Source organism: Paracoccus ferrooxidans (assembly GCF_029909815.1).
In the GTDB taxonomy this organism is placed as follows: domain Bacteria; phylum Pseudomonadota; class Alphaproteobacteria; order Rhodobacterales; family Rhodobacteraceae; genus Paracoccus; species Paracoccus versutus.
In genome coordinates this window covers 393340-615211 of sequence record NZ_CP038201.1, presented here as the reverse complement: position 1 = coordinate 615211, position 221872 = coordinate 393340, and the positions used below count along the sequence as shown (strand labels likewise).

The window sequence follows — 221872 nt, the reverse complement described above, 5'->3', positions numbered from 1 at the left end:
TGGAAAGGATCGCGGCGCGCACGGGCTTCCCGCCGGAGCGGCTGATCCTGGGCGGCGACCATCTGGGCCCGAACCCGTGGAAAGGCCTGCCCGCCGACCAGGCGATGGAGAGGGCCGAGGTGATGATCCGCGCCTTTGCCGCGGCTGGCTTCACCAAGTTGCACCTGGACTGTTCCATGGGCTGCGCCGGCGAGCCGGTGGCGCTGGACGATGCCGAAACCGCGACCCGTGCGGCGCGGCTGGCCGCGGCGGCCGAGGCGGCGCGACCCCAAGGCGGCGTTGCCCCGGTCTATATCATCGGCACCGAGGTTCCGATCCCCGGCGGCGCGATGGAAGAGATCGAGGGGTTGGAGCTGACCAGCCCCGATGCCGCCCTGACCACCTTCGATGTGCATCGGCGGGCCTTCGCGGATGCGGGCCAGCAGGACGCCTTCGCCCGCGTCATCGGCCTGGTGGTGCAGCCGGGGGTCGAGTTCGGCAATCACAACGTCATCGACTATGACCCCGCGGCGGCGCGCGACCTGTCCGCCGCGCTGGCGCAAATGCCCGGCACGGTCTTCGAGGCGCATTCGACCGACTACCAAACCCGCGATGCGCTGGCCGCCCTGGTCCGCGATGGTTTCGCCATCCTCAAGGTCGGGCCGGGCCTGACCTTCGTGCTGCGCGAGGCGCTTTACGGGCTGGATGCCATTGCCGGGGAACTGTTCCCCGGCCGGCGCCGGCGGACCCTGCGCCAGGCCATGGAGGCGGTGATGCTGGAGGCGCCCGGCAACTGGGACCGCTACTATCACGGCACCGATGCCGAGCGCGCCTTGCAGCGGCATTTCTCCTACAGCGACCGCATCCGCTATTACTGGCCGCAGCCTGCCGCCGAGCAGGCGGTGGACGAGCTTTTCGCGCTGCTGGACGGGGTGGACCTGCCCGAGACGCTGGTCGCGCAATATCTGGGCGGGCTTTATCCCGCGGTCCGGGCCGGCCGCCTGCGGCCTCGCGCCAGGGATCTGGCGCTGGCGGCGGTCGAGCGGCTGGCGCAGGATTATGTGGCGGCCTGCTGTTCCTGAACGGCCCCGCCGCCGTGCAAGGGCCGGGATCTTCCCGGCCCTTCGCCGTTCCCGGCCATGCTGCACCAGGGATCGCGGCTATTGACCCTCGCCGTTTCGCGGCTGATATTGTCAAGATAAGTCTTTACGCGAGACAAGATATTGCTTTCGGATTTCCAACCGAAAGGGGAGGCGGCATGGAAGAGCAGAAGATCAGGAATATGGAAGAGTTTTCGGCGGTCAGCGGTATCTCGCGGCCGACGATCTCGAAATATTTCAACGACCCGTCCAGCGTCCGCCGTTCGACCCGAGAGCGGATCGAAGAGGCCATCGCCCGCTACGGCTATCGGCCGAACCTGTTCGCCATCAACCAGAACCGCAAGTTCACCAAGAACATCGGCATCATCGTCCCGCATATCGTCGATCCCTTCTATGCCGAGATCGTCCGCCAGATCGAGACGCGCTGCGTCGAGGCGGGCTATTGGGCCATCGTCCTGGGCTCGCACGGCGATGCCGAGCGCGAGCTGAGCGCCATCGAGATGCTCTATTCCCTGCGCATCGCCGGGGCGATCATCGCGCCCCTGGGGGACACTTCCGTCTCGGACCGCATCCGGCAGCTTGCGGCGGACATTCCCACGGTGATCTTCGACAACCATATGAACGGGGACGAGATTTTCGTCGGCACCGACAATTTCCAAAGCGTCGGGCTGATGGTCGACTACCTGTGCCGCAGCGGCGAGCCGCCCTGTTTCCTGGACATGCCCGCCGTCAACACCAATGCCCGCGAACGCCGCGAAGCCTATGTCCGCGCCATGGAGGAGCAAGGCTTCGAGCCGCATGTGATCCCGGCCGAATCGGCCGGCTGGGATTTCGAGGAACTGGGCTACAATGCCGGGCTGCGCCTGCTGCCCACGCATCAGCTGCCGACGAATACCGTGCTTTGCGCCAACGACCGCATGGCGATCGGGCTGATCGCGGCGGCCTTTGAAAAGGGCCTGCGGGTCGGGCGCGGTGCCGCCACGGCGCTGCGCGTGGCCGGCCATGACGACCACCCGATGGCCCGCTTTACCGCGCCGGCCCTGACCACGGTGGCGCAAGATTATGTTTCCATTGCGGAAAACAGCGTCTCGACGCTTTTTGGCATGATCGAGGACGGGGTGCGCCCCTCCAGCCCGCTGCGCCGGTTGGAGGGCAGGCTGATCCTGCGTGCCTCGGCCTGATTATTGGTTCGCGACTTCTAAAAAATTTTCGCGCGTAAAAATATTGATTGACCCATTCGGTGGAAATCCGTAGCTTCCTTGGCAACAGCTTCACCGAGGGAGGACAAGGATGAAACTGAAGACGGCGTTGCTGGCCGCGACGGCGATCGCCCTGACGGGCGCCGCGCAGGCCGAGGAACTGACCATCGCCACCGTGAACAACGGCGACATGATCATCATGCAGAAACTGGCCCCCGAATGGGAAAAGGCCACCGGGCACAAGATCAACTGGGTGATCCTGGAAGAGAATGTGTTGCGCCAGCGGGTGACGACCGACATCGCCACCAAGGGCGGGCAATTCGACATCATGACCGTCGGCTCCTACGAGGCGCCGATCTGGGGCAAGCAGGGCTGGCTGATGCCGCTCGACGACTTGGGCGAGGATTACGACTACGGCGACCTGATCCCCTCGGTCGCGGCCGGGCTTTCGGCCGACGGCAAGCTGGTCGCGGCGCCGTTCTACGCCGAAAGCTCGTTCACCATGTATCGCAAGGATCTGTTCGAGGCGGCGGGGCTGACAATGCCCGAGCAGCCGACCTATGACCAGATCGGCGAGTTTGCCGAAAAGCTGACCGACAAGTCCAAGGAACAATACGGCATCTGCCTGCGCGGCAAGCCGGGCTGGGGCGAGAACATGGCCTTCCTTGGCACCTTGGTGAACACCCATGGCGGGCAATGGTTCGACATGGACTGGCAGCCACAGATCGACAGCCAGCCCTGGCAGCAGGCCATCACCTATTACGTCGACCTGATGACCAAATACGGGCCCCCCGGCGCGGTCAGCAACGGCTTCAACGAGAACCAGGCGCTTTTCCAGACCGGCAAATGCGCGATCTGGATCGACGCCACCTCGGCCGCGGGCCGGGTCTACGACCCCAAGCAAAGCGAGGTCGCCGACAAGATTGCCTTCGCCCCCGCGCCGCAGGCAGTCACCCCGGCGGGTTCGGCCTGGTTCTGGGCCTGGTCGCTGGCCATCCCCTCCAGTTCGACCAAGGCCGACGTGGCCAAGTCCTTCATCGCCTGGGCGACCTCCAGGGACTACGTGAAGCTGGTCGGCGAGAACGAGGGCTGGGTCGCCGTGCCGCCGGGCACGCGGCTGTCGACCTACGCGCTGCCCGAATATCAAGAAGCCGCGCCCTTCGCCGCGACCGTGCTGGCCTCGATCGAGGCGGCAGATCCGGCCAAGCCTACCAAGGATCCGGTGCCCTATACCGGCATCCAATATGTGACGATCCCCGAGTTCCAGGGCATCGGCACGGTTGTCGGCCAGCAGATCTCGGCTGCGCTGGCCGGGCAGACGAGCGTCGAAGCGGCCCTGAAGGCCGCCCAGGACTACGCGGCGCGCGAGATGACCCGCGCCGGCTACCCCAAGTAAAGGGCTCCTCCCTGGAGGGGGGCGGAGCGGCAAGCTCCGCCCTTTTCGAGAGCGGCCGATACCCGTCCGCACGCGCCGATCATCTTTCATTGGAGACACGCATGGCCACCGCGCATTCGCGCGCGCTTGCGCGCCTGATGGTCTCGCCCTCGGTCATCCTGCTGCTCTTGTGGATGATCGTGCCCCTGGGCATGACCGTTTATTTCAGCTTCCTGCGCTACAACCTGCTCATGCCCGGCATGGAGACCTGGGCGGGTTTCGACAATTACTATTACTTCGCGACGCAGCCCTCGTTCTGGATCGCGCTGAAGAACACGCTGTACCTGGTCCTTGGCGTGCTTTCGATCACCGTGATCGGCGGCATTGCCCTGGCCTTGCTGCTGAACCAGCCCTTCTGGGGGCAGGGCATCGTCCGGGTCATGGTCATCGCGCCCTTCTTCGTCATGCCCACGGTCTCGGCGCTGGTGTGGAAGAACTTCTTCATGAACCCGGTCAACGGCATGTTCGCGCATCTGGCCAAGGCGCTGGGGTTCGCGCCGCTGGACTTCCTGTCGCAGGCGCCGCTGATGTCGATCATCCTGATCGTTTCCTGGAGCTGGCTGCCCTTTGCCACGCTGATCCTGCTGACCGCGCTGCAATCCTTGGACAGCGAGCAGGTGGAGGCGGCCGAGATGGACGGCGCAGGCTGGCTTTCGCGCTTTCGCTACCTGACGCTGCCGCATCTGACGCGCTCGATCACCGTGGTGGTGCTGATCCAGACCATCTTCCTGTTGTCGATCTTTGCCGAGATCCTGGTCACGACCAACGGCGGTCCCGGCGTCGCATCGACCAACCTGCCGTTCCTGGTCTATTCGCAATCGCTTCTGTCCTTCGACGTGGGCGGCGGCTCGGCCGGCGGCATCATCGCCGTCATCCTGGCCAATATCGTCGCGATCTTCCTGATGCGGATGATCGGCAAGAACCTGGACGCATGAGGAAGCCATGGCACGTAAGACTTCCCCCACCCAACGGGCCGTGGTCACTGTGGCGGCATGGACCATCGGCTTCCTGATCTTCCTGCCGATCCTGTGGACGGTGATCCTCAGCTTCAAGTCGGAAACCGATGCGATCCGCACGCCCTTGCAGGTGCTGTCGGCGCCCTGGACCACGGCCAGCTATGCCGAGGTGCAGGCCCGCTCGAACTACGGCGCGCATTTCATGAACTCGGTCATCATCTCGGTCGGCTCGACGGTGCTGGCGCTGATCGTCGCCATTCCGGCCGCCTGGGCCATGGCCTTCCAGCCCGGCCGGCGGACCAAGGACCTGCTGATGTGGATGCTGTCGACCAAGATGATGCCGGCCGTGGGCGTCTTGATCCCGATCTACCTGATGTTCCGCGACTTCGGCCTGCTGGATACGCGGATCGGGCTGACGGTGGTGATGACGCTGATCAACCTGCCGATCGTGGTCTGGATGCTCTACACCTATTTCCGCGAGATCCCGTCCGAGATCCTCGAGGCGGCACGGATGGACGGCGCCAGCCTTGGCAAGGAAATCCTTTACGTGCTGACGCCAATGGCGGTGCCCGGCATCGCCTCGACCTTGCTGCTGAACGTCATCCTGGCCTGGAACGAGGCGTTCTGGACCCTGCAGCTGACCACCTCGAAAGCGGCGCCGCTGACGGCCTTCATCGCCAGCTATTCCTCGCCCGAGGGGCTGTTCTACGCGAAACTTTCGGCGGCCTCGACCATGGCCATCGCCCCGATCCTGATCCTTGGCTGGTTCAGCCAGAAGCAACTGGTCCGCGGCCTGACATTCGGCGCGGTGAAGTGAGGTAAACCCAATGGGACAGATTACGCTCAACAAGGTCCGCAAGGCCTTCGGCGAGGCCGAGGTCATTCCCGGCATCGACCTGCAGATCAACCACGGCGAGTTCGTCGTCTTCGTCGGCCCCTCGGGCTGCGGCAAGTCCACGCTGCTGCGGCTGATCGCCGGGCTCGAGGACATCAGCTCCGGCCAGATCGTCATCGACGGGAAAGAGGCCAGCAACGCCCCTCCGGGCGAGCGCGGGCTGGCGATGGTGTTCCAGTCCTATGCGCTCTACCCGCATATGTCGGTCAGGAAGAACATCGCCTTTCCGCTGAAGATGGCCGGGATGCTGCCGGCCGAGCAGGACCGCCGCGTCGAGGATGCGGCGCGCATCCTGAACCTGTCGAACTATCTCGACCGCCGTCCGGGCCAGCTTTCCGGCGGCCAGCGCCAGCGCGTCGCCATCGGCCGCGCCATCGTGCGCGAACCGGCGGCATTTCTCTTTGACGAGCCGCTGTCGAACCTGGATGCCGCGCTGCGCGTGACCATGCGGCACGAGATCACCGAGCTGCACCAGAAGCTTAAGACGACGATGATCTACGTCACCCATGACCAGGTCGAGGCCATGACCATGGCCGACAAGATCGTCGTGCTGCACGCCGGACGCATCGAGCAGGTGGGCAGCCCGCTGGAACTCTACAACGCACCCGCGAACATCTTCGTCGCGGGCTTCATCGGCAGCCCCCGGATGAACTTCGTCACCGGCGCCGAGGCGGCGAAACACGGTGCCCATACCATCGGCATCCGCCCCGAGCACCTGGAGATCGCGGCCGAGGGCGGCTGGCAGGGCCGGGTGCATCTGGCCGAGCATCTGGGCTCGGACACCTTCCTCAAGGTGGACAGCCCCGAACTGGGCGAGCTGACCGTCCGCGTCAGCGGCGAACGCGGGCTGAATCCTGGCGACGAGGTTCGGCTGACACCCCGCCCCGACCGCATTTATCGTTTCTCTGAAGATGGAAGGTCCATGACATGAGACTGCAAGGCAAAACCGCCCTCATCACCGGTGCCGCGCGCGGCATCGGGCTGGAATTCGCCCGCGCCTATATCGCCGAGGGCGCCTGTGTCGCCCTGGCCGACATCAACGCCGATGCCGTGCGCGCCGCTGCCGAAAGCCTGGGGCCGCAGGCCATCGCGGTGCAGATGGATGTCACGAAACAGGACAGCATCGACGCCGGCTTCGCCGAGGTCGTGGCTCGGTTCGGCCATCTCGACATCCTCATCAACAACGCCGCGCTGTTCACCGCCGCCCCGGTCGAGGAAGTGACCCGCGCCGATTACGACCGCGTCATCGCCGTGAACATGACCGGGGCCTTCTTCTGCATGCAGGCGGCCGCGAAACACATGATCGCAGGCGGCAAGGGCGGCAAGATCATCAACATGGCCAGCCAGGCCGGGCGCCGCGGCGAACCCCTGGTGGCGGTCTATTGCGCCAGCAAGGCCGCCGTCATCAGCATGACGCAAAGCGCGGGCCTTGGCCTGATCCGCCACGGCATCAACGTCAACGCCATCGCCCCCGGCGTGGTGGACGGCGAGCATTGGGACATAGTGGACGAGCATTTCGCCCGTTTCGAGGGGCTGAAGCCCGGCGAGAAGAAGAAGCGGGTCGGGGCAGCCGTCCCCTTTGGCCGCATGGGCGTCGCCTCGGACCTGACCGGCATGGCGATCTTCCTGGCCACGCCTGAGGCCGATTACATCGTCGGGCAGACCTTCGGCGTCGACGGCGGCAACTGGCTGGCCTGAGCTTTAGCTTTCACCTGCGCGGTCCCGCCCGCCGGGGCCGCCCTCTCATCCGGGGTCCACATGCAAGCCATCGTCTTTCGCCAGGGCGGCCAAGTCGCCGTCGAAACCCTGCCCGATCCCGAACCCGGACCGGGCGAGGTGCTGATCGCCATCCGCGCCAGCGGCATCTGCCACACCGATATCGAGATCCTGCGGGGCAATTACGGCGCCTCGGCCTTTCCGCTGGTGCCGGGGCACGAATATGCCGGCGAGGTCGTCGCCCTGGGTGCTGACGTCGACGCCTTCTCTGTCGGCGATCTGGTCGTGGTCGATCCGAACATCGGTTGCGGTGATTGTCCCGGCTGTCGCGCCGGCCGCGTCAACCTGTGCGAGAATCTTGGTGCCTATGGTGTCACCCGCAACGGCGGCTTCGCCGAGCTTTGCGTGGTGCGGTCCGACGCGTTGGTGCGCGCGACCGGGATGGACCCTGCGCTTGCGGCCCTGGCCGAGCCGATGGGCTGCGTGCTGAACGGCCTGTCGCCCCTGGCCGGGCACCACGTTGACCGGGCGCTGGTCTTTGGCGCCGGACCCATCGGCATGCTGATGGGCATCGCCCTGCACCAGCGCGGGGCCGAGGTGGCGATGGTCGACCTGGACGAGAGCCGGCTGGCCATGGCGGCGGAGTTCGGCCTCGGCGCGCTGCCCCAGGGCTCGGCCGAACTGGATCGGCTGCGCCGCGGCTGCGACCTGGCGGTGGATGCGACCGGCGTGCCGGCGGTGGCGGCGGGCCTGCCGGGATACGCTGCGAACGGCGGCAACGTGCTGTATTTCGGCGTCTGCCCGCCCGCGGCGCGGATCGAGATTTCCCCCTTCGAGATCTTTCGCCGCCAGCTATCGCTTTTCGGCACGCATTCCCTGAACCGCAATATCGCCGAGGCGCTGGAGGTCATCCAGGCCTGCGGTCCGGGCCTGGGCAGGCTGATAACCCATCGCCTGCCGCTGCCCGAGATCGCCGGGGTTTTCCGGGCCGGCACGCCCAAGGGCGCCATGAAGGTGCTGATGGCGTGACCGGCAGGGATGCGATCGGGGTTTGTGATCGGTTCCGAAATGGTCCAGACCACGGGATGGGAAATCGGGCGGGATGATGGAATTGACGCAAACCCCTGGAGGCTACGAAGCCTTCCTGTTCGACATGGACGGCACGCTGCTGACCTCGATCCCGGCCGTCGAGCGGGTCTGGACCGGCTGGGCGCATCGCGTCGGCGCGCCGGTCGCCGAGGTTCTCGCCTATCTGCACGGCCGCCGCGCCGTCGATACCGTGCGCCATTTCGCCCCGCCGCATCTGCGGATCGCTGAGGAGGTTGCCTGGGTCGAGGCGCGCGAGATCGAGGATGTCGATGGGGTCGTCGCCATCGCAGGCGCCATCGACCTGCTCGCCTCGCTCGCGCCGGGGCGATGGGCCGTGGTGACTTCGGCAAGCCGCAGGCTGGCGCTGCGGCGGATGGCGGCCGCGGGGCTTCCGCTGCCCCGGATCATGGTCACTTCGGACGACGTGTCGCGCGGCAAGCCGGACCCCGAAGGCTATCGTCGGGGGGCCGCGCTTCTGGGCGTGGACATCGGCCGCTGCCTGGTTTTCGAGGACACGGAAGCCGGCCTGCTGGCCGGGCGGGCAGCGGGCGCCCAGGTCATCCGCATTGCCGGGCCCCATACCGTGCCCCAGGACGAAGAAGCGCCGACGATCATCGATTACGGCGGGCTTCGCGTCTTGTCCGGCGCCAGCGGCATGGTGCTGAGTTGGGCGACGGAACTTGTCGGACCCTAGGATTTCGCTCTCCAGCCGCTGGGCGGGGGCCATCGCGGTGCTTGGTCGTCACCGCCCCGGCACGTCGCGCTGGTCCAGGATCAGTTGAAGAAATGCCAGGTCGAGCCATTTGCCGAACTTGGCGCCGACCTGCTTCAGATGGCCCGCCTGCTCGAAGCCCAGCGTCTCGTGCAGCCGGATCGAGGCGGTATTGCCGGCCTCGATCCCGGCCACCATCACATGCTTGCCCAGGTCTCGCGCGCGCTCGATCAGCGCCAGCACGAGGGCGCGGCCGATCCCGGCGCCGCGCTGGTCGCCACGCACATAGACCGAATGCTCGACGGTATGGCGATAGCCGTCGAAGGCACGCCAGTCGCCGAAGGACGCATAGCCCAGGACCGCGCCATTTTCGTCCACCGCGACCAGCACCGGATAGCCGGCCCGGCGGCGGTCGGCCAGCCAGGCCATGCGGTTGGCGGCATCGACCTGCGTCTCGTTCCAGATCGCCGTCGTATGGGCGACGGCATCGTTGTAGATCGCGGTAATGCCGTCGATATGCTGGTCCTCTGCGTCGCGGATGTCCATTCCGGCCCTCTGCCTGTTCGCCATACCGGGGCACGATCCGCCAAAGCGGGCGCACCGTCAACGCGATCCCGGCGGGCTTTTTTTTCGGTGTCGCGAAGGTGGCGCGGCAATCTCCATGGCGATCCCGGGGATGGGCAGCCCCTGGGCAGGCCGCCGACCTGCAAAGCCCGTCACCGGCCAGGCTCACTGCGCAGGGGCCGCACGAACGCATCGGGTTTTCGAAGCCGGATCGGCCCAGCCTCTCATCCTTCCATCGCCCTTTCGAGTGCCGCGAAGATCCGCGCATCTCCAAGCTGCGCGACGTTGAAGCGCAGGAACGCGCTTGCGGATTGCGAGACGCTGAACACGTTTCCCGGCGCAAGGACGACGTTCTCCTCCAGGCAGCGCCGGGCGATGGCGGTGGAATCCCGGCCCTCGGGCAGCCGGCACCACAGGTAGAAGCCGCCGCGCGGCATGATCCAGGGAACCAGGCCAAGCGGCCGCAGCCGGTCCTCCGCCTCCTTCCGGGCCCGCGTCAGCCGCTGGCGCAGCTCGTCCATATGCTTGCGATAGCTGCCGCCAGCCAGAACGCCTGCGATCACCTCCGCCGCCACTGGGCTGGGGCCGCCGAAGCTGGTCGCGACCTGCAGGTCGGCCAGCCCTTCGATCCAGTCCGGCCGGGCGGCGATATAGCCGCAGCGCAGCGAGGCCGAGAGCGTCTTCGAGAAGCTGCCGATCCTGATGACCCGGTTCAGCCCGTCGAGGATCGCAAGGCGCGGCGACAGGGCGGGCTCGAAATCCGCGAAGATGTCGTCCTCGACGATGGTCAGCCCGTGGGCCGTCGCCGCGCTCAGCACCCGATGCGCGGTCTGAGGCGAAAGGCTGGCGCCGGTCGGGTTGTGCAGCGCCGAATTGGTGATGTAGAGCCGCGGGTTTTCCTCGGCGAGGGCGCGCTCGAAGGCGGCGATGTCCGGGCCGGTGGGGGTGAAGGGGATGCCGATGACCCGCACCTGATGGGCGCGCAGCAGCGCCTGGAAATTGAAATAGCAGGGATCGTCGACCAGAACGGTATCCTCGGGCCGCAGCAGCAGGCGGCAGATCAGGTCGATGGCCTGCGTCCCCGAACCCGTCAGCATGACCTGATCCATCGTGGCGGCGATGCCCTCGTCGGCGAACCGGCCCAGCAGCAGGCGCCGCAGGGCCGGCGCGCCGCGGGTGCCGCCATAATCGGAAAGCAGGGCGTCCTCGGCCCGCGCCAGGGCCCGCAAGCCTTTCCGCAGCGCGGCATGGGGCATCCAACCGGCAGGCAGCCAGCCGCAGCCCGGCTTCAGCACCGCGGGGTCGGCATCGAGCGATTGCCGCGAGACCCAGAACGGATCGACGGCGCGGTCGCGCGGCGGCCCCATTTCGGCCAGCGCCATCGGCGGCAGGTCCGCGCCGGTGACATAGAAGCCCGAGCCGCGCCTGGCGCGGATGATGCCCTCCGCTGCCAGCCGGTCATAGGCCTCGACCACGGTCGAGGGCGATACGCCCATGGTTCTCGCGAAGCCCCGGACCGAGGGCAGGCGGTCGCCGGGGCCGAGCGCCCGGTTCGCGATCTTGGCGCGGACGGCATTCATCAGCGCCTGCGTGCGCGTGGTTGCCTGGTTGTCGATCATCGCGCCTTCTCCCGCTGTATGGGCCACTTCACCCATACGGATTGTCAAAACTGTAATGTATTGTTCCTGTCCGGGCCAGAGCCGGATCGCTATTGCCGGGGCAGTAAAGCGAGGACGCATATGGAACGTGGAACGGCAGGTTGGGGCAGCGGCCTTCTGGGCGTCATCATCTTCAGCGGGTCGCTGCCGGCCACCCGCGTCGCCGTGGCGGATTTCTCGCCGATGTTCCTGACCTCGGCCCGCGCGGTGATCGCCGCGCTGCTGGGGGCGGCTTGCCTGTTGGCGCTGCGCCAGCCCCGGCCCGAGCGCCGCGACCTGCTGTCCCTGGCGCTGGTCGCCTTCGGCGTCGTGCTGGGCTTTCCGCTGCTAACCGCGCTGGCGCTGCAGCACATCACCGCGGCGCATTCCATCGTCTTCGTCGGGCTGCTGCCGCTGGCGACCGCCATCTTCGGCGTGCTGCGCGGGGGCGAGCGGCCCGCGCCGGCCTTCTGGGTCTTTGCGGTGGCCGGCGCGGCTGCGGTTGCCGGCTTCGCCCTGCATGGCAGCGAGGGCGGGACGCTGGCCGGCGACCTGCTGATGATCGCCGCGATCCTGGCCTGCGGGCTGGGCTATGCCGAAGGCGCCGCGCTGTCGCGCCGGCTCGGCGGCTGGCAGGTCATCTCCTGGGCCTTGCTGCTGTCCCTGCCGGCCATGGCGGCGATCAGCCTGTTCACCTTGCCCCCTGCATGGTCCCTGATCACCATGCCCGCCTGGCTCGGGCTTGGCTATGTCTCGGTCTTCAGCATGATGGTCGGCTTCATCTTCTGGTATCGCGGCCTCGCGCTTGGCGGCATTGCCGGGGTCGGGCAGTTGCAGCTTCTGCAACCCTTCTTCGGCTTCCTGCTGGCGGCGATCCTGCTGGGCGAGCCCATCGCCTGGACCATGATCGCATCCGCCGTCATCGTCGTCCTCTGCGTCGCCGGGGCCAAGCGATACGCATGAGGCCCGGACATGGCCCTCGTCATTCCCGAGACCTCTGCGGCAAAGACCGATCATGATCCGGCATGGATGGCGAAACCGCAGGCATCACCAGGCCGGCGGTATGCGGCCTGCGTGGCTGGCGGGACGAGCTTGCCACCGCAAGGCCCCGCGCGGCTTGGCCGTTGCGTCATGGCCGGGCGCGGGGTAGGAGGGATGCAGCCAAGCCGTCCAGCACAGCCACCCCGAAACCTTTGTGGTGCCGCGCGACGATGGAACCGACCTTCTCTTTCGACAAGCTCTATCTCGGCCAGCGGGGCCGGCTGCAACGCCTGGTGCTGCGCGTGACCGGGCAGCGGGCGACGGCCGAGGATGTCGTGCATGACGCCTTCCTGCGGCTGCTGAACATGCCCCAAGGCCATGTGATCGCGCAGGACGCCTGGCTGGCCCGCGTCGCGCGCAATTTGGCGCTGAACCACATGCGCCATGAACGCCAGGGGGTCGTCGTGGATGCCCCGCCCGGCGGTGTCGAAACCATCACCTCGGACACGCCCTCGGCCGAGATGGTGCTGGTCTGCCGCGAAAGCCTGCGCCGTGTCATGCAGGCGATCCTGGCGCTGCCGCCGCGGCGGCGCGAGATCTTCGTGCTGCATCGGTTCGGAGAGCTGACCTATGACGAGATCGCCGCGCGGCTTGGCATTTCGCGCAATACCGTCATGGTGCAGATCGTGAACGCCCTTGCCGACCTGCGCCGCGAACTCGGCCGCGATTTTTTCCGGCAAGGATGATGCGCCAGCGACGCCGGGGTGCCATAGAGGCAGGAACGCGTTTCAGGATCCGTGCATGCTGAAGGACGAGGACCCCCCCGAGCTGCGCAAGGCGCTGGAATGGCTGGTGCGGCTGAACGACGACCGCGCGCCGCCCGACCTGGAGCGCCGGTTCCAGGCATGGCTGGCGGCCTCGGCCAGGAACCGTGCCGCCTGGGACGAGGCAAATGCGCTCTGGGCCGGGATGGAGCCGGTCAAGGCAGAGTTCGACACCCTGCGCCGCCGCGACCGGGCCATCAGCCGCCGCCGCCTGATCGGCGGGCTGGCGGGCCTTGCCGTCGCCGGCGCCGGCGGCTGGCATGTCTCGCGTCCCTGGTTCCGGGCCGATCACGTCACCGATGCCGGAGAGGTGCGCGACATCGCGCTTGCGGATGGCTCGCTGGTCAATCTCGGCAGCCGCTCGGCTCTCTCGGTCGACCTGGGGCCCGAGCGGCGGCTGGTCCGGCTGCTGCGGGGCGAGGGGTTCTTTGCCGTGGCGCCCGACCCGCGGCCCTTCGCGGTCCGGGCCCTGGGCGGAGAGGTGGCGGCATTGGGAACGCGGTTCAACGTCTGCCTGCAGGGCGGCCGCGTCGACGTCGCGGTGGCGGAGCACGCGGTTTCGCTGAAGCTGCCGGGCCTGCCTGCGGTGGAACTGGGCCAGGGCTGGCAATCCAGCTATGGCCGCGACTACATCGCGCCGCCGATGCAGGCAGAGCCGGACAGCATCGGCGCCTGGCGGCAGGGGCGGATGATCTTTCGCAACACCCCCCTGGGCGAGGTGCTGGCCGAGATCGCGCGCTGGCGCGGCGGCAGCATCTCGGCCTGGGGCAGCGGGGTGGCGGCGGTCCCGGTCACGGCGATCTTCGACACGAACGCGCCAGATGCGGCGCTGGAAACCATCGTCCAGACCCTGGACCTGCGCATGGTCAACCTGCCCGGCGGGATCACCCTCATCCGCGGCGGATGATTTTTTTCACCGCCGCCTTAATGACCTTTCCGTTCCCAGGTGTCTGCCATGCGAGGGCCGAAGAAAGCCGGTCATGGCACATGCAAGAGGGACAAGGATGGAACGGACACGCAAGGGGTTGCCGGGATTTCGGCTGGGGATCGCCACCGCGATGCTGCTGGCATCGACGGCGCTAGCCATGCCGCTGACGGCGCCGGCGGCGGCGGCGCAGGAAACGGCCGGGACAGGCAGCTTCGCCTTCCCCGCCCAGCCGCTTTCTGCGGCGCTGGTCCGCTTCGGCCAGGCCAGCGGCTTGCAGATCTTCTTCGACGAGCGCGTGGTCGCCGGCCGCCGCAGCCCCGGCGTCAGCGGCAGCATGACCGCCGAGGCCGCGCTGGCCCGGCTTCTGGCGGGCACCGGGCTCGGCTATCGGTTCAACAATCCCCGGACGGTCAGCATCCTGGCGCAAACACCCGCGGCACCGGCGGCGGCCGAGCCCGGCTCGATCCTGCTGGACACCGTCGTCATCCAGGGCGAGGGCATGGGAAGCTGGGACGTTCCGCCGGCCTATGCGGGCGGGCAGGTCGCCTCGGGCGGCGCGCTTGGCATCCTTGGCAATACCGGCGTGATGGACACGCCGTTCAACCAGACCAGCTATACCAGCAAGCTGATCCAGGACCAGCAGGCCGCGACGGTCGCCGACGTGCTGGACAACGAACCCTCGGTGCGTCGCGCCACCCCGGCCTATGGCTCGGCCGAGAACGTGAAGATCCGCGGCTTCGACATGAACGTGGGCGAGGCGGCGATCAACGGGCTCTATGGCCTTGCCCCGCTGTCGGGCAGCCTTCCGGTCGAATTCGTCGAGCGCGTCGAAGTCCTGAAGGGCCCGAATGCGCTGCTAAGCGGGATCACCCCGTCGGGCCAGGTCGGCGGCGGCATCAACCTGGTCATGAAACGCGCGGGGGACGAACCCCTTGCGCGGCTGACCATGGGGCTCGATTCGGATTCGTCCCTGCGCGCGCATGTGGATGTGGGCTGGCGCTTTGGCGCGCAAAGGCAATGGGGCCTGCGCATCAACGGCAGCTATCGCAGCGGCGAAACCTTCATCGACGGCCAGTCGCGCAAGGTTCCGGTGGGCGCAGTCGGTCTCGACTATCGGGGAGGGCGCTTCCGCGCTTCGCTCGACGCCTATCACCTGCAGGAAAAGACCGAGGGCGGGATCGCCTTCTACGCCTCTCCGGCGGCCGGCCTGACCGAGATGCCCGCCGCGCCCTCCGGCAGCACCAACATCTATCCGGGGATCCGGTCGGACTACACCACCCAGGGCGCCGTCCTGCAGGCCGAACTGGACATTGCCGACGGCGTCACCGCCTATTCCAGGCTGGGGGTGCAGCGTTTCCGGCAAAGCGGCTTCTTCGGCGGCATCGCCATCGCGCTGGCCCAGAACGGCGACACCGCCGTCAACGTCACCGACTGGCCCTATGAATCGGATGGCAGCTCGGCCGAGGTCGGGGTGCGCGGCGCATTCTCTACCGGCGGGGTCGAGCATCGCTTTGCCGTCAGCGCCGCGCGGCAGAATCGCGAGCTGGCATCCAGCGTCACCTTTGCCCGCAACCCGACCAACATCTACGATCCGCTGCCGATCACCCTCTGGCCGGACCCCGCAGGCGCGCTGCTGAAGACCGCCGAATCGACGATGACCAGCCTGGCCTTCGTCGATACCATGTCCCTGTTCGACGACCGCGCGCTGCTGACGCTGGGCATCCGCCACCAGAAGGTCCGGTCCGACAGCTACGACACCGCCACCGGGCTTGTCGCCAGCAGCTACGATTCCAGCGCCTGGACGCCGATGGTCGGGCTGGTGGTCAAGCCCAGCGAACATCTGTCCTTCTACGGCAGCTATATCGAGGGCCTGTCGCCCGGCACCATCGTCGATGCCGCCTACCAGAACGCCGGGCAGGTCTTTGCCCCCTACAAGACCCGCCAGGTCGAGATCGGCGCCAAGCTGGAGACCGGCGGCTTCATCAACACCGTCAGCCTGTTCCAGGTCGAAAAGCCGGGCACCCTGGTCGATTACGCCACGGCGCCGCTGCCCACGCTGCGCGAGAACGGCGAGCAGCGCAATCGCGGCATCGAATGGGCCATCATGGGCGAGATCGCGCCGGAACTCCGCGCGCTTGGAGGCGTGAGCTATACGCAGGCCCGCCTGACCAGGACGCAGGACGGCGCCCATGACGGAAACCATGCGCCCGGCGCCGCGCCCCTGGCGGTCAACCTTGGCCTGGAATGGGATACCCCCTGGGTGCAGGGGCTGACGCTCAGCGGGCGGCTGATCCACACCTCGTCGCAATATGTCGACAACGCCAATGCCATCAGGATCCCGGACTGGACGCGGGTCGATCTGGGCATGCGCTATGAGACGGTCCTGGGCGGCAGGAAGGTCTCGGTGAACGGCGGGGTGAAGAACCTCTTCGACCAGAGCTACTGGGCGGGCGCCAATGCAAGCAATGTGGTGGCGCTTGGCGCGCCGCGAACCTTCCAGCTTTCCGCCTCGGTGGATTTCTAGGGCAGGGTCGGGCTGTTCGCCATCGGCCCTTGCGCCGGTGCGCCGGCTGGGCAAACGGGGCAAAGCCATGCCGCTGTCCTCGGACGGCGGCGTCCGGGCGCGGGGCATTGACCGGCATCTTCCGGCAAAGCCGCCCGTCGCCGCGCCGGGGGATGCCGAGGGCAGGAGGCGCTGCACCTCGCCGCTGTTCCATCGCGTGCCCGTGGGGGCCGAGATGTGCGGCCCCTGTCCGACGCCGGACCTGGCCACCTTCTTCGTGGCGGTGCAGCATCCGGGCGATGGCGGCGAGGATTGGGAGGGCCACGGCCGCCCGTCCTATTACGAGGACCTGTCCACCCGCTGGCCGGATTTCCGCGACGCCATGCCGGGGCGCCCGGCGGTGGTGGCGATCACGAAACAGGGCGGCGGCCGGATCGGTTGACCGAGGGCCGGAAAGCAAAAGGGGACGGTTCGCCGCCCCCTTTTCGTGTCGTGCCTGCGTCAGTGCGTGACGCCGCTGCCGCCGGTCACGGCGATGTTGTAGGGCTTGCCTTCGACCGGCACGGTGCCGCGCTCCGTCAGGTCCTCGGTCGCGATGCGGCGCACCAGGCCGGCGTTGGGGTCGGTGACGACGATTTCATCCCCGGCCATGGCGAGGCGCGGGCGCGGGTCGTTCCAATGCCCGTCCATCGAATAGGGCTCCGTCACCTTGGCGCTGGCCGCGATCTCGGCCTTCAGCAGGTCGATGCGGTGCAGGCTGCCGTCCTCGGTCAGCACGTAGCCGGTCGAGGGCCTGGCCGGGTCGAGCGCGAAATCCACCCGGCGGAAAGGCAGCTTGACGTAGCGGTAATGCGGCTCGTCCACCGGGTCGATGACCACCAGCCCGTCCGGGCCGTAATTGCCCAGGAAGACCTGGATGCCGGTCGAGCCCAGCAGCGTGCCGGTGGTCACGCCCTGCGGCAGGTCGGCGGGATAGGGCAGCAGCTTGTATTCCGGGCCGCTCGCGCCGGCCTTGACGGTCAGCACGCCCTCCTTGCAGCCGGCGGCCAGATAGGCGCCCGAGAAGGCCTCGCCATGGATCGCGGTGCAGGTGGCCAAATCGCCGGCCGGATTGCCCTCGGCGTCAAAGGCCTGCAGGCCCAGGCGCGGCACCGAGGCGTCGCCCTCGACCTTCTCGTCCGAGGCGACGGTGGAGAGCCAGCTGTCGCCCAGGGGCGCGACGAAGCCGTGATGGGCGCGGGCCTGCGGGAACTTGACCGGCTCGACCTTGCCCTCGGCCAGCGCGCCGCCCTCCAGGATCTCGGCATAGCCGCCCTGGTCGTAGTTCAGCACCACCTTGCCGTCGTGCTCGACCAGGTGGAACGGGCGCGGCCCGGTCAGGCTGGCGTCGATGGCCGCGGGATCGGCCACCTCGATGTCGCGGTGGTCGCCGTGGTCGTGGAACGAGATGCCGCTGCGGATGAACTGCACCGTATCGGCATCGGACTGCACCGCGGCCACCACCGCGCCACCTGCGACCGGGAACAGCTTGACCTGGCCGGTGGTCGGGAAGGTCCAGCGGTGATCGGGTTCGGACAGGTCGAACGCCGTGACCTGGCCCTTTTCGTGATCGCCGACGAAGACGCGGTAAAGCGTGACGTCGCCATGGTCGTGGTCATGGTCCTGCGCGAAAGCCGCGCCGGCCAGGATCAGCGCCAGGGCGCTAGCACCCGCGAGATGTCTGAGCATGGATGGTCTCCTTGGATGGTGGATCGGGATGAAGGCTCCGGGACGGGGCAATGGCTGGTCCCGGCGGAAATCTGGTCAGCGGGCGGCCAGCGCCGCGGCGATGGCGCTGGCATTGTGGCGCATCATCGCGATGTAGTCGGGCGCCGGGCCGTCCGGGCCGGACAGCGCGTCGGAATAGAGCGTGCCTGCCAGCGGCAGTCCGGCCTCGCGCGCGATCTGCTCCAGCAGCCTCGTGTCGCTGATGTTCTCGGCGAAGATGGCTGCGGCGTTGCGGTCGCGGATCGCGCGGATCAGCCCCGCGACATCGGCCGCAGCGGCCTCGGATTCGGTCGAGACGCCCTGCGGCGACAGGAAATGCACGCCATAGGCGGCCTCGAAATAGCGGAAGGCGTTGTGGGCGACCACCACGGTGCGGCGGTCCGTGGGCAGGGCGGCGACGGCGCTGCGGATTTCGGTATCGAGGGCGTCCAGTTCGCCGATATAGCGGGCCGCATTTGCCTGATAGGCGGCGCAGCCTTCGGAATCGGCCGCGCAGAAGGCTGCGGCGATGTTCTGCACATAGACCTTGGCATTCGGCACCGATTGCCAGGCATGGGGATCATGCGCGCCGGCATGGAAGACCGCCTTGCCGTCGATATAGTGGTAATGGCCGCCGCCCGGCTCCTCCATCGTCTCGACCCCGTCGGTCAGGGTGGCGACGGCGGCATCGGTTCCGCTGGCGGCGATCAGGCGGGTCAGGAAACCCTCGAATTCCAGCCCGTTGGTCAGCACCACATCCGCCCCGGCCAGCGCGATGGCATCCGCCGGTCGTGGCTCATGAACATGCGTGTCGGAATCCGGGCCGACCAGCACTTTCAGCCTGATCCGGTCACCGCCGACCTCTGCCGCGAAATCGCCGATGATCGAGAAGGTGGCGACCACGTCCAGCGGTTCCGCCTGTGCAGCCGCAACGGACGAAAGCGCAATGGCCGAACAGGCAGCAATGCGGAAGAGCCAGTCTTTCATGGGATATCCTTTCATGGCGTCAGGCCGTCCGGTGGTGGCGGCGGGGCAGGAGCGGGCGCAGCGCGCCGCGCGGCCCGGCCAGAAGCGAGACGAGATAGACCACCCCGGCCGAGAGGATGATCGCCGGACCCGAGGGCAGGCTGGCGTGATAGGACAGCAGGAGCCCGCCCAGCGATGAGACGATGCCGATCCCGACCGAGGCGGCGCACATCGCGACGGCATCGTTCACCCAGAACCGCGCCGCAGCGCCGGGCAGGATCATCAGCCCGACCGACAGCAGCGTGCCGAGCGCCTGGAACCCGGCGACCAGGTTCAGCACCACCAGCCCCAGGAAGACGAAATGCACCACGCCCCCCTGGCCCGAGACCGAACGCAGATACAGCGGGTCGAGGCATTCCGCCACCAGCGCCCGCCACAGCAGCACCGTGGTCGCCAGCGTGACGGCGGCGACCAGCCCGATCAGCCACAGCGCATCGTCGTTCAGCGCCAGCACCGTGCCGAACAGCACATGCATCAGATCGACGCTGGAGCCGCGCAGCGAGACCATGACGACCCCGATGGCCAGCGAAACCAGATAGAAGGCCGCCATCGAGGCATCCTCCCTCTGCACCGTCAGCCGTGCCACGGCGCCGGCCCCAAGCGCCACGATGGCCCCGGCGATCAGTCCGCCGATGGTCATCGGCACGATCTCCAGCCCGTAAAGCAGGAAGCCCGCCGCCGCGCCCGGCAGGATGGCGTGGGACATGGCGTCGCCGGTCAGGCTCATCCGGCGCAGCATCAGGAAGACGCCGACCGGGCAGGCCGACAGCGACAGCAGCAGCGCCCCCGCCAGCGCCCGCTGCATGAAGGCGAATTCGAGGAAAGGCGCCACGACCCAGTCGACCATCACGCCACGCCTCTGGCCGGGGCGGGGGACGGCTCGCACCAGGGGGCGTCGTCGTCCCAGGCTTCCTGGAACTGCCGGGCGCGTTGCATGTTCTCGGGCGTCACCACCTCGGCGCTTGGCCCCCAGGCGATGGGGCGGCGGGCAAGCAGCAGGGCCTGCGGGAAATGCGCCCGCACCAGGTCGAGGTCATGGACGACCACGACCACGGTGCGGCCTTCGCCATGCCAATGCAGGATCAGGCCGATCAGGTCGCGGATGGTCTTTTCGTCGATGGCGTTGAAGGGCTCGTCGAGCAGGATCAGATCGGCATCCTGCACCAGCAGCCGGGCGAACAGGGCGCGCTGCAACTGCCCGCCCGACAGGCTGTCGATGGGACGCCGCCCGAACCCGTCCAGCCCCACGGCGCGCAGCGCATCCGCGACGGCGCCGCGATCCTCGGCCCGGTGCCGCCCCAGAAGGCCGCGCTTGTGCCACAGGCCAAGCGCGACCAGGTCCATCACCCGCGCCGGAAAACTGCGGTCCAGTTCGGATTGTTGCGGCAGGTAGGCCAGGCTGGTCCGCGCCGCGACCCGGCAAGTGCCGCTCATCGGCGCCAGCAGGCCGGTGATGCATTTGATCAGCGTCGACTTGCCCGACCCGTTCGGCCCGACCACGGCCAGCAGCGCGCCGCGCGGCACCTGGCCGGTCAGGTGATGGACGGCGGCGTGGCTGCCATAGCCGACCGTCAGATCCTCGAAGGTGATACAGGCATCGGCCGTGCGGGGGTTCATTTCAGGCGGCTCCGGGCGTCGCTGCATAACAGACTCGAGTTTATGTGATGTTATTACATCACGAAAAGAGAAGGGCAAGAGAGGCCGTCGCGCGTCCCGGCGTCCGAAAACGGCGGCTGAGGCCGGAACGCGGGCGGGATGCCGGCAAGGACATGCCGACGCGCCAGTTTTGTGATTTGTCGAAACGGCGCCCGCGGCCTAAAGCCTGCCGCCATGCGCTGTTTGCGGCTTGCCTTGCTGTCCCTGCTGTCGGTCCTTTCCCTTGGAAAGGCCGAGGCGCATCCGCATGTCTTCATCGACACCGGGCTGACGTTCCGCTTCGACGGCGAGGGCAGGCTGGGTGCCGTCAGCGTCGTCTGGGCCTTCGACGATTTCTCGTCGATGCTGATGGTCGAGGATATGGAGATGGACAAGGACGGCGACGGCGTGCTGACGGATGACGAGATCGCCTGCCTCACCGCCATGTTCAGCGACTGGCCCGAGGATTTCGCCGGCGACCTTTACCTGACCCGCGACGGCATGCCGGTCGCGCTGTCGGGTCCGCTGGACGTTGCCGTCCGCTATCAGCAGGGTAGGATCGTCGTGACCCATATCCGCGCGCTTCTGGACCGGATCCGACCCGAGGATGAGCGGATCGAGGTGCAGGTCTATGACCCGACCTATTACACCTTCTACGATCTGGTCGGGACGCTAGAAATCAGGGGCCGGGACGACTGCCGCGTCCAGATCGAAAAGGCCGACATCGCCGCCGCGCAACGCAAATATGGCGACGAACTAGCCAAGCTGACCAATGACGAGATCATGGATCAGGGCAAATACCCCGATGTGGGCGGCGATTTCGCCGACGACATGAGGCTGGAATGCGCAAGGCCGTCCTGATCGCCCTGCTTGCGCTGGCGGTGGTGGCCGGGCTGGTTCTCTGGACCGGGCTGGACGACCGCGTCGCCCGCATGGCCCTGGGCTGGCAGCGCGACTACCAGAACGCGCTGGCGCGGGCCTTGCGCGCCCTGCGGGGCGGCGAGGCCGGGGCGGTCACGGCATTCCTGGGCATCTGCTTCGCCTATGGCTTCCTGCATGCGCTGGGGCCGGGCCACGGCAAGGCGCTGATCGGCGCCTACGGGGTCGCGACCGACGTGCCGATGAGACGCATGGTCGGCTTGGCCGCGATAACCAGCCTTGCGCAGGCGACGGTCGCGGTGGCCGTGGTCTATACGGGCGTCTGGATCTTCGGCGGCGCGCGCGATCGCGTCGAGGGCGCTTCCGCCAGTCTCGAGCCGTTCTCGGCCGCGGCCATCGCCCTGCTGGGGGTGATCCTGTGCTGGCGCGGCTTCCGCCGGCTGGCCGCAGGCCGGCACCGGCATGGCCACACGCATTCCGAAACCTGCGGCTGCGGCCATGCCCATGTCCCCGATGTGCAGGAGGTTCGGGCAATCCGGTCCTGGCGCGAAGCCGCGGCGCTGGTCGCCGGGGTGGCCCTGCGGCCCTGCACCGGGGCGCTGTTCCTGCTGATCCTGACCTGGCGGCTCGATCTGGATGCCGTCGGGATCGCCGGCGCCTATGTCATGGGGATCGGCACCATGATGGTGACGGGCCTTGCCGCGGTCATCGCAGTCGCCCTGCGCCGCGGGGTGCAGGTCTCGCTGCCGTCCCTCAGCCGCGCTTCGGTCATTGCCAGCCTGGTCGAGATCGCCTTCGGCGGCCTGGTGGCGATCTTCGCCTTCGCGACGGCGTTTCGCCTGGTCCAGGCGCCCTTCTGATCCGATCCTGGCGCGGCTACCCGACCGGACCAGCCGGGATGCCTTCCCCAGGGGTCGGCTTCGGTATCCGGCGATACCTGCCGTAGTGGCAGAAACATTTCATCGAAGAAGAGAGCGCCAAAGCGAATTGCCAACGCCGTTCTTGTCCTTGCGCTCGTTGGAGGATGCACGACACGCGGCCTCGAAACCTATTTCATGGATGAAAACGAGGGACGGGAGCGGTTGGCAGTCGAGGCCCTAGCGACGGCATATGCCCTGTCGCTCTATCTGAACGGCATGGTTCCGCACCCCTAGGTGAAGCTCCGCCCGTCGCTGCCGCGTGTCGAGGTGGTCCCGGCATGGCGGGAACCACCAAAAGGATCGATGCGGCATCGGGCGATGATCTTCCCGATTTGGCCGGCTTCGGCGCAGTCCATTGCAGAGGCTATGCTCCGAACCCCGGACATGTAGGATGTCCGGGGATTGTCTCATCGGCTTACGCCGGGACGATCCTGCCGGGCAGGCTGTTGACCCGCATCGTTTCGTCGGGGCGGAAATGGATGACCGAGCGGATCGACTCGCCCGCGTGCAGCAGGTCGAAGGCGGTGTTGATCTGCTCATGCGTCATGTTGTGGGTGATATAGGGATCGACGTCGAAATCGCCACGCAGCCATTCGTCCACCATGCCGGGCAACTGGCTGCGCCCGCGCACCCCGCCAAAGGCCGAGCCGCGCCAGACCCGGCCCGTCACCAGCTGGAACGGACGGGTGGCGATCTCTTCGCCCGCGCCTGCGACCCCGATCACCGTGCACTCGCCCCAGCCCTTGTGGCAGCATTCCAGCGCCGAGCGCATGACGTTCACGTTGCCGATGCATTCGAAGGCATAATCCACCCCGCCGTTGGTCATGTCGATGACGACCTGGTGGATCGGCTGCTGGAACTCCTTGGGGTCGATGCATTCGGTCGCGCCCAGGCCGCGGGCCAGCGGGAATTTGCTGGGGTTGGTGTCGATGCCGATGATGCGGCCGGCGCCCACCATCTTCGCCCCCTGGATCACCGCCATGCCGACCGCGCCCAGGCCGAAGACCGCGACGGTCGAACCCGGCTCGACCTTGGCGGTGTTCCTGACTGCGCCCATGCCGGTCGGAATGGCGCAGCCCATGACGCTGGCCTTGGCCAGGGGCGCCTCGGTCGAGATCCTGGCCACCGAGATCTCGGGCAGCACCGTATATTCGCTGAAGGTGCTGGTGCCCATGTAGTGATGGATCATCTTGCCCTTATGGGAGAAACGTGAAGTGCCGTCGGGCATCACGCCGCGGCCCTGTGTCTCGCGGATGGTCTGGCACAGGTTGGTCTTGCCCGACTTGATATAGGGGCAGTCGGGATCCTCGGGGATGTAAAGCGGGATGACATGGTCGCCCGGCTTGACCGAGGTGACGCCGCGGCCGATTTCCTCGACGATGCCGACGCCCTCGTGGCCCAGGATGGCGGGGAACAGCCCCTCGGGATCCTTGCCCGACAGGGTGAACATGTCGGTATGGCACAGGCTGGTGGTGACGATGCGGACCAGGACCTCGCCGTCCCTGGGGCCTTCAAGGTCGATTTCCTCGATCTCCAGCGGGCGGTTCGGTTCCCAGGCGATGGCGGCGCGGGTCTTCATGGCGATACTCCTCGGCTTGCATCCAGTGAAGTAATGTTATTACGTTGCGGATATTGCAGGAACCTGCCCGGCCGGTCGATTTCGGACAGGGTTGCCGATGTTCAGGCCAGGGGGCGGGAAGCGAATGACAAGGCAGGGGCCAGCCGCGCCCGGCAGGGACAGCCACCGGGTGCATGTCGTCATCTATCCCGGCTTCAAGTCGATGGAGGCGGTCGGGCCGGTCAATGTGCTCAGCTATGCCAACCGCCACCTGGCCGCGCGGGGCGATCCGCGCCGCTATGACATCGTGCTGGCTGCGCGCCAGCCCGGCATGGTGCCCTCGGACACGCTGATCTCGCTGGAGGCGGGGCCGCTGCCGGAAGGTCCGCTGGCCACGGTCATGGTCGCCGGGGCGCTCGACATCCAGGCGGCGCTGGCGCGGGAAGCCGGGTTGGTGGAGTGGTGCCGCAGGCGGGCCTTCGAGGCGGAACGCTTCGCGGCGCTCTGCTCGGGGTCGTTCTTCCTGGCCGCGGCGGGGGTTCTGGACGGACGGTGCGCAGCGACGCATTGGAGCGTGGCCGAGCTGTTGCAGAGCCGCTTTCCCAAGGTCCGCGTGGATGCCGACGCGATCTTCGTGCAGGACGGCAGCCTGTGGACCTCGGCCGGTGTCACGGCGGCGATCGACCTGGCGCTGGCCTTTGTCGAGCAGGATTTCGGCCGCGATCTGGCGCTGGCGGTGGCGCGCGACCTGGTGATCTATCTCAAGCGGCCGGGCGGGCAGTCGCAGTTCAGCGCCGCCCTGACCAGCCAGATGCGCGGCCCGCCGGGGATGCGTGACATCCAGGCGTGGCTGCTGGCCAACCTGGACCGGCCCCTGCGTATCCCCGACATGGCCGCCCGCGCCGGGATGAGCCCGCGCAACTTCACCCGCCTGTTCGCCGCCGAACTGGGCACGACCCCGGCCAGCTATCTGGAAGGCGTGCGTTGCGAGCGGGCAAAGGCGCTGCTTCTGGACTGCGACCTGCCGCTGAAGGCCATCGCCTTTCGCTGCGGCTTCACCTCGGACGAGCAATTGCGCAAGGCCTTCCTGCGCCGCTTTTCGCTGACGCCGCGCGACTATCGCGACCGCTTCAGGACAACGCTGACGGTCCGATAGGTGCAATGCCGGGCCGGGCGGCTTACCGCTGCGACAATCTCACTGTGCTTGCCGGCCAGGGGTCGTCGAAGGGCTCGCCCGCCTTCCAGGCCGCGATCTCCTCAGGGGTGCAGAAGCAATCCCTCACCGCATCGGCGAACGCCGCAAGCTCGTCGCGGTCGCTGATCACGGTCAGCCGGCAGCGCCGGTCGCCGAATTCGGGCGACAGGCCTGCAAGGCGCCGGCGCATCTCGTCGCGTTCCTCGGGCAGCAGGTTCAGGCTGTTGTCCTCAAGCGCGGCGATTTTCCAGTAGTTGACGATCTCCAGCCCGATGCTGCCCGCCGTCTGGTTCCACAGCAGTTGCAGCCGGTCGCGCGTCGGCAGCCAGAAGAAGCCCTTGCTGCGGTGGATGCCGGTGCCGAGGGCGTGGTTATAGACCTGCCACAGCCTTTGCGGGTGAAAGGGGCGGGGGTCCGCGATCACGATGCTGTCGATGCGATAATCCTCGGCCCCGGACATCGAGGCGGTGCCGCGGCTGCGGTCCCAGTCGGTCAGTTCCGCCCCCAGGGCGGCGACGCGCGCATGGTCATAGGGCGGCAGGGCCAGCACATCGGCCAGCCGGACATTGCCCCATTGCATCCCCATGATGTCGGCGAAGGGGTTGAGCGGATGGATCGCCTGCGCGACAGTGCGCAGCGTCTCGCCGGACACCCGGTCCATCTCGCTCAGCAGGATGCGGCTGGCGAACATGATCTGCTCGGCCAGCAGGTTCTCGATCCCGCGCCGGCCCCCGGCCAGTTGGCGCGAGGCGGCGGGCAGGATGGCGCGGCCCAGGTCGTGGTCCTGCGCCAGCGTCGCCGTGTCCACCACCGACAGGAAGCCGTGCAGCCGCAGGGCGGGATGCGCGCGGATCGCCTCGAGAAGCGGCCAAGGATGGCTGCTGCCCGAGGTTTCGATCAGGATATGGGTGGCGTCCCCCTGCGCGGTCACCTTGTCCACGGCGCGGACGAACTGCTCCAGCCCCTGCGCGCCGCTGATGCTGCCGGCCGGAATGGCGGCAAAGCGCGGGTCGCGGCGCGAGATCGCATTGCTGGTGTCGAGGATTGCGCCATCGACGTCGAGTTTGCTCATCGCGTTGACGATGACGCCTGGCCGGACGCCCGGCATGCTGCGGGCCTGCACCAGCAGGCTCTGCATGAGCGTAGCCTTTCCGGCCCCGAGAAAACCGTTCAGGATCGTGACCGGAGCCTGCGGCATGGTGTTGCCCTGAATGAAAGCGGGTCAACCGGCGGGGCGCTTGCCTGCGGCCTCGCGCGATGGAAACTTCTGGGCATGGAAGAGGGGTCGTCTTCCAGCGCCACGATCCGCCCGGTTGCATGCAGGATGCCGCATCTCATGCGGATACAGAGTCGATGTTTATCAGTGTGTTGAAAGATATTAGTCATGCAGATTCTCATGATGAATTGGGCGAGGCATGCGCGGGTTTTTAGAGCCAGCGCCCGGCTATCCGACGGTCATCAGGCTGGGCGCATGGGCCTCGGTCGTGGCGGCATTGTGACGGCCGGGATCAGCCCGTCGGCGCCGATTTCGAGGCCAGACGGCTGCCTTCCTCGACCTGTCCGACGCTGGGGCGGGTGGAAAAGAACGACATTGCAGGCCCCGGCGATTCTGGCTATTTGAGTAACGTAATAACATTACATTTACGAGGATGCCATGCCGACCAGCCAGCAAACGCGCGACAAACGCCTGCCCGTCACCGTCCTGTCCGGCTTTCTGGGTGCGGGAAAGACCACGCTTCTGAACCACGTCCTGAACAATCGCGAGGGCCGCCGCGTCGCCGTCATCGTCAACGACATGTCCGAGGTGAACATCGACGCCGACCTGGTGCGCGACGGCGCCGAACTGAACCGGGCCGAGGAAAAGCTGGTCGAGATGACCAATGGCTGCATCTGCTGCACCTTGCGCGACGACCTGCTGCAAGGGGTGCGCAAGCTGGCCGAGGAGGGCCGCTTCGATTATCTGCTGATCGAGGGCACCGGCATCGCCGAGCCTCTGCCCGTCGCTGCGACCTTCGATTTCCGGGACGAGAACGGCGACAGCCTGTCGGATGTCGCGCGGCTGGACACCATGGTCACGGTCGTCGATGCGATCAACCTGACCAACGACTTCGCCAGCGACGATTTCATTGCCGAACGCGGCGAAAGCCTGGGCGACGCGGATGAGCGGACGCTGGTCAACCTGCTGACCGACCAGATCGAATTCGCCGATGTGATCGTGCTGAACAAGGCGACGGACGCGGGACCCGAGCGGCTGGACCGGGCGCGCAAGATCGTGCGGGCGCTGAACCCGGACGCGACGCTCATTGAGACGGATTTCGGCCGTGTCGATGCCGATGCGATCTTCGACACCGGCCTGTTCGATTTCGACCGCGCGCATCTGCATCCGATGTGGGCGAAAGAGCTTTACGGTTTCGAGGATCATGTGCCGGAGACTGAAGAATACGGCATTTCTTCCTTCGTCTATCGCGCGCGGCGGCCGTTTCACCCGCGCAGGATCCACGACCTTTTCAACGGCGACCTGCCCGGCGTGATCCGCGCCAAGGGGCATTTCTGGATCGCGAGCCGCCCGAACTGGGCGGTGGAGTTCAGCCTGGCCGGCGTCGTCTCTTCGGTTACGCCTCTGGGTGGCTGGTGGGCCTCGGTGCCGCGCGAACGCTGGCCGACGCATCCCGACAGCCTCGCCGAGGTGGCGAGGAACTGGCAGGAACCCTGGGGCGACCGCCGGCAGGAGCTGGTGTTCATCGGCGCGGGCATGGACCCTGCGGCGATCACCCAGGCCCTGGACGATGCCCTGGTCGAGGCCTGGGACTTCACGCCCGAAGCCTGGGCGAGGCTGCCCGATCCCTTTCCGCAATGGGGCCAGCGTCGCGTGGCCTGAGCGCGGCAAGGGCGGGGGCTGGGATGCCCCCTCAGAAGCGGACCAGAGGAGAAGCAGCCGCATGACCAAGACCGATACCGCAATCCCGCAAGCTCCAGGCCCCGATGCCGCCGAGGCGCGGGAAATCCGCGAATCCGACAGCGGGCTGGTGCTGCAGCAGGTGGCGCAGCCGGGGGTGGGCGCCGCGATCTGGCGGCGCCGCCTCTCTCCCGCTTTCGCCGAATGGATCGAGGGCATTCCGGTCGGCCAACTGCCGGCCCTGCGCGCCCTGGTGGATTTCCGCGCGGCCGAGAACTGCATCCACGCCGCCTGCGACTGCTCCTGCCTGCCTGCCGGGACGATGCGAGACCTGCTGGCCAGCGACATCGGGGCGCTGGCGCTGGTCTTTGCCCAGGTCGTGCGCAACCCGCTGATGCATATCCGCTTCGAGGCGGTGACGACGGATGCCTGTCGCCGATTCCATGTCGACCAGATGCCCGCGCGGCTGCTTTGCACCTATCGGGGGCCGGGGACGCAATTCGGGCTGGAGGATGCCAGTGGCCAGGTCGCGCCGGCCGGCGAGATGCGCGCGGGCGAGGCCGCGATCCTGCGCGGCGGGCTGTGGCCCGGCATGGAGGTCACGCGGCTGCTGCACCGTTCCCCGCCCATCGCCGGAACCGGGCAGGTGCGGCTGTTCCTGGCGCTCGATCCCGCCACGGAGCCACCCGAGGCGCGGAGGCTGCACTGATGCGCGGCAACCTTGCCACCTCGCTGCGCCGCCGCCGCAGGCCCTGTCCGATCAAGCAATACGACCGCCTGCCGCCCGAGCTGCGCCGCTGGCTGGCGCAGGCGGCGCTGCCCTGGAGCCCGGCTTCCGCCCTGCGCCTGTGGCAGAAGCTTCTGGGCGAGACCGCGGGCAATGCCGAGGCCGTCTGCCGACGTCTCGACCTGATCGAGGCGCGGATGCTGATGCGGGACGCGCCGCGGATATGGGGCTTCCCGCCGCCCGCCGCCGCGCAGACGGCCGGGGGTGAAAGCGCCCTCCCGCGCGGGTGAATTGCCTTGCCATTCGCCTGCGCAAAAGGGCCGTGGGGCTGTCCCGCCTGATCGCCGGACTTTCCGGCTGCGCGGCCGTGGCGGCTGCCGCGCAGCCGCATGGCTTCGTGGATGCGTCCCTGACCCTGCGCCTCGATGACCGGGGACGCCCTGGGTGGCCGAGGTCAGCTGGATCTATGACGCGCCCAATACCCTGCTGATCCTGGCCGATCTGGGGCGGGATACGGATGGCGATCACGGGCCGAGCGCGGTCGAGCCCCCCAGGTCTCCCGCCGATGGCCCCAAGGTTTCGACGGGGATCCGTATCTGTCCCGCGACGGCCTGCCGCTTGCCCCGTCCGAACCGCTGCAGCGGTGGCTGGACTCGCGGCGGCCGCCTGATCAGCACGCTCTTTGCGACTCGCCCGACCTGGCGGATGGGGCAATGTCCGTCAGGATGGATGATCCGGGTCACTACACGGCCTATCGACTGTCCTCTCCCAAGGATGTCGGACGGAAGGCCTGCAAGGTCCGAGTATAGCGGGCTGACAGCAAGGCAGGGCACCGTCGCGATGCCGACCAGCCGACGCTGCTGGATGCGTTGGTCGCGATGGGATGGAAGACCACGTCGCTTGTCGGGGCTGCCTTCGCCGACGAATGGACGCGGTCCTGCGCGCAGCGGCCCTGGGCTTCGTTCGGGGGGGGATGGCTGGGATCGCGGGCGCGCGTCGGCAGTCGGACGACAGGTTCGGCAGGTCGGGGATCATGCGCGTGCCTCCTTCGCGGCAAGTTCGGGGAACCAGCGGCGGCCCAGCCACAGGGCGGCGTTGACCAGCAGGATCGGCACCGGCACCTCGACCAGCGGGCCGATCCCGGACATTCCCCGCGCGACGCATCCGCCGCGCATCCTGCTGCTCTACGGCTCGCTGCGCGAACGCTCCTGCAGCCGCTTCGCCACGCTGGAGGCCGAGCGCCTGCTGCGGCATTTCGGCTGCGAGACGCGGGTGTTCCACGCCAACGGCCTGCCGCTGCCCGAGGATGCCGAACCGTCGCATCCCAAGGTGCAGGAGCTGCGCGACCTGTGCCTGTGGTCCGAGGGCCAGGTCTGGACCAGCCCGGAACGCCACGGCGCGATGACCGGGGTGATGAAGGCGCAGATCGACTGGATTCCGCTGTCGATGGGGGCGATCCGTCCGACGCAGGGCCGCACGCTGGCGGTGATGCAGGTCTCGGGCGGCTCGCAAAGCTTCAACGCGGTGAACCAGATGCGCGTGCTCGGCCGCTGGATGCGGATGCTGACGATCCCGAACCAGTCCTCGGTCGCCAGGGCATGGCAGGAGTTCGACGAGGCCGGGCGCATGCGGCCGTCGAGCTATTACGACCGCATCGTCGACGTGATGGAGGAACTGGTGAAGTTCACCCTGCTGACCCGCGACCTCTCGGCCTTCCTGACCGACCGCTACAGCGAGCGCAAGGAAGCGACCGCAAAGCTGGAAGAGCGGGTGAACCTGAAGGCCGCGACGTGAGGCCGGACATGCCCTTGCCGTGGTGGTGGGGGTATCCCGGCCGGGCCATGAGCCAGGGGGTGGATCTTGCCCAAGCATCAGGGCGGCACGGTCCGTCCCGCTGCCGCGTCGGACATGCGTTCCTTCACCGCAGCTGGTCGGGCAGGGGGATGAACTCGCTCTCGTCCCCCGGCGGCAGGCGGAAGCGGCCGTGTTCCCAGTCGCCCTGCGCCCACGCCTCCTTGGCGGCGTCGATCCGTTCCTGCGACGAGGCGACGAAATTCCACGAAATATAGCGTGGCCCGTTCATGGTCTCGCCGCCCAGAACCATCAGCCGCGCGCCGGCCTCGCCAGCCTTCAGGCTGATGCGGTCGCCGGGGCGGAACACCATCATCCGGCCGGCCTCGAAGCTTTGGCCGGCGACACGGATGCTGCCCTCGACCACATAGACGCCGCGGTCCTCGTGATCGTCGGGCAGCGGTAGGCTGGCCCCGGCGGCAAGGACGACATCGGCATAGAAGGTCTCGGTGAAGGTCTTGACCGGCGCGCGCTCGCCCCAGGCCGAACCCAGGATCAGCCGCACCTGCTTGCCGCCTTCATCGAGGAAGGGCAGCGCCTCCCTGCCGTGATGCTCGAAGGCCGCGGCGCGGTCCTCTTCGGCTTCCGGCAGCGCGACCCAGGTCTGGATGCCGAAGAGCGAGCCGGGTTGCTTGCGCATCTCCTCGCTGGTGCGCTCGGAATGGGTGACGCCGCTGCCGGCGATCATCCAGTTGACCTCGCCGGGATAGACCATCTGGTCGGCGCCGGTGCTGTCGCGATGATGGAATTCGCCCTGGTAGAGATAGGTCACCGTCGCCAGCCCGATATGCGGGTGCGGGCGCACGTCGATGCCGCCGCCGGTCAGGAACTCGGCCGGGCCCATCTGGTCGAAGAAGATGAAGGGGCCGACCATCTGCCGGCGCGGCGCGGGAAGCGCGCGGCGCACCTCGAAGCCGCCCAGGTCGCGGGCGCGCGGAATGATCAGCGTCTCGATGGATTCCAGGCCCTTGCGGTCGGGGCAATCCGGGTTCTGCGTGGGGTTCCAGCTCATGTCAGGCTCCTTTCGTGGGTCCGGGGATGCGAAGTCTTACGGTATCAGGTCTTGCGCAGGGCTGCATCGAGGCTGACCGGGCCGGCCCCCGCCGCCGCAAGATACAGGAAGACGAAGCAGAACAGGATCGCGGGAACGCCGCCGTTCTGCGCCGGATAGAACCCCTGCGGCGCATGCGCCAGGAAATAGGCGAAGGCCATGACCCCGGACAGGATGAAGGCCGCGACGCGGGCCTGGAACCCGACCAGGACCAGAAAGCCCGCGACCAGTTCGAAGAGGCCCGCGATCCAGGGCAGCGAGCCGGTCGGGGGCACGGCCTGGCTGGCCGGAAAGCCAAGGATCTTCTGCGTGCCGTAGCTGAAGATCACCAGCGCGGCGACGATCCTGAGGATGCCGAGCAAAAGCGGCTCATAGGGTGTCAGGGCTTGGTTCATCATGTCGGTCCTTTCTGGCGTTGTCGTTCCTTGGGCGCGCGGTCACAGCGGCCGCAGCAGGTGCCTGACCCGCGGCGGTCCCTCGCCGATGTGGAAGGCGTTGAGCATCTGCTGGTCCAGCTGGTCGGCATGGGTGACGCGGGCGTGCTGGCGCTGATGCTCGACCCAGCTTTCCACCGCGAAGGCCTCGACCAGCCGCCCCGGCTCGGCAACGTCCTCCCACAGGTCCCAGCGGATCGCGCCGTCGCGCTGGCGGGTGGTGCTGAAGCGGCGCAGGGCGGCCGTGAACTCGGCCATCCGGGCCGGATCGACGCGATATTCGATCTCGATCAGTACCGGGCCGCGATCGTCCCCAGGCGGGACGGCGACCACGGGTTCCGCCCAATGGTCCGAGGGGGCAAGGTCGGCCGTCGCATCCTTGGGCAGCCGCCAGACGCGCGCCAGCAGCACCGAGGCGACCAGCCTCGCCGATGCCACCACCAGCGCCGCCGGCACGCCGGACCACGAGGCGATGGTGCCCCAAAGCACGCTGCCGCCCGTCATCGCGCCCTGGAAGACCAGCAGATAGACGGCCAGCGCCCGCGCCTTCACCCAGCCCGGAGAGGCCGTCTGCGTCGCCACGTTCAGCGAGGTCAGCATCCCGATCCAGGCCAGCCCCGCCAGGACCATGACCGCGCCGGCGATCCAGGCGTTCGGCCCCAGCGTCAGCGCCAGCGTCGCCAGCGCAAACAGCAGCGTCGCCCAGACCGAGAGCCGGTTGGCGGGAACCGTCCGGCGCAGCCGCTTCAGCAGCAGCGCGCCCAGCACCGCGCCCGCGCCCATGCAGCCCAGAAGCGTGCCATAGCCCGCGGCCTCCAGCCCCAGGATGCGGCGGCCGACCAGCGGCAGCGAAACCCGGGGGTTGTAGCTTGCCACCCGCGTCGCATCGGTGCCGGCGCCGACGGGCGACACCGGCCGCCGCGCCGGAACGGGTGGCATGCGAGGGCCTGGGCTGATACTCGGGCAAGGATCTTCTTACCCATTCATTGGACGAGCCCACCCATGGAACGCGTTTCGGCCCCGCCGCAAGAAACCCTGGCCGCGCGCAGGCGCCATGCCGCCAACCTTGTCGGCGCATTGTGGATGGTCGCGGCGATGGCGGGCTTCACGCTCGAGGATGCCATGATCAAGGGCGTTTCCTCCACCATCCCCATCGCCCAGATCCTTGTCACCTTCGGCCTGGGCGGCGCGCTGGTCTTTGCCGGCCTGGCCCGATGGGCAGGCGAAAGCCTGTTCACGCCCGAGGTGCTGTCCTTTCCCATGCGCCTGCGGGTGGTGTTCGAGATCGCGGGCCGGCTGTTCTATGTCCTCGCGCTGGCGCTGATACCGCTTTCGGCGGCCACCGTCATCCTGCAGGCGACGCCGGTCGTGGTGGTGGCCGCCGCCGCCCTCGTCTTCGGCGAGCGGGTCGGATGGCGCCGGTGGAGCGCCATCCTCTTGGGCATGGGGGGCGTGCTGGTGATCGTCAGGCCGGGAACGGACGGCTTCTCCATGCTCTCGCTTCTCGCGGTTGCGGGCATGCTGGGCTTTGCCGGACGAGACCTCGCCAGCCGGGCGGCCCCTGCGTCCCTGGGGACCAACGTCCTGGGGTTCTACGGCTTTCTGGCGGTGGCGGTCGCCGGGGTGATGGTTTCCTTCTGGTCGGACGCGGCCTTCGTCCTTCCCGAAAGGCGGGCCTGGCTGCTTCTGGCGGGCGCGGTGCTTTGCGGGGTCTGCGCCTATGCCTGCCTGATGAAGGCGATGCGGACGGGCGAGGTCTCTGCCGTCACGCCCTTCCGCTACGTGCGATTGATCTTTGGCGTCGCCCTGGGCGTCCTGCTTTTCGGAGAGCGTCTTACGGGCTCGATGCTGATCGGTTCGGCCATGATCGTCCTCTCGGGGCTGTTCATCATGTGGCGAAGCGCGAAGCTGCCGCAGCGGGGATGAGCAACCGGCGCGGGTGAACATGCACCGCCAAGAGGGGGCGCGGCCCCGGCCGCCCGCAGGTCGCTTTCGCTTGACGAACCGATCGCGCCGCGCTTCCCTGCCGCACCGCGGCACGGGGAGGCAGGGATGGAACAGAGACGGCTCGGCAATCGCAACGTCGGCGCCATCGGCTTCGGCACGATGAGCTTTGGCGGGATCTTCGGCGCCACGGACGAGGCGACGTCGCTGGCCTGCCTCGACGCGGCGGCGGACGCCGGCATCAGCCATTTCGACACGGCCAACATCTATGGCATGGGCGTGTCGGAGCGGATCCTCGGCAAATGGGGGCGCCGGGACATTCACCTTGCCACGAAATGCGGCATTGTCACCGGGCCGCCGCGCGCCGTGCGCAACGACGAGCCCTATATCCGCCAATGCCTTGAAGAATCGCTGCGCCGGCTGAAGCGCGAGCATGTCGAGCTTTACTACATCCACCGCCGCCAGCCCGAGATCCCGGTCGAGGACCTGGCCGGGACGATGGCGAAGCTGGTGCAGGAAGGCAAGATCGGCGGCTATGGCCTGTCCGAGATCGCGCCCTCGACCCTGCGCCGCGCCCATGCCGAACATCCCGTGGCCGCGGTTCAGAGCGAATTTTCCCTGTGGACGCGGCTGCCCCAGCTGGGCCTGATCCAGGCCTGCCGCGCGCTTGGCGTGGCCTTCGTCGCCTTTTCGCCCCTGGGGCGCGGCATGTTCGGGCGCGCGCCGCTGAAACGGGATTTCCGCGCAGGCATCGATTTCCGCGACACCAACCCGCGGTTCACCGAGCCGAATTTCTCGGTCAACCTTGCCGCGATGGCACCGTTCCGGGCTCTCTGCGCCGAGCGGGGCTGGACGGTCCCCGGCGCGGCGCTGGGATGGGTTCTGGCGCAGGGGGATCACATCGTCCCGATCCCCGGCACGCGGACGGCGGATCACCTTCGCGACTGGCAGGTGCCGGACCTTGCCGCCGCGGATATTGCGGAAATCGGGCGCATCCTTCCGCCGGGATTTGCCCATGGCGACCGTTATGGCGATCACCAGATGGCTTTCGTGGAACGCTATTGCTGACCGCGGCGGCGCAGGTCGGGCGTCCGCCTGGGAAAGTGTGGGGCGGACCGGGTATCATGCTGGCCGTCGCCATCAGCCCGCCCGAGGCGTCGGCAAGATCGAACACCGTGGCGACAGCCTGCAATGCCCGCCATGGCACCATGACCGGCAGCAGGCGTCGCGGGGCGGCAAGCCTGGCCCCGGCCGATGCCAAGGAAAGGGCGGGGCCATTTCCGAACAGGCGTCATTGCCGATGATCGAGGCGCGGGCGAAAAAGATCGCCATTGCTACGCACAGCAGACCGACGCCCTGTAGCGGGTTGCGGACGCAGAATTGCAGCCATACCGCCCGTGGCAGGCGCCGACCGCGCTGCTAAGGGCCAGAAGCCAGTCCGTCACCGGCAGCACGTCGGGAATGACGCGGCCCTCCGTCCGGTGGCGGTTGCGCGCCGGCGTCGAGAAGCCGAGGAAGACGATGGACAGCGCCCTGCCCATGCGCAGCCCCCGCGATGCCAAGTGGCGCGGGATGCCGAAGCCGGGCGTATAAGATGGACCGAAAGCAGGAACAGGACGATCCCGGAAGGATGGCCTTCCTCGCAGGCGTGGGGCGGGCTCGGGATCGCATGCGCGATCAGCCCGCCATCGGGCCATGGGTGCCGCCCGTGCCGATGCTGAAGAACGCGATCCCCTGCGCCGGCGCGGCCGGACCAGGCCCCGCCGCCACGGCGAATGCGAACATTGCCCCTGGCTTCATGGCATGTCCTGTTTCCAGATCGTCTGGATCGGGGCGCGCCCCAAGCCGCTGACGGTGACAACCGCCTAGGCCGACGAAAATCTGCAATTGCGCGACCCCGAAGGCTGCGCCGGGACTCTTCCAGATCCTTCGGTCCGGGCAAACGGGGTTTGGGGCAGCACGGCCGCCTTGCGCCGAAACGGGCGCTGATCGCGGCGGGCCGGTCGGCGGCGGCCGATGGCAAGGCGGCATGTTGCAACTGTGCGACTGTCTTGTGACAGCGCCGTCTTGATATGCCGCCGATTCCCTCCTAGCACCCGCGGCAACAGAAAGGCGGAACATGTCTGACAAGGATCTCGAGCCCCGACACCTGGAAACGCTGGACCGCGATCTCGGCCGCTTCGCGAATCTCGAGGCAGCCGCCGCTTATGTGTCCCGGCCGCTGGTGGCGCCGGGCATCGGCTTCGTCTTCATCATCCTGGCCGGACTCGCCGCGGCGATCCTGCTGGGGCAGAGCGGCGAGATGTTGATCGTCGTCACCGCCGCCGTGTTTGGCGCCTACATGGCGCTGAACATCGGGGCCAACGATGTGGCCAACAACATGGGTCCTGCGGTGGGGGCGAACGCGCTCAGCATGGGGGGCGCCATCGTCATCGCGGCGGTGTTCGAAAGCGCGGGCGCGCTGATCGCCGGGGCCGACGTGGTCTCGACCATCGCCAAGGGCATCGTCGCCCCCGAGGCGCTGGACACGCCCGCGACCTTCATCTGGGCGATGATGGCGGCGCTGCTGGCGTCGGCCCTGTGGGTCAATCTGGCGACATGGATCGGGGCGCCGGTCTCGACCACGCATGCGGTGGTCGGCGGGGTCGTGGGCGCGGGCATCGCCGGGGCCGGTTTCGGCGCGGTCAGCTGGGACCAGATGCTCGCCATCGCCGCCAGCTGGGTCATCTCTCCGGTGATGGGCGGGGTCGTGGCGGCAGGCTTCCTGTGGCTCATCAAGTCCCGCATCGTCTATCGCGAGGACAAGATCGCCGCGGCCCGCGTCTGGGTGCCCATCCTGGTCGGCATCATGGCGGGCACCTTTGCCGCCTATCTGGTGATGAAGGGGCTGAAGCAGCTGGTCGAGGTCTCGATGGGCGCTGCGCTGCTGCTGGGTCTGATGGTGGGGCTGGGCTGCTGGTTGCTGATGATTCCGGTCACCCGCCGCCAGTCCGAGGGGCTTGAGAACCGCAACAAGTCGGTGAAGGTGCTGTTCGGCATCCCCCTGGTCGCCTCTGCCGCCTTGCTCAGCTTTGCCCATGGCGCCAACGACGTCGCCAATGCCGTCGGCCCGCTGGCGGCCATCGTGCAGACGGTGCAGACGGGCGATTTCAATGGCGACGTGACCATTCCCCTGTGGGTCATGCTGATCGGGGCCTTCGGGATCTCCTTCGGGCTCAGCCTGTTCGGCCCCAAGCTGATCCGCATGGTCGGCAGCGAGATCACCAAGCTCAACCCGATGCGCGCCTATTGCGTCGCCCTGTCGGCGGCGATCACGGTCATTCTGGCAAGCTGGCTGGGGCTGCCGGTCAGCTCGACCCATATCGCGGTGGGGGCGATCTTCGGCGTGGGCTTCTTTCGCGAATGGGATGCCGAGCGGCGGCTGAAACAGGCCCGCATCGCCGTGCCCCGGCCGGAATACATACCCGCGGACGAGCGCCGCCGCCGCAAGCTGGTCCGCAGGCTGCATGTGCTGACCATCGGGGCGGCCTGGGTCGTCACCGTTCCTGCCGCGGCGCTTCTGTCGGCGCTCCTGTTCCTGATCCTGCGGCAGATACCGGCCTGATTCGCGCCCCAGCGCGGCAGATCGAAACCCGTGGCGATGGCGTCGGGGCCATCGCGCCCCTTGGCGCCGATGGGGCCGGGAGCAATCCCTGCCGGGCCAAGGCCTCGGCAGCTTGCGCAAGGGGATCCCGAGCGGACCGCCTTTGCGCTGCGGCGCCAAGCGAACCCGCCCTCGCCGGTCTCTGTCCCTGTCCTGGTGGGGACGTCTTTCCCCCCCTTCGCTGCGGCAAGGGCCGTGCCCCGGCCGAACTTGACATCCGGGACCGGACGGTTCCGTTTGCGGCCCTTGCAATCACGAGAGGCGGCATCGATGGGACTCGACCAGATGGAAGCAATCCTGGGGAAAATCGGCGGGATCGTCTGGGGGCCTTACCTTCTTGTCCCGCTGCTGTTGGGCACCGGGCTTTACCTGACGATCCGGTTGCAGGGCATCCAGCTGGTCCGTCTGGGCGCGGCCCTGCGGCTTGGCCTGCTCAAACGCAGGGATGACGATGCCGAGGGCGACATCTCGCAATTCCAGGCGCTGACCACCGCGATGGCCGCGACGGTCGGCACCGGCAACATCGTCGGGGTGGCGACGGCCATTGCGGCGGGCGGTCCGGGGGCGCTGTTCTGGATGTGGGTCACGGCGATCCTCGGCATGGCATCGAAATATGCCGAGGCCTTCCTCGGCGTGCGCTTCCGCACCACCGACGAGGTCGGCGAGAAGAACGGCGGCCCGCAGTATTACCTGGAGCGCGGCATCCCGAACGGCTTTGGCAGGTTCCTTGCGCTGTGCTTTGCGATATTCGCCGTCTGCGCCTGCTTCGGCATCGGCAACATGACGCAGGGCAATTCGATCGCCTCGAACCTCGAGCGCAGCTTCATGATCCCGACCTGGATCACCGGCATCGTCCTGGCCGGCCTGACGCTGGTGGTGCTGGTCGGCGGGATCAGGTCCATCGGCAAGGTGACTGCCGGGCTGGTGCCGGTGATGATCCTGTTCTACGTCCTGGGCGCGCTTTACATCCTGCTGGTCAACATCGGGTCGGTGCCCGCCGCCCTGGGCGAGATCTTTTCGCAGGCCTTTACCGGGACGGCGGCGACGGGGGGCTTCCTGGGCTCCACCATCATGATCGCGGTGCAGTTCGGCGTGGCGCGCGGGATCTTCTCGAACGAATCCGGCATGGGTTCCGCCGCGATTGCCGCCGCTTCGGCGCAGACCACGCATCCGGTGCGGCAGGGCCTGGTGTCGATGACCCAGACCTTCATCGACACGATCATCGTCGTGTCCTGCACCGGCCTGGTGATCATCACCACCGGCGTCTGGACCGAGATAGACCCGCAGACGGGACTGCAGATCTCGCCCTCGATCATGACCGGACAGGCGTTCAGCCACGGCCTGCCGGGACAATGGGGGCATTGGGTCGTGACCGTCGGCCTGGTTCTTTTCGCCTATTCGACCATCCTGGGCTGGGCCTATTACGGCGAACGCAACCTCGAGCGCCTGGTGGGTCATCGCGGCGTCATGCCCTTCCGCATCCTGTTTTCCCTGGTGGTGCTGCTGGGCTGCACGGTCCAGCTGGGCGTCGTCTGGAGCTTTTCGGACGTGATGAACGGGTTGATGGCCATCCCGAACCTGATCGGGCTGCTGATCCTGTCGGGCCTGATCGCGCGCGAGACCCGCTTCTACCTTCGCCACGACCCCCGGCTGGAGGCCGACCGCCAGCAGATCGAGGGCTTCATGAAGGGCCAGCCGAGCTGGGACGAATGGAAGGCGAGCGAGCGGTCGTAAGCCTTGCCGGCCGCTCCGCCGGTGCCGGCGGGGTGGTTCGCGGGCCGGGGTGCTTTCTGCCGGCGACCCCAGCGGCCCGACGAGCGCGCCCGCAGGGCCTGGCGGTAAGGCACCGCCGGCGCGGCCCGACCGGCGCGCGCAGGCGGACGACCGGAAGGGCCGGCCATCTCCGGCTGCGGACAGCCGGTCGAGCCGCTGCAATCGGCAGGGCTTTGGACCATTCTCGGGGCCGCCCGGCTTGTCCCATCGGTTCTTGCGGCAAGGGGCCGATCCCCCGGATAGCGACCGTCTCGACCAAGGGCAGGTGCCCAAGGCGATCCGTAAGCGCCGGGACCGGGATGCCGGCACGCGGCTGATCGTCGAGGAAACCCCGCAGGGGGTATTGCTGAAGCGTGCCCCGGCCTTCGCCCCGACACGGTCCGACCATGTCTTGGGGATGCCGCCCTTCGCCGCCCGGCCGAAATCGCTTGAGGACAGGGAGGCCGCCAGGCTGGCCGAGGCCCGCTGCACCATGATCGCGGTGGATACCGATACCGTCCTTCGCCACCCGACCGGCGATCACCCCGAGCAATCGGCGCGAACGCGCCAGACCGGGGGCGGACAGCACGTCTGGCGGCGGTGCTGCAGGGCCTGCCGGAACCGGATGGCAGGGCTTCACCAGCACAGCCGGGATGCCGATCCGGCAGATCGCCTTCCGGCGAGCGGCCGTGCCTTGCCGCCGAGGCCGCGAAAGATCGGCTATTGGCTGACGCGCAGCCCGATCTCTCGCGTCAGAGCGAACAATGCCTTGAGTTGCGACGGGGTAGGGACCGCCCCCAGGTGCTGGATCGACGCGATCAGGCCGATGCTGCCGAGAAGCTGGTTCTGCGAGCCGAGGATCGGCGCGGCGACGGCGTTGATGCCCAGCAGCGATTCCTCGGGCGCGGTTGCGTAGCCCGCCGCGCGGATGGCGCCGAGTTGCGCCGCCAGAACCGCTTTGGAGGTGACGCTTTTCGGCGTGATCTGCGGCAGCGCGTCGGGCAGGGTGCCCAGCAGTTCGGGCGAACCGAAGGCCAGGAACACCTTGCCCTGAGCCGAGGAATGCAGGCTCAGCTCGCTGCCGGGACGGACGCCGATCTCGATCGGCTGGTTGCTGCTGACCGTGGCCAGGATGAAGGCCGAGCGCGGCGCGGGGATGCTGAGCACCACCGCCATGCCCAATTCGTCGCGGGTGGCGCGCATCAGGGGCAGGGCCAGTTCGGCCAGGCTTGCGCCGGCGGGGGCCTGTTGCGCCATCAGCCATAGTTTCGGCCCCAGCGCATAATGCGAAGTGACCGGATCCTGGACGATCAGCCCATGTTCGATCAGGGTGCGCAGATGCTTGAAGGCGGCCCCCTTGGCGATGCCGACATCGGCGGAAACCTGCGTCACGCCCATGGGCGAATCGGCAAAGGCGATACGCTCGAGGATGCGCAGGCAGGTGTCGGCGGCCCGGACGGTCTCGGCCTTTTCCAAAGTGTTTTCCCCGTGATTTTGCTTCCCCTCTCTCTGTGTTGACGCCTTTGACCTGTCGTGTCAATATGAGAACAGCGTTCCCTGTATGGGAACATAGGAGGAGAGAAACATGAAAACAAAGACCGCCGTCCTCGCCCTGATGGGAAGCCTGCTTTCGACCGCAGCCTGGGCCGACCCCGTCACGCTGCGCCTGGGCCATGCCGTATTCGAGCAGCATCCGATCCACGACACCGCCGTCCGCTTCAAGGAAGCGGTCGAGCGGCTGTCGGATGGCGACATCAAGATCGACATCTTCCCCTCGCGCCAGCTTGGCGACGTGAAGGAATTGATGGAGGGCGTGCAGTTCGGCACCGTCGACATGACGGTGAACTCGACCTCGGCCTATTCGACCCTGGAGCCGTCGATCGACGCCTTCCAACTGCCGGGCCTGATCCCCGATTACGAAGGCTTCGCAACCATGGCGAAGACGCCGGAAGCGCGGGCGATCATGGACAGGCTGGAAAACCACATGATGGTCGCCCTGGGCCTCTACGACGGCGGGCAGCGCCATTTCCTGACCGTCGGCGCGCCGGTCGAAAGCCTGGCCGACATGCATCACAAGAAGACCCGCGTCGCGCCCAACCGGATGTTTCTGGACGCGTGGCAGGCGGTGGGCGTGAACCCGACGCCGATGGCCTATGGCGAGGTCTATTCGGCGCTGGAAACCGGCACGCTGGATGCGGTCGAGATCAACCTGACCTCGATCGAGAGCGAGAAATATTACGAGATCGCCAAGGGTGTGTCGCTGACCGGCCATTACTTCTGGCCCAGCTTCCTGCTGATCAACCAGATGAAGTTCAACGCGCTGACGCCCGAGCAGCAAGAGATCATGCGCCAGGCCGCCGACGAGATCGTCGAGCCGCAGGTGATGGCGGTCAAGGAGCTGGACGAGCAGATCAAGGCCCATCTGGCCGAGCTGAACATTCCCGTCGTGACGCCCTCGGATGCGTTCAGGGCCGAATTGCAGGCCACCTTCGCCCCGGTGGTCGAGAAATACGAGGCCGCCGACCCGCTGATCGCCGATTTCGCGGCGGCGGCGAAAAAGCTGGCCCCGGCCGCCCAATAACGTCCAGGCGCGCGGGCCGGTCCCGCGCCTTCCGCCTGCGTTCTCAACGGAGAAACCCATGTCCAAGCTCTGGCGCGCCTATGTCGCGGCCGTGGAAGCATTCTGCTTTGCCGGGATCGCTGCGATCCTGGTGATCGGCACCATGCAGGTCATCTGGCGCTATGTCTTCAACAGTTCGCTGTTCTGGTCGGAAGAGGCGATGCGCTATCTGATGATCTGGATCGTGATGATCGGTGCCGGTCTCAGCTATTCCCGCGGCCAGTTCCTGGGGATGCGGCTGGCGGTGGACCGCCTGCCCCAAGGCCCGCGCCGGGCCGTCAATCTGGTCTCGGCCGCGATCATGCTGGTCTTTCTGGCGGCGATCCTGTGGTTCGGCACGAAATTCGCCTGGATGACGCGGCTGCAGACCGCCACCGCGCTCGGCTTTTCGATGTTCTGGGTCCATGTCGCGATCACCGTCGGCGCCGCGCTTCTGGCGGCGCATGTCGCGCTGAACGAATTCTTCGGCATCGCGCGGGAAGAGAAGCCCGAAGACCACCCGATGGGCGCGGAGGAAGCGCTGTGATCTGGCTTGGCTCGATTTTCGTTCTGACGCTTGCCCTGGGCATGCCGATCGCCTTCGTCCTGGGCATCAGCGCGCTGGGTTACTTTTATTTCACCGGCCAGACGCAGTTCCTGATCGTCTTGCCGCAGCGGATGCTGGCGGGGATGGACATGTTCGTGCTGCTGGCGATCCCGCTTTTCGTGCTGGCGGGCGCGATCATGGACGTGGGCGGGCTGACCCGTCGCCTGATCGGCTTTGCGAACTCGGTCGTCGGCCGGTTCCGGGGCGGCTTGTCGCTGACGGCGGTCTGGGGCTGCTTCCTGTTCGGCGGCGTCAGCGGATCGGCGGCGGCGGATGCCGCGGCCATCGGCACGGTGATGGTGCCGGACATGAAGCGGCAGGGCTATGACGTGGATTATTCGGCGGCGCTGATCGCGGTCTCGTCGCTGATGGCGCCGCTGGTGCCGCCCTCGATCGCGATGATCATCTATGGCGCGCTGTCGGGCACCTCGATCTCGGAGCTGCTGGTCGCGGGGCTGGCGCCGGGCTTCATGCTGGCGGTGTTCCTGTCGGCCTATGCGGTCTGGGTCGCCCATCGCCGCGGCTATCCCAAGGCGGCCAGGCAGTCGCTGGCCTCGATCCTTCGAGGCTGCTGGCAGTCCGTCCCGGTGATGCTGCTGCCGGTCATCATCGTCGTCGGCATCCGGGGCGGCATCTTCACCGCGACCGAGGCGGCGGCGGTCGCCGCGATCTATGCGCTGGTCATCGCCACCGTCGTCTATCGCGCGATGAGCTGGAGATTCCTCAAGGAAGCCTTCGTCGCCACGGCGATCATCACCTCGGCGATCTATTTCCTGGTCGCCGTCGCCAACGTCGCCGGCTTCATCTTCGCCATCGAGCAGCTGCCGCAAAAGACCGTCGCCCTGCTGACCGGGGTCTCGGACAACAAATACGTGATCCTGCTGATGGTGAACCTGATCCTGCTGTTCCTGGGCATGTTCCTGGACACGATCGGGGTGCTGATCCTGACGGTTCCCGCGCTGATGGCCATCGGCAACATGCTGGGGCTGGAGCCGGTGCATCTGGGGGTCATGGTGGTCTTCAACGTGCTGGTGGGCTTCGTCACCCCGCCGGTCGGGCTGTGCCTGTTCGTCATCGCCGGCGTGACCGGCCGGCCGATGGAGCGGATCGCCTACAGGGCCTTGCCGATGATCGGGATCGCGCTGATCGTGCTGGCGCTGATCACCGTCTTTCCCGAAATCTCGCTGTTCCTGCCGCGGGTGCTGGGGGTGGCGGGATGACGGATCTTTCCGTCCAGGTCGGCCGGATCCGGCTGAAGAACCCCGTCATCGCCGCGTCGGGCGAGCATCTGATCGAGGATGACGGCATCCTGTCGGCCATCGCGGCCGGGGCAGGGGCGGTGGTGATGAAGTCCAGCAACGACTCGGCCGCCGCGCAGCGCCAGCTGTTGCAGGCCGAATATGCCGCGCTGGACGCGAACTGGAACCGTGTCGGCTGGGGGTCCGGTGCGCCGCGCGCCGCGACGGTGCTGACGCGCTCGGGGCTGACGCCGCTTGGCTTCGAGGAATGGCTGGACCAGGCGCGGCGGATGGATGCGGCGGCCCGCAAGGCGGATTGCGTCCTGGTCGCCTCGGTCGTCATGGCGGGGGTCGAGGACGCCGTCCGCCGCGCCCGCGCCGTCGAGGACGCCGGCCTGCGCGTCTTCGAGTTCAACATCGGCACCCCCTATGCCAGCCAGGCCGCCAGGGGCGCGGTCAGCACCGAGCTTTCGCCCGCGCGCGTGGCGGAACTGGTCGGGCAGGTGACATCGGCCGTGTCGATCCCGGTCTGGGTCAAGCTCTCGGGCCAGAGCGAGCGGGTTCCCGACCTGGTTGCCGCCGCCACCGGCGCCGGGGCGGAAAGCGCGGTGATCGCCGGGAGGGCGCTGGGGCTAGTTCCCGATCTTGAGACCATGCAGCCGATGCTGGGCACCAGTTGCGGGATCGGCGGCTACTGGAACCTGCCGCTGACCTGTCACTGGCTGGCGACGACCCGCGCAAGGCTGGGCCCGGACCAGGCGCTGATCGGCATCAACGGCGCCTGTTCGGGCCCTGATGTGGCGCGGATGATGCTGGCGGGCGCCTCGGCGGTGGGGCTGTCCTCGGCCGTCATGCTGCGCGGCTGGGACGTCCTGCGCGATGCCGTCGCCGACCTTGAAGCCTATTGCGCCGGCAAGGGCGCAAGCGCCCGCGACCTGGTCGGCCGCGCGGCCGATGCGCGCCGCAGCTTTGCCGAAATGCCGGTCCTCGATCAGGTCTGGCGCAACCATGTTCCCGCGCCGCTGGTGCCGGGCGAAGAAGTCAGGAGAAACCGATGACTGCCGAACAAAACCGCATTGACGATCTGATGAAGGGCGCGGTCGATCTGCATGTCCATTCCGGCCCCTCGCTGCATCCGCGCAAGCTGGACCATATCGCCGCCCTGCGCGAGGCCGACCGGGCCGGCATGGCCGCCGTGCTGCTGAAGGACCACTACTATCCCACCATGCCGCTGGCGACGCTGATCAACCAGAACATGGGTTTCAGGACCAGGGCCATCGGCTCGATCGTGCTGAACAATCCGCTGGGCGGGCTGAACCCCTCGGCCGTGGATTACGCGCTCAAGCAGGGCGCCCGCGTGGTCTGGATGGCGACGGCCCATGCCCAGAACCACATGGAGCACGAAGCCCAGAAGCCCGGCTTCAAGTTCCCGCAGAACAGCAAGAAGACCGTCGCCCCCGTCCCGCTGACGCTGACCGATGAGAAGGGCGTGGTGCGCGACGAGGTCAAGCATATCCTCGACCTGATCGCCGAGGCCGACGCGGTCGTGTCGGGCGGCCACCATCACGCCCGCGAACTGCTGCCCTTCTACGAAGAGGCCAAGGCGCGGGGCGTGAAGCGGCTGTTCCTGAACCACCCGACCTATGTGAACGACTGCAGCCTTCAGGACGTCGCGCATCTGGTCGGCATGGGGGTCAAGATGGAGCATTCCGTCTGCATGTTCATCCCCTCGACCTTCCAGTTGTTCGACGAGGATCACCTGCGCGCGGTGATCGAGGCGGCGGGCGTCGACAATACCTTCTTCGGCACCGACCTCGGCCAGACCGGCAACCCGGATCCGGTCGAGGGCATGCGCCAGATGATCGCCATGCTGATCGGGCTGGGCCATGACGACGACGACATCCGCAAGATGACCTCGACCGTCGGGGCCGAACTGGTCGGGCTGGAAGCATGAGCGGGCTGAAGGCTCGGATCAACGCGGGCGAGACCGTCATCGGCACCTTCGTCAAGACGCCCGCGCCCCATGTCGTCGAGATCCTCGGCCTTGCCGGGCTGGATTTCGCTGTGCCCGACCAGGAACATGCGCCGCTGGACCTGGGCGCGATGGACCGGCTGGCGCTGGCCTCGCGCGCGGTGGGGCTGCCTCTGGTCGCGCGCTGCCTGGGCCAGTCGCCGGCGCGGATCTCGCCGCTGCTGGATCTGGGCTGCGCGGGGGTGATGGTGCCCCATGTCGCGGATCGCGGCGCGGCGGAAGGGGTCGTGGCGGCGGTCAAGTTCGGCCGGGGTTCGCGCGGCCTGTCGCCTTCGCCGCGGGCGGGGCATTACGGCACCCTTGCCGCCCCCGCCTATACCGCGAAAAGCGACGCTGAAACCGTGGTGATGCTGCAGATCGAGGACAGGGAGGCGCTGGAGGGGCTGGACGACATCGCCGGCGTGCCGGATGTCGACGTGCTGTTCGTCGGTCCTGCCGACCTGTCGCAGTCGCTGGGCTGCGGCTTCCCCTCGGCCGCGCTTGACGCGGCCATCATCCGCGTGATCGCGGCCGCCCGGCGCGCCGGTGTCGCCGCCGGCCTGTTCGTCGGCGACGAAAGCCAGATCGCCCCCTGGCGCGAACGGGGCGTCAGCGTCTTCGTCTGCGGCTCGGACCAGGGGCTGCTGATGAAGGGCGCGCGCCGGATCATCGAGGCGGGCCGCGCTTGCTGAGCCCGCGCTGACAGGAAAGGATTTTCGGGATGTATGAAGACAAGGATCCCCGCGCGGCCCTGTTCGCCGCGGCCTCGGCGCCGGCCCGCACCGGCCTGATCGCCGAGGAACAACTGGCCGAGTTCGACAAGACCCCGCCGCAGGAGGACGCCCAAGGCCGCAAGGTCTGGTATCAGCGCGGCTGCAATTTCGTGCTGGCCTATGCCGAGGCGCAGCCGGGCGCAAGCTTTGCCCGCACCGGCCAGCCCGACGAATATGTCGTGCTGCTGCCCGACCGGCCGGCGCTGATCGAGGCCGATGGCGACAGCCGCGAGGTTGCCGGCAATTCCATCGTCTTCGTGCCGCCGGGCGACAGCCGGGTGACGCTGCCCGACGGGGGCAGGGTGGTCCGGCTGTTCACCGCCGCCGCGGCGGACCTGGTCGCGCTGTGCCCCAATGCCGATGCCTATGCGGAAGGGCGCAGCCATATCCCGGCCTTCCGGCCCTGGCCCGAGCCTGCCGGGGGCTTCAGGATCCGCGCCTATGACCTGGACGTGAAGCCGCAGGAGGGGCGCTTCGGCCGCATCTTCCGTTGCACCACCTTCATGGTGAACTTCCTGGACGTGCAGCAGGGACCGCGCGATCCCAGGAAGCTCTCGCCCCATCACCACGACGATTTCGAGCAATGCTCGCTGGCGCTTGCCGGCAGCTTCATCCATCACCTGCGCTGGCCCTGGACGGTGGACCGCAGCGACTGGCGCGAGGACCGGCATATCGCCGTCGGCTCGCCCTCTTCGCTGGTGATCCCGCCGCCGGTGGTCCACACGACCGAAGCCAGCGGCGCGGGCGAGAATGCGCTGGTGGACATCTTCTGCCCGCCGCGGCTGGATTTCTCGATGCAGGAGGGCTGGGTGCTGAACGATGCCGACTATCCGGTGATCCCGCGGCGCTGAAGCCGGTGGCGGGGCGCCGTGTCGGCCATGGGCGGGCGCGGAGCTTGCCGGCCTGCGCCGCCAAGGCGGCCCGGTGCCCTTTCGCTGGAACGGTTCCAGGCGCGCGAACCGCCGGGCTGCCAGAGTTCCGCCGCCCGCCGATCCCAGGCTAATCCTCTCCGCGCGCGCCCGTCCGCAGGGGCGCGCGGCTGTATTCGTTGCCGGCCTCGGTCGCCTTGCGCAGCAGCGCGAGGAATGCCTCGGCCTCGGCCGGGGTCAGCCCGGCCAGCGTGCGCTGCTGCACCTCGGCGATGGCCGGGGCAAGCCGCTCCAGCATGCGCTGCCCCGCCGCGGTCAGTTCCAGCACCCTTGCGCGGCGGTCCTGCGCGCTGACGCTGCGCGACAACAGCCCCTTGCCCTCCAGCCGGTCCACCACCCCGCCCATGGTGACGCGGTCATGCGCGATCAGCCCGGCAAGCGTGGCCTGGTCCACCCCCGGATGTTCCGCCAAGGCCGCCAGCGCCGCGAATTGCACCGGCGTCAGGTCCACCCCCGCCTCGTCCATCCGGGCGGCGAAGATCGCGGTCGAGATCTGGTTCAGGCGCCGGATCAGATGGCCCGGCAGATCGTAAAGCGTCGTCATGGCACCGGCATGGTTGGGACCGCCGCAGGCTAGGTAAATCGGGGCAGGATGACAAGTGTGCTAATCATATTGACCAGTATACTGATGATTAGTATACGTCTTGGTTATCGGACCCCGCGGCGTGGTCGGGGCGAACCCTGAGGGAGGACAGAATGCAGTTTCACCTTGACGGCTTCCGGCCTGGCGACCCGACCCATCATCCGGCCGCCTCTGCGCAGGACGGGGCGGCCGGGAACGACGGGGACGTCGATGTGCTGATCGTCGGCAGCGGCCCGGCCGGGCTGACGCTGGCGGCGCAGCTGGCCGTCTTTCCCTCGATCCGCACCCGCATCGTGGAACGGAGGCCGGGGCCGCTGGACCTGGGCCAGGCCGATGGCATCGCCTGCCGCACGATGGAGATGTTCAACGCCTTCGGCTTTGCCGACCGGGTGATGAAGGAAGCCTATTGGGTAAACGAAGTCACCTTCTGGAAGCCGCAGGACGGCGATGGCCCGATCATGCGCCACGGCCGCATCCGCGACACCGAAGAGGGGCTTTCGGAATTTCCCCATGTCATCCTGAACCAGGCGCGGGTGCATGACTTCTATCTCGAGGCGATGCGTCATGCGCCGACCCGGCTGCAACCGGATTACGGCCTGCAACTGGCCGGCCTGACCATCCCCGACGACCCCGCGCAGCCGGTCGAGGCGCGGCTGCGCCTGGCCGGGGCCGAGGACGCGTCCCGCGACCAGATCGTCCGCGCCCGCTATGTCGTCGGCTGCGACGGTGCGCGCAGCCAGGTCCGCCGCCAGATCGGGCGGGAGTTGCGCGGCGAGGCGGCGAACCAGGCCTGGGGCGTGATGGATGTGCTGGCCTATACCGATTTTCCCGACATCCGGCTGAAATCCGCGATCCATTCCGCGCAGGAAGGCAATATCCTGATCATCCCGCGCGAAGGGGGCTATCTGGTCCGGCTCTATATCGAGCTGGACAAGCTGGCCGAGGACGAGCGCGTCGCGTCGCGCAACATCACCCAGGAAACCCTGATCGCCGCCGCGCAGCGGATCCTGCACCCCTATGTGCTGGAGGTGAAGGAGGTCGCCTGGTGGTCGGTCTATGAAATCGGCCAGCGGCTGACCGACCGCTTCGACGACCTGCCCGCGGATGCCCCGGCCTCGCGCATGCCGCGGGTGTTCATCGCCGGCGATGCCTGCCACACCCACAGCCCCAAGGCGGGGCAGGGCATGAACGTCTCGATGCAGGACAGCTTCAACCTGGGCTGGAAACTGGCGGCGGTGCTGCGCGGACAGGCCGATGCCGGGCTGCTGCGCAGCTATTCGGCCGAGCGGCAGGGCGTCGCGCAGGAGCTGATCGACTTCGACCGCGAGTTTGCCCGGATGTTCAGTGCCCGTCCCAAGACCGCCGAGGACGACGGCGAAGGCGTCGACCCGGCCGAGTTCCAGCGCTATTTCATCCAGCATGGCCGCTTCACCGCCGGGACGGCGACGCGCTATCGCCGCTCGGAGCTGACCGGGCCGGACACGCATCATCATCTGGCGACCGGGTTCCCGGTCGGGATGCGCTTTCATTCGGCGCCGGTGATAAGGCTGGCCGATGCACGGCCCATGCATCTGGGCCACATCGCCCAGGCGGACGGGCGCTGGCGGATCTATCTCTTTGCCGATGCGCAGGGGCTGGCGCCCGGCTCGGGGCTGGCGCGGCTTTGCGGGCGGCTTGACCGGGACGGCTCGGTCCTGCGCCGCCATACCGCCGCGGGTGCGGACCCCGATGCGGTGTTCGACATCCGCGCGGTATTGCAGCAGCCCCACCAGTCGCTGTCGATGGACGACCTGCCGGGGCTGCTGTGGCCGCGCAAGGGTCGCCACGGGCTGCGCGACTATGAAAAGGCGTTCTGCGCCGATCCGGCCGCGGGCGACATCTTCGACCGGCGCGGCATCGACCGCGAGCGGGGTTGCATGGTGGTGGTGCGTCCCGACCAATATGTCGCCCAGGTTCTGCCGCTGGAGGACGACGCGGCGCTGGGGGAATATTTCGCGGGCGTGCTGCGGCCGGCGGGCTAGGCCGCGGCGGCGGGCCTGGCCTGCGTCCTAGCCGCGGGCCGGGCCGGCATCTGCCGGTCCCGACCCTGGTCCTGGCCCCGGTCCTGGCCCGAAGCCTTCGGCGATCACCCGCATCACCGCCTGCCGGAACAGCAGCTGGGCATTGGTTTCGGGCTGGCTGGCGCGGGTCATCAGCCCGACCGGACCCTGCGTCAGCGTCGTGTCGAGCGGCAGCCGCACCAGCCGGCCCTCGGCGATCTCGCGCGCCACGACCCCGGCCGAGATGAACCATACCGCATCGCCCTGCCGGGTGAAGACGCGGCCGAAGGCATCCGAGACGGTCTCGATCCGCCGGGCGGGGCGCAGGACGCCATGCGCGATCAGCAACCGTTCCACGAACGGGTGGATCGCGGCGGTCTCGGTCGGATAGATCACCGGAAAATCGCCGATCCGGCGCAGGTCGGGGTCGGTGAGGATCGGGTGGCCCGGCCGGACCACCACCGCCACGTCCTCCAGGTAAAGCTGGGTGAAGCTAAGCCCCTGCATGGTTTCGGGCGCGCCCAGCCGCCCGATCACCACGTCAAGATCGTCCGAGCGCAGCAGCCCCATCAGATGCCCGTGCCCACCATCGGCGATGGACAGCCGCAGATGCGGTGCGGCCTGCTGCAATTCGGCGACCACCTCGGGCATCAGCCGCGCCGAAACCGAGGGCAGCGCCCCCACCCGCAAGGACAGCTCGGCCGCCTGCGCCTCGCCGGAAATGCCCGCCAGCCCCTGCGACAGCGCCGACAGCGCGTTCAGCGCATAGCCGTGGAAGAATTCGCCCTGCGCGGTCAGCGCCACGCCGCGGCGGCTGCGGGTCATCAGCCTTGCGCCGACGATTTCCTCGAGTTCGGCCATGGTGCGCGAAATCGCCGGCTGGGTCAGATACAGCGCCTCGGCCGCGCGCTTGAGATTGCCCTGGCGGACGATCTCGACAAAGGCCTGCACATGTCTCAGCCGAATCCTGCGGTCCAACACTTGCCGTTTCTGATAATCATCAAACCCAATTTCTCATTTTACTTGCGATGCGTGGCAGGTCAAGTTCGGCGGCAGAGGGGGACTGTCATGCGCACTCAGGTCGTTATCATCGGCGGCGGGCCGTCCGGGCTGCTTCTGGGCCAGCTTCTGCACCGCCAGGGCATCGAGGCGGTGGTGCTGGAGCGCAAGACCCGCGACTATGTGCTGGGCCGCATCCGTGCCGGCGTGCTGGAAACCGGCCTTGTCCGGCTGATGGAGGAAGCGGGCGTGGCCGACCGGCTGCACCGCGAGGGTTACGTCCATGACGGCACCCGGATCGCCTGGGACGGCGGCATGTTCCACATCGACTTCAAGCGGCTGACCGGCACCCCGGTGGTGGTCTACGGCCAGACCGAGGTGACGCGCGATCTTTACGACGCGCGCGAGGCCGCGGGCGCGCAGACCGTCTTCGAGGTCGAGGACGTCGTGATCCACGATGCCGACGGCGACCGCCCGCATGTGACCTATGCCCGCGCCGGGCAAGGCCACCGCATCGATTGCGATTTCATCGCCGGCTGCGACGGGTTCCACGGCATCAGCCGCCAGACCATCCCGCTGGACGTGCGGCGCGAATATGAAAAGACCTATCCCTTCGGCTGGCTGGGCATCCTGTCGGAAACGCCCCCGGTCCACGACGAACTGATCTACGCCAATTCCGACCGCGGCTTCGCGCTGTGTTCGATGCGCAACGCCAACCTGTCGCGCTATTACATCCAATGCGCGCTGTCGGACCACACCAGCGACTGGACCGACGGGGCTTTCTGGGACGAGCTGCGCCGCCGCCTGCCCGAAGAGGTGGCCGACCGGCTGGTCACGGGTCCGTCGATCGAGAAATCCATCGCGCCGCTGCGGTCTTTCGTGACCGAGCCGATGCGCTGGGGCCGGTTGTTCCTGTGCGGCGACGCCGCCCATATCGTGCCTCCGACCGGGGCCAAGGGGCTGAACACGGCGGCCAGCGACGTGCAATACCTGTATAACGGGCTGGTGCAATATTACCGGGACAAGGACAGCGAGGGCATCGACCACTATTCCGAAAAGGCGCTGCTGCGCGTCTGGAAGGCGGAACGCTTCAGCTGGTGGTTCAGCGGCCTGCTGCACCGCTATCCCCACCAGAGCCCCTTCGACCTGAAGATGCAGAAGGCCGATATCGCCTTCCTGCGCGACGACGAATCGCAACAGCGCGCATTCGCCGAAAACTACGTGGGGTTGCCTTACTGATGCGGACGATTATGGCAAACGGCGCGGATCTGCATGTCGCGGTGTCGGGGCCGGAAACCGGGCCGGCGGTGGTCTTTGCGAACTCGCTGGGCACCGACCTGCGGGTCTGGGACGGGCTGATCCCGCATCTGGCGCCGGGGCTGCGGCTGGTGCGCTATGACAAGCGCGGCCACGGGCTGTCCCAGGAAACGCCCGGCCCCTACGACATCGAGACGCTGGCCGACGATGCCGCGGCGCTGATCGCGGCGCTGGACCTGGGGCGGGCGGTCTTTGTCGGTCTGTCCATCGGCGGGCTGATCGGCCTGTCGCTGGCCGCCCGCCATCCGGGCCTGCTGGCGGGGCTGGTGGTGTCGAACTCGGCCGCCCGGATCGGCGATGCGGCGATGTGGAACGCCCGGATCCAGGCGATCCGCGACGACGGGCTGGCCAGCATCGCGGCACCGACGATGGAGCGCTGGTTCTCGCCCGCATTCCGGGCGGCGGGACGCGACGCGCCCTGGCGCCGGATGCTTGCCCGCCAGCCGCAGGGGGGCTATGTCGCCTGCTGCCAGGCCATTGCCGGGGCCGACCTGGCCGAGGCGGCCCGCGCGCTGGACCTGCCGGTGCAGGTGATCGCGGGGGGGCTGGACGGCTCGACCCCGCCGGACCTGGTGCGGGCCACCGCCGCGCTGATCCCCGGCGCGCGCTTCGACCTGATCGCGGATGCCGGACATATTCCCTGCGTGGAGGCGCCGGCCGCCCATGCGGCCATTCTCAACCGTTTTTTCAAGGACATCGGCCATGTCTGACAGCCCCGTCCCCGACCGCCATGCGACCGGCATGAGAACCCGCCGCGAGGTGCTGGGCGATATGCATGTGGACCGGGCCGAGGCGCAGACCTCGGATCTGGACCGGCCGTTCCAGGATCTGATCACCGTCTCTGCCTGGGGCACGGTCTGGGCCTCGGACGGCATCAGCCGGCGCGAGCGTTCCATGCTGACGCTGGCGCTGCTGGCGGCGACCGGCAATTGGGAGGAGATCCCCATGCATATCCGCGCCACCGCCCGCACCGGAGCCAGCCAGCGCGACGTCCTCGAGGCGTTCCAGCATGTCGCCATCTATTGCGGCGTGCCCAAGGCGAACCACGCGCTGAAACTGGCCAAGCAGACCTTCGCCGAGATGGAAGAGGAGGAGAGCCGATGACCCCCGCAGAATATTACCAGCGCGACCGACGCATCCACCCGCCGGCGCTGACGCCGGATTACAAGACCTCGGTCGCGCGCAGCCCGCGCTTCAGCCTGATCAGCCTGCAAGGCTCGATGTCGGAAATCACCGGGCCGACCTTCGGCCATGGCGACATCAGCCCGATCGACAACGACCTGATCAAGAACTACGCCAAGGACGGCGACCCGATCGGGGAACGCATCATCGTCCACGGCCGCGTGCTGGACGAGAACGCCCGGCCCGTGCCCGACACGCTGGTCGAGGTGTGGCAGGCCAATGCCGGCGGCCGCTATCGCCACAAGAAGGACAGCTACCTGGCCCCCATCGACCCGAATTTCGGCGGCTGCGGGCGCACCATCACCGACGCGGACGGCTATTATTTCTTTCGCACCATCAAGCCCGGCGCCTATCCCTGGCGCAACTGGGTCAACAACTGGCGGCCGGCGCATATCCACGTCTCGGTCTTCGGCCACGCCTTTTGCCAGCGGCTGATCACCCAGCTTTATTTCGAGGGCGATCCGCTGATCCCGATCTGCCCCATCGTGCAGACCGTCCCTGACCCGGAGGCCATCGACCGGCTGACCGCGAAACTGGACATGAACGCCACGGTGCCGCTGGACAGCATCGCCTATCGTTTCGACATCGTGCTGCGCGGCCGCCGCTCGACCATGTTCGAAAACCGGCTGGAGGGGAATTGATGAAGGTCGTCGATGCACGGGCCAACCGCCCGCACTACCTGCCGGAAACCGCGTCGCAGACCGCCGGCCCCTATGTCCATATCGGGCTGGCGCCGGGGGCTGCCGGCTTTCGGATCTTCGACCGCGAGCTGGGCTGGGACATCGCCGGGCCGAACGCCGCAGGCGAACGCATCCGGGTCGAGGGCGTGGTGATCGACGGCACCGGCAGCCCGGTCAAGGACGTGCTGATCGAGGTCTGGCAGGCCAATGCCGCCGGCATCTATGCCCATCCCGAGGCGGGCGGCGCGGTCGAGGAGGGCTTTCGCGGCTGGGGCCGGGTCATCACCGATTTCGAGACCGGCGAATGGGGTTTCGATACCGTCAAGCCCGGCCCGGTCAGGGCGCGGGCCCGCATGGTCTCGGGCGTCAGCCAGCGGGTGCGCGACAGCCATCCCGACTGGCAGGGTCGCGCGCAGGAAGACAGCATCCCGATGGCGCCGCACCTGAACCTGTGGATCGTCGCCCGCGGCATCAACATCGGCCTGAACACCCGGATGTATTTCGACGACGAGGGCCCGGCCAACGCCACCGATCCGGTGCTGAACCTGATCGAATGGGAACGCCGCCGCGCCACGCTGATCGCGAAGCGCACCCTGCGCGACGGCCGCCCGGTCTATCGCTTCGACATTCGCCTGCAGGGCGAGGATGAAACGGTGTTCTTCGATGTCTGACCCGGCCGGAAGACCCTGCATCATCTGCGTCGCCATCACCGGCAGCCTGCCGACCAGGGAAAACAACCCGGCGGTGCCGATCACCGTGGCCGAACAGATCGAATCCACGCATGAGGCGTTCGAGGCCGGCGCCTCGATCGCCCATTGCCATGTCCGCGACGACGAGGGGCGGCCGACCAGCGACCCCGACCGCTTCGCCGCGCTGAAGGAGGGGCTGGAGAAACATTGCCCCGGCATGATCGTCCAGCTTTCGACCGGCGGGCGGTCGGGGGCGGGGCAGGCGCGCGGGGCCATGCTGCCCTTGCGCCCCGACATGGCCTCGCTGTCGGTCGGGTCCAACAACTTCCCGACGCGGGTCTATGAAAACCCGCCGGACCTGGTGGACTGGCTGGCCGCCGAGATGCTGGAATACGACATCAAGCCGGAAATCGAGGCGTTCGACCTGTCCCATATCTTCCAGGCCAAGAAGATGGCCGAGGACGGGCGGCTGGCCGGCACCCCCTATGTGCAGTTCGTGATGGGGGTGAAAAACGCCATGCCCGCGGATCGCGATGTCTTCGACTATTACATCCGCACCGTGAAGCGGCTGTTCGGCGAGGACGCGCCCTGGTGCGCGGCCGGGATCGGCGCAAGCCAGATCGTGCTGAACGAATGGGCGATTTCCTCGGGAGGCCACGCGCGCACGGGGCTCGAGGACAACCTGCGGCTGGACCGGACCCGGCTGGCGCCCTCGAACGCGGCGCTGGTCCGCCGTGCGGTCGAGCTGTGCGGGAAATACGGCCGCCCCGTCGCGACATGGCGGCAGGCGCGACAGATCCTTGGGCTGCGGATGGTCTGATGACGGTGGGCACCTTGTTCGGACAGCTTTACGGCGACGGCGAGATGGCGGCGATCCTGTCGGATCGCGCGGCCATCCGGGCCATGCTGCGGGTCGAAGTCGCTTTGGCCCGCGCCCAGGCCGATCTGGGGGCGATCCCGGCCGCGGCGGCCGAGGCGATCGCCAAGGCGGCAGAGGCTCTGGACCCCGACCCGGCGGACCTGGCCGCGGCGGTGGCCCTGGCCGGCATCGCTGCGCAGCCGGTTGTCGCGGCGCTGAAATCCGCGGCGGGCGAGGCCGGGGCATTCGCCCATTACGGCGCCACCTCGCAGGACGTCGTGGACACGGCGCTGGCGCTGCAGCTGGAGGCGGCGCTGGAACTGCTGGCCGCGCGCCTGGACCGTCTGGCGGCGCTGCTGGCGCAGAAGGCCGCGGATCACGCCGACCTGCCGATCCCGGCGCGCACCCGCCACCAGATCGCCGCGCCCACCACGCTGGGCGCCAAGATCGCGGTCTGGCACGGGATGGCGGTGCGCAACCGCCAAAGGCTGGATCAGTTGCGGCCGCGGCTGCTGCTGGTCTCGCTGCACGGGGCGGCGGGGACCGAGGCGGCGCTGGCCGGCCACGGCCCGGCGCTGCGCGCCTCGATGGCGGCGGCGCTGGGGCTCGGGGTGCCGGATGGGCCCTGGCACGCGGCCCGCGACGGCATCGCGGAACTGGCGGGCTGGCTGTCGCTGGTCACGGGCGGGCTTGGCAAGATGGGCCTCGACCTGGTGCAGCTTGGCCAAAGCGAGATCGCCGAACTGGCGGCGGGCTTCGGGGGCGGTTCGTCCACCATGCCGCAAAAGCAGAACCCCGTCGCGGCCGAGGCGCTGGTGACGCTGGCGCGGCTGAATGCCGGCGATCTGGCGGGGATGCACCAGGCGCTGGTCCATGCGCAGGAACGCGACGGCATCGCGCTGGGGCTGGAATGGAACCTGCTACCGGGAATGCTGGAACGCGCGGCCGCGGCGCTGCGCATCGGCTGCGCGCTGGCCGAGACGCTGGCCCCGCGCCCCGACGGCATCGCGGCCACCTTCGCCGCCGACCGCGGGCGGATGGCGGCCGAGGCCGCGGGCTTTCTGCTGGCCGAGGCCATGCCCCGCGCCGAGGCCCTGCGGATCGTGGCGCAGGCGCTGGCGCAGGTCGCCGGGGGCGAGGCGCCGACGCTGGCCGATGCGCTGGCGCAACTGGCCCCCGGCCGCGACTGGGCCAAGGCCCTGAGGCCCGAGAACCTGACCGGCGCCGCGCCCCGGCAAGCGCGCGCCGCACGACCGATCTGAACAACGCAACGGGAGGAAACCATGAAAACCCTGATCCTGTCGGCCATCGCCTCGCTTTCGCTGGGTGGCGCGGCATGCGCCGCCGATGTGACGCTGCGCGTGCATCACTTCCTGTCGGCCGATGCGCCGATGCAAACCGAGATCCTGATCCCCTGGGAAAAGGCCGTCGAGGAACAGTCGGGCGGCCGCATCGACGTGCAACTGTTCCCCTCGATGCAATTGGGAGGCAAGCCGCCGCAACTCTTCGACCAGGCGCGCGACGGCATCGTGGACATTTCCTGGACGCTCCTGGGCTATACGCCCGGCCGCTTCCCGGTGGCCGAGGTGTTCGAACTGCCCTTCATGTCCGGCACCGCCGTCCAGACCACCGCCGCGCTGCAAGAGTTCCAGGCGAAATACCTGGGCGACGAGATGGCGCAGGTGAAGCCGCTCTTGCTGCATGCGCCGGCGGGCTACAAGTTCCACATGCGCAGCGGCCCGATCACCGCGCTGGCCGATCTCAAGGGCAAGAAGATCCGCGCGCCCTCGCGCGCGATGACCGACGCGCTGAATGCGCTTGGCGCGACTGCCGTGGGCATGCCCGTGCCCGAGGTCGCGCAGGCCCTGACCACCGGCGTGATCGACGGCGCGCAGATCCCGTGGGAGGTCGTGGGTTCCCTGCGGGTCGACGAGATCACCAATGCCCATAGCGAAATCGGGGTCGAGAACGGCGGCGTTTCCACCGCGGTCATGGCGCTGGTGATGAACCGGGCCAAATACGACAGCCTGCCCGACGACCTGAAAAAGGTGATCGACGACAATTCCGGCGCCAATCTGGCGGTGCTGGCCGGCGCCGCCCTGGACCGGGTCGAGGCCGAGGAAAGGCAGAAAGCCCTGGACGCGGGCGCGCAGATCAACGTGATCCCGGCCGAGCAGATGGAGGAATGGCGCAGCGCGGTGCAGCCGGTGGTGGACGGCTGGGTCAAGGCCATGGACAGCCGCGGCCTGGACGGGCAGGCGATGCTGGACGATGCGCGCGCCATGCTGGCCGCGGCCGGCGCCGAGTAAGGGGAGGCGAGGGCGAGATGACCGAAGCCGAACCCCTGACCGAACAGCCCCATCCGGTGCCGGTGCCCGGCTGGCTCGTCGCCCTCTGCCGCTGGTTTGCCGCCATCGGGGGCGCGGCGCTGCTGGCGATGATGCTGATGACCGTGGCCAGCGTCACGCTGCGATCCGTCCTCGGCTGGCCGATCCCCGGCGATTTCGAGCTGGTCGAGGTTCTCTCGGCCATCACCGTCTTCTGCTTCCTGCCCTGGTGCCAGGTCATCGGCGGCAACGTGCTGGTCGATTTCTTCACCATGAAGGCCGGCCCGCGCACGAACCACGCGCTCGAGGCTCTGGGCGACCTGGTCTATCTGGCGATCGGGGTGCTGCTGACCTGGCGGCTGTGGCACGGGGCGGTCGATTTCTACAGCTATGGGGAACAGACCATGATCCTGCGCATCCCGATCTGGTGGAGCTTCATCATCGCCATGCCGGCGATGGCGCTGCTGATCGTGACCACCTTCTTCACCCTGATCGGCCATATCGGAAAGGCGCGCGCATGACCGGGATCGCCGCCGGGCTGACGGGTTTCGCGGTGCTTCTGGCGCTGATGGCCATCCGTATTCCGATCGCCGTGGCGATGCTGGCGACCGGCATCGTCGGATACGGGCTGGTCAGCGGCTGGATGCCGCTGCTCGCCTTCCTCAAGACCAACACCTATTACCAGTTTTCCACCTATTCGCTGTCGGTGATCCCGCTTTTCGTGCTGATGGGCGAATTCGCCACCCATGCCGGGATGAGCCGGGCGCTTTACCGTGCCGCCGCGGCCTTCATGGGTCATCTGCGCGGCGGGCTGGCCATGGCCTCGGTCGGGGGCTGCGCGGCCTTCGGCGCGATCTGCGGCTCGTCGCTGGCCACCGCCGCGACCATGGGCCAGGTCGCGCTGCCCGAGATGCGGCGCTACAACTATTCGGGCGCGCTGGCCACCGGCTCTCTCGCGGCCGGCGGCACGATGGGCATCCTGATCCCGCCCTCGGTGATCCTGGTGCTTTACGCGCTGATGACCGAACAGAGCATCGCCAAGATGTTCGTCGCCGCCATGGTGCCGGGGGTGATCGCCGCGCTCGGCTATATGCTGGCGATCGCCATCTTCGTGCGCCGCCGCCCCGAGGCAGGCCCGGCCGGCCCCCGCGCCAGCTGGTCCGAGCGGCTGGATTCGCTGAAGGAAACCTGGTCGATCATCCTGATCTTCGCGCTGGTGATCGTCGGCATGTATCGCGGCTGGTTCACCCCCACCGAGGCTGCGGCGGTCGGCGCCTTCGGGGCCTTCGTGCTGGCGGTGCTGCATGGCGGGCTGCGGCTGAAGGGGCTGGTCGAATGCCTGCAAGGCACGGCCCGGACCTCGGCCATGATCTTTCTGATCATGCTGGGGGCCGAGATGTTCAACGCCTTCCTTTCCGCCACGCAGACGCCCATGCTGGCCTCGCAGATGATCGTCGAGGCGGGGCTGTCGCCGATGATGGTTCTGGTCGCCATCCTGCTTCTCTATCTGGCGATGGGCTGCGTGATGGATTCCATGTCCATGCTGCTGCTGACCATCCCGATCTTCTATCCGATCATCGCGGGGCTGGATTTCGGCATGGGCCGCGAGGACACGCTGATCTGGTTCGGCATCCTGGCGGTGGTGGTGGTCGAGGTGGGGCTGATCACCCCTCCGGTCGGGATGAACGTCTTTGTCATCAACGCGATGGCCAAGGAGGTGCCGATGTGGGAAAGCTTCAAGGGGGTCATGCCGTTCCTGATCTCGGACCTGCTGCGCATCGTGTTGCTGGTCGCGTTCCCGGCGATCACGCTGGGGCTGGTGCGGGCGCTGGGATAGCTGCCCGCCCCTGGCGCGCCGGTCCGGTCGCGAAGGCCGGGCCGCGCCGTCCCTCGCCCGTGCCGCCCGGCCCGGCGGGGGATGTTTCGAACGCTTCCCCGTTCGAGCCGCGGCCTTTTCCGCCGATCCCGCCAGGTGGATCGCCGGACGATTTCCTGTCCGCTTCCATTGCGGCGAGTCTGATCGTCGAGGCCTTCGGTCCCCCGCCCGCTTTGCCCCCTTGCGGGCGCGGGCAGCGACCATCCGGTCGGATCAAGCCTGTCCAGCGAAAGCCCCGTTCCAGAGCCAGGCTCGATGCGGAAGACCGGGCGGCTGGGCGGCCGCGTTGAAAAACCGGTCCGCGCGGCGAGGGGCTTGCTGCCTGATTGCCGGGCCGTTTGAGAGCAAACCAGCCCAGGCAGGCCAGTCGCGCAAGCGCCGCCGCCTTGCCGTCGGCTCCGATTGCGGGGCGGCCGTGATCCGCTGCGGCCGCCTTGCCCTCGGGCCGGGCCTGTGCGCCGGGCATCCCCCGATCGGCAACATTCGCGCCCGCTGTTTCGGCCGCGGGCTCGTCGCCTGCCAGCAGAGCCAGCGGGCCGTTCTTCGGCGCGGATGCATCGCCTTGCGGCCTGACTCGGGCGCCGGCAGGACTGCGCTTGCGGCGATCAGGATGAGCCTGGGAATCAGGACGGTAATGTCCATTGTTTCTCCCACGCCCGATTGGCTTGGGGCTTGAGCTGGCCAGGGATGTCGCGCTTGGCGGCCGCCGCCTATTCCGTTCCCGGCGGGCTTGTCCCCGACCGGCTGCGCGTATTTCTTGCCGCCATCCCGCCGGAGCGCATCGCCGGGGTCGAACTCGCCGAATTCGAGATGCCGGGGACGGCGCAAGCGGCCATCGCGACAATCCTGGACATCGTCGGCCCGCTGCTTCCGGCCGGGCGATGAGCCTGGGCCAGCCGGCCTGCAGCCGGGCGAAGGCGCCCGAGACCCAGCGCGGCAGGATCTCCTCTGCGGTCAACGGCGCGAGGGGGATGTCGTCGCATGCCGGATCGACCCAGCTTGCCTCGGCGATCTCGGCGCCGGGGACGATTTCGACCCCCTCCGGCAGATGCAGCGGGAACAGGTCGGCATCCACCTGCCGGCCGGGCTCGTTCGCTGCCCTCTGCGACCCGGCACCTGCGCCAAGGGCGAATTGCCGCTGAGCCAGAGCTTCCGGCATCAGGACATTCTCGGCAACGCTGATACCGGGCGGCTGGTCTGGGAGACCAAGATGGCCCGCCGCCGCGTGGTGTTGGAAATCTCGGGGGCCGGCTGGATCCACGGCCTCAACCTCCTTGCGCCGGACCGCGGTCCTTAAGGCTGCACGGTCGGCGACACCTGGGCCCGGGATACGCCGGCGGTCATGGACGGCCGGCTGACGCGCCACCCGCGGCATCGCGCAACGCGTCGGCCACCGCGATCACCGCCCGGTCGTTGCGGCTTTCCGGCAGCATCCATGCCGTCACCGACAGGCCCAACGGAACCGGCCGGCCGAAGGGGGCGACAAGCGTGCCGCTGTCCAGATGCCCCTGCACCAGGGATTGCCGGCCCATCAGGACTCCGGCGCCCGCCAGCGCCTGCTGCACGGCGACCGCATACAGCGAAAAGCCGGGGCCGGTGGGAACGACCGCGCCGTCCGGCATCGCCGCCTTGGCCCAGATCTTCCAGTCCTGCCAGACCACGTCCGAGATGCAGATCACCCGGCCCAGATCGGCGGGCTCGGCAAGGCCTTCGGCCAGGGCGGGCGTGCAGACCGGCAACAGCATCTCGTCCCACAGGTTGATGCGGTCCGGGCCAGGCCGGGCATAGAACAGGCACAGGTCGAAGGGCGTGCGCTTGAGATCCGGCGGATCCTCCAGCGCCGTGACCGAGATGTCCACCTGTGCCAGCGCCGCGCGCAGGGCGGGCAGGCGCGGTGCAAGCCACAGCTGCGCCAGGGCCGGCGAGGTGACGACATGGACCCGGCGCGGCGCGGCATGGCGCCGAAGCTCGCGCACCGCATGGCCAAGGGCATCGAAGGCCGCGATGAAACCCGGCGCGACGCGCTGCCCCAGCGGGGTCAGCCGGACGCCATGCGCCCGGCGCTCGAACAGGGCGGCGCCATAGTCCGCCTCCAGCGCCTTGATCTGGGCGGTGATGGCCCCCGGCGTTACCATCAGCTCGTCCGCCGCCTGCCGGAAACTGCCAAGCCGCGCCGCCGCCTCGAAGGCGCGCAGGGCGTTCAGGGAAGGCATCCTGCTGAAAGGCGGCGAAACCGGCATGATCCCCAGGCTCAGATTTTCTGATCCTTGTATAGTGGAAAACTGATTTGCGGCAAGCGCGGCCGCCATGGAAATCCTGCCCCATGAACAGATCGCACCGCCTTGGGCGGATGCGCCACCCGGCAGGAAAGAGGACCGCCATGAAGATCTCGGCCATCGAGCTTTACGAATACGACCTGACCTATGCCCATGGCACCTATGTGATGTCCAAGGGCCGCTCGGCCAGGCAACAGCCCTCGAACCTGGTGCGGGTCGTCACCGACGACGGCATCGAGGGCTGGGGCGAGGCGGCGACGCTGTCGGGGAACTACCTGCCGGTTTTTGCCGCCGGCACCCGCGCTGCGTTGCGCGAGCTGGCGCCCTTGCTGATCGGCCAGGATCCGCGCCGGACCAGCCATCTGCAGCGGCTGATGTCGAGCGTGCTGATGGGCCAGGCCAATGCCAAGAACGCCTTCGACGTGGCCTGCTGGGACATCTTCGGCAAGTCGGTCGGCCTGCCGATCTCGGCGCTGATCGGCGGCGTGCTCAGCACCGAGCTGCCGATCTTCGAGGCGGTGCCGCTGTCCTCGGTCGAAGACAGCATCGCCTATGTCCAGAAACGCAGCGCCGAGGGCATCCTGCGCTACCAGATCAAGATCGGCGACGATCCGGCCAGGGATGCCGCGCGCGCCCGCGCCATCGCCGAGGCCTTCCCCGAGATATTCTTCTTCGTCGATGCCAATGCCGGCTATACGCTGCTGGAAGCGCAGGTCGCGATGCGCGCGCTGGACGACACCGGCATGTTCTTCGAGCAGCCCTGCCGCGAACTGGCCGATTGCGCCCTCCTGCGCCGCACCGGCCACCTGCCGATGATCATGGACGAATCCGTCCTGAACCACGCCGATCTGTATCGCGCGAAATACGAGGTCTCGGCGGCGGCGGTGAACATCAAGCTGGGCCGGCTGGGCGGCATCACCCCGACGGTCGCCCTGCGCAATGCCGCGCAGGATCTGGGCATGCATTTCGCCATCGAGGATGTCTGGGGTGGCGACGTCACCTCGGCGGCGGTGTCGCATGTGGCGGCCAGCTCCAGCCCCGAACATCTGCTGCACACCTCGTTCTTCAACGACTGGACGAACGAGCATGTCGCCGGCTATCAGCCCCGCAGCCGCAACGGCCGGGGCGCCGCGCCGACCGGCCCCGGCCTGGGCATCACCGTCGACCGCGCGCTGCTCGGCGCCCCCGTCGCCAGCTTTTCGTAACGGGCGCCAGGGGCACGGCCCAAGCTGTCGACATACAACGAACGCGGCGGCGTGCTGCCTTGGCCGCGGGCCATGAACGCACTCCGCATCGTGATCCTATGGGCCGCCGGACACGATCCGGCGGCCCAAGGCGGACATCCGTTCTGCGATCCGGCAGATGCCGGCTGCGATATTTTATCTTCAAGGACTTGAGGGCCTCGACCGCCTCGACGGCATAGCTGGCGATCATCAGGTCCAGATGCGCGCCGCCGCCGTTCTTGAACAGCGTGACCTGGTCATCGGACCGGCGGCTGGACCCGCCCGCCGCAACCCGATCGTAAGAATCGCCCCGCACATGGTCGCAGCTGATGGCCCCCGAGCGGATCGGCTGCATGATCTCGCCGATCCGGTCCACGACCGTCTCGACGAAATCCACTGACGCCGTCCATTCTGTATTTTTAATAGACAGAATATCTATTATTTGTAGTATATCAATATGAGCTTTGCGGCCGGCAGCGATTCGCGTTCCGTCACAAGCGACGAAGCCCGGTCAGACCATCGCGGGATGCCATGAAACGACTGGTGAAAGCTCTTGGGCGGTGCGGATGAGCACCCTGGCCGCAAGCGCGGGACAAGGTTCGAGCCGGGCACCATGGCCTGAGAGGTGCCAACCGCAGCGGTGGCCGGGAAGGTTCTTGGGAACAAGGGCTATACGGTAGAGCCGATCGCGTCCCCGATTGGGCATTGCTTATGTCGGCCTGACCCGTGGTCGGGCATGGGCCAAGCCGGCTATCGGGAAACCAGCCCGCGAAGCTCTCGATCGCTTCGCATGGCCTTTGCCAGGGTCTGGCCGTTCCCAACGTTGTCGAGATCACCGATCGAGGAGCAGAACGACACCACCCACGAACCGGGCGAAGATCATCGGCATCGAGCCCTGCGCGGGGTGGATGCGCAAGACAGCGCAGGCCGTCGAGCAATACTGCCTCGCCCTGCAACTGGCCGAGGGCAGCACCGCGGGCATGACGGCCGTGGACCGGCAACTGCCCATCGTCGTGACGCTGTGGACCCCGACCTGGACGGTTGCGCGATATGCCATGAAACTCCCGCACGACCCCAAGGGCGTGTTTGCCGCCTCGGACCGACAACCTGATCGTGCAAAGATGTTTCTCAGAGAAAAGCCCGAAACCGGGGAAATCCGTGCCGGGATCTTCCGCGCCTGCGGCCTTTCGAGGACGGGGGGGAAGGCCTCGGCTTCCTCTACCATCGCATCTGCGCTGCGATGAAGCGCGAAGCCTTGGAGACCGCCGCGCAGGGCATTGAAGTCGATGCGGTTTTCGGCTGCGTCGAGCAGGGATGGACGGGACCGTTCCGGCGCAAGGATTCGTCCGGTTCGTGGTTCTGGACATCGAACGCACTATGCGGCCGAGTATCCCGGCCGGCCTGGCGGTCCTGGCGTGCTGCCCGGATCCTGGATCGCGGACCATCGGGGACAGAAACCGGCCGGGGCTTTTGCGACAGGATCGATCCCCCATCCTTTGGCGGCACCAGCAGGCGCTATTCGGTTTTCGGGTGCGCAGGCGTGGCCTTGTCGGTGGCGATCCGGGCGCGAATCGCCTCGGCGGCCTCGGCGATGTCGCCGCAGATCGCGGCGCGGGCCGCCTCGGGATCGCCCTGCCGGATCGCCGCGATCACCTCGGCGTGGCGCACCTGGCCGGTCTTGGACAGCACCCCGCTGCGCACGATGCTCATCAACGGCCCATAGCGCATCCAGAGCAGCTCGATCAGGTCGACCAGGTCGTCGTTGCCGCATTGCCGGTAGACCTCGAAATGGAACTGCTGGTTCAGCCGCAGATAGGTCTTGGTGTCCTGCCGGGGCACCATGGCGCGCATCTCCTCGTCGATGCGCGCGAGCCGGCGGGCCAGTTGCGGGTCGGGCCGCAGGGCGGCAAGGCGGGCCGCTTCGCCCTCGAGATGCAAGCGCAGGGGCAGCAGCGCGTCCAGCCGCTCCACCGTGGCCTGCGGCACCCGCATCGAGCGGCGCGGCATCGCCTCGATGGCGCGCGCCACCACCAGGCGGCTGGTGGCCTCGCGCACGGGCATCTGGCTGGTGCCGAAGGCCGCGGCAAGCTCGGGCAGGGTCAGGCGCTGGCCCGGCTCGAACTCGCCGATCATGAAGGACTGCTTCAACTCGCCATAGACGTGATCGGGTTCGGAAATCACCTGCCGTTGCTGAAAGGCGGGCAGGGAGGCGGAGCGCGGGGCCATGCGGGATCCTTGGATGGTTTTGGCGCAAGCGTAAAGAAATGCCCAGGCCGAGGCAATCAGTCCGCAATATCTGATCAGATATCATATTCATTGACAGAATCGATTCGCGCCTCCTAGGGTGGATGCAGCAGGGCGGACCCGCATGACGTCGACCTAAATCTGATCAGATATCATATATGAGGACATGATGGCGCGAGACGAAACCACCGATCCCTCCGATTTGCGAGTGATCGCCATCATTGGCACCGGGCTGATCGGCTGCAGCTGGGCGGCGCTGATGGCTGCCTCGGGGCGGCGGGTGGTGATCCATGACACCCGCCCCGAGGCAGGGCGGGTGGTCGCCGAGTTCTGGGATTCGGTCAAGCCGGCGCTGGTCGAACTGGGGCTGGCGGGGGACACCACAGAGCCGGATTTTCACGTCGCGCCCTCGCTCGAGGCCGCGCTGGCCGAGGCGGATTTCGTCTTTGAAAACATCCCCGAGCGCCTGGACGCGAAACGCGCGCTTTATGCCGCGATGGAGCCGCATCTGCGGCCGCATGCCATCGTCGCCACCAGCTCCTCGGGGCTGGAGCTGTCGGACCTGCAGGCGGGCTGGAAAAACCCCGGCCGGCTGATCATCGGCCATCCCTTCAACCCGCCGCATCTGGTGCCGCTGGTCGAGCTTTACGCCAATGATCGCACCGATCCCGACGTGCTGCCGCGGGCGCGGGCGCTTTACGAAAGCTGCGGCAAGGTGACGATCACCCTGAAGCGCGAAGTCATGGGCCATGTCGCCAACCGCCTGCAGGCCGCGTTGTGGCGCGAGGCGATCCACCTGGTCGATGCCGGCGTCGCCTCGGTCAAGGACGTGAACGCGGCGATCTGGGCCGGCCCCGGCCTGCGATGGGCGATCATGGGGCCGCATATGCTGCTGAACCTGGGCGGCGGCGAAGGCGGCCTGCGCGCCTATTGCGAGCAGTTCACCCAAAGCTACACCGAATGGTGGGACGACCTGGGCAAGCCGCAGCTGACGCCCGAGACCATCGACAGGCTGGTCGAGGGCCTGGCCGAGGAAATCGACGGCCGCGACTACGCCACCTTGCGCCGGCAGCGCGACGACCAGCTGGTCGCGGTCCTCAAGGCGCTTGGCGAGACCCGCAAGACGCCTGCCGCCCCCGAACACGCCTAGAGACCGACAGGAGATCCCATGAAACGCAAAATCGTCCTGACCTGTGCCGTGACCGGCGACGGGCCGATCCACCCCCGCTTTCCGAACTATCCGGTCACGCCCGCCCAAATCGCGGATGCCTGCATCGAGGCCGCCGATGCGGGCGCCTCGGTGGTGCATATCCACGGCCGCGACCCGGAAACCGGCCTCGGCAACCGCTCTCCCGAAATCTTCCGCGAGATCGTCCAGCGCGTCCGCGAAAGGAACGACCGCGTGGTCATCAACCTGACCACCGGCATGGGCGCCACCTTCGTGCCGGATCCCGCAGACGAGGCCGTGGCCCATCCGACCACCGATGTCGCGAGTGCCGTCGAGCGCGTCGGCCATGTGCTGGAGAACCGGCCCGAGCTTTGCACGCTGGACGTGACCACGATGAACCTGGAAGGCGGCATTGCCGGGGCGCCGGACTGCATCTTCATGAACACGCCCGGCACGCTGAACCGCATGGCGCAGCTGATCCGCGAAGGCGACGTCAAGCCCGAGATCGAGGTCTTCAACCCCGGCGACATCCTGCTGGCGCGGCGGATGATCGAGCAGGGGCTGATCGACCCGGCGCCGCTGTTCCAGATCTGCCTGGGGGTCAAATGGTCGGCGCCCGCCGACGCCAAGACGCTGATCTACATGAAGGAACTGCTGCCCGAGGGCGCGTCGTGGAGCGCCTTCGGCATCTCGCGCTGGCAAATGGACATCGTGGCGCTGTCCACGATCCTGGGCGGCCATTGCCGGGTGGGGCTCGAGGACAACATCTACCTGGAACGCGGCGTCTTCGCCACCAACGGCCAGCTGGTCGAGCGCGCCAGCCGCATCATCGCCGACCTGGGCTGCGAGGTCGCCACCCCCGACGAGGCGCGCGGGATCTTGGGACTCGATGCGCTTGCCGAAAAACGCCTGGCGGGCTGAGGAGATGCGCTTTCCCGTTTCGCTCAATGCCGTGGTCGCGCATCGCTGGCATTGCGATCATTTCGGGCATCTGAACGCCCGCCATTACGCGGCCGCCTTCGACGACGCGATCTTCATCTTCTGGTCTCAGGCGGGGGTGGAGGTTCCCCCTCCGGGACAGCCCGGGGTGATCCCCGTCACCGCCCAGTTGAAGATCGAATACCGATCCGAGGTCACGGCCGGCGAGGTGCTGGCGATCTCGGGGCAGCCGGCGCGCATCGGCGGCAAATCCGTGACCCTGGCGCTGACGATGCAGGAAGCCGCCACCGGCCGGACCGTCGCGACCTGCGAGGTGGTCGAGGTGTTCTTCGACGCGCTGGCGCGCCAGAGCGTCCCGGTGCCCGACCCCGTCAGGGTTGCCTTGCAGGGGGCCGGATAGCCTGCCTTCACAACCGTTCCAACATAACAAGATCAGGGAGAAACATCATGAAACACCCCCATTCGACCACCGCGCTGGCCTTGATATTCGGCCTCGTGGCCTCGGCCAGCGCAGCGCAGGAGGTCAGCGTCGTCACCTGGGGCGGCGCCATCGAGGTCAGCCAGATCGAGGCCTATAACAAGCCCTTCACCGAAGCGACCGGCATCAAGGTCACCACCATCTCGGCGGACGATCCCTCGGTCCTGCTCAGGGCGCAGGTGGGCGCGGGGAACGTGACGGCGGATGTCTTCGACGTGGCCATGGCCGATGCCGTGCGGCTTTGCGACGACGGCGCGGTCATCGCCATCGACCCGGCCGACCTGCCGCCGGGGGCCGACGGCACGCCCGCGGCCGAGGACTTCATCGACGGCGCGCTGAGCGATTGCGGCATCGCGACCATCTTTGCCGGCACCGTGATCAGCTACGACACCAGCAAGTTCCCGGACAAGGCGCCGTCGACCGTCGCGGATTTCTTCGACACCCAAGCCTTTCCCGGCAAGCGCGGGCTGGCCAAGGACGTCAAGCGCACACTGCATTTCGCGCTGATGGCCGAGGGGGTGCCGGCATCCGAGGTCTATGACGTGCTTGCCACGCCCGAAGGCGTCGACCGGGCCTTTGCCAAGCTCGACACCATCAAGAAGGACGTGGTCTGGTGGGAGGCAGGCGCGCAGCCGCCGCAACTGCTGGCAGACGGCGAGGTGACGATGACCACCGCCTATAACGGCCGCATCTTCGACGCCGCGATCAACGAGGGCAAGCCCTTCGAGGTGATCTGGGACGGGCAATACCTGGAACTGAACGCCTTCGTCATTCCCGTGGGCGCGCCGCACCCCGAAGAAGCGCTGGAATACGTCAAGTTCGCCACAGGGTCCGAGCCCCTGGCCGGACAGGCGCGCTATATCAGCTACGGCCCCGCCCGCAAATCCTCGGCCCCGCTTCTGGGGCTCTACAAGGACGACAAGACCGAGATGGCGCCGAACCTGCCGACGGCGCCGGAGAACATGGCCAATGCCGTCCTTGAGGATCCCGGCTTCTGGGCCGATCACAGCGCTGAACTGGCCGAGCGGTTCAACAACTGGCTGGCGGCGAAGTAGCCGGTGCCAGGGAGAGCGAAGGCGCCTTCGCTCTCCTGTCTTCGCAAATCACTTCTGTGGTTTCAGGCTGACCCGCGACGCTGACGCGTTTTAGACTAGGGCAGGGGATTCGTCTCTGTCATTAGCTTCTCGCGGAAGACTTCGGCGGGTGTCCCGGCACAGCCCGTCCAAAGACGGACGATTCGGTGACTGTTGCGATGGTCCGGGAACGTCCAGCTGAACGAGCCCTACGTCCGATCCGAGAAGGATCAGCGTATGAGCCAGGACGAGATAAGAGCAGCCAGAGGATTCATGTCCATTACCGCATTCATGATCGATGCCGTCAGATCCCGGCCAATGCCGGTCACCGGGTGGCTATGATTCCGGCGAGACGCCGCAGGAGAGACTCGTCGAGCTTGAAACGACGCTCGAAGACCGGACGCTCCGCTTCCGGACCGGTGGTCTCGTAATGCACGCGCAATACCCCGGCGCGGGTGGCATAGGCGAGCCTGGCCGAAGGGCCGACGCTCGACATCTGCAGGTTCAACGCCACATCGTCGAGCGAGCGGAACTCGCCGGCAGCCATCGCATCGACCAGTGCGGCAACGCCTTCACCCAAGGTCCCCGCCGCGGCAAGTGCCGCCCCACCCGGAAACACGCCTAGACCTGCAGTCGCAGCCGGGTACTCCTGATACTGCTCCACCTGTTCGGCCAGCGCGGACAGGGGCGTTTCCGGGTCCGGACGCCATTGCACGGAGGCATGCAGTCGCGGCATCCGACTGACCTTGCCGACCTTCTCCGCCGCATCTTTCATGCCCGTGCCCAGGATCAGCGCGAAACTCAGGCTGACGATATCCGACCCGGTCATATGCAGCGCGGACCGACCGCGCCCGCTTTTCCGGCGCAGGCCAGCCGCCGACAGGCTGCGGTCGATGCTCTCGATCGTCACGGCGTTGACGTCGAACAGATCGGCCATTGCCGCCACCATTTCTCCCGACGTTGCCATGTTGCGAACCATCCGAATTTATTTCGTATGGGAGTTACGGCAGGCGGGAAAGCGGGCGTCAATCGCCAACCGGAAAAATTTCGGATGAAAGAGGGGCTCTGCCCTCGACCGAGGGCGGCCCGCGCGATCCCCAGGTGCTCCAGCAGCGCCAGGGCGTCCCGTGCCTCTTGCGCCATCGTATAGGTCTCGGGATCGGCCCAGTCCGAACCACCGCGGCCGCGGCGAGTCCGGAGGCTGCACGGTCCGCCGCGTCGATCTTGCGGATGCGTGCGATATTCTCGGTCAGGATCTCATCCAGGGTCGCCATATCATCCAGGGTAATGAACCCGGGTATGGCGAACTTGATCGCCGCTGCGGTTGGATTCTTCAGACCAAGGTTTTTCGCAAGAACCGCGTCAATGACAGCGACGGGTTGCGCGAGCCGATGCCAGCGCGACACCGTCCGGGCCCAACCGGCCCCGGGATTGATCGCGATCAGCTGCGAGGTGGTGATGCTTGAGTTGCCAAGAATGGGGTGGCCGACAACCTCGCTCCAGAGCATCACGTGCCCGAGCGGTGAAATCAACGGCTTCCAGTCCGACAGAACCGGCGCATGCGCGATGTCCGCTTCCGAGGGGCCGGCTTCGACAGCGGCGATGGCCTGCAGGGCCTGGTCGATCCAGGCGCGGTCTTCGGGCGAGAGTTTCATGGCTGATCTCCTGTATGAGCAAGGATGGACGTGCCGGATCAGTGCCGAACCGGCCGCTGTTCCAGATCGGCGGCGCGCTGCAGCATGCGCGTGGCGACCCGCAGGCTGGGGTGATGCCGCTGCAGGGTGGGGTGGGCGAGGACCTCGCAGATCGCGTCGACGGCCGTCTCGGACAGCGCGCGCTTGACGCCCTCGCGCCGCACGAAGCCCTGTAGTTCGGCGAGGGTGAGAGGACGCAGCGGGATCGGCGGGCAACGGCTGAGCAAGGGTTCCGGCAACCGGCGGTGATCGTTCGAGGTCAACACCCATATCACCCAGCTCATGTCGAACTTCACCTGGTAATAGAGGCAACTCCAGCGCGTCGCGATCAGCGGCTCCAGCAACGGCAAAAGCGCCTCTGCCAACCCGAAGGCGTGGCCCTTTATGGAGCAGGCCTGTCCGGCCTTTTCCACCTCGTCCACAATCATGACGGGATTGGCGATACGACTTTGCAGCACGGTTTCGATCAGCCGCCCCGGGTGGGAACCACCCCAGCCTCGCTGCGAGCCGACAACGCCAAAGCTGGCATTCTCGCCGGTGGCTTCGATCACCGCGGTCGGCACCGAGAGCAGTTCGCCGAAGCGCCGCGCCCAGTGGCTTTTGCCGATGCCCGGCGGACCGTCGAGCAGAAGAGGCGGCACCCTCAGGCCCGGCCATCCTTCGCGCACTGAGCGCCGCGCAGCGTGCCAGACCACCTCGGTGGCCGGGGCCATCCAGGGCATGTCCTCGTGCAAGGCCGCCGCCAGTTCGTCGGCCCGATGCTCGCTTGGGATAGAGATCAGTCGCACCCCATTCTTCACCGCGTCCAACCGCGCTCGATCGTCCGACTTCAGGTGTTCGAGGCCGGTGGCGGCCTTGCGAAGCTCCAGGATTCGCTTGACCCGGCGCCGGATGCGGGCCGCGTCGTCGGCGCTGATCCCGATGATATCCATCAGATCCATGCCGGGGCTTTCGCTTGGCGCATCGACATCGTCAGGTGGGGCCAGACGCTCCGGGGGGAATCCGTTTGCAGCGCAGCTTGCGCAGATGCCGCTTGAAGCGGTCCTCGAGTTCGAAGCGACCCTCGTTCGGGCTGAAGGTGCGGGTCTCGATGAAGGGGATGGTGGACATGGGGATACTCCAGTCATGAGGGGGCCGTCGACCAAGAAAGGTCGGTCGCGGCAGCAGGCTTGAGGGATGGCGATCAGGCGCTTGGGAAGATCAGGTCGGGCGGGGTTTTCGAACCGGCCCGGACCGAGAAATCGCGTGGTGCCCGCGAGATATCAGCCTGGCGATCGGTCGTCTATACTCTGGCCAGAACCGATATAGGGCGATTCAGTCAAGCGGGCAGGGCGTGGCCGGCAGGCATGTATCAGGCGAACAGTTCGCGCGAAGTCCGAAAGCAGACCTTCCAGCATCTTCGGGTCGATGGACACATAGCCTGCGGCCTCGATCACGCGTATCTGGCGCGCGATGCCGTTCAGCTGTGAGGGAGCGAATGCGCGCTACTGAGCGAAGGAAAACCCCAAGCGGATCAGGCCCTGCAAGCTGCGGGCCCAGCCGTCAGGTCGGTCAATCACCAGCAGTCGCGGTGTCAACACAGGGCGGCGCCCGAGGCGGGGATGATCCATCAGCACACCCCAAAGCGCAGGAAACCCTTGCATGAAAAGGCAGGGCTGCCAGGCCTCAAGGATGATCGCGTGTGCAAGATCGTTGGGGCAGGGCGCCTGCACAAAGCAAGGCATGAATGCGCCCGAAATGCGTTTCGGCGATCGACGCGTGTGCTGTTGTGGCCCGCGAATGGTCGTGTGGGGATGGCGGCAGCCGCTCAGCAGCCGGGGCGAGTGAATTCTCGGAACAGGACAGCATCTTCAGCGGACCTTTCAACATAACCCGCTTTCCGGAGACAAAAGGTTCTCCGAAGCAGCGGCGGCGAGATAGCAGCTGGCCAGACGGCGCTCGGAGGCTATCGCTGGTCAGTGCCTGGATCGTTGCTGAAATGTTCCTACTGCGTCAATCGGGACGATCAAGTATCGCAGTGGCCTCGGCCGCCCGTTGAACAGGGAAAGCGAGAAGGGCGGTCGTTAGTGTAAATCATTGAAATATTTTAATACTGGTTACATCGGCGATCCAATGGCAAATATTTGGCCAACCAATGGTCGCCGAAACGGCCAAAATGGCTCTTTTTTGGCCGCCAGTTCAACGAGCTTCCAGAACATCGCGAGTTTCATCGGCTTTCACTCTAGGGTTGAATTTCCCTGATAACCAAAATTATGTAATCAAACATATTCCGACTCCCGCCGCCATCACCACGGCCTCAGCCGCGCAAATTTCTGCCGTCCCCCCGGCTGATCCACTTTCGCGATGGCGATATCAGCCGCACCCGACGCAGGCCGCTGTCCATGCCGCTCAGCCTGCGCCGATGTCGAGCAGCCGCCGCACCAGTTCGAAACTGTTGCGCACCCCGATCTTGCGGATCATGTTGGCGCGATGCACCTCGACCGTGCGCGGCGAACAGCCCAGCGATTTGGCGATCTCCTTGCTGGTGAAACCGTTGACCAGATAGCCGGCAATCCGCTTCTCGGTCGCGGTCAGCAGGCTGTCGGCACCGACCGCGGAATCCAGCGGCCGGTAGGTCCAGATCGCCAGGCGGTGCGGGTCGGCCTGGTCCATGGTCCGCCCTCGCCCCTCCATCCAGACGATCTGTCCGTCCTTGCGCCGCATGAAGCGTTCGTCGCGATAGAACGGCCGCTCGCGCAGCGCCTTGCGGGCGCGTTCGCCGACCAGGTCGAAATCGGTCTGGCCGGGGTAAAGGCAGCGCATGGATCGGCCCGCCAGCTCCTGCGGCGTCCAGCCGAAGACGGTTTCGACCATCAGGCTGGCGCGGACGATCACGCGCTCGGCCAGGACCAGGGTGGCATCGGGCGCGTTCTGGAAGCCGAGACTGTCGTAATCCCTGGCCGCGGGCTGGCGGACGGTTGGTTGCATGGAATACCTATTCGACTACGTATTCCTACGGATAGAGTATTCCTGCCGCATGCGACAAGCTCGGTCGTGGCGGAGGGGAAGGCCGACCGTCGGAGATCAATCAAATCGAGGCGTGCGAATGACAGGATCGAACAAGCTTTATCCCAGCGCGGCCGCTGCGCTTGAGGGAGTGTTGCGGGACGGGATGTTGATTGCGGCCGGGGGTTTCGGGCTTTGCGGCATCCCCGAGCTCGCCATCGAGGCGATCCTGCGGGCGGGGACCAGGGACCTGACCATCGCCTCCAACAATTGCGGCGTCGACGGCTTCGGGCTGGGCAAGCTGCTCGACTCGCGGCAGATCCGCAAGATGATCTCCTCCTATGTCGGCGAGAACGCCGAGTTCATGCGGCAATACCTGTCGGGCGAGCTGGAGCTGGAGTTCAACCCGCAGGGCACCCTGGCCGAGCGCATGCGGGCGGGCGGCGCCGGCATCCCCGGCTTCTATACCCGGACCGGCGTCGGCACCGTGGTCGCCGAGGGCAAGGAACACAAGGATTTCGACGGCCAGACCTATATCCTGGAACGCGCCATCGTCGCCGACCTGTCGATCGTCAAGGGCTGGAAGGCGGACGAGACCGGCAACGTGATCTTCCGCAAGACCGCGCGCAACTTCAACGTGCCGGCGGCGAAATGCGGGCGCATCTGCGTCTGCGAGGTCGAGGAGATCGTGCCGACGGGCAGCCTCGATCCCGACGCCATCCACTTGCCGGGGATCTATGTCCACCGCCTGGTCCAGGGCAGCCACGAGAAGCGCATCGAGCAGCGCACGACTCGTTCGCGCGTCTTCGACACGACCCGCAGGAAGGAGACCGCGTGATGGCCGCCGAAATCAAGGGCTGGGATCGGAACCAGATGGCGGCGCGGGCCGCGCGGGAGCTGCAGGACGGCTGGTATGTGAACCTCGGGATCGGCATCCCGACGCTGGTGGCGAACCATATCCCCGAGGGGGTGCATGTGACGCTGCAGTCGGAAAACGGCATGCTGGGCATCGGCCCCTTCCCCTATGAGGGCGAGGAGGACCCGGACCTGATCAACGCCGGCAAGCAGACGGTGACGGAATTGCCGCAGACCGCCTATTTCGACAGCGCCGAGAGCTTCGCGATGATCCGCGGCGGCAAGATCGCCATGGCGATCCTGGGGGCGATGGAGGTGGCCGAGAACGGCGACCTGGCGAACTGGATGATCCCCGGCAAGCTGGTCAAGGGCATGGGCGGCGCGATGGACCTGGTGGCGGGCGTGGGCCGGGTGGTGGTGGTGATGGACCACACATCGAAGCATGGCGAGTCGAAGGTGCTGAAGACCTGCACGCTGCCGCTGACCGGCCAGGGGGTGGTGGACCGGATCATCACCAACCTGGGGGTGCTGGACGTGGTCGAGGGCGGCTTGCGCATCGTCGAGCTGGCCGATGGCGTCAGCGAGGCCGATCTGCGCGCCGCGACCGAGGCGGCGATCGTCGGGTGACGCCCGCGAAGGGAGGGGGCTGTCTGCCCCCTCTTGCGGCAAAGCCGCAATTCACCCCCGAGAGTATTTGCCGAACGGAGAAAGCCGGCACGGCACGCCTCGGGATGGAGAGAGGGCATGGGCGACCGCCCTGCCCTTTTTCGTTCCGCATGGCCGGCGGCAGCCGCGGTCCCGCAGCCCCAGGCGGGCTATTCCGAGACCTTCTTCACGAATTGCGATTTCAGGCCCATCTGCCCGATGCCCGGAATCCGGCAATCGATGTCGTGATCGCCCTCGACCAGGCGGATGCCGCGCACCTTGGTGCCGACCTTGACCACCGAGGACGATCCCTTGACCTTCAGATCCTTGATCACCGTCACCGTGTCGCCGTCCTTCAGGACGTTACCGACGCTGTCGCGCACCTCGTCGGCGGGCTCGGATCCCGCATCCTGGGACCATTCATGCCCGCATTCGGGGCAGACAAGCAGGGCATCCACCTGATAGGCATAGGAGGAGGAACATTCGGGGCACGGCGGCAGGCTTTGGCTCATGGGCGCCACTCTAGCCCTGGGGCCTGCGCTTGGCCATCGCGAAAACTGCGGCATTCCGGGGCGTTCCGCCGCAGCCGGCGGGCCGAGGATCGCGCCTGCGCGGCGGCTAGACCTTGCTCGTGGTGCCGAGCCCCAGCGAGATCGCCACGCGGGCGGCATCGGCGCGGTTGTTGATGCCGAGCTTGCGGTAGAGCTCCTTGATATAATGGCTGACCGTATGCTCGGAAATCGCCAGCCGCAAGGCGATGGCCCCGGTCCGCTCGCCCTGCCCCAGCAAGGACAAGACCTGCTCCTCGCGCCGGGAAAGCCGCACGTCCAGCGGCTCGCCCGCGGGAACCATGCCTTCGCGAAGCCGCTGCGCGAAGGCCAAGGTGTTCTCGATCTTGAGATGCAGCAGGTCCAGGTCGATCGGCTTGGCCAGGTAATCGTCCGCCCCGGCACGCAGCCCCGCCAGATGCGGCTCGCGATCCGACAGCGCGGTCAGGAAAATGAAGGCAGTCCTTTCCGCCAGCCTGCCCGAGGCGCGCAGATCGTTCAGCAGCTCGAAGCCGCTGCGGCCCGGCAGCATGACGTCGCACAGCACGATGTCGGGCCGGCTTCGGGACAGGATTGCCTCGGCCTCGTCGCCGTTGCGCGCGGTCAGAACCCTGTAGCCCCTGGACGCGAGTTCCTCCTGCAATTCCTCGAGGATGAACAGCTCATCCTCGACACAAAGAATGGTCGCCGGCCCGCGCTCCCGATTCATCGACGTGATCCCCCTTGGCAGGCACGGCGACAACGAACTCCGACCCCTCACCCAGGCGCGAGGTGAACGTGACCTCGCCGCCGTGCAGCGCGACAATATCACGAACCAGGCTCAGGCCAACCCCGACTCCGGGCAATCGGTGAACATTCGGCGCGCGATAGAACCGGTCGAAAACCGCGCCCTGCGCCGCCGGCGGGATGCCCGCGCCGCGATCCCTGACGCGGCAGAAGATCCGGTCGCCGTCGCGCCACGTATCCAGCCGGACCGGCGCCGGCGCTTCGGAATATTTCATCGCATTGGACAGCAGGTTCAGCACCACCTGCTCCAGCAGCACGGGATCGGCATCCGCCAGCAGCGGCATGTCCGACAGGGCGACCTCCAGCACCCGGTCCGGGTTGGCTTGCCGGGTCTGCTCGGCGGCGATCCGGGCGATCTCGTTGAAATCGACGAGGCGGCGCGAAAGCGCGATGTCCTTGCCCTCGACGCTGGCCGAGGCGAGAAAGCCGCTCAGCAGCCGTTCAAGCCGTTCCGCCGCGTCCAGAATCCGGCTGAACTTGCGCCTGAGCGTTTCCGAAAGCGGCGTTTCCTCGCCGCGCAGCTGTCTTTGCGCGATCATGTGGATGATGGAAACCGGCGTGCGGAACTGGTGCGAGACGGTGACGATGAAGCTGCGATAGACCTCCTTGGCCCTGCGCTCGACCTCCAGCGCCTCCTGCAGCTCGGTCGTGCGGGCGGCGACCGTCCTTTCCAGTTCCGCGCGATGGGCTTGCAGTTCCGCCTGCGCGCGCATGGAGCGGCGCATGTTGCGCCACAAAAGGCCGGCCATGACCACCCCGGTCAGGAAGGCGCCGCCGACGGCCAGCAGCAGCAATTGCATGATCTGCAACAGGGCTTCGCGGCGGACGTGGCGGTCGATCCTTTCGTCCAGCGCGGTGATGTTGGTGATCTCGCGCAGGACCGAGGAAAGCACGGCGACGCGCGGCGTCAGCACCTCCAGATCGGTGGCGTCGAAATCCTCGGCCATGAAGGCCCCGTCCAGTTCTTCCAGCAGGCTCTTGGCCTGGAAAACCAGATCGTCCGCGCCGATCGCACGCAGATAGTCGATCTGCGGCCGATCCGCCATCAGCGCGATGCGGCTGTAGAGGATCTCGAAGCGCAGCAGCACGTCCTCGACATCCCGGTCCAGGCTGACGCGGTAAAGGGTCAGCATCAGGTTCTGCGCCTCGCGATCCGCCTGGTTCGCGGCCCAGAGGTTGCGCTCGACGATCTCTTCGCGAAAGGCGCGGTCGATATTGACCAGCTGGAACAGGGAATAGACGAACAGCAGGACAAAGCTGGCAATCGTCAGGAGCGCGAAATGGGAACCGCGCAGGCGCATCAGAGGATGGTGATCTCGAACAGCTGCCAGATCCAGCGTTCGTCCATGACGGCAAGCTGCAGGTCCGGCCGCTGGTCGCGCGGATAGACCAGCCAGAGCGGTCCCTTGTCGCGCACCCGCATGGGCTTGCCGTTCATCTCGCGCGCCAGGACGGGCTCGTAATCCCAGGCATCGTCGGCCGGAAGCACGATGCCGTAATCGTTCAGCGCCTTCATCAGAAGCTTGCGCCCGGCCAGTTCCGACCGCGTCATCCCGCCGCTGGTCAGCACGTCGCGAAGGAAGGGGCCGCGGAACTGCTGCTTGCCGTCGGTCCAGGGGGTCTGCGTGGTGAGCTGCTGCCAGGGCAGCGCGGCAATGTCCTCGGCCTCGAGCTGCCTTACCCTGCCCGAGGGTTCGGTGATCGTCAGCATCGCCCCGGCCGGGCGGGCGAAAAGCCGCGGGGCGGGCAGAACGGCCGCCAGGGCCGCCATTGATCCGAACAGGACAAGGTCTCTTCTGCTCAGGACGGTCTCCATCGCGCGACGCATCTGGTCCTCTCTCCGACAGGAAACAGCGGTGGGTAGGACATGCGCGAACCGGGGTATAGCTCGCGCATGCCGTTTCGTTACCTTCGGCCGAAGGGCCGATTACTCGCTACGATAAACCGCCTGTCCTCGGGACGTGAGAGGGGATTTCGCGACAATCGCGCGGCCCGATCGGACGCAGGTCATTCTGGCACTGGCGGCTGGGGGGCACCATTCCCCAAAACAGGGGAATGGCCGCGCCTCCCCTGCCCGTCCACGCTGCGCCGTTGCGCTGGCGTCCCATCCGCGGGGTCCGCCCGCGCCCGGCGGATGCACCCATGGCACCCGGTCCCGCAATCCCCGGCGCCCGCTTCCGGTTCCTCCCCCGGCCCGCCGCCGATCCGGCGGCCTGCTTCGGCAAAGCCCTGCCGAAAGCGCCGGGCGCTCGCGCCCATGTGTCCGCGCCCCGCTTGCCGGCTTGGGGCGCCGCGGCTAACCGGGAACGATTCCGCTGCCCGGCGCTTATGGCCAGGAAGCATCGCGATGAAGGAGAAAGCCATGCGTCACCTGTCGCTCTTTCTGGCCGCCCTGCTTGCGGCGGGACCGGCCCTGGCCGAGAACCGCGGCGTGGTGATCGCCAATGCGCGCTACCAGAACGCGCCGGAACTGGCCGATGCCGATGCCGGCGCCGCCTCTGCCGCGATGAAGGCGGCCGGGTTCCGCACCGTGGCCGGGGCCGACCTGGTGGTCCAGGACGTGCGCCAGGCGCTGGCCGACCTGCTCCGGCCCGACGATTCCCCCGGCGCGCGGATCGTGCTGCTGAACGGCCGCTTCCTGCATGGCGGCAGCGACAGCTGGTATATGGGCACCGATGCCGACAAGCCCGACCTGGTCGGCGCCGGCTCGCAGGGCGTGCCGCTGTCCATGGTGCTGGACCTGATGAAGCAGGCGCAGCCGGGCGCGGTGCTGCTGCTCGGCTCGGACGAGGCGGAAATGGAACATGCGGCCGGGCTGGAGAACGGCATCGGCCCGCTGACGCCGCCCAAGGGGGTGACGGTGATCTCGGGGCCGCCCGCGGCGACCAGCGCGGCGGCGGCGGCGCTGCTCAAGCCCGGCACCTCGGTCGGCGATGTGGTCGGCGCAGACGACCGGCTGGCGATGGCCGAGGGCGGCGATGCGCAGCTGGTTCTGGTCGCGGCCGGACCGGACGCCGATGCCCCGGCCGGGCCGCTGGACGCCGACCGCGACCTTTGGGCCAAGGCCGCGGCCGAGGATACGGCGGCCGCCTATCGCGGCTATCTCGACCGCTACCCCGGCGGGCTCTACTCGGCGGCGGCCAAGGCGCGACTCGATGCGCTGGGGGCGGTGCAGTCGGACCGCGATCTGTGGGCCGATGCCGCGGCGGCCAATACCGTCGCCGCCTATCAGGACTACCTGGCCCGCTATCCGCAGGGCGAGTTTGCCCAGGCCGCGCAAAACAGGCTGGCCGAATTGCGCCCCGACCCGACGCCGGCCCTCGCGCCGACCCCCGCCCCCGCGCCGGCCCCCGTGCAGCCGCGCGCACAGGAAATCCAGCAGCCCCGCCAGGCCTCGCAGGCCGAGCTGACCGAGAACCGGCTGAACCTGTCGCGCGGCGACCGGGTGACGATCCAGCGCCGGCTGAACACGCTGGGCTATTCGACCGGCGGCGCGGACGGGATCTTCGGCTCGCGCTCGCGCGCGGCCATCCGGGGCTGGCAGCAGCGCAACGGCTATGCGGTGACGGGCTATCTGACCGGGCCGCAGGTGGATGCCATGCGGGCGCAGGCCAATGCGGCCGCCCCCAGCCGGGACGAACAGGACCACGCCTATTGGCAGCAGACCGGCGCCAGGGGAGGCGTGCGCAACCTGCGCGCCTATCTGGACCGTTACCCCAACGGCATCTATGCCCAGACCGCCCGGCAGCGGCTGGCCAATGCCGACCGGGACACCCCGCGCGGCGACCGCGAGGACCAGGCCTGGGCGCGGGCGCGGCAGGCCGATACCGTGCAATCCTATACGCAATACCTTCAGAACTTCCCGCGCGGCGAACATGCCGAGCAGGCCCGCCAGCGCCGCAACCGGCTGATCAACCAGGGCCAGATCGGCAACGGCGTCATCGGGCTCGACACGATCATCCGCGAACTGGTGAAGTGACCCCGCTCAGTTCAGCATCACCATGGCCAGGAAGGGGCCGGTGTCCATCAGCATGTCCGAAAAGCGACGAAAGCTTTCCGGGCTGACCGGCGGCGCGTCCGAGAAGTAATCGGCCAGCGCCCAGCCCTGGATCACCCCGTCCACCGGCAGCGGCGCCGGGTCTTCCAGCCATGCCCCCAGGTCGATGCCCATCGGCCCGCGCCAGAACGGGATGCTGCGCTCGCCCGCCAGCAGCGCCTCGCCATCGGCCAGCACCGCCTGCCAGGCGATGCCGGTGCCGGGCGGAAAGGCGATGCCGGTGGCCGAGACCTGGCGGTCGTTCGGGATCCATTCGCCGGCATCGTCGCTTTCCTGCCCGACCAGCGTCCAGAAGCGGCGGTTCTGGTCGATGGTCTGCTGCCAATGCGCGCGGGCGGCGCGGGTGCGCCCGGCATCGGGCTGGTTGCGCAGCATGTCGATGGCGACGGCCAGCGGGTCGATGAAATCGTCCAGCATCGGCGGCAGAACGGCCTCGCCCCCGGCCAGGCGGCTTTCGTCGATCCGGGCCCGCGTGGCAAAGACCTTGCGCAGGCTGGGCGTCGGGTCGAAGGCCAGCAGCAGCTCGCCCCCGCCCGAGACCAGATGCGTATAGGCCGCAAGCCAGGCCGCATCGGCGCGGTCGAAGCGGATCACCGGCAGCGCGGGCGGCGGGGCGGGTTCGCCCGTCTCCGGGTCAAGGCCCGGCATGCTGGACCAGACGATCCCGTCCAGCAGTTCCGCCGCGCCCTCGCCCATCCCGCGCCGGCCATCGGCGTCGAGGTCGAACCACAGATCGCCCAGCGAGATCGCCAGCCCGAAATCCTCGTCCGCCCCCAGCCCGTCCAGCGCGGAGCGGCTGCGCGCCATCGCCTCCAGCGTGGCCTGCGTCTGCTCGGCCAGCGCTTCGGGCGGCATCGGCTGCGGCGGCACGGTTTGCGGCAGTTCGGCGGCCGAGCCGAAGATCATGCCGCCAAAGGGCGCCACGCCATAGGTCACGCGCCAGCGCCAGGCCGCCTCGACCGCGCCCAGGAACTCCAGCCCGGCGATGGCGAAACGCTCGTCGGGCGCCGGGGCGGGCAGCGCCTGCAGCCGCTCCAGCGTGGCGGCGATGCCGTTCTGCGCGATTTCCCGCGACAGCGGCGACGGCTCGACGGGCTGCGGCGCCTGCGCCTGCACCGGCGCGGCAGGCGCGGCAAGGGCAAGCGCCAGGGAAAGGGTCAGCCGCCTCATGGCCGGCCCTCCGCCAGGCGCTGCGCCAGTTTGCGCCGCGTCCAATCCTCCAGCGCCAGCTCCTCTGCCCGGTCGCGGGCGCGCAGCCAGATCGGATCGGCCCCGAAGCGCGCCTCCAGCCGCGCCATCAGCGCCTGCGCCGGGCCGTCGCCCGCCGCCGCGGCCAGCGCGGCCAGCCGCCAGGCCAGCACATAGCTGCGCATCACGCCCTCGCCCCGCTCATGCGCCAGCGCCGCGTCGCGCAGCGCCAGGGTCGAGGCGAAGCTGCCCTCGGGCGGGGCGGTTTCGGCCGCCTCCTGCGCCGCCAGCAGATCGGCGGTGGCAAGCCCGGCCTCGATCCGCTCCAGCATCGCGGCGCCGCCCGTCACCCCCTGCGCCGCCGCCCGCAGCGCATGGCCATAGGCAAGCGCGGGATCGGTGCCGGCGGTCAGTCGCGCCAGGGCCAGCGCCACCTCGGCATCCTCCCGCATGGGGGTCAGCAGCTCGACGGCGCGGCGGCTGTTTTGCGGCACCCCCCTGCCCTCGGCCAGCGCCAGACCCAGGGCGCGGTTGTCCTGATGCGTCGCGGGATCGGCGATCAGCGCCACCGGCGGCGTGGGCAACCCGTTCGAAAACTGCGGCCGGAACAGCGCCGCCGCATCCTCGGGCCCGGCCCATAGCGTGGTGTCGAAGGCCACCGGCTCGGCCGGGCGGACCTCGGCGGTGACAAGGCCCGGCTCGGCCATGAAGGCCCGCAACGCCCGCACCAGCCCCTGCTGCGACTGGTGCAGGGCGCTGCCCGGCTCGGCGGTCAGCAGCGCCTGCAAGGCCTCGGGACTGCTGGCCTCGGGCGGCAAAAGCGGCTTCAGCCTTTCCCAGACGCCCAGGTTTTCCGCCGACAGATGCGCCGCGCGCAACGTGCCGCGCAGGCCGATCTGCGGCGTCTCCTCGGTGACGGCGCCGGTCTCGTCGGGCTGGCTCGCCGCCGTGATTTTTTCGAAGAAATCCGGCGAGAACAAGGAAACATAATCGAAATCCGCGCCCGCCTCGATCCGGACAATGCCAGGGCTGATGGCCTGGATGTCGGCGCTCAGCGCACCGCTGCCCGAGGCCTGGCGCAGATCGACCGACAGCGCGGCCAGGGGAATGCTGGCCCCGCCCGTCACCACGCCGATCATCGCCGCATTGGGGCCGAAGCAGTTGTTGGCGATCGACAGGTCGGCCGCGTCCAGGCGCAGCCGCGATTCCGCCTGGTTCCAGAGGCTGAGGCCCGAGACCTGCAGCCGCCCCAGCGTAACCCGGCAGTTCTTGTGCCGGCCAAGCCCGGCGACATGCAGGTCGCGCAGCACCAGCCCGCCGCGTTGCGCGTCGATCTCCAGCCCGTCATAGCGGATGTCGGCCACCATCCGGGCATAGGAAATGGCCCCGCGCACCAACCCCGCCGCGATATTGGCGGGGGAAAACACGCTGGTCGGCGCGGGCTCGGCATGGGCGGTACCGGCCAGGGCCAGCGAAAGGGCGGCGCCGGCGGCAAGGCGTCGGGCAAGCGGGCGCATGGTCTTTCTCCTCTTGCTGCTTCGGCAAGAAGGGAAAGCATCGGCGCGAAACTTGCAAGCCGCTTCGGTGCCGGCGCGGGCCTAATCGGCCGGCACCTGCCAGGCGCCGCCGCCTGGTCGTCGGCATGGCAGTAAAGCGGCTTGCCGCCATAGACCCATTGCAGCGCGCCGTCGCTGCGCTCGACCACGGTCCAGCCCTTGCCCTTTTCCTCGTCGCTGCTGCCCCGAAGGGGCGGCCAGATCCTGGCGCAATCCCAGTAGCAGGCGAATTTCCCCTCGGCATCCCGGTTGAAGGCGTAAGGCGTCACGCCGCCGTCGCCCGTAACCACGGCCTGGACCTGCGCCGTGCCAAGGGGCAGCAGGGTACGCCCCGCCGCCATGCAGATGGATACCATCCTCACGACCGACACCCCGGAGCATCTCGCATCGGACTGCATTCCGTCGGGCTGCGGCCGGTCAGGCCCGTGGCCCGCCTGCTCCCCCGCGGGGCGCAAGCGCGCCGGCCGCGGACATGACAGGCGCATCCCCGGCCGGCGTCGACGGGTTGGCGCGGTCAGCCGGGACGCCGACCGCCGCGTTCGATCGCGCCGCGGGAGAGGCGGTCCATGAGCAACGCCACGGCGACGATGGCAAGGCCGGCGCGCAGGCCCAGGCCCATCTCCATCCGCGTCAGGCCGCGCGTCACCTCGGCGCCCAGCCCCCCGGCGCCGACCAGCCCGGCCAGGACCACCATCGCCAGCGACAGCAGGATGCACTGGTTCAGCCCCACCAGAAGCGTGGGCCGGGCCGCGGGCAGCTCGATCTTCCACAGGATGGTGCCGGGTTTCGCGCCGATGGCCTGGCCCAGCTCCTTGAGATCCCTGGGCACGCCGCGGAAGGCCAGCGTCGTCAGTCGCAGCATCGGCGGCACGCCGTAGACGATGGTGGCGATGATCGCCGGAACCCGGCCCAGGCTGAAGATCATCACTGCCGGGATCAGGTAGACCCAGGGCGGAACCGTCTGCATGATGTCGAGGACCGGGCGCAGCCCCGCCTCGAGCCGCGGCCGGCGCGCGGCCAGGATGCCCAGCGGAAAGGCGATGGCGACCGAGATCGTCACCGCCACCGCCACCAGCGCGATGGTCTGCATCGAGCCGGTCCACAGCCCGCTGAGCCAGCAAAAGCCCAGGCAGCAGCCGGCCAGGATCGCCGCGCGCAGGTGGATGGCCAGCAGCGCCGCCAGCACCGCAAGCCCGATCACCCCAAGGGGCGGCAGCGCCAGCAGCGCGCCCTCGATCGTGCCCAGGACCGCCTCGATCACCCTGGTGATCAGGGCGAAGAACGGATGGAAATTGGCGTTCAGCCAGTCGATCGCCGGCGCCAGGAAGGCTCCGGGGGAAAATTCGCTCGGCAGGGTCATGTCCGCGCTCCGTTGCGGGGCCGGGCCGCGCCCTGGGTCAGGCGGTCCAGCATCATGGTCAGGATGACGATGGCGATCGAGGCGTCGATCGAGGTGGCGATGTCCAGCGTGCGGATGGCGCCATAAATGGTCTCGCCCAGCCCGCCCGAGCCGACGATGCCGGCGATCACCACCATGCCGAAGGCCATCATCAGGCTCTGGTTGATCCCGGCCATGATCGAGGGCACGGCAAAGGGCAGCCGGATCTTCCAGAACATCTGCAGGGGCGTGACGCCGGTCGCCTGGCCCAGCTCGATGAACTCGCGCGGGGTCTGGCGGATGCCGAGCGCGGTCAGCCGGATCGCCGGCGGCATGGCCACGATCACCGTCGCCACCAGCGCCGTCGCCGGCCCGTAGCCCAGAAGCGCAATCGCCGGCAGCAGGTAGATATAGGGCGGCAGGGTCTGGATCAGGTCCAGCACCGGCACCAGCGCCCGGTCGAGCCGCGGCATCAGCCCGGCCAGCACCCCCAGGGGCAGGCTGATTGCCAGCGCGATGATGCTGGCGGCGACGACCAGCGCCAGCGTGCTCATCGTCTCGGGCCACAGCCCCATGGCGGCGCAAGCCAGCAGCGCCAGCGCGACGCCCAGGCCGAAGCCGCGCCCGACGACGCGCCAGCCCAGAAGCCCCGCAAGCAGCGCGACGACGTAGAAGGGCGGCAGCTCCAGCAGCCACAGCGCCCCGTCATAAAGCCCCTCCAGCACCAGGCGGAAGAAGTCGAACAGGAAGGCGGCGTGATCGCCAAGCCAGAACAGCGCGTTGTCGACGGTTTCGTCGAAACCGGCGATCAGGGCGGACATCTCCATCACCCCGCCTCCTCAGGCCGCCGCGGCGGGCAGGGCGGCGGCATCGCCGCGCACGCCCGACAGCAGGTTGCGGATGGTGACGATGCCGACCACCGCATCGCCCTCGACGATGGCCACGGCGTCGCGGTCCGAGCCGGCGATGGTGGCGATCAGCGTGTCGATGTCGGCCTCGGGCGGGCAGCACGGCAGGCCCTCGGGCGCGCCCGCCCATTCGCCGGGCGGGATCATCACCGAATGCGCCTTGACCAGGTGCAGGCGCGAGATGCCGGCGACGAAATCGGCGACATATTGGTCGGCCGGGTTCATCACGATCTCCTCGGCGGTGCCGGTCTGGATGATGACGCCGTCCTTCATGATGGCGATGCGGTCGCCGATGCGGATCGCCTCGTCGAGGTCGTGGGTGATGAACACCGCCGACTTGCCCAGATCCTTGGTCAGCTGGCGGAACTCGTCCTGCAACTGGCGCCGGATCAGCGGGTCGAGCGCCGAAAACGGCTCGTCCATCAGGATGATCTCGGGGTCCGAGGTCAGCGCGCGCGCCAGCCCCACCCGCTGCTGCATGCCGCCCGAAAGCTCGGACGGGTAGCGCGCGGTCCAGTCCGCCAGCCCCACCTTGGCCAGCGCGGCCTGGGCGGCGCGGTTGCGCTCGTCCTTGCCCACGCCCTGCACCTCGAGCCCGAAGGCCGCGTTTTCCAGCACCGTGCGCTGTGGCAGCAGGGCCACCGACTGGAACACCATGCCGATATGGCGCGCCCGCATCCGGCGCAGCGCCGCCGCGTCCAGGGTGGCGATGTCCTGGCCCTTGACCATGACCTGGCCCAGGCTCGGCTCGATCAGCCGGTTGAGCAGTCGGATCAGCGTCGACTTGCCCGAGCCCGAAAGCCCCATGATGCAGAAGATCTCGCCGCGCCGCACTTGCAAGGTGGCGTCCGAGACGCCGACGACGCAATTGTATTGCTGCAGGATTTCCTTTTTCGTCAGCCCGCGTTCCGTGATCGCCCGGATCGCCTCGGCATTGCGCTCGCCGAAGACCTTCCACACCGACCGGCAGTCGATCAGAACCTCGGCCGTGTCCGCGTCCGTATTCGCCTTTTCCATCTTTTCCTGTCGCGCCTTCCTGCTGGGTTTGCGGTCATGCCGGGCGGCCCCGAGCCGGGCCGCCCGCTGCGGCGGTCAGTAGGACTTGATGTTCGACCAGCGACCGATCAGGTCGGCATTGGCCGCGGTCCAGTCGGCGATGGCCTGGTCCATGCTCTGGCCGTCGCTGACCGCGCCGTTGATCGCGGTGATCACGGCAAGCGGCACGTAGACGCTGGCGATGATCTCGCGCGCCTCGGGGTTTGCCTCGGAAAAGCCCTTCTGGCCGATCCAGTAATAGCCCTGCGGCGGCGGGAAGACGCCCTTGGGGTCGGCCAGGAACTTCACGTCGAACTTCTGCATCATCCAGGACGGCTCCCACAGGGTGACGGCGATCCATTCCTGCCGGTCGATGGCCGATTTCAGCGCCGCGGTCATCGCCGCGGTGCTGCCCTCGACCAGCTGCAGCGTCAGCCCGTATTCCGACACCGCATCGGCCGCGTCGCGCATCAGCCCCGAGCCGGGCTCGATGCCGACGATCTTGCCGCCGAACTTCTCGGCATTCTCGTTCAGCTGCTCGACCGAGTCGATGGTGACGTAGTTCGGCACCGCGATCGCCTGGTAGAGCCCGTGCGAGACCGGCGAGATCTTCTCGAGCCGGCTCTTGTTGCGCTGCCAGTAGTCCTGGGCGACGTAATCGGTCTGCGAGGCCAGGATCTGCACGTCGCCCTTGGCCAGCGCCGCATAGGCGATGCCCCATTCCGAGAACTCGGTCACCTCGACGGTATAGCCCTTGTCCTCCAGCACCTTCTTGGTGATGCCGGTGATCGGGGTCAGGTCCTCCCAGGACAGTGTCCCCATCTTGACCACCTTGTCCTGCGCCACAACCGGCGACGCAAGCCCAAGCGCCAGGGCGCCGGCAAGGACGGCTTTGAAAAGTCTGCGCATGCGTGTTCCTCCATGGATCTGTTGGTCCGCAGCCCCCGCCACCGGGCAAGAGCCGTCATTCGCCGCGCAAGCCTGTCGCGGCGGGATTTGTCCGGCCCCCGTTGCAAGGGACCGTTAAGGCGGCAATTTCCGGGGGGTTGTCGGCCGGGATGCTCCAAAGCGTCCCCCACGCCCGGAATAGACGAATTTATCCATTACCGCCGGCCTTCGGGCAAACGAGATTTTCCTGTAGCGAGGCATTAGAAAATCTGCGGCAACGGCCGGGGCGGCATCAGCCCCGCTGCAGGTCCGGCGCTGCGACCGTCAGTCCCGCCCCTGCGCCCGCAGCGCCGCCAGCACATGATCCACGAAGGCCGCGACCCCGGCCCGCTTGAGCGATTTCTTCCTGCAGTTGAGGAAATTGCCGCGGCCCGCGGTGATCGGCGCGGGATGGGCAAAGACCAGCTGGCCTTCGGCGATGGGGCCGCGGACCATGTGGTGCCAGCCCAGCATCACCCCTTCGCCGGCCAGGGTGGCGTTCATCAGCAGGCTGACCTTGTTCGTGGACAGGCTCGAGGGCGCCTTGGACCATTCGGCGCCCTGGGCGCGGAACCATTCCGCCCAGCCCAGCGGCTGCCAGCCGATCGCATCCGCGCTCCAATGCCGGTCATGCAGGTGCAGAAGATTCACCCGGTTCAGATCCTCGGCCGCCGCGAAGGGGCCATGCTCGGCCAGGAAGGCCGGCGTGCAGACCGGCTGGGCGATCTCCTGGAACAGGAAATGCAGCTCTTCGCCGACCTCGCAGCGCTCGTTGCCGCACAGGATGGCGATGTCCACCCCGGAATAGTTGCGCAGGGTGTCGTCGGCGTCCGAGGCCAGCACGACGAAGCCCACCTCGGGGTGGCTGCGCCGGAAGCTGTCGATCAGCGGCTTGAGCCAATAGGCCGCCATCGCGTCCGTGGCCGAGATGGTCACGGTCTGCGGCCCCTCGTCCCCCGCCAGCACCGAAACCGCGGCGCTGATGGTGTCGAGCCCCGCCGTCACCGCCTGGAACAGGCCCGCCCCTTCGGGCGTCAGTTCCAGCGCATTGTGCTTGCGGATGAACAGGGCCACCTCCAGGGCGCGCTCCAGCAGGCGGATCTGCTGGCTGACGGCGCCCTGGGTCACGTTCAGCTCCTTCGCCGCCAGGGTAAAGCTCAGGTGCTTGGCCGCGATCTCGAAGGTCGCGAAGGCCCCAAGTGACGGCAGGTAGCGGCGCTTGATCGGCGGCATGGCAGTGACGCTTTCCCTTGGACAGGGCGTCATTCTAGCCGGGACTGCCATTCTTTCCAGCGCATATAAGCATTGGCGCCGATGGTGTCGAAAGGATGCGGCGGCAGGCGCGAGGGCTCGGCCTCGGCGGTGAAGAAGGCGGTGATCGTGCTCGACTGGCCGCACAGCATCTCGGCCGCGCCGATCCCGGTCAGCGTGCTGCGGGTGGTGCCCAGCCCGTTGTCCACGCAGGCGGCGAACAGGCCCGGCTCCAGCTCGCGCATGACCGAGACGCCGTTCCTGGACAGGCACAGATGCCCCGACCAGCAATATTCGAAGCGCAGCCCCTTCAGCATCGGGAAACGCGCGTCGAATTTCTGCCGCATATGCTCCACCAGCCGCGACAGGTCGCCGGCGCTGGTCTGCATGTTCGGCCGGTAATAGCCGCCCTGCCGGATCACGATGCGGTTGCCGCCCTGGGCCGGGCCGATCCGGCGCACGGTGGTCCCCATCGGGTCGGCCGGCGTCGCGCCCCAGCATTCATGGCCGCCAAGCGCGCGCAGGGCCTCGGGCGACAGCTCCTCGGTCATGCAGGCGTTCAGCATGATGTGCATCAGCCGCCCGCGCTTGAAGCCGAAGCTTTCCAGATGGCCGTTGTTGGCCATGACCACCCTTTGCGCCTGGACCGAGCCCTGCGCCGTTTCCAGCCGCCAGCCCTGTGCATTGCTTTCGATCCGGGTGACGGGCGAATCCTCGTGGATGCGCACGCCTGCCCGTTCCAGCCCGGCGGCAAACCCGCGCACATAGCCGGCCGGCTGGATCATCGCCGTGCCGGGGGTATAGAGCCCGCCCTGGTAATAGCCGGTGCCGGTGATCTCGCGCATGGCCTGGGCGTCCAGCATCTCATGCGCCTCGCCCAGGTCGCGCAGGTGCCTGGCATAGCTTTCATTCGCCGCCAGGCCGGGGGCCGAGGCGGCGGCGTTGATCTTGCCCGCGCGCTGGAACCAGCCCTCGGGGATGGCGTATTCCGCCACCGCCTGCGCCGCGAAGTCGATGGCATGGCGGTTCAGCGCGGTCAGCTGCCGGTCGTGGCTGTCGCCCGAACCGGCATAATCGCTGGAGGTCAGCTCATGCGGCAGGTCGATCATGAACCCCGAGTTGCGCCCGGTGCCGCCCTCGGCGATCCGCGATGCCTCGAGGATCACCACGTCCAGCGACGGGTCGATCTGGTGCAGCCGCCGCGCGGCCGAAAGCCCCGCGAAGCCGCCGCCGACGATCGCCACGTCGCAGCCCGCCTGCCCTTCCAGCCGCGCGCGGGGCGCGGCGGGGGGCAGGATCGCATTCCACCCGGCGGGGCCGTTCAGGACCGGGGTGCGAATCGCCCGATGGCTGCCCATGTCAATCCAGGCTCACGTCATTGTTCTGGTTGAGGTCGATCCAGATTGTCTTGAGCTGGGTGTACTGGTCATGGGCGTGGACGCTGTTGTCGCGGCCGCCGAAGCCCGATTGCCTGTAGCCGCCGAACGGGGTGGTGACGTCGCCCTCGCCGAAGCTGTTCACCGTCACCGTGCCCGCCCGCAAGGCCCGCGCCCCGCGCAACGCCCGCTTGCCGTTGGCCGAGAAGATCGAGGCCGCAAGCCCGTAGTCGGTGTCGTTGGCGACCGCGATCGCCTCCTCGAAACTGTCCACCACGATCACCGTCAGGATCGGGCCGAAGATCTCCTCCACCGCCAGCCGGGAATCGCGCGCGGCTTCCACGATGGTCGGCTCGATGAAGCCCTCGGCCACCACCTTGCCGCCGACCAGCACGGTTTCCGATTTCGCCGCATCCAGATAGCTGCTGACCTTGTCGAAATGCGCCTTCGAGACAAGCGGACCCACGCGGTTCGCCAGATCCAGCGGATCGCCCACCAGCCAGCCGGCCGCCTCGGCCCGGACCTTCTCCAGCAGCCGGTCCCTGATGCCGCGCTGCACGATCAGGCGGCTGGCGGCCGAGCAGTTCTGCCCCATGTTCCAGAACGCGCCGTTCACCACATGCGCCGCCACCGCGTCCAGGTCCTCGGCATCGTCCAGCACGATGCAGGGGTTCTTGCCGCCCAGCTCCAGCACCACCTCCTTGAGGTTGCTGTCGGCCGAATAGTTCAGGAACCGCCGACCCGTCGCGGTCGAGCCGGTGAAGCTGACCATGTCCACGTCCGCGTGCCGGCCCAAGGGCTCGCCCACCTCGCGGCCCGAGCCGGTGACGATGTTCAAAACGCCCGCCGGCAGCCCGGCCTCGGCCGCCAGTTCCGCCACCCGCAGCGCGGTCAGCGTCGTCTCGCCCGCGGGCTTCATCACCACCGAGCAGCCGGCGGCCAGCGCCGGGCCGATCTTCCAGGCCAGCATCAGCAGCGGGAAGTTCCAGGGCAGCACCAGCCCGACCACGCCCACCGGCTCGCGCACCACCATGGCGATATGGTTGTCCGAGGCGGGCGAGACCTGGTCGTAGATCTTGTCGATCAGCTCGGCGTGCCACTTGATGACATGGATCGTCTCGGGCACGTCGACGGTTTCGCAGTCGAAGATGGTCTTGCCGGCATCGAGGCTTTCCAGCACCGCCAGCTCGCGGGCGTGTTCCTGTATCAGCGCGGCCAGGCGCAACAGCACCTCCTTGCGCTCGCCGGGGTGCAGGCGCGACCAGCGCCCGTCCTCGAAGGCGGCGCGGGCGGCGGCCACGGCCAGGTCCACGTCCTGCGCATCGCAGGCGGCGATCTCGGCCAGCGCCGCGCCCGTCGCCGGGTTGGTGGTGGCGAAGGTCCTGCCCGACAGCGCGGGACGGAAGGCGCCGTCGATGAAGGCCTGCGTCGGGAAAGACAGCCCGGCGGCGATGGCCCTGTAATCCTCGGTGCTCAGCAGATCGGTCATCTCACTTCCCTTCCACGATGGCCTGGACGGCGGTCTTCAGCGTGGCGATGACGCCTTCCAGCTCGGCCTTTTCGCCGTCGTTCAGCCCCTGCAGCGGCGGGCGCATCGGCCCGGCGCGCAGGCCGGTGGTCTCGACCCCGTGCTTGACGCATTGGATGAACTTGCCGCCCTGTTCCAGCACCGCCATCAGCGGCATCATCGCCGTCATGATGCGCCGGCCCTGGGCGAAATCGCCGCGCACGGCGCAGGCTTCGTAAAGCGCCACATGCTCCTCGGGCAGGAAGTTCGAGCCGGCGCAGATCCAGCTGCGCGCGCCCCAGGCGAAGAATTCAAGCGCCTGGTCGTCCATGCCGCAGCTCAGCTGGATCTGCGGATAGTCGCAGGCCAGCGTGTGGATGCGGTTCACGTCGCCCGAGCTTTCCTTGATGCCGATGACGTTCGGCGACTGGCCGACGATGTCGAGGAACGCGCGCCCCATGCTGACGCCCATGCGGCCGGGGTAGTTGTAGAGGATCACCGGCAGGCCGGCGGCGCGGTCGATTTCCAGCGCGTTGGCGGCGTTCTCGGCCTCGGTCGGCACCGAATAGGGCGGCGTGCCGAGCAGGATCGCATCCGCCCCCATCTCGCGCGCGCCCTGGGCCAGCGCGATGGAATCGGGGGTGCGCATGGCGCCGGTGCCGACGATGACCGGCAGCCGGCCGTCGGCGCGCTCGGTGATGAAGCGGGCCAGCTCCAGCCGCTCCTCGACCGTCTCGGCATAGTTCTCGCCGGTCGAGCCGCCCGAGATCAACCCGTGCACCCCCGCAGCCACCAACCGCTCGACCAGATCGCCCAAAGCGTCGAAATCAATCGAGCCATCCCCCTGGAACGGCGTGATCACAGGCGTGTAAATGCCTTCAAGAACCATGCGGGGTGTCATGTCGCGGCCTCCTCTGCGCGGGCTTTTGTCCACCCAGTGGTAGGGCAGCCGGCCGTCCCGCCGCAAAGGAGAATGTTCAGGCGTGAGGCATTAGAAAAACTACGTCATCCGCCACCCCCGCGGCGCTATCGGATTCCCGCCATCGACGGATAAAGAGCGCCGCGGCCAAGAGGCCGATAAGATAACAGCCGAATGCATGGCCATGGTCCCTGCCCGCCCGTTCAGGATCGGCGGCCGGCATCCCGGCACGCGATCGCCCGGTCCTGCTGCGCCGAACGGCTGCAAGGCTTCCCGGCGTGAACCTGTCCAAGCCGCCGGCGCGGCGCGGCTATTTCGCCGCCAGCAGTTCCGGCACCGACAGCAGGATGAATTCGTTGTCCGCCGCCGCGCCGATCCGCCGCCCGCCCGAGAAGGGCAGGTTGTTGTCGTTGGCCAGCATGATGTGGTCGTCATCGACCCGCGCCACGTCCTCGATGGTGAAGAAGGGGAAGGTGAAACGCCCCTCCCCGGCCGCAAGGCCCGGCAGCGCCTTGCCGTCCGGGTCGGCGATGTCCAGCAGGTCGACATGGCCGATGCGGCGCAGATAGCCCTCGGCATCCTGGCTGGCGGTGTCGACCAGCACCACCCGCTTGACCCGCGCGCGCAGCGGATAGCAGGCCGACAGGTCCGCCGCGGCCTCGGGGCAGGCGCGGGCGGCGTCGCCTTCGCCATTGTCGCGCTCGATCACCAGGGCGCGGGTCTCGTCGATGAAGTTGAAGTCGCCGATCGCCGTCGCGCCCTCGGACAGCCTGAAGCGATGGCTGTCGCCGGTCCAGTCGGCCTTGCCGGTGTCGAAGGTCATCACCCGCAGGAAATCGCCCTCGGGCTGGCCGTCGTCGCCCAGCAGCGGCTTTTCCAGCATCGCCCAAAGCAGGTCGGTGCCCGGTTGCAGCGCCATGCCCTCGTAGCCGCCCGAGCGCTGGACGCGGAAATCCTTGCCGGGCTGGGCGGGCACGGTGATGCCGGGCGTGTCGGGGCCGGCCAGCGCCTTGCCCTCCAGCAGGGTCCGGTGGACGGACAGCACCCGCCCGTCCATGGCCACGCGCAGGATCGAGGGACCGAACTCGTCGCCGATCCAGATCTCGCCGTCCAGATACTGGATGCTTTCGGGGTCGAAATCGGCGCCGGTCAGATAGCGGCCCTCGGTCGTCTCGTTGGCGATGCGGAAGGGCACCTTGCGGTCGGGGTCGCGCAGGAACACGGTCTCCAGCCGCTCGACCGTGCCGGCGGCGAAATCCGGCTGCATGCGGTGAAAGAACAGCATGGCGTCGGGGCTGTTGGCCTTGGTGCCGAAGCCGTTGTCGGTCAGGGAAAACCAGCTGCCGTCCGGGGCCCGGTTCATGGCGAAACCCGACATGCCCTGCACCGGCTGGCCCAGGAAGGGCAGCGCGATGCCGGTCTTGTGACTGCCATAGGTCGGGCCGGTATCGCCCTCGACCGACATCGGCGCGTCGTTGCGCGCCGCGCCGGTGAAGCGGCCCGACAGCCACAGCTCGCGCGGGGCATCCGCCGGCGGCGGGACCATGGTCAGGGCGGGCAGGACCGCATGGCCCGCCAGCCGGGCCGGAAAGACCTCTTCGGCCAGGGCGGCGGGGGCAAGGGGGGCGGCAATGGTGCAGGCAAGCAGGGCAAGGCCAAGGCGCATGGTTCGAAATCCTTTGTCGTCGCGATGCGGTGGCTTTAGGCTGGGCAGGTGACAGCGATGCGGCAGCTCGGTGTCAGATCCGTGATGCCGCCCTGCCCGGATGGCGGGCAATGCCGTGTCGCGGGGCGATGCGTGCAGGTTTTTGGGAACCCTGCCGCCGCCCAGGCCCTTCCTTAGCGGGAAGCGACGGGACGGAGACGAAACATGCAGGCAGACGGGGCCGGCGTCGGAAACCCGGAGGGCGGCGGAATGGGGGCCACCGCGGCCTCGGTCTTCGAGGCGGCCGGGCGCGCGGTCCTGGAGCAGCAGCGGCTGCAAATCCCCGGCTTCGACCCCCGTGCCGCGCGCTTCGAGCTGGCGCAGGCGGCGCGGGACCAGCGCCTGCTGTATCAGGCCGCGCTGAGGGCCGATGCCGAAAGCGAACATATCACCACCGCGACGCGCTGGCTGCTGGACAACTACCACACCATCGCCGAGACCTATCGGCACCTGACCCGCGACCTCAGCCCGGCCTTCCTGCGCTCGCTGCCGCGCGGGCAGTTCCAGCCGGTGGCCGAGCCGATCCCGCGGGTGCTGGCCCTGGCCTGGGACTATGCCGCGATGACCGACGGCGACCTGCGCGAACGCAGCTTTGCCGATTTCATCGCCGGGGCGCAGCAGGTGGACTGGCTGACCATCGGCGAGCTGTGGTCGCTGCCCTCGATGCTGCGCTATGCGCTTTTGCTGCGCATGCTGCGGCTGAGCGACGAGACCGAGCGCGCGCGCCGCGGCCGGCGCGAGGCCAATGCCGCCATGGACCGGCTGATGGCCATGGACGAGCCGGGCCCGGCGGATTTCGACCAGGCGGTGCCCGGCCCGGCCTTGCAGAACGCGGCCTTCGTGGCGCAGGTGATCTATCGCGTCCATGCCGGCCTGGACCGCACCCATGCCATCACCGAACAGCTTGCCCGCCGGCTTGCCGCCCAAGGCCGCACCGCCGAGCAGGTGATGGCCGGCGAGCAGACCCGCCAGACCGCGAACAACGTCACCGCCGCCCATATCATCCGCGCGCTGAAGCGCCTGGACGAAATCAACTGGCGCGAATGGTTCGAGGCCACCAGCCGCACCGAGGCGATCCTGCGCGAGGATCCCGACCACCAGCGCCTCGCCCCCCAGACCCGCAACGCGATCCGCAACCGCATCGAGATGATCGCCCGCCATTCCGCCCTGGCCGAGCCCGAGGTGGCCGAGCGCGCGCTGGCGGCGGCCGGGCGGCGGGACATCCCGGTCTCGGTCGTGCTGCTGGGCGACGACGCGCCGCGCTTCGAGGCGGATTGCGGCTATCGCCCGGTCTGGCGCGAGCGGCTGGCGCGGCTGGCGCGCCGCCACGGCATCCTCAGCCTGATCCTGCCGCTGGCGGCCCTGATGCTGCTGGCCGTGGCGCTGTGCCTGACCTATGTGCCGGCGCAGACCGGCGGCTTCCTGGCCGCCACGCTGATCGTGCTGTCGCTGGCGGCCTTCCTCGATGCGGGGCTGGCGCTCCTGCGCTTCGTCGCCAGCCGGCTGATCGCGCCGGCGCAGCTGCCCGCCTATGGGTTCAAGGACGGGATCCCGCCCGACCATGCCACGCTGGTCGCGATTCCCTGCCTGCTGACCAGCCTCGACACCATCGACGACCTGCTGAGCAATCTCGAGGTGCATTACCTTGCGAATCCCGACCCGGCGCTCAGCTTCGCGCTGCTTACGGATTTCACCGACGCGGCCGAGGAGACGACGCCGCGCGACGCCGAGCTGCTGGCCTATGCCCGCCAGGGCATCGCCGCGCTGGCCGAGAAATATGCCCATACCGGGCGGCGCTTCTACCTGCTGCACCGGCGCCGGCAATGGAACGAGGCCGAGGGCATCTGGATGGGCTGGGAGCGCAAGCGCGGCAAGCTGGTCGAGCTGAACGCGCTCTTGCGCGGCAGCCCCGACACCAGCTTCGTCGATACCGGCCCGCGCCCGCCCGAGGGCATCCGCTATGTGGTGACGCTGGACGCCGACACGCGGATGCCGCGCGACACGGTACGGATGCTGGTCGGCATGATGGCGCATCCGGTCAACCGCCCGGTCTACGACCCGGCGCGGCAGCGCATCGTGCGCGGCCACGGGCTGATCCAGCCGCGCGTCACCTCGCTCTTGAAGCACGGCAGCCAGACCTCGCCCTTCCAGCGCATCCTGTCGCAGGACAAGGGGCTCGACCCCTATGTCTTCACCGTCTCGGACCTTTACCAGGATCTGTTCGGCCAGGGCACCTATACCGGCAAGGGCATCTACGACGTCGATGCCTTCGCCACCGCCGCCCAGGACGGCATCCGCGAGAACTCGGTCCTCAGCCACGACCTGATCGAGGGCGCCTGGCTGCGCGCGGCCCTGGCGACCGACGTGAACTTCATCGAGGAATATCCCAAGCGCTTCGACGTGGACCTGGCGCGCCAGCACCGCTGGGCGCGCGGGGACTGGCAGTTGCTGCCCTATCTGCTGGACCTGCGCAACGGGCTGGATGCGCTGGCACGGTTCCGCATCGTGGACAACCTGCGCCGCAGCCTCTTGCCGGTCTCGCTGATGCTGGCGGGGCTGGTGGCGGTGATCGGCTTGCCCCATGCCGATGCGCTGTTCTGGCTGGGCCTGCTGGGCGTCTCGGTCGGGCTGTCGCAGCTGCTGGGCTGGCTGATGGGGCTGATGCCGCGCCAGTCCGGGGTGGCGCGGCTGCGGCACATGCTGGTCATCGGCAACGAGCTGATGGACCAGATCACCGCCTTCATGATGCGGCTGACGCTTTTGCCGCAGATGGCCTTCAGCATGGTCGATGCGATGGTGCGCAGCCTGTGCCGGGTCTATGTATCGCGGCGGCACCTGCTGGAATGGACCACGGCCGACGCCGTGGCCCGCCGCGCGCACGAGACGCTGCCCGGCCATTTCCTGCTGATGCGCGGCGGGCTGGCGCTGGCGCTTGGCTTCGTCGCGCTGGCGGCGCTGCTGCGCCCCGAGAACCTGGCGCCGGCGCTGGTGCTGGGCGTGCTGTGGCTGGGCGCGCCGCTGATCGCCTGGGTCAGCGCCCGCCCGATCGAGCATGAGGGCGCCCGTCCCCTGACCGCCGAGGAGCGGCTGGAATGGCGGGCCGAGGCGCGGCTGGTCTGGCGCTTTTTCGAAACCTTCGTCGATGCCCGCACCAACCACCTGCCGCCCGACAATTACCAGGACCAGCCGCAGCCCAAGCTGGCCGAGCGCACCTCGCCCACCAATATCGGGCTTTACCTGCTTTCGACCGTGACCGCGCACGAGTTCCGCTGGATCACCCTGGGCGAGGCGCTGGACCGGATCGAGGCCACGCTGACCACCATCGAGCGGCTGGAGCGGCATCGCGGCCATCTCTACAACTGGTATGCGACCGACAGCCTGCAACCCCTGGGCACGCGCTATGTCTCGGCGGTGGACAGCGGCAACCTGGCCGGGCATCTGATCACCCTGTCCTCGACACTCAAGGAATGGGCGCGCAACCCGGCGCTCTACCTGTTGCCGGAACTGTCGGGGGCGGTGGACATCCTGTCGCTGATGCGCCGCCTGCATGCGGCCATCCCGCGCGAGCGGCGCAGCCTCAACCCGCTGCGCGACCGCATCGAGGAACGCATCACCGCCCTGTGGCACAGCATGGCCAGCGCCCAGGCGCCGCACCTGGCGCCCCTGCATGTGCAAAGCCACGCCCGCGCCGCCGCCAACCTGCAGGTGCTGATCCAGGGCCTCGTCACCGAGATCCCCACCGCCGCCGCGCGCGAGCTGGACTGGTGGACGAGCCGGCTGGTCTCGACCTGCGACAAGATGGAGGGGCTGGGCCGCATCGACCCCGAGGAGGTCGCCGTCGCGGCCCGGCGCATGGCGGCGCTGGCCGAACGCGCCCGCGCCTTCGCCTTCGAGATGGATTTCGCCTTCCTGCTGGACCCCGAGCGCCAGCTGCTCGCCATCGGCTACAATTGCGTCGAGGGCGCGCCGGACCAGTCCTTCTACGACCTGCTGGCCTCCGAGGCGCGGCTCGCCTCGCTTTTCGCCATCGCCAAGGGCGACCTGCCGACCGAGCATTGGAACCGGCTCGGCCGGCCGATGACGGTGATGCCTTATGGCTCGACGCTGGTCAGCTGGTCGGGCTCGATGTTCGAATACCTGATGGCGCCCCTGGTGATGGACGAGCCGCCGGGCTCGATCCTGCACAGTTCCTGCGACGTGGCGGTCGAGGCGCAGATCCGCGACGGCTGGCGCGCCGGCCGGCCCTGGGGCGTGTCGGAAAGCGCCTATAACGCCCGCGACGCGCAGATGAACTATCAGTATTACGCCTTCGGGGTGTCGGAGCTGGCGCTGCGGCGCTGGCTGCGCGACGACCAGGTGGTCGCGCCCTATGCCAGCTTCATCGCCGCCGGCTTCCGCCCGCGCAGCGCGCTGAAGAACCTGCGCCGGCTGGCGGACCTGGGCGCGCGCGGCGAATACGGCTTTTTCGACGCGGTGGACTTCACCCCCTCGCGCCTGCCGCAGGGGCACCGATGCGCCGTGGTGCGCAGCGTGATGGCGCATCACCAGGGCATGAGCCTGATCGCCATCGCCAATTGCCTGATGGACGGGCTGCACCGCAACCGCTTCAATGCCGACCCGGTGATCGAAAGCGTCTCGACGCTCTTGCAGCAAAAGACCCCGCGCGAGGTCTCGCCGCTCTTGCGCGAGACGGTGCGCCGCCGCCTGCCCGGCCCGTCCGAACTGGGCCAGACCGAGATCGTCGAGGTGGCCGATGCCGCCGCGGCGCCCCATACCGTCGCGGTCATGTCGAACGGGCGGCTGTCGATGCTGCTCGATGCCAGCGGCGCGGGACGGCTGCGCATGGACGGCACCGCCATCACCCGCTGGCGGCCCGACCCGGCGGCCGATGTCTGGGGCGAGTTCCTGTTCATCCGCGACCTCGCCTCGGGGCGCTGGTGGTCGGCCACCGCCGCGCCCGGCTTCGACCCCGAGATCGGCTATGCGACGCGGCTGTTCGACTACAAGGCGAATTTCGCCGCCCTGGGCGAGGGCATCCATTGCGAGACCGAGGTGATCCTGTCCGACGACCTGGACGCGCGCGGCGCGCGGGTCAAGCTGCGCAACCTGTCGGACCGGCCGCGCCAGCTGGCGCTGACCAGCTATGGCGAGATCGTGCTGGACCAGAACGACGCCGACCGCGCCCATACCGCCTTCTCGCGCATGTTCGTCGCGACCGAGGCCCAGCCGGATCGCGGCCGCATCTTCGCCCGCCGCAACAAGCGCAACCCGCACGACCCCGACCGCCACCTGATGCACCTGAGCGCCGGGGCCGGCGTGCCCGACGGCGCGGCCACCGACCGGCGGCTGTTCATCGGCCGCGGCCGTTCGATCCGCGCGCCGCAGGCGCTGGACGATCCCGGCCTGCTGGCCGATGTCGCGCCGGGCGAAAGCTATACGCTGGACCCGATCTTCTCGCTCAGCCGGCGGCTGACCCTGGATCCGGGGAAAGAGGCGGTCGTGACCTTCTGGACCGTCGCCGCCGCCAGCCGCGAGGCCCTGGAAGAGGCGCATCTGCACCTGGCCGACGAGGCCGCCTATGACAACGAACACCAGATGGCCTGGACCCGCAGCCAGGTGCAGCTGCACCATGCCAGCATCACCCCCGAGGAAGCGGCGCTGTTCCGCCGCTATGCCGCGCTGCTGGTCTATCCCAACCAGATGCTGGCCTCGCAGGTGCGCCATGTCATGGGGCAGCAATCGGCGCTGTGGCCGATGTCGGTCTCGGGCGACAATCCGATCATGGTGCTGCGCATCAACGACCCCGACCTGATGCCGGTGGCGCGCCAGGCGATCCGCATGCAGGAATACCTGCGGATGCGCGGCCTCGAATGCGACCTGGTGATCCTGAACGAACAACGCGTAAGCTATGCCGCCCATCTGCACGAGGCGCTGAACAACCTGTGCCACAGCATGCAGTTGCTGCATTCGCGCCCCTCGGTCTTTGCCGTCGATGCCAACGGGCTTTCGGCCGAGACGCGCGACACGCTGCTGGCCGTGGCGCGCGTGGTGATCCACGCCCAGAACGGCAGCCTGGCCGGGCAGATCCAGCGGCTGGAGGCGGCCGAGCTGCGCCGCGGCATCGCCCGCGCGCCGTCCCGGCCCTTGCAGCGCCCCGCGCTGCGCAGCGACTTCCCGCCCGAGGATCTGCATTTCTGGAACGGCACCGGCGGCTTCGACGCGCAGGGCAATTACGTCATCCGCCTGCGCCATGGCGAGGCGACGCCGAACCCCTGGATCAACGTCGTCGCCCGCAGCGATTTCGGCTTTCACATCTCGGCCGAGGGCGCGGGCTTTACCTGGTCGGCCAATTCGCGCGACCACCAGCTGACGCCCTGGTCGAACGATGCGGTCAGCAACCCGCCGGGCGAGGGCATCCTGATCCGCGACCTGGGCACCGGCGCGATCCACACCCCCTATGCGGCGCTGTCGAGCCAGCGCGAGGCGCTTTACCAATGCCGCCACGGCGCCGGCTTCTCCGAATTCACCGCCTGGTCGGGCGAGCTGGAGATCACCGCGCTGCACAGCCTGACCCCGGACGCGCCGCTGCGGGTGATCGGGCTGCGGCTGACCAACCACGGCACGCGGCGGCTGACGCTGGACGTGGCGCAGTTCCTGGAGCCGGTGATGGGCGGCGCCCGCGCCAAGACCGCGCCCTATCTGCAGATGCGCTACCAGCCCGAGGCGCGGGCGGTGGAATGCGAGAACCCCTATTCCATCGACTATGCCGGCCAGCGCATGATCCTGTCGGTGGACCGCGAGGTGACGGGGCTTTGCCTGTCGCGGCTGATCTGGCAGGGCCGCAACCGCGACACCTGCCTGCCGGCCTGGTTCGACGCCACGCTGAGCCGCCGCTTCGTGCATCGCCATGACGGCGACCCGGTGATGATGCTGGAAACCCGCATCGAGATCGAGCCGGGCGAAAGCCAGAACGTGACCTTCCGCCTGGCCGCCGCGCCCGGCGCCGCAGCGCCCCCGCTGCTGGAGCGCACCGAGACCGCCCGGCAGGCCGCCACCGCCCAGACCGAGCATTGGCAGCATATCTTCGGCCGCTTGCAGGTGCAGACCCCCGACCCGGCCTTCGACCTGATGGTGAACCGCTGGCTGCCCTATCAAGCCATCGCCTGCCGGATCCGGGCGCGCTCGGCCTTCTACCAGGCCTCGGGGGCCTATGGCTTCCGCGACCAGTTGCAGGACACCTCGGCCATGCTGGTCTATGACCCGGCGCTGGCCCGCGCCCAGTTGCTGGAAGCCGGCTCGCGCCAGTTCCCGGAAGGCGACGTGCAGCATTGGTGGCTGCCCGGCACCGGCGCGGGCGTGCGCACCCTGATCGCCGACGACGTGGTCTGGCTGGGCCATGCGCTGGCGCGCTATGTCGAGGTGACGGGCGACCGCAGCATCCTGGACGAGCCCCGGCCCTTCATCCTGGGCCGCGTGCTGGAGCCGGGCGAGCACGACGCCTTCTACCGGCCCGAGACCAGCGACCGCATGGCGCCGCTCTACGACCATGCCGCGCTGGCGCTGGAAATGGCCATCGCCCGCACCGGGGCCGAGGGCCTGCCGCTGTTCCTGGGCGGCGACTGGAACGACGGCATGAACCGCGTCGGCGGCGCCGGGCGCGGCCAGTCGGTCTGGATGGGCTGGTTCCTGGCCCAGACCATCGCCATGATGGCGCCGCTGGCCGAGGCGCGCGGCGAGGACGAGCGGGCAAAGCGCTGGCGCGCCCATGCCGCCAAGCTGTCGCGCGCGCTGGACCGGCACGGCTGGGACGGCGGCTGGTATCTGCGCGGGATCTATGACGACGGCACGCCGCTGGGCTCGGCCCAGTCCGAGGAATGCCGCATCGACTCCATCGCGCAAAGCTGGTCGGTGATCTCGGGCGCCGGACGCAAGGACCGCCGCGACCCGGCGCTGGACGCGGCGCTGGAGCATCTGCTGGACGAGGACGGCATGCTGCTGCGGCTGTTCACCCCGCCCTTTGCCGATGCGCCGCAGGATCCCGGCTATATCAAGGGCTATCCGCCCGGCGTGCGCGAGAACGGCGGGCAATATACCCATGCCGCGATCTGGATGGTGCAGGCGCTGTGCATGGCGGGCCGCGCCGACGACGCCTGGCGGGTGTTCCGGCTGCTCAACCCGATCAGCCATGCCAGCGACGCCGCCACGCTTCAGGTCTATCGCGGCGAGCCCTATGTCGTCGCCGCCGACGTCTATGGCGCCGAGGAAAAGATCGGCCGCGCCGGCTGGACCTGGTATACCGGCTCGGCCGGCTGGCTGCACCGCGTCGCGGTCGAGCATATCCTGGGCCTGCGCATCAAGGACGGCGAAAGGCTGGAGGTGGCCCCCGCCCTGCCCTCGCATTGGCCGGGCTTCCGCGCCAGCGTGATGATCGGCGACCGCCGCCACGAGGTCGAGGTGACGCGCGACCAGGCCGGCACGCCCCGCATCCGCATCGGCTGAGAGAGGGAGGGGGACGGCATGGCCATGGCGCGTCGAGGCGGTGATCCAGGGACGGCCGCGTCAGTCCGCCTCGGCCAGCAGCGGCAGGATGCTGCCGCGTTCCTTCAGGCAGCGCAGGGTGAAGATCGAGCGGGCGTTGCGGATCCCCGGCACCCGGTAAAGCTTGCGACGCAGGAATTCCTCGTATCCGCGGGTGCCGCTGACCGCGACCTTCAGCAGGTAGTCGTATTCACCGGTGGTCAGCCAGACCTCCTGCACCTCGGGGATGGCGGCCATGGCGCGGCCGAACTCCTCCAGCACCTTGTCGTCGTGCCGTTCCAGCGTGATCTCGATGATGACGGTTTCGGCGGCGCCCAGGCGGGACTGGTCCAGGAGGGCGCTGTAGCCCTTGATGACGCCCTCGGCCTCCAGCCGGCGGGTGCGTTGCCAGCAGGGGCTGGGCGACAGGCCGACCTTTTCGGCAAGCTGGCTGTTCGACAGCCGCCCGTCGCGACTCAGCGCCCGCAAGATCCTGAGGTCGATCGCGTCAAGCTGGCGCGTTGCAGAAGATCCGCTCATGTCCTACCGCTATTATCAGAAGAATCTTTTGCATTTTGGCTGATAGCTGAAAACAAAGAAAGAAGATTTTGCGGCGATCTGTGGCATCATCCCCTTGGGAGGAATGGGGTGGAACGCCAGTGCCGCATCGCCCGGATGCCCGTCATCCGCGGCGGCAGGGCCGGAACCCGGCCCGTTCCCCAAGGCAAAGGAGGTGCCGATGCAAAGGCCAGACCCGAATGACTATCCGCCGCTTGGCCTTGTGGTGCCCGAGCCAGAGGTGCGGCCCGGCGGCCAGCCGGATTTCTCGCATGTCGCGATCCCGCGCGCGGGCACGGTGCGCCGCCCGCCGGTCGACGTCGACCCCGAGGAGATCCGCGACCTGGCATTCACCATCATCCGCGTCCTGAACCGCGAGGGCCAGGCCGTCGGGCCCTGGGCCGAGGCGCTGGAGATCACCCCCGACGACCTGCTGATCGGACTGCGCCACATGATGACGCTGCGCATCTACGACGCGCGGATGCTGAACGCGCAGCGCCAGCAAAAGACCAGCTTCTACATGCAGCACCTGGGCGAAGAGGCGATTTCCTGCGGCTTCCAGCGCGCGCTGGCACCGGGCGACATGAACTTTCCGACCTATCGCCAGGCCGGGCTGCTGATCGCCGCCGGCTATCCGCTCAGCGCGATGATGAACCAGATCTTCTCGAACGCCGAGGATCCGATGCACGGCCGGCAATTGCCGGTCTGCTATTCCTCGCGCGAGCATGGCTTCTTCACCATCTCGGGCAACCTGGCCACGCAGTTCATCCAGGCGGTGGGCTGGGCCATGGCCTCGGCCATCTCGGGCGACCGCAAGATCTCGGCGGCCTGGATCGGCGACGGCTCGACGGCGGAAAGCGATTTCCACGCCGCGCTGGTCTTTGCCTCGACCTACAAGGCGCCGGTGATCCTGAACATCGTGAACAACCAATGGGCGATCTCGACATTCCAGGGGATTGCACGCGGAGGTTCAGGCACTTTCGCAGCGCGCGGGCATGGCTTCGGCATCCCCTCGCTGCGGGTGGACGGCAACGACTACCTTGCGGTGCTGGCGGTGGCGAAATGGGCGGCGGAACGCGCCCGGCGCAACCTGGGCCCGACGCTGATCGAATACGTCACCTATCGCGCCGGCGGGCATTCGACCTCGGACGATCCCTCGGCCTATCGCCCGGCCGAGGAAAGCACGGCTTGGCCGCTGGGCGACCCGGTCCTGCGGTTGAAAAACCACCTGATCGCGCTTGGCCATTGGAGCGACGAGCGCCACGCCCAGGCCGAGGCCGAGATCCTGGCCGAGATCACCGAACAGCAGAAGCGCGCCGAGGCCATCGGCACGCTGCATCACGGCCAGCACCCCAGCCCCGCCGACATGTTCGAGGATGTCTATGCCGAGATGCCGCCGCATCTTCTGAAGCAACGTCACGAGGCGGGGTTCTGACATGGCACGCATGACGATGATCGAGGCGATCCGCGACGCGCTGGACGTGGCGATGGGCGCCGACCCTTCCGTCGTGGTCTTCGGCGAGGACGTGGGCTATTTCGGCGGCGTCTTCCGCTGCACCGCCGGCTTGCAGGCGAAATACGGCAAGACCCGCTGCTTCGACACGCCGATCAACGAATCCGGCATCGTCGGCGCCGGGATCGGCATGGCGGCCTATGGGCTGAAGCCGGTGGTCGAGATCCAGTTCGCCGACTACATGTATCCCGCCTATGACCAGATCGTGTCCGAGGCGGCGCGGCTGCGCTATCGCTCGGCCGGGCAGTTCACCTGCCCGATGGTGGTGCGCATGCCCACCGGCGGCGGCATCTTCGGCGGCCAGACCCACAGCCAGTCGCCCGAGGCGCTGTTCACCCATGTCACGGGCCTCAAGACCGTGGTGCCTTCGAACCCGCGGGACGCCAAGGGGCTGCTGCTGGCCGCTATCGAAGACCCCGACCCGGTGATCTTCATGGAGCCGAAGCGGCTTTACAACGGCCCCTTCGACGGCCATCACGACCGCCCGGTCACGGCCTGGAAAAGCCATGAGCTGGGCGAGGTGCCCGAGGGGCATTACACCGTGCCCCTGGGCAAGGCGGTGCTGCGCCGCCAGGGCCGGGCGGCCACCGTGCTGACCTATGGCACCATGGTCCATGTCGCGCTGGCCGCGGTCGAGGAATCCGGCGTCGATGCCGAGGTGATCGACCTGCGCACCCTGCTGCCACTGGACATGGAAACCATCGTGGCCTCGGTCAACAAGACCGGCCGCTGCCTGGTGCTGCACGAGGCGACGCTGACCTCGGGCTATGGCGCGGAACTGGCGGCGCTGGTGCAGGCCGAGTGCTTCTGGCACCTGGAGGCGCCGATCCGGCGGGTGGCGGGCTGGGACACGCCCTATCCGCATACGCATGAATGGAGCTATTTCCCCGGCCCCGCACGGGTGGCCGAGGCATTGCGTCAACTGGTCGAGGTGGCCTGAGATGGGTATTCACGCAATCCGCATGCCGGACATCGGCGAAGGCATCGCCGAGGCCGAGATCTCCGAATGGCTGGTCAAGCCCGGCGATGTCCTGCGCGAGGACGACCCGATGGTCGCGGTCATGACCGACAAGGCGACGGTGGAAATCCCCTCGCCCGTCACCGGCACGGTGGTCTGGCAGGCGGGCCAGCCCGGCGACGTGATCGCCGTCGGCGCCGAGCTGATCCGGCTGGAGGTGGACGGCCCCGGCAATGTCGCGGCCGAGGCGGGCGCCGCAGCGCCGGCCGAGGGGTCGTCGCGGCAGGCCGAGACCGCGCCCCCCGATCCCGAACCCGCAGAGCCCAAGGCCGAGGCGCCGCCCAAGTCCGAACCCGAGCCCGAGGCGGAGCCGCCGACCCCGAAACCGGCGGCGAAAACCCTCGCGGCTGCGCCCTTGCGCCCCGAGGGCGAAAGGCCCATCGCCTCGCCCGCCGTGCGGGCACGGGCGCGCGAGGCGGGCGTTGACCTGCGGCTGGTGCGCGGCTCGGGTCCGGCCGGCCGGATCGGGCACGAGGACCTGGACGCCTTCATCGCCTCGGGCGGCATCCCGGCGCCCTCGGGCCCGCAACCCGACAGCGCGGTCGAGGAGATCCGCGTCATCGGGCTGCGCCGCAAGATCGCCGAGCGGATGGAGGCCGCAAACAGCATCCCCCAGATCACCATCGTCGAAGAGGTGGACGCCACCGCGCTGGAGGATCTGCGCGGCCGGATGAATGCGCAAGGCAAGGGGACGCGGCTGACGCTGCTGCCCTTCATCGCCCGCGCCATCGTGCGCGCCGTGCATGAACAGCCGCTGCTGAACGCGCATTACGATGCCCAGGCCGGGCTGATCCGCCGCTTCGGCGGGGTGCATCTGGGCATCGCGGCGCAGACGCCCCATGGCCTGATGGTGCCGGTGGTCCGCCATGCCGAGGCGCTGGACCTGCGCGCCACCGCCGCCGAGATCGCGCGGCTGGGCACGGCCGCCAAGGAGGGCACGGCAAAGCGCGACGAGCTTGCCGGCTCGACCATCACCATCACCTCGCTGGGGCCCCTGGGCGCCATCGCCTCGACCCCGATCCTGAACGTGCCCGAGGTCGCCATCGTCGGCGTCAACCGCCTGGCGGTGCGGCCGTTCTGGAACGGCGCCGCCTTCGAGCCGCGCAAGATGATGAACCTGTCGTGCAGCTTCGACCACCGGGTGATCGACGGCTGGGATGCCGCCGTCTTCGTGGCGCGGCTGAAAGAGCTGCTGGAAACCCCGGCGCTGATCTTCGTGGAGGGCTGAGCGATGCGCGAGATCCAATGCAGGCTGCTGGTGATCGGCGCCGGCCCCGGCGGCTATGTCTGCGCCATCCGAGCCGGGCAGCTGGGCGTCGACACGGTCGTGGTCGATGCCGAGCCGCCGGGGGGAACCTGCCTGAACGTGGGCTGCATCCCCTCGAAGGCGCTGATCCACGCGGCCGAGGAATTTCATCGGCTTGAACAGCTTTCCTCGACCCCTTCGATGGGGATCTCGGCCGGTCCGGCGCGGCTGGACCTGGGCGCGACCATGGCCTGGAAGAACGGCATCGTCGAGCGGCTGACCGGCGGCGTCGCCACGCTGCTGCGCAAGGCCAGGGTGCGGCTGGTGACGGGCCGGGCCAACATTCGCGACGGCAAGACCGTGCTGGTCGAGACGCCCGAGGGCCCGGTGCAGATCCGCACCGAGGTTCTGGTGATCGCCACCGGCTCGGAACCGATTGAGCTGCCCGCCCTGCCCTTTGGCGGCAAGGTCATCTCCTCGACCGACGCGCTGGCGCTGACCGAGGTGCCGGGGCGGCTGGCCGTGGTCGGAGGCGGCTATATCGGGCTGGAGCTGGGCATCGCCTATGCCAAGCTGGGCGCCGAGGTGACTGTGGTCGAGGCCGCGCCGCGCATCCTGCCGCAATACGATGCCGAACTGACCCGCCCGGTGGCGCAGCGCCTGACCCAGCTGGGCATCCGGCTGCTGACCGGGGCGCGGGCCGGCGGGCTGTCGGACAGCGGCGCGCTGCGCGTCGCCGGCGTGGACGGGGCCGAGGACATCCAGGCCGACAAGGTGCTGGTGACGGTGGGTCGCCGCCCGCGCGCGACCGCCGCAGGAGTGGCGGGGCTGCGGCTGGAGATGGCCGGCCCCTTCATCCGCATCGACGAGCGCTGCCGCACCTCGATGACCGGCGTGCTGGCCATCGGCGACGTGACCGGCGAGCCGATGCTGGCCCATCGCGCCATGGCCCAGGGCGAGATGGTGGCCGAGCTGGTCGCCGGCCAGCGCCGCGCCTGGGACAAGCGGGCGATCCCGGCGGTCTGCTTTACCGACCCCGAGATCGTCAGCGTCGGCATCTCCCCCGAGGAGGCCGCGGCCGAGGGGCGCGAGGTCGTGACCGGCCTGTTCCCCTTTGCCGCCAACGGCCGGGCGATGACGGCGGGCGACGAGGCGGGCTTCGTCCGCGTCACCGCCCGCCCCGACACGCATGAGGTGCTGGGCATCCAGGCGGTCGGCGCCGGCGTGGCCGAGATGGCCGGCGGCTTTGCCCTGGCGCTGGAGATGGGCGCGCGGCTGGAGGACATCGCCGGCACCATCCACGCCCACCCGACCCGCGGCGAGGCGCTGCACGAAGCCTGCCTGCGCGCGCTTGGCCACGCGCTGCATATCTGAAAGGGGCATTGATCGCCGCCCCGCGATGGCGCAAACCCGGCCCGCGCGGGGCAAGGGGCGGGGGATGGCTGTGGCAGGGACGGATTTGCGGGTCAGGCTGGCCCCGCCCTGGCTGGTGGCGGATCTGGGGCGGGTGCGGCGCGTGCTGTCCTTTGCCCCGCATCGCCCCGGCTTTCGCAGCGCGCGGCATATCCTGATCCGCCAGGTCCGCGATGCCGACCTGACCCCGGACCTGGACGCCATGGGCTGGCTGGGGGCCGAGATGGCGCGGATCGGCCATGCCGGCGACGTGGGCATGATGACCTCGCGCGGGTTGCACCATCACCGGCTGGCCCAGGCCGGGCCGGTGGCCTGCCTGGCCACCGTCGGCCTGGGCAATGCCGAGCGGGTCGGGCGACGCCGCATGGTTCCGTCCGGCAGCTATGGCACGATCAACATCGCCCTGCTGGTCGAGGACGGGCTGACCGATGCCGCCATGATCGAGGCGCTGAGCATCGTGGCCCAGGCCCGCACCGCCGCCGTCATCGCTGCCGGGATCGAGCTGCCGACCGGGCGCGCCACCGGCACCGGCACCGATTGCATCGCCGTGGCCTGCGATGCGGGCGGCACCGCCTTTGCCGGGCTGCACACCGCCCTGGGCGAGGCGATCGGCGCCGCAGTCCATGACGCGGTGCTGGCAGGCGCCCTGGCCTGGGTTGCCGAGCATGGCAGAGAGCCGGCCCGCGCAGCGCCGAGTTGCACGGGAGCATGAGTATTTGAAGAACGAAGAAGATGGGGCGACCTTACCCCACGAATTTTTTCTTGTGGGGTAGGTGCGGGGCGATTATCCTTGCCCCACAAGGAAGAAATTGTGGGGTAGTCTCGTGGCGCAGCATCTTTCGCCGGTGGCGGTGGTGGCCTGGACCGATCTGCTGCGGCATCTGAAGGATGCGGCGGTCAGCGAGCTGCGCGGCGTGCCGCGGCTGAAGAAGGTCGGGCAAAGGGCCTATTGGTATGACCATTTCCGCATCGGCGACCGCACCCTGGACCGCTATATCGGCGAGGATGGCGAGGAGCTGCGCGCGCGCCTGGACCGGCTGGAGGCCCTGCGCGAGGCCGAGAAGCAGAGCCAGCGCGAACGCTCGCGGCTGATGCGCATCCTGCGGGCCGAGGGTTGCCTGATGACCGACCGCGGCTCGGGGCAGGTGATCTCGGCCATGGCGCGGGCGGGGGTGTTCCGCCTGGGCGGCACGCTGGTCGGCACCCAGGCCTTCCGCTGCTACGAGGGCGAGCTGGGCGTGCGCATCGGCTTCGACCAGGCGGCGATGACCGACGACATCGACATCGCCAGTTTCGAGCGGCTGTCCCTGGTGCTGGGCGACCAGGTGATCGAGCCGCTGGCCGAGGTGTTTCGCGAGTTGCGCTTTGCCCCCCTGCCCTCGGTCGAGGGACAGCGGGTCTGGCGCTGGCGCCAGGGCGAGCAGCAGACGCTGGTCGAGTTCCTGACCCCCTGTTTCGACGGCACCGAGGGGTTGCGCGACCTGCCGGCGCTTGGCGTCTCGGCGCAGAGCCTGCATTACCTGAACTTCCTGATCGCCCAGCCGATCCGGGTGCCGCTGCTTTACCGCGCCGGCTTCCTGATCCAGGTGCCGCGCCCCGAACGCTATGCCATCCACAAGCTGATCGTCGCCGACCGGCGGCGCGACGGGCCCGATACGCTGAAGGCGCGCAAGGACCGGGCGCAGGCCGAGTTCCTGATCGAGGTGCTGGCCGAAGAGCGCCCCGACGAGCTGCGCGACGCCTATGAGACGGCGATGGCGCAGGGCCCGTCCTGGCGCGGGCGGCTGGCCGCGACGCTGGCGCGGATGCCGGATCTGCGCAAGCGGCTGGCGGCGCTTTAGCCGGGGCGGAAATCGGCGGGCTTGATGCCGTGGCGCGCCAGCTTGTCGTAGAAGGTCTTGCGCGGCAGGCGCAGCCGCGCCATCGCCTGGGTGGCGTTTCCTTGCGCGAGCCGCAGCGCCTCGCGGATCAGTTCGGCCTCGTATTCCGCGATCAGCTCCGACAGGCCCGGCGCCTCGCCGCCTTCGGCCGGCGGATCGAAGGGGGTCAGCCCCAGCGCATGGCTTTCGGCGAATTGCCGCAATTCGCGCAGGTTGCCGGGCCAGCCATGGCCGGCCAGCCGGGCCTTGACCGCGCCGGTGACCGGCGCCACCGGCAGGTCCAGCCGCGCCGCCGCCGCGAGCAGGAAATGCCGGAACAATTCGGGGATGTCCTCGCGCCGCTCGGCCAGCGGCGGCAGGGTCAGGACGGCGCCCGACAGCCGATAGTAAAGGTCGCTGCGAAAGCGCCCCTCGCGCATCAGCCGTTCCAGGTCGGCGCGGCTGGAGGCGATGACGCGCAGGTCCAGCGGGCGCGGCGCGGCGCTGCCGGGGGGCTGGATCTCGCGCGCCTCGATCAGCGCCAGCAGGCGGGCCTGCAGCGTGGGCGCGAGCGCGTCGATCTCGTCGAGGTAGAGCGTGCCGCGATGGGCGGCCTCGAGCCGGCCCGGCGCGCGCGGGCCGCGGCCCTGCGGCTCGGCGCCCAGCATCTCGGCCTCGAAGCGCGGCTCGTCCAGCGCGGCGCAGGCGACAGGAACGAAGGCGCGGGCGAGGCGCGGGCTCTGGCGGTGGATGGCGCGGGCCACGGTCTCCTTGCCCGAGCCGCCGGGGCCCAGGACCAGCACGTCGCCCCCCGCCTCGGCCAGCCGCGCCACGGTCTCGCGCAGGTGCTGCATGACCGGGCTTTGCCCGATCAGCCGGGTTTCGCGCGCGGCGCTGTCCTGTTGCCGGCGGCGCAGGGCGCGGTTTTCCAGCACCAGGGCCCGGCTGGAGGCCGCCCGCGCCAGCGCCGCCGCCAGCGTGCCGCCACCGACCGGCTTGGTCAGGAAATCGTAGACCCCCTGCTTCAGCGCCGCGACCGCCATCGGCACGTCGCCGTGCCCGGTCAGCAGGATCACCGGCAGGTCGGGATCGAGCGCATGGATGCGCTGGAACAGCTGGAACCCGTCCATGCCGGGCATGCGCACGTCCGACAGCACCACGCCGGGCCAGTCGGGGCCAAGGCCGGCCAGCGCCTCGGCCGCATCGGTGAAGGCTTCGGCGCGAAAACCCGCCAGGTGCAGCGCCTGCAGCTGCGCCTCGAGCAGGTCGGGGTCGTCATCGACAAGGCGGACAAGGGGCGCGTCGGTCATGCGGCTTTCGGCAGGTTGAGGTGGAAGATGGCACCCTGCCCTTCGCGCTGCGGCCCGGCCGTGAGGCTGCCGCCGAAATCCCGCGCGATCTCTTGCGAGATCACCAGGCCCAGGCCCAGCCCCTCGGGCTTGCTGGTGGCGAAGGGGGTGAAAAGCTGGGCGGCGATCTGCGGCGACAGCCCCGGCCCGTTGTCCGAGATGCTGAGCCGCAGCACCGGCCCGTCGTCCTGCAGCGCGATGCGGATCTCCGGGTCGGGCCGGCCCTCCAGCGCCTCTTGCGCGTTCTGGATCAGGTTGACCAGCACCTGTTCCAGCCGCACGGTCTCGGCCATGACCCGCAGACCGGGCGGGATCTGGGGCAGGACCAGGCGGATGTCCTGCGCCCGCCGCCGGCTGGCGGTCAGCAGCAGCGCCGCATCCAGCGCATCCTTGAGCGCAACCGGACCCAGCTCGCCCGTGGCCTTGCGGGCAAAGCCGCGCAGCTCGGTGGTGATCTGGGCGATGCGGTCGGTCATGCGCGAGATCTGCGACAGGTTGCGATCCAGGTCGGCGGCCAGGTCGGGGGCCAGGTCGGGCGCGTCCGGCGGCAGCATCTGCCGGCCGTTCTCGGCCAAAAGGCGGATGGTGGCCAGCGGCGTGTTCACCTCATGCGCGACGCCGGCGGTGATCTGGCCCAGCGTCGCCAGCTTGTTGGCCTGCACCATCTCGCCCTGCAACTGCGCCAGCCGCTGTTCGGCCGCGCGGCGTTCGCGCATCTCGGCGGTCAGGTCGCGGGTGCGTTCCTCGACCGCGCGTTCCAGGTCGGCGCGATAGCGGCGCTCGGCCTCGGCGCGGCGGGCGGCGCGGGTGCGGGCGCGTGCGGCGGAAACCCCGCCGGCCAGCAGCAGCGTGAACAGGAAGCCGACGGTGCCCGCCGCCAGCAGCGCCGCCCGCACCGCCTCGGCCGAGGGCGCCCGGACCCACAGCACCCAGCCCGCGCCCGGCACCGCGCGCCGGGCCGAGACCTGCCCGGCCGGGATCGGCGGCAGCGGCGCAAAGCGCAACTGCGGCGCGCTGGACAGGATCACCTGCCCGGCCGCGTCCGTGACCAGCGTGGTCTCGGCCGCCTGTGCCCAGCCCTGCTCCATCGCGTCGAATTCCACCTTCACCACGATGACGCCCAGGGGCTCGCCCATCTGCGGCACGTCGTGGGACAGGTAGAGCCCCGGCCGCCGGCTGACGGTGCCAAGCGCGAATTGCGTCGCCTCGCCGCGAAGCAGCGCCTCGCTGAAATAGCTGCGAAAGCTGTAGTCCGAGCCGACGAAACTGTCGGGATCGTGCCAGTTCGAGGCGGCGATGGCGACGCCGTCGCGATCGAGCAGATAGATCACCGCGCTGCTGGTCTGCTCCTGCAACCGTTCCAGCTTTTGCGACACGCGCGAGACATTGGCCGGCGACGGCTCGGCCAGTGCCTGCAGCACGGCGGCATCGTCGGACAGGACCGTGGCCACGGCGCGCTGCTTGGCCAGCACGCTTTCCAGCGTCTGCACCCGGCTTTGCGCGCTGATCTCCAGCCGCTCGGTCAGGGCGCGGGCGGCATTGCCATGGGCCAGCCGAAAGGCCAGCGCCAAGGCCGCCAGCATGGCCAGCGCCACGGTCGCCGCGACCAGCAGCCGCCACAGCATCGGGCCGGGCCTTGCGCCTTGCGAATCGGTTGTGGCGGCCATGCTTCCCCTGGCGGACGGATGTTGTGCGGGTTTCCACACTAGCAGATCCGCCCTGTGTGGAAAACCACACGGATTTGCCCGGCCGCTGGCGACAAAAAGCCATGATTACAACGCATTGCTGTCATGCGCCCGGTTTTTTGGCGCCAGGGCCCGCGAATTTATCATGGCGGTCACATCACCGTCATACGCAGGTTGGAGGAGGCCCCATGCACATCGACACCACGGCCGCGCCGGTCGCTCACGCACCGCGGCCCTTTTACAGACATCTCTATTTCCAGGTTCTGTGCGCCATCGCCGCCGGCGCGCTGATCGGGCATTTCTATCCCGAAACGGGCGAAGCGCTGAAGCCCCTGGGCGACGCCTTCATCAAGCTGGTCAAGATGATCATCGCCCCGGTCATCTTCCTGACCATCGTCACCGGCCTTGCCGGCATGGGCACGCTGAAGGGCGTGGGCTCGGTCGTCGGCAAGGCCTTCGGCTATTTCCTGACCTTCTCGACCCTGGCGCTGATCGTCGGGCTGATCACCGCCAACGTCATCCGCCCCGGCGCCGGCATGAACATCGACCCGGCGACGCTGGATGCCAGCAAGGTCGCGGACTATGCCGCCAAGGCGCATGACTCCTCGCTGACCGGCTTTGTCATGGACATCATCCCGTCCACGATGACCTCGGCCTTCGTCGAGGGCAACATCCTGCAGGTCCTGTTCATCGCCATCCTGTTCGGCATCGGCCTGATCCTGATCGGCGACAAGGGCAAGCCGGTCGTGGCGCTGTTCGAGGCGATCAGCCACGCCGTCTTCCGCATGGTCGACATCCTGATGAAGGCCGCGCCCATTGGTGCCTTCGGGGCCTTCGCCTTTACCATCGGCAAATACGGCATCGCCTCGGTGGTGAACCTGGCGACGCTGGTCGGCACCTTCTACCTGACCTCGGCGCTGTTCGTCGTCGTGATCCTGGGCACGGTCTGCATGCTCAACGGCTTTTCCATCTTCCGGCTGATCTCCTATCTCAAGGCCGAGATCCTGCTGGTGCTGGGCACCTCCTCCTCGGAATCGGCGCTGCCCTCGCTGATGGAGAAGATGGAGAAGGCCGGCTGCAAGCGCTCCGTCGTCGGGCTGGTCGTGCCCACCGGCTACAGCTTCAACCTGGACGGCACCAACATCTACATGACGCTGGCGGCGCTGTTCATCGCCCAGGCGACGAATACCGACCTGACGCTGCAACAGCAGATCCTGCTGCTGCTGGTCGCCATGCTGTCGTCGAAGGGCGCGGCGGGCGTCACCGGGGCGGGCTTCATCACCCTGGCCGCCACGCTGTCGGTGGTGCCGACCGTGCCGGTCGCCGGCATGGCGCTGATCCTGGGCGTGGACCGCTTCATGTCGGAATGCCGCTCGATCACCAATTTCATCGGCAATGCGGTGGCCACCGTGGTCGTCAGCCGCTGGGAAGGCGCGCTGGACCGCGAACAGTTCGACCGCGTGCTGGCCGGCGAGGCGGGGGGCCAGGTCGCCCCGATCCACGACCTGCACGGCGCCCCTGCCGGGCTGCGCCTGAACGAGGCCAGCGCCGACTGACCCGCCGCGACTGCAACAAGGGGCGCCCCGCCGCGGGCGCCTTTTTCCGTTCAGGGCGGCGGCGCCGTCGTCTCGCGCAGCATCAGCCGCGGCGCCAGCAGGGTCACGGCCGGGATCTCGCGCCCGGCGATGCGGTCCAGGATGATCCGCGCCGCCTTGCGGCCGATCTCGCGCTTGGGCTGGCGGATGGTGGTCAGCGCCGGCGACAGGTGCGAGACCAGCTCGATGTCGTCGAAGCCGACGATGGACAGGTCGCGCGGCACATGATGCCCGGCGCGCTGAAGCCCGGACATGAAGGCGCAGGCCATCTCGTCGGAAAAGGCAAAGATCCCGGTCGGCCGGTCGGCCGGTGCCAGCGCCTGCCAGGCCAGCGCCGCCTGCTGCCCGGATTGCATGGTGAAGTCGCCGGGAAACTCGGTGATCCGCGCCCCGCCCGCGGCCTCATGCGCGCCTTGCCGGCGCGCCTTGTGCAGCACGTTGCCGGGCGGGCCGCCGATCACGCCGATATGGGCGTGGCCAAGCGCGCGCAGATGCGCCACGGCCAGCCGCCCGCCCTCGCGATTGTCCAGCATCACGCGGGGCAGGTCCGCGCCCTCGATCCATTCGCAGGCGGTGACGACCGGCGGCAGGTCCGCCCGCCCCGCCAGGTCGCCAAAGGGCGCCAGCCCGTCCAGCAGGATGATCCCGTCCGCGCGCGAGGGGTCCAGGAAACGGTCCAGCCGGGTGTGGCGGCCGCTGTCCTCCAGCGTGTCGGCGACCAGCAGGTCATAGCCGGCAGCGGCCAGTTCGCGCCCCATCCCGTCCAGGATCTTGGCAAAGAAGGGATTGCCCAGGTTCGGCACCAGCGCCACCACGCAGCCGGTCCGCTGCTTGCGCAGGTTCCGCGCGGCGTGGTTCATGCGATAGCCGGTCTCGGCCACGGCCTGCATCACCGCCTCGCGCGTGGCCTTGGCCACCACCGCCGGATTGGACAGCACCCGGCTGACGGTCGAGGCCGACACGCCCGCGCGCCTTGCGACATCCGACAATCTGGCCCGTCCGGGCGGGATCTGGCTTTCCATCGCCAAAGGTTACGCGCCCGGCGCGATGCGGTGCAAGAAAATGTTTGCAATCGATTGCAGAGCGGTGCAGCCTGACCCTTGGGGAGAGAGGGGATCATGCGGACCATCAAGGGACCGGCGCTGTTTCTGGCGCAGTTCATCGGCAATACGGCGCCTTTCGACAGCTGGGACGGCATCACCCGCTGGGCGGCCGATTGCGGCTATCTGGGCGTGCAGGTGCCGACCAGCGACCCGCGCGTGCTGGACCTGGCGCGGGCCGGGGAGTCGCAGGACTACCGCGACGAATTCCTGGGCATCGCCCGGCAGAACGGCGTCGAAGTGACCGAGCTTTCGACGCATCTGCAAGGCCAGCTCGTCGCCGTGCATCCGGCCTATGACGCCGGTTTCGACGCCTTCGCGCCGCCGGCCTTGCGCGGCAATCCCCGCGCGCGGCAGGAATGGGCGGTCGATCAGGTCGCCCGCGCCATCCGGGTTAGCCGGCTGCTGGGCCTGGACCGGATGGCGACGTTCTCGGGCGCCCTGGCCTGGCCCTACCTCTACCCCTGGCCGCAGCGCGCGCCGGGGCTTGTCGAGGCGGCGTTCGACACGCTGGCCGCGCGCTGGCGCCCGCTGCTGGACCTGGCCGAGGATCACGGCATCGACCTTTGCTATGAGATCCATCCGGGCGAGGATCTGCATGACGGCGCGACCTTCGAGATGTTCCTGGACCGGGTCGGCGGCCACGCGCGGGCGAACATGCTTTACGATCCCTCGCATTATGTCCTGCAACAGCTTGATTATCTGCAAAATATCGACATCTATCACGACCGCATCCGCATGTTCCACGTCAAGGATGCCGAGTTCCGCCCGACCGGCCGGCAGGGTGTCTATGGCGGCTATCAGCCCTGGGCGGATCGCGCTGGCCGCTTCCGCAGCCCCGGCGACGGGCAGGTCGATTTCCGCAGCGTGTTTTCCAAGCTGACGCAATACGGTTTCGACGGCTGGGCGGTGGTCGAATGGGAATGCGCGCTGAAACACCCCGAGGACGGGGCACGGGAAGGCGCGCGTTTCGTGCGCGACCATGTCATCCGCGTGACACCCCATGCCTTCGACGATTTCGCCGCCAGCCGCGTGGACCGCGCGACCATCGACAGGGCGCTGGGGCTATGAATCCGGTTCGCCTGGGCATGGTCGGCGGTGGCAGCGGCGCCTTTATCGGTGCGATCCACCGCATCGCCGCGCGCATGGACGGGCGCTTCGCGCTGGTCGCGGGCGCGCTGTCCTCGGACCCTGCCCGCGCGGCGGCCAGCGCGGCCGAGCTGGGCATCCGCAGCTATGGCGATTTCGCCGAGATGGCGCGGGCCGAGGCGGCGCGCGAGGACGGGATCGAGGCGGTCAGCATCGTCACCCCGAACCACCTGCACGCCGCCCCCGCCGCGGCCTTCCTGCGCGCCGGCATCCATGTGATCTGCGACAAGCCACTGGCGGCGACGCCCGAACAGGCGCACGAGATCGCCGAGGCCGCGCGGGCCAGCGGTGCGCGGTTCTTCCTGACCCACAACTACTGCGCCATGCCGATGGTGCGCGAGGCTCGCGCGCTGGTGGCCGAGGGCGCGTTGGGCGACATCCGGTTGGTGCAGGCCGAATACCTGCAAGGCTGGCTGGCCGACCCGGCCAAGGGCAAGCAGGCCGAATGGCGCACCGATCCCGCCCGCGCCGGGGCCGGCGCCATCGGCGACATCGGCACCCATGCCTGGCAACTGGCGCAATTCGTCACCGGCCAGACGCCCGCGTCCCTGTCGGCGGAACTCTCCAGCATGGTGCCGGGCCGCGCGGTTGACGACGATGCCCGCATCGCGCTGCGCTACGGCTCGGGCGCGCGGGGCGGCATCTGGGTCAGCCAGGTCGCCGTCGGCCAGGAAAACGGGCTGTCGCTGCGGGTCTTTGGCACCAAGGCGGCGCTGGAATGGCGCCTGCCCGACCCCGAGCGGCTGATCCTGTCGCCCAAGGACGGCCCGGCCCGCGTCCTGACGCGGGCGCAGGACCGCAGCGCCTCATATCGCACGCCGCCCGGCCACCCCGAGGGCTACCTGGAAGGTTTCGCCAATTTATACCGTGATATAGCTTCGATCATTCAAGGCGATTCCAGCCTTGCAGACCGCGTGCCGGGGCTGGATGCCGGGCTGTCGGGCATGGGTTTCATCGCCGCCGCGCAGGCGTCCTCGGCACGGGGCGGCGCATGGGTCGAGGTCGGGCCATGACCGTTCTGGCGCTCGACAACGTCTCGAAACGCTTCGGCCCGATCGAGGTCCTGCACGGCGTCGACCTGGCGCTGGAGCCCGGCGAGGTTCATGCCCTGATCGGCGAGAACGGCGCCGGCAAATCCACCATCATGAAGATCCTGGGCGGTTTCCTGGACCCGACCTCGGGTCAGGTGCTGCTGGACGGCCAGCCGGTCCGCTTCGCCAGCGGCCCCGAGGCCGAAGCGCAGGGCATCGTCGTCATCCACCAGGAGTTCAACCTTGCCCCCGACCTGACCGTGGCGGCGAACGTGTTCCTGGGGCGCGAACCCGGCGGCTGGCGGCTGGACCATGCCGCCATGCGGGACGCCACCGCCGCGCTGCTCAAGCGGTTGGACACCCGCATCGACCCCGATGCGCGCATCCGCGACCTGTCCGTGCCCGACCGCCAGATGGTCGAGATCGCCAAGGCCCTGTCGCGCAAGGCCCGCGTGCTGATCATGGACGAACCCAGTGCCGTGCTGACCCATCGCGAGGTCGGCTCGCTTTACCAGCAGATCGACCGGCTTCGGGCCGAGGGGGTGGCGATCCTTTACTGCTCGCACCGGCTGGACGAGGTGGCGCATCTGGCCGACCGCATCACCGTGCTGCGCGACGGCCGCGTGGTGCGCCAGGCGCTGCGCGGCGAACTGACCGAGGACGGCATGGCCACCGCCATGGTCGGGCGCGAGTTGCAGGATTTCTACCCGCCCAAGGGCCAGCCGGGCGACGCGCCTGCGCTGGAGGTGCGGGGCCTTTCGGTGCCCGGCCGGGTCCGCGACGTCAGCTTTACCCTGCGGCGCGGCGAGGTGCTGGGCATCGCCGGCCTCGTCGGCTCGGGGCGCACCGAACTGGCCGAGGGGCTGGTCGGCCTGCGCCCCTCGCAGGGCGAAATCCGGGTCGAGGGCCGGCCGGTCGCCATCCGCAGCCTGCGCGACGCCTTTGCCGCCGGCCTCGCCTATCTGACCGAGGACCGCAAGGAAGCCGGCCTGCTGCTCGACAAGGGGCTGCGCGAGAACCTGACGCTGGCCACGCTGGAGCGCTTCGGCACCTGGCGTCTGGACACCAGGGCCGAGGACGCCGCGCTGGACAGCGCCACGCGCGAATTCGACATCCGCGCCCCGCGCCGCGACATGCCGGCCGGCAAACTTTCCGGCGGAAACCAGCAAAAACTGTTGCTGGCCAAGGTTATGCTTCCAGATCCTCGAATCATTCTTATCGATGAGCCGACGCGCGGCATCGACGTGGGCACCAAGCGCCAGATCTATGCCTTCATCCGCAAGCTCGCCGCCGAGGGCCGCAGCCTGATCGTCATCAGCAGCGAGATGACCGAGGTGATCGGCCTTGCCGACCGCGTGCTGGTCATGCGCGAGGGGCGGCTGGCCGGCGAACTCGACGGCGAGGACATGACCGAAGACCGCATCGTCCGCCTGGCCATGGGCGTGACCGGAGAAGCCGCATGAAACTCGACCTGCATACCCTTGGCCCGCTTGTCGCCCTGGTCGCCCTGGTGATCCTGGGCGCGGCGCTGAACAGCGCCTTCCTGGCGCCGGCGAACATCACCAACGTGCTGGCGCGCTCGGCCTTCATCGGGCTGATCGCGGTCGGCATGACCTTCGTCATCACCGCGGGCGGGCTGGACCTGTCTGTGGGGTCCATGGCCGCCTTTCTGGCCGGGATCGCCATCATCGCCATGAACGCCGCCCTGCCCGGCCTGGGCAGCAACTGGGGCACGATCCTGCTGGGCATGGGCGTCGCGGTCCTGGGTGGCATCGCCGCGGGCTACCTGAACGGCGCGCTTGTCACCAAGGCGCGGATCGAGCCCTTCATCGTCACGCTGGGCACCATGGGCATCTTCCGCTCGCTGGTGACATGGCTGGCCGACGGCGGCACGCTGAGCCTCGACTACGGGTTGCGCACGCTCTACCGGCCGGTCTATTACGGCGGCATCGGCTGGATCACCTGGCCGATCATCGTCTTTGCCATCGTCGCGGTCCTGGGCGAATGGACCATGCGCCATTCCCGCTTTGGCCGGCATGTCGAGGCCATCGGCTCGAACGACCGCGTCGCGCGCTATTCGGCCATCGACGTGAACCGGATGCGGCTTCTGACCTATGTGCTGCTGGGCGTGCTGGTCGGGCTGGCGGTGGTGCTTTACGTGCCGCGCCTCGGCTCGGCCTCGGGCTCGACTGGGGTTCTGTGGGAGCTTGAGGCCATCGCCGCGGTCATCATCGGCGGCACCGCGCTGAAAGGCGGGCGCGGCCGGGTCTGGGGCACGGTGGTCGGCGTGCTGATCCTGTCGCTGATCGACAACATCCTGAATCTGGCCGACCTGGTCAGCCCCTATCTGAACGGGGCGATCCAGGGGGTCATCATCGTTCTTGCTGTCGTCTTGCAGCGGGAGAAACGCACCGCCGAGGAGCGGTGACTGGGGAGGAAGCAACAGATGAAACGCAGAAGCCTGATGAAAGCCGCCGCGCTGATGGCCGCGATGGGGATCGCCGCCCCCGCCGTCGCGCAGGAGGCCGAGAAGAAGATCATCGGCGTGTCGATCCCGTCGGCCACGCATGGGTTCATGGGCGGGCTGAACTGGCACGCGCAGGACACGATCAAGCGGCTGGGCGCGACCTATCCCAACCTTGAATTCGTGCTGTCCACCGCCGGCGATCCGGCCAAGCAGGTCAACGACATCGAGGACATGATGGCCACGCGCAACATCGACGCGCTGGTGGTGCTGCCCTTCGAATCCGAGCCGCTGACCGCCCCGGTCAAGGCGGTCAAGGATGCGGGCAAGTTCGTGACCGTGGTGGACCGCGGGCTGAGCCAGGAAGGGATCGAGGATCTTTACGTGGCCGGCGACAACACCGCCTTCGGCCGCGTGGCGGGGGAATATTTCAAGGGAAACCTTGAGCCCGGCGCCAAGATCGTGGTGCTGCGCGGCATCCCGACCACGCTGGACAACGAGCGCGTCGATGCCTTCCGTGCCGCGCTGGAGGGCTCCGAGGTCGAGATCCTGGACATGCAGCACGGCAACTGGAACCGCGACGACGCCTTTGCGGTGATGCAGGACTACCTGGCGAAATACCCGCAGATCGACGCGGTCTGGGCCGCCGACGACGACATGGCCATCGGCGTGCTCGAGGCGATCTCGGCCGCGAACCGCCAGGACGAGATGTGGGTGATCGGCGGCGCCGGCATGAAGGAGATCGTCAAGCGCATCATGGAGGGCGACAAGCAGCTGCCGGTGAACGTGACCTATCCGCCGGCGCTGATTTCCTCGGCCATCGAGATGACGGCGCTGAACTTCGTGTCGAACGCGCCGATGACCGGGCGCTTCATCATCGGCAGCCAGTTGATCACGCCCGAGAACGCCGAGCAGTTCTATTATCCCGACAGCCCGTTCTGAACGGGCCAGCCGCGCAGCCCCCTTGCCTCGGCGGGGCTGCGTCCGGCGATGCGATCAGGCCACGCGGGCCCCCTGCACCCAGGCGCCGCGCAGAGCGGCGCCGCGGCCGATGCGGGCGACGCGGATCACGTCGGCCCGCGTGCCGGGGGCCAGCCGGCCGCGGTCGGCCAGCCCGGTCGCCTGGGCCGGGCTCTGGGTCACGGTGGCGATGCCGCGCGCCATGTCCCCCCACAGATCGCCCAGCAGCAGCGCCGCCGACAGCAGCGACGAGGGCACGTAGTCCGAGGACAGGATGTCCAGAAGCCCCGCCTCGGCCAGGTTCGCCGCCGCGACATTGCCCGAATGGCTGCCGCCGCGGATCAGGTTCGGCGCCCCCATCATCACCCGGATGCCGTGGTCGCGGCAGGCGCGCGCGGCCTCGGCCGTGGTCGGGAACTCGGCGAAATGCGCGCCATGCCCGGCCGAGACCGCGACCTGCGCCGCCGTGGTGTCGTCATGGCTGGCCAGCACCGCGCCATAGCGCCGCGCCTCGGCCACCGCCGTTTCCTCGTGCAGCGCGCCCAGCCGTTCGCGCAGGGCGCGCTGGCTGGCGACATGGTCGGCAAAGCCCTCGTCCGACAGGCCGTGCTTGCCGCAGACGTAATCCTTGAGCTTGGAGATGTCGCGGAACTGCCGCTCTCCGGGCGTGTGGTCCATCAGGCTGACGATGCCGATGCGGTCCTGGGGACCGAACTTGGCCATCTCGGCCACCAGGGTTTCGGAACAGACCTCGGCCCGCAGGTGCAGGTAATGGCTGATCTTCAGCGCGCCCATGGACCGCAGCTCCAGGATCTCGTCGGCCAGGGCGCGGGCATATTCGCCGTAATTCGCCTTGCCGTCCGACACGACCGACCCCACGCGCAGCGCGTCGAAGACCGTGGTGATGCCCACGCTGGCCAGTTCGCCGTCATGGGCCAGGATCGCCGCCTGATGCGGCCAATGCACGCGGGGGCGGGGCTGGATGTGGCGCTCCAGATTGTCGGTATGCAGCTCGATCAGCCCCGGCATCACCAGATCGCCGCCGCAATCCACCGCGCCCTGGGGCACGGTCGCGCCATGGTCGATGGCGCTGATGCGGCCATCGGCCATGCGCAGCGCGCCGCGGATCACCTCGCGGGGCAGGACAAGCGTGGCGTTTGCAAGGATCGTCTCGGTCATCTTCTGTCGTCCTGTCTTGCGTCCGGGTCCATGGACGGGCTGAATGCCAGCGCCGTGTCACAAGCCTGTGACACGCCAGCGATAAGAGCCTGCGCATGGACATGATGAAGCGTTACGCCGTCTATTACGCCCCGCCCGAGGGCGCATTCGCCAGCCGCGCCAGCGCCTGGCTGGGCTGGGATGCCGCCGCGGGCCAGCCGCTGGACCCGCCCGACCTGGGCCTGCCGGCCGCCGAGATCACCCGCGATCCGCGCAAATACGGCTTTCATGGCACGCTGAAGCCGCCCTTCCGGCTGGCCGAGGGCCGGGATGCCGATGAATTGCACCGTGCCATGGCGGGGCTGGCCCGGCGGCTTTCGCCCGTCACCCTGCCCGGCCTGCGGCTGGCCAGCCTGGGCGGTTTCCTGGCGCTGGTGCCCGAGGGCGACGCGGCACCGCTGCAAGCCCTGGCCGCGACGGTGGTGGCGGCGCTCGACGGCCTGCGCGCGCCCCTGACCGAGGCCGAGATCGCCCGTCGCCGCCCCGATCGCCTGACCCCGCGCCAGCGCGAATTGCTGCGGCTTTGGGGCTATCCCTATGTCATGGAGGAATTCCGTTTCCACCTGACCCTGACCGACCGGCTGGAGGAACCGCTGGCCACCCAGGCGGCGCAGATCCTGGATGCGCATTTCGCCCCGGTCCTGCCCCGGCCCTTTCGCATCGCCGACCTGTGCCTGTTCGGCGAGGCCGAGGACGGGCGCTTTCGCCTGCTGCATCGCTATACCCTTTCCGGCTGAAGCGCGGCCAGAAAGCGCGCGAGCCCCTGTTCGGGCGTGCCGTCGTTCACCACCACCCGCGGTACGATGCCCGGCGGCAGCGGAAAGCCCGCCCGCGCCAGCCGCGCCGCCTGGTCCGCGCCGCTTTCGCGCCCGCGCCCGGCCAGCCGCTGCGCCAGCACCTCGGGCGGTGCCGTCACCAGCAGCACCGTCAGGTCGGGGAACCGCGCCTGCGCCTCGGCCAGCACGGCGCGGCTGGCGTTGATGAGCAGCGTGCCCTGCCCGGCCAAGGCTTCGGCCGGGATGCCGTAGCCCAGCCCATGCGCGCGCCAATGCAGGGCGAATGCGCCGGCCTGCCGGCGGGCGGCGAACTCGGCCTCGGTCACGCCCTCGAAATCCTCGCCGCCGGCCTCGGCCGGGCGGGTGACGACGCGGCGGGCGGCGCGGATGTCGGGCCGCGCGGCACAGGCCAGCGCCATCAGCGTGTCCTTGCCCGCGCCCGAGGGGCCGACCACGGCGACCAGCCGCCGGCTCATGCCGCCAGCCCCGGCGTGAAGCCGGTCACGTCGACCAGCCGGTCGCAGACCCGGTCCCGCGCGCTCTCGTCGTGGAAGATGCCCAGGATCGCCGCGCCGCGGGCCTTGGCCTCTTCGATCAGGCACAGCACCACCTCGCGGTTCTGCATATCCAGGCTGGCGGTCGGCTCGTCCAGCAGCAGGGCCGGATAGTCATGGGCAAAGCCGCGGGCGATGTTCACGCGCTGCTGCTCGCCGCCCGAGAAGGTGGTGGGCGACAGCCGCCACAGCCGCTCGGGGATGTTCAGCCGCCACAGCAGATCGGCGGCCCGCGCCCGCGCCGCCTCGGGGGCGACGCCCAGCCGCAGCAGCGGCTCGGCCACCACCTCCAGCGTGGGCACGCGCGGCACGACGCGCAGGAACTGGCTGACATGGCCCAGGACCGCGCGGCGCAGCGCCAGGATCTGGCGCGGCTCGGCCGTGACCACGTCGACCCCGCCGATGCGGATCGACCCGCCCCCGGCCAGGTAGTTGCCATAGACCATGCGCATCAGCGTCGATTTCCCGGCGCCCGAGCGGCCGACCAGCCCGACGCATTCGCCTGGGCCCACGCGCAGATGCGCGCCCGCCATCACCGGGATCGCCACCCCACCCTGGTTGTGCAGGGTAAAGCTCTTCGAAAGGTTCCGGATCTCGATCATGGTTCACACCTGCAGGACAGAGGACACGAGAAGCTGGGTATAGGCGTGCTGCGGATCGTCCAGCACCTGGTCGGTCAGGCCGGTTTCCACCACCCTGCCCGACTTCATCACCATCAGCCGGTCGGCCAGCAGCCGCACCACCGCCAGGTCATGGGTCACGATCACCACCGACAGGCCAAGGTCGCGCACCAGCCCGCGCAGCAGGTCCAGCAGCCGCGCCTGCACGCTGACGTCGAGCCCGCCGGTGGGTTCGTCCATGAACACCAGCCGCGGCCCCGTCACCAGGTTGCGCGCGATCTGCAAGCGCTGCTGCATGCCCCCGGAAAAGGCCGAGGGGCGGTCGTCGATGCGGTCCGCCGCGATCTCGACCCGGCCAAGCCAGTCGGTGGCACTCTCGCGGATGGCGGCATAGTTGCGCGCGCCCACGGCCATCAGCCGCTCGCCGACATTGCCGCCGGCCGACACGCCCATGCGCAGCCCGTCGCGCGGGTTCTGGTGGACATACGCCCAGTCGCCGCGCAAGAGCCGGCGCCGCTCGGCCTCGGAGAATGCCAGCACATCGGCACCGTCGAACAGGATGCGCCCCTCATCCGGGCGCTGGTGCCCGGCCAGGCAGGACAGCAGCGTCGATTTCCCCGAGCCGCTTTCGCCGACGATGCCCAGCACCTCGCCGGGGTAAAGGTCGAAGCCGACATCGGCGCAGCCGATCCGCGGGCCGTAGCGTTTCGTCAAGCCCTGCACCGACAGCAGCGGTGCGGCGGTGATGGCGTTTTGCATCAGGGTCATGGCGCGTCTCCTTGCGGCGACAGGCGGCCGCGATGCCCCTGCGCCTGGCGCGCGGCGCAGAAATCGGTGTCGGAACAGACGAACATGCGCGTGCCGCGGTCGTCGGTGATGACCTCGTCCAGATAGCTGCTGCCCGAGCCGCACAGGTCGCATGCGTGATCGGCCTTGGAGGCCGTGAAGGGGTGGTCCTCGAAATCCAGGCTGACCACGTCGGAATAAGGCGGCAGGGCATAGATCCGCGCCTCGCGCCCGGCGCCGAACAGCTGGATCGCCGGATTGCCGGCCAGCTTCGGGTTGTCGAACTTCGGGATCGGCGAAGGGTCCATGACATAGCGCCCCTCGACCCTGACCGGATAGGCATAGGCGGTCGCGATCTCGCCATGCCGGGCGATGTCCTCGTAAAGCTTGACGTGCATCAGCCCGTATTCCTCAAGCTCGTGCATCTTGCGCGTCTCGGTCTCGCGCGGTTCCAGGAAGCGCAGGGGTTCGGGGATCGGCACCTGGTAGACCAGGATCTGCCCCTCGGCCAGCGGCTGTTCGGGGATGCGGTGGCGGGTCTGGATCACCGTGGCGTCAGTGGTGCGCTCGGTGGTTGCGACCCCCGCCGTGCGCTGGAAGAAGCGGCGGATCGACACCGCGTTGGTGGTGTCGTCGGCGCCCTGGTCGATGACCTTCAGCCGGTCGTCCGGGGTCAGGCAGACCGCCGTCACCTGCACGCCGCCGGTGCCCCAGCCATAGGGCATCGGCATCTCGCGGCTGGCGAAGGGCACCTGGTAGCCGGGGATCGCCAGCGCCTTCAACAGCGCGCGGCGGATCATCCGCTTGGTCTGTTCGTCCAGATAGGCGAAATTATAGGCTTGGTCGGTCATTCCGCCGCCTCCTGCATCTGCATCGCCTCGCGCCGCATGCGCCGGACCAGTTCCAGCTCGGCCTGGAAATCGACGTAATGCGGCAGCTTGATATGTTCGAGGAAACCCGTCGACTGGATGTTGTCGCAATGGCTTAGCACGAATTCCTCATCCTGGGCCGGGGCGCCGGTGAAATCCTCGCCCAGTTCCTGCCAGCGCAGGGCGCGGTCCACCAGCGACATGGAAATCGCCTTGCGCTCGGACTGGCCCATGACCAGGCCATAGCCGCGGGTAAATTGCGGCGGCTCGGTGCGGGAGCCCTTGAACTGGTTCACCGTGTCGCATTCGGTCAGCTCGACCTCGCCGATCTCGACGGCAAAGCCCAGCTCGGGCAGATCGACCTGAACCGCGACGCGGCCGATGCGCAATTCACCGACGAAGGCATGGGTGCGGCCGTAGCCGCGCTGCGTCGAATAGGCCAGCGACAGGGTGAACCCCTCGTCCGCCCGCGCCAGCGCCTGCAGGCGCAGCGCGCGCGAGGCCGGCAGTTCCAGCGGCTGGCGCGTCAGGTCGGGAGCGGGCGTGTCGTCCGCCGGCTGCCCCTCGATCAGCCCGTCGCGGTCCAGCAGGCCGGTGACATGCGGCACCGGCTCGTCCCGCGCAGGCGCCTGGGGCGCGGGCGGCGCCTCGCCCTCGGCCGCCAGCGCGAAATCCAGCAGGCGGTGGGTATAGTCGAAGGTCGGTCCCAGCACCTGCCCGCCCGGCAGATCCTTGAAGGTGGCCGAGACGCGGCGATCGACCGCCATCGCCGCCGTGTCGACCGGGCGCGAGGCGCCGAAACGCGGCAAGGTGGTGCGATAGGCGCGGATCAGGAACACCGCCTCGATCAGGTCGCCGCGCGCCTGCTTGATCGCGAGCGCGGCCAGGTCGGGATCGTAGAGCGAGCCCTCGGCCATCACCCGGTTCACCGCCAGCGCCATCTGCTCGCGGATCTGGGCCACGGTCAGCTCGGGGACCGCGGGGTCGCCGCGGCGTTCCTCGGCCAGCCAGGCATGGGCGGCGTCGATGGCGCGCTCGCCCCCTTTGACGGCGACATACATCAGGCGTCCTCCACGATGGTGCTGCGCGGCAGGGCGGCAAGGCGCGCGCCGCAGGTCAGGATGCAATCGAAGCCCAGCGGGAACAGCGCCCGGTTGGCACGGAAGGCGGCGGTCTCGGGCAGGGACAGCCGCGCCTCGGTTTCGATGCCGGGGCCGGTCAGGCGGGCGCCCTCGGGCTCCAGCCGGTCCATCTCGACGATCAGCGTGGCCGAGCGGTCGGGATAGGACGGCTCGCCGATGCGGAAGCGGCCGAGGGGGTGCAGCGCCTGCCATGTGCCAAGCGCGAATTGCGCCTGTTCGGCCGCGACCAGCGGCGCGCCGGTGTGAAAGCCGATCCAGCCCCGCAGCGCCTCGCAATCCGCCGCACCCGCCAGATGCAGAGGCGTGGTGGCATCGGTCAGGGTCAAGAGCGCCACCCCGGCCGCGACCGAGAGGGGCGCGGGCGGCCGGGCGCCCTCGACGGCAAGGATGCGGCCGGGCCGCGCCATGGCCTCCAGGAGAGCGCGGAAGGCATGGGCGGATTGGGTCGAAGGGTCGGCGAAACCGCCGGTCAGGATGGCGTTCATGCGTCCTCTCCGCGCAGCATGGTGAAGAATTCGACGCGGGTCGCGGCGGCCCTGGCGGCGCGGCTGGCGCGGGCCTGGGCGGCCTCGGCCCGCAGGGGGGCCAGCACCTGCGCCTCGATCCGCGGCGCGGCCGCGGTCTGCATCAGCGCATCGGCCAGGGCGGCGCGGGCGGCATGGGCCTTGTCGCGGCCCTGCACGCAGGCATGGCCCACCGCGCCCTCGGCCAGCCGGACCGAGCAGCGGGTCACGGTCATCTCGCCCAAGTTGAAGGGCGCGCCGGTGCCGCCGATGCGGCCCTGCACCATGACGGTGCCGATTTCGGGCGCGCGAAGCATCTCATGCGCAGGCAGGTCGGAGAGCAGCGCCGCCAGCCGCCCCGGCGGCGCCTTGGCCAAGGCCGAGATCCAGTCGCGGCGCAGGGCGGTTTCGGATGGGGATGGTTGGGACATTCCGGGCCTCGACAAGCTTGCGGGTTTGTCTAGATTACTATACAACTAGACAAGTGATAGCCCGCCCGCCGATTCTGCTCAAGGGGCGGCATCGTGAATTTTTGGTGACGGAGGCGACATGGCCCGCAGTCCGATCTGGAAATCCATCGCCGACACGCTGGCGGCCGAGATCGCCGAGGGGCATTACCGCCCCGGCGACAAGCTGCCCTCCGAGGCGGTGCTGGCCGCGCGGTTCGGCGTCAACCGCCATACCCTGCGCCATGCGCTAGCCGCGCTGGCCGAGGCGGGGACGCTGCGCTCGCGCCGCGGCGCCGGGGTCTTCGTCGCGGCGCGGCCCACGGATTACCCGCTCGGCCTGCGGGTGCGGTTTCACCAGAACATCACCGCCTCGGGACGCACGCCCTCGCGCCGGCTGACGCTGGCCGAGACGCGCGCCGCCAATGCCGAAGAGGCCGAGGCGCTGCACCTTGCCCCCGGCAGCCCGGTGCATGTGGTCGAGGGCGTGTCGCTGGTCGATGGCCAGCCGGTGGCGGCGTTCCGCTCGGTCTTCGATGCCGGGCGTTTCCCGGAACTGCTGCGGCATGTGGCGGCGATCCCTTCGGTCACGGCGGCGCTGGCGGAATGCGGGCTCAAGGACTACACCCGCGCCTCGACCCGGCTGACGGCAGAGCTTGCGCCTGCGGTGATGGCGCTGGCGCTGGAGGTGCCCGAGGGCGCCCCGGTGCTGCGCTCGGTCGCGGTGAACGTGGACGCGGGCGGCGTGCCGGTCGAATACGGCACCACCTGGTTCGCCGGCGACCGGGTGACGCTGACCCTGCGCCCCGAGGACGGCGGCCAGGGCGTCGGCACCTTGCCGTCCACCGGAAAGGCCGCGCGCAACTCATAGCCGCCCGCCAGTCTATGCAATGGGCAGGCCGCCGCGAACGCAGTCCCCGGCGGCGGAGATTTGCAGCGGCTGCGCCAGCCCTGCGCTTGCTCTGCAACGAGCTCGGTCGATTGCCCCTAGCCCACGGCCCGGCGGTAAAGGTGCCATGTCGCGTGGCCGAGGATGGGCAGCACGATGATCAGCCCGGCAAAAAGCGGGATCATCCCCAGCACCAGCGCGCCGGCGACGATCAGCCCCCAAAGCGCCGTCGCGCCAGGGTTGCGGCGCGCGACGGCGAGCGAGGTCGCCAGCGCCACCGGCACCCCCACCGGGCGGTCGATCAGCATCGGGAACGACACCAGGCTGACGCAAAGCACCACGGCGGCAAAGACGAAGCCGACGCCGATCCCGGCAAGGATCATCGCCCAGCCCGGGCCGGTGGTGAAGCTGTCGCGCAGCAGGACGAGCAGGCTGTCATAGGGCCCCGGCCCCAGGGTGACGACCCAGATCGCATGCGCGGCAAGCAGCCAGAAGGCAAAGATCGCCGCGAGCAGCAAGCCCAGCATCAGCACCGGCCCAAGCACCCGGCCGGTCAGCGTCGCCAGCACCGCGCCCCAATTCGTATCCTCACCCCGCTCGCGCCGCCGGCTCATCTCGTAAAGGCCGATCGCCGCGACAGGTCCGATCAAGGGAAAGCCCGCGGCCAGCGGGAACAGCAGATGCACCTGCCCCGCGTTGAACGCCCAGGCGGCAAGGACGAAGCCGATCACCGGATAGAGCGCCACCGCGGTGATCACGTCGGTGCGCAGCGCGGCGAAGTCCTCGACGCCCTTGCGAAGCGCCGCGCGGATGTCGCCCCAGCCGATCTGGTTGACCGTGGGCACGGCTCTTTCGTGGCTGCCAATCCCGTCCACCGCCGCCCCGGCGCTGCGGCCTATGCCGGCCAGCCTCTGCGCGCTCCAGCTCAGCGGGTTTCCAATCGTCTCTCGGTGCATGGCTGCATCCTCCCTTCCTGGAGGGCCCGCGATAGGGCGAGGCGTCAGCCGGGGAATCCGGCCCCCCGCCCGCGAACATGCCGGGCCGAACCGTCCTCGACGGGTAGTCTAGCAGATACAGCGCAAGGTTGCACTCGGGGAATCGCGTGCCTTGTCCCTTGCCGCCGCCCCTTCGCCGAGGGAGAGGCCGCCGCGCTCAGGGCATGGTGTCCATGGCGACCTGCTGCCGCACCGGGCGAAAGGCGGCCTGACGGCGGGCGCAGGATCGGATGGCGGTCGCTCGCCCAGGCACGCCAGCGCGTGGGCCGGCAGCGTCATCCATGAGAAGCCGGCTGACGCGAGGCCGAATTCGGGATGACGTTGCCGCCCCCGCTCCTTCAGGCACCGCATGGGGCTGCGGTCAGAAAGTCCTTCAAGGCGATGTCGAAGCGCGGCGCCGATTCCCGGTTCACGATATGCCGCCCCGGCAGGGACAGGTGACGCCCGCAGCGCACCGCTTTGGCGATCATGGCCAGTTCGGCGGACGGGCAGACCGGATCGTCGTCGCCGGAAATCGCCAGCAGCGGATTGGCGATCTGGGGAAGGCGGTCGCGAAGATCCGCGCTGGCAAGCGCGGCGCAGCATCCCACATAGCCATCGACCGAGGTGGCGGCGAAACCGTCCAGGATCGCCTTGACCGTGGCAGGATGGGTCGCGCGAAAGCCGGGCGTGAACCAGCGTTCTGCAGTCGCGGGAACAAGACCACCAAGGCCGTTTGCCCGGACCTCGTCGATGCGGGCATGCCAGCTTTCGGCGGTGCCGATCCGGGCGGCCGTCGCGCAAAGAACCATGCGCCCAAGCCGCGCGCCGGCGTGGATGCCCAGCCATTGCCCGGTCAACCCGCCGATGGACAGGCCGCAGAAATGGCTGCGCCTGATGGACAGCGCGTCCCACAGCGCGATCACGTCGCCGCCCAGATCGGCCAGGCCATAGGGCGGCACCGGCGCGCCGGACCTGCCGTGGCCGCGGCGATCATAGCGCAGGATGCGGAAATCCTGGGAAAGGCTGGCGACCTGGGCGTCCCACATGTGCAGGTCGGTGCCCAGGGAATTGCAGAAGGTCAGCCATGGCTTCTTCCCTGCCGCGCCGTCGATGCGATAGTGAAGCCGGTGGGTGGGCAGGTCCAGATAGGGCATGGTCGGCCTTTCATGCGGATTTGGGCGCGCGGCCGAAACCGCGCGCCTGTTTTCGGTGATGCTCAGGCGGCGGCAAGCCGCGTCGCGTCGCGGGCACGCCCGTTGGCAAGCGCAAAGACCAGCATCGCCAGGGCCGAGAGCGCCGCCGGGATCGCGAAGAGCAGGAAGTTCTGCCCCAGCGGCAGTTCCCGTGCCAGCAGCACCCCGCCCAGCGTCGGCCCGACGATGGCGCCGATCCGGCCCACGCCCGAGGCCCAGCCAAGGCCGGTCGAACGGACCGACAGGTTGTAAAGCTGCGCCACGCTGGCATAAAGCAGGATCTGGGTGCCGATGGTCGTCGCCCCGGCGACAAAGACCAGCAGGAACAAGAGCCCCGGCGCCGGGTTGAAGCCGATCAGCGCAATCGAGACCGCCGCCGCGGCAAAGAAGCCCACCACGACCTTGGGCAGGCCGAAGCGGTCGCCCAGGCGTCCGCCCATGATCGCCCCCGCCATGCCGCCGAAGTTCAGCGAGAACAGCGACAGCAGGCTGGCCCGTTCGGCATAGCCGGCCTCTTGCAGCACCTTGGGCAGCCAGGACGACAGCAGATAGACCAGCAGCAGGCAGCAGAAGAAGGACAGCCACAGCATCAGCGTGCGCAGCGTCCGGCCGTGGCGGAACAGCTCCGCCACCGATGCCGATGCGCCCTTGGCCTCGGCAAAGACCAGACGGTCCTCGGGGGCCAGCGGCGTGGCCGGGTCGATGCGGGCAAAGATGCGCCGCGCCTCGTCCTGCTTGCCCTGGCGGATCAGGAAGCCCAGCGATTCCGGCAGTTTCCACAGGACCAGGGGCAACATCAGCAGCGGCACGGCGGCGATGAAGAACATCGGCCTCCAGCCGAAGCTGGGGATCAGGCCGATGCCCAGGCCCGCCGCGACCATGCCGCCGACCGAATAGCCCGAAAACATCAGCGCGACCATGGTGCCGCGCAACCGCCTGGGCGCATATTCGTTCATCAGCGCCACCGCGTTCGGCATCAGCCCGCCGCAGCCCAGGCCCGCGATGAAGCGGAAGACCTTGAACTGCTCGGGCGAGTTGGCAAAGCCCGTCAGCACGGTGGCCGAGGTGAACAGCACGAAGCTGATCGCCACGCCCTTCTTGCGGCCGATCCGGTCGGCCAGCGGGCCAAGGATCAGCGCGCCGAACATCATCCCGAACAGCGCCCAGGCCTGCAGCGCGCCCGCCTGCGGCTTGGTCAGCCCCCATTCCACGATCAGCGTGGGCAGCACCGTGCCCGCCACGAACACGTCGTATCCATCGACCACCAGCAGCGCGCCGCAAAGCGCGACCACCCTCCATTGAAAGCTGCCGAACGGGCCTTGGTCGATGGCCTCGTTCACGTCTATGCTGCGCATTCCTTGTCTCCTCCCTGTCTCGACGTTGAAATCGCGGTCAGCCGCTGTCGCCCCCCGCGACGGGCAGAACCGAGCCGGTGATGTAGGACGCCTCGTCCGAGGCCAGGAACAGGATCGGCGCGGCCTGTTCGTCGATGCTGCCGTAGCGGCGCATGAAGGCGGATTGCCTGACCTGGTCCACGACCTCGGCCATCCATCGCTGTTCGGCGAGGCTGTCGCCCAGGGCATTGCGCGGGATGCGGCGCGGCGGCGCCTCGGTCCCGCCGGGGGCGGTGGCGACCACGCGGATGTTCTGGCCGGCCATCTCCATCGCCAGGGATTGCGTGATCGCGTTGACGCCGCCCTTGGCCGCCGAATAGGGCACGCGGTGGATGCCGCGCGTCGCGTTCGACGAGACGTTGACGATGGTGCCGCCGCCGCGCGCCAGCAGATGCGGCAGGACCGCATGGCAGCAATACAGCGTCGGCATCAGCGAGCGGCGGATCTCGGCGTCGATCTGGGCCGGTTCGAATTCGGCAAAGGGCCGCATCCGTATCGCGCCGCCGACATTGTTGATCAGGATGTCGATGCCGCCGAAGGTGCGGGCCGCATGGCGCATCGCCGCATCGGCGCCGTCCCAGGTTTCCAGGTCGGCGGTGAAGGCCGCGGCACTGCCGCCCGCTTCCGCCGCCACCTCGGCGACGAAATCGGCACGGTCCACGAAGAGCACCCGCCCCCCTTCGGCCGCCGCGCGCAGGGCGACGGCGCGGCCGATGCCCTGCGCCGCCCCGGTCACGACCAGCACCTTGCCCGCAAAGCGACCGGCAAAGACGGCCCCGGTCATGCGATGGCCTTCAGCGGCGCGTTGGGGGTGAACTTCTCGTAATGGAAGCTGGCGGGCTGCACGCCCTGCCCGTCCAGGTAATGCCGCACGGCATCGACCATCGGCGGGGGGCCGCAAAGATAGACATCGACCCCGCCGGCGGCCAGCATGTCCTCGGGCATGTGCTGCGTCACCCAGCCCCTGCGGGGATGGCCGGATGCGGGATCGGCCACGACGGTCGCAAAGGTGAAGTTCGGCAGGCGGCCGGCATAGGCGGCCAGCTCATCGACCAGCACCAGATCCTGATCGCGCGTCACGCCATAGACCAGGTGGATCTGGCGCCGCGACCCGGCCCGCGCCAGAACCTCCAGCATCGACAGGAAGGGCGCCAGGCCGGTGCCGCCCGCCAGGAACAGCAGCGGGCCTTCGCCGTCGCGCAGGTAGAAGCTGCCCATCGGCCCGGTCAGGTCCAGCCGGTCGCCCGGCTTGGCGCGCGCCAGCCAGTTGCCCATCAGCCCGCCGGGGATCTTCTTGATCAGGAAGCCCAGGCTGCGCTCGCCCGGAGCGGAGTTGAAGGAATAGGACCGATGATCGCCGCTGCCCGGCACGGCGATGTTGACATATTGCCCCGGCAGGAAGGCGGGCGCCTGCGCCTCGTCGTCCACCGCCAGCTCCAGCACCACGGCGGCGTCCTGATGCGGCTCGATCCGGGTCACGGTGGCGGCGAAGACCTGCTGGCCGGTCTTGCAGGCCAGCGAGGTCGTCGGCACCGACAGCACGCAATCCGAGGACGGCACCATCTGGCAGGTCAGGACCAGCCCCTCGGCGGCCTCGTCCTCGGTCAGGGCGTCGTCGATATAGTCGTCGCCCATGTCATAGGCGCCGCTTTCGGCGCGGCACTTGCAGGTGCCGCAAACACCGTCCGAACAGTCCATCGGCAGGTTGATCTTGTTGCGGAACGCGGCGTCGAGAACCTTCTCGCCCGGCTTGCAATCGACGAAGCGGGTGATCCCGTCCTCGAAATTCAATGCGATGCGATAGCACATGGTCGCCTCCTCCTTGCGGTTGTGCTGGGGTGGATCAGACGTGGTAGACGTCGATGACCTGGCGGATGTAGTCGTTCTTCAGGACGATCTTCTTGGCGGCGATGACCAGCCCGTCGCCGTCCCTGCGCAGGGTCACGAAGATGGTGCCGAAGAACTGGTCGGTGACCTTGTAGCGGTGGTTCAGCGTGTGGAAGTTGTAGCGCACGTCCACCTCGGAGCCGCGGTCCTCGACCACCTCGACGTTCAGGACGGCGTGGCTGGTGCGGGGCTCGGGCGTGGATGCGCCCGAACGCTCGGTCTTGATGCGGAAAACGCGATCCTCCAGCCCCTCGCGGTTCGGGTAGTAGATCAGCGAGATCTGGGATTGCGGATCCTCGGTGATCTGGTCGTTGTCGTCCCAGGCGGGCATCCAGTAGGGCGCATCGGGGGCATAGCAGGTCAGCCATTCGTCCCATTGCCGGTCGTCGAGCAGGCGCGCCTCGCGATAGAGGAAGGCGCAGATGGCATTGTAGTCCAGGCTGGTGCCGGTGGCGTTTTGATCCAGGCTCATGCGGCTTCTCCGGTCTTTTCGGCCGCCAATGCGTCGCGCATCACCTGGGCCCAGTATTCGTGCTGGCAGACGAAAAGCCCCTCGTCCTCGCTGCGTTCGCCCGACAGCAGCGGCTTCAGCCCCATGCGCCGGGCATTCTCGTCCGGCCCGTCGATCCACAGCGGCGCGCCGCGCGACATGTCGTTCCACAGCGCCAGGGTGCCGGCGTAAGCGGTCTGGCAGGCGCGGAATTCCTCGAGGTCGTCCGAGGTGCCCATGCCCGAGACGTTGAAGAAATCCTCGTATTGGCGGATGCGGTGGGCGCGGTCCTCGGCGGACTCGCCCTTGGGGGCGAAGCAGAAGATGGTGACTTCGGTCTTGTCCACGCCCAGCGGGCGCACGACGCGGATCTGGGTGCTGAACTGGTCCATCAGGAACACGTTCGGATAGAGGCACAGGTTCCGGGTCTGGTTGACGATGAAGCCGGCCTTCTCCTCGCCCAGGCGGGCGGCGATTTCCTCGCGGCGGTTCCAGACCGGGCGGACCTCGGGGTTCCTGGTGTTGGTCCACAGCAGGATATGGCCGTTCTCGAAGCCATAGACGCCGGCGACCGACTTCGACCAGCTGTTGGCATCCACCGCCTTGGTGCCGGTCTCGCTGCGCCGGTCCATGGTGGTGGCATAGTTCCAATGCACCGAGCTGACATGGTAGCCGTCGCAGCCGTTCTCCATCTGCAGCTTCCAGTTGCCGTCGTAGATATAGGAGGAATTGCCGCGCAGCACCGCCAGCCCCTCGGGGGCCTGGTCGACGATCTGGTCGATGATGACCTTGGTCTCGCCCAGGAAATCCTCGAGCGAGGCCACGTCGGGATTGAGGCTGCCGAACAGGAAGCCGCGATAGCTTTCGAAGCGCGCCACGCGGGTCAGGTCGTGCGAGCCGTCCTTGCCGAACTGCTCGGGATATTGCGTGGTCTTGGCGTCCTTGACCTTCAGAAGCTTGCCGGTGTTCGAAAAGGTCCAGCCGTGGAACGGACAGGTGAAGCTGCCCTTGTTGCCCTGCTTGCGGCGGCACAGCATCGCGCCCTTGTGGGCGCAGGCGTTGATGACGGCATTCAGCGCGCCGGTCTTGTCGCGGGTGATGACGACCGGCTGGCGACCGATCCAGGTGGTGTAATAGTCGTTGATTTCGGGGATCTGGCTTTCATGCGCCAGATAGACCCAGTTGCCTTCGAAGATGTGCTTCATTTCCAGCGCGAACAGATCTTCGTTGGTGAAGATGTCGCGGCGGCAGCGGTAGAGGCCGGCTTCCTTGTCGTCCTGCACGGCGACGGCCAGCAGATGTTCCAGATCGCGTGCCTTTTCGATGATCGCGGACATGAGTTCTCTCCCCAGGGGAGGCACGTTTCGCGCGCCAGCCCCTGCCAATGTCGGTGATGAAAGGTGGGTTCGGGCCGGGCGGCCGCCCCCTTCCGAGGGGCCGCCCGAAGACGCGGGTCAGGCGACGGCGCGGCGGCGCTGTTCGTTGACCTGGTTGTCCACGCCGTCGATCAGCGCGGTCAGGTGGATGTCGAACTGGATCTCGGCGAAGGGGCCGTTGAGGTTGTTGGCGTGGATGCTGGCATCGTCCGTGCGCTCGACGACCTTCGGCACCAGCCCCTCGCGGGTCGCATAGGCGAAGTCGTCGTCGATCAGCGGATCGCCCTCGATGTTGATCTGCGTGGTCAGCTTGCGGTGGTTGTCGGCGCTGATGAAGAAATGGATATGCGCCGGGCGCTGGCCGTGGCGGCCCAGGGCGGACAGCAGCTTTTCCGTCGGGCTGCCGGGCGGCACGCCGTAGCCGCTGGGCAGGATGCTCTGGAACTTGTAGCGGCCGTCCTGGTCGGCAATGATGGTGCGGCGCATGTTGAACGGCGCCTGCTTTCCGGTCGGGTCGAAATGCGAATAGAAGCCGCGGGTGTCGCAATGCCACACCTCGACCTTGGCGCCGGGCAGCGGCTTGCCGTCCGCGCCATGCACGGTGCCATGCATGATCAGCGTGTGCCCGTCGGCATCCGTACCGTCGTCCAGCCGCGCAAAGCCCACCGATTCCGGGGCGCCGGCGACGTAAAGCGGGCCCTCGATGGTGCGCGGCGTCGGATTGTCGATCCCCAGCGCGGCGTCGATGGCGTCGAGCCGTTCGTCCAGGAAATGGTCGACGCCGAGTCCGGGCGAGATCAGCCCCGCCTGCCCGGCCGCGCCCAGATCGTTCAGCCAGGCCACGCCCGTCCAGTATTCGTCGGGGGTGATGTCCAGGTCGTCGATGGCCTTGAACAGGTCGGACATCAGCCGGTGGATGATCTGCTTCATGCGCGGGTTGCCGCTGGCGCTGTTCTGCCCGCTGAGTTCGCGCAGGAACGCCTGCACGTCGGGCCGGTCGAAAATCTTGACAGTCATGGTCTCTCCTCCTGGATTCTCGTGGAAACTGGGACGGGTCGGCTCCTCCGCCGGCCCTTTGGGAATGATGGCTCTAGCGGTCGTCCTCGCGGATCGAGGACGGGTGGCGCAGCAGCGGCGTCACCTCGATCCTCATGAAGGGAAACAGCGGCAGGCCCGACAGGATCTCGTGCAGCTCGGCATTGTCCCGGACGTCGAGGATGCTGAAATTCGCGTATTCGCCCGCGATGCGCCAGATGTGCCGCCACTTGCCGCTGGCCTGCAGCGCCTGCGAATAGGCCTTTTCCCGCGCGATGATCTCGGCCGCCTCGTCGGCGGGCAGGTCGCGGGGGATGTTCACATCCATCCGAACATGGAACAGCATCGTCATCCTCCTTGGCCGGCGGGGCGGGTCTTGCGGTGCAGGCCGTCGCGGGCAAAGAACGCCACGCGGTCGTCGTCCAGCTGGATGCCGAGCCCCGGCCCGGACGGAACCGTCAGCGCGAAGTCGCTGTAATCCAGCGGCTCGCACAGGATCTCCTCGGTCAGAAGCAGCGGCCCGAACAGTTCCGTGCCCCATTGCAGGTTCGCGAAGGTCGAGAAGGCATGGGCCGAGGCGATGCTGCCCACCGCGCCTTCCAGCATGGTGCCGCCGTAAAGGCCGATCCCGGCGGCATCGGCGATGGCCGCTACCCGCAGCGCGTTGAAGCAGCCGCCGCATTGCTCGATCTTGACGGCAAAGACATCGGCGCCATGCACCCTGGCGAGATCGAAGGCCGATTCCGGGCCGGAAAGCGATTCATCGGCCATCAGCGCCGTGGGAAAGCGGCGCACCAGCCGCCCCAGTCCCGCGGCCGTGGCCACAGGCTGCTCGACCAGCTCGCAGCCGGCATCGGCCAGCGCCGCCATGCCATGGGCCGCCTCGGTCTCGCTCCAGGCCATGTTCACGTCGACCCGCACCGCGGCGCGGTCGCCAAGCGCGCGCTTGATCGCCGCGACATGGGCGATGTCGTCGCGGATGTCGCGGGCGCCGATCTTCAGCTTGAAGATGCGGTGGCGGCGCAGGTCCAGCATGCGCTCCGCCTCGGCGATGTCGGTCGCGGTATCGCCCGAGGCCAGCGTCCAAGCCACCGCCAGCCGGTCGCGGCGCCGGCCGCCCAAAAGCTCGCTGACCGGCAGGCCCAGCCGCTTGCCATGCGCATCCAGAAGCGCGGTTTCGACGGCGCTCTTGGCGAAGCGGTTTTCCTTGACCGCCTTGCCGATGCGCGCCATCAGCGCCTGGATGCGGGTCGCGTCCTGGCCCAGCATCACCGCCGCGAAATAGGTGTCGATCGCCAGTTTCATGCTTTCGGGGCTTTCGCCGCCATAGGCCAGCCCGCCGATCGTCGTGCCTTCGCCGATGCCGACCACGCCGTCGCTGCAATGCAGCTTGACCAGCATCAGGGTCTGGCCGTTCATCGTGGCGACCGACAGCTTGTGCGGCCGGATGGTGGGCAGGTCGACCAGGATGGTCTCGACCCGGTCGATGACCGGGCTGACGGCGTTGGTCGGGGCAAGGGGTGCGAATGTCTGGTTCATGCCGGCAAGATTGCGGCCGGCCATGCCTTTCGTCCAACACCGTTTGGGTTTGATACTATACTTTGAAGATATTATACTGCGAATTATCCCACATTTCAGCGGGTTGATCCGCCGCCAAATACCCAGGACGCGCGTAAGATTCGTCTGGCAGACAGGAGGGGCTTTCCATGGATTTGCGGCAGTTACGCTATTTCGCCGCCGTCGCGCGCGAGCGCAACTTTACCCGCGCAGCCGAAAGCCTGCACATCGCCCAGCCGCCGTTGAGCCGGCAGATCCAGCTGCTCGAGGAAGAGCTGGGCGTCGTCCTGATCATCCGCAAGAGCCGGCCGATCAAGCTGACCGATGCGGGACGCCTGTTCTATGAACAGGCCCTGCAGGTGCTGGGGCGGGTCGACCAGATGAAGGATGCGACGCGGCGGGTGGGCATGAACCGCAACCGGGTGCTGTCCATCGGCTTCGTGGCCTCGACGCTTTATGGCGGCCTTCCGTCGCTGATCAGGAAGCTGCGCCAGAACGCCCCCGAGCTGGATATCCAGCTGCTCGAAATGCTGTCGATCCAGCAGATACCGGCGCTGAAGGAAGGCCGCATCGACATCGGCTTCGGCCGTCTGAAGCACAGCGACCCGAATGTCGTCAGCACGCTCATGCGCGAGGAACGCCTTGTCGTCGCGCTGCCCGAGGGCACGCCCCTGGCCCAGGACGACGCGCCGCTGCCGCTTGCCGCCGTCGCCGGCCAGAAGCTGATCGTCTACCCCAAGGAGCCGCGCCCCAGCTATGCCGACCAGGTCCTGAGCCTGCTTCAGGACGAGGACATCCGTCCCTCCGAGGTGCTGGAGGTCCGGGAGATCCAGACCGCCCTTGGCCTGGTCGCCGCGGATTCGGGCGTCTGCATCATACCGTCGTCGGCCCGGCAGATGCGGTCCGACGTGCAGTATCGCCTTATCGACAGCCCGCGGGCGGTGTCCCCGGTGATCCTTTACCACCGCGCGGGCGATGCGTCGCGCCATCTCGACCTGGTCAAGCGGCTGATTGGCGACATGTATGCCGAAAAACCGGCCTGGCTTGAAGCCAACAACCTTCGCCCGCCGCCTTCGGAAGGCCGCAAGCCCAACCGCGCGTAAGGCCATGCGCCGGGTTCGCCCTGGGGTGCCTGCCCTCATGCGGGGACGCAAGCAGGGTTGGGACATGATCGACCGGGGGGGTGCGGTTTCTGCCGCCTTCCCGCCTTGCGCGTTGATCGACGGCGCTAGCCCTTGATGAGCCTGCGGCGCAGCCAGCCCGAAAAGCTGTCCATCGCCATCACCATCAGCACGATCAGCACCATGTAATAGGCCACGTCCTCCCAGTCCTTCTGGGTCTGGATCGCCTGCGTCAGCAACAGGCCGATGCCGCCGCCGACGATGGCGCCGATCACCGTGGCGCCGCGCGTGTTCGATTCCAGGAAATACAGCACCTGCGACAGCAGCACCGGCGTCACCTGCGGGATCACCCCGAACCGCGCCCGCTGCACGGCGCCCGCGCCGGTCGAGCGGATGCCCTCGACCTGCTTTTCGTCGATGTTTTCCAGCGCTTCCGAGAACATCTTGCCAAAGCTGCCGGTATCGGTCAGCAGGATGGCCAGCGCCCCGGTCATCGGGCCGGGGCCGAAGGCGCGGGCCAGCACGATGGTCCAGATCAGCCCGTCCACGCCGCGGATGAAGTCGAAGACCCGGCGCAGGCCAAAGCGCAGCGCGCCAAAGGGCATCATGTTGCGCGCCGCCATGAAGCCCAGCGGCAGCGCGACCAGCGCCGCGCCGAAGGTGCCCAGGAAGGCCATCAGCACCGTCTCGAACATGGCCCAGATCACGTCGCCGTGCCGCCACATGGCGTTGGTCCAGAAGTCCCGCGCCATGGCGGCGACATTGGGCAGGCCGGGATCGACGCGCGGCCCCCAAAGCGCGCTGGCGGCGATCTCGGGCCAGCTCATGTAGTGGAACGGGCTGTCGAGGGTAAAGAAGAACAGCGCCCAGCCCGGCTGGTAGCGAAAGGTCTCCACCTTGGAGCGGGTATAGGCGAAGCGCCCGGCCGGGGTGGTGACGCTGACCCGGCTGTCCGAGGCGTTGATCCAGTCGGGCAGCGGCTGGGGCGCGGTCAGGTGCAGCCCGCCGTCCTGGGGGCGGATGTCGATCAGCCCATAGCCCGGCACCTCGTAGCGCGCGCCCTGCGCGTCATAGGTGACGACATGGCCCTGGCCCAGGTCGATGCGGGTGGCGTCGCCCTGGGTGGCGATCCAGCCCGGCAGGCGGTCCGGCGGATAGGTGCCCTTGGCCTCGCCGTCGATGGCGACGCGCAAGGCGCCCGAGCGGTTGTCCCGCGTCACATGGGTCTTGTGCTGCCAGAAATCCGACAGCAGCACCGCGGCATTGTCCATCCGCGCCCGCCCGGCCAGCCCGGCGATGTCGAAGGCCATGGCGGCATAGGCCAGGTAGGCCAGGATCGCCAGCGGCACCGCAAAGGCCGCCAGCCGGCGGCGGGCGAAACGGGTCAGCACGGTATCGGCCAGGGCGGGGGAAAGCGTGGCAGCGGTCATGGTTCAGCCCCTTACCAGCCGGCTGCGCGCATGGTCCGACAGCCGGTCGATGGCGACGATGGCGACGAAGAGCAGTGCAAAGATCGCCACCACCTCGTCATAGCGGCCCATGCCCCATTGCATCGCCAGCTTCAGGTCGTAGCCGATGCCGCCCGCGCCGACGAAACCCAGGATGGCGCTGGCGCGCAGGTTGATCTCGAACCGCATCAGCGCATAGGACAGCCAGTTCGGCGCCACCTGCGGCAGGACGCCCAGCCCGACCTGCTGGCCCCAGCCGGCGCCGACCGAGGCAAGCCCCTCGACCGGCTTCAGGTCGGCGTTCTCGGCCACTTCGGAAAACAGCTTGCCGAGCGCGCCGGCGGTATGCAGCGAGATGGCGATCACCGCCGGCACCGGCCCGCCGCCGAGGATATAGATCAGCACCAGCGCGACCACGATCTCGGGCACGGCGCGCAGCGCGTCCATCAGCCGGCGGAACAGCCCCGTCAGCCGCGGCCAGCGCGCCAGCCCGCGCGTGGACAGAAGCGCCAGCCCCATCGCCATCAGCCCGCCCATGAGCGTCGAGACGGCGGCGATGTTCAGCGTCTCGACCAGCGAGGGCAGATGCTCGGCCAGCAGGCCGGGCAGGTTCGCGCGCTTCTGCCATGCCTCGGCCAGCACCTCCGAGGGGAAGGCCAGCAGCATCGGCAGCCCGTCGACGAAGCCGCCGGCATTGCGGCTTTCGGCCAGCCGGAACCCGGCCGCCATCATGGCGACGAAGATCACCAGCAAGAGCCCGCCGTAAAGGCGGCGTCGGCGCGTCAGTTCCAGATAGGCGTCGCGGATGTCGTCCGGGGCAAGGGCGGCCATGAAGATCCTGCGGATGAAATGCGGATGCCGCGCCCCCCCCTAGGGACGCGGCCGGGGGGCGCTTTACTGCGCCGTTTCCTGCAACTTGCGCGCGGCGACCACGCCCAGATAGGCGTCATGCGTCACCGGCACGAAATCCATGGCCTCGCCATGGGCGACGCCATAGGCGCAGTCCTTGTCGGTCTCGTGCAGGTCGGCGGTCAGTTGCGTGACCTTGTCCTTGACCTCTTGCGGCAGGGCCTTGCGCAGCACCATCGGCCCTTCCGGGATCAGCTTGGACTTCCAGATCTCGACCAGGTCGTTCATCTCGACCAGCCCGGCATCGGCGGCCTTGCGGAAGGCGCCCGAGTTATAGCCGTCCTCCCAGTCGCCCAGACCGTCGGCCCAGCTGACGCCGGCGTCGAAATCGCCGTTGGCGACGCCGATGATCGCCTGCTCGTGCCCGCCCGCGAAACGGACCTGGCCGAAGAAATCCTCCAGCTTGCCATGGGTCTCGGCCAGCTCGGCCCCCGGCACCAGGTAGCCCGAGGTCGAGTTCGGCTCGGCAAAGGCGAAGGACTTGCCCCTGGCGTCCTCGATCGAGGCGATGCCGCTGTCCTTGCGGGCGAAGCCGATGGCGTAATAGCCGGTCGAGCCGTCCATGTTCTGCTTGGTCAGCACCGGCTCGACCGCCTCGGGATCGGTCAGGTGGATCTTGGCATAGCCCGAGGCGCCCAGCCAGGCCATGTCCAGCGTCCCGCCCAGCAGGCCCTGGATGACGCCGTCGTAATCGGCGGGGGTAAAGACCTTGACCGGCACGCCCAGCTGGGCCTCGATGGCGGCGCGGTAGCATTCGTTCGAGGTCATGCGGTCCTGCGCGTTCTCGCCGCCCATGATCCCGAGGTTGAAGCCGGTGATCGGCTGGGCCGAGGCGGCCGAGATCAGGCCGGAGGTCAGGGCGGTGGCGGCGGCAAGCGCCAGGGCAAGCGGTTTCATGGTCTCTCCATGGGTTGCGGTATTGCGGGAAGCGTCAGGCCATCAACCGCGCGGCATAGGCCGCATCGGCGATGGCATCGGCGGGAATGGCGGTCGAGGTCGCGGCCTCGTTGAAGCTGTGGTCGGCGCCATAGATGTCGCGGGCGACGCCGGTCGAAAGCTGCGCCGGCGTGCCGTCGAAGACGATGCGCCCGTCGCGCATGCCGATCACCCGGTCGCAATAGCGACGCGCGGTGTCCAGCGTGTGCAGGTTGGCGATGACCATGCGCCCGTCCTCGACATTGATGCGCTTGAGCGTGTCCATGACGATCTGCGCGTTCATCGGGTCGAGGCTGGCGATGGGCTCGTCCGCCAGGATGATCCTGGGGTCTTGCATCAGCGCGCGGGCGATGGCCACGCGCTGCTGCTGGCCGCCCGACAGCGCCTCGGCCCGCTTGGGCGCCTGTTCGGCGATGCCCAGCCGGTCCAGGATCTCCAGCGCGCGCAGGATGTCGGCGCGCGGCCACAGGTTGAACAGGGTGGCCAGCGCCGGGCGGCGGTTCAGCAACCCGTGCAGCACGTTCGAGACCACGTCCATGCGCGGCACCAGGTTGAACTGCTGGAAGATCATCGCGCATTGGCTTTGCCAGGCGCGGCGGTCGCGGCCGCGCAGCGCCAGGATGTCGCGCCCGTCCACGCAGATCCGCCCGGCCGAGGCATCGGTCAGCCGGTTCATCATCCGCAGGAAGGTCGATTTCCCTGCCCCCGAGCGGCCGATGATGCCGACGAAGGCCGGGCCGTCCACGGCAAAGCTGATGTCGTCCACCGCGGCACGCCCGGAAAAGACGCGGGTGACGTTCTGAACTGCAAGCAAGGCGGCCCTCCATGAGCGGTTGGGGCGCTGATAGCCGGGATCGGTGACGGAATTGGCGCAGTCCGGTGAAGCTTTCTTGACGCCCGCGCCGCCCTTTCCCGAGCGTTTTTCACAGGACGCAAAATCCAAATCCGAGCGTTCGGATCAGGATCAGAACGCCAAGTAATTCTGTCAACTATATGTTTTTACAAGATTATTTCTTGACCTTCGGCGAATCGGCCTCTATATCCTTGCCAAGGTCGCCAGCCAGCCGAAAGCCAGCCAGCAACCAAGACATGCCCGCCAGACAGGAGCAACAGCCATGACCAAAACCGCCTGCAACGCCTGCGCGTTCTACGAGGATCACGTCGCCAACTCCGCCAGCACGCTGTCCGATTCCGGCCTGTGCCGCGCCAACCCGCCCGTCAACCAAAGGGACGCGGACACCAGGGGTTATTGGCCGGTCGTCAAGTCGAACGACTGGTGCGGCCAGTTCGCCACCACCTTCGCGGCCGAATAACCTTTCGCCGCACCGACGCAGGAAAGGCAGCCTCCGGGCTGCCTTTGGCGTTTATCCGGCCCGGATCAGAGGGTTGCGGCAAAACCCTCGAGAAACTTGCGCAGCTGCGCGCGCGTCTTGTCGTCGGTCAGGTTGCCCTGGTCGTCGAACAGCGATTCCGCGCGTGACACCATCAGCCGCCCCTCGGTCCACAGCGCGGCCTTGAGCGTGCGCAGCACCGGCAGCCAATGGCTTTGCGCCAGGATGGTGCCGAAACCGCCGGGCGAGGCGCCGATCACCGCCACCGGCTTGCCCACGAACATCGCCAGCCCCTCGCCGCGCGACATCCAGTCGATGGCGTTCTTGAACACGCCCGGCACGCCGTTGTTGTATTCCGGCGTCACCATCAGCAACCCGTCCGCCGCCGCAAGCTGCGCTTGCAGGGCGCGCACCGGCTGGGGCAGGCCCGACTCGGCCTCCAGATCGCCGTCGTAGAGCGGCACCTCGCGGATCGAGCCGATCTGGATGCGCACCCCCTCGGGCGCCAGGTCGGCCGCGGCGCGCAGCAGCCCGGCGTTGAACGAGGCGCGCCGCAGGCTGCCACTGAGGCCCAGGATCGTCTTGGTCATCGCTGTTTCCTTTCCTGCCTGCCGAGGGTTGCGCGGAACGACGCCGGCTGTCGCCCAACGCCGCGGGCGCGGAAATCGACGCGATGCCCGGCAAGATTTTTCACGCCATGCCGGGACGGGGCGGATATTGCAGGCCGCGTTCGGTGACGATGGCGGCCAGCCGGATGTCGTGGGGTTGCGGATAGATCGTCGCCAGCCGGGCCGCCTGCAAGCCGACCCCGATCGCCAGCGGCTGCCGCGCGGCCAGCGTGCGGTCGAAATAGCCGCCGCCATAGCCCAGCCGATAGCCCGCGCCGTCCCAGCCGACCAGCGGGGCCAGCACCACCTCGGGCGCCACCGTCTCGGCGTTGGCCGGCACCGGGATGTTCCAATGCCCCCGCCGCATCGCCGCGCCGGGATGCCAGGGGCGAAAGACCAGCGGGCTCGCCGGGCGCACGACCTCCGGCAGGGCCGGGATGGCGCCCCGTTCGTGCAGGCGGGCCAGCCAGGGGCGCAGGTCGGGTTCCGACCGGATCGGCCAATAGCCGGCGATCACCCGGCCGCGGGGATCGGGCAGATGCGCGGCCAGCACCTCGTCCAGGGCCCTGGCGATGGCCGCGGCGGCGGCCTGGCGCGCGGCGATGCTCAGGCCCGCGCGGTGGGTCAGCAATTCCTCGCGCCGCGCCTTGCGCCAGCGCGCCACGTCGCGCGCCTGCTTTGCATCGACGGCCAGCGGGTCGAAGTAATCCGGCGCGATCCGCGCGGCCTGGCAGGGGGGCGAGCCGCCCTGCTCGTCCCTATCGGCCCCGCCCGGTCCCGCGGTGGAAGGCTGCATCCTGGTCATGCGCGGCAGGGTAGCACGGGGCCGAGCGCCGCCAAAGCCCGTGCGCAAGAATCGGCGTGACAGCGCGCCGCGCAGCGGTTATGGATGGCCCATGTCGCATCGAATGCCCTGCACCATTTCGTTTTATTGGTTCCGCTGTCCCCAGCGGAGCCGGGTGTAGCGCGAACGCGATACTGACCCCCAAGCCGCTGGCCCAAGACCGGCGGCTTTTTCAGTTCCATGCGCTTCCGGTCCGGCCTCTTGCAGAAAGTAGAGAGCCATGCCCATCCAGACCGAGAACCTGCATATCGCCACCCTGCGACCCCTGCCCGCCCCGGCCGCCCTGGCCGAATCGCTGCCGCGGGACGAGGCGGTGTCGCGCACCGTCGCCGACAGCCGCGCCGCCATCCGCGCCATCCTGGCCGGGGGCGACGACCGGCTGCTGGTCGTTGCCGGCCCCTGTTCGATCCATGACGTCCCGGCGGCGCTGGATTACGCCGCGCGCCTGGCCGAGCTGCGCCGCGCGCTGTCCGACCGGCTGGAAATCGTCATGCGGGTCTATTTCGAAAAGCCGCGCACCACCGTCGGCTGGAAGGGGCTGATCAACGACCCGCATCTGGACGGCTCGGACCGGATCGAGGACGGGCTGCCCCTGGCCCGCCGCCTGCTGCTGGAGATCAACCGCATGGGCCTGCCGGCGGCGACCGAGTTCCTGGACCCGATCCTGCCGCAGTATTTCGCCGACCTGATCGCCTGGGGCGCCATCGGCGCGCGCACCACGGAAAGCCAGATCCACCGCCAGCTGGCCTCGGGCCTGTCCTGCCCGGTCGGGTTCAAGAACGGCACCGATGGCGGGGTGCAGGTGGCGCTGGACGCGATCCGCTCGGCCGCGCGGCCGCACAGCTTCCCGGCGATCACCGCCCAGGGGGCGGCGGCCATCGCCACCACCACGGGCAACGATGCCTGCCATGTCGTGCTGCGCGGTGGCCATGACGGGCCGAATTACGACGCCGGGCATGTCGCGGCGGTGGCGGCGGCTGCGGCCAGGGCCGGCGTCGAGCCCGGCATCGTCATCGACGCGAGCCACGCCAACAGCGGCAAGGATCCGGCGCGCCAGCCGGCGGTGATCGCCGATGTCACGGCGCAGATCCGCGCGGGCGAGGCGCGCATCCGCGGCGTCATGCTGGAAAGCAACCTGGTGGCGGGGCGGCAGGATCTGCAGCCCGGCCAGGTGCCGGTCTATGGCCAGAGCATCACCGACGGCTGCCTGGGCTGGGAAGAAAGCCGCGCGCTGCTGCTGGATCTGGCCGGGGCCGCCGCCACGCGCCTGCGCCGCGCCGCCTGACGCGGGCGTCGCCGGACGCTCAATGCCTGACGAGGACATCGCGTGGCGGCGGCGAAATCGCAAGGTTTTGCGTCGCACCGAGCTGGGCATGGCAGGGGCCGCATGGTTTCAAGCGACCCTGCCCTGTCCAGCCCCGGCCCCCGCCGCTTCAGCCGCGGATGCCGGTCGCGAACATCGGCCCGCCGCGCCAGCGCGGAAAGCCGTAGCCGTGGATCTCGACCAGGTCGATGTCGGCGGGAGTTTGCGCGATACCCTCGTCCAGGATCGCCTGCCCCTCGGCCGCCATCTCGGCGACCAGATGCGCGGCGATCGCATCGCGGTCCATCGCCCCGCCGGGGGTGATCGCGCCCGCCAGCAGCGCGGCCACCAGGGCCGAGGGCTGCGGGCGCCGCTCGCCCGGCGCATAGTCATACCAGCCGCCGCCGGTCTTTTGCCCCTTGCGGCCGGCGCGGACCAGGATGTCGCCCAGCGTCTCGGGCACCGCCTGCCCCGCCGCCCGCGCGCCCTCGCGTTGCAGGAAGGCGATGTCGAGCCCGCCCAGATCCTGCGCCTCGAACGGGCCCATGGCAAAGCCATGGCCGCGCATGGCGGCGTCGATCTCGGCAATCGCCACGCCCTGGCGGACCAGCGCCTCGGCCGCGGCGCGATAGCGCTTCAGGATGCGGTTGCCGATGAAGCCCTCGCAGATGCCGGCGCGGACCGGGATCTTCTTCAGCAGCCGCGCCAGGGCAAAGCCGGTCGCCAGCGTGCTCTCCGAGGTTTGGGGCACGGGCACGATCTCCAGGAGCTTCATCACATTGGCCGGGCTGAAGAAATGCAGGCCGATGAAACGCTCGGGGCCGGGCAGCCCCCCGGCGATGGCGCGCGGGTCGAGATAGGAGGTATTGGTCGCCAGCACCGCATCCGGCCGGCAGACCTGGGCGAGCCGGTCGAAGACGGCGCGCTTGACCCCGATCTCTTCGAACACCGCCTCGATGACCAGGTCGGCATCGGCCAGTTGGGCATAGTCGGTGGTCCCGGTGACGCCGGCCAGCCGGTCGGCGGCCTGCGCCTGGGTCAGCTTGCCGCGCCGGACGGCGCCGTCGAAGATGCCGCGCAGGTTGGCCATGCCGCGTGCCACCGCCTCGTCGTCGCGTTCGACCAGCACCACCGGCAGGCCGGCGTCGCGCATGGCGGCGGCGATGCCCGCGCCCATGGTGCCGCCGCCGACCACCGCCGCGCGGCGCAGGGGCAAGGGCTCGACATCGCGCAGGGCGGCCGGGCGCGGCGCGGCGCGCTCGGCGAAGAAGACGTGGCGCAGCGCCGCCGCCTGTTCCGAGCTGCGCAGCTCCAGGAAGGTCTCGCGCTCGAAGGCCATGGCCTCGGCAAAGCTTGCCTCGGCCGCCTTGCGCAGGCAGGCCAGCGCCCGCAGCGGCGCGGCGGCGCCCTTGGCGACGGCCTTTTCCTGCTCGGCCCAGAAGGCCGGGTCGGGCGCGGCGACGGGGCGGGCCGAGCTCGGCTGGGGCAAGGGCCGGGTCAGCGCGTGGCGGGCAAAGGCCACGGCCCCTTCCAGCAGATCGCCCTGGATCACCGCATCGACCAGCCCGGCCTCGGCGGCTTGCGCCGCCCGCAGGGGCCGGCCCGAAGTCACCAGTTCGACCGCGGCCGGAACGCCCACCAGGCGCGGCGTGCGCACCGTGCCCGAGGCGCCGGGAACGATGCCCAGGCTCACCTCGGGCAGGCCCAGCGAGGCACCCTGCGCGGCCACCCGGAAGCGGCAGCCCATCGCCACCTCGAGCCCGCCGCCAAGCGCCGAGCCGTGGATCGCCGCGACCCAGGGCTTCGCGGCCGCCTCGATCCGGTCCACCAGGTCGGGCAGGTGCGGCGGAACCGGCGGCTTGCCGAATTCGGTCACGTCCGCGCCGGCGATGAAGGTGCGGCCGGCGCAGACCAGCACCACCGCCGCGACCGAGCCGTCGGCGTCCAGCGTCTCCACCGCGTCCCACAGCCCCTGCCGCAGCGCCGCGGACAGCGCGTTGACGGGCGGGTTGTCCACGGTGACGGTGGCGATTTCCCCTTGGCGGGCGATGGTTACGGTCATTTCCTCATATCCCCAGATAGGCTTCGCGGATGCGCGGATCGGCGATCAGCTCCTCGGCCGGACCCTGCATGGTGATCTGGCCGGTTTCCATGACATAGCCGCGATCGGCGATCTTCAGCGCGCCGAAGGCGTTCTGTTCCACCAGCAGCACGGTCACGCCGAGCGCCTTGAGCCCGCTGACCACGTCGAAGATCTGCTGGACGATGATCGGCGCCAGGCCCATCGAGGGCTCGTCCAGAAGCAGGCAGGACGGCCGGCCCATCAGCGCCCGCGCCATGGCCAGCATCTGCTGCTGGCCGCCCGACAGGCCCCCGGCGGCGAGGTTGCGCTTCTGCTTCAGGATCGGGAACATCTGGAAGGCGTCTTCCATGTCCTTTTCCACCCGCTCGTCGCTGTAGAGGAAGGCGCCGAGGCGCAGGTTCTCCTCGACCGTCAGGTTGGTGAAGATCTGCCGCCCCTCGGGCGATTGCGCCAGCCCGCGGGCCAGCCGCCGATAGGCCGGCACCGAGGCCAGCGGCTCGCCGCGGAAGGTGATGGTGCCGGCCGAGACCGGCTGCACCCCCGACAGGCAGCGCAGCAGCGTGGTCTTGCCCGCGCCATTGGCGCCGACCACGGTGACGATCTCGCCGGAATCGACATGCAGGTCGATGCCGTGCAAGACCTCGATGCGCCCGTAGCGCGAGCGCAAGCCCTCAACCGTCAGCATCGGCACCCTCCTCGGTTCCCAGATAGGCGGCGATCACCGCCGGGTTGCGGCTGACCTCGGCCGGCGCGCCCTCGGCGATCTTTTCGCCATGGTCCAGCACGACGATATGGCTGGAAATGCGCATGACCATCTTCATGTCATGCTCGACCAGCAGGATGGCGGTGCCGGAGGCGGCGACCTCGGCGATCAGGTGGTCGATCTCCTCGGTCTCGACGGCGTTGCAGCCCGCCGCCGGCTCGTCGAGCAGCAGCACCTTGGGCCGCATCGCCAGCGCCCGCGCGATCTCGAGCCGCTTGAGCGAGCCATAGGACAGGTTCCCCGCCTCGCGGTCCGCCGCGCGCTCCAGCCCGACGCGGGCCAGCAGTTCGCGCGCGCCCGCCTCGGCCGCGCGGGCCCGGCGGCGCGAGGATGGCAGGTGCAGGAGATCCGCCAGCACCGGCCCCCTTTCCTGCAGGTGAAAGCCCGAGATGGCGTTTTCCAGCACCGTCATGTTCTGGAAGATCTGCAGGTTCTGGAAGGTGCGCGACATGCCGCGGCTTGCCAGGCGGAACGGCGCCATGCCGGTCACGTCCTCGCCCTCCAGCACGACCCGGCCCGATCCGGGCTGGTAGACGCCCGAGATCATGTTGAACAGCGTGGTCTTGCCAGCGCCGTTCGGGCCGATGACCGAGACGATCTCGCCCGGCTCGACCTTGAAGCTGACATCATGCACGGCCTTGATGCCGCCGAAGCTGATGCCCAGACCCTCGACCGAAAGCAGCGTCATTCGCCCCTCCCCCGCAGCTTGCGCAGGACCGAGGGCAAGAGCCCCTCCCGCAGGAAGATCATCACCAGCATCATCACCAGGCCCAGGACGAGCTGTTCGTATTCGGCAAAGACGGTCAGCACCTGCGGCAGCAGCGTCAGGATGCCGGCGCCGAAGATCGCGCCCAGCACCGAGCCGGCGCCACCCAGGACGGCCATCGTCACCATCTCGATCGAATGCATGAAGCCGGCGACGTCGGGGGTGATGAACTTGTTCTGCAGCGCCACCAGCGAGCCCGCGACCGAGGCATAGACGGCCGAGATGACGAAGGCCTGCAGCTTGACCCGCGCCATGTCGATGCCCACGGTGCCCGCGGCGATTTCCGAGCCGTGCAGCGCCCGCAGCGCCCGGCCGCTGGGGCTTTGATAGAGGTTCAGCGCGATCCAGGCGCCGATCAGCAGCACGATGCCGCAGAAGAAATACCAGAACTGGCCGTTGGTCAGGTCCAGCCCCCAGTCTTTCAAGAGCCCGCGCAAGCCCAGTTCGGGCACGGCGATGCCGTCCGGCCCGCCGGTCAGCTGGCGTTCGTTGTTCAGCACCATGGCGACCAGGATGCCGAAGCCTAGCGTGGCGACGGCCAGGTAATAGCCCTTGAGCCGCAGGATCGGCCGCCCGACCAGATAGGCCAGCACGCCCGAGATCACCGCGCCCAGCACCACCGCCAGCGACGGATGCAGGCCCAGATGCGTGGGCGCCAAGGCGCAGGCATAGCCGCCGATGCCGGCGAAACCGGCATGGCCCAGGCTGATCTGTCCGGCATAGCCGGTCAGGATCACGATCCCGGTCACGGCCAGCCCGTTGACGAAGATCAGCGCGCCGACGCGGTAGTAGTAGCCCGAGGGAAAGAAGAACGGCGTCACCGCGATCAGCGCGGCCAGCACCAGCAGCGTGGCGGATTTGGCGGTCAGTCTCGGCATCACACCCGCTCCGTCGATTTGCGGCCGAACAGGCCCTGCGGCATGAAGAACAGCACCAGCAGGATCACGACGAAGGCCGCGGCCTCCTTGTAGGTCGAGGACAGGTAGCCCGCGGTCAGCGCCTCGATCAGCCCGATCAGGAAACCGCCGGCCAGCGCGCCCTTGGGATTGCCCATGCCGCCCAGCATGGCGCCGGCAAAGCCTTTCAGCGCGAAGCCGATGCCGACGCTATAGGCGGTCAGGGTGATCGGCGTCGCCAAGACCCCGGCCAGCGCGCCGATCCCGGCCGACAGCGCAAAGGACAGCGTCATGACGAAATTGGTGTTGATGCCGACCAGCTGCGCCGCCAGCCGGTTGTTCGAGGTGGCCAGCACCGCCCGGCCCAGGAGCGTGCGGGTGAAGAACAGCCACAGCCCGGCAAAGACCACCAGCGCGCCACCGATCACCCACAGGCTTTGCGGCTGGATCGTCGCGCCGCCGATGCGCAGCGGCGTGTCGCCCGAAAAGGCCGGGAAGCTGTGGATCTGCTTGTCGAAGACCAGCTGCGCCGCGCCCTGCAGAAAGACCGAGGCGCCGATGGTGATGATGATGAGCGAGACGACGGGCGCGCCGCGCGCCGGCTCGATCGCAAGCTTGTTGATCGCGACCCCCAGGGCTGCGGTCGCCAGGATGGCGACCAGCGCCGCCAGCGGCAGCGGCAGCCCGGCGGCATGGGCGAACCATGTGACCATGCCGCCCAGCATGACGAACTCGCCCTGGGCGAAGTTCACCACGTCCGAGGCGTTGTAGATGATGGTGAAACCCAGGGCGACCAGCGCATAGACCGCGCCCACCGTCAGCCCTGAAAACAGGAATTGCAGAAGTTCAGACATGCCGAGGCTCTCTGGCTGGGCTCTCCCGAGCGGGCGGAAGCGGTCCCCAGGGCGGGGACCGCGCGGGGTCATTCGACGATGGACCAGCTGCCGTCCTTGACCTCCAGCATGCGGAAGGCCGACAGGTCCAGCCCCAGATGGTCCTCGGGCGACATGGTGTAGATGCCGGTCGTGCCCGCCAGCCCCGAGGTCTGCTCCAGCGCGTCGCGGATCGCGGCGGGTTCCGCGGAACCGGCGCGCGTCACCGCATCGACCAGCAGGGCGAAGCCGTCATGGGCATAGCCGCCGAAGGTGCCGACCGGCTCGTTGAACTTGCCCTCGAAGGCCGCCTTGTAGGCCGTCACCACCGGCTTTTGCGGATCGTCCTCGGCCAAGAGGTCCACGACGAGCAGCGCGGTGCCGGGCAGGCGCACGCCCTCGGCCGCTTCCTTGCCGGCAAGCTCGATGAACCCGTCCGAGGCGACGCCATGCGACTGGTAGAGCGGCAGCTCGATGCCCAGCTGGCGATAGTTGCGCGTCACGATGGACGGGCCCTGGCCGAAGCCGGGGTTCAGCACCGCCTGCACGCCATCGGTGTTGCGGATCTTGGTCAGCTGCGCCGTCATGTCGGCGTCCTTGGGGTCATAGGTCTCGTCCGCGGCGATCTCGATGCCGTATTCGCCGACCACGTCCTTGCATTGCGCCTGCATCGAGGCGCCGAAGCCGTCGGTGCCCGAGATCATGCCGATCTTCTGGATGCCGCTTTTCTGCATGTCCTCGAAGATCTTCTGGCAGGCCATGCGGTCGGTATGCGGGGTCTTGAAGGTAAAGGGCTTGACCGGCTGGATGATGTCGATGGCGCCGGCCAGCGAGATGAAGGGGATCTCGGCGTCCTCGGCCACAGCCAGGATCGACATCGAGGTGCCGGTGGTGGTGCCGCCGATGATGGCCTGCACCTCGTCATCCTCGATCAGCCGGGTGGCGAAGGTGCGCGCCTTATTGGCGTCGCCGCCGTCGTCGTAAAGCACCAGCGCGATCTCTTCGCCGTTGATGCCGCCCTTGGCGTTCAGCTCCTCGACCAGCATTTGCAGGGTCTTGGCCTCGGGGTCGCCGAGGAAGGCGGCGGGGCCGGTCGCGGAAACCGAGGCGCCGATCCTGATCTCGGCGCTGGCGGCAGAGGCCAGGCCAAGCGCGATCAGCGCGGCCGGAACGGTCGTCGTCAGGGTCTTTTTCATGATGTGTCTCCTCCCAGAGAACCAGTTTACAGGGTCAGGCCGCCGCGGGCCGGCGCCACATGGCGCGCCGGAACCGGCTGGCGACGAAGGCGGTGTCGGTCAGGCAGGCATTGCCGGCCGGGTTGGCGCCGGTGACGTGGAAATCGCTGAAGGCCGCCGATTGGTTGACATAGATGTTGCCGGTCAGGTTCACCGACAGGTTGACGCCGGCCGCGGCAAAGGCCTGCGCGGCACGGGCGATGCGCGCCTCGTCCCGGTCATAGAGCGCGGCGGTGATCGCGCCCTTGCGCCGCGCCAGCTCGGCGGCCCGCGCAATGGCGACATCGGCATCCTTCACCGCGACGACGAAGGCGACGGGGCCGAAGCATTCCCGCTCGCAGGCCGGATCGCCGTCCCGCAGTGCCAAGAGCAGCGGGGTGGCGGTCCGCCCCTGCCCCACGGGCGCCGAATCGCGTAGCACCCGGCCCAGGCCGCGCGCCTGCTGCACCCGCTCCAGCGTCGCCTGGTTGGCGATGGCGCCGCAGATGCCCGCCGCGCGGGCCGGGTCGGCCAGCAGGGCGTCGATGGCGCCGGCCAGCGCCAGCCCGACCTCGTCGAAGCTCTTGCGGCCCTGGTCGGTGTCGATGCCGCCCTCGGGCACATAGATGTTCTGCGGCGCGGTGCACATCTGCCCGGAATAAAGCGCCAGCGAAAAGGCCAGGTTGTCGCACATGCCGGCGAAGTCGTCGGTCGCGGCGATGGTGACGGTGTTGACCCCCGCCTCTTCGGTGAACAGCTGCGCCTGGGTCGCGTGGCTGCGCAGCCAGTCGCCGAAAGCGGCCGAGCCGGTATAGTCGATCAGCCGCACCGCCGGATCGGTGGCGAGTTCCTGGGTGATCTCGGCCCCGCGCTCGTCCACGGCCAGCAGCACCGAATCGGCGGGCAGGCCGGCCTCGGCCAGCACCTCGCGCAAGGCCCGCACGGTCAGCGCCAGCGGCAGGATGGCGGCGGGATGCGGCTTGACGATTACCGGGTTGCCGGTGGCCAGGCTGGCGAAGATCCCGGAATAGCTGTTCCAGGTCGGGAAAGTGTTGCAGCCGATGGCCAGCGACAGGCCCGCGGGCACGATCGACCAGTGCTTTTCCAGCAGGATCGGCGCCGCCTTGCCCTGCGGCTTTTCCCAGCGCGCCTGCGGGGCAAAGCGCGTCATCTCGTCCCAGGCCATCGCCACGGCCTCGAGCCCGCGGTCCTGGGCATGCGGCCCGCCCGCCTGGAAGGCCATGGCAAAGGCCTGGCCGGTGGTGTGCATGGTGGCCTGGCCGATAAGGAAGCTCATGCGGTTGAGCCGCACCAGCGCCTCGAGGCAGGCGCCCACCCGCGCCTCGGGGCTGGCCGCCGCCAGTGCCGGCTGCGCCGCCTGCGCCGCGGCGATCAGCGTCGCGGCATCGGCGGCCGGATAGGTGATCCCCAGCGCGCCGCCAAAGGGCGAGACCTCGGCACCCAGCCAGCGCTGATTCGGATGCCCAGGCAGTTCGAAGGCGGCATGGCGCAGCGCCGCGAAGCCGGTTTCGCCGTCCTGGCGCGCCGATTCCCCATAGATCTTGCCGCTTGGAATCTCGGGGAACGGGCTCCAGAATGCGCGCTGGCGGACAGCGTCCAGCGCGGCGTCCAGCATCGGCCGATGGCGGTCGAAAAATTCTGTCACGGCGTTCCCCCTCATTTGCCAGATTATCATTGACCGGCCGGTCGGTTTATGCAACAAAAATTTTCAGGGAGCCCCAGAAGCCGGGGCATGGGAGTTTTACCGATGACGGAAACCGTCCTGACGGCCTTGGCCGATGGCGTGCTGACGCTGACGCTCAATCGCCCCGACAAGCTGAATTCCTTCAACAAGGACATGCACATGGCGCTGCATGCCGGCCTGCAAAGGGCACATGACGATGCCGCGGTGCGCGCGGTGCTGCTGACCGGCGCCGGCCGCGGCTTCTGCGCCGGCCAGGACCTGGGCGACCGCGACCCGCGCAACGGCGGCGAGGCACCCGACCTGGGCCATACGCTGGAAGCCTATTACAACCCCTCGGTGCGGCTGATCCGTTCGCTGGCCAAGCCGGTGGTCTGCGCGGTGAACGGCGTCGCCGCCGGCGCCGGTGCGAACATCGCCATCGCCTGCGACATCGTGCTGGCGGCGAGATCGGCGAAATTCGTCCAGGCCTTCGCCAAGATCGGGCTGGTGCCGGATGCCGGCGGCTCCTGGTCGCTGACCCGCATCCTGGGCGAGCCGCGCGCCAAGGCGCTGACCCTGACGGCCGAGCCGCTAGGCGCGGAAACGGCGGCCGAATGGGGCCTGATCTGGAAGGCCGTCGAGGACGCGGCGCTGATGGACGAGGCCACGGCGCTGGCGAAATCGCTGGCGGCCGGCCCGACGCTGGGGCTGGGCCTGACCAAGCAGATGATCCAGGCCTCGGCCGGCAACAGCCTGGAAGAACAGCTCGACCTGGAGCGCGACTGCCAGCGGCGGGCCGGCCACAGCGCCGATTATGCCGAAGGCGTCGCCGCCTTCCTGGAAAAGCGCAAGCCGGAGTTCAGGGGACAATGAACGACATGACCGGGAAACCCGCCGCGCAGATGACCCCGCAGGAGCTGGCCGAAGCCTCGGCCAGGGCGATGTGGAACGACGATTCCGCCAGCCAGCGGCTGGGCATGAGCCTGGACCATATCGCACCGGGCGAGGCCACGCTGTCCATGACCATCAGCGAGGCCATGTCGAACGGCCACGGCAATTGCCACGGCGGCTATATCTTTACCCTGGCCGACAGCGCCTTCGCCTTTGCCTGCAACAGCTACAACCAGCTGGTCGTCGCGCAGCATTGCTCGATCACCTACCTGCTGCCGGGCCGCATCGGCGACCGCCTGACGGCGACGGCGCGCGAGGTGTCGCGCCGCGGCCGCTCGGGCATCTACGACATCCGCATCACCAATCAGGACGGTGCGCATGTGGCCGAGTTCCGCGGCCATTCCCGCACCGTCAAAGGCACCCATCTGCCGGTCGAAGGCTGACCGCAACCCATCGCAAGGGGAGGAATCCATGCACCCATTGGCGCCCGAAAGGAAAGAGCTGGACCCGATCGAGATCGCCTCGCGCGACGAGATCGAGGCCCTCCAATTCCACCGCATGAAGCGGTCGCTGAAGCACGCCTTCGAAAATTCGCCCTTCTATCGCAACCGCTTCATCGAACATGACGCCCATCCCGAGGATCTGAAGTCCCTCAGGGACATCGCGAAATTCCCCTTCACCACCAAGCAGGACCTGCGCGACACCTATCCCTTCGGCATGTTCGCCGTGCCGCAGTCCAAGCTGGTGCGCATCCACGGCTCGTCCGGCACCACCGGCAAGCCGACCGTCGTGGGCTATACCCAGGCCGACATCGACCATTGGGCGAACCTGATCGCGCGCTCGATCCGCGCCGCGGGCGGGCGTCCGGGCGACATCCTGCACAACGCCTATGGCTACGGGCTGTTCACCGGCGGTCTCGGCGCGCATTACGGCGCCGAGCGGCTGGGCTGCACCGTGGTCCCGATCTCGGGCGGCATGACCGAGCGGCAGGTGACGCTGATCGACGACTTCAAGCCGCGCATCATCATGGTGACGCCCAGCTACATGCTGTCGATCCTGGACGAGTTCCGCCGCCAGGGCCTGGACCCGCGCGAGTCCTCGTTGCAGATCGGCATCTTCGGCGCCGAGCCCTGGACCAACGCCATGCGGCAGGAGATCGAGGAAGCCTTCGACATGCACGCCGTCGACATCTACGGCCTCAGCGAGGTCATGGGCCCCGGCGTCGCCATGGAATGCGTCGAGACCAAGGATGGGCTGCACATCTGGGAGGACCATTTCTATCCCGAGATCATCGACCCGGCGACGGGCGAGGTGCTGCCCGACGGCGAGATCGGCGAGCTGGTCTTTACCACGCTGACCAAGGAAGGGCTGCCGATGGTGCGCTACCGCACCCGCGACCTGACCCGCCTGCTGCCCGGCACCGCCCGCTCGATGCGCCGGATCGAGAAAATCACCGGCCGCAGCGACGACATGATCATCCTGCGCGGCGTCAACGTCTTCCCGACCCAGATCGAAGAGCAGATCCTGAAATGCAAGGGCCTGGCGCCGCATTTCCAGATCGAGCTGACCCGCTCGGGCCGGATGGACAGCATGGTCGTGCATGTCGAATGCACCGCCGAGATGGCCGAGGATTCCGCCCGCGCCCATTCCGCCAAGGAACTGGCGCATCACATAAAAAGCGTGGTCGGCGTCTCGACCCGGATCGAGGTCAAGGACCCCAACGCCATTGCCCGTTCCGAAGGCAAGGCCAAGCGGGTGCTTGACAATCGGCCCAAGACATGATGCCGCAACGCGGCAACCAATATGACGCGCGGTCGCAAACCCGCTAAGTCGTTGGGGGGCCATGCGCCCCCTTGTTTTTCTCGCCTCCCGACCGCGGGCGAACAAATGATCTGATGAGGAATGGCATGGCTCGGACACGGGCAGCGGATTTCGAGGAAAAGCAACGCGGCCTTCTGGACAAGGCGGCCGAGGTCTTTGCCGATCTGGGCATGGAAAAGGCATCCATGGCGCAGATCGCCACCCACAGCCAGGTCTCCAAGGCGCTGCTTTACCACTACTATCCCAGCAAGGACGCGCTGATCTTCGCCATCATCATCACCCATCTGGAAGAGCTGGAAGCCGCCATCGAAGAGGCGGACGACCCGACCCTGCCGCCGCAGCAGCGCCTGCGCCGGCTGGTCGGCACGGTGCTGGAGCGCTATCGCGGCGCGGACAACCAGCACAAGGTGCAGCTGAACGCCACCCCTGCCCTGGGCGACGAGCAGAAGGCCGAGATCCTGGGCGTCGAGCGCCGCATCGTCAAGCGCTTCGCCGCCGTCCTGCGCGAGATCAACCCCGACCTGGACGATCCGCAGCGCCCCCTGCTGACCCCCGTGACCATGTCGCTGTTCGGGATGATGAACTGGGTCTACATGTGGTTCCGCGACGGCGGCCGCATCACGCGCGAGGATTACGCCGACGTGGCGACCACCCTGATCCTGGAAGGGATCAAGGCGGTCCGCTGAAGCCCCCCGCGCGGTGTCCCAGGGCGGATCGACATTCAGGATTTTCCTTGGGTGGAATTCAGCGGTTCACTGGACATCCCGAGATGACACGGGGTTCAGGATGGCCACGAAGCGCTCGACGTTGAGCCACGCCCAATGGGAGAGAATCGCGTCGCATCCGCCGGGCGAGGCAGGCGATCCGGGCCGGACCGGGAATGATAGCCGTCTGTTTGTGAACGAGAGAAACGGCATCGAACGCGGCTTCGACAGATCCAGACACTTCCCGTTTCGCGACCCGCTACGACCGCAGGACCATCCCGTTAAATGGCTGCGACCTTCTCGCAGCCACCAGCAACTGGTTAAGGGGAATGGCGATTGCGGGGGCTAGGCCGACAGCGGTGCCGCCCTGGCCGACAGCGCGGCCAGCGCATCGCGCGGCGACAGCAGCAGCAACAGCCCGCGCCTGCCGCCGTTGATCGCCACCTCGTCAAAGCCAATGGCCTCGGCCTCGAAGGCCACCGGCACCGGGCGGCGCTGGCCGAAGGGGCTGATGCCGCCGGTATGATAGCCGGTCAGCCGCTCGGCCTTGGCGGGCGGCATCATCGCCGCCGAATGCCGCCGCCACCCGCTTCATCGACAGGCTGCGATCGCCGGGCAGGACCGCGCAGGCGGGGCGGCCGTCCACCTCGACCATCAGCGTCTTGAGCAGGCGGGCGGGCGGCAGGCCGATGGCCTCGGCCGCTTGCAGCGCCACGCGCTCGGACCCCGGATCATAGCGGTATTCGACCGGGCGAAAGGCCACCTGCGCCCGAAGCAGGAATTGCGTGGCCGGGGTGGCGCCGCTCATTCCGCGGGCCTTTCCGGCGGCGGCGGGCGAAAGCCCATCTCGCGGTCGATCCAGGCCATCAGCAGGTCGACGATCTGCGCCTGCTGCGCGGCATCCAGCGCCCGGCCGCGCGGGATGCCGTGCCATTTCTGCAGGCAGGAGCGGCAGCAGCAGGCGGTGGCGTGCTGGGCGATGAAGACCGGATGGCCGCGCATCGGGGTCTGGCGGCCGTCGTTCGGCGGCTCGGCCGGCGCCAGCCGCGCGGCGATGAAGTCGCGCGCATGGGCGGCGACGGTCTCGCGCCCCCTGGCGCCGGCATAGCTCCGCTCCTTCCGGCCAAGGCGAAAGCGGCTGCGAAAGGCGGACCGGGCCAGCCGGCCCAGGATCTGGTCCTGATCGGTCATGCCCAGGACATAGCCGCCCCGGCGCGACGCGGAAAGCCCCGCCTAGCCCGCCTTGGCCAGAACCAGAAAGGTCATCATGCCCAGGGGCGGCAGGGTGCGGCGTTCCTCGAGGACCAGCGATTCCTGGCCCAGCACCCGCTCGATGCGGAAATCGGAATGCCAGCCGATGGTGTTGGCCAGGGGGGCGAAGATCCGCTCGACCGCCGCCATGGCGCCGCGGTCGCGCGCGAAATGGTTGGTGATGACCACCTTGCCGCCCGGCTTGCAGACCCGCGCGATCTCGGCCATCACCCGCTCGGGCTCGGGCACCACCGACAGGACGTGCATCGCCGTCACCGTGTCGAAATGGTTGTCGGGGAAATCCAGCGCCCGCGCATCCATCTGCCGCAGCGCCTGCACCTGCTTCAGCCCCAGCCGCTGCACCTTGGCGACGGCCTTGTCCAGCATCTCGCGGCTGAAGTCGATGCCCGTGACCTGCATGTGCGGGCCGTAATGCTCCAGCGACAGGCCGGTGCCGACCCCCACCTCCAGCACCGAGCCGCCGCGGCGGTTGATATAGTCCACCGCCCGGCGCCGGCCCATGTTGGTCGCCGCCCCGAAGGTCCGGTCATAGACCGGCGCCCAGCGTGAATACGAGGCTTGGATGGATTTGATGTCCATGGCCGTTCCTATCGGTTTGAGGGTCGTTCCCGGTCGATCCAGGCCCAGATGACCATGACGACATAACCCAGGCACAACGCGATCAGCGTCACCCAGGCGAAGGTCAGCAATGCCGCCCCGACGAAGGCCACGCCGACCAGGAAGAACTTGACGTTCTCGCGCGAGATCCGGGTGGTCTTGAAGGACCAGGTCGGGATGCGGCTGATCAGCAGCAGCCCCACCAGGACCATGTGCAGGCAGATCAGTATCGCCGGCAGCATCGGCCGGTCGGCGAAGGCGAAGGACAGATACATCGGCAGCATCACCAGCAGCGCCCCGGCGGGCGAGGGGATGCCCTCGAAATAGGCGCTGTCGCGCTGCGCATCCTCGGACTTGGCCGAGACGTTGAAGCGCGCCAGCCGGATCACGCAGCAGACGGCGAAAAGCAGCACGCAGATCCAGCCCAGGCCGCGAGAGTCCCGCAGCGCCCAGAAATACAGGATCAGCGGCGGGGCAACGCCGAAATTCAGGAAATCCGCCAGCGAATCCAGCTCGGCCCCCATCTTGCTGGAGGAGCCCAGCAGCCGCGCGATCCGCCCGTCGATGCCGTCCAGGATGCCCGCGGCGATGATCAGCAGCGCCGCCGGCATGTAGTCGCCCTGCACGCCGAAGCGGATGGCGGTCAGCCCGGCGCAAACCGCGACGATGGTCAGCACGTTGGGCAAGAGCTGGACCAGCGAAAATTCGGTCTGCGGGCCGGTGGGTTGGTCCATCACGCCTCCGCCTGCCCGGCCGGCGCCAGTTCGGCGATGACCGATTCGCCCGCGACCATGGTCTGGCCGATCTCGACCAGCGGCACCACGCCCGGCGGCAGATAGACATCCAGCCGCGAGCCGAATCGGATCAGCCCGAAGCGTTCGCCCCGGCCGAGCCGGTCGCCGGGCTTGACGAAGCAGACGATGCGGCGCGCGACCAGCCCGGCGATCTGCACCACCGCCAGGTCGCGCCCGTCCGCCATGCGGATGCGCAGCCCGTTTCTTTCGTTGTCGACGCTGGCCTTGTCCAGCGAGGCGTTGAAGAACTTGCCCGGCCGATAGGCGACCGCCACCACCTCGCCCGCCACGGGGCTGCGGTTCACATGGCAGTTGAAGACGCTCATGAACACGCTGACGCGGGTCAGCGGGGTGTCGGCCATGCCCAGCTCGGCCGGCGGCACCGCCGGCTCGATCAGCGAGACGACGCCGTCCGCCGGGCTGATGACCAGTCCGGGCCGCGCCGGCGTCACCCGTTCGGGATCGCGGAAGAAGTAATAGCACCAGACGGTCAGCCCGACCCCGATCCAGCCCAGCGGCTCCCATATCAGGAACAGCAGCAGGGTGGCGGCGGCAAAGGCCGCCACGAAGCGGATGCCCTCGCGGTGCATGGGCTTGATGAAGGTGTCGCGCATGCGCATCTGGCATTCCCCATGGGCTGATCGGCGCCGCCAGTCATAATGCGATTGAAACCGCACGCAATAGCGCAGCCTGCCATACATGTTGTCCCTGGCGCGCGGTCCTTGCCGCAGGGGCATCCGGCCGCCCCAGGGCGCAGGCCCCGGTCGCGGGGCCCGCCTCAGGATGTCACGCCCGCCGGCCGATGCCCAGCAGCTGGTAGAGCGCCAGCGCCGCAAAGGTCGAGGTGCCGATGCCGCCCAGCGAGAAATTGCCGATGTTCACGGTGAAATCCCCCGCCCCCATGATCAGCGCCACACCCACGGTGAACAGGTTGCGCGGGTCCGAGAAATCGACCTTGTTGTCCACCCAGATCCGCGCCATGGCCGATGCGATCAGGCCAAAGACCGACACCGCCAGCCCCGCCAGCACCGGCGCCGGGATGGTTTGCAGCACGGCGCCGAACTTGGGCGAGAGCCCCAGGAAGATCGCGATCGCCGCCGCCATGGGAAAGATCAGCGTGGAATAGACGCGGGTCATGGCCATGACGCCGATGTTCTCGGCATAGGTGGTGACGCCGGTGCCGCCGCCCGCGCCGGCCAGCATGGTGGCCAGCCCGTCGCCCAAGAAGCCCCGGCCGATATAGCGGTCCATGCTCTGCCCGGTGATCGCGCCCAGGGCCTTGATATGGCCCAGGTTCTCGGCCACCAGCACGATGGCGACCGGGGCGATCAGGCTGATCGCCGACCATTCGAAGCGCGGCGCGGTAAAGTTCGGCACCCCGAACCAGGGCGCGGCGGCGACGGCGGCGAAGTCGATGCCCGGCACCAGCCCCAGCCCGTTGCCAAGGACCAGCACCAGCCCATAGCCGAAGAGCAGCGCGACCAGCACCGCGATCCGCCGCGTGGCCTGCCGGCCATAGACCGAGACCATGGCCATGCTCAGCACGGTCGCCAGCGCGATGCTCAGATGCGCGTGGCTGCCGGCCAGCTGCTTGACCGCCACCGGCGCCAGGTTCAGCCCGATGGACATGCCGATGGCGCCCGTCACCGCCGGCGGCATCAGCTTTTCCACCCAGCCCGCGCCGATGGCCATCACCACCAGCCCGATCAGCACATAGACGAGGCCGGCGGCGATGATGCCGCCAAGCGCCACGGCGATATTGGGGTTCGGCCCGCCGCCGGCAAAGCCGGTCGCGGCCATGATGACGGCGATGAAGGCAAAGGACGAGCCCAGATAGCTGGGCACCCGCCCGCCGGTGACGGCAAAGAACAGCAGCGTGCCGATGCCGGAAAAGAACACCGCGACATTGGGATCGAAGCCCATGATCAGCGGCGCCAGGATGGTCGAGCCGGACATCGCCAGCAAATGTTGCAGGCTCATCGGCACCGCCTGGGTCAGCGGCAGCTTTTCATCGGGAAGCACCGTGGCGCCCGCGGCGGGGCGCCAGTCAGGAAAATAGCCCATCACGTCTCTCGGATTCGGTTCGATGGACCGGCTTGTGGGCGGGTTTGCGCAAAAAGGCCAGTGGCAACCGCGCAATGGCGCAAATGCCCTGCCTTGCCGGGCGCTGCGACCAAGTGCCGCGCAAGTAAAATGCGAGCTATCTGGCATATTGATACATTCATAGGATCGAATATGAATACATCCAACATCTGGCTCGGGTAACTGGGAACGCCGCCCCGACCGTCTTGTGCTTACCTGTAGGACGCCTGCGTGCTGCGGCTGGCTTGACGGTCGTTGCAGGCTTGGGCGGGTGTCAGCGCATGTGGCCGCAGAACCGGAAACCACGCTCCGGGGCCGGCCGCAAAAGGTCACGGAGGAGGCCGAATGACAGGACGAGACGATTTCCGACCCTCTCGCAGGGGAGTGTTGAGCTTTGCCCTTGCCGGCGCGGTGACGGCGGGACTGGGGGTTCGCGCCGCCCAGGCCAGCAGGATCGCGACGAAAGCCAGGATCATCATCATCGGCGCCGGCGCCGGCGGCACCGCCTTGGCCAACCGCCTGGTGCAGCGGCTGGACGGGGCGCAGATCACCCTGATCGACCCCAGGGCGCAGCATCTTTACCAGCCCGGCCTGTCGCTGGTCGCCGCGGGGCTGAAGCCGGCCAATTACGTGGTGTCCAAGACGACCGACTGGCTGCCCTCGGGCGTGACGCTGATCGCCGAGGCGGCGGCTGCCATCGACCCCCTGGCCAAGACCGTCTCGACCGAAAAGGGGCAAAAGCTCGACTACGACTTCCTGGTGGTGGCGCCGGGCCTGGTGCTGGATCACGGCGCGATCCAGGGCTTTTCGCTGGACATGGTGGGCAAGGACGGGATCGGCGCGCTTTATGCCGGGCCGGAATATGCGGCCAGGACCTGGCAGGCGGCGTCGAAATTCACCGAGGAAGGCGGCATCGGCCTGTTCGCCCGCCCCGAGACCGAGATGAAATGCGCCGGCGCGCCGCTGAAGCATACCTTCCTGCTGGACGACATCGCCAGCCGCGGCGGTGCCAAGGGCAAGTACGAGATGCATTACACCTGCCCGCAGACGGCGCTGTTCTCGGTGCCGATCGTCGCGGAAAAGGTGCGCATGCTGTTCGCCGAGCGCGGCGTGGCCACCTATTACGGCCATACGCTGAAATCCATCGACCCCGGCCGCAAGACGGCGCGGTTCGAAACCGCCGCCCCCGACCCGGCGACGGGCGAGATGGTCAAGTCCACCACCGAGATGCCCTATGACTACCTGCACGTCATCCCGCCGCAGCGCGCGCCCGAGGTGATCCGGCAGTCGGGGCTTTCCTGGGCCGACAAATGGACCGACCAGGGCTGGGTCGAATGCGACATGAAGACCCTGCGCCATCTGCGCTACCCGGAGATCTTCGCGCTTGGCGACGTGGCGGGCGTGCCCAAGGGCAAGACCGCGGCTTCGGTGAAATGGCAGGTTCCGGTGATCGAGGACCATCTGGTCGCCGCCCTGCAGGGGCGCGAGGGGACCGAGATCTATGACGGCTACACCTCCTGCCCGCTCATCACCCGCGTCGGCCGGGCGATGCTGGTCGAGTTCGACTATCACAACAACCTGGTGCCCTCGTTCCCCGGCGTGATCGCCCCGCTGGAAGAGCTGTGGATCAGCTGGTTGATGAAAGAGGTGGCGCTGAAGGCCACCTATAACGCCATGCTGCGCGGCCGGGCCTGACGAAAGGGGAAGCAACATGAAAGAACTGACATTCGGCACCCTGATCGCGGTCTTCGAGGAAATCTTCGGCCGCGGCCTGTTCTGGACCATGGTCGCGCTCGCCCTGCTGGTCACGGCGGCCTATCTTTACGTGCTGATCCGCGACCGGGCGATGTCGATGCGCAAATTCCTCTGGGCGCAGCTGTCCATGCCCTTCGGTGCGATTCTGGCGGTGATCTTCGTCCAGCAGATGACGCATTCCGGCCTGCGCGACATCGGCGGGCCGATCGACGTGATCGTGCTTCTGGGCGTGGCGGTGCTGGGCGCGGTGGGCAGCGCCATCCTGGTCTATACCGTCCAGTCGCTGCTGCGGCCTCCGCGGTCCGGGCAGAATCCCTGATCCGGGGCGCAAGTGCAGGGTGGTCGGGCTCCGGGACCGCCCTGCGCTTGCGCGCAGGCTCGTCAGAAGGCCTGCACCAGCATCCAGCCGACCGATAGCGCCAGGATCAGGGCCATGCCGCGGTTGAACGCCCGCAGCCGGCCCTGTCCGAACCGTGCCCCGCCCCAGGCCCATGCAGCCAGCGAGGCCCAGCAGATCGCGCCGAAAAGCGCGGCGAAGACCACCAGCCCCGCCGCCGGCTCGGCCAGCGGCATCACGAAGGTCGAAAGCGAGGACAGCGCCGCCAGCCAGGCCTTGGGGTTCAGGCCCTGCACCAGCGCACCGGACCAGAAGCCGGGCGCGGCTTGCCCCGCCGGATCGCGCCATGCGACCCGGCCGTCGTCGCGCAGCAGGCGCCATGCCAGCCACAGCAGATAGGCCGCACCGGCCAGCGTCATGGGCCGGGACAGCGCCAGGATCCAGCCGGTTCCCGCCAGCAGGCCGGCACCAAAACCCAGCAGCAGCACCAGGAAGCCGGCGGTCGCCCCGCTGACGAAGGCCAGCGCCCGGCGCGGACCAAACCGCGCGCCGGTCATGGCGCCGATGATATTGACCGGCCCCGGCGTGGCCGAGGCTGCCAGGGCGAAACTGGCCATGGCCAGCAGGGCCTGCGGGTCGGCCATGGTCAACGCAGCAGCGGCAGGCGGCCGCAGATCCGGTCCACTGCCTTGCGCGGCCCCGCCAGCAGGATCGCCTGCGGCGCATGATCGGCCAGCGGCGCGGCGGCGATGCGGGCGGTGTAATCGGGATAGTCCCGCGCCTCGAAGGCGGCGCGCATATAGGCCAGCCGCAGCGGCAGGGCCTCGGCCTGGGCGAAAAGGCCGGGCAGATCCTGCAGCGGCGCGCATAGCACCGGCAGGGGAACAGCGGTGATGCCGGGCAAGGCGATGCCGTCGCCGGTGGGGGTCGCGCCGCCCAGCAGGTCGGGACGAAGCCGGCCCAGGCTCATGCCCAGGACGGCGGCGAAATTGGCCTTGAGCCCCAGGGGCAGGTCTGCGGCCAGGATGATGACGGGTTTCAATGGCATGGGCGAATCCTTTCCCGGACCCCGTGCCATGGATCGAGCGGGCAAGGATTGGACGAAATCGACCTGCTAATGCCGCAGCAGCGCGCCGGGGGTGACGCCCAGGTGGCGGCGGAATTGGCGGATCAGATGCGCCTGGTCGCAAAACCCCGCCGCGACCGCGGCCTCGGCGGCGGGCACGCCCTCCAGCAGCAGCCGGCGGGCATGGCCGATGCGGGCCTGCAAGACATGGGCATGCGGCGTCAGCCCGGTGGCCCGCCGCATGCTGCGGATCAGGTAAGAGGGGTTCAGCCCCACCTCGGCGGCCAGGTCGGCAAGGGCCAGCGCCTCACCCGCCTCGACCCCGGCGACGATCCGTGCCCGGACCGCCCGGACCGCCGCCGGCTCGTCCCCTGCCGAGCGCAATTCGGCGCGGCCGTATTGGCCGAAGGCCAGCGCCAGGGCCCCATGCGCGGCCTCTTCCGCCGCAAGGCGCCAGTCGGGGCTGGGCGGGGCATTCAGGCAATGGGCCAGATGCGCCAGGGCCCGGCCCAGGCGCAATCCGCGGTCGCGCGGCGCGATGGCGGCAAAGCCGCGCAGGACACGCAGCCCCAGCACGGCGCGGACCGCCGCCTCGGACGCGTAAAGCATGGTATAGCGCACCCGGTCGGCGGCGGCGTGCCCGGTATGCGGCTCTTCGGGGTTCATCAGCGACAGCGTGCCGGCCGGCAACACCATGGTTTCGCCGCGGCAGACATAGCCGCCCGCCCCTTCGGCGATGGCGCCGATGGCAAAGCCCTCATGCGCATGGCGGCCAAAGGTCTGGTGGCTGAAGGCGGCCTCGAACAGTTCGATGCCGAGATGCCAGCCGAGGTGGTGATAACGGTTTGCTTGCATGGCATCGGTCGTGGCAGGAAAGGCGGCCGGGCTTTTCCTTGGGAATAGGGCAACCATCCCGCCAAGACCAGCCATCGGCCCGGCGGCTCAGGTGCGGAACACCCGATAGACCGCCGGGATGACCAGCACCGTCAGCAGCGTCGAGGAGATCAGCCCGAAGAAGAGCGAGATCGCCAGCCCCTGGAAGATCGGATCGGTCAGGATCACCGCCGCCCCGATCATTGCCGCCAGAGCGGTCAGCAGGATCGGCCGGAAGCGCACGGCGCCGGCGTCGATCAGCACCTCGGTCAGCGGCCGGCCGGTGGTGTCGTGGCGGATGAAATCCACCAGCAGGATCGAGTTCCTGACGATGATCCCGGCCAAGGCGATGAAACCGATCATCGACGGCGCCGAAAAAGGCGCGCCGAACAACCAATGTCCGCCCAGGATGCCGATGAAGGTCAGCGGCACCGGGGTCAGGATCACCAGCGGCAGCCGGAACGAGCCGAACTGCGCCACGACCAGGATATAGATGCCCAGAAGCGCCACCGCAAAGGCCCCGCCCATGTCGCGGAAGGTGACCCAGGTCACCTCCCATTCGCCGTCCCACAGCAGCGTGCTGGCACTATCGTCCTCGGGCTGGCCGCGCAGCCGGATCTCGGGCTTGGGCAGGCCGGTCCAGTCCTGCGCCTCCAGCGCATCCTTGACCGCCATCATGCCGTAGAGCGGCGCCTCGAAATCGCCGGCGAGTTCCGCCGTCACCATCTCGGCCGGGCGGCCGTTGTGGCGGAACAGGATATGCGAGGCGCGCTCTTCCTCGATCCGCACCACGTCGCCCAGCTCGACCACGCCGCGATTGCCGGGCAGAAGGTCGGCCGGGATCGGCGTGGTCAGGAAATCCTCGCCCGGCACGCGCTGTTCGCGGGGCCGCTCGACGCGGATCGGGATGGGCGCGCGCCCCTCGCCCCGGTGGGAATAGCCGACCGTGGTCGAGCCGTTCAGGATGGCGATGCTGTCGAAGACATCCGATTCCGCCACGCCGTAGAAATCCAGGTCGTCGGGCGAGATCAGCGCCCGCAGCCGCGGCGCGGCATCACCCCAGGAATTGTCCACATCGACGATGAAGGGGACCGAGCGGAAGGCCGCCTCGACCTTTTCGCCCACCGCGCGGCGGGTCTGCGGGTCGGGGCCATAGATCTCGGCCAGAAGCGTCGCCATCACCGGCGGGCCGGGCGGAGGTTCCACCACCTTCAGCACCGTGCCCTCGGGCAGCGGCAGGGCCAGGATGCGCGCGCGCAGGTCCAGCGCGATCTGGTGGCTCGAGCGGTCGCGGTCATGCTTGGGCGCCAGGTTGACCGCCACCTCGCCCTGCTGCGGCTGGGTGCGATAGAAGGAATGCCGCACCAGGCCGTTGAAATTGAACGGCGCCGCGGCGGCGGCATGGGTCTGGACCGAGACCACCTCGGGCAGGTCCATCGCCACCCTGGCCACCGCCTGGGCCACGGCATCCGTCGCCTCGACCGCCGCGCCTTCGGGCAGGTCGATGGTCACGGACAGTTCCGACTTGTTGTCGAAGGGCAGAAGCTTCACCGTCACGTCGCGGGTATAGAACAGCGCGAGCGAGCCGAAGGTCAGCACGATCACCCCGCCCAGGAACAGCCATGCGCGCCCCTTGCTGGCCAGAACCGGCCGGGCGACGGCGGCATAGGCGCGGCCCAGCCGGCCGCCCTGCCCCTCGGCGCCGTGGTGCAGCGGCGCGCGGCCCGCCACCTTCAGCATCAGCCAGGGCGTCACCGTCACCGCGACGAAGAAGGAAAAGATCATCGCGACCGAGGCGTTCGCGGGGATCGGGCTCATGTAAGGCCCCATCATCCCCGAGACGAACAGCATCGGCAGCAGCGCCACCACCACGGTCAGGGTGGCGACGATGGTGGGGTTGCCGACCTCGATCACCGCGCTGATGGCGGTTTCGCGGCGGTCGGTGCCGCCCATGCCCCAATGCCGGGCGATGTTCTCGATCACCACGATGGCGTCGTCCACCAGGATGCCGATCGAGAAGATCAGCGCGAACAGGCTGACCCGGTTCAGCGTATAGCCCATGATCCAGGACGCGAACAGCGTCAGCAGGATCGTCACCGGGATCACCACCGCCACCACCAGCGCCTCGCGCCGGCCGATGGCGAGCCAGACCAGCGCGATGATCGACAGCGTGGCCAGGCCCAGGTGATACAGCAACTCGTTGGCCTTTTCGTTGGCCGTCTCGCCATAGTCGCGGGTGATCTCGACCTGCATGTCGTCGGGGATCAGCGTGCCTTGCAGTGCCTCGGCGCGGTGCAGGATCGCCTCGGCCACGGTGACGGCATTGGCGCCGGCGCGCTTGGCCAGCGCCAGCGTCACCGCCGGGCGCCGGGCGGAATCGCGGGTGACGGTGGCGACCAGCGCCTCGGCCGTATCGGAGACGAAACCCACGTCGGCCACGTCGCGGACATAGACCGGGCGGCCGTCGCGCGCGGTCAGCACCAGGTTGCCGATCTCGTCGGGGCTGCGCAGGGTCTCGCCCGCGACCAGCATCACCTGCTGGCCGTCGTCGCGCAGCATCCCCGCCGGCAGGGCACGGTTGGCGCCCTGGACCTTGCCGGCCAGCTGTTGCAGCGTGATGCCGTAAAGCGCCAACCGGGCGGGGTCGGGGGCGACGCGGATCGCTTCCTCCGTCTCGCCGATCAGATAGGTCAGGCCGACATCGTCGATCTTGGCCAGTTCGGTGCGCAATTCGCGGGCGATGCGGGTCAGTTCGGCAGCCGTCACCCGGTCCGCCGCATCGGGTCGAGCCGAAAGCGTCAGCGCCACGATGGCCACGTCGTCGATGCCGCGCCCGAGCACCTGCGGCTCGGGGATGCCGACCGGGATGCGGTCCATGTTGGCGCGCAGCTTGTCATGCACCCGCAGCACCGCCGCATCGGAGGGGGTGCCGACCAGGAAGCGCGCCGTGACCAGCACGCCGTCGTCCTGGGTCTGGGAATAGATATGCTCGACCCCGTCGATCCCCTTGACGATGGTCTCCAGCGGCTCTGTCACCAGCTTGACCGCATCCTCGGCCCGCAGGCCGGGGGCCTGGACGCGGATGTCCACCATGGGGACCGAAATCTGCGGCTCCTCCTCGCGCGGCAGGCTGATCAGCGCGATGAGCCCGAAGGCCAGCGCCGCGATCAGGAACAGCGGCGTCAGCGGCGAGGTGATGAAGCCGCGCGTCAGCCAGCCGGCCAGGCCGGGGCTGCGGGGGGTGTCGCCGGGGATGTTCATGGGACGATCACCGTTTCCCCCGGCGCAAGGCCGGTCAGGATCTCGACCATCTCAATATCGTCCTGGGCCAGGCTTTCGCCGGTCAGCACCGCCCGCCGCTCTTCGCCCGCGGCGCCGGCGACGCTGACGAAATCCACCCCGGCGCGGGTCGTCACCGCCGCGGCGGGCACCAGAAGCGCCCGGCGCTCGCCCACAGGCAGGTCCACCGCCACGCGCGCGCCGACAAAGGCGTCGGGCAGCCGGTCGACCTCGACATCGGCCTGCACCCGGCCGCCCTGGATCAGCGGATAGACCTTGGCCAGCCGGCCCGCAGCAGCCTGGCCGCCGGCCCTGATCTGGATTTCGGCCCCTTCGGCCAGGTCGGCGGCATGGCGTTCCGGCACCGACAGGCGCAGGAAGAAGCCGCCGCCGCCCACGCTCGCCACCACCTCGCCCGGCATCACCACCGAGCCGCGCACGGCCGGCACGCTCAGCACCAGGCCCGAGACCGGGGCCAGGACCGCACCTTCGGCTTGCTGCTGCTCGATGACGGCGCGCTCGGCCTCGGCCGCGGCGATCTGGCCGCGGATGACATCGACCGCGGTCTGCAACTGCTCGACCCGCTGCTGCGAAGCCGCGCCGCGCTGCACCAGCGACTGGCCGCGCGCATAGTCGGATTCCGCCTCGGCCAGCTGCGCCCGCAACGCCTCGATCCGCGAGGCGAAGGCCGCGATCTGGAAGGCGATCTTGTCGTCGCGGACGGTGGCGAGCGTCGCCCCCGCCTCGACGCGATCCCCCTCGCTGACCAGCAGTTCCACGACCGTGCCGCCGATGCGCGCCCGCGCCGGGATGGTGTCACGGGCCTCGACCGTGCCGTAGACGGCCTTCATCTCGGGCACCGCGCTCCAGTCCAGGATCAACGGCTCGGCCAGCGCCGGCCCGGTGGCGACAAGCGCGACAAGCAGCAGCAATCGCATGGATCGAACTTTCAGAAGGCGCAGCCGGGTTTTATGCCAAGCTTGCGGAAGATCATGGCCGCCGGGCAGAAGCCTGTAAAGGCGGATTGCAGCAGGTTGGCGCCGACAAAGACCGTCAGCCAGACGAACAAGGGCGAAACCCAGACGGTCAGCGCGACGGAAAGCAGGACCATGAACCCTGCAAAGGCAAGAATGGTGCGATCAAGTGTCATCGGGGAACTCCAGAACAGCCGATTGCCGACAGTATATACATATATACGTATAATCGGTTTCAAGGAGAATGTCTTCAACGACGCCCCGGAATCGAACCTGCAGCCTGCGACATTTCGCCTTGGTCGCAGCCCTCGGCCGGAACCACGGCTGCGGTTCCGGCCAGGATGCGCCGTCACCGGCGGATGCGCTTCCACCCGGTGATCATCGGGCGAATCAGGTTCTCGCGCTTCCACAGGCGATAGAACAGCACCGCCGCGACATGCAGCAGCACCATGGGCAGGACCAGCTTGCCCAGCAGGTCGTGCAGGGCCAGCCCCAGGCGCGAGATCCGGGCGCTGACCGCCCCGGCCAGCGGCCCGGTATTGACGTAATCCTGCGGATCGGCGACCAGGCCGGCCGCGACCTGCACCGCCAGCACGGCCAGCAGCAGGATCACGAACAGCCCGCCCAGGGGGTTGTGCCCCGGCCAGAAGCTGGGCTGCCGCGCCGGAAGCTGCCGCAGATAGGCCAGAACCGCCCCGGGACCATGAAGGCAGCTGCGGAACCGCGCCGGGCGCGGCCCGACGAAGCCCCAGAGCAGCCGAAAGGCCAGAAGCCCGATCACCGCATAGCCGAACAGGAAATGCAGGGTCATGACATCGGGGCCGAACTTGCCCAATCCCCAGGCCCCGGCGACGCAGACCGCCAGCGCCCAGTGAAAGATCCGCAAGGGCAGATCCCACAGCCGGACCACCTGGGAAGGCTCGGCAGAGGTGGTGGCTGCGCCGTCGCGCATCCTAGAAATCCTTGGCGCGATAGCTGTCGTGGCAGGCCTTGCAGGTCGCCCCGACCTGGCCGACGGCGGGGGCAAGCGCCTCCTGCCCCTCGCCGGCGACGCCGTGCAGCGTGGCGACCGCCTCGCGGAAGGCCATGCCCTTGGCGCGGTAATCCTCGGTCTGTTCCCAGATCGCCGGCAGGGCGCGGGTCTTGCCGGCCAGGTCGGCATTCGAGGTTCCCGGCATCAGCAGGTCGTCATGCAGGTATTCCGACAGCAGCTTGAGATCCCCGGCCAGCGCCCGCGCCCGTTCGGCGTCATAGGGCGCCTTGCCCTGCGCCATGGCGGCCAGCCCGCCCATCTCCAGGTTGACCAGGCTGAAATAGCCGATGCGCGCGGCGGCAATATCGCCGGGCTCGGAAGCCTGGGCCGTGATGGGAAGGGCCAGGACGGCGGCGGCCAGAAAGATCTTGTGCATGGAAATCACCTTGTTGCTTGCTGTTGATGCTTGCTGATGCGCGTTATGTAAAAGGCCGTAACATTCGAAACTTCGAAGATTAATGCGGCAAACTGTCGCGATCTGACCCTCGCCTGGGCCGGGCACCGGCAGCCTGCGGGCGCATCTTGACCGTATATTCGCATTAATGTAGCTATGGAGCATGAGTGCCGACGTCAGCATAGACCCCGAAACCATGCGCGCAGCCGCCGACGAGGCCAGCGAGCTTCTGAAATCGCTTGGCAACCGCCATCGGCTGCTGATCCTGTGCCAGCTGGTGCAGGGTGAAAAATCCGTGGGCCAGCTGGCGGAATTCCTGGGCATCCGCGATTCGACCGTGTCGCAACACCTGGCGCTCTTGCGCCGCGACAAGATCATCCTTGGCCGGCGCGACGGGCAGACGATCTGGTATCGGATCGAAAGCCAGCCTGCCCGCAAGGTGATGGAAGTGCTCTACAACACGTTCTGCGGCCCGAAGGGCTGATCCGGCGAGGCGCAAGCCCGGCCCGCAATGCCATGCGGCAGGCCGGGCGACGCTGGGCTCCGGCGCCTTGCTGCGGCAAGCCGCGGCCCCTGGCGCAAGCGAACCTCCTGTCCAGGCCTCGCCTTTTCAGGCCCAGCCTTCCGCAGGTGCCGGGTTGCGCAAAGGCATCACGCCCTGCTCGCCACTGCCTGTTGCCGGCACAGGGCATAGAACGCCCGGACCCGCATGCCCGAGCGGCACCAGCCCAGCACCGGCCCCTTCGCCTCAGCCAGGATGCGGCGGAAAGCCGCAATCTGGCCGGCCGAGGGCTGGCCGGACACCGGAATGTGGCGGGCGGTCAGGCCCAGGCGCGCAGCAGCGGCGGCGATGGTGGCGAAATCGGGCTGGCCGCGTTCCTCGCCGTCGCGGCGAACGCAGACCAGCACCCGGAACCCGGCCGCGGCAACCGCCGGCAGGTCTTCTGGACGAAGCTGGCCGGTGGCCGAGAACCGGTCGTCAATCTTGCGAATCCGCGGCTTGCCGCGCCGTCGAAAGGGCCACATTCATGCCCCCTGCCGATCGGCGGCAGACCGGGCCGCGGCCCATCGCTGCCCGATTTTGACCATTGCGATTCCGGCGGCCATTGTTGCGGTGAAGAGGACGGGTTCGGGGCGGATGAGGCCGATGGCGGGGATGGCGCCGCCGGGGCAGAAGCCCGACAGCCCCCAGCCCAGGCCGAACAGCGCCGAACCCCCGACCAGCCCGGCGTCGATGTCGCGCCGCTCGGGCAGGTGGAAGCGCAGCGCCAGCACCGGCGCCGGCCGGCGCAACACCAGCCGGTAGCCCGGATAGGCCACCAGCAGCGCCCCGCCCATCACGAAGGCCAGGGACGGATCCCAGGCCCCGGCAATGTCGAAGAAATTCAGAACCTTCGCAGGATTGGCCATGCCCGAGACCGCAATCCCCGCGCCAAAGACCAACCCGACCAGCAAGGCCGACAGCAAGACCATCTCAGAACCCTCCCGCAAGATGGCGCACCGCATAGACCGTCGCCCCGGTCGCCAGCATGAAGCTCAGCGTCGCCACCAGCGACCGCGCCGACAGCCGCGCCAGCCCGCAGACCCCGTGGCCCGAGGTGCAGCCGCCGCCATAGCTGACCCCGATCCCGACCAGCAGCCCGCTGAGCGCCGTCCAGCCCAGCGGCACCGGGCTGTCGAAGCCGATCTCGACCCCGCCCAGCCGCACCAGCAGCAAGGGCGCCGCCACCGCGCCGGCCAGGAAGGCCAGCCGCCAGCCGCCGCCCGGCGCCAGCGCCCCGGCCAGGATCCCGGTCATGCCGGCGATGCGGCCGTGCAGCGCCATCAGCAGCACCGCCGCCAGCCCGATCAATCCGCCGCCCAGCAACGATTGCACAGGGGTGAATTCGGTCATGCCCCGCCTCCGTCCCGACGATCCCCGTTTTCGCGATCTCCGTCCCGACGATCCGCGCCTTCGCCTTCAGAGCCGCCTTCGGAACCGCCTTCGGAACCGCCGCCTTCCAGCCCGCGGCCGATGCCCAGCAGCGCCCAGACCGGGCAGAAGCGCAGCGCCGCGGTCGCCAGCAACACCAGCCCGACAACCGCCGCCGCCCAGCTCCACGCCGGCGAAAGCCCGGCCAGCAAGGCCAGCAGAACCAGGCCGAGGCCCAGCACCAGCCGCAGCACCCGCTCGGTGCCTGCGATATTGATCCGCATCCTTCCTCCTCCTCCTCAGTCCCAGGGCGCCTGCAGCAGGTCAAGCGGGATCTTCAGGTAGCGCCGACCGTTCGCCTCCGGCGCGGGCAGCCGGCCGGCATTGGTGTTGACCTGCAGCGCATGCAGGATCAGCTTGGGCATCGGCAGGGTGCGGTCGCGCGCCTGCCGCGCGGCGACGAACTCGGCCTCGGTCAGGTATTGCGCCATGTGGCTGTTGCGCGCCTTCTGCTCGGCCACGGTCGATTCCCAGGCCGGCGCCCGCCCGCCCTGGCAATAGTCGTGGCCGGTGAAGACCCGCGTCGCCTCGGGCAGGGCCAGGATCTCCTGGATCGAGCGCCACAGCGCATGCGCGTCGCCGCCGGGGAAATCCGCCCGCGCCGTGCCGCTGTCGGGCATGAACAGCGTGTCGTGCACGAAGGCCGCGTCGCCGATCACATAGGAGATCGAGGCCAGGGTATGGCCGGGCGAGAACAGCACCCGCGCCGGGATCGAGCCGAGGCGGAAGGTCTCGCCCTCGGCAAAGAGCCGGTCCCATTGCGAGCCGTCGGCGGGGAAGTCCGGCCAGTTGTAGAATTCCTTCCACAGTTTCTGCACCTCGACCACCTTCTCGCCGATGGCGGTGGGGGCGCCGGTCTTGCGCTTGAGGTAGTCGGCGGCCGAGAAATGGTCGGCATGGGGATGGGTGTCGAGGATCCATTCCAGCCTGTAGCCGCGCTCGGCGATGAAGGCGAGGATGCGGTCGGCCTCGATGGTGGCGGTGGCGCCGGATTTCTCGTCATAGTCCAGCACCGGGTCGACGACGGCGCATTGGCCGGTCGCCGGATCGGCCACCACATATTGCACCGAGCCGGTCCGCGCCTCGTAAAACCCCGTCACCTCCGGCGCAGCCGCCAGGGCCGCCGCCACGCCTGCGCCAGAACCGGGGCCAGGATCGGAATGCGGATCGGAATGCGGATCGGCGGCCCGGCCGGGGCCGGAAGCACGATCACGGGTATCACGATCACGGGTATCACGATCAGGGGCCGCGCCCTGGCCGGGCGTCGAGGTCGAGGTCGAGGTCGGGGCATGGCTCATCGGATACTCCTCCTGCGCGCAAACTGTCCTTCATCCATGAGATATTCGAGTATGCGAATATATGCAAGGGTGGTGAGCAAAGGATGCGTCGTGTTGTCTCGCTGCATCCCTCCGCTTCATCATTTATACATCCCTTCGAATATAAAGTGTCGCCTCATCCGACGCGAACCAAAAGACATCACCATGCGCGAATCCGAAAGGTCCCCTCGGCACCCGCCTCCGGCCAACGGAGAGGGCGTCCGCCCCGCACCCTGGCTTGCCCCCGCCCTGGCGGTGGCGGCCGCGCTCTTGTGGCTGCCGCAGGCCGGCATCCTGGCCGCTGCGGTGGCCGGGATCGCCGCGGGAACGGGCGCGGCATCGCTGGTGGGGCCGGCGCTTGGCGTGCTGGCCCTGGGGCTCCTGCGCGCCGGGCTCGAGGCGCTTGGCGGCAGGCTGGCCTGGCGCGCGGCGCGGGCACAGTTGTCGGACCTGCGCGGCAGGGCGGTGGCCGCGCTTTCGGCGCGCTCGCCGCTGGATGCCGGGTGCATCCCCTCGGGCGAGGCGGCAAGCATCGTCGCCGAACAGGCCGAGGCCGTCGTGCCCTGGCTGGCGCGCTTTCGACCCGCGCGGCTGAAGGCGGCGGTGCTGCCCTTGGCCATCTTCCTGGCGATCCTGCCCTTTTCCTGGACGGCGGCGCTGGTGCTGCTGGTGGCGCTGCCGGTGATTCCGGTCTTCATGGTGCTGGTCGGCTGGAAGGCCAAGGCGGCAAGCGAGGCGCAGATGGTCGAGGTCGGCGGCATGAACGCCTTTCTGCTGGACCGGCTGCGCGGCATGGCGACCATCCGCAGCCTGGACGCCATCGAGGCGACGGCGCTGCGGGTCAGGGCCGATGCGGAATCGCTGCGCGCGCGCACCATGGCGGTCTTGCGCATCGCCTTCCTGACCTCGGCGGTGCTGGAGCTTTTCGCGGCGCTCGGCGTGGCGATGGTCGCGGTCTATATCGGTTTCCACCTGCTGGGCGACCTGCCCTTCGGCGCCTGGGGCGACAAGCTGACGCTGGCCGAGGGCCTGTTCATCCTGCTGCTGGCGCCGGCCTTTTTCGAACCTTTGCGCGAATTGTCGGCGGTCTGGCACGACAAGGCGGCAGGCGAGGCCGGGATGGCCGCCTTGCAACGGGCGGCCGAGCCGGGGATGGCGCTGCCCGGCGCCGAGGCCGAGGCCGCCGCCCCGCAAACCGCAGCCGCCATGATGCTGCGCCTTGAGGATCTGCGCTTTCGCCATGCCGGCGCGACGCAGCCCGGCCCGCGCGGCCTCAGCCTGGCCATCGCGCCGGGCGAGCATGTGGCGCTGGTCGGGCCCAGCGGCTCGGGCAAGTCGACGCTGCTTTCGCTGATCGCCGGCCTGGCCGCACCCGATTCGGGGCGGATCGAGATCGACGGCCGGCTGCTCGACGCGCAAGCCGCCGCGGGGTTGCGCGCCCGGATGGCCTGGATCGGCCAGGCGCCGCATATCTTTGCAGGCTCGCTGGCGCAGAACGTCACGCTGGGCCGAACCCTGCCCGCCGCGGGCAGCCTGCCGGAGGCGCTGCGCATGGCCCGGCTGGACCAGGTCGCGGCCCGGCGCGGCAGCGCCCCGGTCGGCGAGGGCGGCACCGGCCTGTCCGGCGGCGAGGCGCTACGCCTGGCCTTGGCGCGGGTGGCCGCGACGCCGCAGGCCGGGCTGATCCTGGCGGACGAGCCGACGGCGCATCTCGACGCCGCCACCGCGCGCGAGATCGCCGAGGGGCTGGTGGCGCTGGCGCAGGGGCGGACGCTGATCGTGGCGACGCATGACCCGGAACTGGCCGCGCGCATGGACCGCGTCATTCGGCTGGACGGCACCGGGATGGAGGCGGCGGCATGAGGCGGCTGGTCCGGGACATGGCGCCGGTGCTGGCGCTGTTCGCTTGCGAAGGGCGGCGCCGGCTGTGGACGGGCGCGGCGCTGGCGGCGGCGACGGTGCTGGCGGGCATCGCGCTGCTGGGGCTGTCGGGCTGGTTCATCACCGCCACCGCCATCGCCGGGCTGACCACGGCCACGGCGCTGGCCTTCGACGTGTTCATGCCCTCCTCGGGCATCCGGCTGCTGGCCCTGGGGCGCACGGCGGCGCGCTATGGCGAGCGGCTGGTGACGCATGACGCGACGCTGGCCGTGCTGGCCGGCCTGCGCGAGCGGCTGTTTCGCGGCTGGGCCGCGCCCGGTGCCGCGGGGGCGCTGATGCTGCGCCCGGCGCGGCTGCTGTTCCGGCTGACCGTGGATATAGACGCGCTCGACGTGCTTTACCTGCGGGTGCTGGTGCCGCTGGCGGCGGCGCTCGTCACCGCGCTGGCGGCGGGCGTGACGCTGGGGCTGATGCAGCCGCTGTTCGGGCTGGCGGTGCTTGGCTTTCTGATCGCCGCGGGGATCGGCCTTGCCCTGGCCGCCGCCCGCGCGGCGGGACCGGGGATGCGACGGCGCGCGCAGGCGACCGAGACGCTGCGCGCCCGCGTCATCGACCTGATGCAGGGCCAGACCGAACTGGTCATGGCCGGCCGGCTGGGCGCGCAGCGCCGGGCCATCGCCGCGGCGGATGCCCGGCTGGCGGCGGCCGAGGACCGGCTGAACCGCATCGACCTGCTGGCGGGCTTCGGCTATGGCGCGGCATCGGCGGCCCTGCTGGCAGGGGTGCTGGTCGTCGCAGGCGCGCTGGCGGAAAGCGGCCGCATCGGCGCACCCGTCGCGGCGCTGGCGTTGCTGGTGGCGCTGGCGGCGGTCGAGCCCTTTGCCCAGTTGCGCCGCGGCGCGATGGAGCTGCCGCGCAGCCTGATCTCGGCCCGCCGGCTGGGGCCGCGGCTGGACCCGCCCCCTGCCCCGCCGGCCGCGCCCCTGCCCGAACCGGGCTTTGCCGCGCAGCTGCAAGGCGTCGGGCTGCGCCATCCCGGCGCGGCGCGGGCGGTGCTGGCCGGGATCACCCTGGAGCTGCGCGTGGGCGAGCGCCTGGCGCTGATCGGCGCCAGCGGTGCCGGCAAGTCCAGCCTGCTCGCGCTGCTGGCCGGCGAGGCCGCGCCCGAAGGCGGCCGGATCGCCCGCAGCCCGGCCTGCCTGATGACCCAGCGCAGCGAGCTGTTCCGCGACAGCCTGCGCGACAACCTGCGCCTGGCCGCGCCGGGGGCCGACGACGCCCGGCTGCTGGCGGCGCTGGAGGCGGCGGGCCTTGGCCCCGAGGTGGCGGCGCTGCCGGCCGGGCTCGACACCCGGCTGGGCGAGGACGGGCTGGGCCTCTCGGGCGGGCAGGCGCGGCGGCTGGCGCTGGCGCGGCTGGTCCTGCGCGATGCGCCGCTGTGGCTGCTCGACGAGCCGACCGAGGGGCTGGACGCCGCCACCGCCCGCGACGTGATCGCGCGGCTGCAGCCTTGCCTGGCCGGGCGCAGCGCCGTCATCGCCACCCATATCCGGCGCGAGGCCGCACTGGCCGACCGCCTCGTCCATATCGACCAGGGCCGGATCGCCGCGATCCATGCCAGGGGCAGCGCCGGCTTTGCCTCGGCCCTGGCCGGTCTGCGCCCCGACTGAGGGCGCCCAAAACCACCGACGCCCGCCACCGGCGGACGCCTCTGCATGACCCCGGCCCCGGCCGGGAAGAAACAAGGCAAACCGATGGAATTAGACATCGTCACCCTGTCGCGGCTGCAATTCGCATTGACCGCGCTCTACCATTTCCTGTTCGTGCCCCTGACGCTCGGCCTGTCGATCCTGCTGGCGGTGATGGAGACCGTCTATGTCATGACCGGCCGGGCGATCTGGCGCCAGATGACCAAGTTCTGGGGCACGCTCTTCGGCATCAACTTCGTCCTGGGCGTCGCCACCGGCATCGTGATGGAGTTCCAGTTCGGCATGAACTGGAGCTATTACAGCCATTATGTCGGCGACATCTTCGGTGCGCCCTTGGCCATCGAGGGGCTGATGGCCTTCTTCCTGGAGGCGACCTTCGTCGGGCTGTTCTTCTTTGGCTGGGACAAGCTTTCCAAGCTCGGCCATCTGATGGCGACCTATGCGGTGGCCATCGGCTCGAACTTCTCGGCGCTGTGGATCCTGATCGCGAACGGCTGGATGCAGCACCCGGTCGGGGCCGAGTTCAACCCCGATACCATGCGCATGGAGGTCCACGACTTCTTCGCGGTGCTGTTCAACCATGTGGCGCAGACCCGCTTCGTGCATACGGTCTCGGCCGGCTATGTCACGGCCTCGGTCTTCGTGCTGGGCATCTCGGCCTGGTATCTGCTCAAGGGGCGCCATATCGACCTGGCCAAGCGCTCGATCACCGTCGCGGCCTCGTTCGGGCTGTTGTCGGCGGTCTCGGTGGTGATCCTGGGCGACGAGGGCGGCTACCTGGCCTCGGAACACCAGAAGATGAAGCTGGCCGCCATCGAGGGCATGTGGGAAACCCAGCCGGCGCCGGCCTCGTTCACCCTGGTCGGCATCCCCGACATGGAAGCGCGGACCAACCATTACGCCATCCACATCCCCTGGGTGATGGGCCTGATCGGCACCCGCTCGCTCACGCAGGAGATTCCCGGCATCCTGGAACTGGTGGACAAGGCCGAGGACCGCATCCGCAGCGGCATCGTCGCCTATGACGCCTTGCAGGACTATCGCGCCGCGCCCTCGCGCGAGGCGGTGCCGCCCGAGTCGGTCAGGGCCTTCGAAGAGCATGGCGATGACATGGGCTATGCGCTGCTTCTGACCAAATATGTCGAGGATCCGCGCAACGCGACCGAGGAACAGATCGCCCAGGCCGCGTGGGATACCGTGCCGCATGTGCCGACGCTGTTCTGGGCCTTCCGCATCATGGTGGGCATCGGCTTCGTCAACGTGGCGCTGATGGCGGCCTTCGTGGTGGTTTCGGCCCGCGGCACGATCACGCGCCGGCCCTGGCTGCTGAAAGCCGCCGTCGCCGCGCTGGCCCTACCCTGGATCGCCGCCGAGGCCGGCTGGATCGTGGCCGAGTTCGGCCGCCAGCCCTGGAGCATCGAGGGCGTGCTGCCCACGGTCGCCGCCGCCTCGTCGCTGACGGTGCCGACGCTGCTGTTCACCATCGCCGGCTTCACCCTGATCTATTCGGTGCTGATCGTGATCGAGATGCGCCTGATGCTGGCCGCGATCCGCAAGGGGCCGCAGCCCGACCACGGGCCCGAGGCGCCGCTTCTGCCTGCCCGTTTCGTTCCCGCGGAGTAAGACCATGATCCTGCATGAATTGCTGACCTATGAAACCCTGCGCGTGATCTGGTGGGTGCTGCTGGGAGTGCTGCTGATCGGCTTTGCCGCCACCGACGGCTTCGACCTGGGCGTGGGCATGCTGCTGCCTTTCGCCGGCCAGACCGACTTGGAGCGCCGCGTGGTCATCAACACCATCGGCCCGGTATGGGAGGGCAACCAGGTCTGGCTGGTCCTGGGCGGCGGCGCGATCTTTGCCGCCTGGCCGCCGCTTTACGCCGTATCCTTTTCCGGCTTCTACATCGCCATGTTCGCGATCCTTGCCGCGCTGATCCTGCGGCCGGTCGGGTTCAAGTATCGCTCGAAGCGTGAAAGCGCGCGCTGGCGCGGCAACTGGGACTGGGCGCTGTTCGTCGGCGGCTTCGTCCCCTCGCTGATCTTCGGCGTCGCGGTCGGGAACGTGCTGCAAGGCGTGCCCTTCCGGCTGGGCTCGGACCTACGCATCTTCTACGACGGCGGCTTCTTCGGCCTGCTCAACCCGTTCGCGCTGCTCTGCGGCCTGCTGTCGGTGGCGATGCTGGCCATGCACGGGTCCGCCTGGCTGGTGCTGAAGACCTCGGGGCCGGTCGCAGGCCGGGCGCGGCGCTTCGGCAGCTGGGCGGCCATGGCCACCGTGCTGCTTTACGCGGCGGGCGGGCTGGCGCTGTGGCTGTTCGTCGACGGCTATCGCATCGCCGGGGCCATCGACCCGAACGGGCCGTCGAACCCGCTGGCCAAGACGGTCGAGATCGCGCCCGGCGCCTGGTTTGCCAATTACGCCGCGCATCCCTGGATGCTGGCCGCCCCGGCCCTCGGCTTCCTGGGCGCGCTTGGCGCGCTGTGGTCGCTGAACTCGGGGCGCGAGGTCCGCACGCTCTTGCTGAGCAAGCTGGCGATCTTTGGCATCATCTCGTCGGTCGGGCTGTCGATGTTCCCGTTCATCCTGCCCTCCTCGGTCATGCCGGGGGCGAGCCTGACGGTCTGGGACGCCTCGTCCAGCCACCTGACGCTGTTCATCATGCTGGTCTGCACCGGGATCTTCCTGCCGATCATCGCGCTCTACACCAGCTGGGTCTACAAGGTGCTGTGGGGCAAGGTCGAGGAAAAGGACATCACCGAGGGCGGTCACGCCTACTGAAAGGAAAACGCAATGTGGTATTTCGCATGGATCCTCGGCCTGCCGCTGGCCGTCACCTTCGCGGTGCTGAACGCGATGTGGTTCGAGATGATGGAGGACAAGGCCGCCGCCAGGGAGGACACCGAAAGCGCCTGAACGGCGGATCACCCCGGCACCCGGACGCCGCGGCATGCGCGTCCGGGACAGCGGCCTTGCCGCTTCGGCCGGATCGGCCGCTGCGGCAAGGTGCCGGCCCGCGCCGCCCCGCCCATCGCGGGCCGCACAAACGACAAGGCCGCCCGGCAAGGGCGGCCTTTCCTTTCATGTCGCCACGAGGCGGGATCAGAAGCTCAGGACGGTGGTATCCTCGGCGATCAGTTCGGCGGCCATCGCATCGGGCTTGGCGGGGGTCACGCCCTCCAGCAGCACCGAGGCATCGGCGCCCTTGCCGGGCAGGTAGATGGCGCAGACCTGCACCTTGACGCCGTTCTTCTCGATCATCTGCCGCATCAGGCCCTGGGGGCTGGCGCCCTGGGGCGGCTGGCCGGCGGTGGCGGTTTCCGGCGCCTCCTTCAGCGCCATGTCGCCGGCGGGACCGCACAGCAGGATCTGCGCCTCGGCCCCCTTGGCCACGGCATTCATGGTCAGCACCATCGCCATCAGCTGGGTCTGCGGCTCGGGCGCGGTCAGGATGGTCACGAGCTTGCGCCCCTCTTGGGCCGAGGCCGGCAGCGCGGCCGCAAGGGCAAGGACAGAAGCGGCGAGCAGGGTTTTCATCGGTTTCTCCTGATGCAAGATGCGATAATACGCATTTACGTATATTGCAGATGGCAGCCGCCCGGACGGCGACTTATTGTCGCCCCATGCCGCCGGCAGGGACGAGTCGCGGCCGAAGATCGCTTCCAGGTGCCGGCGAAACCGCCTACCCGCAGCGCAGCGCAACGCCGGCGCCACCCCCCTTGCCTGATCGGGCCCGATCGCGGCACCGGACCGGATTTTCCCGCGCCGGACAGCGCCCTGTCCAAGAAACTGGCATGACCCGCCTGCCGTGCTATGATCGGGGAACTTGCCTAGCCAGTTTGGGAACCATGCCATGTGCGAAGTCTTCTCCCGCCAGGATCCGCGCCGCTATCAGCCGACGACCCGCAAGCTGCGGCTGAACGGGCAAAGCACCTCGATCCGGCTGGAACAGGCGTTCTGGGACATCATCGACGAGATCGCGGCCGGCGAGGGCATGGCCACGCCCGCCTTCCTGTCCACGCTGCAATCCGAAGTGCTGCAACTTGGCGGCGAGCCGGTGAATTTCACCTCGCTGCTGCGCTGCGCCTGCCTGGTGCAGCTGGAATTGCGCGGCCGCGGCGCGCAGGATTTCCGCAAGGCCGCGCAGCAGGTGGCGCAGGCCGCCTGATCGCGGCATCGCGCAAGAAATCCGCGGCGTGGTAGCATGATGCTACCCGCGGGGCCGGCGTCCTTCCGATACTGGTGCAAAGATCGGAAAGGAAAGCCCGCATGGCCAAGATGATTCATTCGATGATCCGCGTGACGGACGAGGCGCGCGCGCTGGCCTTCTACAGGGCGGCCTTCGGCCTGGAGCCGGTCGAGCGGCTGGATTTCGACAGCTTCACCCTGGTCTACCTGGCCAATGCCGAAAGCAGCTTCGAGCTGGAGTTGACCATCAACAAGGGCCGCAAGGAACCCTATGACCTGGGCAACGGCTACGGCCACCTGGCCGTCTCGGTCGAGGATGTCGCGGCCGAGCACCGGCGGCTGACCGACCTGGGCCTTGCCCCGCGCAAGCTGGTCGATTTCGCCCCCGGCGGCACGGTGATCGCCCGCTTCTTCTTCATCCAGGACCCGGACGGCTACGAGATCGAGGTGCTGCAACGCGGGGGCCGCTACCTCTAGGCAGGCAGCCCGCCGGGAGGGGCGGGCCAACCAACTCAGGGAGGAGTACATGACTGTCATCCACAAATCCCCCTCTGGCAGCGATGTCAGGGGGCTGACCCGGCGCGGCCTGCTGGCGCGCGCCATGGCGGCGGGGGCGACCTTCGTGGTCGGCTCGGGCTTCGTCGCCGCCCGCGACGCGGCCTGGGCGGTCGAGACCGCCGCCCTGAAGCCCGAAACCATGGCGGTGCTGATCCAGATGGCGCGCGACATCTATCCGCATGACCGCATCGCCGACCGCTTCTATGCCATCGCCGTCAAGGCGCATGACGATGCCGAGCAGGCGCAGATGATCGAAGAGGGCGTGGCCGGGCTGAACCTTGTCGCCCAGGCGCAGGGCTTCGACGGCTACCTGGCCGCGGGCTGGGAAAAGGACCGCGTCGCCATGCTGCGCATGATCGAGCATACGCCCTTCTTCCAGACCGTGCGCGCGGGGCTCGTGACCGGGCTCTACAACCAGAAGGAGGTCTGGCCGGTCTTTGGCTACGAGGGCGAAAGCTTTTCGCAGGGCGGCTATATCGAGCGCGGCTTCAACGACATCGACTGGCTGTGAGGGAGGCGGACATGGCTGACAATGTTGCAAAATTCGGGCATGACGATGCCTCGGTCGTGGTCGTGGTCGGCACCGGGTCGGGCGGCGGCGTGCTGGCCAACGAACTGGCGCAAAGGGGCGTCAAGGTCGTGGCGCTGGAGGCGGGCGGCCGCTACCTGCCCGAGGATTACATCAACGACGAATGGGACAGTTTCGCGCAGCTGAGCTGGGGCGACATGCGCACCACCTCGGGCGACTGGCGGGTGGCGCGGGACTTTGCCAACCTGCCGGCCTGGATCGTCAAGGCGGTGGGCGGCACCTCGATCCACTGGGCCGGCGCCTCGCTGCGCTTCCAGGAACACGAGTTCAAGGCGGCAAGCACCTATGGCGCGGTGGACGGCGCCAGCCTGCTGGACTGGCCGATCACGCTGGCCGAGCTGGAGCCATATTACGACCTGGCCGAGAAGAAGCTGGGCGTCACCCGCACCAACGACCTGCCCGGCCTGCCGGGGAACAACAACTACCTGGTGCTGGAAAAGGGCGCCAAGGCACTGGGCTACAGCAAGGTCTCGACCGGGCGCATGGCGATCAACTCGGTCGACAACGACGACCGCATGGCCTGCCAGCAGACCGGATTCTGCTTCCAGGGCTGCAAATGGGGCGCCAAATGGTCGGCGGCCTATACCGACATCCCGCGCGGCGAGGCGACCGGCAACCTGGAGGTCCGCGACCATAGCCATGCCACCCGGATCGAACATGACGAGGACGGCAAGATCACCGGCGTGCGCTATATCGACAAGGACGGGGCCGAGCAGTTCCAGCGCGCCCGCATCGTCGCCGTCGCCGGCAACTCGATCGAAAGCCCGCGGCTGCTGCTGGCCTCGGCCTCGGAACGCTTCCCGGACGGGCTCGCGAACAGTTCGGGCCAGGTCGGGCGCAACTACATGCGCCACACCACCGGCTCGGTCTATGCGATCTTCGAACGCCCGGTGCGAATGTGGCGCGGCACCACCATGGCCGGCATCGTCCAGGACGAGGCGCATCACGACCCCGCCCGCGGCTTCGTCGGCGGCTATGAGCTGGAGACGCTGGCCCTCGGCATTCCCTTCATGGCGGCCTTCATGGACCCCGGCGGCTGGGGGCGCGAGTTCACCTCGGCGATGGACAGCTACGAGAACATGGCCGGCATGTGGATCGTGGGCGAGGATCTGCCGCAGGAAACCAACCGCATCACCCTGAACCGCAGCGAAAAGGACCGCTTCGGCCTGCCGGTGCCGAACGTGCATTACGACGACCACCCCAACGACATCGCCATGCGCAACCATGCCTATGGCGTGGGCGAGCGGATCTATCGCGCCGCGGGCGCGACGCGGATCCTGCCGACGCCGCCCTACCCGTCCACGCATAACCTGGGCACCAACCGCATGTCGGAAAACCCGCGCGACGGCGTTGTGAACAAATGGGGCCAGGCGCATGACATCCCGAACCTGTTCGTCTCGGACGGTTCGGTCTTCACCACCTCGGCGGCCGAGAACCCGACGCTGACCATCGTCGCGCTGGCGATTCGGCAGGCGGAGCATATCGCCGCCGAAATGGAGAAGGGCGCGCTGTGACCACGACGCGCCCCGCCCCTGGCGGGCGGGGCCTGTCGGCCTGCCTCAGCTGGCGGGCCGCGCCTTCACCGGGCTGGCGTTGGGCAGCTCGATATTGATCTCCAGGCTGGACAGGTCGTCGCTGCGCTCCAGCTTGATGTCGACCGCATCGCCGTCGATTTCCATGTGCCGGCGCACCACCTCGAGGATGTCGCGCTGCAACAACGGCAGAAAGTCCGGGCTGGTTCCCCCGCTGGAGCGCTCATGCGCTAGCAGGATTTGCAGGCGCTCCTTGGCGGTTTGCGCCGAACTGGGCTTTCGCTGACGGAATGAGAAACCGAACATGTCAGGCCGTCCGTCCCAGAAGCCTCTGGAAGAAGCCGCGGCGCTGGTCGCCGGGATTCACCCGCATCTCGATCTGCTCGCCGACCAGCCGGCCGACGGCGTCGATATAGGCCTTGCCCGCCGGCGACTTCTCGTCCAGCGAGACCGGCGTGCCCTCGTTCGAGGCCTTCAGGACCGAGGTGCTTTCCGGGATGATGCCCAGCAGCGGGATGGCCAGGATTTCCAGCACGTCCTCGACGCTCATCATGTCGCCGTTGGCCGAGCGGGTCTGGTCGAAGCGGGTCAGCAGCAGCTGCGCCTTGACCGCGCTGCCGTCGCCCTTTTCCGCCAGCGCCGTCTTGGAGTTCAGCAGGCCCAGCACCCGGTCGCTGTCGCGCACGGACGAGACCTCGGGGTTCGTCACCACCACGGCCTCGTCGGCGTAATACATCGCCAGATGCGCGCCGCGCTCGATCCCCGCTGGGCTGTCGCAGACGATATAGTCGAACTCTTCGCGCAGCTCGTCCAGAACCTTCTTGACGCCTTCCTTGGTCAGCGCGTCCTTGTCGCGGGTCTGCGAGGTCGGCAGGACATACAGGTTCTCGAGCCGGCGGTCCTTGATCAGCGCCTGCTTCAGCTTGGCGTCGCCCTGGATGACGTTGATGAAATCGAAGACCACGCGGCGTTCGCAGCCCATGATCATGTCCAGGTTGCGCAGGCCCACGTCGAAGTCGATCACGGCCGTCTTGTGGCCGCGCATGGCGAGCCCCGCGCCGATGGCGGCAGAGGAGGTCGTCTTGCCGACGCCGCCCTTGCCGGATGTGACTACGATAACCTTGCTCACGAGCGTTTCCTTTCTCATGGGTTATTTGAGGGACTCGATGCGCAGCACCTCGCCCTGAAGATAGACCTGCACGTAATGCCGCGGCGTGTCGGCCCCCAGGTTCTCGCTGGTGCGATAAAGCCCGGCGATGGCCAGCAGCTCGGCATCGAGCGCATGGCAGAAGATGCGCGCCGAATCGTCGCCGTTGACGCCGGCCAGCGCGCGGCCGCGCAGGCGGCCATAGATGTGGATGTTGCCGGCGGCGATCACCTCGGCCCCGGAACTGACCGAGCCGACGACGATCAGGTCGCCGCGATCGGCAAAGACGGTCTGGCCCGAGCGCACCGGCTGCGCGATCAGGCGGTTCGCCGGTTCTTTCGGCGCCGGCGCGGGGGCCGGTTCGGGGCGGCTGCCCTGGCGCGAGACGCGCTCCAGCGCCGCGTCGCGCCCGCCGGGCAACGAGATCAGCCCGGCCTCGGCCGCGGCCTGCGCCTGCGCGGGCGTGCCGCTCTGGATGCCGAAGACCGACAGCTTGCGCCGGCGCAGCTCGGCGGTCAGGTGCAGCAGGTCCTGGGCGCGGTCCAGCCCCTCGGCCTGCTCCAGGTCGATGACCAGCGGCGCATTGTCGAAAAACAGCGGCGTCTGGTTCAGCCGCGCCTCCAGCGCCTCGAAGAAGGCACGGTCCGGCCGGCCGCTCAGATGCAGCGCGATGGCCGTGAAGGTGCGGCCGCGGATCTGTAAAGGCTTCACGGTCGCCACGGTCTGCGCCGCGCTCTTGCCGGATTGCATCTGTCTGCTCGGTCCCGCTCTGTTCTTCGTATTCGGACGGGCTTGGCCGGCCCGTTCCCTGGGCCATCTTCCTAATACGTCCCGGCCCCAGCGTCCATCGGCATCTGCCGCCCTGGCCGCCTTCGGCGGAACCGTGCGCAGCCGCCCGGCAGGCGCAGCCATTTTCCGGGCGCGTTTCGGGGGCGCGTTTCGGGGCGCGTTTTTGGGGGCAGGTTTTCGGGGCGCGGGAACATTCCCCGGCGGCGGGTGTTCGGTTCGCGGAAAACGAACAAGAAAGGAAGGGGCGGGATGTTCGCAGATCGCACGGATGCCGGCAGGCAACTTGGCGCCGCATTGTCCGGTCACAAGGGCCAGCCGCTGCTGGTCCTGGCGCTGCCGCGCGGCGGGGTTCCGGTCGGGCTCGAGGTGGCCAGGGTGCTGGACGCGCCGCTGGACGTGATGCTGGTGCGCAAGCTCAGGGCGCCCGCGCATCCCGAACTGGCCATCGGCGCCATCGTGGACGGCGCGCCGCCGCAACTGCTGCTGGACGACCATCTCGTCGCCGCGACCGGGGCGACGCCCGATCACATCGCCGCCGAAAAGGCCCGGCAGCTGCGCGAGATCGAGCGCCGGCGCCAGGCCTATCGCGGCGGCCGGCCGGCACCCGATACCTGGGGCCGGACGGTGATCGTGGTCGACGACGGCATCGCCACCGGCGCCACCATGCGCATCGCCCTGAAGGCGCTGGCGCGGTCGGGCGCGGCCAGGGTGATCGTCGCCGTCCCCGTCGCCCCGCCCGACGTGCTGGAGAAGATCCGCGCCGATGCCGACGAGGTGGTCTGCCTGCGCACGCCCGAGCCGTTCCAGGCCGTCGGCCTGCATTATCGCGACTTCGAGCAGACCAGCGACGAAGAGGTGGTCCGCGCCCTGGCCGAGGCCGATCGCAACCGGGCCTGAACCCCGCCCGCGCGCCCAGGGGCCGGCAGCGGGATTGCACATTGTCGCCATGTGGCGCTAAATCCCTGCCGGACAGCGGAAGGGATTCAGCATGAAACACGTCTTTGCCGCGGCGCTTCTCTGCGCCGCCGTCGCCGCGCCTTCGTTCGCGCAGGAAATCAAGATCGGCTATGCCCTGGCCGAGGACAGCCATTACGGCGCCGGCGCCAAGGCCTTCGAAGCCTCGCTCAAGGAAAGCCTGGGCGACCAGTTCACCTTCCGCCACTTCCCCTCGTCGGGCCTGGGCGGCGAGCGCGAGGTGCTCGAGGGGCTGCAGCTCGGCACCGTCGAGATGACCATCGCCTCGGACGGGACGCTGACCAATTTCGTCCCCGAGGTCGGCGTGCTGGGCGTGCCCTTCCTGCTGCGCGACAAGGACCATGCCCGCAAGGTGCTGGACGGCGAGATCGGGCAAGAGATGCTGGCCAAGTTCGAGCCCGCGGGCCTGCATGCGCTGGCCTGGGGCGAGCAGGGCTTCCGCCACATCACCAGCAATCGCGGCGCGGTCGAGGCGCCGGCCGACCTGAACGGGCTGAAGATCCGCACCATGGAAAACCCGGTGCATATCGAGGCCTTCCGCGCCCTTGGCGCCGCCCCCACCCCCATGGCCTGGCCCGAGGTGATCGGCGCGCTGGAGCAGGGCGCCATCGACGGGCAGGAAAACCCGCTTTCGGTCATCGTCTCGGCCAAGCTGAACGAGGTGCAGAAATACCTGACGCTGGACGGGCACGTCTATTCCTCGACCATCATCCTGGTCTCGCCCTCGCTGTGGAACGGGCTGGACGATGCGCAGAAGGCGGCCTTCGACAAGGCGGCCAAGGACGCGGTCGTCGCGATGCGCGCCTATGTCGACGAGGTCGATGCCTCGGGCGTCGCCTCGATGAAGGATGCCGGGATGCAGGTGAACGAGCTTTCGCCCGAGCAGAAGGCCGCCTTCCGCGATGCGCTGGCCGGGCCCTACCAGCAATATGAGGCCCAGTTCGGCAAGGAGCTGATGGACCGCATCCAGGCGGTCGAGTAAGCCGCGATGCGCCGGATCGAACGCGCCTTCGTCACGCTGAACGGCGCCATCCTCGTGCTGGGGCTGGCGGCGATGTCGGTCATCGTCGGCTGGAACGTCGCCGGCCGCTACGTGACCGGCAATTCGCTGACCTGGGCCGACGAGGTGGCGCGTTACTCGATGATCTGGCTGACCTTCCTGGGCAGCGGGCTGGCCTTGCGCCATGGCGCCCATGCCGCCATCACCAATGCCCAGGACGCGTTGCCCGGCAGGGGCCAGCGCATCCTGCGCCTGGCGATCCTGCTGGTCCTGTTCGCCTTTTTCGGCTTCATGGTCTGGGTCGGCATCGACTACATGAACCGCATGTCGATCCAGCGCTCGGCGGCGCTCCAGGTGCCGATGAAATGGATCTATGCCGCGATGCCCGCCGGTTTCGCGCTGATGATCGTCCATCTTGCGCTGATCGCGCCGCAATACCTGCGCGCCGGCCTGCAGCATTCCGACGAGGCCCCCCTTGGTTGAGATCCTGATCGCCGCCTTCCTGATCCTGATGGTCATGGGGGTGCCCATCGCCTTCGCGCTGGCGATGGCGGCCTTCGCGGCGGTGGGCCTGTCCGGCCGCTATCCGCTGGTCGTGGTGGTGAAAGAGATGTTCACCGGCCTCGACAGCTTTCCGCTGCTGGCCGTACCCTTCTTCATCCTGGCGGCCGAGATCATGTCCACCGGGGCGATCTCGCGCATGCTGCTGCGCTTCGCCTCGCAATTCGTGGGCCACCTGCGCGGCGGGCTGGGCTATGCCAACGTGCTGACCGGGACGCTGTTTGCGGGGATTTCCGGCTCGGCGCTGGCCTCGGCGGCGGGGCCGGGCGCGATGATGGCGCGGATGATGGAGCGTAGCGGCTATTCCAAGGCCTATGCCGGCGCGCTGACGATTTCGGTGGCGGTGATCGACCCGATCATCCCGCCCTCGATCACCATGATCATCTATGCGCTGCAGGACCGCAACACCTCGGTCGGCTCGCTGTTCATGGCCGGGATCCTGCCCGGCATCCTGATCGCGGCGCTGCTGGCGGCGGTGAACTGGTGGATCAGCCGCAAGCGCAACTATCGCAGCCTGGAGCCGCGCCCGCCGATGGGCCAGATGGTCCGCAACAGCTTCGCCGCCCTGCCCGCCCTGCTGTTGATCGTGCTGATCGTCGGCGGCATCCGCGGCGGGGTCTTTACCCCCACCGAGGCCTCGGTCGTGGCGGTGTTCTATGCCATCCTGACCAGCGCCTTCGTCTATCGCGGCTTCACGCTGGCGGACCTGTGGGGGGCGTTCCTGCGCTCGGCCATCATGTCGGTGGCGGTGCTGATGATCCTGGCCGCCGCCCGCGCCTTTGCCTGGGTGCTGATCATCGAGGGCGTGCCGCAGGCCATGGCCGATGCGGTGATCGCCATGGACCTGTCGCCCATCGCCTTCTTGCTGATGGTGAACCTGCTGCTGCTGGGCTTCGGCATGTTCATGGACCCGCTGCCGGGGGTGATGATCCTGGTACCGATCCTGGCGCCCATCGCCCACAACCTGGGCATCGCGGCGGATCATTTCGCCATCATCGTCATCGTGAACCTGACCTTTGGCCTGATGACGCCGCCGGTCGGCGGGCTGATCTTCGTCGTGGCCTCGGCGACCAAGCAGAAGCCCTCGGCGCTGATCCGCGAATTGCCGCCGTTCTTCCTGGCGGCCCTTGCCGCGCTGCTGATCCTGACCTTCGTGCCTGCCCTGTCCACCTGGCTGCCGCGGGTCAGCGGCTTCGCCCGTTAGCGCCCTCATGTCGCAGTCGGCCCGCAAGGGCCGATTCCGGCTTGACCTGCGGCTCGTTATGTTTGACCCTGCATAACGAATGTCATTGGCCGGGGGACGCCATGCGCAGGAATCGAGTGATGCAGAAGTCCGACTCACCGGGCGTCGCCGGGCTGGTCGCGTCTATGCTGGTGATCGGCCTGACCCTGGCCGGGGCGCTTTACGGTCTTTAAGGCAGCGACCGGGGCCACGCCGCAAGCCCCGGCCATCTTGCTGAAAAGCAAGCCTTTTCAAGCGCGGCATAGCACCCGGCTTCGGCCGGGCACAGATCGCCTGGCCGGCATGATGTCGCGCCGGAGCGAATTTTGCTGGGAACCTTCTTCGATCCTTCACAGTTCCGTGGAAGATTGAACTGAGGCGTTTTGACGCACGGGTTGCCCAGAAATGATCGATTCCGCAACAGAAACCGATCGTCCCAAGCACCGGAAGCGGGATGAAATCATCGCATTCCTGATCCTGGCCGTGGTGATCTGGCCGATCCTGTCGGTCGCGATCGTCGGCGGCTATGGCTTCCTGGTCTGGATGTGGCAGCTCATTTTCGGACCCCCCGGACCCATACATTAGAGAGCGGCCATGCGCGAGCCAGACAGGACCCCCATCCAGCGACGCGACATTCTGACCGGAAAGCTGAAGCAGGACAGCGGCACGGAAGCGCGGTTCCTCCACATCTCCAGCGCCATCGTCACGGCCCGGCCCGAGCGCGCGGCCGACCTGGCCCGGCGCCTTGCCGCCCTGCCGGGGACCGAGGTCCATGCCGTCAAGGACGCCAAGATCGTGCTGGTGCTGGAAGGCGCCTCGGTGGGCGAGATCGGCAGCCGCATGGCCGAGATCTCGGTCATGGAGGGCGTGTTCTCGGCAAGCCTGGTCTTTGAACAGATCCTGCCCGCCGACGAGACGGAGGCCTTGACATGACCCTCTCGCGACGCGATCTGCTCAAGGCGCAGGCGGCGGGGATCGCCGCCATGGCCGCCAATATCCCGCTGGCTTCGCAGGCCCAGCCCGTGCCCGGCGGCATCGAATCGCTGCAGATCACCTGGTCCAAGGCGCCCTGCCGCTTTTGCGGCACCGGCTGCGGCGTCATGGTGGGCGTCAAGGAAGGCCGCGTGGTCGCCACCCATGGCGACCTGCTGGCCGAGGTGAACCGCGGCCTGAACTGCGTCAAGGGCTATTTCCTGTCCAAGATCATGTATGGCCAGGACCGGCTGACCCAGCCCCTGCTGCGCAAGAAGGACGGCGTCTATGCCAAGGACGGCGAATTCACCCCGGTCAGCTGGGAGGAAGCCTTCGACACCATGGCCGCGCAGGCCAAGCGGGTGCTGAAGGACAAGGGGCCGACCGCCGTCGGCATGTTCGGTTCCGGCCAGTGGACCATCTTCGAGGGCTATGCCGCGACCAAGCTGATGCGGGCGGGGTTCCGGTCGAACAACCTTGACCCCAACGCCCGGCATTGCATGGCCTCGGCCGCCTATGCCTTCATGCGCACCTTCGGCATGGACGAGCCGATGGGCTGCTATGACGATTTCGAGGCGGCGGACGCCTTTGTCCTCTGGGGCTCGAACATGGCCGAGATGCACCCGATCCTGTGGACACGGGTCGCGGACCGCCGGCTGGGCCACCCGCATGTCAAGGTGGCGGTGCTGTCCACCTTTACCCATCGCAGCTCGGACCTGGCCGACATTCCCATCGTCTTCAAGCCCGGCACGGACCTGGCGATCCTGAACTATATCGCCAATCACATCATCCAGACCGGCCGGGTGAACCGCGATTTCGTGGACCGCCACACCACCTTCGTCGCCGGCGCGACCGGCATCGGCTATGGCCTGCGCGAGGACGACCCGCGCGAGATGGCCGCGCGCACGGCCGAGGATCCGGCGGCGACCACCCCCTCGACCTTCGAGGCCTTCGCCGAACTGGTCAGCGAATACACGCTGGAGAAGGTCTCGGAACTCAGCGGCGTCGAACCGGGCTTCCTGGAACAGCTGGCCGAGCTTTACGCCGATCCCGACCGCAAGGTCATGTCGCTCTGGACCATGGGCTTCAACCAGCATGTGCGCGGCGTCTGGGCCAACCAGATAGTCTATAACATCCACCTGCTGACCGGAAAGATATCGGAACCCGGCAACAGCCCGTTCTCGCTGACCGGCCAGCCATCGGCCTGCGGCACGGCGCGCGAGGTGGGCACGTTCGCCCATCGCCTGCCCGCCGACATGACGGTGACCAATCCCGAACACCGCAAGCATGCCGAGGAAATCTGGCGCATCCCCCATGGCGTGATCCCGGAAAAGCCGGGGCTGCACGCGGTGGCGCAGGACCGGGCGCTGCACGATGGCACGCTGAACTTCTACTGGGTGCAGGTGAACAACAACCTGCAGGCCGCGCCCAACAACAGCAACGAGACCTGGCCGGGCTATCGCAACCCGGACAACTTCATCGTCGTCTCGGACGCCTATCCCACGGTGACGGCGATGGCCGCCGACCTGATCCTGCCCGCCGCCATGTGGGTCGAGAAGGAGGGCGCCTATGGCAATGCCGAGCGCCGCACCCATGTCTGGCACCAGCTGGTCGACGCGCCGGGCGAGGCGCGCTCGGACCTGTGGCAGATAATGGAGTTTTCCAAGCGCTTCACCACCGACGAGGTCTGGCCCGAGGAGATCCTGGCCGCCAATCCCAACTATCGCGGGCAGAGCCTGTTCGACGTGCTGTTCCGCAACGGCAGCGTGGACCGCTTCGACATCTCCGGGCTGAGCCCCGACTACGCCAACCAGGAATCGAACGATTTCGGCTTCTACGTCCAGAAGGGCCTGTTCGAGGAATATGCCGCCTTCGGCCGCGGCCATGGCCACGACCTTGCCCCCTATGACACCTATCACGAGGTCCGCGGCCTGCGCTGGCCGGTGGTGGACGGCAAGGAAACGCTCTGGCGCTATCGCGAGGGGCTCGACCCCTATGTCGAGCCGGGCGCGGGCGTGCAGTTCTATGGCAACCCCGACGGCAAGGCCAGGATCATCGCCGTGCCCTACGAGCCGCCGGCCGAGCCCCCGGACGAGGAATACGACATCTGGCTGGTGACGGGCCGGGTGCTGGAGCATTGGCATTCCGGCTCGATGACCATGCGCGTGCCCGAGCTTTACCGGGCCTTTCCCGGCGCGCGCTGCTTCATGAACCCCGAGGATGCCCGCGACATGGGCCTGAACCAGGGGGCCGAGGTGCGCATCGTCTCGCGCCGCGGCGAGATCCGTTCGCGCGTCGAGACGCGCGGCAGGAACCGGATGCCGCGCGGGGTGATCTTCGTGCCCTGGTTCGACGCCAGCCAGCTGATCAACAAGGTGACGCTGGACGCCACCGATCCCATTTCCAAACAGACGGATTTCAAGAAATGCGCGGTCAAGATCCTTTCCGTCTGATCCGGCCCGCCGCCATGGCCGGGATGCTGCTGTTCGCCCATGTCGGTGCCGCGCTGCCGCAGGACGAGCCGGCGGTGCAGATCGTGCCGCCCCTGACCGGCTGGGCCGAGCCGATGTCCGAAGGCCAGATCCCGCCCCTGGGCCGGCCGATCACCGACGACGTGCGCCGGATGCGCAACTATCCCGAACAGCCGCCGGTGATCCCGCATTCCATCGACGGCTATCAGCTGAGCGTGAACACCAACCGCTGCATGGACTGCCACAAGCCGCAATTCACCGAAGGCTCGGGCGCGCCCATGATCAGCGTCACCCATTTCATGGACCGCGACGGGCAGGTGCTGACCGACGTGACGCCGCGGCGCTATTTCTGCACCGCCTGCCACGTCCAGCAGACCGACGTGAAGCCCTTGGTGCCCAACCAGTTCCGCGACGGCTATCGCCACGCCGGGAGCCCGTGACATGGGCTGGATCAGGGCAAGCATCCGCTGGGTCTGGGGCCGGGTCACCTGGTTCTGGCGCGTCATCAGCCGGCCCAGCAGCTTTCTCAGCATCGGCTTCCTGACGCTGGGCGGCTTCATCTGCGGCGTGATCTTCTGGGGCGGCTTCAACACCGCGCTGGAAGTCACCAATACCGAGAAATTCTGCACCAGCTGCCACGAGATGCGCGACAACGTCTATCAGGAGCTGATGCCGACGGTGCATTTCTCGAACCGCTCGGGGGTCAGGGCCAGCTGCCCCGACTGCCATGTGCCGCACCAGTGGACGGACAAGATCGCCCGCAAGATGCAGGCCTCGAAGGAGGTCTGGGGCAAGATCTTCGGCACCATCAGCACGCGCGAGAAATTCCTGGAAAAGCGGCTGGAGCTGGCCCAGCACGAATGGGCGCGGCTCAAGGCCAACGATTCGCTGGAATGCCGCAACTGCCATGCGGCGGTGGCGATGGACTTTACCAAGCAGACCCGCCGCGCGGCCCAGATCCACGAGCGCTACCTGATCTCGGGCGAAAAGACCTGCATCGACTGCCACAAGGGCATCGCGCATCAGCTGCCCGACATGACCGGGATCGAGCCCGGCTGGCTGGAGCCGCCCGAGCTGCGCGGCGAGGAACAGGCGTCGCTGGGCCGCAGGGCCGAGGATCTGCGCCGCTACCTGGCCACCGTCGAGACCCGCTAGGGCGGCGCGGGCCCTGCCCCTCTGCCGATGGGCCCGCCCGCGAAGGGGCCAGGCCTGAAGCCGGCGAGGCGGGTCTCTCGACTCGGGCTGGCCGCGCGGCTAGACTGGGTGCATGACCATGCCTATTCCCCTTTGCAAGAGCCGGTTCGGCACCGGTTTGCTGCTGACGCGCCAGCTGCCCCGGACAGGGGCGCGCTTGCGCTGACCTCGCGTCCGGGGCTTTCCTGATCCAGAAAATCCACCCCCGATCCGCCCCTGCGGCGGCTCCGGCGGGTCATGACATGACTGAAGGAGCCGACATGGCCAGAACATCGCGACCGCCGGTCACCATCGCCAGCGACACGCTCGACCGGCTCGAACGCCTTGCCGAAGGGGCGATGGCGCGCAATCCCGACCTTGCCGACCGGCTGCTGACCGAACTGGCCCGCGCCCGCGTCCTGGCGCCCGAGCGGATGCCCGAGGACGTCGCCGGCATCGGCAGCGCCGTCACCTTCCGCGACGAGACCACCGGGCGCGAGCAGACCGTCGTGCTGGCCTGGCCCGAGGATGCCGACATCGCCGCCGGCCGCGCCTCGGTGCTGACGCCGATCGGGGTGGCGCTGATCGGCCTGCGGGCGGGCGCGCGCTTCACCTGGGAGACGCGGGTGGGCGAAACGCGCGAGCTGACGGTGCTGACGGTCGGCCGCGCCGATCCAATGACCCCGGCGGCATAGGGGGCCTTGCGATGCGACCGGATCGGTCCTGCCGGGATCGCGGCCCCGCGCCGCGGCTCGGCCTGCCGCATCCCTCGGCGATCTTCCCGCTGCTGATCGGTTTCAGGGCCAACAATGTGCCGGGGTTGTCCGCGCGCTGAACGCCGGGCAACCCAAGGCCATTTTCCGAAACCGTCACGCAACCACCGGGGGGCCCTTCTGGCCTGCCCGATGTCGGGGATCGAACATGCCCATCTGGAATACCCTGGCCCGCGCCGGCACGGCGGCGGGCGACGAAATATTGCTGCGACAGCGCGGCGCCCTTTACGAGATCCGCTTCAACGGGATCGAGCTGATGTCGAACCTCAACCACCAGTCCGAAACCGTGCTGGCCGAGCGCAGCTTGCGCCTGCATGGCCGGCCCGACGCCCGCGTGCTGATCGGCGGGCTGGGCATGGGTTTCACCCTGCGCGCGGCGCTGGAATTGCTGGGGCCCGCCGCGCAGGTCACGGTCTGCGAGCTTGTCCCCGAGATCGCCGGCTGGAACCGCGACCGCATCGGCCATCTGGCCGGCCACCCGCTGCGCGATCCGCGCGTCGCCCTGCGCGTCGCGGATGTGATGGCGGTGCTGGCGGAACCCCGCGCCGGCTTCGACGTGATCCTGATGGACACCGACAACGGGCCGGATTTCACCGTGCGCCCGGAAAACGGCCGGCTTTACGGCGATGACGGCCTTGCGGTGCTGCGCCGGGCGCTGCGGCCGGACGGCATCGCCGCCTTCTGGTCGGCCACCGCCTCGGACCCGTTCGAGCGGGTGCTGGACGCCCAGCCCTGGCATTGGCGGCGCGACGACATCCAGCTGACCGGCGGGCGGGTCGATGCCTTCCATCACATCTACCTGGCCTCGGCCGAGGCCGGGCGGATCGGCCTGCGGGCCCCGTCCGGCGCCTTGCCCGCGCTGGCGCTGTCCTGACCTTCGCCGCAGGGCATCCGGTCCGCCGCCAGCCGGATGCCCTGCTTGCGCAGCGCCGCGTCGATCAGGCTGAAGACCTCGTTGCGGCAGGCCAGCTCGCGGTCGTGCTGCGGCACCCAGTATTTCACCCGATAGGTGATGCCCGTGGGGCCGTAATCCGTCACCTGCACTTCGGGCGGCTTGCCGGCCGAGATCATGCGCGCCGCCGCCGCGGCCTCGGCGATCAGCCGTCCCGCCTCGGCCACCGGCAGGTCGGCGGGCAGGGTCAGTTCGGCATGGTCGCGATATTCCTGCCGCGGCGCGCTGAAATTGGTGATTCGCCGCGACGAGATCTGGCTGTTGGGCAGGATGACATAGGTGCTGTCGCGGCTGACCAGCCGGGTGGTGCGCCAGCCGATCTCCTGCACCTTGCCCTCGGCCAGGGTTTCGATGCGCACCCAGTCGCCGATGCGGAACGGCGCCTCGATCCCCATCGCCAGCCCCGAGAACACGTCGGCCACCGCATTGCGGACGGCAAAGCCCAGCACCGCCAGCACCAAGCCCGAGCCGGTCAGGATCCCGGACAGGTCCTGGCGGAAGAACAGCGACAGGCTGGCCAGCGTGGCCACGGCCAGCAGCACGAACCACAAAAGGTCCAGCAGCACCTTGGGCACGGGGCGCCGGCCCTTCCGGCGCCGCAAGAGGCGCCGGGCGGCCAGCCCATGCGCCAGGCGCGTGGCGGCAAAGAAGGCGACGGAAAAGCCCGCGTTGCGCAGCGGCCCCGCCCAAAGCTGCAAGGCGGACAGGTCGGGATGGCGCCGCGCCAGCGGCTCGGCCAGCGTGGCGATGGCCAGCGCCAGGGCGATGGCCGCCGCCAGCCGCCACAGCAGGCCGGGGGCGGGGATGTCATCTTTCGCCATCGTCGCCCCCCTTTGCGCCCTTGCGCCGGGGCAGGCGGCGGGGCTCGGGCACCGAGAACGGCAATGGAAACGGAGAGCGGCAGATCGGACATCGCCGGGCGGCAGCCCTGGGGACATCCTCGCCGCAATGCGGGCAAACCGCCGGCAGGAAGGCGCGCAGCATGACGGAACCTCTTGGGAAAACGGGCTTGATTCAGCTTGACCCCCGGCCAGCCGTCCACGCCTTGCGTGTCAACGGGACCGGGGCAAGCCATGCGCCTGTTCAAGGCGCAGGGCGAATCTGTCCAAGCCGAAGCCTTGCAAGACGAAATCCCCATGCGCAAAATCCAAGAGGCCCCAAGGGGGCCACCCGTAAAGATGGCCATTGCCGCTTTGATTTCAAGCCTCTGGAAACCGGCGCCGCCCTTGCCGCGGCAGGGCAACCGCGCTGTCGCGAATGCGGCGATCCTTCCCGCACCGCACCGCGGGCCCTATCGCCCCAACCGCGCGGCCCCGTCCCGCACACCGGCCAGCCGGCGCTGGTGCAGCCAGTCCAGCGTCGCCTCGGTCGGCCCCTTGGGGCGGTATTCCGCGCCGATGGGCCGCATCCAGCCCAGATCGTCCAGAAGCGCGCAGACATGGCGATAGTCCAGCTCGCCCCCGTCGGGCGGGCCGCGGTCGGGAACCGAGGCGATCTGCACATGCCCCAGGATGTCCCGATGCGCCCGCAGCCGGCGCGAAATGTCGCCCTCCATGATCTGCAGGTGATAGCAGTCGAACATCAGCCGCAGGTTGTCGTGCCCGGCCGCCTCGATGATCCGCGCCGCCTGGTCCGAGCCGGCCAGGAAATAGCCCGGCGCGTCGTGCCGGTTCAGCGGCTCGATCAGGATGGTGATGCCAAGCGGCTGCGCCAGCCGGCAGGCATGGTCCAGGTTGGCCAGGAAGGTGCGCTCGGCCGCCTGCCCCTCGGCCATGCCCGCCATGACATGCACCGCGCTGCAGCCCAGGGTGGCGGCAAGGTCCAGCGTGCGCACGATCTCGGCCCGCGCCTCGGCCTCGCGTCCCGGCAGGGCGGCAAGGCCGTTCTCTCCCGGCCGGCCGCGGCGGGTGTTCAGGCCCAGCAGCGGCAACCCTGTCTCGACCAGCGCCGCCGCCACCTGCTCGGGCGGCACCTCATGCGGCCAATGGCATTCCACCGCGTCGAAGCCGGCGCGGCCGGCGGCGCGAATCGCCTGCGGCAGCGGCAGGTCGGCCCAGAGAAAGCCCAGATTGGCAGAGAACCGCGCCATTCACCCCCCGGCCCTTGTCATGCAGCGGCAACAGGGCACCCTCCGGCGGCCATGTCAACAGCGTTGGACGGTGGCGGTCGGGGGGCGCAGCGCATTGCCCCGTGATCGGCGCATGGCCTGGAGCCTGCGGGTTCAGGCCTGGGCATGGCCGGATGCAGAGGCGCTGCCGTGCCGGCGGGTCTGGGGCCGATGGGTTCGTGCTCTCGGCGGGGCCGATGGCTGCGCGCCTGCCTGGTGCGCCTTCCGATCCGGCCCTGGGCGGCGAGGGCACGGCACAGGACATGGCACAGGACATGGCGTGCGTCACGGCCCGGATCACGGCCCGGATCACGGAAGGCGGCGGGCCGGGGCGACGCCGCCCCCGCGCATCATCTTTCGAGGAGTTTCTGGTGGTTTCTCTCGAGCAGGGCGAGGCCGGCGAGCAGGAAGACCAGGGCGATGGCGACGACATAGGCCTGGCTGATATAGCTGGCCTCGTAGGTGGCGTAAAAGCCGCGGCGCATCAGCCCGGTGCAATGGATCAGCGGGTTGTACCACAGCAGGTCCTGCGCCCGGACCGGCATCATGTCGTAAAGGAAGATCACCCCCGAGATCAGGAACAGCGGCCGGGTCAGGATGTGCCAGATCCGCTCCCAGACCGGGAAGGCGTTCATCAGGTAGCAGTTCAGCGTCCCCACCCCGGTGCCCAGCAGCGCCACCAGCAGCAGCGCCTCGAAGACCCCGGCCATGTCCACCGGCCCCGGCAGCTGGTAGGCCAGGAAGATGCCGCCGATCACGATGGCGATCACCGCGACATGGGTCAGCGCGTTCAGCACCACCCGCGCCAGCAGCGCATCGAGGAAGGTCACGCTGGGATAGGCCAGGAAGGGCCGCGAGAAGCGGATCGAGGCGGCGGTCTTGTTGGCCAGGTCGGTGAACATGGCAAAGGGCAGGTAGCCGGTGGCATAGAACAGCGGGAAGTTCGAGCCGAGGCCCGGGCTGCGCAGCGCCATGCTGAACAGCACCGACAAAAGCGCCACGCCCAGCACCGGCTCGAGCACCGCCCAGACATAGCCGCCGGCCGAGCGGCCGTAGCTGGTGGCCATCTCGCGCAGCATCAGGGCCACCACGGTGCGCGGCATGCGAAAGCGCGGCCCGTTGCGCGACGGGCGCTGCGGCCGGCGGGTCGGGCCCGCATGGGCTGCGCCGGCATGGCTTTCGTCGGCTGGGCTTTCGCCGGCTGGGCTTTCGCCGGCACGGGCCTGGCCGGCACGGGCCTGGCCGGCCGGGCCTTGGGGGTGGCGGATTTCCGGGGCGGTATCGGACATGTGAACGCAAACACTGGTCTGGACGGGCGGCAATATGTAACAACTGCGCCCGAAAGGTAAACCAGCGAAAGCGCACCTGCCCGTGACCACCCCCTCCACACCGGCCGGCGGCAAGGCCGGCCAGCCCGCCGAGCCCGCCACCCGGCAGCCGGGCGCCGCCCTGCCGCGGCAGGCCGAGGCCGAGGCTGTCGCGCCCCGGCCGGCCGCGCCCGCACCGCAATCCGCAACCCAGGCCGCATCCCGGCCGGGGCCGCAAGCTGTCTCGCAGACTACCGCCCAGGCTGGCCCGCAGCGGCCCTTCCAGAACCGGCAGGGCTTGGGCGTGACGCCGCCGAAGCCGCCGGAAGGGGCACGGGAAGGGGCACAGGAAGGGGCACGGGCGGAGACGAAGCGCCCGCCCGAACCGGCGCAGGACCCGGCGCAGGCGAAGCCGGAGCCACCGCAGGAGGCCGCCCAGGAAAAGACGGCGCAGGAGAAGACGGCACCGGAGAAGACGGCGCAGGAACTGGCGCGGGAGCGCCGGGCGGCGCGGGCGCGCCGGCTGGCGGCGCAGTCCCAGGCCAAGCCGCCGGCGCTGCGCCCGCAGGGCCAGCCGATCCCGGTCCGGCCCATGCCGCCGGCCCAGCCCGCCGCCCAGCCTGCCGCCCAGCCGCCCGCGCGCCGGCCGGCGGCACCCGCTCCGGCCCCCGCCCCGGCCCAGCCCCTGCGCCCGCCCGCCCGCATGGCCGAGCCGCGGCGCCGGCACTGGCTGATCCTGGGATCGTTCCTGGCGCTGGTGGTGCTGCCGAGCCTCATCTGGGCCGGCTATCTCTGGCTGCGCGCCGAGGACCAGTATGTCTCGACCGTCGGCTTCTCGGTGCGCAAGGAACAATCCACCCCCGCCATCGACCTCCTGGGCGGGCTGGCGCCGCTGGCCAGCGCCGGCGGCAGCGCCTCGGACACCGACATCCTCTACGAATACATCCGCAGCCAGGACATGGTCGAAAGGATCGACGCCCGGCTCGACCTGCGCGCCCGCTACGCGCGCGCCTGGCCGCATGACTTCGTCTTCGCCTTCGACCCCGAGGGCCATGTCGAGGAGCTGACCGACTACTGGCAGCGCCAGGTCAAGGTGCTCTACGACAGCGGCACCCAGCTGATCACGCTCAAGGTCAGCGCCTTCACCGCCCAGGACGCGCAGGAGATCGCCGCCGCGGTGTTCCAGGAAAGCTCGGACAAGATCAACGCGCTCTCGACCATCGCCCAGGACGACGCCACCCGCCTGGCCAAGGCCGAGCTGGACAAGGCCCGCGCCGAGCTGACCGAGACCCGCCAGGCGATGACCGCCTTCCGCATGCGCTCGCAGATCGTCGACCCCGAGGCCGACCTCGCCGGGCAGATGGGGGTGCTGAGCGGGCTGCAGGCGCAGCTGGCCGAGGCGCTGGTCGCCCACGACCTGCTTCTGGACAACGCCCAGCCCACCGACCACCGCGTCACCCAGTCCCAGCAGAAGATCGACGCGCTGCGCCGGCTGATCGAGGCCGAGCGAGCCAAGTTCGGCGCCGAGGGCCAGGGCCCGGCCGGCGAAAGCTATGCCCAGCTGATGGCGGAATACGAAAAGCTGGCCGTGGACCGCGAATTCGCCGAGGGCGCCTATCGCTCGGCCCGCATCGCCCATGAGACGGCGCTGGCCGAGGCGCAGCGCCAGGCCCGCTACCTGGCCGCCCATATCGAGCCCAAGGTGGCGCAAAGCGCGACCGAGCCGAACCGGCCCTGGCTCTGGGCGATGATCACCGGCATGCTGCTGGCCGGCTGGTCGATCCTGGTGCTGGTCTATTACAGCGTCCGCGACCGCCGCTAGCGCGATGATCCGGCTCGAGAACCTGACCAAGATCTACCGGCTCAAGGGCCGCGAGACGCTGGTGGCGGACAACCTGAACGCCGAGTTCCCGACCGGGGCCTCGGTGGCGCTGCTGGGCCGCAACGGCGCCGGCAAGTCGACGCTCTTGCGGATCATCGCCGGCACGGTGCTGCCCACCGCGGGCCGGGTGCTGTCGGACGGCACGATTTCCTGGCCGGTGGGGTTTTCGGGCAGTTTCCACCCCGAGCTGACCGGGGCGCAGAACGTGCGCTTCGTGGCGCGGATCTACGGCGTGGACACCGACGAGCTGGTCGATTACGTCGCCGATTTCGCCGAGCTGGGCCAGCATTACCACCAGCCCTTCGGCAGCTATTCCTCGGGGATGCGCTCGCGGCTGGCGATGGGCACCTCGATGGGCATCCATTTCGACACCTATCTGGTGGACGAGGTCACCAGCGTCGGCGACGCCAATTTCCGCGCCAAGTCCCAGCGCGTCTTCGCCGAGCGCATGGCCCGCTCCTCGGCCATCGTCGTCAGCCATTCCATGCCGATGATCCGCTCCATGTGCTCCATGGGCGCCGTCCTGCACAACGCAGGCCTCATCCTCTTCGAAAACATCGAAGACGCAATCAAAACGCACGAGGAAATCCTGAGACTCCCACAAGCAAGGTGAAAAGGGGGGGCCGGAAAGGCCCCCCTTGCCGCCGCACGGCGCACCTTGCAGACCTGCTGTCAGGACAGCCGGCCGGTATCCGGGCGATCGAGGTCGAGATCCCTGGTCTCGGGCATCAGGATCGCCGTGAGCAGGGTGATCCCCGACACCGCCATCAGGTAGTATAGGAACCAGCCATGATGGCCCTGCTGCGAAAGATAGGTGTTCACATAGGGCGCGGTCCCGCCGAAGATCGCGGTCGCCAGCGACAGGGGGCCCGCCACGCCCGTCGCCCGGACGCCGGTCGGGAACACCTCGGACCAGACGGCCGTGTTCACGCCGAACAGGCAGGCAAGCAGGACAAGCGCGATGGTCATCGCCGAAAGCAGCCCGCCGAAGCTGTCGTCGATCCGCCCGTCCAGGTGCAGCGTCAGCAGGATGAAGCCGACGCCGAACAGCGCCACGAACAGCCGCCGCCCGTATCTGTCGGCCAGCCAGCCGACCAGGGGAATCGCCACGAGGAAGATGCATTGCGCGACCAGGCTGGCGGTGAAGGCCGAGCGCGCGTCAAGCCCGCGGCCGATCTGCGCAAAGGTCGGGCTGTAGATCAGCCAGGTGTAGAACATGATCGACCCGCCCGCCGAAAGCCCGAACACGACGGCGATGCCGCGCCAGTTGCGCAGAAGCGGCTCGATCCCCGAGCGGGTCTTCGCGCGCCGGCCCTTTTCGAAGGATTCCGTCTCGGTCAGCTTGCGGCGCAGGTAAAGCCCATAGACCCCCAGCAAGCCGCCAAGGGCAAAGGGAATGCGCCAGCCCCAGGCCTCGATTTCCGCCCGGTCGAGATTGCTGGTCAGCGCCAGCCCGGCAAGCGTGGCGATCATGGTGCCGATCACCACGCTGACCCATGAGGTGCTGCCGTAAAGCGCCCGCCGGTGCCTGGGCGCCCGCTCGACCAGATAGGTGATCGAGGTGCCCATCTCGCCGCCATGGGCCATGCCCTGCGCCAGCCGCGCCACCAGCAGGATGATCGAGGCCAGGATGCCGACGGAATCGAAGGTCGGGGCCAGCGCGATGACGATGCTGCCGCCGGCCGTCACCAGCATGGCCAGCGTCAGGCTGGCCTTGCGCCCGACGCGGTCGGCATAAAGCCCGAAGACCAGCCCGCCGATCGGGCGGGTCACGAAGCCGACCGCGAAGATCGCCAATGTCGCCAGAAGCGCCGCGGCCCGGTCCTCGGACGGAAAGAACTGCACCGCGAAATAGGGCGCGAAGATGGTGTAGATGGTCCAGTCGAACCATTCCAGCGCATTGCCGAAGTTCACCGCGACCAGATCGCGCAGCTTGCGCGGCCCGGCGCCGCTGGCGCAATCGGCGACGAGTGTCGAATGTTCTGACGCAGGCATGGGTCTCCTCCCCGGATGTGTTGCCATATGTCTGGTGCTGATTCCTGCCGGCGCCGTCAGACGGCTTCGGCCCGGCCTTCGAGGCCGGCGCGCGCATCGGCGTCGGAGCCGGGCACGCGCATCTCGAACGTCTCGCGGACGACGGTGTAGTCGAAATAGCCCATGCGCGCGATCGGCTGGATCGCCTGGATGTCGAGCCGGCCGTCGGCGCGGATGACGCGGTCGTCGATATGGATCTTCTCGACCTGGGCGAACACCACGTCGATGGTCCCCACCGTCGAGCGGCCCTTCAGCACATGCGTGCCGATATGGCGGCATTCGAACTTGCAGGGGCTTTCGCGCACCATCGGGATGCGGGCGTTGTCGGCATAGTCGCGGGTGACGTCCAGCCGGTCCCATTCGCTTTCCTGCGGGGGCAACACCATCGCGCTGATATTGACCGCCTCGCGCAGGGCATAGGTCGCCATGTTCCAGACGAACCAGCCGATCTCCTCGGCATTGACCACCGTGTCCTTGCGGCGGCCGTCCGGGTAGCGGTTGGCCGAGAACATCACCATGGGCGGATCGAAGGTCAGGTTCTGCCACTGGCTGTAGGGGGCGATGTTCTCGATCCCGTCGCGGCTGACGCTTGAAATCCAGCCGATCGGCCGCGGCACGGTGCAGCTCTTGAACGGCGAAAAGGGCAGCGGACAGGGCTCGGAATGGGGCGAATACTTCATCTTTGCTCTCTCGGTCGGTGGGGTTCGGGGAGACGCGGCCGGCATCTTTTCGAGGTTCGGCAGAATCGATACATAACCGATATATCGGTTGCATGGCAACTAGCGGCCGGGAATATTTTGCGCTGCCCCGCGTCCTGCGCTATGACGGCGCGCAGGGTGGCTGCAGGGAAAAGCAGGTGATCAACCAGTCGGATCGCGCCGTGGCGGTGCTTCAGCAATTGATCGAGCGCGGCGAACTCAGGCCGGGGTCGATGGTGTCCGAACGCAGCCTGATGGAGCTGACGGGATTTGGCCGCACGCCGATCCGCGAGGCCATCCAGCGGCTTGCGCTAAGCCGGATGCTGCGCATCCACCCCAGCCGCGGCATCGAGATCCCCGCCATTTCCGTCGAGGACCAGCTGAGCGCCCTGGAGGTTCGCCGCGCCACCGAGGTTCTGGCGATCGCCCTGGCCTGCGAGCGCGCGACCCAGGCCGAACGGCAGCAGATGCGCGATCTTGCCGCGTCGCTCGAGGGCGAGTTCTCGCTCGAGGATTATGCCGAAACGGTGCGGCAAACGCATGCGCTGGTGATCGAGGCGGCCCATAACCCCTACCTCGAGGCGCTGATGACCCCGCTCCAGGCGCTGTCGCGGCGCTTCTGGGTGATGCATATCCAGGACGAGGCGGCGGACATCGGCATCGGCAAGGCGTTTCACCGCCGCATCCTGACGGCGATTGCCGAAGGCGATGCCGGGGCCGCGACCTCTGCCTCGATGGAATTGAACGACTACCTGGTGCGATTCGCCCTGGATGTCGTCTCCATGCGGGCGCGGCCAAGGGGCATCGCCGTCTCGGCCCCCTAGCGGTTTGATCCCACGGTTCGATGGCGCGATCCTTTCCATGGGCTGGAAGCCGGCCCCATGGGACCGATTTGTTACGGCCACGGCCATGCAAGCCGTCAGACCTGCATCTCGGGCGACCGTGGAGCGTCAGGATCAGCGCGATGCCGACGTCCTGCTGCTCGACCCCCGCGAGGACGTCCTGGACCAGCGGCTCGGGCAGCCGGCAAGTGCCTCGCGTCGCATCCGCGCGGCGCGGAGATGGTCGAGGCATGGCCGCCGCAGATCCTGCCCGGCAAGCGCAGCCAGGCATCCCGCAGGATGCGCGCGGCATCGGTCGCATAGCCGGCCATGCGATAGGCCCCGCGCCCTGCCCGGCCGGCTATGCCTCGTCGCGGGTGGCCTCGACCAGGAACGCGACGAAGGCGCGCACCTTCGGCAGGATGTATCGGCGCGAAGGATAGACCGCATAGATCGCGGTCTGCACCGGCGTCCAGTCGTCGAGCGCAGTAGCAAGGCGGCCGGCCCTGATGTCATCGGCGACATATTGGCGCGGAATGAGATTCAGCCCGAAACCGGCAAGCAGGGCATCGCGGATCGCCAGGCCGCTCGTTACCTTGTAGCGGCAGTCGATCGGCACCCTGATCCGCTCGGCCCCGCGGGTAAACTCCCATTCGCTGACATGGCCCGACAGGGTGAACTGGATGCAGTCATGCGCCCCAAGATCCTGCGGCGCGCGCGGCGTGCCATGACGCGCGAAATGATCCGGCGAGGCGCAGACGACGTGGCGCAGCGTCATCAGCCGGCGGGCGACCAGGCTTGAATCCTCCAGCCGGTCGCTGCCGCGGATGGCCGGGTCGAAGCCCTCCTTGACGATATCGACCCGCCTGTGGTCAAGCTGAAGGTCAAGCGACAGGTCGGGATAGCGCCGCAGAAAGCGGGGTGAGCGTGAAGGTCATCGGCGCGCTAACACGCAAGAGCCCGCTCGGCTGGCGCTGCAAGGGGCCGAGCGAACGGTCGGGCTCGTCAAGGTCATCCAGGATCCGGGCGATCTGCTCGAAATAGCGCCCTCCCGCCTCGGTTAGGCTCAGCAGCCGGACGTTCAGGTGGCCCTCCAGCGCGCCGATATTCTTGCTGACGGCGGCCGGCGAGAGTTTCAGCAGGCGTGCCGCCCCGGTGAAGGAGCCCTGCTCCACCGTCCTGAATACGCGCAGGGCGACCATCTGGTCCATGATTGTTCACCATCAGTTGCGAGCGACCGCGACCCGGTGCTGCTGCGTGCCGATTTCCGCAGCTTGCGCCACGCGCTGCCCTTTGCGCTGATGATCCCGCAGGACGAAACCGAGGCCATCCTGACCCAACGGCTGGCCGGTCTGGGCCATTGCGTGCTGCGCCCCGCCGCGGCAGAGCGGATCGAGACCGCGGCGGACGGGGCGGTCGTGACCCTGGTCGATGGCCGCAGGATCGCGACCCGTTACGCCGTCGGCGCGGACGGGCAGAACAGCACGGTTCGCGACCAGGCCGGCATCGCCTTTCCGGGCAAGACCCATGGCTCGTTCATGCTGGCCGACGTGCGGATGGGCAGGCCGATTCCGAAAGACGAGGTGACGCTGTTCTTCTCGGCCGGCGGCACGCTGGTGGTCGCGCCGATGTCGCAGGACCGCTACCGCGTCGTCGCGCAATGCCCCGAGGCGCCGGCCCGCCTGCTGGCCGGGGCAAGCTGAGGACGGGCGGATGCGCGACGACAGGATGGGCGACTTCGCCCCGCGCGACCTCACGCTTGCCGGCGAAACCCGCCGGGTGCATGTCGGCGGGCAAGGGCCCGCGGTGACCGTGATGCAGGAAATGCCCGGCCTCAGCCCACAGGTCGTCCGCTTTGCCCGCTGGCTGCGCGATGCGGGTTTCACCGTCTGGCTGCCCTCGCTGTTCGGCGCCGAAGGCACCGCCGAGGCCGGCGCAAGCATCTTCAGGCGCGCCTGCACCGCGGTCGCGTTCCGCACCCTGACCGGACAGGGGGCAAGCCCGGTCACGGCATGGCTGCGATCGCTGGCGCGGCTGGCGCAGGCGGAATGCGGCGGGCCCGGCGTGGGCGCGGTGGGCATGTGCTTTACCGGCAGTTTCGCCCTGTCGATGATGCTGGAGCCCGCGATGCTGGCGCCGGTGCTGTGCCAGCCCGCCCTGCCGCTCGACGACCCGGCCGCCCTTGAAAGCCCGCCACGGGAACTGGCGCGGGTTCGCCACCGGCTCGGACGTGATCAGCGCTCATCACGCCCTCCCAACAGCATAGCCTGCCGCAGGCCCGCCGTCAGGTTCCCGCAGAAGCGTCCTGCTTCCGCCCGAAAGCTAGCCACCAGCAGCGCAGCTACGGCCGAGGGCTGTCACCGAAACGCAGATCCCCCTGCAAGCCCTTGCGGCGCGGGGCGCGCTTTGCCGGGAACAATGTCGTCTTGGCGAGGAACCTTCGCGAAAGACCTCCCCGGCCCTGCGCGACAGCGCGGTGGGGCGGCCGGTTATGGGGCGGTGGAAATCGGGCGGGCGAACAGTCACCCGGCCAGGCGCCGCAGCGGAACCTCCAGCGTGATGGCAAGGCCATCGGCCCTCCACTCGCGCCGCAGTTCGCCTTCGACCCCGGCGACCGCCGCGCTTTCCAGGGTCGAGCCGAAGCCTGCGACCCGATCCTCGGCCGGGGTCGCGGGACCGTTCGTTTCCGTCCAGGCCATGAGCAGCCTGTCGGCATGGATCGTGAAATCGACGGCGAGATGCCCCTCGGGAACGGACAATGCCCCGTATTTGTGAACCGGCGTGCAAAATTGACCCCGTAACGGGGTAATCGGCTTCCAAAAATGACCCCCCTTACGCTGATGGTCATGATGCCTCCGAGGCTATCGGGGGGCACAGTGTGGGATGCTGGTTGTGGAGACGATTGCGAAGATCCGCCGGGCGTATTTCCAGGACAAGAAGTCGATCAAGCATATCTGCCGAGAGCTGCGGGTATCGCGGAACACGGTTCGGAAGGTGATCCGGTCCGGCGCAACGGAGATGACTTACGAGCGAACCGTCCAACCGCAGCCGAAGATCGGTCCCTGGAAAGGCAAGCTCGACGAGATGCTGGCGGCGAATGCGCGCAAGCCGAAGCGCGAGCGGCTGACCCGCATCCGGATTTTCGAAGAGCTCAGGGCCCTCGGATATGACGGCGGCTACGACGCGGTCCGACGCTATGCGGCTTCGTGGTCGCAGGCGGAGCAGGAAGCGTCAGCCGCCGCCTATGTGCCACTGAGCTTCGATCCGGGTGAAGCCTACCAGTTCGACTGGAGTCACGAGGTCGTTCTGATCGACGGCGTGACCACCACGGTGAAGGTGGCTCACGTCCGGCTTTGTCATAGCCGGATGCTGTTCGTCCGGGCCTACCCGCGAGAGACGCAGGAAATGGTGTTCGATGCCCATGACAAGGCCTTTGCCTTCTTCGGCGGCGCCTGTGCGCGTGGGATCTACGACAACATGAAGACGGCGGTGGACACGATCTTCGTCGGCCGCGACCGCGCGTATAATCGCCGGTTCCAGCAGATGTGCGGACACTACCTTGTCGATCCCGTCGCCTGCACCCCCGCGTCCGGCTGGGAGAAGGGACAAGTAGAGAACCAGGTTGGCGTTGTCCGGCGGCGGTTCTTCGTGCCGCGGCCGCGCTTCAAGAGCTACGCGGAACTCAACGCCTGGCTTCAGGATCGCTGTATTGCCTGGGCCAAGGCCCATCCGCACCAGGAATTGCGTGATCGGACAATCTGGGACGTGTTCCAGGATGAGCGGGCGAGCCTGGTGCCCTACGTCGGCCCTTTCGACGGATTCCATGCCGTGCCGGCCTCGGTGTCCAAGACCTGCCTCGTTAGGTTCGACAAGAACCGCTACTCGGTCGATGGTCGCGCCGTCGGCCGTCCGGTCGAGATCCGCGCCTATGCCGAGCGGGTCGAGGTCTGGCAGGACGGCAAGATCGTCGGCCGGCACGACCGCGCCTTCGGGCGCGACAAGGCCATCTATGACCCGCTGCACTACATCCCGGTGCTGGCCCGCAAGCCCGGCGCCCTTCGAAACGGCGCTCCCTTCAAGGAATGGGAACTGCCGCCGGCGATACGACGCGTCCAGCGTAAGCTGGGGCGCGTGCCGAACGGTGACCGTCAGATGGTCCAGATCCTGAGCATGATCCCAACGGATGGACTGGAAGCCGTCGAGGCTGCCTGCGTCGAGGCCCTGACCGAAGGCGCCCCGGCGGCATCGGTCGTTCTGAACATCCTGGCCCGACATCGCGAGCCACCACCTCCGTTGACCATCGCCACGCCGGACGCGTTGCGCCTGACCTGCGAGCCCGTGGCCGACTGCAAACGCTACGACAGCCTCAGGAGACCCCGCCATGGAAAGATCACAGGTGCTGGACGCGATGGGCCAGTTGAAGCTCTACGGCATGAAGGCCGCCTACGATGAGATCATCGCCACGGCGGTGAAGCGACAGCACGAACCGCAGCAAATCGTGGGCGACCTGCTGAACGCCGAGATCAGCGAGAAACAAGCTCGCTCGATCAAATACCAGATGACCATCGCCAAGCTGCCCTTGGCCAAGGAAGTCGACGAGTTCAGCTTCGAAGACACGCCCGTAAACGAAACGCTGGTGCGCGATCTGGCCTCCGGAGAGTTCCTCGAGCATCAGCGTAACGTCGTCCTCATCGGCGGCACCGGGACCGGCAAATCCCACCTTGCCGTCAGCATCGCCCGGGCCTGCATCCGCCGTGGCAAGCGCGGCCGCTTCTTCAACGTCGTGGACCTGGTGAACAAGCTGGACGCCGAAGCCCGCGCCGACCGACAGGGACGCACTGCGGATCTCCTGTGCCGCCTCGACTTCCTGATCCTCGACGAGTTGGGATATCTGCCGTTCGCCCAGACGGGTGGCCAGCTCCTGTTCCACCTCATCAGTCGCCTTTACGAACGCACCTCGATCATCGTGACGACGAACCTCGACTTCGGCGAATGGCCGACCGTCTTCGGAGACGCGAAGATGACAACGGCGCTCCTCGACCGACTGACCCATCACTGTGACATCGTCGAGACCGGCAACGAGAGCTGGCGCTTCAAGACGCGGGAATGACCGAGACGCCGCTGGCCCGATCCGGTTGCGCTGTATGGAGGCTACACCGCATCGGGCCAGCTACCCGTGCTGACCAAGCGGGGTCATTATTGGGCGCCGAAAGGGGGTCAAAGTTGCGTGCCGATTGACAGGCAAGGATCAGCCCGACGGCGATCGGAAGGATCGCCCGCTCCACCAGCAAGAACCAGCGGGCGCGGCCGTGATGGGCGCGCAAACGCATCGCCTGATAGGCGATCACCAGCGTCGGCAGGCAGGTCGCGGCCGTGGCCAGTACGGCGCCCGCAAAGCCCGCGACCTCCCATCCGACAAGGGTCGCGATGATCAGGTTGGGGCCGGGCGAGGCTTGGGACAGGGCAAAGAGCGTGGCGAATGTCCCGTCGCTCATCCAGCCCTGCACCTGCACGGCAAAGCGGTTCAGTTCCGGCACCGTCGCGATGAAGCCCCCGACCGCGATGCAGGAGAGGAAAAGGATCTTCAGCGTCAGCAGGGCGACGGGATTCTCCATCGGCCGTCACCTTGCGACCAGGCGGGCGGCAAGCAGGCTGGCCGGCAGGATCGTCAGGAGGATCCAGACCAGCGGCAGCCGCAGGAGCCCGGCCGCGACCACGACCACCAGGACGATGGCCAGGGCCCGCGGGCTGCGCCGCATCGGCCAGACCATGCGCAGCCCCATGGCCACGATCAGCCCGGCCGCCGCCGAGGCCAGCGCGCCGATCATGCCCTGCACCGCCTCGAGATGCTGGTGCCGGCGATAGAGTTCGGCCATGAGGCAGACAAGCACGGCCGGCGGCGCCACGAGCCCCAGCACCGCCGCAAGCGAGCCTCGCCGCCCGGCCAGCCGTCCGCCCACCATCACCGACACGCCCAGCACGTTGCCGCCCGGCAGGAAGCTCGCCAAGGCGAAGAGATTGTCGAACTCCTCGGCGCTGCACCAGCTCTTGCGGTCCACCACCAGCCATCGCACCCAGGGCATCACGCCCCCGAAGCCCACGAAGCCGATGGAGGCGAAGCCGAGGAACAGCTTGAGCGGCGTCACCCCCTCCGCCGAAGTCGCGGCCTCGCCCGGCATCTGATGTTGCATCTTGCGATATTCCCCAAGCCCGTGCCCCCGCGACCGCGCCATGGTCCGCCGGGACCAGCCCCCGGCAAGGGCCCGAGGATGGAACGGTCGCACATGGGGCCTCCTGATTCCCTTTAATGGTTGTAGTTACTACCACCTAAAAGCGCAAGATTGTCCGGCAACCCGGATACGGGCTGGAACTGGCCGCTTGGAAACCAAGTTTTTTCAAATCCTTGACCCATGATCGGCAAAACGGCTGCTCGTCGTTGACAGGGCGGTGCAAATGATAGTAGTTATAAATACCATCAATAGCCGCAGCGCTAGAAACTACCACATCCCTCACCTGCCAGACACTCAATCGAAGGAAGAGCCGATGAACGAACACATCCGCGATACAGCCGATCTCCAGGGCCTGACGCGCCGCTTTGCGAAGCTGGCCGCGAACCTGCGCTATCAAGACCTGCCGGCCCCGGTGCAGCAGAAGGCCAAGCTCATCATCCGCGATGGCGTCGGCAACCAGATTGCCGCCTCGGCCATCAGCGAGGCGGCGATCGCCATCACGCAGCTCGTGCAGGAATGGGGCGGCAAGCCCGAAAGCACGATCGTCGGCTATGGCGACAAGGTGCCGGCGCCGCTGGCCGCCTTTTGCAACGGCGCGATGGGGCACGGCGTGGAACTCGACGACGCGCATGGCTCGGGCCTGATCAAGGCCGGATCGGTGCTTATCCCCGCGGCCTTTGCCGCGGCCGAGGTCAGCCACGCGAAGGGCGAGGATCTGGTCGCCGCGGTCGTCGCGGGCTACGAGATCGCGATCCGGGTCGCCAAGGCGATCAACCCCGGCCACCGCCATCGCGGCTATCACACCACCTCGACCGTTTCGCTGATGGGCGCGGCCGTCATCACCGCCCGCCTCCTGGGCTGCGACGAGGAAGGCATCGCCAATGCCATCGGCCTGGCCGCGATGCAGTCGAGCGGCATCCAGTCCTATCTGGACGATCCCTGCATGGCCAAGCCCTTTGGTCCCGGCAAGGGCGCCTTCAACGGCGTGCTGGCCGGGGTCATGGCGCGCCGGGGCTTCACGGGGCCGAAAAAGGCGCTGGAATCGAAGGAGGGCTTCCTCAACGCCTTCACCGACAGCGTCCGCGCCTCGGACCTGCTCGACGGGTTCGGCACCGAGTTCGCGATCATGGAGGTGGGCTTCAAGCCCCATGCCGCCTGCCGCTATGCGCATGGCCCGATCGACCTCGCGCAGCTTTTCCATGACGAGGGGATCACGCTGGACGAGATCGACACGATCACGGTGAAGATGAGCGGCCTTGCCATCCGGCAGGCGTCGAAGTTCCCCTGCCCCAGCCTGAACGCGGCGATGGGCAGCACCCAGTTCGGCGTGGCGCTGGCGCTGGCACGGGGCGGAAACGGGCTGCGCGACTATTGGGACGGCTATGCCGACCAATCGATCCACGACCTCGCGGCCAGGGTGGTGCTGGAGGCCGAGCCGGACTTCGGCGTGGGCGGCCGGCAGGCGGTGGTGACGCTGGGGCTGAAGGACGGGCGCAGCCTTGTCCACCGCAGCGACGAGCCGCGCGGCGAGCCCACCAACCCGCTGACCGCGGAGGAGCTGGAGCGCAAGTTCCTGACCACCGCCGGGCTGGTGCTGGACGAGGACAGGATCGCGGACATCAGCCGCCGCCTGATGGCGCTGGAGACCGAAAGCGATGCGGGCGTCATACCCGCGCTTACGGTCGCACCCGACCGCAAGCCCGCGCTGCGGGCAGCCTGAGGCGGCCATGCCCCAGGTTTCCGCACAAGAAGCGGCGGGCGCGATAAGCGATCCGCAACAGGTCTCGGTCCGCGCCCTTTTCATGCGGGGCGGATCGAGCCGGGGGGCCTTCTTCCTGCAAGAGGATCTTCCTGCGGACCGGCAGGAGCGCGACGCGCTCCTGCTGGCCTGCTACGGCTCGCCCGACCGTCGGCAGATCGACGGAATCGGCGGCGCCGACCCGCTGACCAGCAAGGCGGCGGTCGTCGGCCGCTCGGCCCGCCCTGACGCGGACCTCGACTATACCTTCCTGCAGGTGGGCATCGACCGGCCGATGGTCAGCGCGGGCGGCAATTGCGGCAATATGCTGGCCGCGGTCGGCCCCTTCGCGGTATTGCGCGGCATGATCGCCCCGCGGGAGCCCGAGATGTCGGTGCGGATCCACACCACGAACACGGGCCAGGTCGTCACCGCGCGCTTTCGCGTCGAAAAGGGCCGCCCCTGCATCGAGGGAGAGGCGCGCATACCGGGCGTGCCCGGCACCGGCTCGGCCATCGCGCTTGATTTCGGCGATTGCGCGGGCGCGGTCAGCGGCAGGCTGCTGCCCACCGGATCGGTCCGCGACATGGTCCGGCTGGGCGAACGCGAGGTGCCGGTGTCCTTCGTGGATGCGGCGACGCCCTTCGTCTTCGTCCCGGCCAGGGCGCTGGGGGCGACGGGTGCCGAAAGCCCCGCCGAGATCAGCGCCAATCCCGCCCTGATGGCCGAGCTGGAGGCGATCAGGGGCTGGGCGGCGACCGTCCTTGGCCTCGTGGACCGGCCCGAAGAGGCGACGCTTCGCTCGCCCAACATTCCGCGCGTCATCATGGTCGGCCCGCCGCAGGATTATGCCGCGCAGGATGGTCCGGTGAGCGCCGAGAGCATGGATGTCTGCGTCCGGCAACTGGCCATGCAGAAGCCGCACAACACGCTTGCCGTGACCGGGGCGGTCTGCTCGGCGGTGGCCAGCCGCCTGCCGGGAAGCATCGTCCAGGAACTGTGCCGCGCCGGGGACGACCGGACCCGGCTTGGCCATCCGGCGGGCGTGCTGACCGTCTCGGCCCAGGTGGCGCGGACCGCGGACGGCTGGCGCATCGAAAGCGCCGCGGTCGAGCGAACGGCGCGGCTGCTGATGGCGGGCGACCTGTTCGCCCCGCGCGCAAGGATCGAGGAACTGCGCGCAGGACTGGAGGTTTAGGCGCGACAACCAAGCGCCGGCGGGGAGGCCGGCCAAAGATCGGGGAGGAAAACGTGGTGATAACCGAAGCGGCGCGTGCAAGCGCCGACGTCGTGGTGGTGGGCTCGGGCCTTGCAGGGCTGCTTGCCGCCATTACCGCACGCGAAGCCGGGGCGGCCGTGACCCTGGTCGCCCAGGGTGAGATCGGCAAGTCCGCCAACAGCTGGCTTGCGAGCGGCGGCCTTGCGGCGGTGACGGGCGTGGACCCTGAGGATACGCCCGAACTGCATTTGCAGGACATCCGCCGGACCGCCCGCGGCCTTGCCTTTGACGATATTGCCCGGACCTTCGTGGCCGAGGCCGGGCCCGCGATCCGCAAGCTCGAGTCGCTCGGCGTGGCCTTCCACCGGAAGGACGGCGACCTTGCCCTTTACCCCGCCCCCGGACATTCCCGCGCGCGCTCGGTCCGCTGCGAGGGCGGGGGGGCGGTCGGGCTGATGACGACGCTTATCGAACGCGCGACCGAGGCGGGGATAGGGCTTGTCGGCCATACCACCGCCATCGAAGTGCTGAAGGACGCCGAGGGGGCGGCGGCGGGGCTGCTCTGCCATGGTCCCGACGGCTGGCTTGCGATCGAGGCGGGGGCGGTGCTGCTGGCCTGCGGCGGCATGGGACGGATATTTCCAGTCACCAGCAACCACGACCTGGCGGACGGCAGCGGCTATTACCTCGCGCTGAAGGCCGGGGCGGTGCTGACCGACCTGGAATTCGTGCAGTTCACCCCCACCTCGCTTGCCTGGCCGCCGCAGGTGCGGGGCACCAGCACGGGCGGCGGGCTGATGGCCCAGCCCGGCGTCAAGCTGCTGAATGCCAGGGGCGAGCGGTTCATGCACCGCTACGACCCCGAGCGGATGGAGGCGGCGACCCGCGACGTGCTTTCGCGGGCGATTTTCCGCGAGGTGAGCGAGGGGCGCGGCACGGAACACGGCGCCGTCTGGGTGGATATTTCCGAAACCGACCGCGAGGCGGTGGCGCAGGTTTCCGGCCGCTTCCTGCGGGCGATCGCGAAGGTCGGCATCGACCCCTATCGCGAGCGCGTCGAGGTGGCGCCCGATGTGCATTTTGCCATGGGCGGCGTCGTGGCCGACATCGACGGGCGCACCGCCGTGCCGGGGCTTTTCGCGGCGGGCGAGATCACCGCCGGCCTTCACGGCGCGACGCGGCTGAACAGCAACGGGCTGACGGAGGCCGCGGTCTTTGGCATCCGCGCCGGCCGCAGCGCGGCGGACCATGCCCGGACGGCCGGCCCGCGGCCCTTGCGCTTCGACTTTCCGCCGCGGATGGTGCGTTGCCTGATCGCCGAGGATCCGCGGCGCCCGAACGGCCGGCCCCGGTCCGACACGATCGGCATCCGGCTGCCCGGCGGGGCCGCAGCCGCAAGGGACCACGCAGCGCTGAAGGCCGAGATCCGGGCGATCCTCGTCGAAGGGGCGGGGATCGAGCGGACGGGCGCCGCAGTCGAGCGGGCGCTGGCCCGCCACGCCGCCCTCGCCCCCCTGGTCGAGGCGGCGCTGGCCGGGGCGGGCCCTGTCGAGGGCTTCTCGCTCGACGCCATGTATGTGCTTTCGCGCCTGATCCTCCAGGCAAGCGGCACGCGGACGGAATCCCGCGGCGCCCATTATCGCATCGATTGCCCCGACCAGGACAGCGGCTGGGATCGGCATATCGCCTTCCTGGCCGAGCCCCTGGCGACGCAGGACGAAGGGAGAAGACCATGAGACATGTTCTTGGCATCGACAGGGTGGTTGCCCTGATCTGCATCGCCGTGGCCGGGCTCTATCTCTCGGCTTCCCTCGGCATTGCGCAGGGCAGTTTCGGCGACCCGCTGGGACCGCGGGCCTTTCCGCAGATCCTCGGTGCGCTGCTGATCCTGTTCTCGATCATCACGCTGGTGCAGCCCTCGGCCCGGCAGGCGCCGGCCACGCCGCTTGCGACCCTTGTCGCCATCGCGATCTGCGCGGCGCTGGTCCTGGGCTTCATCCTGCTCTTGCCGGTCGTCGGCTATGCGGCGACAAGCTTCCTGCTGTTCCTGGGCTTCCTGCTGACGCTGCGCGAGCCGCTGCGCCTTGCGCTGCTATACGCGGCGGGCCTGACCCTGCTGTTCTATGTCGTCTTCACGGTGCTTCTGCAGACCTATTTCCCGCCGACCATGCTGGGGAGGATCTTCTGATGGACACCATCGCCTTTCTTGCCACGGGCATCGCCACCGCTTTTTCCGGCTGGAACTTCGTCTATGTCCTGATCGGGGCGTTCGTGGGCACCTGGATCGGGATGCTGCCCGGCCTCGGCCCCTCGACCGGCATCGCGCTGCTGCTGCCGCTGACCTACGGGCTCGACCCGACGGGCGGCATGATCATGCTTTGCGGCATCTATTTCGGCTCGATGTACGGGGGCTCGATCTCGTCGATCCTGCTCAACACGCCGGGCGACGTCTCGTCGGTCATCACCATGCTCGACGGCAACCCGATGGCGCGGCGCGGGCGCGGGGGTGCCGCGCTTTTCTGCGCCGCCGTCGCCTCGTTCATCGGGGGAAGCGTCGGGCTTGTCGGGCTTACCTTCCTGGCCGAGCCCATCGCGCGCTTCGCCCTGCGCTTCGGGCCTGCGGAATATTTCGCGCTGATGACCTTTGCGCTGATCGCGACCGCCACGCTGATGCAGGGCGCGGCCGTCAAGGGGCTCATGGCCATCGTGATCGGCCTGATGATCGCCACCGTCGGCATCGACCTGCAAAGCGGCGCGGCGCGCTTTACCATGAACTCGCCGAACCTTTTCGACGGGATCAGCCTCATCGCGGTGATCATCGGCCTTTTCGGCATCTCCGAGGTCTTTACCAACATCCAGGAGATCATGGCCCGGCGCTGGGGCAAGGTCGAGACGGTCGGACGGCTGTGGATGGAGCCCTCCGAATGGAAGCGCTGCCGCTTTTCCTTCCTGCGCGGCTCGGTCATCGGCTTCATGGTGGGGGTCGTGCCGGGCGCGGGCGGGGCGGTGGCGACGCTTCTTTCCTATGCCGCCGA

At 68.5% G+C, this 221872-nt stretch carries 214 protein-coding genes and 4 pseudogenes (2 of these 218 running past the window's edge); 113 read left to right on the top strand and 105 right to left on the bottom strand.

Annotated elements, in window-relative coordinates; translation table 11 throughout:
• The 9 genes from E3U26_RS16060 to E3U26_RS16020 form a co-directional block, all read left to right on the top strand.
• Positions 1-1061, top strand: the 3' portion of a protein-coding gene (locus tag E3U26_RS16060; RefSeq protein ID WP_499105993.1) for a class II D-tagatose-bisphosphate aldolase, non-catalytic subunit. 217 nt of this gene lie to the left of the window's left edge; 1061 of the gene's 1278 nt are visible here — the last part of the coding sequence; its start codon lies off the left edge, out of view; it ends in the stop codon at positions 1059-1061.
• Positions 1062-1237: 176 nt separating this feature from the next.
• Positions 1238-2260 (top strand): LacI family DNA-binding transcriptional regulator, encoded by a 1023-nt coding sequence (locus E3U26_RS16055; RefSeq protein ID WP_072463455.1) that lies wholly within the window; start codon positions 1238-1240, stop codon positions 2258-2260.
• Positions 2261-2369: 109 nt separating this feature from the next.
• Positions 2370-3674 carry an ABC transporter substrate-binding protein gene (locus tag E3U26_RS16050; protein ID WP_499105992.1) on the top strand — a complete coding sequence of 435 codons (1305 nt, stop codon included), beginning with the start codon at positions 2370-2372 and terminating at the stop codon, positions 3672-3674.
• A 101-nt stretch (positions 3675-3775) separates the two neighbouring features.
• Entirely contained in the window at positions 3776-4648 is an 873-nt protein-coding gene (locus tag E3U26_RS16045) for a carbohydrate ABC transporter permease (protein ID WP_499105991.1), read from the top strand.
• 7 nt (positions 4649-4655) lie between these two features.
• The gene (locus tag E3U26_RS16040; protein ID WP_072463458.1) at positions 4656-5486 is read left to right on the top strand and encodes a carbohydrate ABC transporter permease; all 831 of its coding nucleotides are present in this window, start codon (positions 4656-4658) and stop codon (positions 5484-5486) included.
• 10 nt (positions 5487-5496) lie between these two features.
• Positions 5497-6495, top strand: a complete 999-nt coding sequence (locus E3U26_RS16035) for an ABC transporter ATP-binding protein (RefSeq protein WP_499105990.1) — start codon at positions 5497-5499, stop codon at positions 6493-6495.
• Entirely contained in the window at positions 6492-7262 is a 771-nt protein-coding gene (locus E3U26_RS16030; RefSeq protein ID WP_499105989.1) for a sugar alcohol dehydrogenase, read from the top strand. The genes E3U26_RS16035 and E3U26_RS16030 overlap by 4 nt, the downstream gene beginning before the upstream one ends.
• Before the next feature lie 60 nt (positions 7263-7322).
• A complete protein-coding gene (locus tag E3U26_RS16025) occupies positions 7323-8309 on the top strand; it encodes a zinc-dependent alcohol dehydrogenase family protein (RefSeq protein ID WP_499105987.1) in 987 nt (328 codons plus the stop codon).
• A 73-nt stretch (positions 8310-8382) separates the two neighbouring features.
• Entirely contained in the window at positions 8383-9063 is a 681-nt protein-coding gene (locus E3U26_RS16020) for an HAD-IA family hydrolase (protein WP_499105986.1), read from the top strand.
• Positions 9064-9111: 48 nt separating this feature from the next.
• Here E3U26_RS16020 and E3U26_RS16015 read toward each other — a convergent pair whose 3' ends face one another.
• Positions 9112-9627, bottom strand: a complete 516-nt coding sequence (locus E3U26_RS16015) for a GNAT family N-acetyltransferase (protein WP_499105985.1) — start codon at positions 9625-9627, stop codon at positions 9112-9114.
• Positions 9628-9869: 242 nt separating this feature from the next.
• The gene (locus E3U26_RS16010; RefSeq protein WP_499105984.1) at positions 9870-11264 is read right to left on the bottom strand and encodes an aminotransferase-like domain-containing protein; all 1395 of its coding nucleotides are present in this window, start codon (positions 11262-11264) and stop codon (positions 9870-9872) included.
• A 120-nt stretch (positions 11265-11384) separates the two neighbouring features.
• On the opposite strand from E3U26_RS16010, the gene E3U26_RS16005 reads away from it, so the two are divergent.
• The 5 genes and pseudogenes from E3U26_RS16005 to E3U26_RS15985 form a co-directional block, all read left to right on the top strand.
• Positions 11385-12245, top strand: a complete 861-nt coding sequence (locus E3U26_RS16005) for a DMT family transporter (RefSeq protein ID WP_499105983.1) — start codon at positions 11385-11387, stop codon at positions 12243-12245.
• 248 nt (positions 12246-12493) lie between these two features.
• Entirely contained in the window at positions 12494-13009 is a 516-nt protein-coding gene (locus tag E3U26_RS16000) for an RNA polymerase sigma factor (RefSeq protein WP_036755545.1), read from the top strand.
• 55 nt (positions 13010-13064) lie between these two features.
• Positions 13065-13994, top strand: a complete 930-nt coding sequence (locus E3U26_RS15995) for a FecR family protein (RefSeq protein ID WP_499105982.1) — start codon at positions 13065-13067, stop codon at positions 13992-13994.
• Positions 13995-14091: 97 nt separating this feature from the next.
• Positions 14092-16539 (top strand): TonB-dependent siderophore receptor, encoded by a 2448-nt coding sequence (locus E3U26_RS15990; RefSeq protein WP_499105980.1) that lies wholly within the window; start codon positions 14092-14094, stop codon positions 16537-16539.
• A gap of 151 nt (positions 16540-16690) precedes the next feature.
• Positions 16691-16960 (top strand): annotated as a pseudogene (locus E3U26_RS15985) (alkaline phosphatase PhoX); the annotation flags it as partial.
• Positions 16961-17019: 59 nt separating this feature from the next.
• Here the strand turns inward: E3U26_RS15985 and aztD are convergent.
• The 4 genes from aztD to aztA form a co-directional block, all read right to left on the bottom strand.
• Complete coding sequence (gene aztD / locus E3U26_RS15980; protein ID WP_499105979.1) at positions 17020-18246, bottom strand: zinc metallochaperone AztD; 1227 nt, start codon at positions 18244-18246, stop codon at positions 17020-17022.
• A 75-nt stretch (positions 18247-18321) separates the two neighbouring features.
• A complete protein-coding gene (aztC, locus tag E3U26_RS15975) occupies positions 18322-19251 on the bottom strand; it encodes a TroA family protein (RefSeq protein ID WP_499105978.1) in 930 nt (309 codons plus the stop codon).
• A gap of 19 nt (positions 19252-19270) precedes the next feature.
• Positions 19271-20137: an ABC transporter permease family protein gene (gene aztB / locus E3U26_RS15970; protein ID WP_499105977.1), complete on the bottom strand. Its 867-nt coding sequence runs from the start codon at positions 20135-20137 to the stop codon at positions 19271-19273.
• The gene (gene aztA / locus E3U26_RS15965) at positions 20137-20907 is read right to left on the bottom strand and encodes a metal ABC transporter ATP-binding protein (RefSeq protein ID WP_499105976.1); all 771 of its coding nucleotides are present in this window, start codon (positions 20905-20907) and stop codon (positions 20137-20139) included. The genes aztB and aztA overlap by 1 nt, the downstream gene beginning before the upstream one ends.
• 213 nt (positions 20908-21120) lie before the next feature.
• Here aztA and E3U26_RS15960 point away from each other — a divergent pair, with 213 nt between their 5' ends.
• Both E3U26_RS15960 and E3U26_RS15955 read left to right on the top strand, forming a co-directional pair.
• Positions 21121-21786: a DUF1007 family protein gene (locus E3U26_RS15960; RefSeq protein ID WP_499105975.1), complete on the top strand. Its 666-nt coding sequence runs from the start codon at positions 21121-21123 to the stop codon at positions 21784-21786.
• Positions 21768-22664, top strand: a complete 897-nt coding sequence (locus E3U26_RS15955) for a nickel/cobalt transporter (RefSeq protein ID WP_499105974.1) — start codon at positions 21768-21770, stop codon at positions 22662-22664. Before E3U26_RS15960 ends, E3U26_RS15955 begins: the two co-directional genes overlap by 19 nt.
• A 475-nt stretch (positions 22665-23139) precedes the next feature.
• Here E3U26_RS15955 and E3U26_RS15950 read toward each other — a convergent pair whose 3' ends face one another.
• On the bottom strand, positions 23140-24303 hold the full coding sequence (locus E3U26_RS15950; protein ID WP_499105973.1) for an S-(hydroxymethyl)glutathione dehydrogenase/class III alcohol dehydrogenase: 1164 nt from the start codon (positions 24301-24303) through the stop codon (positions 23140-23142).
• 124 nt (positions 24304-24427) lie between these two features.
• Between E3U26_RS15950 and E3U26_RS15945 the strand changes: the two genes are divergently transcribed.
• Positions 24428-25438 carry a GlxA family transcriptional regulator gene (locus E3U26_RS15945; protein ID WP_499105972.1) on the top strand — a complete coding sequence of 337 codons (1011 nt, stop codon included), beginning with the start codon at positions 24428-24430 and terminating at the stop codon, positions 25436-25438.
• Positions 25439-25460: 22 nt separating this feature from the next.
• On the opposite strand, the gene E3U26_RS15940 is transcribed toward E3U26_RS15945, so the two are convergent.
• A complete protein-coding gene (locus E3U26_RS15940; protein ID WP_499105971.1) occupies positions 25461-26615 on the bottom strand; it encodes a CobW family GTP-binding protein in 1155 nt (384 codons plus the stop codon).
• A gap of 516 nt (positions 26616-27131) precedes the next feature.
• Here E3U26_RS15940 and E3U26_RS15935 point away from each other — a divergent pair.
• From E3U26_RS15935 to arsH, 4 genes are all read left to right on the top strand, one after another.
• On the top strand, positions 27132-28355 hold the full coding sequence (locus E3U26_RS15935) for a GTP-binding protein (protein WP_036755570.1): 1224 nt from the start codon (positions 27132-27134) through the stop codon (positions 28353-28355).
• A gap of 61 nt (positions 28356-28416) precedes the next feature.
• A complete protein-coding gene (locus E3U26_RS15930; protein WP_499105970.1) occupies positions 28417-29082 on the top strand; it encodes a DUF1826 domain-containing protein in 666 nt (221 codons plus the stop codon).
• Positions 29082-29390 carry a DUF6525 family protein gene (locus E3U26_RS15925; protein WP_072463476.1) on the top strand — a complete coding sequence of 103 codons (309 nt, stop codon included), beginning with the start codon at positions 29082-29084 and terminating at the stop codon, positions 29388-29390. Before E3U26_RS15930 ends, E3U26_RS15925 begins: the two co-directional genes overlap by 1 nt.
• Before the next feature lie 805 nt (positions 29391-30195).
• Positions 30196-30894, top strand: a complete 699-nt coding sequence (gene arsH, locus E3U26_RS15920) for an NADPH-dependent FMN reductase family protein (protein ID WP_499105969.1) — start codon at positions 30196-30198, stop codon at positions 30892-30894.
• 124 nt (positions 30895-31018) lie between these two features.
• Here the strand turns inward: arsH and E3U26_RS15915 are convergent, their stop codons facing one another.
• From E3U26_RS15915 to E3U26_RS15905, 3 genes are read right to left on the bottom strand one after another with little or no spacing between them, the layout of a single operon-like run.
• A complete protein-coding gene (locus E3U26_RS15915; RefSeq protein WP_499105968.1) occupies positions 31019-31963 on the bottom strand; it encodes a pirin family protein in 945 nt (314 codons plus the stop codon).
• A 44-nt stretch (positions 31964-32007) separates the two neighbouring features.
• Positions 32008-32400: a DoxX family protein gene (locus tag E3U26_RS15910; protein WP_499105966.1), complete on the bottom strand. Its 393-nt coding sequence runs from the start codon at positions 32398-32400 to the stop codon at positions 32008-32010.
• Positions 32401-32439: 39 nt separating this feature from the next.
• A complete protein-coding gene (locus E3U26_RS15905) occupies positions 32440-33375 on the bottom strand; it encodes an MFS transporter (protein ID WP_499105965.1) in 936 nt (311 codons plus the stop codon).
• A gap of 63 nt (positions 33376-33438) precedes the next feature.
• Here E3U26_RS15905 and E3U26_RS15900 point away from each other — a divergent pair, with 63 nt between their 5' ends.
• Both E3U26_RS15900 and E3U26_RS15895 read left to right on the top strand, forming a co-directional pair.
• Complete coding sequence (locus tag E3U26_RS15900) at positions 33439-34362, top strand: DMT family transporter (RefSeq protein ID WP_499105964.1); 924 nt, start codon at positions 33439-33441, stop codon at positions 34360-34362.
• A gap of 126 nt (positions 34363-34488) precedes the next feature.
• The gene (locus E3U26_RS15895) at positions 34489-35448 is read left to right on the top strand and encodes an aldo-keto reductase family protein (protein WP_499105963.1); all 960 of its coding nucleotides are present in this window, start codon (positions 34489-34491) and stop codon (positions 35446-35448) included.
• 266 nt (positions 35449-35714) lie between these two features.
• Here E3U26_RS15895 and E3U26_RS15890 read toward each other — a convergent pair whose 3' ends face one another.
• Positions 35715-35921, bottom strand: coding sequence for a hypothetical protein (locus E3U26_RS15890; RefSeq protein WP_499105962.1), 207 nt, complete (start codon positions 35919-35921; stop codon positions 35715-35717).
• A gap of 578 nt (positions 35922-36499) precedes the next feature.
• Here E3U26_RS15890 and E3U26_RS15885 point away from each other — a divergent pair.
• The 3 genes and pseudogenes from E3U26_RS15885 to E3U26_RS15875 all read left to right on the top strand — a co-directional run.
• Positions 36500-37984, top strand: coding sequence for an inorganic phosphate transporter (locus tag E3U26_RS15885; protein WP_499105961.1), 1485 nt, complete (start codon positions 36500-36502; stop codon positions 37982-37984).
• Positions 37985-38293: 309 nt separating this feature from the next.
• Positions 38294-39757 carry an alanine/glycine:cation symporter family protein gene (locus E3U26_RS15880; protein ID WP_499105960.1) on the top strand — a complete coding sequence of 488 codons (1464 nt, stop codon included), beginning with the start codon at positions 38294-38296 and terminating at the stop codon, positions 39755-39757.
• Between the two features lie 253 nt (positions 39758-40010).
• A pseudogene (locus E3U26_RS15875) lies at positions 40011-40262 on the top strand (hypothetical protein); the annotation flags it as partial.
• Positions 40263-40495: 233 nt separating this feature from the next.
• Here E3U26_RS15875 and E3U26_RS15870 read toward each other — a convergent pair.
• On the bottom strand, positions 40496-41251 hold the full coding sequence (locus E3U26_RS15870) for an IclR family transcriptional regulator (protein ID WP_449046062.1): 756 nt from the start codon (positions 41249-41251) through the stop codon (positions 40496-40498).
• 109 nt (positions 41252-41360) lie between these two features.
• Between E3U26_RS15870 and E3U26_RS15865 the strand changes: the two genes are divergently transcribed.
• From E3U26_RS15865 to E3U26_RS15835, 7 genes are read left to right on the top strand one after another with little or no spacing between them, the layout of a single operon-like run.
• Complete coding sequence (locus E3U26_RS15865; RefSeq protein WP_140848668.1) at positions 41361-42356, top strand: TRAP transporter substrate-binding protein; 996 nt, start codon at positions 41361-41363, stop codon at positions 42354-42356.
• Between the two features lie 58 nt (positions 42357-42414).
• Entirely contained in the window at positions 42415-42921 is a 507-nt protein-coding gene (locus E3U26_RS15860; RefSeq protein ID WP_036755597.1) for a TRAP transporter small permease, read from the top strand.
• Complete coding sequence (locus tag E3U26_RS15855) at positions 42918-44201, top strand: TRAP transporter large permease (RefSeq protein WP_499105959.1); 1284 nt, start codon at positions 42918-42920, stop codon at positions 44199-44201. The genes E3U26_RS15860 and E3U26_RS15855 overlap by 4 nt, the downstream gene beginning before the upstream one ends.
• Positions 44198-45277 carry a beta/alpha barrel domain-containing protein gene (locus tag E3U26_RS15850; protein WP_499105958.1) on the top strand — a complete coding sequence of 360 codons (1080 nt, stop codon included), beginning with the start codon at positions 44198-44200 and terminating at the stop codon, positions 45275-45277. The genes E3U26_RS15855 and E3U26_RS15850 overlap by 4 nt, the downstream gene beginning before the upstream one ends.
• Complete coding sequence (locus E3U26_RS15845; protein WP_499105957.1) at positions 45274-46173, top strand: DUF6282 family protein; 900 nt, start codon at positions 45274-45276, stop codon at positions 46171-46173. Before E3U26_RS15850 ends, E3U26_RS15845 begins: the two co-directional genes overlap by 4 nt.
• Entirely contained in the window at positions 46170-46922 is a 753-nt protein-coding gene (locus E3U26_RS15840) for an HpcH/HpaI aldolase family protein (RefSeq protein WP_499105956.1), read from the top strand. The genes E3U26_RS15845 and E3U26_RS15840 overlap by 4 nt, the downstream gene beginning before the upstream one ends.
• A 29-nt stretch (positions 46923-46951) precedes the next feature.
• On the top strand, positions 46952-47854 hold the full coding sequence (locus E3U26_RS15835; protein ID WP_499105955.1) for a cupin domain-containing protein: 903 nt from the start codon (positions 46952-46954) through the stop codon (positions 47852-47854).
• Positions 47855-48002: 148 nt separating this feature from the next.
• Here the strand turns inward: E3U26_RS15835 and E3U26_RS15830 are convergent, their stop codons facing one another.
• The gene (locus tag E3U26_RS15830; RefSeq protein ID WP_499105954.1) at positions 48003-48476 is read right to left on the bottom strand and encodes a MarR family winged helix-turn-helix transcriptional regulator; all 474 of its coding nucleotides are present in this window, start codon (positions 48474-48476) and stop codon (positions 48003-48005) included.
• A gap of 152 nt (positions 48477-48628) precedes the next feature.
• On the opposite strand from E3U26_RS15830, the gene E3U26_RS15825 reads away from it, so the two are divergent.
• Positions 48629-50536, top strand: a complete 1908-nt coding sequence (locus E3U26_RS15825; protein ID WP_499105953.1) for an FAD-binding monooxygenase — start codon at positions 48629-48631, stop codon at positions 50534-50536.
• Positions 50537-50563: 27 nt separating this feature from the next.
• On the opposite strand, the gene pcaQ is transcribed toward E3U26_RS15825, so the two are convergent.
• Positions 50564-51535 (bottom strand): pca operon transcription factor PcaQ, encoded by a 972-nt coding sequence (gene pcaQ, locus E3U26_RS15820; RefSeq protein ID WP_499105952.1) that lies wholly within the window; start codon positions 51533-51535, stop codon positions 50564-50566.
• A gap of 87 nt (positions 51536-51622) precedes the next feature.
• On the opposite strand from pcaQ, the gene pobA reads away from it, so the two are divergent.
• The 12 genes from pobA to E3U26_RS15760 all read left to right on the top strand — a co-directional run bounded on the left by pobA (position 51623) and on the right by E3U26_RS15760 (position 61780).
• Positions 51623-52792 (top strand): 4-hydroxybenzoate 3-monooxygenase, encoded by a 1170-nt coding sequence (pobA, locus tag E3U26_RS15815; RefSeq protein ID WP_499105951.1) that lies wholly within the window; start codon positions 51623-51625, stop codon positions 52790-52792.
• Entirely contained in the window at positions 52792-53580 is a 789-nt protein-coding gene (gene pcaD, locus E3U26_RS15810) for a 3-oxoadipate enol-lactonase (protein WP_114534883.1), read from the top strand. Before pobA ends, pcaD (E3U26_RS15810) begins: the two co-directional genes overlap by 1 nt.
• The gene (gene pcaC, locus E3U26_RS15805; RefSeq protein WP_036755624.1) at positions 53573-53974 is read left to right on the top strand and encodes a 4-carboxymuconolactone decarboxylase; all 402 of its coding nucleotides are present in this window, start codon (positions 53573-53575) and stop codon (positions 53972-53974) included. Before pcaD (E3U26_RS15810) ends, pcaC begins: the two co-directional genes overlap by 8 nt.
• Complete coding sequence (gene pcaH, locus E3U26_RS15800; protein ID WP_036755628.1) at positions 53971-54693, top strand: protocatechuate 3,4-dioxygenase subunit beta; 723 nt, start codon at positions 53971-53973, stop codon at positions 54691-54693. Before pcaC ends, pcaH begins: the two co-directional genes overlap by 4 nt.
• Entirely contained in the window at positions 54693-55403 is a 711-nt protein-coding gene (locus E3U26_RS15795; RefSeq protein ID WP_114534880.1) for a protocatechuate 3,4-dioxygenase subunit alpha, read from the top strand. The genes pcaH and E3U26_RS15795 overlap by 1 nt, the downstream gene beginning before the upstream one ends.
• The gene (locus E3U26_RS15790) at positions 55396-56241 is read left to right on the top strand and encodes a beta-keto acid cleavage family enzyme (protein ID WP_499105950.1); all 846 of its coding nucleotides are present in this window, start codon (positions 55396-55398) and stop codon (positions 56239-56241) included. Before E3U26_RS15795 ends, E3U26_RS15790 begins: the two co-directional genes overlap by 8 nt.
• Entirely contained in the window at positions 56241-57542 is a 1302-nt protein-coding gene (locus E3U26_RS15785) for a lyase family protein (RefSeq protein WP_499105949.1), read from the top strand. Before E3U26_RS15790 ends, E3U26_RS15785 begins: the two co-directional genes overlap by 1 nt.
• Before the next feature lie 21 nt (positions 57543-57563).
• Positions 57564-58589 (top strand): TRAP transporter substrate-binding protein, encoded by a 1026-nt coding sequence (locus tag E3U26_RS15780; protein ID WP_036755640.1) that lies wholly within the window; start codon positions 57564-57566, stop codon positions 58587-58589.
• A 17-nt stretch (positions 58590-58606) separates the two neighbouring features.
• Positions 58607-59128, top strand: a complete 522-nt coding sequence (locus E3U26_RS15775; protein ID WP_072463967.1) for a TRAP transporter small permease — start codon at positions 58607-58609, stop codon at positions 59126-59128.
• Positions 59125-60444 carry a TRAP transporter large permease gene (locus E3U26_RS15770; protein ID WP_499105948.1) on the top strand — a complete coding sequence of 440 codons (1320 nt, stop codon included), beginning with the start codon at positions 59125-59127 and terminating at the stop codon, positions 60442-60444. Before E3U26_RS15775 ends, E3U26_RS15770 begins: the two co-directional genes overlap by 4 nt.
• 735 nt (positions 60445-61179) lie before the next feature.
• Positions 61180-61368 carry a hypothetical protein gene (locus E3U26_RS15765; protein WP_140849002.1) on the top strand — a complete coding sequence of 63 codons (189 nt, stop codon included), beginning with the start codon at positions 61180-61182 and terminating at the stop codon, positions 61366-61368.
• 163 nt (positions 61369-61531) lie between these two features.
• The gene (locus tag E3U26_RS15760) at positions 61532-61780 is read left to right on the top strand and encodes a proline racemase family protein (RefSeq protein WP_499105947.1); all 249 of its coding nucleotides are present in this window, start codon (positions 61532-61534) and stop codon (positions 61778-61780) included.
• Positions 61781-61823: 43 nt separating this feature from the next.
• Here the strand turns inward: E3U26_RS15760 and E3U26_RS15755 are convergent, their stop codons facing one another.
• Complete coding sequence (locus E3U26_RS15755) at positions 61824-62723, bottom strand: LysR family transcriptional regulator (RefSeq protein ID WP_499105946.1); 900 nt, start codon at positions 62721-62723, stop codon at positions 61824-61826.
• Positions 62724-62863: 140 nt separating this feature from the next.
• On the opposite strand from E3U26_RS15755, the gene E3U26_RS15750 reads away from it, so the two are divergent.
• The 3 genes from E3U26_RS15750 to E3U26_RS15740 all read left to right on the top strand — a co-directional run bounded on the left by E3U26_RS15750 (position 62864) and on the right by E3U26_RS15740 (position 65226).
• On the top strand, positions 62864-63964 hold the full coding sequence (locus tag E3U26_RS15750; protein ID WP_499105945.1) for a mandelate racemase/muconate lactonizing enzyme family protein: 1101 nt from the start codon (positions 62864-62866) through the stop codon (positions 63962-63964).
• Positions 63965-64121: 157 nt separating this feature from the next.
• Positions 64122-64382: a hypothetical protein gene (locus tag E3U26_RS15745; protein WP_499105944.1), complete on the top strand. Its 261-nt coding sequence runs from the start codon at positions 64122-64124 to the stop codon at positions 64380-64382.
• A 508-nt stretch (positions 64383-64890) separates the two neighbouring features.
• Entirely contained in the window at positions 64891-65226 is a 336-nt protein-coding gene (locus E3U26_RS15740) for a type 2 periplasmic-binding domain-containing protein (protein ID WP_499105943.1), read from the top strand.
• Positions 65227-65497: 271 nt separating this feature from the next.
• Here E3U26_RS15740 and E3U26_RS15735 read toward each other — a convergent pair whose 3' ends face one another.
• On the bottom strand, positions 65498-66208 hold the full coding sequence (locus tag E3U26_RS15735) for a GntR family transcriptional regulator (RefSeq protein WP_499105942.1): 711 nt from the start codon (positions 66206-66208) through the stop codon (positions 65498-65500).
• 226 nt (positions 66209-66434) lie between these two features.
• Here E3U26_RS15735 and E3U26_RS15730 point away from each other — a divergent pair, with 226 nt between their 5' ends.
• Genes E3U26_RS15730 through E3U26_RS15715 form a run of 4 tightly spaced genes read left to right on the top strand, consistent with a single transcriptional unit; the run spans position 66435 to position 69866 of the window.
• Complete coding sequence (locus E3U26_RS15730; protein WP_499105941.1) at positions 66435-67376, top strand: 3-hydroxyacyl-CoA dehydrogenase NAD-binding domain-containing protein; 942 nt, start codon at positions 66435-66437, stop codon at positions 67374-67376.
• A gap of 18 nt (positions 67377-67394) precedes the next feature.
• The gene (locus E3U26_RS15725) at positions 67395-68315 is read left to right on the top strand and encodes a beta-keto acid cleavage family enzyme (RefSeq protein WP_499105939.1); all 921 of its coding nucleotides are present in this window, start codon (positions 67395-67397) and stop codon (positions 68313-68315) included.
• Between the two features lie 4 nt (positions 68316-68319).
• Entirely contained in the window at positions 68320-68733 is a 414-nt protein-coding gene (locus E3U26_RS15720; RefSeq protein ID WP_072464091.1) for an acyl-CoA thioesterase, read from the top strand.
• A 47-nt stretch (positions 68734-68780) separates the two neighbouring features.
• Positions 68781-69866 (top strand): ABC transporter substrate-binding protein, encoded by a 1086-nt coding sequence (locus tag E3U26_RS15715; RefSeq protein WP_499105938.1) that lies wholly within the window; start codon positions 68781-68783, stop codon positions 69864-69866.
• A 343-nt stretch (positions 69867-70209) separates the two neighbouring features.
• Here the strand turns inward: E3U26_RS15715 and E3U26_RS15710 are convergent, their stop codons facing one another.
• From E3U26_RS15710 to E3U26_RS15685, 6 genes are all read right to left on the bottom strand, one after another.
• The gene (locus tag E3U26_RS15710; RefSeq protein ID WP_499105937.1) at positions 70210-70821 is read right to left on the bottom strand and encodes a hypothetical protein; all 612 of its coding nucleotides are present in this window, start codon (positions 70819-70821) and stop codon (positions 70210-70212) included.
• 88 nt (positions 70822-70909) lie between these two features.
• The gene (locus E3U26_RS15705) at positions 70910-71539 is read right to left on the bottom strand and encodes a DUF6634 family protein (protein WP_499105936.1); all 630 of its coding nucleotides are present in this window, start codon (positions 71537-71539) and stop codon (positions 70910-70912) included.
• A 38-nt stretch (positions 71540-71577) separates the two neighbouring features.
• A complete protein-coding gene (locus E3U26_RS15700; protein ID WP_499105935.1) occupies positions 71578-72519 on the bottom strand; it encodes an AAA family ATPase in 942 nt (313 codons plus the stop codon).
• Positions 72520-72550: 31 nt separating this feature from the next.
• Positions 72551-72688, bottom strand: coding sequence for a hypothetical protein (locus E3U26_RS15695; RefSeq protein WP_240540599.1), 138 nt, complete (start codon positions 72686-72688; stop codon positions 72551-72553).
• A 374-nt stretch (positions 72689-73062) separates the two neighbouring features.
• The gene (locus tag E3U26_RS15690; protein ID WP_499105934.1) at positions 73063-73302 is read right to left on the bottom strand and encodes a DUF6634 family protein; all 240 of its coding nucleotides are present in this window, start codon (positions 73300-73302) and stop codon (positions 73063-73065) included.
• 664 nt (positions 73303-73966) lie between these two features.
• Complete coding sequence (locus E3U26_RS15685; RefSeq protein WP_036759459.1) at positions 73967-74545, bottom strand: LuxR C-terminal-related transcriptional regulator; 579 nt, start codon at positions 74543-74545, stop codon at positions 73967-73969.
• 118 nt (positions 74546-74663) lie between these two features.
• Here E3U26_RS15685 and E3U26_RS15680 point away from each other — a divergent pair, with 118 nt between their 5' ends.
• Positions 74664-75401: a CoA transferase subunit A gene (locus E3U26_RS15680; protein WP_499105933.1), complete on the top strand. Its 738-nt coding sequence runs from the start codon at positions 74664-74666 to the stop codon at positions 75399-75401.
• Positions 75401-76045 carry a 3-oxoacid CoA-transferase subunit B gene (locus E3U26_RS15675; protein ID WP_243785918.1) on the top strand — a complete coding sequence of 215 codons (645 nt, stop codon included), beginning with the start codon at positions 75401-75403 and terminating at the stop codon, positions 76043-76045. Before E3U26_RS15680 ends, E3U26_RS15675 begins: the two co-directional genes overlap by 1 nt.
• 188 nt (positions 76046-76233) lie before the next feature.
• Here E3U26_RS15675 and E3U26_RS15670 read toward each other — a convergent pair whose 3' ends face one another.
• The 4 genes from E3U26_RS15670 to E3U26_RS15655 all read right to left on the bottom strand — a co-directional run bounded on the left by E3U26_RS15670 (position 76234) and on the right by E3U26_RS15655 (position 79225).
• Positions 76234-76575, bottom strand: a complete 342-nt coding sequence (locus E3U26_RS15670; protein WP_449044869.1) for a zinc ribbon domain-containing protein YjdM — start codon at positions 76573-76575, stop codon at positions 76234-76236.
• A 106-nt stretch (positions 76576-76681) separates the two neighbouring features.
• Positions 76682-77320: a response regulator transcription factor gene (locus E3U26_RS15665; protein ID WP_499105932.1), complete on the bottom strand. Its 639-nt coding sequence runs from the start codon at positions 77318-77320 to the stop codon at positions 76682-76684.
• Positions 77274-78698 carry a sensor histidine kinase gene (locus E3U26_RS15660; RefSeq protein WP_449044870.1) on the bottom strand — a complete coding sequence of 475 codons (1425 nt, stop codon included), beginning with the start codon at positions 78696-78698 and terminating at the stop codon, positions 77274-77276. The genes E3U26_RS15665 and E3U26_RS15660 overlap by 47 nt, the downstream gene beginning before the upstream one ends.
• Positions 78698-79225, bottom strand: a complete 528-nt coding sequence (locus E3U26_RS15655) for a putative pterin-binding protein (RefSeq protein ID WP_499105931.1) — start codon at positions 79223-79225, stop codon at positions 78698-78700. Before E3U26_RS15655 ends, E3U26_RS15660 begins: the two co-directional genes overlap by 1 nt.
• 519 nt (positions 79226-79744) lie before the next feature.
• On the opposite strand from E3U26_RS15655, the gene E3U26_RS15650 reads away from it, so the two are divergent.
• Positions 79745-81376 (top strand): peptidoglycan-binding protein, encoded by a 1632-nt coding sequence (locus E3U26_RS15650; RefSeq protein ID WP_499105930.1) that lies wholly within the window; start codon positions 79745-79747, stop codon positions 81374-81376.
• 6 nt (positions 81377-81382) lie between these two features.
• Here E3U26_RS15650 and E3U26_RS15645 read toward each other — a convergent pair whose 3' ends face one another.
• From E3U26_RS15645 to E3U26_RS15595, 11 genes are all read right to left on the bottom strand, one after another.
• Positions 81383-82624, bottom strand: coding sequence for a hypothetical protein (locus tag E3U26_RS15645; RefSeq protein ID WP_499105929.1), 1242 nt, complete (start codon positions 82622-82624; stop codon positions 81383-81385).
• Positions 82621-84159 carry a hypothetical protein gene (locus tag E3U26_RS15640; RefSeq protein ID WP_499105927.1) on the bottom strand — a complete coding sequence of 513 codons (1539 nt, stop codon included), beginning with the start codon at positions 84157-84159 and terminating at the stop codon, positions 82621-82623. Before E3U26_RS15640 ends, E3U26_RS15645 begins: the two co-directional genes overlap by 4 nt.
• A gap of 553 nt (positions 84160-84712) precedes the next feature.
• Positions 84713-85558, bottom strand: a complete 846-nt coding sequence (locus E3U26_RS15635; protein WP_214274686.1) for an ABC transporter permease — start codon at positions 85556-85558, stop codon at positions 84713-84715.
• Entirely contained in the window at positions 85555-86403 is an 849-nt protein-coding gene (locus E3U26_RS15630; RefSeq protein WP_072464106.1) for an ABC transporter permease, read from the bottom strand. Before E3U26_RS15630 ends, E3U26_RS15635 begins: the two co-directional genes overlap by 4 nt.
• Positions 86404-86415: 12 nt before the next feature.
• A complete protein-coding gene (locus tag E3U26_RS15625) occupies positions 86416-87501 on the bottom strand; it encodes a quaternary amine ABC transporter ATP-binding protein (RefSeq protein ID WP_499105926.1) in 1086 nt (361 codons plus the stop codon).
• Positions 87502-87576: 75 nt separating this feature from the next.
• A complete protein-coding gene (locus tag E3U26_RS15620; RefSeq protein ID WP_140848994.1) occupies positions 87577-88428 on the bottom strand; it encodes a glycine betaine ABC transporter substrate-binding protein in 852 nt (283 codons plus the stop codon).
• 303 nt (positions 88429-88731) lie between these two features.
• Positions 88732-89679: a LysR substrate-binding domain-containing protein gene (locus E3U26_RS15615; protein WP_499105925.1), complete on the bottom strand. Its 948-nt coding sequence runs from the start codon at positions 89677-89679 to the stop codon at positions 88732-88734.
• A 29-nt stretch (positions 89680-89708) separates the two neighbouring features.
• Positions 89709-91055, bottom strand: a complete 1347-nt coding sequence (locus E3U26_RS15610; RefSeq protein ID WP_499105924.1) for an NAD(P)/FAD-dependent oxidoreductase — start codon at positions 91053-91055, stop codon at positions 89709-89711.
• A 1-nt stretch (position 91056) separates the two neighbouring features.
• Positions 91057-92562 (bottom strand): aldehyde dehydrogenase, encoded by a 1506-nt coding sequence (locus tag E3U26_RS15605; protein WP_499105923.1) that lies wholly within the window; start codon positions 92560-92562, stop codon positions 91057-91059.
• A 1-nt stretch (position 92563) separates the two neighbouring features.
• Positions 92564-93481 (bottom strand): dihydrodipicolinate synthase family protein, encoded by a 918-nt coding sequence (locus E3U26_RS15600; RefSeq protein WP_499105922.1) that lies wholly within the window; start codon positions 93479-93481, stop codon positions 92564-92566.
• 328 nt (positions 93482-93809) lie between these two features.
• Positions 93810-95165, bottom strand: a complete 1356-nt coding sequence (locus E3U26_RS15595; protein ID WP_499105921.1) for an esterase-like activity of phytase family protein — start codon at positions 95163-95165, stop codon at positions 93810-93812.
• A 249-nt stretch (positions 95166-95414) separates the two neighbouring features.
• On the opposite strand from E3U26_RS15595, the gene E3U26_RS15590 reads away from it, so the two are divergent.
• On the top strand, positions 95415-103703 hold the full coding sequence (locus E3U26_RS15590) for a GH36-type glycosyl hydrolase domain-containing protein (protein WP_499105920.1): 8289 nt from the start codon (positions 95415-95417) through the stop codon (positions 103701-103703).
• 60 nt (positions 103704-103763) lie between these two features.
• On the opposite strand, the gene E3U26_RS15585 is transcribed toward E3U26_RS15590, so the two are convergent.
• Positions 103764-104261, bottom strand: a complete 498-nt coding sequence (locus E3U26_RS15585; RefSeq protein WP_036755259.1) for an Lrp/AsnC family transcriptional regulator — start codon at positions 104259-104261, stop codon at positions 103764-103766.
• A gap of 199 nt (positions 104262-104460) precedes the next feature.
• Between E3U26_RS15585 and E3U26_RS15580 the strand changes: the two genes are divergently transcribed.
• From E3U26_RS15580 to E3U26_RS15555, 6 genes are all read left to right on the top strand, one after another.
• Entirely contained in the window at positions 104461-105714 is a 1254-nt protein-coding gene (locus E3U26_RS15580) for a 3-methyl-2-oxobutanoate dehydrogenase (2-methylpropanoyl-transferring) subunit alpha (protein ID WP_140848616.1), read from the top strand.
• 1 nt (position 105715) lies between these two features.
• The gene (locus tag E3U26_RS15575) at positions 105716-106732 is read left to right on the top strand and encodes an alpha-ketoacid dehydrogenase subunit beta (RefSeq protein WP_036755264.1); all 1017 of its coding nucleotides are present in this window, start codon (positions 105716-105718) and stop codon (positions 106730-106732) included.
• 1 nt (position 106733) lies between these two features.
• Entirely contained in the window at positions 106734-108038 is a 1305-nt protein-coding gene (locus E3U26_RS15570) for a dihydrolipoamide acetyltransferase family protein (protein WP_214274679.1), read from the top strand.
• Between the two features lie 3 nt (positions 108039-108041).
• A complete protein-coding gene (gene lpdA / locus E3U26_RS15565) occupies positions 108042-109430 on the top strand; it encodes a dihydrolipoyl dehydrogenase (RefSeq protein WP_036755268.1) in 1389 nt (462 codons plus the stop codon).
• A 64-nt stretch (positions 109431-109494) separates the two neighbouring features.
• Positions 109495-110181: an adenosylcobinamide amidohydrolase gene (locus tag E3U26_RS15560; RefSeq protein ID WP_499105919.1), complete on the top strand. Its 687-nt coding sequence runs from the start codon at positions 109495-109497 to the stop codon at positions 110179-110181.
• A gap of 112 nt (positions 110182-110293) precedes the next feature.
• Positions 110294-111310 (top strand): nucleotidyltransferase family protein, encoded by a 1017-nt coding sequence (locus E3U26_RS15555; protein WP_499105918.1) that lies wholly within the window; start codon positions 110294-110296, stop codon positions 111308-111310.
• Here the strand turns inward: E3U26_RS15555 and E3U26_RS15550 are convergent.
• Positions 111307-112638 (bottom strand): sigma-54-dependent transcriptional regulator, encoded by a 1332-nt coding sequence (locus E3U26_RS15550; RefSeq protein WP_499105917.1) that lies wholly within the window; start codon positions 112636-112638, stop codon positions 111307-111309. The genes E3U26_RS15555 and E3U26_RS15550 overlap by 4 nt on opposite strands.
• Positions 112635-114344 (bottom strand): sensor histidine kinase, encoded by a 1710-nt coding sequence (locus E3U26_RS15545; protein ID WP_499105916.1) that lies wholly within the window; start codon positions 114342-114344, stop codon positions 112635-112637. Before E3U26_RS15545 ends, E3U26_RS15550 begins: the two co-directional genes overlap by 4 nt.
• 206 nt (positions 114345-114550) lie before the next feature.
• Between E3U26_RS15545 and E3U26_RS15540 the strand changes: the two genes are divergently transcribed.
• The gene (locus E3U26_RS15540; protein WP_072462650.1) at positions 114551-115918 is read left to right on the top strand and encodes a dicarboxylate/amino acid:cation symporter; all 1368 of its coding nucleotides are present in this window, start codon (positions 114551-114553) and stop codon (positions 115916-115918) included.
• Between the two features lie 50 nt (positions 115919-115968).
• Here the strand turns inward: E3U26_RS15540 and E3U26_RS15535 are convergent, their stop codons facing one another.
• Positions 115969-116979, bottom strand: a complete 1011-nt coding sequence (locus E3U26_RS15535) for a LacI family DNA-binding transcriptional regulator (RefSeq protein WP_499105915.1) — start codon at positions 116977-116979, stop codon at positions 115969-115971.
• A gap of 96 nt (positions 116980-117075) precedes the next feature.
• On the opposite strand from E3U26_RS15535, the gene E3U26_RS15530 reads away from it, so the two are divergent.
• Genes E3U26_RS15530 through E3U26_RS15510 form a run of 5 tightly spaced genes read left to right on the top strand, consistent with a single transcriptional unit; the run spans position 117076 to position 122643 of the window.
• Positions 117076-118128, top strand: a complete 1053-nt coding sequence (locus E3U26_RS15530) for a sugar phosphate isomerase/epimerase family protein (RefSeq protein ID WP_499105914.1) — start codon at positions 117076-117078, stop codon at positions 118126-118128.
• On the top strand, positions 118125-119219 hold the full coding sequence (locus E3U26_RS15525; protein ID WP_499105913.1) for a Gfo/Idh/MocA family protein: 1095 nt from the start codon (positions 118125-118127) through the stop codon (positions 119217-119219). The genes E3U26_RS15530 and E3U26_RS15525 overlap by 4 nt, the downstream gene beginning before the upstream one ends.
• The gene (locus tag E3U26_RS15520) at positions 119216-120700 is read left to right on the top strand and encodes a sugar ABC transporter ATP-binding protein (RefSeq protein WP_499105912.1); all 1485 of its coding nucleotides are present in this window, start codon (positions 119216-119218) and stop codon (positions 120698-120700) included. Before E3U26_RS15525 ends, E3U26_RS15520 begins: the two co-directional genes overlap by 4 nt.
• Positions 120697-121665, top strand: a complete 969-nt coding sequence (locus tag E3U26_RS15515; RefSeq protein WP_214274671.1) for an ABC transporter permease — start codon at positions 120697-120699, stop codon at positions 121663-121665. Before E3U26_RS15520 ends, E3U26_RS15515 begins: the two co-directional genes overlap by 4 nt.
• An 18-nt stretch (positions 121666-121683) precedes the next feature.
• Positions 121684-122643: an ABC transporter substrate-binding protein gene (locus tag E3U26_RS15510; RefSeq protein WP_072462644.1), complete on the top strand. Its 960-nt coding sequence runs from the start codon at positions 121684-121686 to the stop codon at positions 122641-122643.
• A gap of 54 nt (positions 122644-122697) precedes the next feature.
• Here E3U26_RS15510 and E3U26_RS15505 read toward each other — a convergent pair whose 3' ends face one another.
• Positions 122698-123840: an alpha-D-ribose 1-methylphosphonate 5-triphosphate diphosphatase gene (locus tag E3U26_RS15505; protein WP_499105911.1), complete on the bottom strand. Its 1143-nt coding sequence runs from the start codon at positions 123838-123840 to the stop codon at positions 122698-122700.
• 95 nt (positions 123841-123935) lie between these two features.
• Here E3U26_RS15505 and E3U26_RS15500 point away from each other — a divergent pair, with 95 nt between their 5' ends.
• Positions 123936-124616 (top strand): DUF1045 domain-containing protein, encoded by a 681-nt coding sequence (locus E3U26_RS15500; protein WP_499105909.1) that lies wholly within the window; start codon positions 123936-123938, stop codon positions 124614-124616.
• Here the strand turns inward: E3U26_RS15500 and phnN are convergent.
• Genes phnN through phnG form a run of 7 tightly spaced genes read right to left on the bottom strand, consistent with a single transcriptional unit; the run spans position 124598 to position 129560 of the window.
• Positions 124598-125131: a ribose 1,5-bisphosphate phosphokinase PhnN gene (phnN, locus tag E3U26_RS15495; protein WP_499105908.1), complete on the bottom strand. Its 534-nt coding sequence runs from the start codon at positions 125129-125131 to the stop codon at positions 124598-124600. The genes E3U26_RS15500 and phnN overlap by 19 nt on opposite strands.
• Positions 125128-125811 (bottom strand): phosphonate C-P lyase system protein PhnL, encoded by a 684-nt coding sequence (gene phnL, locus E3U26_RS15490; RefSeq protein WP_499105907.1) that lies wholly within the window; start codon positions 125809-125811, stop codon positions 125128-125130. Before phnL ends, phnN begins: the two co-directional genes overlap by 4 nt.
• Before the next feature lie 3 nt (positions 125812-125814).
• A complete protein-coding gene (gene phnK / locus E3U26_RS15485; protein WP_449045190.1) occupies positions 125815-126597 on the bottom strand; it encodes a phosphonate C-P lyase system protein PhnK in 783 nt (260 codons plus the stop codon).
• Positions 126594-127466 (bottom strand): alpha-D-ribose 1-methylphosphonate 5-phosphate C-P-lyase PhnJ, encoded by an 873-nt coding sequence (locus tag E3U26_RS15480; RefSeq protein ID WP_499105906.1) that lies wholly within the window; start codon positions 127464-127466, stop codon positions 126594-126596. Before E3U26_RS15480 ends, phnK begins: the two co-directional genes overlap by 4 nt.
• Positions 127463-128545, bottom strand: a complete 1083-nt coding sequence (locus E3U26_RS15475) for a carbon-phosphorus lyase complex subunit (protein WP_499105905.1) — start codon at positions 128543-128545, stop codon at positions 127463-127465. Before E3U26_RS15475 ends, E3U26_RS15480 begins: the two co-directional genes overlap by 4 nt.
• Complete coding sequence (gene phnH, locus E3U26_RS15470) at positions 128545-129111, bottom strand: phosphonate C-P lyase system protein PhnH (RefSeq protein WP_499105904.1); 567 nt, start codon at positions 129109-129111, stop codon at positions 128545-128547. The genes E3U26_RS15475 and phnH overlap by 1 nt, the downstream gene beginning before the upstream one ends.
• On the bottom strand, positions 129108-129560 hold the full coding sequence (phnG, locus tag E3U26_RS15465) for a phosphonate C-P lyase system protein PhnG (RefSeq protein ID WP_449045185.1): 453 nt from the start codon (positions 129558-129560) through the stop codon (positions 129108-129110). The genes phnH and phnG overlap by 4 nt, the downstream gene beginning before the upstream one ends.
• Positions 129561-129678: 118 nt before the next feature.
• On the opposite strand from phnG, the gene phnF reads away from it, so the two are divergent.
• Positions 129679-130446, top strand: coding sequence for a GntR family transcriptional regulator (gene phnF / locus E3U26_RS15460; RefSeq protein WP_499105903.1), 768 nt, complete (start codon positions 129679-129681; stop codon positions 130444-130446).
• Between the two features lie 116 nt (positions 130447-130562).
• Here the strand turns inward: phnF and E3U26_RS15455 are convergent, their stop codons facing one another.
• The 10 genes from E3U26_RS15455 to E3U26_RS15410 form a co-directional block, all read right to left on the bottom strand.
• A complete protein-coding gene (locus E3U26_RS15455) occupies positions 130563-131420 on the bottom strand; it encodes a DUF2189 domain-containing protein (protein WP_499105902.1) in 858 nt (285 codons plus the stop codon).
• Positions 131421-131797: 377 nt separating this feature from the next.
• On the bottom strand, positions 131798-132595 hold the full coding sequence (gene pcaD / locus E3U26_RS15450) for a 3-oxoadipate enol-lactonase (protein ID WP_499105901.1): 798 nt from the start codon (positions 132593-132595) through the stop codon (positions 131798-131800).
• 62 nt (positions 132596-132657) lie between these two features.
• A complete protein-coding gene (locus E3U26_RS15445; RefSeq protein WP_499105900.1) occupies positions 132658-133989 on the bottom strand; it encodes an MFS transporter in 1332 nt (443 codons plus the stop codon).
• Positions 133990-134026: 37 nt separating this feature from the next.
• The gene (benD, locus tag E3U26_RS15440; RefSeq protein ID WP_499105899.1) at positions 134027-134812 is read right to left on the bottom strand and encodes a 1,6-dihydroxycyclohexa-2,4-diene-1-carboxylate dehydrogenase; all 786 of its coding nucleotides are present in this window, start codon (positions 134810-134812) and stop codon (positions 134027-134029) included.
• Positions 134809-135837 carry a ring-hydroxylating dioxygenase ferredoxin reductase family protein gene (gene benC / locus E3U26_RS15435; protein WP_499105898.1) on the bottom strand — a complete coding sequence of 343 codons (1029 nt, stop codon included), beginning with the start codon at positions 135835-135837 and terminating at the stop codon, positions 134809-134811. The genes benD and benC overlap by 4 nt, the downstream gene beginning before the upstream one ends.
• A gap of 34 nt (positions 135838-135871) precedes the next feature.
• Positions 135872-136387, bottom strand: coding sequence for a nuclear transport factor 2 family protein (gene benB / locus E3U26_RS15430; RefSeq protein WP_499105897.1), 516 nt, complete (start codon positions 136385-136387; stop codon positions 135872-135874).
• Positions 136384-137742 carry an SRPBCC family protein gene (locus E3U26_RS15425; protein WP_499105896.1) on the bottom strand — a complete coding sequence of 453 codons (1359 nt, stop codon included), beginning with the start codon at positions 137740-137742 and terminating at the stop codon, positions 136384-136386. Before E3U26_RS15425 ends, benB begins: the two co-directional genes overlap by 4 nt.
• A 117-nt stretch (positions 137743-137859) precedes the next feature.
• The gene (gene catA / locus E3U26_RS15420) at positions 137860-138798 is read right to left on the bottom strand and encodes a catechol 1,2-dioxygenase (protein WP_499105895.1); all 939 of its coding nucleotides are present in this window, start codon (positions 138796-138798) and stop codon (positions 137860-137862) included.
• A gap of 73 nt (positions 138799-138871) precedes the next feature.
• Positions 138872-139162, bottom strand: coding sequence for a muconolactone Delta-isomerase (catC, locus tag E3U26_RS15415; protein WP_036755346.1), 291 nt, complete (start codon positions 139160-139162; stop codon positions 138872-138874).
• 2 nt (positions 139163-139164) lie between these two features.
• Positions 139165-140355 (bottom strand): muconate/chloromuconate family cycloisomerase, encoded by a 1191-nt coding sequence (locus E3U26_RS15410; protein WP_499106357.1) that lies wholly within the window; start codon positions 140353-140355, stop codon positions 139165-139167.
• Positions 140356-140522: 167 nt separating this feature from the next.
• On the opposite strand from E3U26_RS15410, the gene E3U26_RS15405 reads away from it, so the two are divergent.
• The gene (locus E3U26_RS15405) at positions 140523-141476 is read left to right on the top strand and encodes a LysR family transcriptional regulator (RefSeq protein ID WP_114537959.1); all 954 of its coding nucleotides are present in this window, start codon (positions 140523-140525) and stop codon (positions 141474-141476) included.
• A gap of 125 nt (positions 141477-141601) precedes the next feature.
• Here E3U26_RS15405 and phnE (E3U26_RS15400) read toward each other — a convergent pair whose 3' ends face one another.
• The 4 genes from phnE (E3U26_RS15400) to phnC form a co-directional block, all read right to left on the bottom strand.
• Positions 141602-142924 (bottom strand): PhnE/PtxC family ABC transporter permease, encoded by a 1323-nt coding sequence (gene phnE / locus E3U26_RS15400; protein ID WP_499105894.1) that lies wholly within the window; start codon positions 142922-142924, stop codon positions 141602-141604.
• Between the two features lie 3 nt (positions 142925-142927).
• On the bottom strand, positions 142928-143773 hold the full coding sequence (gene phnE / locus E3U26_RS15395) for a phosphonate ABC transporter, permease protein PhnE (protein ID WP_214274653.1): 846 nt from the start codon (positions 143771-143773) through the stop codon (positions 142928-142930).
• Between the two features lie 63 nt (positions 143774-143836).
• Positions 143837-144748, bottom strand: coding sequence for a phosphonate ABC transporter substrate-binding protein (gene phnD, locus E3U26_RS15390; RefSeq protein ID WP_036755356.1), 912 nt, complete (start codon positions 144746-144748; stop codon positions 143837-143839).
• Between the two features lie 34 nt (positions 144749-144782).
• Positions 144783-145601, bottom strand: a complete 819-nt coding sequence (gene phnC, locus E3U26_RS15385; RefSeq protein WP_036755360.1) for a phosphonate ABC transporter ATP-binding protein — start codon at positions 145599-145601, stop codon at positions 144783-144785.
• Between the two features lie 301 nt (positions 145602-145902).
• Here phnC and E3U26_RS15380 point away from each other — a divergent pair, with 301 nt between their 5' ends.
• Entirely contained in the window at positions 145903-146100 is a 198-nt protein-coding gene (locus E3U26_RS15380; protein ID WP_036755362.1) for a hypothetical protein, read from the top strand.
• A 65-nt stretch (positions 146101-146165) separates the two neighbouring features.
• Here E3U26_RS15380 and E3U26_RS15375 read toward each other — a convergent pair whose 3' ends face one another.
• Both E3U26_RS15375 and E3U26_RS15370 read right to left on the bottom strand, forming a co-directional pair.
• Positions 146166-146708, bottom strand: coding sequence for an NADPH-dependent FMN reductase (locus E3U26_RS15375; protein ID WP_499105893.1), 543 nt, complete (start codon positions 146706-146708; stop codon positions 146166-146168).
• 100 nt (positions 146709-146808) lie between these two features.
• Positions 146809-147522, bottom strand: a complete 714-nt coding sequence (locus E3U26_RS15370; RefSeq protein ID WP_499105892.1) for a 5-formyltetrahydrofolate cyclo-ligase — start codon at positions 147520-147522, stop codon at positions 146809-146811.
• Positions 147523-147790: 268 nt separating this feature from the next.
• Here E3U26_RS15370 and E3U26_RS15365 point away from each other — a divergent pair, with 268 nt between their 5' ends.
• On the top strand, positions 147791-148855 hold the full coding sequence (locus E3U26_RS15365) for a 3-deoxy-7-phosphoheptulonate synthase (RefSeq protein WP_243784814.1): 1065 nt from the start codon (positions 147791-147793) through the stop codon (positions 148853-148855).
• Positions 148856-149003: 148 nt separating this feature from the next.
• Here E3U26_RS15365 and E3U26_RS15360 read toward each other — a convergent pair whose 3' ends face one another.
• The 7 genes from E3U26_RS15360 to paaN form a co-directional block, all read right to left on the bottom strand.
• On the bottom strand, positions 149004-150935 hold the full coding sequence (locus E3U26_RS15360) for a fatty acid beta-oxidation multifunctional protein (RefSeq protein ID WP_499105891.1): 1932 nt from the start codon (positions 150933-150935) through the stop codon (positions 149004-149006).
• A 4-nt stretch (positions 150936-150939) separates the two neighbouring features.
• Positions 150940-151641, bottom strand: a complete 702-nt coding sequence (locus E3U26_RS15355) for an ABC transporter ATP-binding protein (RefSeq protein WP_036755370.1) — start codon at positions 151639-151641, stop codon at positions 150940-150942.
• Positions 151628-152407, bottom strand: a complete 780-nt coding sequence (locus E3U26_RS15350; protein WP_036755371.1) for an ABC transporter ATP-binding protein — start codon at positions 152405-152407, stop codon at positions 151628-151630. The genes E3U26_RS15355 and E3U26_RS15350 overlap by 14 nt, the downstream gene beginning before the upstream one ends.
• Positions 152404-153363 (bottom strand): branched-chain amino acid ABC transporter permease, encoded by a 960-nt coding sequence (locus tag E3U26_RS15345; protein WP_499105890.1) that lies wholly within the window; start codon positions 153361-153363, stop codon positions 152404-152406. Before E3U26_RS15345 ends, E3U26_RS15350 begins: the two co-directional genes overlap by 4 nt.
• Entirely contained in the window at positions 153363-154235 is an 873-nt protein-coding gene (locus E3U26_RS15340; RefSeq protein ID WP_036755374.1) for a branched-chain amino acid ABC transporter permease, read from the bottom strand. The genes E3U26_RS15345 and E3U26_RS15340 overlap by 1 nt, the downstream gene beginning before the upstream one ends.
• A gap of 68 nt (positions 154236-154303) precedes the next feature.
• Positions 154304-155449, bottom strand: coding sequence for an ABC transporter substrate-binding protein (locus tag E3U26_RS15335; protein WP_499105889.1), 1146 nt, complete (start codon positions 155447-155449; stop codon positions 154304-154306).
• A gap of 34 nt (positions 155450-155483) precedes the next feature.
• Entirely contained in the window at positions 155484-157133 is a 1650-nt protein-coding gene (gene paaN / locus E3U26_RS15330; protein WP_499105888.1) for an aldehyde dehydrogenase family protein, read from the bottom strand.
• Between the two features lie 102 nt (positions 157134-157235).
• Between paaN and paaG the strand changes: the two genes are divergently transcribed.
• From paaG to E3U26_RS15310, 4 genes are all read left to right on the top strand, one after another.
• Positions 157236-158024, top strand: coding sequence for an enoyl-CoA hydratase (paaG, locus tag E3U26_RS15325; RefSeq protein WP_499105887.1), 789 nt, complete (start codon positions 157236-157238; stop codon positions 158022-158024).
• A 5-nt stretch (positions 158025-158029) separates the two neighbouring features.
• A complete protein-coding gene (paaI, locus tag E3U26_RS15320) occupies positions 158030-158485 on the top strand; it encodes a hydroxyphenylacetyl-CoA thioesterase PaaI (protein ID WP_499105886.1) in 456 nt (151 codons plus the stop codon).
• A 28-nt stretch (positions 158486-158513) separates the two neighbouring features.
• Complete coding sequence (gene paaK, locus E3U26_RS15315) at positions 158514-159824, top strand: phenylacetate--CoA ligase (RefSeq protein ID WP_499105885.1); 1311 nt, start codon at positions 158514-158516, stop codon at positions 159822-159824.
• 125 nt (positions 159825-159949) lie between these two features.
• On the top strand, positions 159950-160549 hold the full coding sequence (locus E3U26_RS15310) for a TetR/AcrR family transcriptional regulator (RefSeq protein WP_036755443.1): 600 nt from the start codon (positions 159950-159952) through the stop codon (positions 160547-160549).
• Between the two features lie 363 nt (positions 160550-160912).
• On the opposite strand, the pseudogene E3U26_RS15305 reads toward E3U26_RS15310, so the two are convergent.
• The 6 genes and pseudogenes from E3U26_RS15305 to E3U26_RS15280 all read right to left on the bottom strand — a co-directional run bounded on the left by E3U26_RS15305 (position 160913) and on the right by E3U26_RS15280 (position 165294).
• A pseudogene (locus tag E3U26_RS15305) lies at positions 160913-161375 on the bottom strand (YbaK/EbsC family protein).
• Entirely contained in the window at positions 161372-161758 is a 387-nt protein-coding gene (locus E3U26_RS15300; RefSeq protein WP_499105884.1) for a DUF4186 domain-containing protein, read from the bottom strand. Before E3U26_RS15300 ends, E3U26_RS15305 begins: the two are co-directional and overlap by 4 nt.
• A gap of 42 nt (positions 161759-161800) precedes the next feature.
• Positions 161801-162418, bottom strand: coding sequence for a class I SAM-dependent methyltransferase (locus E3U26_RS15295; protein ID WP_072462608.1), 618 nt, complete (start codon positions 162416-162418; stop codon positions 161801-161803).
• Positions 162419-162426: 8 nt separating this feature from the next.
• The gene (pssA, locus tag E3U26_RS15290; protein ID WP_114537947.1) at positions 162427-163170 is read right to left on the bottom strand and encodes a CDP-diacylglycerol--serine O-phosphatidyltransferase; all 744 of its coding nucleotides are present in this window, start codon (positions 163168-163170) and stop codon (positions 162427-162429) included.
• On the bottom strand, positions 163170-163850 hold the full coding sequence (locus tag E3U26_RS15285) for a phosphatidylserine decarboxylase (RefSeq protein ID WP_140847139.1): 681 nt from the start codon (positions 163848-163850) through the stop codon (positions 163170-163172). Before E3U26_RS15285 ends, pssA begins: the two co-directional genes overlap by 1 nt.
• A gap of 166 nt (positions 163851-164016) precedes the next feature.
• Positions 164017-165294, bottom strand: coding sequence for a permease family protein (locus E3U26_RS15280; RefSeq protein WP_499105883.1), 1278 nt, complete (start codon positions 165292-165294; stop codon positions 164017-164019).
• A gap of 363 nt (positions 165295-165657) precedes the next feature.
• On the opposite strand from E3U26_RS15280, the gene E3U26_RS15275 reads away from it, so the two are divergent.
• Positions 165658-167007 carry an NAD(P)/FAD-dependent oxidoreductase gene (locus E3U26_RS15275; RefSeq protein WP_036755396.1) on the top strand — a complete coding sequence of 450 codons (1350 nt, stop codon included), beginning with the start codon at positions 165658-165660 and terminating at the stop codon, positions 167005-167007.
• Positions 167008-167023: 16 nt separating this feature from the next.
• Complete coding sequence (locus tag E3U26_RS15270; RefSeq protein ID WP_036755399.1) at positions 167024-167386, top strand: DUF5368 domain-containing protein; 363 nt, start codon at positions 167024-167026, stop codon at positions 167384-167386.
• A 62-nt stretch (positions 167387-167448) separates the two neighbouring features.
• Here the strand turns inward: E3U26_RS15270 and E3U26_RS15265 are convergent, their stop codons facing one another.
• The 8 genes from E3U26_RS15265 to E3U26_RS15230 all read right to left on the bottom strand — a co-directional run bounded on the left by E3U26_RS15265 (position 167449) and on the right by E3U26_RS15230 (position 175005).
• Positions 167449-168048 carry a LysE family translocator gene (locus E3U26_RS15265; RefSeq protein WP_499105882.1) on the bottom strand — a complete coding sequence of 200 codons (600 nt, stop codon included), beginning with the start codon at positions 168046-168048 and terminating at the stop codon, positions 167449-167451.
• 2 nt (positions 168049-168050) lie between these two features.
• Positions 168051-168452, bottom strand: a complete 402-nt coding sequence (locus E3U26_RS15260; RefSeq protein ID WP_072462605.1) for a DUF2000 domain-containing protein — start codon at positions 168450-168452, stop codon at positions 168051-168053.
• Positions 168453-168518: 66 nt separating this feature from the next.
• Positions 168519-169325, bottom strand: a complete 807-nt coding sequence (locus tag E3U26_RS15255; RefSeq protein WP_499105881.1) for an AraC family transcriptional regulator — start codon at positions 169323-169325, stop codon at positions 168519-168521.
• An 87-nt stretch (positions 169326-169412) separates the two neighbouring features.
• A complete protein-coding gene (locus E3U26_RS15250) occupies positions 169413-172604 on the bottom strand; it encodes an efflux RND transporter permease subunit (RefSeq protein ID WP_499105880.1) in 3192 nt (1063 codons plus the stop codon).
• Positions 172601-173560: an efflux RND transporter periplasmic adaptor subunit gene (locus E3U26_RS15245; RefSeq protein ID WP_072462602.1), complete on the bottom strand. Its 960-nt coding sequence runs from the start codon at positions 173558-173560 to the stop codon at positions 172601-172603. The genes E3U26_RS15250 and E3U26_RS15245 overlap by 4 nt, the downstream gene beginning before the upstream one ends.
• Before the next feature lie 11 nt (positions 173561-173571).
• Positions 173572-173772, bottom strand: a complete 201-nt coding sequence (locus E3U26_RS15240) for a YgaP family membrane protein (RefSeq protein WP_036755416.1) — start codon at positions 173770-173772, stop codon at positions 173572-173574.
• Positions 173773-173945: 173 nt separating this feature from the next.
• Entirely contained in the window at positions 173946-174548 is a 603-nt protein-coding gene (locus E3U26_RS15235; RefSeq protein ID WP_499105879.1) for a cytochrome b/b6 domain-containing protein, read from the bottom strand.
• A 1-nt stretch (position 174549) separates the two neighbouring features.
• A complete protein-coding gene (locus E3U26_RS15230; RefSeq protein ID WP_036755422.1) occupies positions 174550-175005 on the bottom strand; it encodes a c-type cytochrome in 456 nt (151 codons plus the stop codon).
• Between the two features lie 181 nt (positions 175006-175186).
• Between E3U26_RS15230 and E3U26_RS15225 the strand changes: the two genes are divergently transcribed.
• Complete coding sequence (locus E3U26_RS15225; protein WP_036755424.1) at positions 175187-175507, top strand: ArsR/SmtB family transcription factor; 321 nt, start codon at positions 175187-175189, stop codon at positions 175505-175507.
• A gap of 167 nt (positions 175508-175674) precedes the next feature.
• On the opposite strand, the gene E3U26_RS15220 is transcribed toward E3U26_RS15225, so the two are convergent.
• From E3U26_RS15220 to E3U26_RS15200, 5 genes are read right to left on the bottom strand one after another with little or no spacing between them, the layout of a single operon-like run.
• Complete coding sequence (locus E3U26_RS15220) at positions 175675-176049, bottom strand: protein tyrosine phosphatase family protein (protein ID WP_214275214.1); 375 nt, start codon at positions 176047-176049, stop codon at positions 175675-175677.
• Positions 176050-176496 (bottom strand): DUF6691 family protein, encoded by a 447-nt coding sequence (locus E3U26_RS15215; RefSeq protein ID WP_214275213.1) that lies wholly within the window; start codon positions 176494-176496, stop codon positions 176050-176052. It abuts the gene before it with no gap.
• A gap of 1 nt (position 176497) precedes the next feature.
• The gene (locus tag E3U26_RS15210; RefSeq protein WP_036761444.1) at positions 176498-176917 is read right to left on the bottom strand and encodes a YeeE/YedE family protein; all 420 of its coding nucleotides are present in this window, start codon (positions 176915-176917) and stop codon (positions 176498-176500) included.
• Positions 176914-177219, bottom strand: a complete 306-nt coding sequence (locus E3U26_RS15205) for a YgaP family membrane protein (protein WP_499105878.1) — start codon at positions 177217-177219, stop codon at positions 176914-176916. Before E3U26_RS15205 ends, E3U26_RS15210 begins: the two co-directional genes overlap by 4 nt.
• Positions 177220-177234: 15 nt before the next feature.
• The gene (locus E3U26_RS15200; protein ID WP_114536598.1) at positions 177235-178113 is read right to left on the bottom strand and encodes an MBL fold metallo-hydrolase; all 879 of its coding nucleotides are present in this window, start codon (positions 178111-178113) and stop codon (positions 177235-177237) included.
• Positions 178114-178476: 363 nt separating this feature from the next.
• On the opposite strand from E3U26_RS15200, the gene cydD reads away from it, so the two are divergent.
• The 5 genes from cydD to cydX all read left to right on the top strand — a co-directional run bounded on the left by cydD (position 178477) and on the right by cydX (position 184815).
• A complete protein-coding gene (gene cydD / locus E3U26_RS15195; RefSeq protein ID WP_499105877.1) occupies positions 178477-180174 on the top strand; it encodes an ABC transporter ATP-binding protein/permease in 1698 nt (565 codons plus the stop codon).
• Complete coding sequence (gene cydC / locus E3U26_RS15190; protein WP_499105876.1) at positions 180171-181862, top strand: amino acid ABC transporter ATP-binding/permease protein; 1692 nt, start codon at positions 180171-180173, stop codon at positions 181860-181862. The genes cydD and cydC overlap by 4 nt, the downstream gene beginning before the upstream one ends.
• A gap of 84 nt (positions 181863-181946) precedes the next feature.
• Entirely contained in the window at positions 181947-183524 is a 1578-nt protein-coding gene (locus E3U26_RS15185; RefSeq protein ID WP_072464077.1) for a cytochrome ubiquinol oxidase subunit I, read from the top strand.
• Between the two features lie 4 nt (positions 183525-183528).
• Positions 183529-184680: a cytochrome d ubiquinol oxidase subunit II gene (gene cydB, locus E3U26_RS15180; protein WP_499105875.1), complete on the top strand. Its 1152-nt coding sequence runs from the start codon at positions 183529-183531 to the stop codon at positions 184678-184680.
• A 12-nt stretch (positions 184681-184692) separates the two neighbouring features.
• A complete protein-coding gene (gene cydX, locus E3U26_RS15175) occupies positions 184693-184815 on the top strand; it encodes a cytochrome bd-I oxidase subunit CydX (protein WP_072464076.1) in 123 nt (40 codons plus the stop codon).
• Positions 184816-185001: 186 nt separating this feature from the next.
• Here the strand turns inward: cydX and E3U26_RS15170 are convergent, their stop codons facing one another.
• Positions 185002-185436: a DsrE family protein gene (locus tag E3U26_RS15170; protein ID WP_036759956.1), complete on the bottom strand. Its 435-nt coding sequence runs from the start codon at positions 185434-185436 to the stop codon at positions 185002-185004.
• Positions 185437-185752: 316 nt separating this feature from the next.
• On the opposite strand from E3U26_RS15170, the gene E3U26_RS15165 reads away from it, so the two are divergent.
• The 4 genes from E3U26_RS15165 (at position 185753) to E3U26_RS15150 (ending at position 188748) form a co-directional block, all read left to right on the top strand.
• Positions 185753-186067: a ribbon-helix-helix domain-containing protein gene (locus E3U26_RS15165; RefSeq protein ID WP_036759954.1), complete on the top strand. Its 315-nt coding sequence runs from the start codon at positions 185753-185755 to the stop codon at positions 186065-186067.
• A gap of 101 nt (positions 186068-186168) precedes the next feature.
• Positions 186169-186564 (top strand): VOC family protein, encoded by a 396-nt coding sequence (locus tag E3U26_RS15160; RefSeq protein WP_499105874.1) that lies wholly within the window; start codon positions 186169-186171, stop codon positions 186562-186564.
• A gap of 49 nt (positions 186565-186613) precedes the next feature.
• Positions 186614-187156 carry a Twin-arginine translocation pathway signal gene (locus E3U26_RS15155; protein WP_072464073.1) on the top strand — a complete coding sequence of 181 codons (543 nt, stop codon included), beginning with the start codon at positions 186614-186616 and terminating at the stop codon, positions 187154-187156.
• Between the two features lie 11 nt (positions 187157-187167).
• Positions 187168-188748, top strand: coding sequence for a GMC family oxidoreductase (locus E3U26_RS15150; RefSeq protein ID WP_072464072.1), 1581 nt, complete (start codon positions 187168-187170; stop codon positions 188746-188748).
• A gap of 45 nt (positions 188749-188793) precedes the next feature.
• Here E3U26_RS15150 and minE read toward each other — a convergent pair whose 3' ends face one another.
• Genes minE through minC form a run of 3 tightly spaced genes read right to left on the bottom strand, consistent with a single transcriptional unit; the run spans position 188794 to position 190663 of the window.
• Positions 188794-189072 carry a cell division topological specificity factor MinE gene (gene minE / locus E3U26_RS15145; protein ID WP_036759945.1) on the bottom strand — a complete coding sequence of 93 codons (279 nt, stop codon included), beginning with the start codon at positions 189070-189072 and terminating at the stop codon, positions 188794-188796.
• A gap of 1 nt (position 189073) precedes the next feature.
• Positions 189074-189895, bottom strand: a complete 822-nt coding sequence (gene minD, locus E3U26_RS15140; RefSeq protein ID WP_083539308.1) for a septum site-determining protein MinD — start codon at positions 189893-189895, stop codon at positions 189074-189076.
• 21 nt (positions 189896-189916) lie between these two features.
• Positions 189917-190663, bottom strand: a complete 747-nt coding sequence (gene minC / locus E3U26_RS15135) for a septum site-determining protein MinC (RefSeq protein ID WP_036759941.1) — start codon at positions 190661-190663, stop codon at positions 189917-189919.
• A 288-nt stretch (positions 190664-190951) separates the two neighbouring features.
• Here minC and E3U26_RS15130 point away from each other — a divergent pair, with 288 nt between their 5' ends.
• The 11 genes from E3U26_RS15130 (at position 190952) to E3U26_RS15080 (ending at position 200723) form a co-directional block, all read left to right on the top strand.
• Positions 190952-191599: a phosphoribosyltransferase gene (locus E3U26_RS15130; protein ID WP_036759940.1), complete on the top strand. Its 648-nt coding sequence runs from the start codon at positions 190952-190954 to the stop codon at positions 191597-191599.
• Between the two features lie 91 nt (positions 191600-191690).
• Complete coding sequence (locus E3U26_RS15125; protein ID WP_072464071.1) at positions 191691-192659, top strand: TRAP transporter substrate-binding protein; 969 nt, start codon at positions 191691-191693, stop codon at positions 192657-192659.
• Positions 192660-192665: 6 nt separating this feature from the next.
• Positions 192666-193160 (top strand): TRAP transporter small permease, encoded by a 495-nt coding sequence (locus tag E3U26_RS15120; protein ID WP_036759936.1) that lies wholly within the window; start codon positions 192666-192668, stop codon positions 193158-193160.
• Positions 193153-194442 carry a TRAP transporter large permease gene (locus tag E3U26_RS15115; RefSeq protein ID WP_072464070.1) on the top strand — a complete coding sequence of 430 codons (1290 nt, stop codon included), beginning with the start codon at positions 193153-193155 and terminating at the stop codon, positions 194440-194442. The genes E3U26_RS15120 and E3U26_RS15115 overlap by 8 nt, the downstream gene beginning before the upstream one ends.
• Positions 194443-194865: 423 nt before the next feature.
• Positions 194866-195045, top strand: a complete 180-nt coding sequence (napE, locus tag E3U26_RS15110) for a periplasmic nitrate reductase, NapE protein (RefSeq protein ID WP_036759931.1) — start codon at positions 194866-194868, stop codon at positions 195043-195045.
• 9 nt (positions 195046-195054) lie between these two features.
• Positions 195055-195393, top strand: coding sequence for a chaperone NapD (locus E3U26_RS15105; RefSeq protein WP_499105873.1), 339 nt, complete (start codon positions 195055-195057; stop codon positions 195391-195393).
• A complete protein-coding gene (gene napA, locus E3U26_RS15100) occupies positions 195390-197885 on the top strand; it encodes a nitrate reductase (RefSeq protein ID WP_499106349.1) in 2496 nt (831 codons plus the stop codon). The genes E3U26_RS15105 and napA overlap by 4 nt, the downstream gene beginning before the upstream one ends.
• The gene (locus tag E3U26_RS15095) at positions 197858-198343 is read left to right on the top strand and encodes a nitrate reductase cytochrome c-type subunit (protein WP_499106348.1); all 486 of its coding nucleotides are present in this window, start codon (positions 197858-197860) and stop codon (positions 198341-198343) included. The genes napA and E3U26_RS15095 overlap by 28 nt, the downstream gene beginning before the upstream one ends.
• 1 nt (position 198344) lies before the next feature.
• Positions 198345-199058, top strand: a complete 714-nt coding sequence (locus E3U26_RS15090) for a cytochrome c3 family protein (protein WP_243785878.1) — start codon at positions 198345-198347, stop codon at positions 199056-199058.
• Between the two features lie 299 nt (positions 199059-199357).
• A complete protein-coding gene (rnk, locus tag E3U26_RS15085) occupies positions 199358-199771 on the top strand; it encodes a nucleoside diphosphate kinase regulator (protein WP_036759922.1) in 414 nt (137 codons plus the stop codon).
• Positions 199772-199997: 226 nt separating this feature from the next.
• Positions 199998-200723: a spermine/spermidine synthase domain-containing protein gene (locus tag E3U26_RS15080; RefSeq protein ID WP_114534707.1), complete on the top strand. Its 726-nt coding sequence runs from the start codon at positions 199998-200000 to the stop codon at positions 200721-200723.
• Here E3U26_RS15080 and E3U26_RS15075 read toward each other — a convergent pair.
• From E3U26_RS15075 to E3U26_RS15065, 3 genes are all read right to left on the bottom strand, one after another.
• A complete protein-coding gene (locus E3U26_RS15075) occupies positions 200645-201622 on the bottom strand; it encodes a mechanosensitive ion channel family protein (RefSeq protein ID WP_499106347.1) in 978 nt (325 codons plus the stop codon). The genes E3U26_RS15080 and E3U26_RS15075 overlap by 79 nt on opposite strands.
• A gap of 470 nt (positions 201623-202092) precedes the next feature.
• Positions 202093-202890 (bottom strand): hydroxypyruvate isomerase family protein, encoded by a 798-nt coding sequence (locus E3U26_RS15070; protein ID WP_499106346.1) that lies wholly within the window; start codon positions 202888-202890, stop codon positions 202093-202095.
• A 368-nt stretch (positions 202891-203258) separates the two neighbouring features.
• Positions 203259-204011, bottom strand: coding sequence for an ABC transporter permease (locus E3U26_RS15065; RefSeq protein ID WP_036759960.1), 753 nt, complete (start codon positions 204009-204011; stop codon positions 203259-203261).
• Positions 204012-204279: 268 nt separating this feature from the next.
• On the opposite strand from E3U26_RS15065, the gene E3U26_RS15060 reads away from it, so the two are divergent.
• A complete protein-coding gene (locus E3U26_RS15060) occupies positions 204280-206037 on the top strand; it encodes a KpsE/RkpR family capsule polysaccharide export protein (RefSeq protein WP_499106345.1) in 1758 nt (585 codons plus the stop codon).
• A 4-nt stretch (positions 206038-206041) separates the two neighbouring features.
• On the top strand, positions 206042-206710 hold the full coding sequence (locus E3U26_RS15055; protein WP_036753211.1) for an ABC transporter ATP-binding protein: 669 nt from the start codon (positions 206042-206044) through the stop codon (positions 206708-206710).
• Positions 206711-206769: 59 nt separating this feature from the next.
• On the opposite strand, the gene E3U26_RS15050 is transcribed toward E3U26_RS15055, so the two are convergent.
• Positions 206770-208092 carry an MFS transporter gene (locus tag E3U26_RS15050; protein WP_052095835.1) on the bottom strand — a complete coding sequence of 441 codons (1323 nt, stop codon included), beginning with the start codon at positions 208090-208092 and terminating at the stop codon, positions 206770-206772.
• Between the two features lie 56 nt (positions 208093-208148).
• Positions 208149-208811, bottom strand: a complete 663-nt coding sequence (locus tag E3U26_RS15045; RefSeq protein WP_499106344.1) for a flavin reductase family protein — start codon at positions 208809-208811, stop codon at positions 208149-208151.
• 176 nt (positions 208812-208987) lie between these two features.
• Between E3U26_RS15045 and E3U26_RS15040 the strand changes: the two genes are divergently transcribed.
• Positions 208988-209653 (top strand): GntR family transcriptional regulator, encoded by a 666-nt coding sequence (locus tag E3U26_RS15040; RefSeq protein ID WP_449043210.1) that lies wholly within the window; start codon positions 208988-208990, stop codon positions 209651-209653.
• A gap of 358 nt (positions 209654-210011) precedes the next feature.
• Here the strand turns inward: E3U26_RS15040 and E3U26_RS15035 are convergent, their stop codons facing one another.
• Both E3U26_RS15035 and E3U26_RS15030 read right to left on the bottom strand, forming a co-directional pair.
• Entirely contained in the window at positions 210012-210545 is a 534-nt protein-coding gene (locus tag E3U26_RS15035; RefSeq protein WP_499106355.1) for a substrate binding domain-containing protein, read from the bottom strand.
• Positions 210535-210861 (bottom strand): LysR family transcriptional regulator, encoded by a 327-nt coding sequence (locus tag E3U26_RS15030; protein WP_499106342.1) that lies wholly within the window; start codon positions 210859-210861, stop codon positions 210535-210537. The genes E3U26_RS15035 and E3U26_RS15030 overlap by 11 nt, the downstream gene beginning before the upstream one ends.
• Before the next feature lie 36 nt (positions 210862-210897).
• On the opposite strand from E3U26_RS15030, the gene E3U26_RS15025 reads away from it, so the two are divergent.
• The 4 genes and pseudogenes from E3U26_RS15025 to istB all read left to right on the top strand — a co-directional run bounded on the left by E3U26_RS15025 (position 210898) and on the right by istB (position 214760).
• Positions 210898-211353, top strand: a complete 456-nt coding sequence (locus E3U26_RS15025) for an FAD-dependent monooxygenase (RefSeq protein ID WP_499106340.1) — start codon at positions 210898-210900, stop codon at positions 211351-211353.
• Between the two features lie 10 nt (positions 211354-211363).
• Positions 211364-211885: pseudogene (locus tag E3U26_RS15020) on the top strand (dienelactone hydrolase family protein); the annotation flags it as partial.
• A 648-nt stretch (positions 211886-212533) separates the two neighbouring features.
• Positions 212534-214102, top strand: coding sequence for an IS21 family transposase (gene istA, locus E3U26_RS15015; RefSeq protein ID WP_028717560.1), 1569 nt, complete (start codon positions 212534-212536; stop codon positions 214100-214102).
• Complete coding sequence (gene istB / locus E3U26_RS15010) at positions 214032-214760, top strand: IS21-like element ISPkr1 family helper ATPase IstB (RefSeq protein WP_024843951.1); 729 nt, start codon at positions 214032-214034, stop codon at positions 214758-214760. The genes istA and istB overlap by 71 nt, the downstream gene beginning before the upstream one ends.
• On the opposite strand, the gene E3U26_RS15005 is transcribed toward istB, so the two are convergent.
• Together E3U26_RS15005 and E3U26_RS15000 are read right to left on the bottom strand one after the other, a co-directional pair.
• The gene (locus tag E3U26_RS15005) at positions 214744-215265 is read right to left on the bottom strand and encodes a chromate transporter (protein WP_499106339.1); all 522 of its coding nucleotides are present in this window, start codon (positions 215263-215265) and stop codon (positions 214744-214746) included. The two genes, istB and E3U26_RS15005, sit on opposite strands and share 17 nt — an antisense overlap.
• A 6-nt stretch (positions 215266-215271) precedes the next feature.
• Positions 215272-215841, bottom strand: a complete 570-nt coding sequence (locus E3U26_RS15000) for a chromate transporter (protein WP_240540645.1) — start codon at positions 215839-215841, stop codon at positions 215272-215274.
• A 352-nt stretch (positions 215842-216193) separates the two neighbouring features.
• Here E3U26_RS15000 and E3U26_RS14995 point away from each other — a divergent pair, with 352 nt between their 5' ends.
• The 5 genes in view from E3U26_RS14995 to E3U26_RS14975 are tightly spaced (at most 56 nt apart) and all read left to right on the top strand, a layout consistent with a single transcriptional unit that may run on beyond the window.
• Positions 216194-217600, top strand: a complete 1407-nt coding sequence (locus tag E3U26_RS14995) for an MmgE/PrpD family protein (RefSeq protein WP_036753091.1) — start codon at positions 216194-216196, stop codon at positions 217598-217600.
• Between the two features lie 7 nt (positions 217601-217607).
• Positions 217608-218816 (top strand): 2-methylaconitate cis-trans isomerase PrpF family protein, encoded by a 1209-nt coding sequence (locus E3U26_RS14990; protein WP_114535649.1) that lies wholly within the window; start codon positions 217608-217610, stop codon positions 218814-218816.
• A 56-nt stretch (positions 218817-218872) separates the two neighbouring features.
• Positions 218873-220573, top strand: coding sequence for an L-aspartate oxidase (locus tag E3U26_RS14985; protein WP_499106338.1), 1701 nt, complete (start codon positions 218873-218875; stop codon positions 220571-220573).
• The gene (locus tag E3U26_RS14980; protein WP_072463396.1) at positions 220570-221025 is read left to right on the top strand and encodes a tripartite tricarboxylate transporter TctB family protein; all 456 of its coding nucleotides are present in this window, start codon (positions 220570-220572) and stop codon (positions 221023-221025) included. The genes E3U26_RS14985 and E3U26_RS14980 overlap by 4 nt, the downstream gene beginning before the upstream one ends.
• A protein-coding gene (locus tag E3U26_RS14975) for a tripartite tricarboxylate transporter permease (RefSeq protein WP_499106337.1) crosses the window boundary here: on the top strand, positions 221025-221872 show its 5' portion. 697 nt of this gene lie beyond the right edge of the window; 848 of the gene's 1545 nt are visible here — the first part of the coding sequence; the start codon lies at positions 221025-221027; its stop codon lies beyond the right edge, outside the window. Before E3U26_RS14980 ends, E3U26_RS14975 begins: the two co-directional genes overlap by 1 nt.

Bases quoted from the DNA above. Each gene is read 5' to 3' on its own strand.
- E3U26_RS16055 (WP_072463455.1), top strand. From the start codon at position 1,238: ATGGAAGAGCAGAAGATCAGGAATATGGAAGAGTTTTCGGCGGTCAGC.
- E3U26_RS16050 (WP_499105992.1), top strand. From the start codon at position 2,370: ATGAAACTGAAGACGGCGTTGCTGGCCGCGACGGCGATCGCCCTGACG.
- E3U26_RS16045 (WP_499105991.1), top strand. From the start codon at position 3,776: ATGGCCACCGCGCATTCGCGCGCGCTTGCGCGCCTGATGGTCTCGCCC.
- E3U26_RS16040 (WP_072463458.1), top strand. From the start codon at position 4,656: ATGGCACGTAAGACTTCCCCCACCCAACGGGCCGTGGTCACTGTGGCG.
- E3U26_RS16035 (WP_499105990.1), top strand. From the start codon at position 5,497: ATGGGACAGATTACGCTCAACAAGGTCCGCAAGGCCTTCGGCGAGGCC.
- E3U26_RS16030 (WP_499105989.1), top strand. From the start codon at position 6,492: ATGAGACTGCAAGGCAAAACCGCCCTCATCACCGGTGCCGCGCGCGGC.
- E3U26_RS16025 (WP_499105987.1), top strand. From the start codon at position 7,323: ATGCAAGCCATCGTCTTTCGCCAGGGCGGCCAAGTCGCCGTCGAAACC.
- E3U26_RS16020 (WP_499105986.1), top strand. From the start codon at position 8,383: ATGATGGAATTGACGCAAACCCCTGGAGGCTACGAAGCCTTCCTGTTC.
- E3U26_RS16015 (WP_499105985.1), bottom strand. From the start codon at position 9,627: ATGGACATCCGCGACGCAGAGGACCAGCATATCGACGGCATTACCGCG.
- E3U26_RS16010 (WP_499105984.1), bottom strand. From the start codon at position 11,264: ATGATCGACAACCAGGCAACCACGCGCACGCAGGCGCTGATGAATGCC.
- E3U26_RS16005 (WP_499105983.1), top strand. From the start codon at position 11,385: ATGGAACGTGGAACGGCAGGTTGGGGCAGCGGCCTTCTGGGCGTCATC.
- E3U26_RS16000 (WP_036755545.1), top strand. From the start codon at position 12,494: ATGGAACCGACCTTCTCTTTCGACAAGCTCTATCTCGGCCAGCGGGGC.
- E3U26_RS15995 (WP_499105982.1), top strand. From the start codon at position 13,065: ATGCTGAAGGACGAGGACCCCCCCGAGCTGCGCAAGGCGCTGGAATGG.
- E3U26_RS15990 (WP_499105980.1), top strand. From the start codon at position 14,092: ATGGAACGGACACGCAAGGGGTTGCCGGGATTTCGGCTGGGGATCGCC.
- aztD (WP_499105979.1), bottom strand. From the start codon at position 18,246: ATGCTCAGACATCTCGCGGGTGCTAGCGCCCTGGCGCTGATCCTGGCC.
- aztC (WP_499105978.1), bottom strand. From the start codon at position 19,251: ATGAAAGACTGGCTCTTCCGCATTGCTGCCTGTTCGGCCATTGCGCTT.
- aztB (WP_499105977.1), bottom strand. From the start codon at position 20,137: ATGGTCGACTGGGTCGTGGCGCCTTTCCTCGAATTCGCCTTCATGCAG.
- aztA (WP_499105976.1), bottom strand. From the start codon at position 20,907: ATGAACCCCCGCACGGCCGATGCCTGTATCACCTTCGAGGATCTGACG.
- E3U26_RS15960 (WP_499105975.1), top strand. From the start codon at position 21,121: ATGCGCTGTTTGCGGCTTGCCTTGCTGTCCCTGCTGTCGGTCCTTTCC.
- E3U26_RS15955 (WP_499105974.1), top strand. From the start codon at position 21,768: ATGCGCAAGGCCGTCCTGATCGCCCTGCTTGCGCTGGCGGTGGTGGCC.
- E3U26_RS15950 (WP_499105973.1), bottom strand. From the start codon at position 24,303: ATGAAGACCCGCGCCGCCATCGCCTGGGAACCGAACCGCCCGCTGGAG.
- E3U26_RS15945 (WP_499105972.1), top strand. From the start codon at position 24,428: ATGACAAGGCAGGGGCCAGCCGCGCCCGGCAGGGACAGCCACCGGGTG.
- E3U26_RS15940 (WP_499105971.1), bottom strand. From the start codon at position 26,615: ATGCAGAGCCTGCTGGTGCAGGCCCGCAGCATGCCGGGCGTCCGGCCA.
- E3U26_RS15935 (WP_036755570.1), top strand. From the start codon at position 27,132: ATGCCGACCAGCCAGCAAACGCGCGACAAACGCCTGCCCGTCACCGTC.
- E3U26_RS15930 (WP_499105970.1), top strand. From the start codon at position 28,417: ATGACCAAGACCGATACCGCAATCCCGCAAGCTCCAGGCCCCGATGCC.
- E3U26_RS15925 (WP_072463476.1), top strand. From the start codon at position 29,082: ATGCGCGGCAACCTTGCCACCTCGCTGCGCCGCCGCCGCAGGCCCTGT.
- E3U26_RS15915 (WP_499105968.1), bottom strand. From the start codon at position 31,963: ATGAGCTGGAACCCCACGCAGAACCCGGATTGCCCCGACCGCAAGGGC.
- E3U26_RS15910 (WP_499105966.1), bottom strand. From the start codon at position 32,400: ATGATGAACCAAGCCCTGACACCCTATGAGCCGCTTTTGCTCGGCATC.
- E3U26_RS15905 (WP_499105965.1), bottom strand. From the start codon at position 33,375: ATGCCACCCGTTCCGGCGCGGCGGCCGGTGTCGCCCGTCGGCGCCGGC.
- E3U26_RS15900 (WP_499105964.1), top strand. From the start codon at position 33,439: ATGGAACGCGTTTCGGCCCCGCCGCAAGAAACCCTGGCCGCGCGCAGG.
- E3U26_RS15895 (WP_499105963.1), top strand. From the start codon at position 34,489: ATGGAACAGAGACGGCTCGGCAATCGCAACGTCGGCGCCATCGGCTTC.
- E3U26_RS15890 (WP_499105962.1), bottom strand. From the start codon at position 35,921: ATGGGCAGGGCGCTGTCCATCGTCTTCCTCGGCTTCTCGACGCCGGCG.
- E3U26_RS15885 (WP_499105961.1), top strand. From the start codon at position 36,500: ATGTCTGACAAGGATCTCGAGCCCCGACACCTGGAAACGCTGGACCGC.
- E3U26_RS15880 (WP_499105960.1), top strand. From the start codon at position 38,294: ATGGGACTCGACCAGATGGAAGCAATCCTGGGGAAAATCGGCGGGATC.
- E3U26_RS15865 (WP_140848668.1), top strand. From the start codon at position 41,361: ATGAAAACAAAGACCGCCGTCCTCGCCCTGATGGGAAGCCTGCTTTCG.
- E3U26_RS15860 (WP_036755597.1), top strand. From the start codon at position 42,415: ATGTCCAAGCTCTGGCGCGCCTATGTCGCGGCCGTGGAAGCATTCTGC.
- E3U26_RS15850 (WP_499105958.1), top strand. From the start codon at position 44,198: ATGACGGATCTTTCCGTCCAGGTCGGCCGGATCCGGCTGAAGAACCCC.
- E3U26_RS15845 (WP_499105957.1), top strand. From the start codon at position 45,274: ATGACTGCCGAACAAAACCGCATTGACGATCTGATGAAGGGCGCGGTC.
- E3U26_RS15840 (WP_499105956.1), top strand. From the start codon at position 46,170: ATGAGCGGGCTGAAGGCTCGGATCAACGCGGGCGAGACCGTCATCGGC.
- E3U26_RS15835 (WP_499105955.1), top strand. From the start codon at position 46,952: ATGTATGAAGACAAGGATCCCCGCGCGGCCCTGTTCGCCGCGGCCTCG.
- E3U26_RS15830 (WP_499105954.1), bottom strand. From the start codon at position 48,476: ATGACGACGCTTTACGATCTGCCGGGCCATCTGATCCGGCGCCTGAAC.
- E3U26_RS15825 (WP_499105953.1), top strand. From the start codon at position 48,629: ATGCAGTTTCACCTTGACGGCTTCCGGCCTGGCGACCCGACCCATCAT.
- pobA (WP_499105951.1), top strand. From the start codon at position 51,623: ATGCGCACTCAGGTCGTTATCATCGGCGGCGGGCCGTCCGGGCTGCTT.
- pcaD (WP_114534883.1), top strand. From the start codon at position 52,792: ATGCGGACGATTATGGCAAACGGCGCGGATCTGCATGTCGCGGTGTCG.
- pcaC (WP_036755624.1), top strand. From the start codon at position 53,573: ATGTCTGACAGCCCCGTCCCCGACCGCCATGCGACCGGCATGAGAACC.
- pcaH (WP_036755628.1), top strand. From the start codon at position 53,971: ATGACCCCCGCAGAATATTACCAGCGCGACCGACGCATCCACCCGCCG.
- E3U26_RS15795 (WP_114534880.1), top strand. From the start codon at position 54,693: ATGAAGGTCGTCGATGCACGGGCCAACCGCCCGCACTACCTGCCGGAA.
- E3U26_RS15790 (WP_499105950.1), top strand. From the start codon at position 55,396: ATGTCTGACCCGGCCGGAAGACCCTGCATCATCTGCGTCGCCATCACC.
- E3U26_RS15785 (WP_499105949.1), top strand. From the start codon at position 56,241: ATGACGGTGGGCACCTTGTTCGGACAGCTTTACGGCGACGGCGAGATG.
- E3U26_RS15780 (WP_036755640.1), top strand. From the start codon at position 57,564: ATGAAAACCCTGATCCTGTCGGCCATCGCCTCGCTTTCGCTGGGTGGC.
- E3U26_RS15775 (WP_072463967.1), top strand. From the start codon at position 58,607: ATGACCGAAGCCGAACCCCTGACCGAACAGCCCCATCCGGTGCCGGTG.
- E3U26_RS15770 (WP_499105948.1), top strand. From the start codon at position 59,125: ATGACCGGGATCGCCGCCGGGCTGACGGGTTTCGCGGTGCTTCTGGCG.
- E3U26_RS15760 (WP_499105947.1), top strand. From the start codon at position 61,532: ATGCAGCGGGAACAGGTCGGCATCCACCTGCCGGCCGGGCTCGTTCGC.
- E3U26_RS15755 (WP_499105946.1), bottom strand. From the start codon at position 62,723: ATGCCGGTTTCGCCGCCTTTCAGCAGGATGCCTTCCCTGAACGCCCTG.
- E3U26_RS15750 (WP_499105945.1), top strand. From the start codon at position 62,864: ATGAAGATCTCGGCCATCGAGCTTTACGAATACGACCTGACCTATGCC.
- E3U26_RS15745 (WP_499105944.1), top strand. From the start codon at position 64,122: ATGCCGGCTGCGATATTTTATCTTCAAGGACTTGAGGGCCTCGACCGC.
- E3U26_RS15740 (WP_499105943.1), top strand. From the start codon at position 64,891: ATGCGCAAGACAGCGCAGGCCGTCGAGCAATACTGCCTCGCCCTGCAA.
- E3U26_RS15735 (WP_499105942.1), bottom strand. From the start codon at position 66,208: ATGGCCCCGCGCTCCGCCTCCCTGCCCGCCTTTCAGCAACGGCAGGTG.
- E3U26_RS15725 (WP_499105939.1), top strand. From the start codon at position 67,395: ATGAAACGCAAAATCGTCCTGACCTGTGCCGTGACCGGCGACGGGCCG.
- E3U26_RS15720 (WP_072464091.1), top strand. From the start codon at position 68,320: ATGCGCTTTCCCGTTTCGCTCAATGCCGTGGTCGCGCATCGCTGGCAT.
- E3U26_RS15715 (WP_499105938.1), top strand. From the start codon at position 68,781: ATGAAACACCCCCATTCGACCACCGCGCTGGCCTTGATATTCGGCCTC.
- E3U26_RS15710 (WP_499105937.1), bottom strand. From the start codon at position 70,821: ATGGCCGATCTGTTCGACGTCAACGCCGTGACGATCGAGAGCATCGAC.
- E3U26_RS15705 (WP_499105936.1), bottom strand. From the start codon at position 71,539: ATGAAACTCTCGCCCGAAGACCGCGCCTGGATCGACCAGGCCCTGCAG.
- E3U26_RS15700 (WP_499105935.1), bottom strand. From the start codon at position 72,519: ATGGATCTGATGGATATCATCGGGATCAGCGCCGACGACGCGGCCCGC.
- E3U26_RS15695 (WP_240540599.1), bottom strand. From the start codon at position 72,688: ATGTCCACCATCCCCTTCATCGAGACCCGCACCTTCAGCCCGAACGAG.
- E3U26_RS15690 (WP_499105934.1), bottom strand. From the start codon at position 73,302: ATGCCTTGCTTTGTGCAGGCGCCCTGCCCCAACGATCTTGCACACGCG.
- E3U26_RS15685 (WP_036759459.1), bottom strand. From the start codon at position 74,545: ATGCAACCAACCGTCCGCCAGCCCGCGGCCAGGGATTACGACAGTCTC.
- E3U26_RS15680 (WP_499105933.1), top strand. From the start codon at position 74,664: ATGACAGGATCGAACAAGCTTTATCCCAGCGCGGCCGCTGCGCTTGAG.
- E3U26_RS15675 (WP_243785918.1), top strand. From the start codon at position 75,401: ATGGCCGCCGAAATCAAGGGCTGGGATCGGAACCAGATGGCGGCGCGG.
- E3U26_RS15670 (WP_449044869.1), bottom strand. From the start codon at position 76,575: ATGAGCCAAAGCCTGCCGCCGTGCCCCGAATGTTCCTCCTCCTATGCC.
- E3U26_RS15665 (WP_499105932.1), bottom strand. From the start codon at position 77,320: ATGAATCGGGAGCGCGGGCCGGCGACCATTCTTTGTGTCGAGGATGAG.
- E3U26_RS15660 (WP_449044870.1), bottom strand. From the start codon at position 78,698: ATGCGCCTGCGCGGTTCCCATTTCGCGCTCCTGACGATTGCCAGCTTT.
- E3U26_RS15655 (WP_499105931.1), bottom strand. From the start codon at position 79,225: ATGCGTCGCGCGATGGAGACCGTCCTGAGCAGAAGAGACCTTGTCCTG.
- E3U26_RS15650 (WP_499105930.1), top strand. From the start codon at position 79,745: ATGAAGGAGAAAGCCATGCGTCACCTGTCGCTCTTTCTGGCCGCCCTG.
- E3U26_RS15645 (WP_499105929.1), bottom strand. From the start codon at position 82,624: ATGAGGCGGCTGACCCTTTCCCTGGCGCTTGCCCTTGCCGCGCCTGCC.
- E3U26_RS15640 (WP_499105927.1), bottom strand. From the start codon at position 84,159: ATGCGCCCGCTTGCCCGACGCCTTGCCGCCGGCGCCGCCCTTTCGCTG.
- E3U26_RS15635 (WP_214274686.1), bottom strand. From the start codon at position 85,558: ATGACCCTGCCGAGCGAATTTTCCCCCGGAGCCTTCCTGGCGCCGGCG.
- E3U26_RS15630 (WP_072464106.1), bottom strand. From the start codon at position 86,403: ATGGAGATGTCCGCCCTGATCGCCGGTTTCGACGAAACCGTCGACAAC.
- E3U26_RS15625 (WP_499105926.1), bottom strand. From the start codon at position 87,501: ATGGAAAAGGCGAATACGGACGCGGACACGGCCGAGGTTCTGATCGAC.
- E3U26_RS15620 (WP_140848994.1), bottom strand. From the start codon at position 88,428: ATGCGCAGACTTTTCAAAGCCGTCCTTGCCGGCGCCCTGGCGCTTGGG.
- E3U26_RS15615 (WP_499105925.1), bottom strand. From the start codon at position 89,679: ATGCCGCCGATCAAGCGCCGCTACCTGCCGTCACTTGGGGCCTTCGCG.
- E3U26_RS15610 (WP_499105924.1), bottom strand. From the start codon at position 91,055: ATGGGCAGCCATCGGGCGATTCGCACCCCGGTCCTGAACGGCCCCGCC.
- E3U26_RS15605 (WP_499105923.1), bottom strand. From the start codon at position 92,562: ATGACCGATCTGCTGAGCACCGAGGATTACAGGGCCATCGCCGCCGGG.
- E3U26_RS15600 (WP_499105922.1), bottom strand. From the start codon at position 93,481: ATGACACCCCGCATGGTTCTTGAAGGCATTTACACGCCTGTGATCACG.
- E3U26_RS15595 (WP_499105921.1), bottom strand. From the start codon at position 95,165: ATGCGCCTTGGCCTTGCCCTGCTTGCCTGCACCATTGCCGCCCCCCTT.
- E3U26_RS15590 (WP_499105920.1), top strand. From the start codon at position 95,415: ATGGGGGCCACCGCGGCCTCGGTCTTCGAGGCGGCCGGGCGCGCGGTC.
- E3U26_RS15585 (WP_036755259.1), bottom strand. From the start codon at position 104,261: ATGAGCGGATCTTCTGCAACGCGCCAGCTTGACGCGATCGACCTCAGG.
- E3U26_RS15580 (WP_140848616.1), top strand. From the start codon at position 104,461: ATGCAAAGGCCAGACCCGAATGACTATCCGCCGCTTGGCCTTGTGGTG.
- E3U26_RS15575 (WP_036755264.1), top strand. From the start codon at position 105,716: ATGGCACGCATGACGATGATCGAGGCGATCCGCGACGCGCTGGACGTG.
- E3U26_RS15570 (WP_214274679.1), top strand. From the start codon at position 106,734: ATGGGTATTCACGCAATCCGCATGCCGGACATCGGCGAAGGCATCGCC.
- lpdA (WP_036755268.1), top strand. From the start codon at position 108,042: ATGCGCGAGATCCAATGCAGGCTGCTGGTGATCGGCGCCGGCCCCGGC.
- E3U26_RS15560 (WP_499105919.1), top strand. From the start codon at position 109,495: ATGGCTGTGGCAGGGACGGATTTGCGGGTCAGGCTGGCCCCGCCCTGG.
- E3U26_RS15550 (WP_499105917.1), bottom strand. From the start codon at position 112,638: ATGACCGACGCGCCCCTTGTCCGCCTTGTCGATGACGACCCCGACCTG.
- E3U26_RS15545 (WP_499105916.1), bottom strand. From the start codon at position 114,344: ATGGCCGCCACAACCGATTCGCAAGGCGCAAGGCCCGGCCCGATGCTG.
- E3U26_RS15540 (WP_072462650.1), top strand. From the start codon at position 114,551: ATGCACATCGACACCACGGCCGCGCCGGTCGCTCACGCACCGCGGCCC.
- E3U26_RS15535 (WP_499105915.1), bottom strand. From the start codon at position 116,979: ATGGAAAGCCAGATCCCGCCCGGACGGGCCAGATTGTCGGATGTCGCA.
- E3U26_RS15530 (WP_499105914.1), top strand. From the start codon at position 117,076: ATGCGGACCATCAAGGGACCGGCGCTGTTTCTGGCGCAGTTCATCGGC.
- E3U26_RS15525 (WP_499105913.1), top strand. From the start codon at position 118,125: ATGAATCCGGTTCGCCTGGGCATGGTCGGCGGTGGCAGCGGCGCCTTT.
- E3U26_RS15520 (WP_499105912.1), top strand. From the start codon at position 119,216: ATGACCGTTCTGGCGCTCGACAACGTCTCGAAACGCTTCGGCCCGATC.
- E3U26_RS15515 (WP_214274671.1), top strand. From the start codon at position 120,697: ATGAAACTCGACCTGCATACCCTTGGCCCGCTTGTCGCCCTGGTCGCC.
- E3U26_RS15510 (WP_072462644.1), top strand. From the start codon at position 121,684: ATGAAACGCAGAAGCCTGATGAAAGCCGCCGCGCTGATGGCCGCGATG.
- E3U26_RS15505 (WP_499105911.1), bottom strand. From the start codon at position 123,840: ATGACCGAGACGATCCTTGCAAACGCCACGCTTGTCCTGCCCCGCGAG.
- E3U26_RS15500 (WP_499105909.1), top strand. From the start codon at position 123,936: ATGGACATGATGAAGCGTTACGCCGTCTATTACGCCCCGCCCGAGGGC.
- phnN (WP_499105908.1), bottom strand. From the start codon at position 125,131: ATGAGCCGGCGGCTGGTCGCCGTGGTCGGCCCCTCGGGCGCGGGCAAG.
- phnL (WP_499105907.1), bottom strand. From the start codon at position 125,811: ATGATCGAGATCCGGAACCTTTCGAAGAGCTTTACCCTGCACAACCAG.
- phnK (WP_449045190.1), bottom strand. From the start codon at position 126,597: ATGACCCTGATGCAAAACGCCATCACCGCCGCACCGCTGCTGTCGGTG.
- E3U26_RS15480 (WP_499105906.1), bottom strand. From the start codon at position 127,466: ATGACCGACCAAGCCTATAATTTCGCCTATCTGGACGAACAGACCAAG.
- E3U26_RS15475 (WP_499105905.1), bottom strand. From the start codon at position 128,545: ATGTATGTCGCCGTCAAAGGGGGCGAGCGCGCCATCGACGCCGCCCAT.
- phnH (WP_499105904.1), bottom strand. From the start codon at position 129,111: ATGAACGCCATCCTGACCGGCGGTTTCGCCGACCCTTCGACCCAATCC.
- phnG (WP_449045185.1), bottom strand. From the start codon at position 129,560: ATGTCCCAACCATCCCCATCCGAAACCGCCCTGCGCCGCGACTGGATC.
- phnF (WP_499105903.1), top strand. From the start codon at position 129,679: ATGGCCCGCAGTCCGATCTGGAAATCCATCGCCGACACGCTGGCGGCC.
- E3U26_RS15455 (WP_499105902.1), bottom strand. From the start codon at position 131,420: ATGCACCGAGAGACGATTGGAAACCCGCTGAGCTGGAGCGCGCAGAGG.
- pcaD (WP_499105901.1), bottom strand. From the start codon at position 132,595: ATGCCCTATCTGGACCTGCCCACCCACCGGCTTCACTATCGCATCGAC.
- E3U26_RS15445 (WP_499105900.1), bottom strand. From the start codon at position 133,989: ATGCGCAGCATAGACGTGAACGAGGCCATCGACCAAGGCCCGTTCGGC.
- benD (WP_499105899.1), bottom strand. From the start codon at position 134,812: ATGACCGGGGCCGTCTTTGCCGGTCGCTTTGCGGGCAAGGTGCTGGTC.
- benC (WP_499105898.1), bottom strand. From the start codon at position 135,837: ATGTGCTATCGCATCGCATTGAATTTCGAGGACGGGATCACCCGCTTC.
- benB (WP_499105897.1), bottom strand. From the start codon at position 136,387: ATGAGCCTGGATCAAAACGCCACCGGCACCAGCCTGGACTACAATGCC.
- E3U26_RS15425 (WP_499105896.1), bottom strand. From the start codon at position 137,742: ATGTCCGCGATCATCGAAAAGGCACGCGATCTGGAACATCTGCTGGCC.
- catA (WP_499105895.1), bottom strand. From the start codon at position 138,798: ATGACTGTCAAGATTTTCGACCGGCCCGACGTGCAGGCGTTCCTGCGC.
- catC (WP_036755346.1), bottom strand. From the start codon at position 139,162: ATGCTGTTCCATGTTCGGATGGATGTGAACATCCCCCGCGACCTGCCC.
- E3U26_RS15410 (WP_499106357.1), bottom strand. From the start codon at position 140,355: ATGAACCAGACATTCGCACCCCTTGCCCCGACCAACGCCGTCAGCCCG.
- E3U26_RS15405 (WP_114537959.1), top strand. From the start codon at position 140,523: ATGGATTTGCGGCAGTTACGCTATTTCGCCGCCGTCGCGCGCGAGCGC.
- phnE (WP_499105894.1), bottom strand. From the start codon at position 142,924: ATGACCGCTGCCACGCTTTCCCCCGCCCTGGCCGATACCGTGCTGACC.
- phnE (WP_214274653.1), bottom strand. From the start codon at position 143,773: ATGGCCGCCCTTGCCCCGGACGACATCCGCGACGCCTATCTGGAACTG.
- phnD (WP_036755356.1), bottom strand. From the start codon at position 144,748: ATGAAACCGCTTGCCCTGGCGCTTGCCGCCGCCACCGCCCTGACCTCC.
- E3U26_RS15380 (WP_036755362.1), top strand. From the start codon at position 145,903: ATGACCAAAACCGCCTGCAACGCCTGCGCGTTCTACGAGGATCACGTC.
- E3U26_RS15375 (WP_499105893.1), bottom strand. From the start codon at position 146,708: ATGACCAAGACGATCCTGGGCCTCAGTGGCAGCCTGCGGCGCGCCTCG.
- E3U26_RS15370 (WP_499105892.1), bottom strand. From the start codon at position 147,522: ATGCAGCCTTCCACCGCGGGACCGGGCGGGGCCGATAGGGACGAGCAG.
- E3U26_RS15365 (WP_243784814.1), top strand. From the start codon at position 147,791: ATGCCCATCCAGACCGAGAACCTGCATATCGCCACCCTGCGACCCCTG.
- E3U26_RS15360 (WP_499105891.1), bottom strand. From the start codon at position 150,935: ATGACCGTAACCATCGCCCGCCAAGGGGAAATCGCCACCGTCACCGTG.
- E3U26_RS15355 (WP_036755370.1), bottom strand. From the start codon at position 151,641: ATGCTGACGGTTGAGGGCTTGCGCTCGCGCTACGGGCGCATCGAGGTC.
- E3U26_RS15350 (WP_036755371.1), bottom strand. From the start codon at position 152,407: ATGACGCTGCTTTCGGTCGAGGGTCTGGGCATCAGCTTCGGCGGCATC.
- E3U26_RS15345 (WP_499105890.1), bottom strand. From the start codon at position 153,363: ATGCCGAGACTGACCGCCAAATCCGCCACGCTGCTGGTGCTGGCCGCG.
- E3U26_RS15340 (WP_036755374.1), bottom strand. From the start codon at position 154,235: ATGTCTGAACTTCTGCAATTCCTGTTTTCAGGGCTGACGGTGGGCGCG.
- E3U26_RS15335 (WP_499105889.1), bottom strand. From the start codon at position 155,449: ATGAAAAAGACCCTGACGACGACCGTTCCGGCCGCGCTGATCGCGCTT.
- paaG (WP_499105887.1), top strand. From the start codon at position 157,236: ATGACGGAAACCGTCCTGACGGCCTTGGCCGATGGCGTGCTGACGCTG.
- paaI (WP_499105886.1), top strand. From the start codon at position 158,030: ATGACCGGGAAACCCGCCGCGCAGATGACCCCGCAGGAGCTGGCCGAA.
- paaK (WP_499105885.1), top strand. From the start codon at position 158,514: ATGCACCCATTGGCGCCCGAAAGGAAAGAGCTGGACCCGATCGAGATC.
- E3U26_RS15310 (WP_036755443.1), top strand. From the start codon at position 159,950: ATGGCTCGGACACGGGCAGCGGATTTCGAGGAAAAGCAACGCGGCCTT.
- E3U26_RS15300 (WP_499105884.1), bottom strand. From the start codon at position 161,758: ATGACCGATCAGGACCAGATCCTGGGCCGGCTGGCCCGGTCCGCCTTT.
- E3U26_RS15295 (WP_072462608.1), bottom strand. From the start codon at position 162,418: ATGGACATCAAATCCATCCAAGCCTCGTATTCACGCTGGGCGCCGGTC.
- pssA (WP_114537947.1), bottom strand. From the start codon at position 163,170: ATGGACCAACCCACCGGCCCGCAGACCGAATTTTCGCTGGTCCAGCTC.
- E3U26_RS15285 (WP_140847139.1), bottom strand. From the start codon at position 163,850: ATGCGCATGCGCGACACCTTCATCAAGCCCATGCACCGCGAGGGCATC.
- E3U26_RS15280 (WP_499105883.1), bottom strand. From the start codon at position 165,294: ATGGGCTATTTTCCTGACTGGCGCCCCGCCGCGGGCGCCACGGTGCTT.
- E3U26_RS15275 (WP_036755396.1), top strand. From the start codon at position 165,658: ATGACAGGACGAGACGATTTCCGACCCTCTCGCAGGGGAGTGTTGAGC.
- E3U26_RS15270 (WP_036755399.1), top strand. From the start codon at position 167,024: ATGAAAGAACTGACATTCGGCACCCTGATCGCGGTCTTCGAGGAAATC.
- E3U26_RS15265 (WP_499105882.1), bottom strand. From the start codon at position 168,048: ATGGCCGACCCGCAGGCCCTGCTGGCCATGGCCAGTTTCGCCCTGGCA.
- E3U26_RS15260 (WP_072462605.1), bottom strand. From the start codon at position 168,452: ATGCCATTGAAACCCGTCATCATCCTGGCCGCAGACCTGCCCCTGGGG.
- E3U26_RS15255 (WP_499105881.1), bottom strand. From the start codon at position 169,325: ATGCAAGCAAACCGTTATCACCACCTCGGCTGGCATCTCGGCATCGAA.
- E3U26_RS15250 (WP_499105880.1), bottom strand. From the start codon at position 172,604: ATGAACATCCCCGGCGACACCCCCCGCAGCCCCGGCCTGGCCGGCTGG.
- E3U26_RS15245 (WP_072462602.1), bottom strand. From the start codon at position 173,560: ATGCGATTGCTGCTGCTTGTCGCGCTTGTCGCCACCGGGCCGGCGCTG.
- E3U26_RS15240 (WP_036755416.1), bottom strand. From the start codon at position 173,772: ATGACACTTGATCGCACCATTCTTGCCTTTGCAGGGTTCATGGTCCTG.
- E3U26_RS15235 (WP_499105879.1), bottom strand. From the start codon at position 174,548: ATGCGCGACGGCGCAGCCACCACCTCTGCCGAGCCTTCCCAGGTGGTC.
- E3U26_RS15230 (WP_036755422.1), bottom strand. From the start codon at position 175,005: ATGCACAAGATCTTTCTGGCCGCCGCCGTCCTGGCCCTTCCCATCACG.
- E3U26_RS15225 (WP_036755424.1), top strand. From the start codon at position 175,187: ATGAGTGCCGACGTCAGCATAGACCCCGAAACCATGCGCGCAGCCGCC.
- E3U26_RS15220 (WP_214275214.1), bottom strand. From the start codon at position 176,049: ATGTGGCCCTTTCGACGGCGCGGCAAGCCGCGGATTCGCAAGATTGAC.
- E3U26_RS15215 (WP_214275213.1), bottom strand. From the start codon at position 176,496: ATGGTCTTGCTGTCGGCCTTGCTGGTCGGGTTGGTCTTTGGCGCGGGG.
- E3U26_RS15210 (WP_036761444.1), bottom strand. From the start codon at position 176,917: ATGACCGAATTCACCCCTGTGCAATCGTTGCTGGGCGGCGGATTGATC.
- E3U26_RS15205 (WP_499105878.1), bottom strand. From the start codon at position 177,219: ATGCGGATCAATATCGCAGGCACCGAGCGGGTGCTGCGGCTGGTGCTG.
- cydD (WP_499105877.1), top strand. From the start codon at position 178,477: ATGCGCGAATCCGAAAGGTCCCCTCGGCACCCGCCTCCGGCCAACGGA.
- cydC (WP_499105876.1), top strand. From the start codon at position 180,171: ATGAGGCGGCTGGTCCGGGACATGGCGCCGGTGCTGGCGCTGTTCGCT.
- E3U26_RS15185 (WP_072464077.1), top strand. From the start codon at position 181,947: ATGGAATTAGACATCGTCACCCTGTCGCGGCTGCAATTCGCATTGACC.
- cydB (WP_499105875.1), top strand. From the start codon at position 183,529: ATGATCCTGCATGAATTGCTGACCTATGAAACCCTGCGCGTGATCTGG.
- cydX (WP_072464076.1), top strand. From the start codon at position 184,693: ATGTGGTATTTCGCATGGATCCTCGGCCTGCCGCTGGCCGTCACCTTC.
- E3U26_RS15170 (WP_036759956.1), bottom strand. From the start codon at position 185,436: ATGAAAACCCTGCTCGCCGCTTCTGTCCTTGCCCTTGCGGCCGCGCTG.
- E3U26_RS15165 (WP_036759954.1), top strand. From the start codon at position 185,753: ATGTGCGAAGTCTTCTCCCGCCAGGATCCGCGCCGCTATCAGCCGACG.
- E3U26_RS15160 (WP_499105874.1), top strand. From the start codon at position 186,169: ATGGCCAAGATGATTCATTCGATGATCCGCGTGACGGACGAGGCGCGC.
- E3U26_RS15155 (WP_072464073.1), top strand. From the start codon at position 186,614: ATGACTGTCATCCACAAATCCCCCTCTGGCAGCGATGTCAGGGGGCTG.
- E3U26_RS15150 (WP_072464072.1), top strand. From the start codon at position 187,168: ATGGCTGACAATGTTGCAAAATTCGGGCATGACGATGCCTCGGTCGTG.
- minE (WP_036759945.1), bottom strand. From the start codon at position 189,072: ATGTTCGGTTTCTCATTCCGTCAGCGAAAGCCCAGTTCGGCGCAAACC.
- minC (WP_036759941.1), bottom strand. From the start codon at position 190,663: ATGCAATCCGGCAAGAGCGCGGCGCAGACCGTGGCGACCGTGAAGCCT.
- E3U26_RS15130 (WP_036759940.1), top strand. From the start codon at position 190,952: ATGTTCGCAGATCGCACGGATGCCGGCAGGCAACTTGGCGCCGCATTG.
- E3U26_RS15125 (WP_072464071.1), top strand. From the start codon at position 191,691: ATGAAACACGTCTTTGCCGCGGCGCTTCTCTGCGCCGCCGTCGCCGCG.
- E3U26_RS15120 (WP_036759936.1), top strand. From the start codon at position 192,666: ATGCGCCGGATCGAACGCGCCTTCGTCACGCTGAACGGCGCCATCCTC.
- napE (WP_036759931.1), top strand. From the start codon at position 194,866: ATGATCGATTCCGCAACAGAAACCGATCGTCCCAAGCACCGGAAGCGG.
- E3U26_RS15105 (WP_499105873.1), top strand. From the start codon at position 195,055: ATGCGCGAGCCAGACAGGACCCCCATCCAGCGACGCGACATTCTGACC.
- napA (WP_499106349.1), top strand. From the start codon at position 195,390: ATGACCCTCTCGCGACGCGATCTGCTCAAGGCGCAGGCGGCGGGGATC.
- E3U26_RS15095 (WP_499106348.1), top strand. From the start codon at position 197,858: ATGCGCGGTCAAGATCCTTTCCGTCTGATCCGGCCCGCCGCCATGGCC.
- E3U26_RS15090 (WP_243785878.1), top strand. From the start codon at position 198,345: ATGGGCTGGATCAGGGCAAGCATCCGCTGGGTCTGGGGCCGGGTCACC.
- rnk (WP_036759922.1), top strand. From the start codon at position 199,358: ATGGCCAGAACATCGCGACCGCCGGTCACCATCGCCAGCGACACGCTC.
- E3U26_RS15080 (WP_114534707.1), top strand. From the start codon at position 199,998: ATGCCCATCTGGAATACCCTGGCCCGCGCCGGCACGGCGGCGGGCGAC.
- E3U26_RS15075 (WP_499106347.1), bottom strand. From the start codon at position 201,622: ATGGCGAAAGATGACATCCCCGCCCCCGGCCTGCTGTGGCGGCTGGCG.
- E3U26_RS15070 (WP_499106346.1), bottom strand. From the start codon at position 202,890: ATGGCGCGGTTCTCTGCCAATCTGGGCTTTCTCTGGGCCGACCTGCCG.
- E3U26_RS15065 (WP_036759960.1), bottom strand. From the start codon at position 204,011: ATGCCGCGCACCGTGGTGGCCCTGATGCTGCGCGAGATGGCCACCAGC.
- E3U26_RS15055 (WP_036753211.1), top strand. From the start codon at position 206,042: ATGATCCGGCTCGAGAACCTGACCAAGATCTACCGGCTCAAGGGCCGC.
- E3U26_RS15050 (WP_052095835.1), bottom strand. From the start codon at position 208,092: ATGCCTGCGTCAGAACATTCGACACTCGTCGCCGATTGCGCCAGCGGC.
- E3U26_RS15045 (WP_499106344.1), bottom strand. From the start codon at position 208,811: ATGAAGTATTCGCCCCATTCCGAGCCCTGTCCGCTGCCCTTTTCGCCG.
- E3U26_RS15030 (WP_499106342.1), bottom strand. From the start codon at position 210,861: ATGGACCAGATGGTCGCCCTGCGCGTATTCAGGACGGTGGAGCAGGGC.
- istA (WP_028717560.1), top strand. From the start codon at position 212,534: ATGCTGGTTGTGGAGACGATTGCGAAGATCCGCCGGGCGTATTTCCAG.
- istB (WP_024843951.1), top strand. From the start codon at position 214,032: ATGGAAAGATCACAGGTGCTGGACGCGATGGGCCAGTTGAAGCTCTAC.
- E3U26_RS15005 (WP_499106339.1), bottom strand. From the start codon at position 215,265: ATGGAGAATCCCGTCGCCCTGCTGACGCTGAAGATCCTTTTCCTCTCC.
- E3U26_RS15000 (WP_240540645.1), bottom strand. From the start codon at position 215,841: ATGCAACATCAGATGCCGGGCGAGGCCGCGACTTCGGCGGAGGGGGTG.
- E3U26_RS14995 (WP_036753091.1), top strand. From the start codon at position 216,194: ATGAACGAACACATCCGCGATACAGCCGATCTCCAGGGCCTGACGCGC.
- E3U26_RS14990 (WP_114535649.1), top strand. From the start codon at position 217,608: ATGCCCCAGGTTTCCGCACAAGAAGCGGCGGGCGCGATAAGCGATCCG.
- E3U26_RS14980 (WP_072463396.1), top strand. From the start codon at position 220,570: ATGAGACATGTTCTTGGCATCGACAGGGTGGTTGCCCTGATCTGCATC.